This is a genomic window from Corallococcus sp. AB038B (assembly GCF_003668955.1).
GTDB classification, from domain to species: domain Bacteria; phylum Myxococcota; class Myxococcia; order Myxococcales; family Myxococcaceae; genus Corallococcus; species Corallococcus exiguus.
Genome location: NZ_RAWO01000001.1, coordinates 2,077,693 through 2,308,378, shown reverse-complemented (window position 1 = coordinate 2,308,378; position 230,686 = coordinate 2,077,693). Strand labels below are relative to the sequence as shown.

Sequence of the window (230,686 nt, the reverse complement as noted above, 5' to 3'; positions counted from 1 at the left end):
CGGCGGCCCAGGCCCAGAGGGGCACGGCCTGGAGCAGCGGCCCCCAATAGAAGTCCGGCGGTGAGGCGCCGAACGCGGCGGCGGCCTTCCCGGAGAGGAGGTTGTAGTCCACGTAGGCCCGGAACGAGTGGAAGGGCGTGCCCCAAGTGCCCCAGTCGAGCAGGCCCAGGCCCACGGCCACCGCCGCGCCGCCCACGCAGGTGAAGGCGAGCAGGCGCCACCTCCGGGCGACGGCCAGCCACAGGAGCGCGGCCACCACGAAGAGGGCGGACGGGTAGCGCGTCACCACGGCGAGCCCCAGGGCCATGCCACCCAGGAGTCCCGCCCGGCGCATGCGTGCGTCCGCGCCGGTGTCCGGCCGGTCCATTGCCTCCATGGCCACGAGGAGGAAGGACGCGGAGAAGGACTCGGACAGGGTGCGTCCGGCGAAGAGGAGCACCGGCGCGCTCAGCCCCACGAGCAGCACCGCGAGCGCCCCACCCCACGGGCCCGCCCGGCGCTCGGCGAAGCGGTAGACGGCCCACAGGCTCCAGGCATGCAGGGCGAACTGAGGCAGCGCCACCACTCCCCGGTAGACGCGCGGGTCGGTGATGCCGAACCCGTGTGCCACCTTGAGGAAGGCGGCCAGCACGCCGGGGACGGCCCAGTTGCGCAGGCCCTCGCGCCACTCCCAGGCCAGCACGCCGTAGCCGTGCACGCGCCAGTACGCGGGCTCCAGCGCCTGGAACACCTCGTCCGGGTGGATGCGCCCCAATTCGCTCACCGCGAGGGCGCACGGCACCAGCGCCACCGCGAGGAGCCCCAGCATGAGCAAGCCTCCGGGCAGACCCGTCTGGACGACGGGCGTCGGGGGTTCAACTGGAGCCTGGGGAAGGACGGGGGCCGGGGGCGCGTCGGAGGTGGGGGCGTTCACGTGGCTGGCGCGACTCTTTCCGGACCTGGCGTCCTGCGCAAGACGCACGGTGTTTGTCGGGGAGGCCGCGGCTCGGCTAGGAACGGCCTTTTCCCCAAGGAGGAAGACCATGCCAGACGTCATCGTGGTGGGTGCGGGCCACAACGGACTTGTCGCGGCGGCGATGCTCGCGCGCCGGGGCCTGTCGGTCACCGTGCTGGAAGAGAAGGACCAGGTGGGCGGCGCGTGCAAGACGGAGTACCCGTTCCGCACGGCGCCGAAGCTGGGCGTCTCCACCGGCGCGTACCTCCTGGGGCTGATGCCGCCGGAGCTGCTGAAGGAGCTCCAGTTGGAGCTGCCCCTCAAGCGCCGCGACCCGCACTACTTCCTGCCCACGATGGACAAGCGCTACCTGCTCTTCGGCTCGGATGAGCGGGAGCTGGAGCGGCAGTTCCGCGAGTTCTTCTCCGAAGCGGACTGGAACGCCCACGTCGCCATGAACACGGAGCTGGCGGCGCTGCGCGAGGACCTGGCGCCCGCGTGGCTCCTGCCGCCCGTGTCGCTGGAGCAGACGGCGGAGCGCTACGTGCGCCCGGCCCTGCGCCAGCACTTCATCCATCTGTGCCGAGGCACGGCACGCGAGTACCTGGAGCGCTTCGGCTACAAGTCCGACTTCGTGAAGGCGATGTACGCCGTCACCGACGCGTTCTCCGGACTGGACGGCGGCTATGACACGCCGGGCACGGGCATGAACCTGCTGGTGCACAACCTCTGCCGGCTGCCGGGCAGCGGCGGCACGTGGATGATCGTCGAAGGCGGCATGGGCACTGTCACCCAGCGCATCGCGGCGATTGCACGCAAGCACGGCGCCCAGCTGCGCACGAACGCGAAGGTGGCGTCAGTGCGCGTGGACAGCGGCGTGGTGAAGGGCGTGGTGCTGGAGAACGGCGAGGAACTGTCCGCGAAGGTCGTGGTCTCCAACGCGGATCCGTTCCGCACGATGAAGCTGGTGGACTCGGAGGCGCTGAACAAGGAGTACCGGAGCATGGTGGACGGGATGTCCTCGCCGGGCACCACGCTCAAGGTGAACCTGTGCCTCAAGTCCCTGCCCACCTTCACCTGCCTGCCAGAGGACCGGGGCCAGTTCGGGCCCACCATCCACCTGCTGCCGCAGGAGGACGACGTGCTGGGGGCGCTCGCGCACGGCTACAAGGAGGCGAAGGCCGGACGGCTGTCGGAGTTCCCCTCCATCGAGTGGTACGTGCACACCACGGTGGACCCGACCCTGAAGGACGAGGAAGGGCACCACAACTCCGCCCTCTTCGTGGAGTGGGTGCCGGAGAAGCTGGAGGGCACCACCTGGGAGAAGGAGGAGGCGCGCTACGTGAAGCACCTCCTGTCCATCTGCGACCGCTTCGCGCCCGGTACCAGCGACCTGGTGCAGGAGTACTTCGCGCTCACGCCGCCGAAGATTGAGTCCCACTTCGGCATCACCCGCGGCCACATCCACCATGTGGACAACAAGCGCGGATTCACCGACCGGCTGCCCTATGAGACGCCGGTGCAGGGGCTCTACTTCTGCAGCGCGGGCTGCCACCCGGCGGGAAGTGTCATCGGCGCGGCGGGCCACAACGCGGCCAACGTGGTGCTACAGGCGCTCGGACGCTGAGACGGAGTGCATCTCACGGCGGGCGGAATGGACGTTCCATGGATCCTTTTGCCCGCCGTGTTTAGATGGTTGTCCCCATGAGCTACCTCGTCCTCGCCCGCAAATGGCGCCCGCAGAAGTTCGATGACATGACCGGCCAGGAGCACGTGGTCCGGACCATCGGGAACGCCATCAAGATGGACCGGGTCGCGCACGCGTACCTGTTCTGCGGTCCTCGAGGGGTGGGCAAGACGACGGCCGCCCGCCTGCTCGCCAAGGCGCTCAACTGTGAGCAGGGCCCCACGGCGACCCCGTGCGGCACCTGCCGTGCGTGCACCGAAATCACCGCCGGCACCAGTGTGGACGTGGCGGAGATCGACGGTGCGTCCAACAACGGCGTGGAGAACGTGCGCGAGATTCGCGAGAACGCGAAGTACCTGCCGCAGCGCGACCGCCACAAGATCTACATCATCGACGAAGTCCACATGCTCTCCGGCGCGGCGTTCAACGCGCTCCTGAAGACGCTGGAGGAGCCGCCCGGTCACGTGAAGTTCATCTTCGCGACGACGGAGGCGCACAAGCTCCCGGACACCATCCTGTCGCGCTGCCAGCGCCACAACTTCCGGCGCATCTCCGCGGCGCGGATGCTCCAGCGCCTGAAGGAGATCTGCCAGGCGGAAGGCGCGGGCATCTCCGAGCAGTCGCTGTCGCTGGTGGTGCGCCAGTCCGAAGGCGGCATGCGCGACGCGCTGAGCCTGTTGGATCAGATTCTCGCGTCGTGCGGTCCCAACCCCACGGACGAGGCCGTCGCGGAGGCGATGGGCGCCATCGACCGCACGGTGGTGCAGGACTTCGCGGAGGCGCTGGTCCGCAAGGACGCGAAGCGCGTGCTGGGCCGGGTGGACGAGGTGTTCAACCGGGGCCTGGACCTGAAGCGGCTGGCGGAGGAGCTGGCGCTGCAGCTGCGGCATCTCTTCGTGACGAAGTCGCTGGGTGAGGCGCCCGCGGAGCTGGCGGAGTCCGAGCAGAAGGCGCTGTTGGCGCTGGCGAAGGAAGCGGACACGGCACAGCTGTCCCGGCTGTTCGACATCGTGCACGGCTCCATCTGGGACGTGTCGCGAGCGGCGCAGCCCCGGCTGGCGCTGGAGATGGCGTTGCTCAAGGCCATCCAGCTGTCCCCGGCCGGTTCGATTCCCGACCTGCTGGCCCGCGTGGAGCGGCTGTCGGCGGGACTTGGCGCGGAAGGCGCCGCGAAGAGCACGACCGGGGCGCCAGGAGGTCGCCCCGGTCCCGCGAACTTTCGCGTCTGAGGTCCAGGCCGAAGTCCGCGCGCCCGCGCCCGTAGCGGCGGCGCGTCCTGTCGAAGGTCCAGGTGCTTCCGCGCAGACGGGCGCCATGCCGCGTTCGTTCGATGCGCAGGGCCCGTCCGTGCACGCGGAGGCCGCGTCGCGTCCGGTGCCTCCGTCCGCATCCGTGTCGACAGAGGCTCCGCCGCGCATGGCGGACACTCAGGGCCCCTCCGCGTACGAAGGGGCAACGCCGCGTCCGTTCGATTCGCAGGGTCCGTCCACTCACGCAGGGGCCACCGTCCGGCCCTTCGACGACACGCGCGCTCCGGCGCACCCTGCATCGCCCGGTGAGCCAGCCCCGGCCGGTGCGTCCGCCGTGGCCACGCGGACGCCACCCGCCGCGCTGATGGAGGGCCTGTCCCCCTCGGCGGCCCGGCCCCTCTCCTTCCTTCGCAATGGCGGCGGCGCGAGCGGTCCCGTGCCCACGCCCATCGCCGTGCCTCCCGCGCCAGTGGTGATGGACGACCTGTCTCCGTCCGCCGCGCGCCCGCTGTCCTTCCTGCGCAATGGCGGCGGCGCGGCTCCCGCGATGGAGGCCCCTCCGGCCCCGGGCGTCGTCATGGACGGCCTGTCCCCGTCCGCGGCCCGCCCCCTCTCCTTCCTCCGTAACGGCGGCGCCCAGCCCCCGGCTCCCGCCCCCGAGCCCACGCCCGCGGCTCGCGCGCCCGAACCCGCCGCGCCCACCGTGCGCATCACCAACATGCGCAAGCCGGAGCCCCTGGCTCCGCTCGAACCTCCGCCGCACGGCGACGAGGACGTGGACGAGCGCATGTTCCCGGAAGAGGGCTCCGCCGAAGGCTGTGCCTCTGGCGAGTGCATCCCCGTCGCGGAGCCCGCCGCCCCCGAACCGGAGCCGCCGGAGCCCGAGCCGCCGCCCGCGATGGCGCCCGTCGCCACCAGCCGCGACAACCCCAACCGCTCCCTGCCCGAGCGCTGGCGCGCCGCCGTGGAGACCGTGAAGTCCACGTCCGTGCGCCACGGCACGGCGCTCGCCAACGGCCGCCTCCAGTCCATGAAGGCGGGCGAAATCATCCTGGGCTTCCCGCCCTCCGCCGCCTTCCACAAGGCCGCCGTGGCGTCTGCCGGGGGCAAGGCCACCGTGGACGCCGCGCTGGCCTCGCACTTCGGCCGGGCCGTGAAGCTCACCATCACGGACGTGCCCCAGACCCAGGACGCCCTCCCGGGTGGCATGGGGCAGAGCCTCTCCGAACAGGACACCCAGACCCGCAACACCCACGAGAAGAGCACCGAGGGCAAGGTGCGCTCCCACGCGTCCGTGCGGGCCATCCTCAAGATGCTGGGCGGCGAAATCGAGCACATCCAGGTCTATGAGCCCGAGCGGCCACCGGCCAACCTCCCGGACGTCCCCGCCGCTCCTGACGACTGACAACGCCGCGCGGCCCCGCTAGGGTGCGCGACAACGTCCCTGCTCCGAGCGGCGCCATGCCGGCCCGCGCTCCCAAGACCGGGGACCGAGGAAGCACATGCCCGGCATCGACCTGAACTACTTCATCCGGCAGGCGAACAAGCTCACCGAGAAGATCGAGGAGCGGAAGAAGCAGCTGGCGGAAGAGACCGTCGAGGCGAAGTCCGGCGAGGGCCTCGTGACGGTCGTCGCCAACTGCGTGCAGGAGATCCGCAGCATCAAGATCGACAAGAGCGCCATCGACCCCAACGACCCGGGGATGCTCGAGGACCTCATCACCGCCGCCGTGAATGCTGCCCTGGCGAACAGCCGTCAGCACATGAACGCCGAGCTGGCGAAGATCTCCGGCGGCGTGAAGATCCCCGGCATTAACTAAAGACGGATGACGCCCGATCCGCTGAACCGCCTGGTCGCCCAGCTCGCGAAGCTGCCGGGCATTGGTGAGAAGACCGCCCAGCGCCTCGCGTTCCACATCCTGCGGGCGCCGGGCGAGTTCGCCGTCGACCTCTCGCAGGCCATCCGCGAGGTGAAGGAGAAGGTGCACCTGTGCGTGCGCTGTTTCTCCCTCACCGACTCGGAGCTGTGCGGCTTCTGTCGTGACAACCGCCGCGACGAGCGCGCCCTGTGCGTGGTGGAGACGTACTCCGACTTGATGGCGCTGGAGCGCACCCGCGAGTTCAAGGGCCGCTACCACGTGCTGCACGGCGTGCTGTCCCCGCTGGAAGGCGTGGGCCCGGAGCAGCTGCGCATCAAGGAGCTGCTGCTGCGCCTCAACGACAGCCGGGTGGAGGAGATCATCCTCGCCACCAACCCGGACATCGAGGGTGAAGCCACCGCGCTCTACCTCACGCGGCTGCTCAAGCCGATGGGCCTGCGGGTGACGCGCATCGCCCAGGGCCTGCCCATGGGCGGCGACCTGGAGTTCGCGGACCAGGCCACGCTCGCCAAGGCGCTGTCCGCCCGCCGAGACCTGTGACGGCACTGGCCCGTCCCGCGCGCTGAACGCGGGACGGAGAAGCCGCCGCACCGGCTACTGCGTCACCTTCCACGAGAACGGCATCAGCACGGTGACTTCCTGGTCGCGGTGCACCGGGAATCGCAGGCTCTGGGCCTGCGTCTCCAGGCAGCGGCCCACGTCCGTGGACGCCAGCGGCCCGCGCGTACCCGCGCGCACCTTGCCAGACGACACGATAGTGAGCTCCACCTGCACCTCGCCCGAGGCCGCCGGCAGGTCGGACTTGAAGCGCTCGAAGCAGCCGGTGATTTTCGAGCGGCCGCCGGACACCACGCGCTGGATGTCGTCGATGCCCAGCGACACAGGCTCCTTCGCCACCGGCTTCTTCACGACCTTGCGGTGGGACGGGTCCTCCGCCCCGTCATCCACGTGGGGCGAATCCGTGACGGACGTCGCCACCGTGTCACCGACCGGCGTGCCGTCCTGCACGGTGCCCTGAACATCTACGGGCGTGGTCCCTTCAGGCACCTGGGCCGGTGCACCCTGCCCCTGCGTGCCCGCGGGATTCCCATTCGCCACGGGCGCGACGGCCTGCTGTGCCGGAGGCGGAGGCGTGACGTGGGTCGCGGTGCCACCAGGCCGCGCGACGACGAACGCCACGCCCGCGGCCACCAACCCCAGGCCGCCCACCAACCCCAGGACCCAACGCCGGGACGCGGGCTTCGCCACAGGCGCGCTCGGCACGATCTCCGGCTCGGGAGCCTGTGCCTGCACGGGGGCCGTCTTGTTCTGCGCGGTCAGCGCCCTCACGCCCGTGCTGCTCGGGCGGGACACCTGATGCCCGTACGTGTTCGTCCCAGCTCCGGCGACGGGCGGCGAGATGGCCGCGAACTCAGGATCCGTCGGACGCGCGGCGGTGAGCGTGGCCATCGTGGGGATGCGCGTCTTCTCCGTGACGCGCTCCTCGCCGAAGTGGTTGCGCAGGAACGTGCCCAGCGTGGGGGCGCTCGCGGCTCCGCCCTGGAACTCCGCCGCGAAGCTCTCCAGCGCATCCGCGAACTCGTCCGACGTCGCGTACCGGTCCTCCGGCTTGAACGCCATGGCCTTGAGGATGATGGCCTCCAGGCCCTCCGGCAGGTCCGCCCTCAGCGCTCGCGGCTTCTCGAACTCGCCCTGCAACAGCGCGTTGAGCACCGCCAGGTCGTTCTCACGGGAGAAGGGCCGCACGTGCGTGACGGCCTCGTAGAGGCTGACGCCCAGGGAGAAGACGTCCGCGCGGTGGTCGACCTCCTTCCCCTGCGCCTGCTCCGGCGCCATGTAGATGTACTTGCCCTTCACCACGCCCGTGCGCGTCTGGACCAGGCGCGACTCGGCCTTGGCGATGCCGAAGTCCAGCACCTTCACCTGGCCCTGGTACGTCACGTACAGGTTGGACGGCGACACGTCCCGGTGAACCACGTGCAGCGGCTGGCCCTGCTCGTTGGTGAAGGTGTGCGCGAAGTGCAGGCCCCGCGCCGCGTCGATGAGAACCCGCATCACCACCGGCAGCGGCACGTACTGGCGGCGCCGGCCCGCGAGCCGCAGCGTCGTGGAGAAGTCCTCGCCCGCGAGGTACTCCATGCAGATGTAGTAGCAGCCGTCCGTGAAGCCCAGCTCGTGGATCTGCACGATGTGCGGATGCGACAGCTTCGCCGCGAGCCGCGCCTCGTCGCGGAACATCTCCACGAAGTCGGGGATGGCTGACAGCGTCGGCAGCATCCGCTTGAGCACCACGTTGCGCTCGAAGCCGTCCGCGCCCAGCAGCTTGGCGAGGAAGATCTCCGCCATGCCGCCCTCGGCCAGCTTGCGCACGAGCACGTACTGCCCATACGGCTGGAGGAGCGTGGCGGTGGACGCGCCGGCGGGATCCGGAATGGGAACGGGGGTCTGTGCCATCCCTCAAGGTCCTCGCGTTTTCAGGGTGCGCACCGTGAGTACGTCCGGGGCACCGGGACGCGTCATCTTAAACACCAGGAGGGGGGGCAGTCCCATGGGGGCCACCCATGTATCGAAGCGGTGCTTGGCGTCCAAGGGCACGGCCCGTCCGTTGATGGACAGGCGGGCATCCACGGGCGCCACGCCTGAAGCCCGCACCTTCTCCGCCGCCGGCACACCCTGGCGCGGGCTGTCCACCACCAGTCCCACCACCGAGTTGTCATAGACGAGCTCCAGCTTGTTCATCCGCCCGCCCTTGAGGGCCGCGCCCGCCTGCGAGAGAGGAGTGACGGACCACAGATAGCTGCCCTCGCCCAGCTGTCCCGCCTCCAGCGCCGCGCGCGTCTCCGACACCGTGCGCTGCACCACCGGCGTCGCCAACGAGCCCGTCTTGTACACCGCCACGCGATAGCTACGGGCCTGCGGTTCCTCGCCGTAGGTGAACGTCACCGCTGGAGGCTTGTCCTGGTAGAAGATGGTCGTCTTCTCCGGCCCCTCCGGCACCACGTTGCGCGCGCGCGCCAGCGAGCTGGTGGGGGACTCTGGAGCGAAGTGGACGCTGCCCGCCGCTACCTGCGTGCCGTCCTCCTTGCGCGCCCGCCAGTACAGCGTGCCCTTCGCCAGCGCGGACACGTTGACGGAAGCACGGTGCACGCGGCCCCAGAGCACCGGGCGCTTGAAGGCCGCGTCCTGCGCCGCTTCGACCACCGCATCGCCTTCACCCGTCCAGGTGAGCGCCACCTCCGAAAGGCCCCGGTGGAAGACCTCCGTGCCTTCGCCCGGGCCCACCGCGACCGCCGCCTCCTCCAGCGGCTCCACCTTCGCGCTGCCGTCCTTGCTCACGGTGGCGCGCTCACCCGCGCGCAGCTCCTGCCGCGCCTCGCCCCGCCGCAGCGTCACGTCGCCCGTGTGCGCCGCCACCTGCATGCCGTCGTTGGTGCGGCGGATCTCCAGCCTCGCGCCACCGCCGGACTCCACCGTCATCTCCGGCAGCACCACGCGGCTCTCACGCCCCATGGACAGCTGCACGGCCAGGAGGCCCTGGAGCAGGTTGACGCGCGCCTCGTCGACAGTGCCCTGCTGTCCCGCGCTCTCCAGCACCGCCTCCGCGCCTGGAGCGAGCGTCAGCACGGTGCCGCTGTCCTTGAGTGACAGCACCGCCTCGCCGCCCTTTGTCCGCACGCCGTCGCCGAAGGCCAGCACCTCGCCCTCGCGGCGCACCTTGCGCCAGCGGCCCGTGTCCTTCGCCTTCACCTCCGCGACACCCGAGGTCGCGCGCACCGTCACCGGGATGGGCGCCAGCTCCACGACTCGTGGGGCCGCGGGCGTCACCTGCGCGCGCTCGCGGGTCAGGTCCACCGCGTCGCCCTGCGCCGCGCGCAGCGTCTTGCCGTCCTTGGAGACCAGCTCGATGGCGCCCAGCTTCACCTCCACCCGCGCGGAGTCCTCCGCCACCGCGACCTTCACCTCCGACGGATCCGGCCCCACGCGCGTGAGGCCGAAGGGGGTGAGGATGTTCAACGTCACCTTGGAGCCCGCGCTGTCCGCCTTCCCGCCCGCGGGCACGCGCGACAGCACGATGCCGCGCTCCACCTTCATCACGATGCCGGACGAATCCGAGCCCAGCGCGAACCGGCCCTCGCTGCCCACCTCCACCGTGCGGTCGCCCGGGAAGCGCACCGTCGCGGATCCGCTCTCACCGGTCTCGACCGCGTCGCCCGCGAGCAGCGGCCCCTCCACCGCCGGGCCCACCTTGCCGCCGCGCTCCAGGCGCACGTCGCCGGACAGCCCTTCCAGGCGTCCAATGGGAACGACGGCCCCCGCGTCCACCTCCACGACTGGCGGAGGTTTCGGCGCCTCCTCGCGTTCACACCCCGAGCAGCCGGAGAGGAGGACGAGCAGCGACAGCGCCAGGATGCGGACAGGACTCACTGAAACCTCGACGACGACGGACGGGCGCGTCGCGGCACTGCCGCGCGACTCACCGGCCCCTCGGGAACAAATCAACGTTGAGAATGGCCTGCTCGCCTTCGCGCACGGTGACCATCTTCGTCTGGGTCACGTGCCCGGCCGCGGACAGGGTGATGCGGTACGTGCCGCCACGGACGCGCGCGGTGAAGGTGCCGCTCTTGTCCGTGCGCGTGCGCACCTTCGCCTGGGGAATCGTCACCGTCGCCACCAGCGGCTGGCCGTTGCGCGCGCTGCGCACCTGGCCCACCAGCGTGGCCAGCTCACCCTTGCGGTCCTGCGACAGCACCACCACCAGCTCCGACGTCTGCCCCGCCACCACCACCGCGGCTTCTTCCGTGGCGCGGAAGCCCGGCGCGGACATCGACACGGCCACGGGCCCGGGCTCCAGTCCTTCCAGCAGCAGCTCGCCCGCCTTGTTCGTGCGCAGCTGCGCCTTGCCCGAAACCACCTGCACGTCCGCGACCGGCGCGCTGTCCTTGCCCTGCACCACCTTCACCTTGAGGGAGCCCGTCTTCGGCGCCTTCTTGCGCAGGCGGAGCTGGACCGGCGCACCCTCGGTGGCACCACCGCTGACGGTGGCGACCTCCGTGGCGTCCTCATAGCCGTCCACGCTGGCCTGGGTGGACTGCGCGCCTTCGGGGAGCAGCACCCGCAGCTGCCCCTGCGCGTCCGCGACCAGTTCCTCGCTCGTGCCCGGCGTCTTCAAGGAGGGCACGCGCACGTGCGCGCCCGGAAGCGGTGCGCCCGTCTCCGCGTCCACCACGCTCAGCGCGACGAAGGCCTGACGCGGGCCCACGGGCCGCGACGTCCCGCCCTCGCCGGCCAGTGACACCTCGAAGCCCAGGCCGATGCGGCGCATCCGCTGCTCGGAGCGCAGGCCGCTGGCCTCCAGCTCCATCGTGTCGTGCGCCTGCTGCACATCCAGGAGCACGCGCCCCGTCCAGCCGTCCCGGCGCACCACCGGATACGAGAGCGCCGCAGCCACCACATAGCCGGACGACGACGCCTTCAGCCCATCCGCCGCGTGCGCGGAAATCGTCAGCGGCACTTCGCCCCGTGCCTCCAACTGGAGCTCCGCCGGCAGCGCCACCAGCACCCGACCTGAAATCAGCGCCGCGTGCCGCACGCCCCGCTGCAGCACCGGCGCGTAGGTGAACCCACCGAACAGCGGCAGCTGCGCGAAGCCGTAGCCCGCGCCCAGCTCCAGCCGCACCGGCCCGAGCGTCAATCGCCCGCGAGGCCCCAGCGAACCGCGCACCAGGCTGCCGCCCGTCACGCGCGACGACGCGTCCCGCAGTTCGAAGGCCTCGCGCTGGAGATCCACCTGGCCGCCCAGGTACTCCCCCGCCCAGCCCATCAACGTCAGCGCCACGTCGTTCGGCGTCAGACCGCTGTAGGTGAGCCCGGGCCCTACATCCACCTGCTCACCCTGGCGGGACGACAGGCCGTAGCGGAAGCGCAACGAGGCGCGCTCGGACTCGGGGGCCTGCGCACGGGCGGCCCCGGTACAGGCGAGCGCCAGGACGAGGACGACGAGGCGCGGAAGGATGTCGGTGAGGGGGCTCGGGCGGCGCAAGGCCCGGGAGAGTATAGAGAAGAGGGGCAGGTGTCCCAACCCGCGATGCCGTCATTCCTTCAAGATCGGCGCGGATCACGGCTGGCTTCTTGCTGGAGTGGAACTGCTTTGCTAAGCATGACGGCGGTCGGTAGCGCCTCGTCTAACCTCCGGGATTCACTCCAGAAACATCGGAGCGCCGCCGTGCGCGGGGCGAGCGAACGCTGAGGAGCGCATACGCCCATGGGCACGCAACTGGTGATGTACGAAGAGGAGTTCACCAAGATCAACGCCGTTTGCGACCGGCTTACCAAGGACGCGAACGCGAAGGTGGTCTTCCTCGTCGACAAGAACGGCCAGCTCATCTCCTCGGCCGGCCAGACGCAGAACATCGACACCACGTCGCTTGCGTCGCTGACGGCCGGCAACGTGGCCGCCATGGGCGGTCTGGCGAAGTTGATCGGGGAGAACGAGTTCCCCAACCAGTTCCATGAAGGGGCGAAGGACAGCCTCTACATGACCATCGTGGGCAGCCGCGTGGTGCTGGTCGTCATCTTCGACAACCGCACGAGCCTGGGTCTGGTGCGCTTGCGCATCAAGAAGGCCAGCGACGAGCTGACGAAGATCTTCGAAAGCCTCGTGAAGAAGACCGACAGCCCCGGAGCCGGTTCGCCGTTCGCCGAGATCTCCGACGACGATATCGACAACCTCTTCAGCGAGTAACCCGGGAAGCCATGTCCTTCATCAATTACTCATCCCGCGAAATCAACTGCAAGATTGTCTATTACGGGCCGGGCCTTTGCGGGAAGACGACCAACCTTCAGTACATCTACAACAAGACCGCGGCGGACACGAAGGGCAAGCTGATCTCGCTCTCCACGGAGACGGACCGCACGCTCTTCTTCGACTTCCTGCCGCTGTCGCTCGGTGAGATCCGCGGCTTCAAGACGCGCTTCCACCTCTACACGGTGCCCGGTCAGGTGTTCTACGACGCCAGCCGCAAGCTCATCCTCAAGGGCGTGGACGGCGTGGTGTTCGTCGCCGACAGCCAGATTGAGCGCATGGAAGCCAACATGGAGTCGTTGGAGAACCTGCGCATCAACCTGGCCGAGCAGGGCTACGACCTGAACAAGATTCCGTACGTCGTGCAGTACAACAAGCGCGACCTGCCCAACGCGGTGACCGTGGAAGAGATGCGCAAGGCGCTCAACCCGCGGAACATCCCGGAGTACCAGGCCGTGGCGCCCACGGGCGTGGGCGTGTTCGACACGCTCAAGGCCGTGGCCAAGCTGGTTCTCACCGAGCTGCGCAAGGGCGGTTGACACTCCGCCTGCTGTCCTGCCCGGCGGGCTGGCCCCCACCGGGCAGCCCCCGGCAAACGATGGTATGACCTCGTGCCGTCGGGCAGAGCCGCCTTCCGAGGTCGTACCGTGCGCGTCGCAACCGCCACCCTCCGTCTCCTCGCGCTCCTGAGCGCTGGCCTGCCCGGGCCGGTGCTCGCGCAAGGTGCGTCCCCCTCCCCTGCTTCCCCGCCTCCCGCCGCCGCTGCTTCCCCGGCCGCTGGCACGCCACAGGCCCCCGCCGCGAAGGCACCCGCGGGCGACCAGACGGCGGATGAGGCCTTCACGTCGCGCGTGAAGACGCTGGAGGAGCAGGTCGTCGACCTGAAGGAGAAGATCTACCGCTCCAAGGCGCGCCTGCTGCTGCTCCAGGAGTCGGTGATGGGCGGCGAGCTGTCCACCGGCGCTCGCGCGGTGCTCGTGCACAAGAACGAGATGGGCAACGCGTTCCAGCTGGAGTCGGTGGTGTACGCGCTGGACGGCGCGCCCATCTTCACCCAGGTGGACACGCAGGGAGACCTGAACCGGCACCAGTCGCTGGAGGTCTTCAACGGCCGCATCGTGCCGGGCCAGCACCAGCTCGCGGTGCGCCTCGTCTACCGGGGCAGCGGCTACGGCGTGTTCAGCTACCTGGAAGGCTACAAGTTCAAGGTGCAATCCAGTTACACCTTCAACGCGGAGTCCGGAAAGGTCACCACGGTGAACGTGGTGGGCGTGGAGAAGGGCGGACTCACCACGGACCTCAAGGACCGGCCCGCGGTGCGCTACGACATTGAAGTGGCCAAGGACACGCGCGCGAACCGGCCCGCCGGCCCCGGCTCTGAGCCGGAAGGCGCATCGGGAACGCCCGCCGCGCCGGCCACAACCTCCAGCGAGCTGAAGTAGGGAGCGTCAGGCCGTGACCGCGACGCTGCACGCCCTGGCCCTCGCGCTGTCCCTCGGGGCCGCGCCCGCTCCGGCACCCCAGGCCTCCAAGCCGGGGGCCGCGCTGCCGCCCATGCCCGCGTCGTTGAGCTCGCGTGCGGCTTCGGTGGAAGCGGTGGAGGCGCAGCTGCGCACGGCGGAGCAGTCGCTGCGCTTCGTGGAGACGCAGTTCACGGAGCGCCCCGAGCCCAGCAGCGCCGACTCGCAGCTCAAGCGCTTCTCCGAGGGCGAGGTGTACTCGCTGCTGGGAGACTGGGCCGCCGCGTCCGTCCTCTTCTACGACCTGGTGAGCGACCCGGCCTTCAAGGCGAACCCGCGCTACCCGGAGGCGGTCTTCTATCTGGCGGACGCGCTGTACCAGCAGAAGAACGACATTGGCGCGCGGGTGTACCTGCGCGACGTACTGTCGTTGGACCTGACGCCACAGCGCTACAAGGAGGCGGTGAGCCGCTACCTCGCGGTGGCGGGAAGGCTCCAGCAGTTCGACGGCATCGACGCGTACGTGGAGAAGGCTCGGCAGCTGTCGGGTGGCGTGCTGGCGCCGGACATCGCCTACGTGCACGCGCGCGGCACGTTCAAGCGCCTGGACCTGACGCCTGAGGAGCACCAGCAGCGCTCGCGCGCGCTGTTCGCCCCGCTGGCGCAGAGCCCCGGCGGCTTCCGCGTGCAGGCCGTCTACCACCTGGGCGTCCTGAGCGTGCAGAGCGGGGACTACCCGGCCGCCATCGCGCAGTTCCAGCGCATCGTGGGCACCGGACCGGACACCGTGGTGTCCACCGGCATCGAGGAGGCGGAGGCCCAGCGCTTCCGCGAGCTCGCGTTCCTGTCGTTGGGCCGGCTGATGTACGAGACGGGCCGTTTCGACGAAGCGTTGGACCACTACGGCCAGATTCCGCGCGAGAGCGAGCGCTTCCCGGAGTCGCTGCTGGAGGTCGCGTGGACGTACGTGCGCAAGCAGGACTTCACGCAGGCGAAGAACGCCACGGACATCCTGTTGCTCGTCGCGCCGGACTCGCAGCTCGCTCCCGAGGCGCGCATCCTCCAGGGGCACCTGCTCCAGAAGCTGCGCCAGTACGACGAGGCGCTGGAGACGTATGACGGCGTGGCGCGCATGTTCACGCCCGCGCGCGACAAGGTGGACGCGCTGCTGCGCGTGAATCAGGACCCGGTCGCGTATTTCGACAACCTGCTCGCGCGCAACGAGCGCTCGCTGGACGTGAGCACCCTCCTGCCCCCGCTGGCGCTGAAGTACGCGTCCACGCAGAAGGAGGTCGCGGACGCGGTGCGGATGGTGGGCGACCTGGACAGCGGCCGTCAGGGCGCGGGCGAGGCGAAGGCCATCGCGGAGCGCATCCTGGAGGCGCTGGACGCGCGCGGGCTGGAGGCGTTCCCGGAGCTTCAAGAGGGCTACGTCCGCACGGAGGCCGTGGACACCGCGCTCACAGCAGTGGAGCAGTCCCTGGTGCAGGCGGAGGCCGAGCTGGTGGAGGAGAAGCTGACGCCCGCCGAGCGCGAGAAGCTCCTCGTCGCCCAGGGCGCGCGCGAGGCCCAGAGGCTGCGCTTCGCGGCGCTGCCCACCACCAACAAGGAGCTGGAGGAGCGCCGCCACCGCATGCAGGCGAAGGTGGACGCGGTCGACCGCGAGGCATTCCGAGTGGGCTACGAGTTGCAGAGCCTGCACGCCAACGCCGCCGCCATCCGCAAGTGGGTGGAGGACACGCGCGACGAGCGGCAGGCGGACCCCGCGGAGGAGCGCGAGTTCCTGGTGCAGCTCCAGGCGGAGATCGCCACCCTGAAGGACCTGCAGGCGGAGCTGGACCGCACCCGCGCCCGGCTCGCCAGTGAGCGCCAGTCCACGGACACGTCGCTGGAGGGCGAGGCCGCCATCCGCGCCCGCTACTCCGCCGCGCTCCAGCAGGAGCACGGCGTCCTGCGCGCTGGTGAAGGCCGGCTGTCCGGTGAGGACACGCGCGTGCTGTTGCGCATGCACGCGGTGCGCTCGCGCATCGACTCGTTGCGCGGCCGCGTGGCGGTGGCGCGGGTGGCGCTGCGCTCGCGGTTGGAGTTTCGCGTGAAGTCCATCCGCGACAAGGTGCGCGTGGAGCAGGCGCTGCTCCAGGGCTACGAGCAGGAGGTGGCCGCCGCGTCCGGTGACGCTCGCAACCTGGTGGGCCGCATCGCCTACGAGAGCTTCCGCCGCGTGCGGCAGCAGTTCTACGACCTGGTGCTCAAGGCCGACACCGGCACGGTGGACGTGGCCTTCAGCCGCACGCAGGACAACGCCACGAACATCCAGAAGGTCGCCAAGGAGAAGTCGGACGCACTGCGCGCGCTCGACCTGGAGTTCAAGGACGTCCTGTCGTCGGAAGGGGGGGACTGAAGGCCATGCGCCGCCCTGTCCTCGCCCTCCTCCTGGCCCTCGCGCCGCTGGCCGCTTACGCCGCGAAGGCCAAGGCGCCCAGCCAGGCCTCGAAGAAGGCCTCCAAGCCTTCCGAACCCTCAGGCCCCGCGAAGGCCCAGCCAGCGGCTCCGGCACCGCCCGCGCCCAACACCTCGCGCTACCTGGACGGCCTGGGTCACACGCCCGAACAGGAGAAGCTGCTGCGCGACGTGAGCCGCGCGCTGGAGGCGTACGAGGCGGAGTCGCGCGACTTCCACCGCGAGGTGAAGCAGCTCATCGAGCGGCGCTACCAGCAGAAGCGCTCGGCGCTCAACAACGCCTACGAGAAGACGCTCACCGCGCTGGAGTCACAGGAGCGCACGCAGCGGCTGGACGCCATCGGCCGCTTCGAGGACTTCCTGCGTCGCTACCCGGACGAGCCTCGCGCCACGCCGGACGTGATGTTCCGGCTGGCGGAGCTGTATTACGAGCGCTCCGCGGACGAGCACCAGCTGGCGCGCAAGGACTACGCGGAGCGCGTGCGCACGATGTCCGACGAGGCCATGGCGGACCTGCCGCCGGAGCCGGACGTGGACTTCACGCCGTCCATCGGCCTGTACCGCTCGCTGCTCGCGCGCTTCCCGGACTACAAGCTCAACGACGGCTCCCTGTACCTGCTGGCGTACTGCCTCAACGAGCAGCACAAGGACGAGGAGAGCCTCGCCACCTACCAGCAGCTCACCACGCGCTATCCGAAGAGCCGCTTCGCCACCGACGCGTGGACGCGCATCGGCGAGTACTGGTTCGAGGAGGAGACCGACCCGGAGGCGCTGCGCAAGGCCGCGGAGGCGTACACCGCCGCCACGCGCGACACGGGGCACCGGTTCTACGACAAGGCCCGCTACAAGCTGGCCTGGACGTACTACCGCATGGACTGGTTCGAGGAGTCCGTGGACAGCTTCCTGCTGCTCCTGGACCACTACCAGTCCCACCAGCAGTCCGGCAGCAAGGCGGACGAAGGCGACCTGCGCTCGGAGGCGATCCAGTACATCGCGCTGTCGCTGGCGGACGAGACATGGGGCGGCGTGGCCAAGGCCCGCGACCTCTTCGCGAAGCGCGGCGGCCGGCCCTACGAGCCGGAGGTGTACCGCCGGCTGGGCAACGTCTACTTCGACCAGCTCCGCAACGAGGACGCCATCGCCGCGTATCAGCAGGTGCTGGCCACCGACCCGCTCACCGCGGACGCGCCTCGCCTGCAGCAGCGCATCGTCCAGGCCTACGAGCGCGACCGGCGCATGGACCTGTACGCGCGAGAGTCGGAGAAGCTGGCCAACAGCTACCTGCCCGGCGGCGCCTGGTACGAGAAGAACAAGGACGACCCGAACGCGCTGTCGCACGCGCAGACGCTCGCCGAGCAGAGCCTCTACTCCGCCGCCGCGTACCAGCACCAGCAGGCGCAGGCCTTCCAGAAGGAGGGCAAGGCCGCGGAGGCCAAGAGCACCTACGCCTCCGCCGCGCGCGCGTACGGCACGTACCTGGAGCGCTTCCCGCGCAGCAAGACCGCGTACGCGATGCGCTTCTTCCACGCCGAGACCCTCTTCAACTCGGACGCGTACGGCGCCGCGGCGAAGGAGTACTCGGCCGTCCGCGACTCCAACCAGGACAACACCTACCGCGACGTGTCCGCGCACAACGCGGTGCTCGCCTGGAAGGCGCAGCTGGACGAGGACGTGAAGGCGGGCCGCGTGCCGGAGCGCAAGCCGCTGCGTGCCAGCGAGCGCCCCAAGGACAGCAAGCACGCGCCCGTGGCCCTGGCGGAGACGGAGGCCGCGCTCGTGAAGGCGTCCGACGCGTACGTGGCGCTGCTGCCGAAGGAAGAGGCCGCGCCGGGCATCGCCTACCAGGCCGCGGAGCTGTTCTACACGCACGACGACTTCGCCCAGGCCCGCCCCCGCTTCGAGCGCGTGGTGCAGGCGTACCCGCGCAACCCGGTGGCCGGCTACGCCACCAACCTCATCATCGAGTCCTTCCTCGTCGACCAGGACTGGAAGAGCGTGGAGGAGGTCAGCGCGCGGCTCGCCAGCAACGCGCAGGTGGTGGATCCGACCAGTGAGCAGTACCGCGAGCTGATGAAGTTCAAGCTCGCCGGCCGCTTCAACCTGGCGGATCAGCTGGCCTCGCAGAAGCGCTACGACGAGGCGGCGAAGAAGTACCTCCAACTGGTGGAGGAGGCCCCCCGCCACGAGTTCGCGGACAAGGCGCTCAACAACGCGGCGGTGGCCTATGAGGAACTGCGCCGCTTCGACTCCGCGATGAAGCTCTACGAGCGCATCTACCGCGACTATCCGAAGTCGCCGTGGGCGCACACCGCGCTGTTCCGCGTGGCCCTCAACGCGCAGAAGTCCTATGACTTCGACAAGGCCGTCACCAGCTACCAGAAGCTGGTGAAGGACTACCCGAAGGCCGAGGAGCGTGAGGCCGCGCTCTTCAACGCGGCGTCGCTGCTCGAAGGACAGCAGCGCTACGCGGAGGCCGCCGCTGCCTTCCAGCGCTGCGTGGAGCTGTATCCCCACGGGAAGAACGCGCCGGAGAACCAGTACCGCGCGGCCCGCATCCTGGAGAAGTCGGGCGACACCCGGGGCGAAATCAATGCGCTGGAGGCCTTCGTCCGCAAGTTCGCCAGCAAGGCGGATCAGGTGGAGCTGGTGGTGGACGCCAAGCGCCGCCTGGGTGACGCCTGGAAGAAGCGTGGCAACGCGAAGGAGGCCGAGCGCGCGTACGCCGCCGCAGCGGATGACTTCGACCGCCGCAAACTGAAGCCGGATGCGCAGCTGCGCGCCGCGGAAGCCGCCGCCTACAGCCGCTTCCAACTGGCCGAGCTGGAGTTCCAGCGCTTCGACGCGCTGAAGCTCAGCGGATCCGGCAAGGCGCTGGAGAAGAGCTTCACGAAGAAGACCGAAGCCGTGAAGGCGGTGGACGCCGCGTATGCCAAGGTGCTGCCGTACAAGCAGCTGGAGTGGTCGCTGGCGTCGTTCTACCGGCGCGGCTACGCCCTGGAGCGCTTCGCCGTCACGCTGCTGGACGCGCCGGTGCCTCCGGAAGTGAAGCGCCTGGGGGACGACGCGGTGCTGACGTACCAGGACATGCTCACGCAGCGGACCGTGGCGCTGGAGGACCGCGCAGTGGAGAGCTACGCCGCCACGCTCAAGGAGGCGCGCAACAACCGCGTCTCCAACGAGTGGACGCGCCGCACGCTGGAGTCCCTCAACCGCTTCCGCCCCAAGGAGTACCCCGTCCTCAAGGAGGCCCGGGGCGCGCTCGCGTCGGAGGCCGTGTATCCGGATGGCCTGCTGGGCAGCCTCGCCGCGCCGTCCGCGCCCGCGCGCGCCGACCTGGACAAGGCGACCCGGCTGACGGAAGGGGGCACGCCATGAACGCGGGCCGCAAGTTCGCGCTCACCGGGCTCGTGCTCTGGCTGTCCGCCTGCGCCTCCGGTCCGGAGACGCGCAAGGACTCGAAGCTCACCGGGCCGGAAGGCGGGCCCGTCACGGCCATCAGCACGTCCCCGAAGCCCGGCGAAGCGAAGTCTGGAGACGCGAAGTCTGGAGACGCGAAGCCCCAGGCGAAGGAGCCGGCGCCGGTCGCGAAGTCGCTCGCCGGCCCGGAGCGGGACTTCACCAGCGCGGTGGAGGTCGCCCGGCGCGGTGAGCTGACCATCGCGGAGGCCGCGCTCAAGGCCCTGTTGGAGAAGTCCCCGAAGCTGGGCCCCGCGTGGACGAACCTGGGCATCGTGCAGGAGCGCCAGGGCCGCTTCCCGGACGCGGAGCGCTCCTACCGTCAGGCGCTGGTGCTGGACGCGGACCAGGAGGCCGCGTGGGACTGCCTGGTGCGGCTGGCGGCGCGCACGGGCCGCGCGGCGTCGCTGGAGGCGGAGCTGCGCGAGGCGCTGACGAAGCAGGACTCAGTGGCGCGGCGCACTGCGCTGGCGCTGAACCTCCTGCTGCAGAAGAAGCACCCCGCCGCTGTCGCCGAGGCCCGCCGCGCGCTCCAGGTCAGCGAGCAGCACGTGCCCGCCATGCAGGTGCTCGCGCAGGTGTACGCCCGCGAAGGCAAGTACGAGCTGGCCTCCATGGTGCTGGGCAACGCGCTCGCCATCGACTCGCAGGACGCGGCCACCCTCAACGCCCTGGGCCTGGTGCACCTGGGTCTCAAGGAGCGCCCCCTGGCGCTGGAGCGCTTCCGCCAGGCCATCGCGCTCCGGCCGGACTTCGCCGAGGCGCGCAACAACCTGGGCACCCTGCTCAACCAGGGCGAGGACTACTCCGGCGCCCGCGTGGAGCTGGAAGCCGCCGTGAAGGCCGCGCCGGACTTCGCCGCCGCCCACCTCAACCTGGGCAACGCGTACCGCGGCGAAGGGGACTTCCCCCGCGCCCTGGCGGAGTACGAGCGCGTGCTCCAACTCCAGCCCGACACGAAGGACGTGTACTTCAACCTGGCCCTGCTCCACCTGGACCTGGAGCCCGCCGGAATGGACGCCCTGGAGCGACTCCAGAAGGCCACGTCCTTCCTGGAGCAGTACAAGTCCAAGGGCGGCACCGACGAGCGCACGGCGCAGTACCTCAAGGACGCGCAGAAGGGCATCGACCGGGAGACCCGCCGCCGCGAGCGCGAGCGCAAGGAAGGCCTGAAGAAGGCCGCCGAAGCCGCGAAGGCCCCCGAGGCAAACCCGACCCCCGCCTCGCCCCCCGGGCCCCCTGCCACGCGGCCGGGCGCCTCGGGTAAGGTGTCCAAGGACGTCCAGTAGCCCGACCTTCCGCCATGCGCCCCGCCCTCCTCCTGCTGCTCGTCGCCGTCTCCGGTCCGTCCTGGGCGGAGGACTCCGCGTCCACGAAGAAGGCGGCGAACGGCGCGACGCCAGCGCCCCAGGCTCCGGCGGCGAAGAAGCCGGCCAAGGCCATCCGCCTGGAGGCCATCAAGGTCGAGGGGCGCATCCAGAAGCCGGAAGCCTTCTATTTCCTCGACCGCTCCAAGCCGAGCTTCGACGACCTGAACCGCACGGAGAGCTTCGTGCCCAAGGTGGTCCAGAGCGTGCAGCAGGACCCGTTCTAGATCCATGGCCCTTCAAACCCGCCCCAAGTTGCTGCGCGTCGGCGTCATCCAGGACGGGCGCATCGTCGAAGAGCACCACCTGCTCCACGACTCCGTCACCATTGGCGATGACGCCCGCAACACCATCGTCATGCCCCCGTCCGAGGCGCGCCCGCCGCGCTTCAAGGTGCTGGAGAACCGCGGCCAGCAGTTCCACCTCATCATCGATGAGCACATGCAGGGCCGCATCAACCTGGGCTCGTCGGACGTGGACTTCGACGCGCTCCGGGACCAGGGGCTCGCCACCCGCCGAGCGGACGATACCTTCGACCTGCCGCTGCAGGAGAGCGCCCGCGGCAAGGTGGACCTGCCGGACGCCACGCTCTTCTTCCACTTCATCCCCGCGCCCGCACCGGGTTCCAAGCCCGCCCTCCCCCCGGAGCTGAAGGCCAGCACGTGGCGCACGGTGGACCGCGTCTTCTTCGGCATCCTGCTGACGATGCTGGTGCTCTACGTGCTGAGCGTCGCGCTCATCATCGCCCAGCCCGCGCCGGTGGAGGCGGAGGTGGAGCTGGACCAGTTGGAAGACCGCTTCGTGCGCGCCATCATTCCGCCCCAGCCCGCCAAGAAGGAGGAGCCCAAGGAGACGGTCGCGACCGGGGAGAAGAAGCCGGAAGAGGAGAAGACCGCTCCGAAGAAGACGCCCACCCCCGCTTCGCCGTCCGCTCCCGCCAACAGCGCGGAGCGCCGGCAGCAGGTCGAGGCAAGGGTCGCCGGCACCGGCCTCCTCAAGCTGCTGGGCGGCAAGGGCCCCGGCGGCGGAGACGCCATCGCGGACGTGCTCGGGAACTCCGGCAGCGGCGCCAACGTGGCGGATGCGCTCGCGGGCGCGACAGCGGGTGGCGCGCTCACGGCGGGCTCTGGCGGCGGCAACGGCATCGCCAATCCGCAGGGAGACACCGGCGGCAAGATGGCGGGCATCGGCGCCACGCAGACGTCCGGCGCGGGCACCGTGAACACCGGCCAGAAGCAGGTCGTCAAGGTGCCCCAGGTCGTGGACTCGGTGCCGGAAGTGGACAGCTCCGAGGTCAAGCCCAAGGACCTGGCCCGCTTCATCCAGAGCCGGAAGGCCTCCATCCAGCGCTGCTACGAGAACGGGCTCAAGCGCGACCCCACCCTCAAGGGCAGGGTGATGGTCCGCTTCGACCTGACGCCACAAGGCCGCGCCAGCAACGTGGAGGTGGAGGAATCCACCCTGCGCTCCGACGAGGTCATCAACTGCATCAAGACCACCATGCGCGCCTGGACGTTCCCTTTCAAACCGAGTGACGACGTCCCCGTCAGCTACCCGTTCATCTTCTCGCCAGGGGAATAGGCTCGACCGTCCGGACCTTCCGGGGTCACCGGACCCGCGGGGAGCACATGGAGAAGCTGGCAGTCATCGCCACATCCCCTCTCTTCGAGATGCTGGCCCCCGCCGAGCTCGCTCGGCTGGCGGAGCTGGCACGGCTGTACCGCTACGCGCACGGCGAGGTGGTGTTCGAAGAGGGCGACCTGGGTGACAGCCTCTTCGTCATCGTGCGCGGCCAGGTGGAGGTGGTGCGCCGGGGTGCGAGCAACGAGGTGAAGCCCCTCACCGTCCTGGGCCCGCCGGAGTTCTTCGGGGAGATGGGCCTCATCGACAAGGACCACCGCTCCGCCACCGTGCGCGCCCTGGGCGAAGTGGAGCTGCTCCAGCTCACCGCGCAGGATTTACGGACCTTCCGGCTGGCGCACGCGGACGGCTTCACCTTCATCGTCGTGAACATCGCGCGCAGCCTGTCCGCCCGCCTGCGCGAGGCCAACGCCCGCCTGGCCCCCCAGGACTGACTCCAGAGCCGAAAAGCCGGACTCCGGGGCGATGGGGCATTGCGTTGACACCCCTCCCCCTCACTCCTAGGCTCGACTCTCGCAGCTTGGGAAGGGCCGGAAGGACTCGTGAGGCGCATGCGCACCCTGGGAATGCTCGCCGTCGTGGGAGGACTCGTCACCTCCGGGATGGCGCTGGCGCAGTCGCCCGCGTCGCCGCCGCGCCCCGCTCCGCCCGCGCTGGACAAGGCCGGTGACGTGCCGGACAGCCAGAAGCTGGAGCGCAGCACGCAGGCCCTGGGCGGCATGCGGGAGTCGCTCCGCCAGGTGTTCGAGAAGGTCGAGGAGGCGCGGCGTACCAAGGACGTGGTGAAGCTCAACTGCGCCAACGAGAAGCTGACGCAAATCAAAGGCCTCCTGCGCATCTCCGAGCAGGCGGACGTGGCCCTCCAGGAGGCCGTCAGCAAGAGCGAAGCGGCGCCCGGCGAGCACGAGTTCACCAAGGTGATGATCGCCCAGCAGAAGGTGGGCCAGCTTCGCTCGGAGGCCGAGGAGTGCATCGGCCAGCTCGCCTTCCGCACCGACGAGAACCTCTTCGTGGAGGTGGAGGAGCCGGACAACCTTCCCGGTGGTGACCCCACGCGGCCCCCGCCGCCGCCAGACCTGGTGGTCCGTCCCCCGCCCGCGAGCCCTGTGGACTGAGTGGCTGGCTTCCGCCCACCTGCCACGGTCCCGGCCCTGGACCGTTTGTTCCGGCACGGGAACGTGCGTGCTATGCCCCCCGTCTCACCGCGTGGAGCCCGTCTGACACCATGAAGCAGCCTGGGACATTCCGTCTGGCCCTTGGGGCCCTGGCGCTCGCGGCGCTCCTGCCGCTGACGGCGTCGGCGCAGGCCTTCGTGGGCGGGCGGCCTCCGGGTGGCAATGGCCTCAAGGTGGGCAACGGGCGGCTGCACCCGACGCTGGAGCTGGAGACGCGGCTGGACAGCGGCGTGGGCTACTTCCGCGAAGCGGGCACCGGCCCCCTGTCCCCGGACCTGTCCGGAGAGCTGGCGCTGCACGTGCGCCCCGGGCTGATGCTGGACGTGCCGTCCCCCAAGCTGGCCGTCGCGCTGCGCGGCAACCTGGACTACGTGGCCTACACGGGCCTGCTCACGGCGGGCTCGGGCGCGGCGTCTCACCTGGAGGGCGCGGCGGACCTGGCGCTGCGGTTCAACCAGGAGAGCGAGCTGTCTTTTGAGGTCGGCGACGAGCTGACGCGCTCGGACCGCACGCGCACGGCGGCGCTGGGCGCGGGCATCCTCAGCCTCTTCAACGAGGCGCGCGTGAAGGCGCAGTGGAAGCCCGGCGGCGGCGCGCTGGAAGTCACCCCTGCGCTGGCGTACGCGATGGAGTTCTTCGAGCCCCTGGGCGGCATGACGCCCATCGGTTGCACCGACGCCGCGTGTGATCCGCTCGCCGCCAGCCAGTTCAACTACGGCAACCTGCGCCTGGGCGCGGAAGGCCGCTGGCGCTTCCTGCCCAAGACGGCGGTGGTGGTGGACACGGGCCTGCAGTACCGGGGCTACTTCAACGACACGACCACGCCCAGCGCGGCCATCCTGCACGCCATGGCGGGCGTGTCCGGCCTGATCTCCCCGCGCATTACCCTGACGGCGAAGGCCGGCTGGAGCCAGAACCTGGGCTCGGGCGGCGGCGGCACCGTGGTGGGCCAGGTGGAGGGCACGTACCTCGTGGGCCCGTCGCTCACGGTGAAGGGCGGCTACCTGCGCGCCTTCCAACCGGTGGCCGCCTACGGCACCTTCCGCGACGACCGCGTCTACGCGGAAGGACGCACCGTGATGGGCAGCAAGCTCGCGCTGCACGCCACGGGCGCGCTGGACTTCCTCTCCTTCGCGGGCGGCCGCGGCGACACGCTGGTGACGCTGGACCTGGGGCCCGAGTATCAAATCCGCCCGTGGCTGGTGGGCGCGGTGGGCTACATGCTGGGCACCCGCTCCTCGTCGCTGGGCGCCGCTGGCCTCAACTACACCCGCCACGAAGGCTACGCGCGGGTGTCCGTCTCCTACTGAGGCCTTCCGCGCCCATGCGTTCCTCGCGGCTCTGCTTCATCCTGCCGGTCCTCCTCGCGGTGCTGTCCGCGTGTCACGCGGACACGCGCCCGCCGCCCCCTCCGCCCACGCCCGCATCGTCCGCGGAGGCCGCGGCGACGTCTGGCGGCAACCTGGGCCCCGGTGACGTGGTGGAGGTGCGCGTCTTCCAGGAGCCCGAGCACTCCGGCACCTGGCGCGTGTCGCCGGAAGGCACCATCGACTATCCGCTGTGCGGCAAGGTGTCGCTGTCCGGCCTCACCGCCAGCGCCGCGGCGGACGCGCTGCGCGACTGCCTGGCGCGCTACCTGCGCCGCCCGCAGGTGTCCGTGCTGGTGCGGGAGTACAACTCGCAGAAGATCTTCGTCTTCGGGGAAGTGCAGAAGCCCGGCACCTTCCCCGTCACCGGCGAGGTGTCCATCATCCAGGCGATTACGCTGGCCGGTGGCTTCACCAAGCTGGCGGCGAAGAACAACACGCTCGTCACGCGCGTGGTGGACGGGCAGGAGCGCAAGATTCGCGTGCCCGTGGAGGACATTGGCGTGGGCCGCGAGCGCAACTTCCTGCTCCAGGCCGGCGACATCGTCTTCGTGCCGGAGAGCTTCTTCTAGTCGCGCGACGTCCAGCCGATTTCATCCAGGAAGCGCTTCGCCTGGGTCATGAGCTGGGGCGCCAGGTTCGCGCCGCTCGCCAGCACGTCGCCCTTGAGCACGTCGAAGGGCCGCCCGTCGATGTGCACGATGACGCCGCCGGCTTCCGCCACCAGCAGGCCGCCCGCGGCGATGTCCCAGGGCTTGAGGCCGAACTCGAAGTAGCCGTCGAAGCGGCCGGCCGCGACGTACGCCAGGTCCAGCGCGGCGCTGCCGGTGCGGCGCATGCCCTGCGCCAGGAGGATGAGCTGGCTGAAGAGGCCCACGGGCAGGTCCGGGCGCTCGCGCACGTCGTAGGGGAAGCCCGTGCACAGCAGCGCCCGCTCCAGCGTGGCCGTGGGGCTGGCCTTCAGGGGCACGCCGTTGAGCGTGGCGCCCTCCCCCTTCGCGGCGGAGAAGAGCTCGTCGCGCATGGGGTCGTAGACGGCGCCCGCGACAGTGCCCTCCGGGCCCTCCACCGCCACGCTGACGCAGAAGTGCGGCACCTGGTGCGAGTAGTTGGTGGTGCCGTCCAGCGGATCCACCACCCAGCGGAACGTGTCGCTGCCCTGCGTGGCGCCGCTCTCCTCCGCGAGGATGGCGTGGCGAGGGTAACGCTGCCGCAGGAAGTCCAGCAGCGCGGCCTCGGAGGCGCGGTCCGCGTCCGTCACGAGGTCGATGCCGCCCTTGAACTCGATGGTGCGGTGCTGCGGGAAGCGCTCGCGGAGGATGCGTCCGGCCATGCGGGCGCCCTCCTCCGCGGTGCGGCGCAGCGCGGCGGGCGTTTCCGGTTCGTGGGCCATGGATGCGTTTCCCTCGGGTGCGCTCTAGGAGGCGGGCTCGGCGAGCAGCTGCTCGATTTCCGTCTGGAACTTCTGGAGGAACTCCTCGGCGAAGCCCTCGTGCACGTGGCGGATGACGCCCTTGCGATCAATGAGGAAGGTGGTGGGCATCAGCCGCACCTTCAGCAGGCGCTCGGACACCAGCGCGTTGGCGTCCAGGAGGATGGGCAGCTCCACCTTCGCCTCCTCCAGGAAGGGAGGAATGGCGCGCACGTCCTCGTCCACGTTGAGGGCGTAGGCCTTGAAGCCGCGCGAGCCGTACTCCTTCTGCAGCTGCGCGTACATGGGCAGCGCGTCCTTGCAGGGCTCGCACCACGTGGCCCACACGTCCAAGAGGACGACCTGCCCGCGGTCGCTCTTCAAGTCGTACGGGCTGTTGTCCGGGTAGCGCTTCACCTGGAAGACCAGCGGTTGGCCCGCCTTATTCGACGACTCCAGTGCGGAGCTGCTGGAGCGCGGCCCGTCACCGGTGCGGTCCGTGAGCGCGGGCAACGGCGTGGGCGCCGCGGAGCAACCCAGGGCGAACGCCAGGGCACCCAGCGAGAGGAGGAATGGACGGCGCATGGCTCAGGTCCCCTTCCCCGCCCGGGACTTCAGGGCGGTGAGCAACTTGTCGATGAAGCCTCCGAAGGCGCCGTTGCTCATGACGAGCAGCACGTCACCGGACTTCGCCTCGGAAGCGACGCGGTCCACCAGCGTTTGCACGTCGGTGGCGCCGTCCGCGGCGATGCCCTGGCCCTTGAGCGCTTCGATGAGTTTGGGGACGTTGAGCTCCTCGCCCTCGGGAACCTTGTCGTGGCGCTCGGGCACCTTGAGGCTGGCGCGCGTGGCGCCGGGGAACGCGTGCGCGTAGTCCTCCTGGTGGATGTTGCGGCGGCTGGTGTTGGAGCGCGGCTCGAAGATGGCCCACAGGCGCCGGTCCGGGTAACGGTGGTGGATGGCTGCGATGGTCTCGCGTACGGCGGTGGGGTGGTGCGCGAAGTCGTCCACCACGAGCACGCCGTCCACCTCCGCGCGCACCTCCTGCCGGCGCTTCACGCCCTGGAAGGTGGACAGGCCCTGCTGGATTTCAGCGAAGGTGAGGCCCAGGCCACGCGCGGCGGCGATGACCGCGAGCGCGTTCTCCACGTTGTGCGCGCCGGACATCGGCAGCGTCACGGTGCCCAGGTCCTGGCCCTTCTCCACGATGTTGAAGCGAGCGCCCTCCGGACCGAAGGCGAGGTTCTTCGGCGTGTAGTCCGCGTCCGCGCCTTCCTTCGCCACGTAGGTGCTGACGGGCGCAATGCCTTCACGCGCGATGCGCACGGCGTTGGGGTACGCGGCGCAGACGACCAACTGGCCGTCCTTCGGCACCAGGCGCACGAACTTCTCGAACGTGGCCTCGTAGTGGGGCAGGTCGCGGAAGATGTCCGCGTGGTCGAACTCCACGCTGGTGACGATGGCGGTGCGCGGGCGGTAGTGGAGGAACTTGGAGCCCTTGTCCCAGTAGGCGGTGTCGTACTCGTCGCCTTCGACGACGAAGTGCGGGCCCTTCCCCACGCGGTAGTTGCCCGAGTAGTTCTGGGTGACGCCGCCCACGAGGAAGCTGGGGTCCTTGCCCGCGGCCACCAGCACGTGGGCCATCAGCGAAGATGTCGTCGTCTTGCCGTGCGTGCCGGCGACGACGACGGAGTGCGAGCGGTCCAGGAAGAGCGAGCCCAGCGCCGCGGGGAAGGACATCTGCTTGAGGCCCCGCTCTCGCACGGCGGTGGCCTCCGGATTCACCCGGCGGATGACGTTGCCGATGATGACCAGGTCCGGCTTCGCCGAGTCCAGGTTGGCGGGCGAGTACGGGCTGCTGGCGGGGATGCCCCACGTGCGGAGCATGTCGCTCATGGGCGGGTAGACATTCTCGTCGCTGCCGGTGACGTCGTAGCCGGCGGCCTTGAGCATGCCGGCGAAGGAGCCCATGCCCGTGCCGGCCACGCCCACCAGGTGGATGCGGCGCACGGACTGAGGGTCGAGTGAGTCGAGGACGTTGCCGTTGTCGTCAGCCATGCTGCGGTTTCCTCAGGGGAGGACGTGAAGGTCGAGCGCCTCCACGACGAGCTCGTGGAAGGCGGGGCGGAAGTCGCGGATGCGCAGGTCCTGACGGCCCTGGGCCACGCGGTTGGTGATGAGCGCGACGACGAGCGACCGCCTCAGGTCCACCCAGAGGCTGGTGCCGGTGAAGCCCAGGTGGCCCACCGCGCCCGGAGGCGTGTCGCCAATGAATCGGCCCGCGCTGGAATGGCCCTTCGACGGAGAGTCGAAGCCCATGGAGCGGGTGCTGCCCGCGACCAGCGGGTCGGTGGCGAGCGCGCGGTGCCACAAGGGCCCCGGAGCAATCGCGGCGTGCGTGCCCGCGGCGCCCTCCAGCACGGCCTGTCCGAAGCGGGCCACGTCCACTGCGGTGCCGAAGAGGCCCGCGTGTCCCGCGACGCCGTCCAGCACCCAGGCGTTGTCGTCATCCACCTCCGCGGGGCGGGACGGCTGCGATGGCACGTCCTTCCACAGCGACTCCTGGCCGGGAGCGGGTTCGCGCGGGCGCATGGCGCCGGTGGGCGCGGTGGCGCCGTCGGCGGGGAAGTCTGAGAGGCGGTGGAAGCGGGCCTTCAGTTCCAGCGGCTCCGCGACGTGGCGGTGGAAGAGCACGTCCAGCGGGGCACCACCGGCGCGGGCGAGGATGTCGCCCAGGAGGATGAAGCCCACGTCGCTGTACACGGACTTCGTGCCCACGGGCGCGTCGAGCGGCGTGGCGGCGGCGGCGTGGAGGACGTCCGCATGGACCTGCGCGCGGACGGAGGCAGGGCAGCCGGCGTCGAGCAGCTCCGGGTGGGCCTTGAGGGCGTCCGCGAAGAACGGGACGAAGGCGGGCAGACCGGAGCGGTGGTAGAGCAGATCCGCGACGGTGACGCCCGCATCGCCTGCGGGCGAGCCGGGGAAGTAGCGGGACACGAGCGTGTCCGGGCCCACCTTGCCCTCGGTCCACAGGCGCAGGAAGAGCGCGGTGGTGGAGAGGGCCTTGGTGAGGGACGCGAGGTCGAAGCGCGTATCGCCCGTCACCTTGCCGGCGACGCCGCCAAAGACCTGCACGCCCTTGTGGAGCACCACGGCCTGGGCGGAGGGGAAGATGCCCAGCTCCACGCCGTCATCGAGCACGGCCTGGAGGTTGGCGATGGGGTGCTGGCTCATCCGAGGCTCACCGCGCCTTCAAGGAACGTGAGGCGAGCGGCGTCCGCGTCCAGGCGCACGTGGGTGCCCAGGGCCACGGGGTAGTTGATGGCGCCATGGCCAATGGGGAAGCCCGCGGCGCAGGGCAGCTTCGCGTCGCGCGCCAGCTCACGGAGCACGTCCGCGCTGGAGTAGTTCGCGTCCTTCTCCTCGCAGGCGGTGAAGTCACCCAGGACGATGCCGCGCACACGGGAGAAGACACCGGCGAGCCGCAGATGGGTCCACATGCGGTCGATGCGGTAGGGGCGCTCGGTGACGTCCTCCAGGAGGAGCACGGCGCCGTCGAGCGGAGGCATGTACGGAGTGCCCAGGAGCCGGGAGAAGACAGACAGGTTGCCGCCCACGAGGGTGCCCTCGGCGGTGCCGGAAACGTAGGTGGCGTTGCCGTTGAGGGGCGGCGGGGCCTCCGCGGATTCGAGCAGGCGGAAGAAGTAGTCGTGGACCTGGGTGGACTGGCGGCCCAGCTGCGTGAGCACGGGCGCGTGGATGGAGACGCGGTGCAGGGCCTGGAGCGCGCAGTGAATGGACGTCAGGTCGGAGAAGCCGGTGAAGGCGACCGGGCCGGCCTTGTCGATGGGCAACTCCGGCAACAGGCGAGAGCTGCCATAGCCACCCCGAGCGCAGAAGATGGCGCGGGAGGCGCGGTCGAGGAACGCGTGTGACAGCTCCTCCTGGCGGCGGGCGTCATCCCCGGCGAGGTAGCGGTGCGAGGCGCCGATATCGGGCCGGACCACCGGGGAGTAGCGCTCGGAGAGGATGCGCAGGCCGGCCTCGAAGGGAGCCTGTTCGAAGGGGCCCGCGGGGGCGACGACTTGCACCGTGTCGCGGGGACGGAGCGGAAGGGGCTTGAGCCAACGCACGCAGCGCTTCATAGCACCCGGTGCGAGGGGGAAATGGTGTTTCAGGGAGCCTGGGGCCCGAAGCGTTGAGTACCGCAGGACGGAGGAACGAGGCCCCGTGGAGCGCTCGTCCGCCCGCTGGCCGCCCTACCCCACCGTGCTGCGTTCGAGCACCGCCGCGAAGAACCCATCCGTGCCGTGCCGGTGCGGGGTGACGAAGAGAAACCCGTCCTGGAGGCACGCGTCCGGAAGCCAGCCAGCGCCCGGAGTGACGGCCCGGAAGTCAGGGCGGGAGCGGAGGAAGTCCGCGACCACGTCCTGGTTCTCCGCGCGGTTGACGGTGCAGGTCGCGTAGACGACCCGGCCACCGGGACGCACCACGTCCGCGGCGCGGGCCAGGATGTCGCGCTGGACGGCGATGTACCGGGTGAGCGAGTCCGGGGTGAGCCGGAAGCGGAGATCCGGGCCCCGGCGCAGAGAGCCCAGCTCGGAACAGGGCGCGTCCGCGAGGACACGGTCGGCGTTGAGGCCCGGTGACGGAGGCGTCCGGAGCACCTGCACGCGGGTGAGCCCGGCCCGGGAGGCACGCTGCTGGAGCCGGTCCAACCGTTCCGCATCCGGGTCATAGGCAAGCAGCCGGCCGGAGTCCTTCATGGCCGCGCCCAGTTGGAGCGTCTTGCCCCCTGCCCCTGCGCAAAGGTCGAGCACGGTCTCCCCGGGCTGGGCCTCCACGAGGAGTCCCAGGAGCTGGCTGCCCTCGTCCTGGACCTCGAACAGGCCCTCACGGAGGGAAGGCAGGGCGTAGAGGTTCGGCCGGGGCCCGTCGACCTGAAGAGCCAGCGGGCTCCAGGAGCCAGGGAGGGTCGCAACGCCCTCGGAGGCCAGGCGCGCGGCCAGGTCCTCACGGGAGATGCGGGCCGGATTCACCCGGAGCGTGATGGGGCCCGGGACGTTGAGGTGGGCGCAGAAGTCCTCCGCCTCCGGCCCCAACTCACGGGCGAAGTGGTCCGCGAGCCAGTCCGGCAGCGAGGCCCTGAGCGCCAGCGACGGGGGCGTTCCGGAGCGCAGTGGCACGGGTGCCGGAAGCCCCGCCCACGACGCGGCGTCCGAAGCGGGAACGCCCACGAGCCCATGCAGGAGCGCGAAGAGGAGCTGGGAGGGCGACGGATCCGGCGAGTCCAGGAGGAACCCCAGGCGACGGCGCCAGAGGCCCACGTTGAAGACGGCCTCCTTCAGCGCCTGGCGCCCCTCACGTGACAGGTCGCGGTGGGCACGCAGGGTCCGGTCGAGGACGCGCTCGGCGGGGTCGCCCGACAGGACGCGAGCAAGCGCCTCGGACACCACGGCGCTCAGTCCCTGGAGAGCGGACCAGGGCTGCGGGGTAAGCCGGGAGATCGGATCGAACAGGACAGTTGACAGGGCAGGCTCGGTTCTTTAGAAGTCGCATCCGTCACGGCAACGCACCGCCGCGACGGGACATATTCCCCGATAGCTCAGCTGGTAGAGCGGGTGACTGTTAATCACCATGTCCGTGGTTCGAGTCCACGTCGGGGAGCTACTTGAAGGGCTCTACCAACTGGTAGGGCCCTTTTTGTTTAACACGGGCCTCGCGATGACATCGCGGGGCCTTCGTGCTTAAGCCGCTGAATCCCAAGGGATTCTGGCTCGCGGTGCTGAAGAGGGCCCTCTCGGCTCTCAACCCCGCAGAGCGAGATGCCCCCTCTCCTCCGACGCCGATTGGGCTCTCCGGACCGCTGTGCCTACCCAAAATTCAGTCGCTGCGTCATGAGTGCGTCAAAACGCGCGTCATGACGTGAGCGATTCGCATGACGAGCCGCTGGGTCCTCCCTTCCGTTTGACAGAGGTCGGAATTACGCCCGGTGCAGACGCCTCAACACCTCGCGCTGCCTGCGTGTGGGCACTCCCCGCCCCTCCTGCGAACGCAGGTAGCTTGGTGCAGCACGCGCGGGTCTACGAGGGTGTTCTTGGAAGGACCGAGACTCTACGCAGCGCGGCGCTCGTACCGGTGGTGGAGCCCAAAGACTTCCCGTAGCTCTATCACCTTGGCTCCGTGCTCCGGGCCCTGCACCTCACGCGTATCGGGCGCATCTTTCCCGAGCGACAGGTGCGTCCGGCTCGCATTGTAGTAGCGCTGGTACTCGCGCAGCAGGCGCCGAGCGTGGGCTTCGTTCAGGACGACGACATGGTCCAGCAGCTCCCTACGTATCGAGCCGATGACTCTCTCCGCATAGGGATTCTGCCACGGACACCGTGCTGCACTCGGCACCTCGCGAATCCCCAAATGGGTAAGCGTGGCGCGAACGCCCTCGGAGTAGAGCTTGTCCCTATCTCGGTGCAAGTACCTCGGAGCACTGGTCCAGGGAAAGGCTTCTCGCAACTGCTGCTTCGTCCATTCCTCCGTCGGGTGCGCTGTCACATTGAGGTGGAGAATTCGCCTGTCTCGGTGACCAACAACCACAAATCCCAACAGCACTCCAAACGTCGCAGTCGGAATGGCAAAGAAGTCCACCCCTGCGGACTCCGCCAGATGCAAGCGCAAGAAGCTCCGCCATGTTGGTGATGGTTTCGGCGCTCCCCTTCTCGGTCTGGGCATGTAACGAGCGACCGTTGTCTGGCCTACCTCCATCCCCAACTTCAGTAACTCCCCGTGAATGCGCGGGGCGCCCCATGTTGGGTTGGCTTCGGCCATGCGCCGAATCAACGTCCTCAGCTCCAGGGTTGCCCGAGGACGTCCCACCCGACTTCGGGACTTCCAGCGCCAAAAGAGCCGAAAGCCCATCCGATGCCACTTCACTACCGTCGCCGGCTGCACCAAGTACAGTGGACGCCGCCATCCCTGCCAGAAGCGCTGGAGAAATACCCAGAAGAGGCGATCGCCCCGTGCAAGCCTCGGTGATGGGCGCTTCTCGCGAAAGACCGCGAGTTGCTGGCGAAGAGCCAAATTCTCCAGAGCCAGTTCCGAACGGCTCCGCAAGACCGAGCGCAACGTCTGAGCCAGCGCCTTTACGAAGGCCCTCATCCGGCCATTCTTCCCGGCCGTAGCCAGCACGCCAGAATTCTGCCGCGCCCCGTAACGGACCGCATGGCATCACAGAAGCACCTACGCACACCTACCCACCTTCGCCCCATCAAGCCCAGCATTCTTCAGCCCCATTTGTAGAACTGTGCATGCAATGACGCGTTCGCCGACGCACGCTTCTCGCCGACCCCAATACCCGGTGTCACAGCTGAACATCGCGGCGGAACTTGGGCATGTCGTGCGGTCTCCTGTCGGTGGGTCAATCTCACGCGGCCTCGCCGCCGCTGGGAAGGGACAAGACCGCGGCGTCGAACGAGCCCTTCGGCAGCGCGATCGGGCTCGCAGCCTCGGCCTCCTCGTCGACCAGTTCCACGTTGAGCGCAGTGAGGGTGCTGCGCGCGTTGCACAGGAGCAGGTCGAGCTTCTTCTGCGCTTTGCGGATCTCGTCGCTGATGCCATCGACGTTCTTGCGGATGTTCTCGCTGTGCTTCTCCATCTTCTCGAGGCGCGACAGCTCGTCTTCGATGCACTTCTCGATGTCGCGCAGAGCGGTGATGTCGCCCTCGTCGCCCACGGTCTTCGTGCGCGTGACGAGGCCGACGCCGAGCAGCACCGCCGCGTGGAGGTAGGCGTCGGTCAGCGGGTCCTGGTCGTCCCAGACCACGAGCACGTTGTTCCCGTAGCGAGCGAAGCGGGGAAACACGTCGCTGGCGTGTGACCGCGCCATCACGAAGACGCCCGCCGCCGCGTCGCGGTTCTTCCGAGCGGCGTCGAGCTCGTCGAGCGCCTTCTGCACCGAGTAGCTCGCGTCGCGCTTGGCCTCGAAGACCACGCCCGCGCCGGCGAACGCGCTCTCCTGCGTGAAGCGCACCACGGCGTCGCCCTTCTTGCTGCGACCGACGCCCGCCGTTGCGCCGGTGGCGTCGAATACGCAGGGCGCGCCCTGTGTCGCGTGGCGAACGAAGGCCAGCACCGCATCTTCGAACACCAACCCGCCGCGCGTCGACTTCAGCTCCTGCGTGCGCTTGGTCTCGATGCGCACCAGCGCTTCGCGCACCTCCTTCTCGAACTGCACCTGCCGCTCCTCCTGGCGCTTCACCAGAGCGAACTGCGCGGTCGACTGCTCCTGCAGCAGCTTCGACAGGCTGGCCTTCAGCATCGCCATCGGCGACGCCGGATCTTCAGGATTCACTGCGGACAAGACCGCGCGCCGCGAGCGCTCCGTCTCACGCACCAGACGGCTCAACAGCGACTGCTCGTCGTTGGCGTCGAGCGCGGCGAGGGCCGCCGAGAGCTGCTTCTGGCGGTCCTCATCGGCGCCCTTCAGCTCCTCGCGCAGGCTCTTGAGGAAGCGCGCCACAGCACCGTCTTCGGCGAGCGGGTCGAGCGCGCGCACCAACTCGGCGTGGCCCTCGCCCATGACGGCGCGGAGCTGCGACTCGAGCACCTTCACGAGGCCGGTGCTGTCGGTGGGAGAGAGCTTCTTGAAGAGGGGGCTGGTCTCGCCTACCTGCTTCGCCAACGTCTCAGCGAGGACGCTGCCCTGGGGCCCGAGGAACTTCTGGAGCTGTCGCGCCAGCACGCCCTGGTCGTCGACGAAGGCCGAGAGGCGCTGCGTGACCTGGCCGTCCTTCGGGTCGAAGAAGCGCGTGAGCACCGCGCCGATGGTCTGCTGCTGTTGCTCCACGTAGACCTTGAGCTGCCGGTCGATGTCGCAGAGGAGCGCCGTGCCGACGTCCTTCAGCTTCGACTCCTGCGCGGCCGCGTGAGCATTCGCGAGCGCACGCAAGCCGATGGCCCACGCGTCGTGCGCGAGCTGGTCGCGCGCGGCGGCATCGAGGTCGCCGAACAGCGTGACACTGTCGGGTCGACGGTCGCGCATGTCGATGGCGACCTCCTCGGCGGTGGAGAGAACGGAGACATGCAGGGGCTGGAAGCGATTCGAGTTCGTCATGGTAGCGGGGCTCGTTGCGGCTCTCGTGCCAACCAGCTATGGCCGCTGCGCTCCACGTGGTCAGCGTCTTTTCGGGGTGTTACGGCCCGAAGAAGCAAGAAGACCTCTTGTTGTACCGTAAGTGTTCTTGTAGCGTTCCCAGGTGCGCAAGGTCCTCGTCGCCTGGATCGGCAAGACCGATCTCCGAGCGCCCGCCGAGAGTGAGTCGGTGGGCCAGGGCCCGATCGCGCAGGCGCTCACCAGCCGAGAGTTCGACGAGGCCTTTCTCCTTTCCGACTACGACGACAAGCTCGTCCAGCCGTACTTGAAGTGGCTCAAGGGCCGCACGAGTACGCGCGTCGGCATCCTCCCATCCAAGCTCTCGGGCCCCACCAACTTCGGCGAGATCTACGAGGCCGCCGTGCGCGGTGTGGAGCATGCCCTCGGCAAGGCCCGAGACGCCCAGCTCTCATTCCACCTTTCGCCCGGGACGCCCGCGATGGCGGCAGTGTGGATAATCCTCGGCAAGACCCGCTTCCCCGCTGAGCTGGTCGAGTCCTCGCGCGAACAGGGCGTGCGCACCGCGTCCGTACCCTTCGACCTCTCGGCCGAGTTCCTGCCCGACCTGCTCCGCGAGCAGGACGAGCGGCTGAAGCAGACCGCCACCGGCACGCCGCCCGAGGCCCCCGAGTTCGCCGACATCCTCCACAAGAGCCGTGTCATGAGCCGACTCATCGAGCGCGCCCGGCGCGTCGCCATCCGCAGCGTGCCGGTGCTCATCGAGGGCGAGTCGGGCACCGGCAAGGAACTGCTCGCGCGCGCCATCCACCGGGCCAGCCCTCGGCGCGACAAGACCTTCATCGCCGTCAACTGCGGCGCTATCCCCGCCGAGCTGGTGGAGTCCGAGCTGTTCGGCCACGAGAAGGGCTCGTTCACCGGCGCCCACTCTCAGCGTAAGGGCCACTTCGAGGAGGCCCACGGCGGCACCCTCTTCCTCGACGAACTGGGCGAGCTTCCCGGGCCCGTGCAAGTGAAGCTGCTGCGCGCCATTCAAGAGGGCGAGGTGGTCCGCCTTGGGGCCAGCAAGCCCACCAAGGTCGACGTGCGCATCGTAGCAGCCACCAACCGCACGCTGACCGAAGAAATCTCCTTAGGTCGATTTCGCGAAGACCTCTTCTACCGGCTGGCCGTGGCCGTCTTGAAGCTGCCTCCGCTGCGCGAGCGCCAGGGCGACGTGGGCATGCTTATCGACCACCTGTTCGCTCAGGTGAACCGGGAGGCCGAGAAGGAGCCGGGCTTCAAAGAGAAGAAACTTTCCGCAGGTGCAAGGAACCTTCTTCTTTCGCACCCCTGGCCAGGCAACGTACGCGAGCTGGGCAACACCCTGCGCCGCGCCGCCATCTGGAGCGACGGCGTTGCCATCTCGTCGGAAGACGTGCGCGAGGCGCTGCTCCCTGTGGCCTCCACCACGCGCCCCGAAGTGCTCGGGCGGCCCCTCGGCGGCGGCTTCAACCTGCGAGATTTGTTGAAAGAAGTCGCGCGCCACTACCTACAACGTGCGATGGATGAAGCGCAGGGAAACAAGACAAAGGCGACGGAGCTGGTGGGCCTGCCGAGCTACCAGACGTTGACGAACTGGCTGAAGACCTACGAGGTGCAGGGCTGATGGCACGAACGTTGAAATGCGGCCCAGCATGCTCAACCAACGCACTGCAAGAGAGGAGGTCCCGCACATGAAGTCCGTGAACTTTGAGTTCCTGCGGGCTCGCCGCGCGGTGCTGGCCGATCTCGCTGGCTTCGCCGAGCGCTACGCACATGACGACCCCGCGAGCTCACTCATCAAGCAGCGCAGCTTCGTGGAGTACGCCGTCGCGGCCATCTACGAGGGCTATCGACTGCGACCGCCCTACTCCGACAACCTGAACGACTTGATGAACGAGACCGCCTTCCGCCAGGCGGTGCCCGAGGTCGTCCAGAACAAGCTCCACGCCGTGCGAAAGGCGGGTAACCACGCTGCGCACCCGCGACGGCCCATCACCAGCCGGCTCTCGCTGGAATGTCTCGCGCAGCTCTTCGACATCGCGCGCTGGTTCTTCGTGCAGCTCGATGGCGGAAAGCTGGAGGCCACGCCGAAGTACGTGCCGCCGCCGCCCGAGCCGGTCAGCGCCACCAAGACCAAGGACTCACTCGAGAAGCTGCGACTCGCCGAGGCCAAGTACGAGTCGGTCCTGAAGCAGCTCGACGAAGAGACCAGGAAGCGCCTCGAAGCCGAGCGCGCAGCGACAGAGGCCACGCGCACCGCCGAGGCGAACGCCAGCGAGCTGACCAAGCTCCGCGAGGAGGGCCAGAGGGTCGCCTCTGCCCTGGAATTCAACGAGGCCACCACGCGCCGCCGCCTCATCGACCAGTCGCTGCTCGCGGCGGGCTGGAGCGTCGGCATCGACGGCAAGAACACCGAGCAGGTGCGACAAGAGGTCAGGCTCACGGGCCTGCCCACACCGAGCGGCAACGGCTTCGCCGACTACGTGCTCTATGGCGACGACGGCAAGCCGCTGGCCGTCATTGAGGCGAAGAAGACCGCAAAGGACGCGAGAGCAGGTGCCGAGCAGGCGCGTCAGTACGCCGACGCGCTCGAGAAAGACACGGGCGTTCGTCCCGTCATCTTCTTCACCAACGGCATCGACATCTTCCTCTGGGACGACGCGCAGAAGTACCCCTACCGCAAGATCTACGGCTTCTATTCGAAGGACAGCCTTGAGTACCTGGTGCATCAGCGCACCGGGAAGAAGGCGCTCGCCCACGTCGAGCCGGACCTCGCCATCGCTAACCGCCTGTACCAGCTCGAGGCGGTCAAGCGCGTGTGTGAGCGCTTCGGCGGCAACTTCCGCAAGTCGCTAGTGGTGCAGGCCACTGGCACCGGCAAAACGCGCGTCGCCATCTCGCTGTGTGACGTGCTGATGCGCGCGGGCTGGGTCAAACGCATCCTCTTCCTCTGCGACCGCAAAGAGCTGCGCCGTCAGGCCGACCGCGTCTTCAAGGAGTTCATGCCCGGCGAGCCGCGTGTCATTGTCGACGCAAGCACCGCCAACGACCGTGACAAGCGCATCTACCTCGCGACGTACCCCGCGATGATGAAGGCGTACGAAGACTTCGACGTCGGCTTCTTCGACCTCATCATCGCCGACGAGTCACATCGCAGCATCTACAAGAAGTTCCGCTCGCTCTTTCAGTACTTCGACGCGCTCGAAGTGGGGCTCACCGCGACGCCGGTGAAGTTCATCGAGCGCAACACCTACGAGCTGTTCGGCTGCGAGAACGGCGACCCCACGTCGGCCTTCGATTTCCAGCAGGCCATCGAGTCGAAGCCGCCATACCTCGTGCCCTTCCGCGTGATGCAGGTGAGCACGCAGTTCAGCCGCGATGGGTTCAAGTACACGCAGATGAGCGCCGAGCAGCAGGAGCAGCTCGAAGACCAGGACCCGCAGGCCCAGGCCGTCGACTACGACAGCGAAGACCTCGACAAGTACTTCTTCAACAAAGACACCACGCGCGCCATCTGGCGCTCGCTGATGGAAGGCGGCATCCGCGAGGCGACTGGCCAGCACGTCGGCAAGAGCATCGTCTTCGCGCGCAGCCACCTGCACGCGGTGCACCTCGCCGAAGTCTTCAGCGAGTTGTACCCGCACTACGGCTCGGCCTTCTGCCGCGTCATCGACAACCAGGAGGCGAAGGCCGACCAGCTCATCGACGACTTCAAGAGCCCCAACAACGAGCTGACCATCGCTATCTCGGTCGACATGCTCGACACCGGCATCGACGTGCCCGAGGTCGTCAATCTCGTCTTCGCCAAGCCCATCAAGTCGTACGTGAAGTTCTGGCAGATGATCGGCCGCGGCACGCGTCTGAGAAAAGACCTGTTCGGCCCGGGCAAAGACAAGACCGAGTTCCTCATCTTTGACCATTGGCAGAACTTCTGGTTCTTCGACGAGAAATACAAAGAGGCGCAGCCCACGCCGCAGAAGTCGCTGCTCCAGCACCTGTTCGAGGCGCGCGTGGATCTGCTGCAGGTCGCCATCGACAAGATGGACGATGCCGCGATTGGCATCGCAGAGCAGCAGGTGCTGGGCGACGTGCGCGCGGTGCAGGGCACGGACGCCATCGACGCGCGCGACAAGTGGAAGGAGCTCGATCAGCTCGCCAATGGTGACCGCATCCATCACTTCGCCGCCGCCACCAAGGCCGACCTGCTCTCCATCGTTGCGCCGCTCCAGCACCTACGCAGCATTCGCGGCGACGAAGACGCCTACCGCTTCGATCTGCTGATGACGCGCCTGCAGGTCGAGTTCCTCAAGGGTGGCCCCACCGCACCGAAGGTTCAGGACCTGAAGGGTCGCGTCGAAGAGGCCGTGGAGCTGCTCGCGAAGAATCAGAACCCGGTGAAGGCCAAGGCAGACTCCATCAAGCAGGTGCGCAACAAGGACTTCTGGACCAGCGTCGAAGTGCAGCACCTCGAAGGGCTGCGCAGCGAACTGCGCTCGGTGATGAAGTACCAGCAGCTCCCCACCACGACGCGCGTGGCGCCGCAGGTCTTCGATGTCACCGACGACGGCCACATCGCGCAGGTCTACATCCCGAAGCTCGAAGGCTTGAACCTCGTCGAGTACCGCACGCGCGTGGAGAGGGTGCTCAAAGAGCACTTCGCGAACAACCCCGTGCTCTTGCGCATTCGCGCGGGCCAGGCGGTGCAGGAGGCCGAGTTGGAGGACCTAGCGAGGCTCGTCTTGCAGGTCGACGACAAGGCCAACGTCACGCACCTCGCGGGGCACGATCCGGAGACGCGGTGCTCGCTGCTCTCTGTATTCCGTGGCCTCGTGGGGCTCGACGCGGTAGCGGTGGAGCAGGCGTTCACCACCTTCGTGCATGCGCATCCACGCCTGACCTCCCAGCAGCTTCGCTTCCTCTCGGTGCTGCAGAACTACATCTCCCAGAACGGTGGCATCGAGCTCGATCGCTTGTACGCGCCGCCGTTCACCACCCTCCACGCCGAGAGCGTGGACGGCATCTTCAGCGACCCCGGAGACGTTGACGAACTGCTGGCCATCTTGAGCGTCTTCGAGCCGAAACGAGTGAGTGCATGAGTACCCTGACCACGCAGCAGAAGAGCGACATCGACAAGCTCTGGACCGAGTTCTGGACCGGCGGCATCACCAACCCGCTCACCGTCATCGAGCAGATCTCGTTCCTCATGTTCTCGCGGCTGCTCGACGTGATGGAGATCACCGGCGAGCGAAAGGCCGAGCGCCTGAAGAAGGACTTTCACGGCCGCTTCAACGGCCCGAACGACCCGCGCCGCTGGAAGAACTTCAAGCAGAAGGACGCCGCCGCGATGCTGCGCGTGGTGCGCGACGAGGTCTTCCCGCACTTTAGGAAGCTCAACGGCGGAACCACCTTCGCAGAGTACATGGAGAGCGCGCAGCTCATGATTCAAGGTCCGAGGCTGCTGGTCTCGGCAGTGAACATGATCGACAAGCTGCCGATCATCGAGGGCGACGCGAAGGGCGACCTCTACGAATACCTGCTCAGCAAGCTGTCGACGGCGGGCATCAACGGCCAGTTCCGCACACCGCGCCACATCATCCGCTTCATGGTGGAGCTGCTGGAGCCGAATCCCACCGAGACCATCGGAGACCCGGCCTGCGGCACGGCCGGCTTCCTCGTTGGCGCGATGCAGTACCTGCTCGAGACGCACACTTCGGCGGCGGGCAAGCTCAAGGGCGAGAACGGCGAGACCATCTACACCGGCGACAAGCTGGAGCCGTACCGCGCGCACATCCAAAACGGCATGTTCCACGGCTTCGACTTCGACGCGACCATGCTGCGCATCGCGTCGATGAACTTGATGCTCCACGGTGTCGACAACCCCGACATCCACTACCAGGACACGCTGTCGAACAGCTTCCCCGAGAAGTTCGCCAAGCAGGCAAGCAACGGCTTCGACGTGATTCTCGCCAACCCGCCGTTCAAGGGCTCACTCGATGAGGGCGGCGTTCACCCCACACTGACGCAGGCGGTGAAGACCAAGAAGACCGAGTTGCTCTTCGTGGCGCTCATCCTGCGCATGCTCAAGAAGGGCGGGCGCAGCGCGACCATCGTGCCCGACGGCGTGCTCTTCGGGTCGAGCAAGGCGCACACGGCGCTGCGCACCATGCTGGTGAAGGACAACCAGCTCGAGGCGGTGATCTCGCTGCCGAGCGGCGTGTTCAAACCGTACGCGGGCGTGTCGACGGCAATTCTCGTGTTCAGCAAGGGCGGCAAGACCGACCACGTCTTCTTCTACGACGTCGGCGCCGACGGCTTCTCGCTCGACGACAGGCGCACGGAGTCGGGGCCCGACAAAGGGGCGCTCGGACCGACCGCCGAGAATGACCTCTACGACGCGCTGGAGTGCTGGCGAAAGAAGAACGCGAAGAAGGACACGGACAGAACCGCCAAGCACTTCATGGTGCCGGTGGCCGACATCGCGGCCAAGGACTTCGACCTCTCGATCAACCGCTACAAGGAGGCGAAGCACGAAGAGGTCAGCTACGAGCCGCCGAAAAAGATCATCGCTAAGCTGCGCAAGCTCGAAGCGGAGATCGCGAAGGATCTGAGCGAGCTGGAGGCGATGCTGTGAGTGTCGTCGAGCAGTCACTTGGTGAAGTGATCCACTATCTGCGCGGCATCACGTTCAAGCCCGAAGAGAAGGTGGAGCCTGACGCAGACGATGCAGTGGTCTGCATGCGGACGAAAAACGTTCAAGAGGGTCTTGACGAGTCGGACCTTATTGCTGTGCCTGCTTCGCTCGTGAGACGAGACGAGCTGTACCTGCGCGCCGGAGACATTCTCTTGTCCAGCGCAAACAGTTGGAACCTCGTGGGCAAGGTCTGCCGTGTTCCACAGCTTCGGTACAAAGCAACGGCTGGTGGATTCATCTCCGTCGTGCGTCCACGCGAGAATGTGGATAGCCGCTTTCTGTACCACTGGCTCGCTAGCCCTGATGTTCAAGAGCGAATTCGCGGGTGTGCGAGACAAACCACCAACATCTCGAATTTGAGTGTCCCGCAGTTCGAGCAGCTTCGAATTCCCGTCCCGCCGCTCGCGGAGCAGCGGCGCATCGCCGACATTCTCGACAAGGCCGACGCCATCCGCCGCAAGCGCACGGAGGCCATCGCCCTCACCAAGGAGCTGCTCCGCTCGGCGTTCCTGGAGATGTTCGGCGACCCCGTGACCAACCCCAAGGGCTGGCCGGTGAAACCGTTCGCTGAACTGGTTAGCGAAACCCAACTCGGGCTCGTTCGTGCCGCTGCTGAACAAGGAGACGATCGGGCGTACTCCTACGTGCGCATGAATGCCATCCGCAGCGATGGTCATATGGACCTGTCCAACTTGACGCGTGTGGATGCCAGCGAGGACGAAGTCGAGAGTTCCAGGTTGATGGACGGCGACTTCCTCTTCAACACGAGGAACTCTCGCGAACTTGTAGGTAAGGCCGCCGTCTATCACGGCGACGGGACGCACCTCTTCAACAACAACATTCTTCGAGTGCGTTTCCGTTCGGGCGTCGAGTCAGATTTCGTCAGCGCCTACTGGCAAACCAGTGCCGGTCAGCAGCACCTGGAAGCACGCAAGGCAGGGACGACGTCCGTGTTCGCGATCTACTACAAGAGCCTTGCAACGCTTCCCGTGCCGGTGCCTCCGGCCCACGCTCAAGCCAAGTACGCTGACGTGTGCGCAGCGACTCGTAAGCACCTTCGTACGGACGAAGCGTATGTCGAGGAGGCCGACACCCTCTTCAACTCCCTCGTCGCCCGGGCTTTCTCCGGCGCGCTGGAGGCCTCGCGGTGACCACCTCGCGCTCCACCGAGTACCTCGTCGGCCTCGTGCGCGAGCTGTGCAAGCTGCCGCATGAGACCGAGTGGGTGGAGCTCAAGGAGAACAGCGCCGAGCCGCACCTCATCGGCAAGTACCTCTCCGCGCTCGCGAACGCCGCCGCGCTCAAGGGCAAGGCCTTCGCCTACTTGCTGTGGGGCGTGCGCGACAGCGATCACGCCATCGTCTGACCAACTCGTCGCTGCGCGAGCGCTTCGGCATCGAGGCGAAGAACGCAGCCATCGCCTCGCGCCTCATCCGTGACGCGCTGGATGCCGGTTTGGTGGTTCTCGAAGACAAGGCCGCCGCCAAGAGCGAGCGCCGCTACCTTCCGTGGTGGGCACGCGGGGGGTATGGCGTCCAGGAGCGGAGGCCGCCGGTGAAGGGCCTTTTGGCGGAGAGGTCACCGAGTACGCGCCGCCGGCCCGATTCCGTCGTAAGAACGGGGATTTGGGCATTTGACGGGCATTTGATGGCGCGGCGCCAACGGTGCCGAGCGACACGGCTTTCTGCAATAGTCTGGAGCGCTTGGGCATTTGACGGGCATTTGCTACCCCCGCAGGAGACCTCATGCTGACCTCCCTCGAGCTCGAGAACTTCAAGGGCATCGCCGCCCGCCAGCGCATCGACTTCGCGCCGCTGACCCTGCTCTTTGGCGCGAACAGCGCGGGCAAGAGCAGCATCCTACAAGCGCTCGTCTACCTGCACGAGCTGATCGAGCACGGGGCGGCTGACGTTGACCGCACCGAGCTGGGCGGTCATGTGCTCGAGCTCGGCGGCTTCGCACGCCTCGTCCACCAACACGACACTTCGCGCGGCATCGTGCTGCGCGCGGAGTTCGCCACGCCTGGCGGGCTGGAACGCTTTGGGCGCGACCTAACCGACTTCCCGTTCCCCGACCTCGACGACGAGGTAGAAAGCGCGTGGCTCGAGCTGACGGTCCAGCACCGCGCCACGACCACCTTCCGAGGGCCGATCGTCAACAAGGTGCGCATCGGCGTGAACGGCGACGCCGAGCCCCTGGTGTGGCTGGAGGTCGGCGCTACGATGCGCGAAGGCGAGCCGCTCCACGCCCGCGTGAACCTCGGTCATCCGCTCCTCGCGACCGAGACGCGCGAGCGGCCTGGCGGGTACGCGATCGACGCCGATGGCACGGAGCGCCCGTTCACCGCCCAACACGCACCGGCGGAGGTCACCGAAGCCTGGGAGCAGATCGCCATCCCCGAAGAGGAGCTGCATCGGGAGCTGGAGGCCGAGGGCATTGGCTACGGTGGGGGAGCTGGCGCGGGCGCCGGGCTCGGAGACGGGAGCGGCTTCGGCGACGGCCGCTCGCTACCGGTGTTCGCGCTCGCTCGTGCGCGGACATCTGCGCTGCCTGCACCGGGGGATCCACTGCGGGTCGTGGCCGCGGGAGACATCGAGGGAGACAAGGAGGAACTCGTCTCGCTCAGTCTCAAGCCTCCGTCCGACGAGGTGAAGCGGCAGGTCGACGCGCTGGAGGCTTCAGTTGCTCTCCGAGAGCGCGCGGCGCGGGAGGTTCGCACGTTCTTGGAGATGGTCATGCTCGGCACGACGTCGCAACTCGCGGGCTTCCTCCGGGACGCCCAGTACATCGGGCCGCTGCGAACGATCCCCCCTCGCGGCTTCCTGTACGAGCGCGCTGGCCGCATCACGAGCTGGGCAGACGGCCTCGCCGCGTGGGACCTGCTCCTCGCCGACCGACTCACGCTCGTCGAGCGGGCCAACGAGTGGCTGCGAAAGCTCAACGTCGGCTGCAAGGTCGTCGTCCAGCAGCTCTTCGAGGGCAACGCCGACGCCGAGCACGTCGCCACAGGCCACGTCGACAAGACGGTGCGGCGCCTCTTGCTCGACACGGGCGCGGGGTCGTTCGTGCTGCCGTCGGAGGTAGGCGCCGGCATCTCGCAGCTCATTCCCGTGGTGGTCGCGGCCATCGAAGGACGAGGCGGACTCTCTCTTGTCGAACAGCCAGAGATTCACGTTCATCCGGCCGTGCAGGTCGGGCTTGGCGACTTGCTCATCGAAGCGGCGACCCGTGAAGGGCAGCGCAGGATCATCTTTGTCGAGACTCACAGCGAGCATCTGCTCCTGCGGGTGATGCGGCGCATGCGCGAGACTCACGAGGGAATCGTGCCCGAAGGCGTCCGCCCGGTACATCCCGGTGATGTCTCCGTGGTGCTCGTGGAGAAGGACGGATCGCGTAGCATCAGCCGCAAGATGCCGCTGAACAATCGCGGAGAGCTGGTCAAGGCTTGGCCCGGAGGGTTCTTCGAAGAAGGCCTTCGAGAGGTGCTGTGATGGCGTTACTCGCCGAGTACGCGCTCACGCCGGACGTGTTCGATGTGGCGGCCCACAGCAGCGAGGAAGTGTGCGGGCTCCACTTGCAAGCGCTCAAGGACGTGCTCCTCCACGAAGGACTCGTTCGCAATCTACGCGCCGGCGAGTGGGCAAAGGCCTTCGACGACTCGTCGCGGCCGTGGCATCAGCGAGGCAAGGAGCTGCTGAAGAAGCTGCAGACGCAGCAACGCATCGTCCTCGCCGACGCAGCCGCTGCCACGGCACCGCAGACCGACGCCCAGTGGTGCGCCGAGGCGCTCGCGAGCCACTCGGCGCGCCCGCTCGCTGGCGTGATCGCAACCGATGCCACTGCAGCCCCGCACGCTCGCAACGCCATCGTCAGCTCCGTGAGCAAATTGTCGAGCGCGCCTTGGTGGGCCTCGCGAAGCCCCTCGCTGCGCCTTGGTCGAACGCTCGTGGACTACGAGGCTTCCCTCGCGCCAGTACTGCGGCACGCCAACTCGCTCATCTTCGTCGACCCATTCATCGACCCCACGGATCGCCACCAGTACAGCGACCTCATGAAGATCCTGACGAGCCTGCGGGTTCGAACCGTGAAGCCGCTCGTCGAGATCCATCGAGCGGCCTGGTACGGCGGAGGCAACGACAAACGCCCTAAGGTGAACGACGTGGTCGCAGCGCTGACGCCGGAAATCAGCGCTGCGGCCAAGACCGCAGGTCTCTCGGTCGACGTCTTCCTCTGGGACGACATCCACGACCGCTACCTCATCACGGATCTCATCGGCATCAGTCTGCCGTACGGCTTTGGCACGACGAGGGCGCCCAACGTGCAGACGACCTGGACACGCCTCGGACGCGACGACCGCGATGCCGTTCAGCGCGACTTCGACCCTGCTCGTCGCTCACCTCGACACCGCTTCACCGTGAAGGGGACGTGATGGCGATCGAGCGACTCGACAATGCCACCCTCGAAGCCTGTAGCGGCGCAGGGGGAAGGTGGAGCACCGGGAAGCGGCAGCGGGGCATACCGAGCTGCTGCTGCGCGCGGCCTGGCTCGACAACGCCTGGAGGCCTGCCCTCGCAGGGCCGTGGAGGTCGGCCGAGCGGGCCGCGAGTGGCCACAGGAGCCCCAGGATAGGGCCTCGCTCGTCCCAGGTCCCGAGCACGCGTCGCGGCCATGCGCCCTTCACCTACCCCATGCTTCGCCCTCGAGCCCACGCCCACCGCCACCACGTACTTTTTGTGAAGTCGACGCCGAGAGGATCAGCACCATGGACGGCAGGTCACCCACCATGTGTTTTGCGGACATTCAATCGGGCCCCGATTGAAGGGGGCCCCAGCCTTCCTCCTTGAAACTACTTAATATTGCTCGGCTTTCTACCCCTCATAGAGTTTGAGTCTTCTCAGAGAAAAGCCGAGAACGAGTTCGAGCAGGGCTTCATTCGGGGAGCTGAACGAAGGGCCCTACCAACCGGTAGGGCCCTTTTGTTTTACACGGGCCTCGCGATGAAAATCGCGGGGCCTTGGTGCTTAAGCCGCTGAATCCCAAGGGATTCTGGCTCGCGGTGCTGAAGAGGGCGCTCTCGGCCCTCTACCCCGCAGAGCGAGACGCCTCCTCTCCTTCGCCACCGATTGGGCTCTCTGGACCGCTCTTTCACCCGTTTTGGGGAGAGAGAGGCCGAGAGCGGTTAACAGTTTTGTTAACCACCGCGGGCACCCGATTCTGACAATCCCTGGCTTTCGATGTCGTACCTTCCAGGGTTACGTCATTTCCCTCTTTCAGAAGGCCCAAAAAGGCCACCTGTTAACCGAGAGCGCGAGAACTCAGCCACGCCTTACTGAGTTCTCACGAATTCCCCACACACTGCTGCCCCGCGAGTCTCGTGGCCGACGCCCCTGCCGAGTTCCTAACTCTCGCTCCGCGACGCAACCGGCTGCGCGACTCGACCGCAACAACAGGCCTATCCCCACGGCTCCCACCCATCCCGGGTCGCGTAGGGCTCCTAAGCGAACCGAGAGTGCAACTCCCGCCCTCGCGCAGGAGGACGGGCTCCGCGGGAATCATCAGCGAAGACAGACACACTTCCCGCCCTCCAAACCACCACGGCCCCCACGCGGCCTTGCGTAACACTTCACCGAGTAGCAGTCGGTCATCAAGGATTGAGAGCTACCGGGTGATGACCTACTCAGTGCCGCCGAATGCGTTGGACGCCCCTGCAATACCAAGCTCGGTTGCGTCGCGGCTTGCGCTGGCAAGACTGTCATACTCATAGGGGGTCCTCATCGTTGTGCCATTCAGCGTCTCGACAGTCTCCCGCGGCCGACCGTACCGGAGCGTGTCGCTAGGGTCGTCGAAGAAGTGGATTTCTCTTCTCCGCAACTCATTTGCGCCGCCATCGGCCTGCAGCGCGAAGTCTGTCTCGGAGCCATTTACCAGGAAGGGCGTGACACTCCCGCCGGCAGGGGCGCGAGCTTGGCATCAGCACTTCCATCAGACAGGGGATAGCGGGCTCCCTAATCCACGCGGCTCAAACGCCCCGTCACGCGTGGCGTGTAATGCCTCACGACGAGCTTGCCGAGTGGTTCGGGATATTTCCAGAAGGCCTGATCCAACGCATACAGCCGGTCCCGTTCAGCATCGGTCAGCATGGCCGGCAGGTCGGACAGTGAAACCATCTCTTCGGTCTCACCGTAGTGAGCGACGACGCCCAGCATGTCTTTCAAGCATTGCTGCACGCCATGGGCACCAACCCTGCCCAGCGCCTCGATGGCCAGCTCGCAGATCTCTTCGCCCCAGTTGCAGAAGAACTGCATGAAGCCGCCGTTGTTGATGTCGGCTTCCATGCGCCACAGCGCGACCAGGTCGCGCTCATCAGCGGGCACGGCCGAAAAATCCCGGTGGGCCTGCTGCAACCGCGCCAGGGCATGCTCGTAGAGCGCGTCCTGTTCGATGGCCCAGACGCTGAGCATGCCATCGGTGGAGGGGGCCCATAGCTCCGGCCAGTTCACGCCACGACCGTCCTCGGTGAGGACCCAGCCGCGCCGTTGCTCGGGCGTGGCCTTGTCGACGCGGATGTAGCCGCTGATCGGCGTGGCCAGCACGCGGCCATCCGCCATGTGCAGAAGGATGTGCTTCTCGTCGAACCCCACGTCGACGATACGGTTGTCGTCTGGAGTCATGGGGTCATGGCCCAAGGTGGTGCTCCCTCCAGACAGGAGCCAACCAGATTTCCCCTCGGTGCGCATTTCCCATCGTCACCCAAAGCGCTCACAGCGACGTGCCCCTCGAGGACGTCGTCATCCAGGGTGCCGAGGTCGTCTGACGCGGAGACGAAACCTACCGGCTGGGAAGCCGCAGGTAGCGTCCCAACGTCAGCGACAGAATCCGGAAGCGTCCACTACTGGTCAATCGCTCCGCCGCCTCAGGGCCGGTACCGCTCCGCATCCTTGATGAACTGGGTGAGCGAGTACTCCAGCAGCTACTGACGGGACTGCATGTACCGGCGGGCACAGAGGAAGGGCAGCCAGACGCGCTTGCCCACCTGCACTTGGGACTGCTCTAGCAGGCTGTTGAAAAAGGACCGGGACCTCTCTCAGCCTACGACCTATGGGGCGAACGCCCAAAGTCATATCCATCCCGCAGTGGGTCAATGTGGCTGTCGAAGAGTTTTTCAACAGCCTGCTAGAGAAGCTCTGTGATTCCCAGCTCCGCGACTGCAAGAACTCCAACGAGGCCCATTTGGATAATTCCTGCACCGGTGCCTCCCCCAAATTCGCTCGTTGCTTCATGAGTGCGTCAAGGCTCCAGAGCCCCAGCCCGAGGACATGTCTCCGGATGACGAGACGACCCCGGAAGACATGTACCTGGACGACGAGGAGCCCAAGCCGCGCGGCCGTTGAGGTATAGCGGCCGCATGATGGCCTCTCCTCTCCTGCCCCCAGGCGCGCTCGCCTTCGTGGACCGCTGGCGCGAGCTGTTCGATGCCTGTGACTGGTCCGGCCTGAGGGCGCACGAGCATCCCGACTTTCCCGAGGCCGGTCCTCCCGGCCAGAACGACAGCTTCATCCGCGGGCTCGGCACGAGCGGCTTTCGAGTCACGAGCGCGACGCTGAAGCCCTTCGTGCAGCCCCAGTGGTCCATCTTCCGCACACAGCGTCTGCACCCGCAACCGACGTACTGGTGTGACCTGGTATTGAAGAACGCTCAGGGCCACGAGACCGAGGCCTTCATCGCCCTGGCTCCGTGGGAGAGCACCGAGAGTGCCTTCCGCGCCTCGTACTACGTCGAGCTTCCCCCGAAGAAGAAGGTCGCCCCGTTGGACTTGGGCAAGGAGCGCCAGCGCGTCGCGAAGTTCCTCGCCAAGGCAGTGAAGGACTTCGCCCGGGTCCAGGACGCACGGCCGCTCCAGCGACTGGAGCTCCAGTACTCCACCGACAACGGGACGCTGAACGTGAGCTTCGACCTCGACCCGGCGGCCGAGCCGGGGCGTGGCGACGCGATGACCCATTTCGGCTTCGCGGAGCTCCTCGTCCCGCGCTGGGCTGACGTGAAGGAGCACAGGCCGTCCCTGGTGGGCCTCGATGGCGCGAAACTCGCGGCCCGCGAGGATGGGGCCTGGGGCACGCCCGAGCACGCGCAACTCGAGGAGCATTTGGGGAAGATGCTCGTCGCGACGCTGCTCGAGATGCGGGACAGCGGCCAGTTCGAGGCCCTACGCGCCTCGGCCACCGCGGAGCTGGGTGTCGAGGAGTACGAAGGCCACTTCGGCTGGCCCAACTACGAGGAGCGCGGGCGCGAGAACCGGATTGCATCGTCCCCGTAGCGCCGCGCGTGGAGGCACGGCTCCGAGGCCCCCTGCGCGATGAAGGGGGACTCCACGCCGCCGGTCCGCGGCCCGAAAGGGCTGGGCCACGCAACATGCGGTCGCGCGTTGGGGCAGCGGCAATCTGGCGCGGCCGGCTCGACACCGACTGCGGAGGCTGCGGACGAGGGCTGGACCGGCCGAGATGGGCCGCAGGGCCACATGGGCAGTGCTTCGCCCCTGAGCCTGAGCGCGCATCGAAACCATGCGACTTTCACCCATCTTGGCGCTTCGCCTTCAAGCCCTCCAGCACCGCACCGCCACGCACTCTTTGTGAAGCGGGCGCCGAGAGGGTCAGAACCATGGACGGGAGGTCACCCACCGTGTAGTTTGCGGACATTCAATCGGCCCCCGATTGAAGGGCTCTCCCGCCCCTTCTTTGAAACCGCTGGATATCACTCGGTTTTTGGCCCTCAGAGAGTTTGAGTCCTCTCAGAGAATCGCCGAGAACGAGTTCGCCTAGGGCTTCATTCGGGGAGCTGAACGAAGGGCCCTACCAACCGGTAGGGCCCTTTTGTTTTACATGGGCCTCGCGATGAAAATCGCGGGGCCTTGGTGCTTAAGCCGCTGAATCCCAAGGGATTCTGGCTCGCGGTGCTGAAGAGGGTGCTCTCGGCCCTCTACCCCGCAGAGCAAGAGACCCCCTCTTCTCCGCCACCAACTGGGCTCTCTGGAGTGCTCTTTCGCCCGTTTTGGGGAGAGAGAGGCCGAGAGTGGTTAACAAGTGCTGTTAACTTTTGGGGCGGTGGTTAACAACATTCCCCGGTGACCCGCTCTTTCCGCTCTGAGGTTTCTGGGAAGGCGTCTCTCTCTGCTTTCTGGTTGCGTCTCTTACCTGCATTGCTGGTCCCCAAGGGGGCGGCGCAAGGTCGGGAGAAGCCCTCCCAGTCAGCACTCAAAGTGAAGGCCCGTCGGAAGCCTCTGATCAGCCGCCACCGTTTCACGGGGGGTGTTTGCCTGCCACGCGAGGTGGACGGCACTCCGGTCCGGAGCGCCCCAAGAGCCTCGAGAGCGCCAAGACTCCGCACAGTGCCCACCCTCCTGCGGGTTCGTGGTGCTTCGGCGGTCCCGCTGGTGCGTGGCGCATCCAACGCCTCTCAGTCCCAAGGCGCCCCGCGCAAGGCAACCCCGGAGGAAGGGCCTCCTCCGGGAAGCGTCGCGCTTACCAAAGTGGGCAGCGTAGAGCCAATCTCGAAATTGAGCGAGACAACCCGCTGAAGTCTGATGGGTTTCCGCAGCGACTCGATACCTGGCGGCAGGTGTGAGCGAACTCGACGAGGAGTCTGGGACGAGCGTGGCGTGAAACTGATTGCCCCACACCGCAGGGGCCGCAAGCGCAAGGCCCCCCAGGACGGGCGCGAGCCGCGGCGCTACGAGCGACACTGGAAGGTGGAACGCTACTTCGCCTGGCTCCGCTTCTTCCGGCGCCTCGTCACCCGCTACGAGGTGAAAGCCGAGAACTTCCTCGGGTTTCTCCACCTCGCCTGCGCTCTCATCCTCATGCGCCAATTCTGAGATCGGCTCTGCTGACGCAGGGCAACTCAAACATCACGCAGCGGCCACGAACACAGCACACCCCAATCGACTCCCTCTTGGTCGGACGCCCGAAGAGCAGGGCCTCCAAGGGCTTCGTGCCCCACGAGCTCGACGAAGCCCACAGTTCCAGGCACGCTCCAGCTCACAGGATGTCAGCACCGTTCTGCTGACGTCACGAGCCGGTCACAGCCACGGTCACGAGGCTTGCCTGGAGGCCCCCACCTCGGGGTGCCGACCGCCCTTCGGCCCTTGCACCGTGCGCAGATATCCTTGGGCTTCGCGTTCTCCAAGTACTCCGCGTGACCGCATGGACAGGACTGCCACCTTCTTTCGATGGCACCCGACGATCCCAACCATTTCACGGCAGCTTTCCCGTGTCATGACAGTCGATTGCGCTTCGCACTTCGGGGTCCTTCACATGGCCGATTCCCGGACCTCCAGTCCGGTGAGTCGACACCCGATCGAAACCCCATGCCCCCAATCCGAAGTCTGTGGCTCGCGGCCGCCCTACTGATGGCCGCCTGTGGAACGACTGAGCTCGCGCAGCCCGACGACGTACAGGATGCGACGACGGCCCAGGGCCTCTCCACGCTCTCCGTGCGAGGAACCACCAGCGCGAGCGGCCTGGCCACCACCACCCTCTCCATCCCCACCCCCGTCGGTACGGCCGCCGGAGATGTGCTGGTGATGCAGCTGAGCAATCGCGAGGCCGTCACCGCCGTCGCCACCCCACCCGCTGGCTGGACGCTGCTGCGCTCCGAGCAGAGCGCCTCGGCCATCAAGTCCTGGCTCTTCCTCCGCGTGGCCAGCGCGGCCGAGCCGAGCAGTCACACCTTCACCCTCGACCTCGCCAGCTCCATGGCGGCCACCCTGGTCGCGGTGTCGGGCGCGGATCCGCTCCAGCCGATCGACGTGCACGTGGGCCAGAAGAATGGCAACAGCGCGAGCCTCGCGCTGCCCGTCGCCACCACGTCGTCCGCGAACGGCCTCGCAGTGTGGTTCTCGGCCCAGGTCTGGGGAGGCGCCGCGTGCCCCGCGGTCCACACCCCTCCGACGGGCTTCACCGAGCAGCTCGACACCTGCCTCGTCTCGTCGTCGCTCGGCGTGCTGCACAGCGCCGCCACCTCGGAGCTCGGGGCCGCAGGTGCCCAGCCCGCCTTCACCGGCAGCTCCACGCTCCCCAACACCAACATCACGCACGCGGTGGTGCTGCGTCCCCTCCAGCCGCCGGCCACCGGGGAGATCACCCTCGTCGGCACCACGCACGCGAGCGGCAAGACGGTCACCAGCCTGACCCTCTCGACCCCTACGGGCGTCGCCGCCGGTAACGTGCTGCTGGCGCACCTTGCGAACCGGAACCAGATCGACGCCGAGCTCACCCCGCCTGCGGGTTGGACGCTGGTGCGCACCGACATGAGCACCTGGAGCATCCGCGGCTGGGTCTTCGTCCGCGTCGCCACCGCCAGCGAGCCCGCGAGCCACACGTTCCAGAGTTCCATCGCGAGCAACCTCGTCGGCAACCTCGTGGCGTATGCCGGCGTCAATCCGGCCAACCCGATCGACACGCACGCCGGCAAGAGCAACAGCGGCTCGACGGCCTTCACGACGCCGCAGCTGAGCACCTCGACCGCGGGCGGGGCTGCCGTCTGGTTCGGCGCGCAGGCGTGGACCGGCGCCGCGTGTCCGACCCCGGCGATCGAGCCCCCCGTGGGCTTCGCCGAGACCTACGACACCTGCTTGGTGTCCTCGTCCCAGGGCCTCGTCTTCAACGCCGCCTTCATGCCCCTCGCCGGTGCCGGCATCCAGGGACCATTCAACGGGAGCTCGACGTTCGCCGAGACCAACGTCGCGCAGGTCGTCGCCCTTCGCCGCGCCGAGGTCGCACCGTCCTCGGGGGTCGCGTTGCGTGGGAGCTCGCGCCACAGCGGCCTGTCGATCGCTTCGCTGTCGATCCCCAAGCCGTCGGGGACCGAGGCCAACGACGCGCTCATCGCGCGGGTGACCGTGCGCAACAACATCTCCGCGACCGTCACGCCGCCCGCCGGCTGGACGTTCCTGCGCTCGGAGCAGAGCGCCTGGGCCATCCGCACCTGGATCTTCTACCGCGTCGCGGGCGCCTCCGAGCCCGCGAGCTACGCGTTCGGACTGGACGCGACCACCCACATGGCGGGGAGCGTGGAGGCCTTCAGCGGCGTCGATCCGATCCAGCCAATCGACGTGCACGCAGGCCAGAAGAACGGCGACTCCGCGTCGTTCACCGTGCCCGACGTGGTGACCGGCAGCGCGGGTGGCCTCGCCGTCTGGTACGGCTCACAGGTCTGGCCGGACGCCACCTGCCCTGCCACCGGCATCGAGCCGCCGCTCGGCTTCACCGAGGCCTTCGACGCGTGCCTGGGTCACACCAATGGACTGCTCTTCAATGCGGCCTACCGGTCGCTCACCGCGCCGGGCCTCCAGACGGGCCTCTCCGGCAGCTCCGCGTTCGTGCAGACCAACACCGCGCACGTGATCGTCCTGCGCGCCGCCAACGCCCCCAGTTGCATGGTCGGCGACACGTACGCGAGCACCTTCACGCTCCAGGGCACCGTGACCGCGCCGGAAATCGTGGAGCCCTCGGGCCTGGCCGCGAGCCGCGTGGTCGGCAACACGCTCTACGTGCACAACGAGGACACCACCGCGATCGTCGCGATCAACACCCTCAACGCGAGCACGATCGGCACGTTCAACGTGACCAACGTGACGCCGGCCGACTGGGAGGACCTCGCAACCGGGCCCTGCCCGAGCGGCTCGTGCATCTTCATCGGTGACATCGGGAAGTGGAGCGCCAACTTCCCTCCGGGTGGCAGCCCCACGTCGTTCACGATCTACCGCGTACCCGAGCCGGATCTCGCCAACGGCCAGACCTCGGGGGGGCTCGTCGCCGAGGCCTTCCCGTTCGTCTATCCGGACGGCGCGAAGGACGCGGAGTCGCTGATGGTGCACCCCACCACCGGGGACATCTACGTCGTCACCAAGAACGGGGGCACGGGGCAGAGCGGCGTGTACAAGTTCCCCCAGCCGCTGACGCCGGGCGTGCAGGCCACGCTGATCCACGTCCACACGATCCAGCTGCCGCTGAACGGAGACGACAACTTCTCGGCCGCGACCGCGGCGGCGATCCACCCATGCGCGGATCGCTTCCTCCTTCGCACCTACCGCACTGTCTACGAGTTCCGTGCGACGCCGGGACTTGGCTTCGAGTCGGCCGTCTTCGCGACGCCCGTCACGCTGACCGACACCTCCGAGGGCCAGGGTGAGGCGATCGAGTACGAGGCCAACGGCGCGAGCTACTTCACGATGAGCGAGAGCCCCTCGCCCTTCAGGCTCAAGCGCGTGCCCCTACGGTAGGACCGCGTCGACACGCCGAGGAGCAAGGCCGGTCGTGGGGCACGTCCCCATGGCCGGCCTTGCTGTTCCGAGCTGGGAGCTCGCGCTCGGCGCCGCCGTTCACGCGGTGTGCCTACCCAAAATTCAGTCGCTGCGTCATGAGTGCGTCAAAACGCGCGTCATGACGTGAGCGATTCGCATGACGAGCCACTGGGTCCTCCCTTCCGCTTGACAGAGGTCGGAATTACGCCCGGCGCAGACGCCTCAACACCTCGCGCTACCTGCGTGTGGGCACTCCCCGCCCCTCCTGCGAACGCAGGTAGCCTGGTGCAGCACGCGCGGGTCTACGAGGGTGTTCTTGGAAGGACCGAGACTCTACGCAGCGCGGCGCTCGTACCGGTGGTGGAGCCCGAAGACTTCCCGTAGCTCTATCACCTTGGCTCCGTGCTCCGGGCCCTGCACCTCACGCGTATCGGGCGCATCTTTCCCGAACGACAGGTGCGTCCGGCTCGCATTGTAGTAGCGCTGGTACTCGCGCAGCAGGCGCCGAGAGTGGGCTTCGTTCAGGACGACGACATGGTCCAGCAACTCCCTACGTATCGAGCCGATGACTCTCTCCGCATAGGGATTCTGCCACGGACACCGTGCTGCACTCGGCACCTCGCGAATCCCCAAATGGGTAAGCGTGGCGCGAACACCCTCCGAGTAGAGCTTGTCCCTATCTCGGTGCAAGTACCTCGGAGCACTGGTCCAGGGAAAGGCCTCTCGCATCTGCTGCTTCGTCCATTCTTCCGTCGGGTGCGCTGTCACATTGAGGTGGAGGATTCGCCTGTCTCGGTGACTCACAACCACAAATCCCAACAGCACTCCAAACGTCGCAGCCGGAATGACAAAGAAATCCATCCCCGCGGACTCCGCCAGATGCAAGCGCAAGAAGTTCCGCCATGTTGGTGACGGTTTCGGCTGTGCCTACCCAAAATCCGGTCGCTGCGTCATGGGTGCGTCAAGGCCGCGTCAATTCGGTGAGCGATGAGCACGACGAGCCGCCGGGCCCTCCCACCAAGCACAGTGGTCGCCGCCAACCCTGCCAGAAACCAAGGTCTCGTCACGAAGGCACGAGTTCGCGCGCCTGGAGCTGTCTACGCGAGATGAAATATGCCACGCCAAGGTTGGGGAGCCAGCAGAGCCAGGCGACGATTCTGTAGGCCGAGATGAAGTCACCCAGGGCGTAGATCAGGACGGGCATCCAGAGCCTCAGCGTGACTGCCGCGAAGCAGGCGGCATAGCTGTAGGTCATCATGAGCCGGTGCTCTTCGAGTCGCCGGCTCTTGATGAGCCGATAGGCGGAGGCAGTGGTATAGAGCCAGCTGATGCCCAGGCTGACGAAGCCCGACGCGGCGATGACGCCCCCCGTGGCGAAGAAGCCGACGTAGACGCCGGCGAGCCCGCTCAGCAGGACCGCTCCGACGTAGACCTTGCCGAGGAGCCGGTGTGCGCCCGGGCGCTTGAGTCGCAGTCTCGCGACGAACTGGGTCCAGCCGATGGCCAGCGCAAGTCCTCCCAGGGCGATGTGCGTGTAGAAGGCCGCGTTTCAGACGGGGTCGGTCAGGAGCTCGCTGCTCTTCAAGGCACGGAGTCCGAAGTTCGAGGCCGCGAGGAAGTAGCTGCCGGGATAGAGGCCCACTGCCAGACAGAGGGCGGCGAAGAGGACCCAGCATGCCTTGCTTGCCATCATGGAGACTCGTGGTTCGGAGTGGGGAGGCACAGTGCGGGAGATGAAACACCAGAGACTGCGTGCCGTGTTCCTCGGAAATGGGCGCTGAAGGGCTGCGTGTGTCGGCCGATGTGCGCCAAGATGGAACTCTCGTGGGTTCGTCGAGACAGTCCGTCCCTGTGGATGGGGGTGGGGCTGTAGCGGTTGTGCCTCTCCAACCTCACGCCGCGTGTGCCTACCCGAAATTCGGTCGCTGCATCATGAGTGCGGCAAAACGCGCGTCATGACGTGACCGATGCGTATGACGAGCCGCTGGGTCCTCTCTTCCATTTTATAGAAGTCGGAAATATGCCCGGCGCAGACGCCTCAACGCCTCTCTGCCCGCGTGTGGACATTCCCCCTCGTCCTGCGAACTCAGGTAGGCGGCTGCAGCACTCGCGGATCTACGAGGGTGTTGCTGGAAGGACCGAGACGCCATGCAGCGCGGCGCTCGTACCGGTGGTGGAGCCCGAAGACTTCCCGAAGCTCTATCACCTTGGCTCCGTGCTCCAGGCCCTGCACCTCACGCATCTCGGGCGCATCTTTCCCGAGCGACAGGTGCGTCTGGCTCGCTGTAGTAGCGCTGGTACTCGCGCAGCAGGCGCCGAGCATGGGCCTCGTTCAGGACGACGACATGGTCCAGCAGTTCCTTACGTATCGAGCCGATGACTCTCTCCGCATAGGGATTCTGCCAATGATGCATTCGCTGACGCACGCGTGGCACTGGACCCGAATTTCCGGTAGCCACAAGTCGTTCAGCAGGAGGCAGGATCGCATCGAAACTCACGATCACGGTTCGTTAGCCGAACTTGACCAGGTCCTTGAAGATCAGGTGCCCCCAGCTATTTCCCCGCGCCTGCACAAGCAGTCCACCTTCCGAAAGCCCGCCAAGTTTTATCGGCGAGAAACCGAGATCTTCCGCAAGCACACCGACCTCCGCTGCGGCGCCGTCATCGTCGCTCGCCAGGAACACAACTCTCCTGCCACCCTGTACGGCCGGATCCTGGCCAAGGACGGCAGCGACCAAATGGTTGAAGCCCTTGACCAGTCTTCCACCCGTGAAGGCCTGTGCGACGACCTTGGAAGAAGGCTGTCCTCCCAGTTCCTCAGGGAACACGCCGTAGGCATTGGTCACATCAATGAGGGTCTTTCCCTTCCAAGTGGGCAGCGCCTTCGCGACATCCCTGTGCGACTCGAAACGGACAGCCAAAAAGACGATGTCCGCCTTGACGGCTTCCGCCAGTCTTCTGGGGATGATCGTAGGTCCGATCGCTGCCGCGGCGGATGCAAAGCTTTCCGGGTCGCGAGTGGTCGCAACGGATACTTCGATGCCGCTGCGGGCAAACGCCTTGGCAAGCGCCTGGCCAATCTTGCCGAAGCCGATAATCGCGTAGCTCATGGATTCTCCTTCGGCTGGAGCGTCAGATTTGCGCGAGGCCGCCGTCGACGGCGACCTCGCTGGCGGTCATGAAGCTGCTGTCGGGCGACGCGAGAAAGGCAGCCACCGCTCCGATTTCCGCCGGATCGGCCATGCGCTGGAACGGATTCATCGAGGCGAAGACCTTCATGCCCTCCTCGCCAAGCGCTTCCTTCGCGAGTTCAGTTGCCGTCGACCCGGGCGACAGCACGTTTACCCGAATGCCGGTGCCCTTCAGGTCCTCCGCCCAGGTCCGCGCGAGGTTGCGCACGGCCGCCTTGCTCGCACCGTAGGCGCTGAATGCCGGGGCGCCCGTAGTGCCGGCGCTCGATCCGGTCAGGATGATTGAACCGCCCTGGCCCATCAGCGGCAGCGCCTTCTGGACCGTGAAGATCGAACCCTTCACGTTGGTGTCGAAGATTTCGTCAATGTGCTCGGCGGTGATCTTGCCGAGCGGAAGCTGGCTTCCCGCCCCGGCATTGGCGAAGACGATGTCGAGGCGTCCGCGCTCGGCCTTCACCGCCGCGTAGAGTCGGTCGAGGTCGGCCAGGTCGGAGACCGAGCCCATCACCGCGCGGGCATTGGGCCCGAGTCTGGCCACAGCGGCGTCGAGCGCTTTCTGCCGGCGGCCGAAGATGAAGACGAAGGCGCCTTCGTCGATGAAGCGCTTCGCCGCGGCGAAGCCAATGCCGGTAGCACCACCGGTGATCACCGCGGTCTTTCCATTCAGTCGGGTCATATGCGATTCCGTCCTATCGTGGCGGCCTTCGACCGCCGTTGGTTTGGTGAGCGACGGAGACCAACATATGCCCACCAAATCGGACGAAACCTTCGATGTTGTCCAAGTTTCTTTCGACTTCGTCCAGCAGTCCGGAGGAAGCCTCGTGTGATACATTTTCTTCCGAAGCTGTCCACCGAGGTCCGCGAATATGGATGCACTCAGCGAGGTGTTGGGCCATGTCCGCCTGAAGGACGCGAGCTGGGCGTGCTACGTCGCGAGTTCGCCGTGGGGCGTCTCGTTGCGAGAAGCGAAGGGATGCGTGCGGTTCCTCTACGTCATGCGAGGAAACTGCTGGCTCTCGGTCGACAAAGCATCGGAGCCTCGCATCGCGCTCTCCGGCGGAGATCTCGTGGTGATGCCGCAAGGGCACGGCTACGCGATTCGAGATCAGCCGCGCAGCAGCGCCATCAACTTCGACGAACTCGTGAGGCGCAACGTGAGCCCCACGCAAACCACCAGCCATCACCTGAAGCTCGGCGGTTCAGGCGTCGTGACGAACATGATCCACGGGTCGTTCCTGATCGACGATCCGTTCGAGACGCCGATGCTCGCGACGCTCCCACCGCTGATTCGCATCACGCCGGACGCAGGCGAAGCGGTGCCGTCGTTTCTCCAGAACTTGCAGTTCATCGGACGAGAGCTCGATTCGGATCGGCCGGGCTCGCAGATGGTCCTGACTCGCATGGCCGACGTCATTTTCATCCAGGTGCTGCGCGCGTACATGGAGAGCCTGCCTGAGGGCTCGGAGGGATTCCTCGGTGCGCTCCGCGACAAGCAGCTGGCGGCAGCCCTCGGCCTCATGCACCAGCGACCGGAAGCCCCGTGGACGGTAGCGCTGCTCGCCGAGCAGGTCGGGCTCTCTCGCTCCGGGTTCGCGGCGCGCTTCGCCGAGTTCGTCGGCGAGCCGCCACTCGGATACCTCACGCGTCTTCGGATGCAGCGGGCATCGATGCTCCTGCGCGACGGTGCCACGCTGGCGAGGGCCTCGCAGAGGACCGGGTACGCGTCGGAGGCGTCGTTCAGCTACGCGTTCCGTCAGTGGGCGGGGGTTGCACCTGGAGCATACCGACGACAGTTTCGGTCGAGCGCCGAATGAGCTCCGGGCAGACACAGGGTGCGCCGCCCGAAATCTTCTCGAAGCTCGGTTCGAGATTCTCTGCCGCAGCGCAGAGAACGAGTTCGCGCAGGGCTTCATTCGGGGAGCAAAAAAGAAGGCCCTGCCCTAACCCGGCAGGGCCTTTTTGTTTTCCACGGGCCTCGCGATGAACACCGCGGGGCCTTCGTGCTCAAGCCGCTGAATCCCCAGGGATTTTCCTCGCGGTGCTGAAGAGCGCGCGCTGGCAGGGCGCAGCCCGTATGGCGGGGGGCCCGGCCGTCGATTCGGCTGGCCCGGCGCACGTCCCGCGTTTGGGCCACGTGCGGAGTCATCCGTCGCTCCCGTACAGCTTCCACGAAGCACTGCACGTCATACCCGGCATCCTCTGCGCGCCAGCCTCGACTCCGGGTCGGTCGTTGACGCGTGCGCGGCGTTGCTTCTCCTCTCGCCGTGGAAGTCGACGGTGGGGTTGCCCTTGTCATCCGGAGGCTCCTGGCTCACCAGGTCAGGAGGAGTCCCTGCTCCGGTGCGGGAGGTCGTCCCCGCACCGGAGTTTTTCAGCAGCCTGCTAGCTTACGGGCACCGTCCCGCCGTCGATCACGTACTCCGCCCCGGTGATCGCGCTCGCTCGGTCCGAGACGAGAAACCCGATCAGCTCGGCGACCTCGGCCGGACGCGCGGGGCGCCCGAGAGGAATTCCGCCGAGCGAGCGCATCACGAGCTCCTTCGCGCCCGCCTCGTCGGTGCCGTTCTTCGCCGCGATCTCGCTCATGAATCCGACGGAGGCCTCGGTCTCGACCCAGCCCGGTGACACGCGATTCACACGCACGCCCTGCGGCGCGACCTCCTTCGAGAGGGCCTTGCTGTAGTTCGAGAGTGCGGCCTTGGCCGAGGCGTACGCGGTCGTCGCATCATGAAGCGGCATCTGCCGCTGGATCGACGTCACGTGCACGACCGCGCCGGTCCGGCGCTCGCGCATTCCGGGGACCAGTGCCCGGTCGAGACGCACCGCCGCCATCAGGTTCAGGTCGATCGTCTTCTGCCACGCGTCGTCGTCGAGGACGGAGAAGCCGCCCGCCGGCGCCGACGTTCCACCTACGACGTGGACCAGGATGTCCATTGCTCCGGCGGCCTTCACGACGCGCGCGCAGCCCTCGGCCGTGGCGACATCGGCGGCGATGAAGCCCTCGCCCGTTCCCTCCCGCGCGGTCGTCAGCACCGTCGCGCCGGCCGCGCGCAGCCATGCGACCACCGCCTTGCCGATGCCCTTCGTTCCGCCCGTCACGAGCGCGCGCTTCCCCTCTAGCTCTCTCATCACGTCATTTCCTTCCGCAGGGTTGAAATGGGCATCGCGGCTCACGCGCCGATGCTCAAAGCCGCGATCCGATCGCCCTTCATCCGGAACGCAAAGGTGAGCGTGATGGGACTGCCGGGAAACTGGCCCGTCACTTTCGCGCGAACCTCGCAGGCATCGTCCTTCGCGTTCACCTCGATCGGCTGCGCGACGGCCTGATACTTCACCTGGGAGTCACGCCACCATTCGTCGATGGCCGCATGCCCGACATGCCGATGTCCCTCATCCTCGACAACGGCATCGGGCGCGAAGGCGTGGAGCGGCGTGGCACTGTCCGCGTCGAAATAGGCTCGAATTGATGGGTGCATTGTCATGACCCAAGACGTAAGCCCGCGCGATTGCCCGCTCAATAGGGACAAAGTAGGATGCGACATCCCGACCTACAGGACTATCGATGTATCAACCCGGACTGAATGATCTCGATGCCGTCCTCGCCGTCGCTCGCAGGAGCTCGTTTCGCGGCGCCGCCCTCGATCTCGGGATGTCGACGACGGCGATGAGCAGCGCGATCGCGAAGCTCGAAGCACATCTTGGCGTCCGCCTCTTCAACCGCACGACGCGCAGCGTCTCGCTGACCGACGCCGGCAGAGCGTTCGTCGAACAGGTGGCTCCGGGACTCGAGGACATCCGCGGCGCGATGGACGCGGCTCGCTCCCAGCAGGCAAAGCCGTCCGGCATGCTGCGCATCAACACCTTTGCGACAGCGGCGCGCGAGATCCTCGCGCCACTGGTGCTGGAGTACCTCCGCCGCCATCCGGACGTGCATGTCGACGTCGTGACCGAAGGCCGGCTGGTCGACGTCGTCGCCGAGGGGTTCGACTTCGGCGTGCGGATGGCGAACCTCGTGCCCACCGACATGATTGCCATTCCGCTTGGAGAGCCCCAACGCCATGCCATCGTCGCTTCGCCGGCGTACCTGAAGAAGCACGGTCGGCCGCGCGTCCCATCGGACCTCTTCCGTCATCGGTGTATCCGGGTGCGCTTACCGAACGGCAGCCTCTTCCGGTGGGAGTTCCGTAAGCGGGGGCAGACGGCCCTGATCGATGTGACGGGGCCCATCACGCTGGACGAGGCCAGCCTCTCGCAGATCGCAGTCCTGGAGGGCATCGGACTCGGCTTCTTCATGGAGCCGGACGTGCGAGGCGACATCGAAGCGGGACGCCTCGTTCGAGTGCTCGAGGACTGGACGCCGGAGCTCGCTCGGCTCTGCCTCTACTACCCTGGCCGGCGCAATTCCTCGGCCGCTCACACGGCGTTCGTCGCACTGGCCCGCGAAGTCGCGGTAGCTCGCAAATGAGGCTCGCAGAATGAAAAGTCATGAGCATCCTGCGGGAAAACCGAAGATGCATAAAAAGGAGTGCCGCGATGGCAGCCGCCGGAGAAGCGCTCGGGTCCGTCCACGCTCATCCCTGTGCCTACCCAAAATTCGGTCGCTGCGTCATGAGTGCGTCAAGGCTGCGTCAAAACGCGCGTCATGACGTGAGCGATGCGCGTGACGAGCCGCTAAACCAGAGGTCGCGATTCCTGGACGTCTGGTCTGCCGCAGAGGCCGATTTTCCGGGCCCGGACGCCGCCTGCCATTCGGGAATCGTGAGCGGTCGTTTAGGTACTCTCTTCCGTTTGATAGAGGTCGGAATTACGCCCGACACAGACGTCTCAACACCAATCTACCTGCGTGTGGACACTCCCCTCCCGTCTTGCGAACGCAGGTAGGCTGGTGCAGCACGCGCGGGTCTACGAGGGTGTTGTTGGAAGGAGCGAGACTCTACGCAGCGCGGCGCTCGTACCGGTGGTGGGGCCCGAAGACTTCCCGTAGCTCTATCACCTTGGCTCCGTGCTCCGGGCCCCGCACCTCACGCGTCTCGGGCGCGTCTTTCCCGAGCGCCAGGTGCGTCCGGCTCGCGTTGGAGTAGCGCGGGTACTCGCGCAGCAGGTGCCGAGCGTGGGCTTCGTTCAGGACGACGACAGGGTCCAGCAGCTCCCTACGTATCGAGCCGATGACTCTCTCCGCATAGGGATTCTGCCACGGACACCGTGTTGCACTCGGTACCTCGCGAATCCCCAAATGGGTAAGCGTGGCACGAACGCCCATTGAGGTGGAGGATTCGCCTGTCCCGGTGACTCACAACCACAAATCCCAACAGCACTCCAAACGCCGCAGTCGGAATGACAAAGAAGTCCATCCCCACGGACTCCGCCAGATGCAAACGCAAGAAATTCCGCCATGTTGGTGATGATTTCAGCGCTCCCCTTCCCGGTCTGGGCATGTAACGAGCGACCGTTGTCTGGCCTACCTCCATTCGACGGGCGTTTCTCACCGCACCTGTGCTCTCGGCCGGCGCTTCGCCCTCAAACCCACACGCACCGCGGCGCCGCGCACTCACCCCCGGACCGCTCCCGCGAAGGGGCCGCTGCTCCTCGCCTGCTCCCGGAAAGCACGCGCGTAGTGCCTGGCATAGCGGCCCGTGACCTCGTGGAGCCTCACCATCATCAGGACATCGACCGTGTTGAACTCACGGTCGATGGCCGCGCCGTCGCCAATGAATCCGCCAAGCCGGAGGCCTCCCTCGATGAGGGGCGGCAGATGGGGTGGACGGGAGGAACACTCCAGGCCCACCTCGAACTCCGGTGGGACGCGAAGATGCGGGAGCGCATGCGGACGCAAGGCCCGAGGCGCCAGGTGGTGGCGCCGCAGCCATGCGAGCGCGGACGCACACCGCCGGGGGTCCGCGCCGGGGAAGCTCGCGCACCCGAACAGCAGGGTCACGCCTCGCAGGAAGACCTGCTCCGCGATTCCTCGCCAGAGCAGGTGCATCACGGGCAGGCCGCGCGCCGCCGGAGCCACGCACGCGCGCCCCAACTCCAGCACCTCGCCCGGCTCCTGGAGGAGGGGCTCCAGGTGGAACTCGCCGGCCGAGTAGAAGCCGCCCGCACACGCAGCCTGCTCGCGCCCGAGCAATCGGAACGTCCCGACCACCGCCGGAGCATCGGGGACCGCATGGTCCAGCACGACGAGGTGGTCCGCCACCGCGTCGTACCGGTCCACGTCGCGGCGCCGTCCCCCGCCACCGTCCAACGGCCACGCTCCCAGTTCCTCTCCGAAGACCTGGAAGCGCAGTGCCTGCGCGGCGTCGATCTCCGTCGCGTCGTGCGCCAGACGCACCTCGAAACGTCCCGGCGCCGCGCGGGCCTCTGCCGGAGGAGTGGCCGCAAGCGCGGTCACGCGATGGCCAACAGCGGCATGGCGGCCTGCGTGGTGCCAAACTCCACCACCTGCACCGTGAACGAGGTGGTCACCGCCTGTGCGTTGCCAACGCCGTTGCTGACGGACAGCGTGTACCTCGTCGCGGGCGTGAGCGGCAGCGTCGACGGTGCGTTTGGCGGCTCACTGATGGCCCCCGACGAGGCGTCGAGCACCAGCCAGGAGGGCAGCACCGGCGTGATGGACCACGCCTTGGGCTGGCTCCCCGGCTGCGTCAGCACCGGGTTGAACACCTGCCCCTGCGAGAACGTGTACAGCGTGATGTCGCCCATCGTGAGGCCCGCGGGCACCATGGGGACCTGGGTCACAGTCCAGTTGCCTCCGGACGCCGAGACCACCGCCGTCTGGCCATTCCATGAGAGCCTTTGCCCGGAGGTGCCGTAGCGCTGGATGGAGAACGACCCGGACGAGAAGAACGAGCCGTCCTGGGTGGGGCTCGACTGGAGCACGACGCTCCAGAGCTGCGTGCCGTAGTTCGGGTCGGTCGACTGGAGCGGGGTCTGGAAGGACACGCTGTTGTCCTGGTTGGCGGTGAGCGCCATCTGCATGGGCGAGCCCGACGCGCCGCTGACCAGCGCGGTGATCACCGTCTGCCCCGTCCCGTTGGTGCTGGCGAAGAACACGGTGTCGTAGCTGTAGTCGGTCGGCGCCAGCGAGCCGAGCGCCCCGCTCGTGCCCACCTTCAACACCGCCCCACCGCCGCTGGGGATGGAGAGCGTCAACCCCAGCCGCTGCGGCTCGCCTTGCTGCACGTACCCGTTGAAGTAGTCGATCTCCGTTTTGTACTGCATGAAGAACCCGGCCGGCTTGGCGTAGTCCTGTCCGAACTGCTGGACCGGGTTCAGGCGCGGCTTGAAGGCCAGGTAGAGCAGGATGATCACCCCGGCCACCGCGGCCAGGATGCCGAGGACGCTCAGCACCGAGCAGATCGTCGACACCGCGAGCCCGCCGATCGCCTCGATGCCGGCCGCGCCGAGCGCCCAGCTGCCCGCGGTGGCGAGCAGGTCCAGCCCGCTGGCGGCCACGAGCAGCCAGTCTCCCGAGGCCTCCAGCGACGACTGGGCATGGAGCGCCATGATGATACCGGTGACGAGGTTGATGACCGCGAACGCCGCCCCCAGCCGGGTGGCGACGAACTCGTCCAGGTTCTTGCCGAAGATCTTGGTGACGAGCGAGCTGTCCTCCTCGGCCGCCTCCGAGAACAGGTTGCCGAACATCTCGGACGGGTACTCCTCGATGCTGCCCTCGTTCACCAGCCACTTCTGGAAGCCGTTCTGGAGCCGCGAGTCTGCCTCCGCCATCAGGTCGCTGGAGAAGAGGGGCTTGATGTTGTCCCAGAGCGTCGCATCGGTATCCCACACCGCCGAGAGCGCCACTCCTCGCTTGAGGATGCTGCTGGTGGCCTGGATGGTGAACGACGCCGCGTTGGCGACCAGCGCCGTCTTCTGGGTCGGGGAGAGCTCGTTCCAGGCGAGCGCCCCGTAGACAATCCCCATCACGCCCACGGCGCCCAACCCCATGCAGAGCAGGTTCGCGCCCAGCGTGCCGATCTTCCCAGACACGGAGCCCGCCATCAGCGGAGCGATCTGTGCCCAGCCGTAGATGCCCACCCTGCCAATCGCCGCCGCCTGCATGGTGGCGATGTACTCGGCCAGCTGCGTGTCCGCGGCGAGCTTCGCGGCCTCCTGCGCCGCCTGCTGGACCTGCGGGTCCGAGCTGCTCCCGTACTGCGCGGCGATCTGCGCCAGGACCTGCTGGACGTCATACACGTAGTCGTCCGGGTTGGCCGAGTAGTCGAACAGCTCGGGGATCATGTTCCCGATTTGGAACGTCTGGATGACGCTGATGTACTGCTGGGAGAAGAGGTTGCTGGGGTCCAGGAGCGACAGCAGGGCGACGTTGGTCTGGCACTGCCGCATGAAGGCCGAGCCGTCCAGGTCCGCCGCCTGCCCCAGGCTCATCATCTCGATGATGGTCAGCTCCTGGGGGCTGCTGATGTAGCGGAAGAACGTGTACGCCCAGTAGAGGCCGCTGTTCACCGCCACCGTGGCCAGGTTGTTGACGATGGCCGTCATCGTCGCCAGCGCGGAGGGGTCGATGATGGTGGCCTGCAACTCCGCCAGCCACTGCTTCTGGTCCGCGAGGATGTACTGCGCGTAGGTGGAGCGGTTCTGCTGCTGGTCGGCCAGGTACTGCGGCAGCAGCGCGTTCTGCGGCTGGTTGGACCACTCATGCGAGTACATCGCCGTGGACTGCACCTGGAACACGGCGCTGGCGGAGGTCTGCGTCTTCAGCCAGTTCTGCGCGCGCAGGGCGTTGAGCTGGTTGGCGCCGTCCTCGTCGAACGTGGAGAGGATGTTGGTGAGGTAGGCGGTGGCGAGCGACTGGTACCACTGGCTGGGGTTGGTCCCCATGCCCGCGACGTTCTGCAGCCAGGAAGGCAGCGTCGGCTGCCCGGTCCCGAAGTACGTCTGCCGGAGGTTCGACGGCAGGTAGTACATCATCACCTGGTTGAAGTCGTTCATCGTGGCCTGCTGCACCACGTCGGACCAGACGTTGTTGGTGAACGCGAACTGGGTCATGTTCGCGAGCGTCGTCAGGTTGAGCTGCGTGTTGACGGCGGAGGTGGAGGCCGCCGCCGTGACCGGGTGGGCGGCGAACGCGGCCCGGTGGGCGGGCGCGGTGAGCTCCGAGGCCTGCACGCGCCGGCCCCCGCGGGGCTGGTCGGGCAGCCAGGCGGAGTGGCCGTCCTGGGAGAAGTGGACGGTGCCGGCCGCGGGCAGGCCGGTGAGCTGCTGCTGCCGCGAGCTCAGCCCCTCGAAGTGCAGGGTCGAGCCCCGCAGCCGCGAGGCGGGGACCTCCTCGTCCTGCACGTAGAGGCGCCCGCCGTGCACCGCGATGGGCGAGCGCACGCCGTCCAACGTGTAGAGGCCGACGACGGACGGGTTCACCACCTGCCCCTGCAGGCCGAGCGTCGTGCCCGCCTGGCTGTCGTCGACCGTCAGCATGGCGCCGGTGAGGGTGGAGCCCGCGTCCGTCACCGCGAAGGCCACCTGGTACGGGAAGACGGTGGGGATGGCGCGCGCGTTCGGATCGCTCAGGGTGGAGCGGTTGTCGGCGCCGGGCGAGACGCCCGGGTTCAGCGCCATGTTGAAGACCAGGTTGCTGTTGAGCACGGCGCCCAGGGTGTTGGGGGCCGGTGTCCACGGGGTCTGCGTCTGCAGGTCGTTGAACGACGTGGCGATGTTGTAGGTCTCCTGTCCGACGATGACGGTGCCCGTCACCTGCCAGGTGAACTGGAGTGCGTCCTTCACCCAGGTGGCCGCCTGCCAGCGCGGGTCCTGGGGGTTCCAGTGGAGCTGGAGCGCGGGCGGCGTGCCCGTCACCGTGGTGCCGGTGTCCAGGGCCACGGCGCAGTCGTAGCTCACCGGGGCGAGCGTGGCTTCCACGCCGACCCGGTTGCCGGCCGTCTCGATGCTGCCGACGAAGCCGTGCCCGCCGTGGTGGAAGACGAGCCGGCCGCTGTGCCCGCCGTCCTCCCGGCGGAAGTTCCAGGTGAGCAGGCCGCGGTGCGGGTCCCACTGGAAGTGCGACGCGGCGACCGGGAGGCGATCCAGATAGAGCGCGGTCGGGCGGTCGCGGCGGCGTCCCCCCAGCACCAGGGAGAGGGTGGTCGGCGTCCCCTTCGGGGCGGGCTGGAGCGAGCGCCCGCGCTTGACGGTGACGTGGTAGGTGCGGGCGCTCCCATGCACCGCGTCGATGAGGGCGTGATGACGGAACCGGTGCAGCGTCGAGGCCACCTTGGGAGAGACGGCCTGGGGAATGGCGAACGTCGGATGCGAAGCGCGCATGGGGCTGACTCCTGTCACGGGGTTTGGGGAAGGTCCTGGCTGCGACGGGGGGGGCTTCAGGGGGTCGGGGCGTTCGGCTGCAGGTAGGGCTGCACCGCCGTCGGGAAGCGCTGGGCCATCAGCGCGCCCATCGTCGTCCCGAGCTGCTGGGCGAACGGGGTGGCCTGGTTCGCGCTCCAGCCCGAGCGGGCCTGCGCCTCCGCCACCATGAGCTGCGGCACCAGCGGGCGCACGTCGAACTGGAGTTGCCCGACGACGTCGCCCCCGGGCGTGAACACCGCGGCGGAGCAGAGGCGGTAGCCGGCCTCGAAGAGCGCGGAGAGCGGCGTCATGCCCTGCACGGGCAGGGCGGTGCCGTCCTGCCGCCGCAGCCTGAAGGTGAGGGCCCAGGTGGCCACGCCCGTGCCGGGCTCGGACGGGCGCCAGTTGTCGAAGTAGGCGACCTGGTCGAACTGCTGGGCGTAGCCGGCGCTCGACAGCGGGCCGAAGGTCGGGAGCGTGCGCGTCACCGCGGCCGTGCCGCTGCCCAGTTGGACCTCCAGCGTGAGCCTCTCGCTGGGGGGGATGGCGTCGTTCGCCAGCAGCTCGAGCGAGAGGACCGAGACCGCCAACATCGTCGCGTCCAGGTCACCGATGGGCGTGAAGCTGCGCCAGCCCATGTTGATGGCGTCGTTGAGCTCGTCGCCGAAGAGGGAGGTGAGGGCCGCGAAGTAGGACCCCTGGGGCCCGTCGTACGTGGGTGTCCCGATGGCCGTCTTCACCGTCATGGCGCTCGCCATCCCGCGCGCCATCTCCCGCAGCGCCACGGGCGGGACCGCGGCCGTGGGCGGGGGCGGCGCCGCGTTGCCCTGGATGGCGCGGATGGCGTCCGGCAGCAGGTAGGTCGAGACGGTGGTGAGCCCCTGGTACAGGACGCTCTCCCACTGGTTCGCGGGCACGCTCTGGAGCGTCTGCTGCACGGTGCTCCACGAACCGGACATCACGGACGAGAGCGCCGAGGAGGCGAGCGGCGCGACGCCGAAGAGGGGCACCTCGCTCGACACGACGCACATCGTGGTGCCGTCGCCCACGATGTACTCGGACAGGCCCTGGGGGTCGAAGTCCACCACCAGGTCGTAGATGGTCGTGTCGCCGCCGCGGAGCTGGGTCTGGAGCGAGGTCACCGGGATGGGCGTGGGCGCATTCCTGGCCCAGCCCATCAGCGGCGGGCAGCCCGGCCCCAGCGTGGCGATGCCGAGCGTCGACAGCGTGGGCACGGTGTTCATCAGGTCCACCGGCTGGACGCACGCGAGCTTCGCGCCCTGGCCGGCGGCGTTCAGGGTGAGGAACGGATGCGTGCCGGTGAAGAGGAACCCCAGGTTGTTGAAGCCGTAGACCTCCTCGTTCTGGAGCACCAGCGTGGGCGTGGCGAGCACGTGGGCGGAACCGGAGCGCGTGCGCACCTGGTCGCCCGCCTTGATCTGCTCGATGTGCTTCAGGCTTCCGTCCGCCATCAGCACCTTCGCGCCCGCGAGGAAGCAGCTGCCGCCCGGCGGCGACCGCCACGGGTTGCCGGGCTGGCTGTTGGCGGTGAACTCGAACGAGTTCTCCTCGTTCATGCACGACGGCCACGACGAGCCCGGCGTGACCATGCACACCTGGGCGAGGATGCCGGGCGTGGCCGGCCCCTTGAGGTCGTTCCAGTCGAGCGACAGCGGGCTCATCCACGGCAGGTACGTCTCCCACTGGCCCGCGGACACGGAGGCGGGCACCGGGAGCTGGGCCGCGACGAGCTGGTTGATCAGCGCGTCGATGCTGGCGTTCGACATGCCGAGCAGTTGGAGCTTGAGCCAGTGGTGGAACAACTCCCACGTCTGGTCGGTCCACTGGTGGCTCGCCGCCTGCGCCACCTTCGCGGAGATCCAGGCCGGGTTGGAGAGATAGCTGGAGTAGATGGAGGCCGCCTGCGACCACTGGCCCTGGGGGATGGCGGCGAGCGCGGTCGCGACGGCGTTGGGCGTCGTCTTCAGGAGCTGGCTGTACAGCGCGTTCAGCTTCGGCTGGAGCGCCGCGTTGCTGGCCGAGACCTGGTTGTTGATGCCCGGCTGCTTGAGCTGGGGGCGCAGGTCCGAGGTGATGTTGTACATCGCCTGGCAGAGCGTCACGACCGCGAAGCTGGACCACCACGAGTCGTTCAGGCCGGTGGTCGACGTCACCGCGCCTTGATTGGGATCGGCGCGGTAGTTGGGAAAGAAGATCTGCAGGAAGGTCTGGCCGGAGGGCATCCACCACGGCTCGGAGTGCCGGCCCGGCGTGGCCCCCTGGAGCCGCCCCACCAGCGCCGAGCGCGCCGCCTTGCCCACCGGGTTGTCGCCGGAGACGGGCTGGGCCGCGAAGAGCGCGGTGACCTGGTCGTTGAGGGTGGAGCCGGTGGCTGTGGACGACAGGGCCATCAGCCGGGTGGCGTTGCGCGGCGAGGGTTTGGAGCGGGTGTGCATGGCGGTCTCCGGGTCAGACGGCGAGCGCGACAAGTTCCGTCCCGGTGCCCGTGCTGGAGGGCGCCGGCAGGACCTCGAGGGCGAAGGCCGTCTGGATGGGGCGGGTGAGCAGCGAGTTCGTGACGGACAGGACGTAGGTCCCCGCCGGGGTCACGGGCAGCGGCTGCGGCGCGTTCAGCGGTTCGGTGATGACGCCGGTCGCGGTATCGAGCGACAGGAACGCCGGCAGGGCCGGGGAGATTGCCCACGTCTGGGGAGCGCTCCCCGCCTGCGCCAGGCGTGGAATGAAGCTCGCGCCCTGGGAGAACGTATAGAGCGTCACGTCGCGCATGGAGAGCCCCAGGGGGACCATCGGCTGCTGCTGGAGGGTGAACCGTGAACCCGACGCGCCGAGCGCGACACCGTGGCCGGTCCAGACCAGCGACTGGTCCGTCCCCACCAGCGTGAGCGTGAAGGGGCCCGACTCCGGCGCCTTCCCGTCCCAGGTGGGGTCCCCCTCCAAGGTGAGGGTCCAGAGCTGCGTCGCGGCCGCCGGGTCGCTCGACGCGAGGAGCGGCTGGAAGGACACCCCACCGCTGGCCCCCGTGAGCGCGAATGCGCGCGCCAAGTCCCCGCCGCCGACGAACGCCACGAGTTGGGAGCGTCCCTGCCCGTCCGTCGAGGGGAAGAACACCGTGGCGTAGCCGTGGTCGAGCGGCCCGCTGACCAGGGTCCCGTCGCCGGCGACGCGGAGCACCGCGCCCCGCCCGCCCGGGACCGCGAGCGAGACGCCGAGCCGCGCCAACCCTCCCGGGGGCGTGTAGCCGGTGAACGCGTCGATCGCGCTGCCGTAGGGCATGTAGAAGCCCGCGGGCTGGGCGTAGGTGGTGGCGAACGTCTGCACCGGCGACGGTCGTGCCTGCCACCATTGGACGAGCAGCAGCACCACGCCGGCGACGGCGGCGAGGATGGACAGGACACTGAACACGCCGAAGAGCGTGGAGACCGCCAGCCCACCGAACTCGGTGACGCCGAACGCGTCGGTGATCCACCCACCCGCCGTGGCGATCAGGCTGAGCGCGCTCGAGGTCACGCTGAGCGCGCTCACCAGCTTCTCGTCCAGCGTGTCACTGTGGGCCAGGGCGAAGGCGCCGGCGATCAGGCTGGCGAGCGCGAACACCGCGCCCAGCCGGAGCCCGACGAAGCTGTCGAGGTTCCGCCCGAAGATGCGGGTGACCACCGTCTCGCCCTGGGCCGCGGCCTCGTCGAACAACGAGCCGAACATCTCCGACTGGGGGATGATCCGGTTGCCGATGAGCCACTTGGTGAGGCCGGTGTCGACGGCGGCGTTGGCCGCATTGAGCATCTCGGTGGTGAAGAGCGCCCGCACCGCGCTCCAGGTCGTGGCGTAGCTGTCGAGGGCGTTGGCGAAGATCACCCCCCACTTCACGAACACGTAGGCGACCTGCACCGTGTACTTGACGGCCGAGACGATGGTGCCTGGCGACACGGCCGCCGTCGCGCTGGCCGCGGTGGGCGCGAAGTCAGCCACCCCATGGACGACGGCGCTGGTGTTGAGGCCCGCGAGCGACAGGCAGAGCAGCTGGGAGCCCAGCGTTCCGACCGAGCCCTCCACCGACGCTTGCATCGCCGGGGCCGCCGTTGACCACCCGGCACCCGCCGCGCAGCCAGCGGCGGCGGCCTGCACGCTGGCGACCAGGGCCGGCAGGTCGCTCCGTGCGGCCAGGCTCCGCGCCTCGTCGCCAATCCTCGCGAGCACCGGGTCGCTGCTCCCCGCGACATCCGAGGCGATGCCCTGCAGCACCTGCGCGACCGCACCGTCCATCCCGCCAGGACCACCGCCGTAGTCCGCCAGCGACGGCACCACGTTCCCGTAGAGCATCGTGTTGACGGCCGCCGCGTACTGTTGGGCGAAGAGGTTGCTCGAGTCCAGGCTGGCGAGCACCGCCATGTCCGTCTGGACCCTGCGCATGAAGGCCGAGCCGTCCGGGCCCAGGCTGAAGAACTCCAGTTCGCTGAAGGCCTGCGGCTGGGTGGCGTAGCGGAAGTACGTGTAGGCCCAGTAGAGCGCCGACTGCTCCGCGGTCGCCGCCAGGTTGTCCACCATGGACTGCATCGCCTGGAGCGAGGCCGGGTCGGCGATGTCCTGGGCCAGCTCCGTCTTCCAGGCGGCCGCGTCGTCCGCGATAAGCGCGGTGTAGCTCGCCGCATTCTGACGCTGGTCCGTGAGGAAGTCGTTGATCGCCGGGAAGCGGTTGGCCCATTCGAGCTGGTAGAGCGCCGGTGCCTGCACGCGGAACACCTCGCTCGCCGCGACCTGCTCCTTGAGCCAGGTCTGCGCCCGCGCGGCGTTGAGCGTGTTGGCGCCGGGCTGGTCCCAGGTGGAAAGCACGTCGGTCAGGAAGGAGACCGACAGCGAGCCGTACCACTGCGCCGGGGAACTCCCCGCCGGAGCCATGGCCGCGACTCGCTGGAGCGCCGGAGAGAGGACGGGCTGGTTCTGGCTCCAGTAGGTCTGCCGCAGCTGCGGATCCATGAAGTAGAGGAGGATCTGGTTGAAGTCCGCCATCGAGGCCTGCTGGACCGCGTCCACCCACGTCGTGCCATCCGGACCGGCCTGCTGCTCGAAGGGGTTCATCAGCGCGAGGGTCTGGAGGTTGAGCGGGGAGGTGCCGGCCCGGAGCGCCTGGCGTGCGACGTGCGAGTCCGCGCCCAAGCGCGCGCCGGACGCGCCGTCGGTCAGCCGCACCCGCGAACCGTCATCGCTGAACTCCAGCGTGCCCGCCGCTGGAAGCCCGCCCGCCGCCTGCTGCGCGGGAGAGAGTCCGCTGAAGGAGAGCGCGTTGCGCCGCAGCCGCGTGGCTTCCACCGGTGCTGCACCGATGTGGAGCCCACCCTCGTGCACCGCGAACGAGGCTCCGAGCCCGGCGCCATCAAGCGCGTAGTACCCAGCCACCGACGGGTTCGCCACCTGGCCCTGGACGCCGAGCACCACGCCGTTCTGCGCGTCCACCACGGTGAGCATGGTCCCGGTGAGCTCAAGCGCAGTGGGGCTGAGCTGGAAGCTGAACTGGAAGGGGAAGACGGTGGTGATGGCTCGTGAGGCCGGATCCGCCAGTCCCTGGCGGTTGTCGGACGGCGGCGCCACGCCCGGGGCGACCGAGAGCGTGAAGACCATGTTGGCGTCGACCAGCGCCCCGAAGGTGCCTTGGCTCGGCGTCCAGGTGACGCCGGTCTGGGCGTCATTGAATGAGACGTAGAAGTCCCAGAACTCCTGGCCGACGATGATCTGCTGCCGCATCTGGTAGGTGAACTGGAAGGCGGACGGCACCCACGTCGCGTGGCTCCACGCCGGGCTGGAGGCGTCGTAGTGGAGCTGCAGCGCGGGAGGCTGGCCGGTGACGTAGCCCCCCACCTGCTGCGCGACCGCGCACTCATAGGTGATGGGCGGGAGCGACGCCGTCACCAGGTGCGTTTCCCCCCCTTCGCTCACGCAGCCGGTGGCGGTGGCGCCGCCCTCCTCGAACCGGAGCAGCCCTGAGTGCGTGGCCTGTCCCAGCCAGAAGCGCCAGTGCAACGTACCTCCGCGGAGATCGAAGCCCCAGTGCGCGGTGGGGACCAGCACCTGGCCCACCAGGAGTTGGGAGGGCGCCCGCTTGTCCTTCCCATCGAAGAGGAGGGTGATGCAGAGCGGAAGGTCCGCGTCCTTCGCCCGCAGCCGGTAGGTGCGGGCGCCCTGATGGAGGCGGCCCTGCACCGCGGTCTGGGTCGCGGCGCCAGCATCAAAGACCTCTCGATAGGGGGGGAACTGAGAACCGGGCGCGGGCAGAGTGGAAGGAGCCATGGGCCTTGCCTCTGGAGCAGGAGGAATGCGCCGCCCCAATGCAAGCCACGCGCCCCACCCCCGTGCCCCGGGAGCCCATCCGCGCCGCCTCCCGGTTGCGTTCCGGAAGGACGCGGCACCGTTTCCCCCGGACGCGAGGCTCCGGGTCTTCGTCCATCAGCTCTTCGACATCACGAAGACACTTGTGCCTACCCAAAATTCGGTCGCTGCGTCATGAGTGCGTCAAGGCTGCGTCAAAACGCGCGTCATGACGTGAGCGATGCGGCGGTCGGAATTACACCCAGACCAGACGCCTCAACGCATCGCTACCTAAGTGTTGGCACACCCCTCCCGTCCTGCGAACATAGGCAGGAGGGTGCAGCGGTGCAGGTCTATGAGAATGTTGTTGGAAGGACCGAGGCTCTACGCAGCTCGGCGCTCGTACCGATGGTGGAGCCCGAAGACTTCCCGCAGCTCAATCACCTTGGCTCCGTGCGCCGGCCCCTGCACCTCACGCCTCTCAGGCGTATCCTTCCAGAGCGACAGGTGCGTCCGGCTCGCGTTGGAGTAGCGCTGGCACTCGCGCAGCAGGCGCCGTGCGTGGGCTTCGTTCAGGATGACGACAGGGTCCAGCAGCTCCCGACGAATTGAGCCAATGACTCTCTCGGCATAAGGGCTCTGCCACGGACAACGTGCTGCACTCGGCACATCTCTCAATCCCAAGTGGGTGAGTGCGCCTGTCCCTGTGGCTCACCACCACGAATCCCAACAACACACCAAACGTCGCAGTCGGAATGACAAAGAAATCCATCCCCGCGGACTCCGACATCAGCCATTTTCGTCGGTCCCGGCCTCGTCCCGCTCCAGGTGACCGAGTCCCATCCCCGCTCCCATGCCCAGTCCGGCGCCGCCTGCAGCGCCTCCGCCTCCGCCCCCGCCTCCCCTGCTCCCGGCATCCTTGTCTCCGCCTCCGCCTCCGCCCTTGCCACCGCCGGAGACGGTGCGCAGCGGGCCTTGCTCCGGGATTTCCAGTGACGGCGGGATCGGCTCCAGATCCAGTGCTTGACGAATGAACCCGCGCAGCGACACCACCAGCTCGAGCGTACGCACCGGCCGTCCGGCGACCATGTCGCGCGCGGCCCGCGCCGCCAGGGACACCTGCTGTTCGGTCCCCAGCAGGAGCACGTCCGACAGCGCCGCCTCCACCGCATCGCGGATGCGTCGGCGGCGCTCGGAGGCCGAGTCTGGCTCTGGCACCTCCCGCCCCGAGGCAGCCGCATCCTCCGCCCGGCGGCGCAGGTCGCGCAGATGGGTGGGGTCCACCGCCAGTTCCCCGGTGAACGAGCCGCCCAGCGTCTTGTAGGCGGCGATCAGCGTCTTGAGCCGCTCGTTGATCTGCCGGTTCTCGCGCTCGCGTCGGCGCTGGATGGTCTGCATCACCAGCAGGCGAATGCTTACGGCCACCAGCGACACCACCACCAGCCCCAGCAAGGTGGTGAGCACCGCACGCCAGGAACTGAAATCGAGATTGCGCATGCGCGCCCGTGGAAGGAGGAGGAGACCGGCTCAGGGTCGTTCAACCCGCCTGCCATGGCAACGGCTGCCATGGCGTCCGCCATGCGGAGGCGCAAGAGCCGACCGGCGCCTCCTGTCGGACAGGTTGGCCGAGCCCTCTGCTCGGGCCACTACCAATCCACGATCATCGGTACCCTGCTCTCCCGTGCAGCCATGAGAGCAGCGCGGAGACTTTCGGCTGCGGCCTCCGCGTTGAGCGGCCAGCGCATCCTCTCCAGTGCATCAAGAGCCCGGAACGTCGACCCGGTGAGACACCGGAGTGGGGTCACCATCTCGAAGGGCGCATCGAAGTCACAGGGGAGGAAGAGCGTAGCGGCGACATGAGAGCGGTGGCCATCACCTCTCTTGCGGATCCCAAGGAACGACTTGATGGGCTTGCGAGCCTCTTCCACGAGCGCCTCGTACGAAGCGGTGTCCACACGGTGGAATCGAGGAGCGGCATCAGAATTCTCGTCCCACAGTTGGGTTGCAATGCAGTCCGGCAGTTGTCGGAGATCCTCCACCAACATGGCGATGACGCTTGCGCGGCGTTCAGGCGCCGCCGGGCCGCCAAATGGCAGACCTTCAGGGAGATGCCTGGCACCTTCCGGTCCGATGATGGAGTACGGGACACCACGCTCCCACGCGGAGCGCATCGCCGGCGTGATGAAGTCGCCAACGATGTAGCGACTGATGGGCATGCTCATGAAGTCGATTGCCATGAAGGCCTTGGATTATGCGGGGCGCCGTCCCCCGGAGAAACAGCCGCAGGGCAGCTCGCAGCCAACCCATCCCCCTTCGCGGTGAAGGGACTCCGAACCAAACGCTTCAGTCAGTCACTCGAGTCGGTGCCGGTGGGCGCGGATGCGTATGTGCTCAAGCGCATCGGGCGGGGCTGAAGCTGTCGCGCGTCGTACACACTACGTGTCTGGCGCCTCCACCTCACCCCGGTGCAGCCGCCGGACGAACCCACGCAGGTTGGCCCGGACCACGCGCGGCCGGATGCTGGAGGGAACGGGTCCCGTCGGGCCCCGGTGATTGACGAGGACCGCGCGCAGCGCGGGCAGTGCTTCGAGTGAGGTCATGTCCACGAGCCCGGGACACTCGCGCAGGTCGATGGAGCGCAGCGCGTTCATTCCCTCCAGTCCCCGCAGGGATGTGAGCTCGGTGCAGTTGCGGAGGTCGAGGTGCTCAACGCCCCGCAGGTTGCCGAGCTGTCGGATGGAGGTGAGCGGAGCGCCCTTGAGCACCAGCCGGTTGGGGCCGTCCGGCACGCGTGGGTCGTCGAGGAAGGCGGCGCTCGGCACCCGGTCCAGGGAGCGAAGCTTCCGGGTGATGTCGAAGCGGAGCCCGCGAAGCTCCGGAAGGTCCGCGATGGCGTCGAGGTTGGTCGCCGCAAGTGCGCGGATTCGGAGGGTTCTCAGTCGAGGCGCGTGCGCCAGGTGCCGAAGTCCCTCTTCATCGAGGAACTGGAGCTTGAGCGACGTCATGGGAAGTCGTCCCGCCCGAGTAGACGTCGCGTCCAGTGACCAGGCCACAAGCTCGAGTTCCTCGGTGTCCGGGAGCGCGGAGATGGGCTCCAGGTCTGGAGTCGACCCGAGGAGGGGCAGGCGCAGGATGGGGATGCGGCATCTCGCGATGACCTTGGCCTCCGTGACGGAGATTTGTTCGCGCAAAGAGAGGGAGCGCAGCGAGCGGAGCGCCGGAAGCGCCGAGAGGTCGTTGTTCTTCCAAAGCCAGAGCTCCAGTTCCTCGATGGGAAGGTCTTCGAGACCCCGGATGGAGAGGGGCTCGCTCTCGTAGACGACGAGCTTTCGGAGCGTCTCCAGCCCGGACAGTGCGCGAAGGTCGCCGAGGCCGCCAAAGCTGAGCTGGAGCGACTCCAGGCTTCGGCTTCGCGAGATTCCGTCGAGGTCTCGGATGCTGTTCTTCATGAATGCGAAGAGGGATGCATGGCGCAGCGCGGGCAGCTCCGAGAGGGCCGATGCGCCGACGATGCCGGTGTGCGAGTACACTCCGACGCGCTCGAGCTCCGTCAGGCCCGTGAGCCAGCGGACATCGAAAGGACCGCCCAGTCGCGGCAAGGTGCCCACGCCCAGGGAGCGGATCTGCTTGCGGAGCTCGGCTGCACGGGGCCCGTTCGCGTCGCGCAAACGCCGAAGCACCTCGATGGTTTGCTGCTCGCGCACGTCCACGTCCTGCCAGGAGTCGTCCTCGTCGCCCTCGAAGCGGAGCTGTCCAGGTGCGGCATGAGCGCCTTCAATTACCCTGCTGTTGGGCGCGGGGTCGTAGCGCACCGTCGCGAACAGTGCCTCATCGCTTTCCCCCACCCACCGTCCTGCGTCCCACATCGTGTGTCCCCCTGGAGGCAGTGTGCCTGGAACAGCCGGGCGTGGTGTCGCGGTGAAGATGAATCGGAAGGTTCTGGGCCGAAGGCTGGCCCATCCTGATCGCGGAGATCTAAAACTTCGATCCTGTCGAAGAACGGCATGAACAGTTCAGGGCCGCCGCCCATGTCCTTGCGAGCTTCGGCAGCCCTTACATGGTTCCGTCGCAATACAGTGACGAGCTCGCCGCGCTGCTGCGCAAATCGATTGAGGTGCTCGGCCACATGATTGCTCCTCCCTCGGACGACTGGGCCTTTCTGGATCTCTGGGAAGGTGACGAGGCGGTGAAAGATGATGTGTCAAACCAGATCGCGGCCCTGAGTCGCGCCGTCCCATCTCAGCGGAGGGCCTTCTCCAGCTCCTCGCGGCTGAAGTCCCTCGAGAGGTTGTTCGGGTCCCAGAGGGCGGCCAGCTCGACGATGGCCGGCAGCAGGGCCTGGATGCGGTCCTTGAGCCTGGCGCGCACGTGCTCCTTGAACTGCTGGTTCTTCATGCGGGCCAGCTCGCGCACCTCTTCCGGGACGCGGTTGACCAGGTCGTCGAGGGGGCGCAGGCCCCGCTCGAGCGCGCTGTCGACCTCGCTCTGCAGGTTGCCCGGCAGGGCCTTGAGCTTGCCGGCGGCGTCCTTGCGAGTGATTTCCTCGATGTGCTGACGGAAGAGGTAGGACTCCGCGAGCTGCTCGAGGGTCTCGCTGCCCAGGGACTGGACGAAGATGCCCTTGAACTTGTCGCGGAACTTGTTGTCGAGCTCCTCGGTGAGCCTCCAGTCGGTGTCGATGGCCGAGCACACCTTGTCCTTGAAGCTGGAGGCCTCGCTTCGCTGGGCCGAGCTGGGCACGCGTGAGGCCCAGTCGGAGAGGTAGCCCTTGGCCTGGTCGAGCAGGACCTTGGCCTTCCCCAGGTCGTTCTTGTCACGGTACGTGTCGACCTCCGCCCGCGTCGCGTTGAAGAGCAGCAGGACGCTGCCCTTCTCCGCCTGCACCAGGCTTTGGTAGGCCGACACCAGGTTGCGGTAGTGGCCCTTCTGCACCTGGTAGATTTCGGAGTCACCCTGCGCGGCGTCCAGCAGGTTGCGGTTGATTTCGTCGGGGATGTCGACATTGAACAGCGAGGAGACGAGCTGCTTGGCCAGGTCCACGCCCATGCCGCCCAGGAGCTTGTCATCGAGCTTGAGGGCCACGCCGAGCGACTTCGCGGTGGCGCGCGCGACGCCCTCGCTGGTGCGCTTGAGCACGCCCGGGGCGAGCTCGTCGACGATGGACTGCGCCATCCGTGAGACTTGCTGCACCACCTGACGCTGGTCGTTCTCGAAGATGACGTCCTTGGACAGCAGGAAGGTCCACTTGTCCCACAGCTCGCCCAGCATCTTGTTGAGCAGGTCCTGGTGGACGAGCAGGTCGTCGTGGAGCTGGGGCGTCTGCACCTTGGCCAGGGAGTCGAAGAAGGCCATCTCGTGCTCCAGCGCCTGGTACCAGAAGAGCTGGAGGGCGGGCGAGAGCATGTTGTCCTTGGCGGCATCACCAAAGGCGCGGCTGATGTCGGCCGTGGCCGTGGCGCAGCGCTCCTGCCACTTGCGCTGCGTCCCCAGATTGCCGGCGCTGGTGCGCTCGCTGGCGTCGAGCATGGCCGAGAGGGTTTGATCGGCCGCGTTTCCAACCTTCACGATGGCGTCGCTCAAGGCGCGCTTCACCGTGTCGGGGGCGCCCTCCGAGGCGCGGTTCAACCGTTCGTTGAGTTCAGAGACGCGGCTTGAGTACCAGCCCATGGAGTGCTCCTTACAGGCTCTGCTCGCTGGTGATGCGCCAGGGGCCACCGTTGCGGCGTTGGACCGTCCAGCGCCGCCGCACGTCGACTGAGTTGAAGGTGCGGGTCTGGCCCTCGAAGAGGCCTACGTGGTCCAGCTCCAACTCGACCTCCTCGATGCGCTGCAGGCCCGGGGCCTCGTCGCCTTGGATGACGACCCGTACATCGCCCATCCAGCGCACCCGCGCATCGAGCACCTTGTTGAGCAGGAGTTGCCGCGAGCGCACCCACTCGCTGTCGCGGCCGTTCCAGGTCCAGACCGGGTAGTAGATGGGCCGGTCGGTGTCTGGCACGGCGCGCCAGTCCGCGAAGAGGCCGTTCCAGGTCTCCTGGTCGCCGCGCTTCACGGCCGAAATCATCGCGGTGAGGACCTCGCGCGGGCTCGCGTCGTCGGCCGGAGCGCCGAAGTGCTCCTGGCTGAGCGTCTCCTCTCCGGCGAAGCGCGGTCCGCCCTCGCTCGGGTCGCTGACATCGACGCAGACCACGCCTCCGACCAGGGCGGCGACGGGCTCCACCTCCAGGCCGGCGGCGGTGCGGCCCGAGCCCGCGAGCAGGCGGGGATCCGGAAGGATGCGGCCGAGCACGGCGATGTCGAGCCTCACCGACGGGGCAACGCGCTTCTGGTAGCGCTGCATGGCGGAGAAGACCTTGTTCATGGCCGGGGTGTTGGCGGGGCAGAAGACCCAGGCGCCGGACTGGTTCCAGGCCAGGTAGCCCTTGCCCATGTCGACCAGCCACTCGCGCTGCGTCACCGTCGGCAGTGAGACCAGCTTGCCCGTCACCGCCGAGCGGTCACCCCGGAAGGGGTCGACGACAGGGAAGGCGCTGAGCGTCTCCCCCGCACGCGCCTCCAGCAGGGCCTTCCACGCCGCCGCGGCCTGGAGGCCAATGGCCTTCACCTGCTCCTCGCCCCGGGTGCGGAACTCGAGGGCATCCGCCGGGAGCGTGACGAGGTCTCCATCGAGACAGGCACGCACCGTCTCCCAATCCTCGCGCATCGCCGTCGCGAAGGGGCCGGGATGATGCTCGACGAGGAAGTCGACGCGGGCCTTGTGTCCGAGGTGATTCGCGAGCTCCGCGCGCGTCCCTCGCGAGGTGCGCCAGGCGCCGAAGGCGCTGTCGAGCAGGCGCTCCCAGTCGAAGACGCGCTTCTCGAGCCATGACATCCAGGCCTCGTCGAAGCCGTCGCGCCCCATGCGCTCGGGTCCTCCCGGTCCGATGAGCTGCCGCGTCGTATCGGCGATGCTCCAGGTGCGCTCATGGAGCAGGGCGCCGCTGAACTCGTGCTCCTCCCAGCCCTCTCCGGGCTCGCGCCGGCGAACGATTCGCACCTGGACCTGGTCACCCTCCTTTCGCCCCTGTTTGTCCCAGGTCTGGTTCTCGGCGTACTGGCCGAGCATGAAGGGCAAGGTGCGCTGCGTGGTGGCCAGGTCGGGTGGCTTGACGACGGGCTGACCGTCGATGGCGATGACCCGGTCGCCCACGCGCAGTCCCGAACCGCGGAAGCCGCTGTCCCAGGAGATCCACGCCACGTGGAGGTGGGGCGTCAGGGCGTCGAAGCGCGCGTCGAGCTTGAGTCCGCTGCGCAGGCCATCTTGGAGGTATTCCTTCTCGGCGCCACGTGGGTTCATGAAGGCGTCCCTGCCCTGAATCCCCGCCCCCTGCGGAGATGAGGCGTCATTCTCTATCTCGCGGGCCTTGGCGCTTCAAGGAAGGGGGACGCCGGAGCACCTTCGCCCGCGGTGTGCCCACCCAAGATTCGATCGCTGCGTCATGGGTGCGTCGGGGAAATACACTGCGGGATGGTGCTGGAGCCCACCTGCGCCGCGCATTCGCGGCACCCGGTAGAACGCAACGCTATTTCTTGCAGGTCGTCACCGCATCGACCTTGGCCACGTCGGCGCCCCACAGGCAGACGACGCGGTCCAAAGCCAGCCCGCTGCGGGAGTTGCTGAAGAAGACGATGCCGTCGCCGGAGTGCGGACGCATCAAGAAATTGGCGCGGAAGCCGGCCTGGTTGCGTCCGTCGTGACCGACGGCGGTGCTGCCGTCGCCGAGGCGTTCGATGAAGTGGCCCAGGCCGTAGACCGCCTCATCGGGCGCGCGCGGCGTGCTCAGTTCCGCGGGTGTGTACATCTGGGCCAGTTGCGCCTGGGTCAGTGGATGCGCGCCGGCGGTGTTCTCCATGCCGGCAATCATCCAGCGGGCGAAGTCGCGGACAGTGGTGGTCAGGGTCGAAGGAGCCTGCTCGACGTAGTAACGCACCGGCACCGGCCTGCCATCGTCGCCGTGTCCCTGCGCCGCGCCGGACAGCACCTCCGGCGTCATGGCGACGCTGCTGTGTTTCATGCCCAGCGGCCGGAACACCAGTTCGCGCGCCAGGTCCGAATACTTGCGCTGCGTGGTCCGCTCGATGGCCAACTGCATCAGGGTGTAGCCGCCGCCGGAGTATTGGAATTTCACACCGGCCGGCGCGAACAGTTCCACCGCGCCGCGTCCATTGGTTTTTCCGGCCAGCGACTCCTCCAGGCTCGGCAGCTCCTTGAAGTCGAGCCAGCCCTGATACCCGCCCAAGGTCGTGCCCGCGGTGTGCGACAGCAGGCGTCGGATTGTTATCTGGCGATGGTCGAACGGGCTCTGCGCCAGCGGCCACGGCGACAGCACATCGGCCACCGGCGCATCCAACTGCACGCGACCCTGCTCGGACAGGCGCATCGTCACCCAACTGGCGATGGGCTTGGACAGCGAGGCAGCGACGAACACCGTGTCGGGCGTCACTGGCACATTGCCCGCGTGGTCCGCGAAGCCGAAGCCCTTGGCGTAAACCAGCTTGCCTCCGACAATCAAACCCACGGCCGCGCCTTGGATTCGGGCTTCTTTCATGAGGGCCGGCACTTCGCGATCGATGACCTGGGCGAACGGCGGTGGCGGCACCTGGAGACCCTGGGCCTGGGCGAGGGACAGCGGAAGGATGAGGAAGAGCAGGAGCACGGCACGCATGGGCGTTCCTCCGAAGGGGGTACGGAGAAGAGGATGCGGTGGCCCGCGCGGCGCGTGGGGGTGCGCTTCGCCCAACGTCTCGTGGCGTCGCCGGAGTGCGCGTGGGGCGGCGCCGCGCTACGTATGCTGAGGCCCATGACGTCGTCCGCCCTCTTCGCGGGATGCCTCGCGCTCTCGCTCGCCGCCTCGGCCGCCCTGCCCTCCGCACGCCAGGGACAGGTGCAGGTGCACACGGAGGATGTCCCCTCGGAAGTAGCGCTTGATGGGGACGCGCGGGGCTGGCGCACCGTGGAGAGCAGTCAGTTGAATGAGGGGACTGGCCCCTTCTGGCTGCGCACGCAGGTGGAGGTGCCCCCGCGTGAAGCCGGAGCCCCGACGCCTGCCCTCGCCCTGTCAGTGCTCGGGTCATGGGAGGCCTGGTGGGATGGCAGGCCCCTGGGGCGCAACGGACGGGTGGGGCGGACGCCCTCGGAGGAGGTACCAGGACGCGTCGATGCCCTGCTCCCGCTTCCGCCCGAGTACAGCGCGCCGGGCCCTCACGTGCTGACGATGCGCATCTCCGCGCACCGGCTCGGCTTCCAGCCCGTGGGCACCCTCCACCACCTGCAGGTGGGCGAGGCCGCGTCCCTCGCTCGGGCGCGGATGCTCGGCCTGGTGCCAGCCCTTTGCATGCTGGGCGCACTGGTGCTGATGGGGCTCTACCACCTCGCGCGCGTGCGGCTCGCTCACGGCGGGCTCGCCACGCTACTGCTCGGCGTGCTGTGCCTCGCCGCCGCGGCGCTCGTCCTGCTGGAGGCGTGGCGCGGGCTCGCCAACTATCCCTACCCACAGCACGCAGTGCGGCTGCGACTGCAGGCGGCGGCCGTGCTGGCGGTGGCGGCGCTGCTGCCAGCGACCGTGCACGCGGCCTTCGGCGAGCCACGCCGCTGGCTGCGGTGGATGGGACTCGGACTGGGACTGCTCTCGCTCGTCTTCGTTCCGGGCTTCGATGGCAAGAACAGCATCGCGCTCGGGGCCTCGCTCGTCGTCTCCACGGCGCTCGCCGTGCGCGCGTGGCGTAGAGGGGAGCCGTGGGGGGCCCTGGGCGCGCTGGCGGGGCTCGGTTTCGCCGGGACGCTCTACCTGCTGGAACCCTGGGGCTTCTCCGAGCGCGGCTTCTTCCTCGCCTTCGGAGGGCTATTGCTCTGCCTCACGGCGGTACATGCCCGGCAGCAGCGCCGTCAGCAGGAGCGGTTTGAGAGTGCGACGCGCGCCGCGGAGCGCCTGCAACTGGAGTTGCTCAAGCGCAGCCTGCAGCCGCACTTCTTGATGAACACGCTAGGCGCGCTGAGTGAGTGGGTGGAGACGGAGCCCACTCAGGCCGTGCGCTTCATCGAGGCCCTGGGCTCGGTGTACCGGCACCTGCTTGCCGTCTCGGGTGAGCGCACCATTCCGCTCGCCCGCGAGCTCGAGCTGTGCCGCGCCCACCTGGCCGTCATGGGCTGCCGGCAGGGCACGGCCTTCCACCTCGAGACCGATGGCGTAGACCTCGAGGCCCCCGTCCCCCCTGCCCTGCTGCACACGCTGCTGGAGAACGCCTTCAGCCACAACCGCTACATCTCGCCCCACACCTTCCGGCTCCAGAGCAGCCTCGTTGCCGAGGGCGCCCGGCCGCGGCGGCGCTACGTCTTCCTCGCCCCCCCGGGCACGGGCACGCGCCAAGGGGGCGGTGAGGGCACCGGCTCGCGCTACCTGCGCGCACGCCTGGAGGAGGCCTTCCCCGGTGCGTGGCGGCTCGAGGACGGGCCCACGGAGGATGGGTGGATGACGCGGGTGGAGGTGCCGGCGTGAGGCTGCTCATCGTGGAGGACGAGCCGCTGGCGGCGCGCCGCCTCGCCCGGCTGTGCGAGCAGCAGCTGGGGCCGGGCGCCCCTCCCCCGCGCGTGTGCGCGAGTCTGGACGAGGCGCGCGCGCTGATGGCCGGGCGCGACGTGGACGTGCTGCTGCTGGACCTGAACCTCTCGGGCGAGGACGGCTTCGCGCTGCTCGCGGAGGCGGCCACGGGCGCATTCCAGACGGTGGTGGTCTCCGCGAACACCGACCAGGCGCTGCGCGCCTTCGAGCTGGGGGTGCTGGACTTCGTGCCAAAGCCATACACGCCGGAGCGGCTCGCCCTCGCGCTCGCCCGCGTGGGAAGCCGCGCGGCCACTCCATTGCGCACCCTCGCGGTGAGAAAGGGTGGAGGCGTGGTCCTCGTGCCACTGGACTCCGTCGCGTACATCCAGGGCGCTGGAGACTACGCGGAGCTGGTCCTGCGCGAAGGCGGCACCGAGCTGAGCGAGAAGAGCCTGGAGCGGCTCGAGCAACTCCTCCCCGCCGACTTCCTCCGCATCCACCGCTCCTATCTCGTCCGCGTGACGGACATCCGTGAGCTCGTCGTCTCGGAGGGCTCGCGCACCGCGGTGGAACTGCGGGACGGCACCCGACTGCCGGTGGGCCGCAGCCGCCTGGGAGTGCTGCGCAAGCGGCTGGAGGCGTAGGCGCCGTCGCGACCGGTGCTCGACACAGACGCCGCGAATGGCATCAAGGCGCGGCCGGTGCAGGAGCGTTGCACCGACCCGGCCACGGACGGAAGCCGGGCTGCCTCCTCGACCACCGCGAGGCCGCAGCCCGTCCTCCGCACAAGCGCCGGGCGAGTGCTCGACGTCAAGGCTTCGCCTTGACCTCCAGCCGCTCATCGCGGAGCGCTTCGCCCTTCAGGAAGGCCTTCATGCGCTCGAGGATGCGCGGGTCCGACTGGAAGAGGCCGTCGTGCCCCGCGCCCACCAGCACCAGGTGAGCGGTCCGGGAGAGCCCGGGGCGCAGGGCCTCCGCGTTGTCCGGGCTCGTGCGCCCATCCAGGGTGCCGCTGATGAGGAGCACGGGCACCGCGGCCTTCAGCGGACCGCGGAAGGACTCGCCCAGGTCGCTCACGCCGGGCACATCCCCTGCCCGCAGTGCCCCCGGGTTGGCGCTGCCACCGAGCAGTGCCTTCGCCGCTTCCCTCTCGATGAGGGCGTGTCGCGCCGGGCTCACGCCGGAGGCCGCGTCCATGGCGACCGACATGGGCTCCAGCCCCCCTTCGCGCAGCTGGCGCGCGAAGGGCGCCATCGGCGCATAGTCCCCGGCCTCCAGCGCCGGAAGCAGGGTGAGGAAGCGCCGGAAGGTGGCGGGGTCTCGAAGGGATTCGAAGGTGGCGCGCTGAAGGTCGAAGTGGCTGACCCGACAGGTGTGGCGCTCACCCTTCGCCGGGTCTGTGAACGCAACGGTGCGGGGCTCGCGCTTCAGCGACTTCAACAGCTTCGCCAGCCGCGCTTTCAGGCCCGGCCCGCGCTCGCCCTCGGCGCGCAGGACGGCCTCCCAGCGCTCGAGCAGGGCCTCCGCGTGGGCAGGCCGCTTCCAGGTGTCGTCTGGCCCCTCGATGCCGGCGAGGATGACGTGGTCCACCCGCTGTCCGTGGCGCCGCAGGTAGGCGAGGCCCAGGTGGGTGCCGTAGCTGATGCCCCAGAGGTTGAGCTTCGGCGCGCCCAGCGCCTTGCGCAGCACCTCCAGGTCGTCGGCGTTCTCCTCCGTGGTGTAGGCGCCCAGATCCACGCCGGCCGTGGCCCAGGTCCGGCTCGCCTCGGCGGCGGCCTTCTTCACCGTGGTGGTGAGCAGCGCCTCGTCCATGCGCTGCTCGAGCGGGATGGCCCAGCGCTGCTCCAGATCTGGATGGGGGTTCGACTGGCCGGTGCCGCGTTGGTCCAGCGCGATGACGTCGGCCACCTCGCGCAGGGCGAGGAACAGCTCGAAGCGGACGCCGCGTGCGGCCTCGATACCGGAGCCGCCCGGGCCACCGGCCAGGTAGACGATGGGGGCCGCGGGCGAGGGGCTCGTGCTCTTGAAGCGCACGAAGCGCAGGGGCAGACCCGGGCCCTCGGGGCGGGCGTGGCGCAGGGGCACGGTGACAGTGCCCAGCTCGGCCTGAACGCCGCGACCGTCGCGGGCCTGGAAGGCATAGGGCTCCAGTTGGAGTCCCTGGGCCCGGGCGATGGACAGCGGAAGGATGAGGGAGAGCAGGAGCACGGCGCGCATGGGCGTTCCTCCGAGAGCGGGGCGACTGCGAGGAGAATGCAGTGGCCCGCGCGGCGCGTGGGGTGCCGGTCGCCCAACGTCTCGCGGCGTCGCCGGAGTGCGCGTGGGGGGTTGAGCTCCTGTGCCGACGAGGTTCGGGTTCCTGCTGTCTGGCGAAGACTAGCTGCTCCGGCAGCGACTTCTTCCCGATGAGGGGGCAAAGGCCCGATGGCTGCCTTCTCGGCGCATACCGCTGAGCACATCTGGAAGCCACGATTCGAGCTCGCGCCGCCCACCAGGCAGGGGCAGACAAGCGAATCCGCCCTTGGATACCGAGCTTCGGCAACAAGGGCTTCCTGACGGGCAAGATCGACCCGAGCACGACGTTCGATTCGACCGACTTCCGCAGCACCATCCCGAGGTTCCAGCTTGAGCACACGGACGCCGCCAGCGTCGCGCTCACGGCGAACGAGCCGCGCAGCCTTGATTCGGCGTCACGCGGCGCCCCGCCCCCAAACTGGCGCGCATCCGCCAACTGGCCGATGCGCGCCGGGGCAGCAACCGCTGTGCTCCGGGCACTTGCTCCGTGCCAAGCTCTTCCCGTGATGAACCTGCGCCAGGATCCGGTGGCTTCGCTCTCCGCGCTGTCCTCCGTGCTCGACCTCGCCAATGGACTGGAGGGGGAGAAGAGCCTGCTGACCGGTCTGTTCGCGCTGGAGTTGGCGCTGGACGGCGGACTGTCCGAGGACGACGCCCGGGCCGCCTTCTACGTGGGCCTGCTGCGCCACCTGGGCTGCACCGCCTACGCGGCCGAGGAGTCGCGGCTGGGAAATGACGTCCACCTGCGCCGCAACCTGCTGCGCGGGGACGCGGGCCGCCCCGAGCATGTCGTGCGCTCCGTCCTGGATGCCAACCCCAGTCTTCCCCGCCGCGCCGTCGGACTGGCGCGTCTGCTGACGTCGTCGCGGCGACTGCGCTCGGAATGGTTCGCGGAGGCATGCGGCGCGGCGCGGCTGCTCGCCTCCGGCCTGGGGCTGGACACGCGGGTGCTCCAAGGGCTGGATGAGGCCTACGAGCGCTGGGATGGCACGGGGGGGCCGCGCCTCCTGGGCGGCACGGACCTGCATGAAGTCGGGCGCGTCGCGCAGGCGGCGCATGTGGCCGTCGTCTTCTTCGTCGGCTCGGGCACAGCCGTCGCGCAGGAGGCCCTGGCGCTGCAATCCGGGACGACGTTGGACCCGGCGTGGGCGAAGCGGGCCATGGCCGAGACCGCCTCGCTCCAGACCTTGTCGGATGCGCGCATCGAGGCGGCGGAAGAGTGCCTGCTCGAATCACCTCCCACCATCGACGCCACCGCGCTGGCAACGACCTTCGGGGACTTCGCGGACCTGCAGAGCCCCTTCACCCGCGGTCACTCACGGCGCGTGGCGGAAGCGTGCGCATCCGCCGCGCCCCGCCTGGGCCTGGACGCGGCGGAGCAGGCCACGCTCCAACTCGCGGCGTATCTGCACGACCTGGGACACGTGACCCTGCCCACCGGCCTGTGGCTGCGACCCGAATGGACCCCCTCGGACCGGGAGGCGTCCCGGGCCCATGCCCACGCCACCGAGCAACTGCTCACCGCCACGCCCATGCTGCGGGACGCGGCGAAGCTCGCGGGCGCGCATCACGAGCGACTGGATGGCGGCGGCTATCCCCGGGGCCTCGCGCCCGCCGCCCTGTCCCGGGCCGCGCGACTGCTCGCGGTGGCCGACGTCTGGGTCGCGCTCCAGGAGGAGCGCCCCCACCGTCCCGCGCGGACCGCCCCCCTGGCAAGGCATGCCCTGGAGGCCGAGGTGAAGGCGGGCCGGCTGGACGCGGACTGCGTCGCGGTGGTGGCCGGGACGAAGCATGTCCGGCGCGCGCCGGGCCCTGGCCCCACGTCCGCGCTGACGCCCCGAGAGGTGGACGTGCTGCGCCTGCTGGCGGGCGGAGCGACGAACAAGGAGATCGCGGAGAAGCTCGGGGTGTCGGACCGCACGGTGCAGCACCACACCATCCACATCTACGAAAAGCTGGGCGTGAGCACCCGCGCGGGCGCCTCGCTGGTGGCCGCGCGCACGGGCATCGTGTGATCCGCCATCTGGCCGATGTGGGCCGGAACACCGCATGGTGCATTGGGCCCCATGAACAAGCCCTTCCCCGTCGTCCCCTTCTTCACCGCCCTGGCCGCGCTCGTCCTGTTGCAGGGCTGCGCGGCCTCCACCGCGTGCCGCACGCGTCTCGCCACGTCCCCCGGCTTTGAGCGGACCGCCTCTGACGGCATGTGCCTGAGCAGCGTCCGGTGGGAGCCCGCCCGTCCGCCCGTGCGCGGCGTGGTGGTCCTCATCCACGGCCTGCGGGACTACTCCGACCGCTACGGCCGGCTCGCGGAGGCGCTCCAGGCCCAGGGGTTCGCCGTCGTCGCGCAGGACCACCGGGGCCACGGGCATTCCGGCGGGGACCGCCAGAGCATGGAGTCGATGCAGCAGTTGGTGGATGACGTGGATGGCGTCGTCCAGGATGCCCGCGCGAGACACCCGGACGTGCCGGTGGTGGTGTTCGGCCACAGCATGGGCGGACTCATCGCCACGCACTACGTGCTCCAGCACGCCCCCGGTGTGTCGGGGCTCATCCTGAGCGGCGCGGGCATCGTGCTCCCTCCCGGAGTGTCCGGCTTCGACACGCGCCTGGCGAAGATCTTCGGCACCATCCTCCCCGGCCTGCCCGCGCAAGACCTGGACAGCCAGATGTTCCTGCACGACGGCCCGGAGAAGGAGCGGTTCCTCACGGATCCCCTCATCACCCACGAGAAGCTGCCCGCGCGCTCCGCCAAGGCGCTCATCGCGGCCATCGAAGCGCTCGAGGGGAAGTTCCAGGACCTGAAGCTCCCACTGCTGGTGGTGCACGGGGGCGAGGACGTCATCACCTCCATCGATGGCAGCCGCGCCCTGGTGGCACAGGCCACGAGCACCGACAAGCGCCTCATCATCTACGAGGGCCAGCGCCACGACCTCGCGCACGAGCCCGACGCGGCCAAGGTCGTCGGAGACATCGTGAGCTGGGTGGAGGCCCACGTCCCACCGAGCGCCGCCGCGACCGTAGCCCCCTGACAACAGCCGTCGGGTAAGCGGGTTGTGCCTACCCAAAATTCAGTCGCTGCGTCATGAGCGCGTCAAGGCTGTGTCAAAACGCGCGTCATGACGTGAGCGATGCGCATGACGAGCCGCTGGGTCCTCCCTTCCGTTTGATTGGCGTCGGAATTACGCCCGGCGCAAACGCCTCAACACCTCTCTACCTGCGTGTGGACACTCCCCACCCTTCCTGCGAACACAGGTAGGCTGGTGCAGCACGCGCGGGTCAACGAGGGTGTTGTTGGAAGGACCGAGACTCTACGCAGCGCGGCGCTCGTACCGGTGGTGGAGCCCGAAAACTCCCCGCAGCTCTATCACCTTGGCTCCGTGCTCCGGGCCCTGCACCTCACGCGTCTCGGGCGCATCTTTCCCGAGCGACAGGTGCGTCCGGCTCGCGTTGGAGTAGCGCTGGGACTCGCGCAACAGGCGCCGAGCGTGGGCTTCGTGGAGGATTCGCCTGTCCCGGTGACTCACAACCACAAATCCCAACAGCATTCCAAACGTCGCAGCAGGTACCCGGTGATCAACTGTCCTGGCTGTTGACCAACGGAGCGCAGGCTCGCAACGAGCGCCGAATGGGGCGCCTCCTTCTCCGAGCAACAGCATCACGAGCCCGCTGGCGGCGAGGAGCCCGAACCACGGTTGCCGAGCCGATCCGCGGCCTCGACCACCTCGTCCGCGCGAGCTTCTGGGGGCGCGAAGAGCTGCACGCAGCGACGGGGAGACGGTTTTCACGAGCAACTCCCGGTCAGGTCTCGCGAGCGCTGCGGACCAGCTGAGTGGCGGGAAGCTCCGCAAGCAGGTGGTCGATGCAGGTACGCACCGCCGCCGTCAGCGACCGATGGGCGCGGTAGAGCAGATAGACACCGGCAGCCTCCCCTTCCCAGCCTTCCAGGACTCGAGCCATGTGCCTCTTGTTCACATCCTGGGCGCACAGCGACTCGGGGAGCATCGCGATGCCGACACCCGCGAGCACCGCGCGATAGGCAGCGGAGAACTCGCTCACGTAGAGGCGCGGCGCGAAGGTGAAACGTCGCTTCGTGCGACCTTGGGCGAGCGTCCACGTTGCGTGGCCGTCCGTGGCGCGCGTCGCGATGCAGTCATGAACGGCGAGCTCCTCGACTCCGCGAGGCGTGCCGTGCTCCTTCAGGTAATGCGGGCTCGCGAACAGCAACTTTCTGGTCATTGGGCGGACCTCGCGCGCAACGAAGTCGTCGGTGTCGTTCAATTTTTCCGTCATGATCGCGATGTCGAAGCCGCTGTCGGGGTCGGGGCGACGTCCGTCGATCTCCAGGTCGATCGACACCCCCGGGTGCTTGGCGAGGTACAGGTAGACCACGTTGGCGACGGCGGCTCCGAAGGCGGTCGGCGCGGCGATGCGAACGCGGCCGCGAGGTTCATCCTGGAGTTCGCGAACCCGCCCGGTGCCTTGCGCGAGGTCGTCCATCGCGCGTTCGGCATGGTCGAAGTACTTACGCCCCGCGTCCGTCAGGCGAAGCGTCCTCGTCGTGCGCTCGAGGAGCCGCAGGCCGAGCGCCGACTCGAGCCGGGCGATGCGGCGGCTCACCGTCGAGACGGGAACCCCGCGCTCACGAGCAGCGGCAGAGAAGCTCCGCCGTTGCACCACTCGCACGAGCAGAGCGACGTCGTTGAGGTCCAGGTCTATTTTTGCACGCATGATAAGAGTCCGTTTCCGATTGGCATACTAGTGCGTGCTCGTCCCGTCCGGTATCTCGTTGCGCATGACATGGTCGACCGAACAGACGCGCTGGCTCATGAAGGTGCTTCAGCCAGAGCAAACCGTGGCATCGCTTCCCGGGGCTGCGGCACTCACCGAGCCGATGCGTGCGGCGCTGCTCGGCCTCGCTCCGGACGCCTACTCCGCCGAGCTCGGGCGCCTGCGGGCAGGCGCGAAGGAGGCCGCGCGCGAGCTGCTCGCGGATCCCTCGGTGGGCGCGATGGTGGACCGCCTTCCCTTGCGGCCCGGGGCAAGGGTTCTCGCATTCGGCGATAGCCACACCTCTGATCCGCAGTCGTGGGCAGTGATCCTGAACGAGATGTTGGCCGCGCGCCGTCCCGCGGATGGAATCTCGATCGACGTCAGCGCCGTCGCCGGTGAGACGACAACGCACGGCCTGATTCGAATCGGCGGGGTCATCGCGAGGAATCCAGACTGGATCTTGTTCTTCATCGGAATGAACGACGCTCGAACACAAGGCCCGACGCCGAGCAAGACGCTCGTCGCGCCCGAAGAGACGGCGCGCAACCTCGCGGAGCTCCGCAAGCGCGTCTCCCGGGAGACGAAGGCGCAGTGTCTGTGGGTAACTCCTCCCCCGGTGCTCGAAGATCGCGTGTCGAAGCATTGGGGGTTGTCCCGCTTCGGGGTTCGCTTCCGCAACGAGGACATCGCCCGCGTCGCCGAGGTCATTGCCGCCTTCGACGAGCCCGCGATCAACCTGTTCGCGAGGCTCGGCCTGCCACCCCCGCAGGAGCTGCTCATGGAGGACGGCCTTCACTTCACGCAGGAGGGGCAAAAGAGAATAGCGCTCGAAGTCGTGCGCGGCTGGGCCGGCGCGAGGGCGCGATGAAGTATCTGGTCACGGGCGCGACCGGTAACATCGGCTCGGGGGTAACCCGGTGCCTCCTTGCACGGGGCGATATCCCGTGCGTGTTCGTGCGCGACGCGAAAAAGGCGCGAGCGCTTTTCGGGAAGCGCGTCGAAGTCCGGGTCGGCGATCTGGCCGGTTCGCGCGCCTCTCTCTCCGCCGCCCTCGCCGGGATCGATGCAGTGTTTCTCCTGAGCAGCGGTCCCAAGCTCGGTGTCCGGGATCGCGCGTTCGCGCTCGCCGCCAGGGCTGCCGGGGTAAAGCACCTGGTCAAGCTCTCGACGCTGGACGTGAGCACGGGCGTGGGGACCGGCCCATGGCATGCGCGCGGCGAGACCGCCGTTCGAGAGAGCGGCCTCTCGTTCACGTTCATCCGGTCGGCGGCGTTCATGTCGAACGCGCTCGGCTGGGCCGATTCGATCGCCTCCGAGGGCGTGCTCCGTTCCTCCGCGGGCGAGGGGAAGATAGCCTTCATCCATCCGGACGACATCGCCGAGGTGGTCACCAGCGCCCTGACGACGCGCGAGTACGTCGGGGAGTCTTTGGTGATTACGGGGCCGGAGGCGCTGAGCTACGGCGAGATGGCCACCCGGATCGGCGCCACCCTCGGAAAGACGGTTCGCTTCGAGCCGCTCTCCGATGAGGAGGCCCAGGCGGGCGTTGGCAGAGGCCCGTACGCTGCGGCGCTCGTCGACATCTGGCGCGCGATCCGCGAAGGGCGGATGGCGCTCGTCAACGAAGGAGTGGAGCGCGTCCTCGGACGAAGGCCGCTCTCCTTCGACCGCTGGGTCGTGCAGCACGCCGACGCGTTTCGCTGATCGAACAGCTTCGGTAGGCGCCCTGTGCCCACCCAGAATTCGAGGGCGGCATCATGCGCGCGTCAAAGCCGCGCCACGACTGAAGCGGATCAAGCCCACCTCAGCGACAAGTTCCGCGACGGCGTGCCGTTCCATCGCCAGGAGTGTATGGCTTAGACTCGCCGCATGGGACTCTTGACCTTCAGCATCAACGTCACCCTGGACGGCTGCGTCGACCACCAGGAGGGAATCGCCGACGACGAGACACACGCCTTATTCACCCGCCTCATGGACGAGGGCGGGGCGATGCTATGGGGCCGCGTCACCTACGAGATGATGGAGAGCTACTGGCCGGCGGTCGCCCGCGGCGACGAGGAGGCACCGCCGGCGCTTCGCGAGTGGGCGGTCAAGCTGGAGGCCAAGCCGAAGTACGTGGTGTCGTCGACGCGAAAGGACTTCCCGTGGACCAACAGCCACCACATCGCAGGCGACCTGCGCACGGGCGTGCAGCAGCTCAAGGACGCGACCCCGGCCGGCGTGCTCCTCGGTAGCGGCAAGCTCGCAACCGAGCTGGACCGGCTGGATCTGATTGACGAGTACAAGTTCCTCGTCCACCCCAGGATCGCCGGCCACGGCCCGACCCTGTACCAGAGCGGGCTGCCCAGCACGCGACGGCTCGAGCTGGTCTCGGCGAAGCCGCTCCGCTGCGGCGCGGTCGCCATGCACTACCGGCGCGCGCGCTGAGACGCCCGTCGCTCTGAGTTCGGGGAGCAAAAAAGAAGGCCCTGCCCTCATCCGGCAGGGCCTTTTTGCTTTTCCACGGGCCTCGCGATGAACGTCGCGGGGCCTTCGTTCTGGGGTCGGCTGGGCCCAAAACCACGGACCGGGCCAGAGTGGAACTACGAACCGAAGCGCATTTCCTGCCGCTCCTCAATGCAGCCCTGTTTCAAGATGCCCACTTTTAGAGGAGAGTTGGCTAGACACCATGGTCGGACAAACGCCGGACCCGATGCGGCCACAGACCTTTTTGACGCACGGAGGGCTCCGACCGCCTTCCCTCCGTCACCTCAGAAACAATAGCTGTAGCAACCGGCCTCGCAGTTGGAGGTGCCCTGGGGCCTACAACTGTTGGAGCAGAAGTAGTAGGCGCAGTTCTGGGTGTCGTTGGCCTTGTTGGGGTCGGAAATCCCATGGGCGTCGCACCCGCTCACGTTGCCGTCCCATGTCCTGCAAGCGAAGGTCTCGCTGTCAGCGCTATTGCAGTACGCGGAACAGCCGGCCTCACAGTTGGAGGTGCCCTGGGGCCTGCAACTGTTGGAGCAGAAGTAGTAGGCGCAGTTCTGGGTGTCGTTGGCCTTGTTGGAGTCGGAAATCCCATGGGCGTCGCACCCGCTGACGTCGCCGTCCCAGACGCTGCAGGGCGCAGACTCGTCCGCGTTGGGAATCGCGCTACAGAACGAGCCCTGCGAGTAGTTGAGGCAGCTCAGCGACGGAACCGGCGTGGCACTGGATCTGCCCGTCACCCAGTTCCAGAAACCGCCAGATTGATACCCCACCCAGCCCATGCCGCGGGCGTAGTAGTAGGTCTCACCAGCGCCGGGACCCGCGGTGATCGACATCTTGATGACGTCCGTGAACTTCTTGTTCAAGGGTGCCGGGCTCGTGACCGAGTCGAGATGCTGCACGGTGATGGTGTTGCCCTGATTGTCTCCCTCGTGCCAGGAGTCGCAGTCAGTGCAGTTGTTCTCGTGTTTGGAACGAATGTGGCTGACGAAACTATAGGTGCGCACCTGGTTGTCGAGCGGAATAAACCGCGGGATGCGCGGTCCCCCCAGGCTGGTATTGGCTGCGTCGCGAGGGGCCTGGTAGGCGTAATCGCCCTGAGTGCCCTACCACTGGCGCTTGCAATCCGTTGGGACTCCCTGCCCGCCGCACTGCTCATCACAGTAGTCGGTGTTGTCCTGGGGGTTCAGGTACGCGAAGGACGAGTCCGTCCAAAGGCGAATGTAGCTCCCATCCGCGGTGAACTCCTCGAAGTCCTTCCCGTCTGGATTCTTGACGTAGACGAACCGCGCCGCTCCATTGAGCGTGCCCATCGGGATGTAGCGAAAGATCCCAACCCCACCGTTCGAGTCCTTGGTGGCGTAGCCGACAGCCGCACTGCAGCTCGGGATGACGTAGTGAGCGACATCAAACTGGGTGACGAGCTGGCTGGTGGTCTCCTGCACCGACTCATCGGAGAATTCGGGCTGAGCCTCCCCGGCATCCTCATTGCTCCAGCACCCGACGGCAAAGAAGGCGCTCCATCCGAGCAAGGCTGCCTTCATCGCGCGCGAGACGGAACGGCAACGTGTCGCACGTGCCGGAGTGGATTCCACCGTGAGCCTCGAATTCCCATGCGTCCTGTTCATACACCCTCCGCGTAGGTGTTGCGTTCCAAAGACAGATGAAGTCGGCACGCGATTGAAGAGCCCTCACGCTGATGCTCGACTGCGGACCCGGTGACGGCTCAATGCGCTTGCACCGGCCCTGCTGGCGCGCAAAGTGTCATCCCAATACAGCATCGGCAACAGAAAACCGGATAAGCCGCTTAAAATGCAAGCGGGTGATTTCAGACTCGCTCGTGTGCGTCGCTGGAAGCGCCTCTACGGGCGGACTGCAACTTAAGTCGATATAACAACACCTGACGAAAGCGCGGATCGGGCTGGTTTGCGACAAGTGTCGTCCCGAGCTTGAGCGCATGCTCCGCGAACTCGTCCCCGTCGTCTTCTGGCAGAGCTGCGGCGGCTCTGTCCTGACACTTGTCAGGCGCTGTTAACCCGGCAGGGCCTTCTTGCTTTTCGCAACCCTCCGCAGAGAGACTCGAACAGGATGTCTCGGCGGGAGCGCCACGGAACGGGGCGACTCCCACTGGACCCGAATTTCCGGTAGCCACAGGCCCATGTGAAGAGCGCCCGGAGTCGAGACGATGCTCGGCCTCCGGGCGCCCTGGGGGCTCAGCGATTCACTTCACATGGAAGGCGAGGTCGTCCACGTCCGTGGTGCTGCCGCCGGGGCATGCGCCCGACAGGGTGGAGGGACGGAGGACCGCCCGGACGGCCTGCGTGGTGCCTGACGGGAGCGTATAGGTCTTCGTCACCCACGCGTACCCGGCGCTGGACAGCGTCGTCGTGCCCAGGCTCACCCAGGTAGGGCTCGAGGCATTCGCCGCGCGGAAGATCTCCAGTTGCTCTCCCGCCGACGAGGCATACGCGCTGACCTCGACACGCACGCTCTCGCCCACCGCGAGCTCTCGGTCCACCCGCGGCGTGATGACAGGGTTGTCGACCGTGGTGACCCGAACCCGCTCGATGGAGGGATGGGAGAGGTAGTCGCCGGAGGCGCCATCCGCGCAGGTGCCTTGCAGGGTGTTCGGCTGGTTGGCTTCCGGGTGCACCCCTCCGCGCCCCTCGTAGAAGCTCCCGGAGTCACAAGCCGTACCCACTGTCGAGCAGTACCCCACCTTCAGCACCGGATCGAACTCCGCGAGCCGGGTGGTGGCGGGCATGCAGGTCAGCCCCGCCGCGGCACGCGCGCACACGTCCGCGTAGCTGTCTCCATTGACGTCGCCCAGCGCGAGCGTCGCGCCGTACTCCTCGCCCGACCAGTTGGCGGCATCTCCGAAGTTCGTGTTGAGGACGTAGCGGTAGTTCCTGAAGGAAGTGCCCGTGGAGAAGGCGCAGACGATTCCCGTCGAGTGCCGGCCGCACACGTCCGCGTAGCCGTCCCCATCCACATCGCCCAGCTTGATGGACTTGTAGCGCGACGGGCTCGTGGCCCACCCCGACGCGTCATCGAAGGCCATCTGCGTCCAGAGGGACGGCGTGCCGAAGCCGCTGCCCGTCGACAACGCGCACAAGATTCCGTCAGGACCCCGGACGCAGAGGTCGGCGAGGTTGTCGTTGTTCACCTTCGCGAGTTGGAAGGTGGTGGCGTACTCCGGCTGCGACCAGGACGACGCGGTGAATGCCGAACTCCACTCCGCCGCCGCCGCGAAGGTCGTCCCGTTGAAGAGGCTACAGACGATCTTGCCGTTCGCGTCCCTGCCACAGATGTCCCCGTATCCGTCCCCATCGACGTCCCCGACGCGAATCGAGCCGTAGCGCGCCTCCGCGGCGTTCCAGCCATTCGCATTCGAGAACGACGTCGAGGGCCAGGCCGAGGTCTGGAAGCCCCCTGTGAGCGCCTTGAAGCAGAGGTAGCCGTCGACTCCGCGAATGCAGGCATCCACCTTGCCATCGTTGTCGATGTCCGCGAGCTGGAAGGTCGTGCTGTACTCTCTCGGCTTGTAGCCCAGGGTGTCCGACACGATGGAGAGCCACAGCGCCTCCGTCCCCATGGAGCCGTCGGCGTTCGACAGGGCGCAGCGGAGGCCCGCGCTGCCTCGACCGCAGACATCGGCCCGGCCATCCCCGTTGATGTCTCCCAGTCGGACGGTGCCGTGGTAACCGATGTCGGTGTTCCACAGGTCCGCGTCGGACAGGTAGGTCGTCGTCCAGTTGGTCGGTGACGGGAAGCTGAGCGTTCCCCGGACGCCCGGAATCGCGTCGAGCGGGACGAAGACATACGGGGTTCCCGACCTGGCCTTCAGCTTGGTGACCAGGGACACCACGAGGTCGTAGGACCAGGTCGTTCCGGCGAGGCCCTCTACCGGGCTTGCGTCGTGCAACTGCAAGATGCCCCGCTCCCGGGGGCCCGCCACGGTGCCTGCATCAGGGTTGGTGACATACGGCTTCTCACCTTCATAGATGTAGCTGTCGGCACACGCCGCGGGCGTCCCGCCCAGCTCCGCGCAAGCCCAGTCGTGGGCATCCCAGTCAAAACAGAACGGGCCGGCCATCTTGGACAGCAGTGGATCATTCCGGAGGTAGTTCGCGACCGCCGCCGACCCGTCGCAAGCATTGACGCCGTTGTGAGGATCCTGCCCCCACTTGTCGCCGGGCGCTCGGAAGAAATACATGCCGTCGCTGATGTGGGGATCAAGAAGGACCTGGGTATTGTGAATCGTGGCCGCCTGGGCCCCCGGTGCACCGCCATCGCTCGGATCGTGGCTCGGCAGGTCCTCATGGAAATAGGTGTGATTGGCGACGCGGTGGCCCAGCGCGACGACTCGTCCGGGGAAGTCGGGACGGTCGAAGCACACGCCGTCGCTAATCCCGTCAATCCGACAGCCATTGACGAAGAACGTCGCGCGAATCCCCTGCTGCTGAAGGTACTCCGCGATCATCACGCTGGTGTTGCCGCCATCGGCGCGGTCGATATCCGGACCATCGTCGAACGTGAGGGACACTGTCCTGTACGGCAGCGGTGAGTTTTTCTGGTAGGGATGTCCGATCTGTTCATGCGTCAGGACGCGGTCGGTCCGACTTGCCGTCTCGGCCTCCTTGGCCGGGGCGGATTGAATGCAAGCAACGCTCAGCAGGAGCGGAGTCAGGAGGAGGATTTTCATTGAGTTTGTGTGGGCCGTGTTGGGGGCCGCCTCATCTCCTATCACTCACGTCCGGCGCCCCCAACGCCTCGTGTTGCGTCATTCATATCGTCGGACGGTCTACCCAGAATTCGGAGTCAACAAGGGCACGCCCCGGCCTCGAGGTTCGTGTCAGGTCCGGGCCCGCCAGGTCAGCCACTCCCCCGGACGTGCCAACTCCACGTTCACCTTCCGCGTGCGCGCGGCGGCCAGAAGCAGCGCCTCCGCGTCCGGGACCTCCTGGTAGTCCTCGGAGGCAGCGAGGCCGTAGTGGATGGGCACGAGGAGCTTTGCTCCCAACACCACGGCCGCGGCCACCGCCTGCTCCGGCGTCAGGACGGCATGCACGTCGCTCACGGGCTTGCGCCAGCCGAAGCGCGCCCCGTTGATAGGCAGGAATGCCGCATCGAAGGGGCCGAACTGTCGCCCGATGTGCCACCAGGAGCCATGCCACAGCGTGTCGCCGCAGTGGATGATGCGGCGGCCTCCACCGGAGACGATCCACGAAACCTGGGGATCCCCATAGCCATCCACCGCGGGAACGGCGGTGGCGGTGAAGTCATTGAGCAAGAGGGGCTCGTAGAGCGGGGCGGACCGCACGCGGAATCCCGACGCGGAAGCCGCCGCGGCCATGTCCGGGGCGCACACCAGCGTCCCGCTGTCCCCCAGCGCCTGACGGACGGCCACCCGGTCGAAGTGGTCGGGATGGCGATGCGTCACCAGGACGAAGCGGCCCCCGTCGCTCACGTCCAACGGGACGAGCGGGTCCTTCAGCGCGGCCCCCCACACGGAGGGGTCGCTCAACGGGTCCAGGAAGAGCGTGTCCTGTCCAAGCCGCAGCCGCACTCCGGCCCAGGCCAACCGCTGGGCGCGAAGCGCGGCGCTGTCGGCAGGCTTCGTCGCACGGCCCGTCCCAGGAGGAAGCAGGACCGCGCCCGCGGAGAGCGCCACCGCCGCACGCAGGAAGTCCCGACGGCCCGTCCCCGAAGGCCGGGCCCTCTTGCCCCGTTCCTCCGTGTTCGAGGGTTCCATCCGGAATGGGGAGAAGGAAGTCAGGGCGTCCTGGCTCACCGGGCCCCCGGGGAGGCCACGAGGTTGATGCCGAAGAGGCGCACGCCGGTCTCGGTCCGCGGCTGATGACGGCTTGCCGGCGGGAAGACCAGGTATGAGCCCGGCCCCAGGCGCTGCTCCCCCTCGATGAGCTCACCGCTCACCACGAGGACCTCCTCGCCGGTGTCGTGGACGTCCACCCAGGGCCACTGACTCCCGGGAGCCATGTCCACGACCCAGACCCTCACGTCGCGAGGACCTGGCAAGTCCCTCCGAAGGCAGCCGGGGCCGACGACGACCGGTTCAATGTCGTCGATCCGCACGGACGACCATGGGGGTACGGCAAGGCTCTGAATCCTCGGGAAGCTGTCTGACCGGGTCATCCGTCCGTGCTCCTGGCGCTGGGACACCCACGTTAAGGGGACCCATTCCATGAGCGCAGCGAAACGATTTCGCGATGATGCTGAACCGGGCTCATGTGAAGCTGACCGGCATGCTCGAGCTCCGTCACTTCAAGCTGATTGCCGCGGTCGCCGACACTGGAAGCCTGGCCGCGGCGAGCCGGCAGCTTCACCTCACGTCCTCGGCACTGAGCCATCAACTCCGTGATGCCGAGGAGCGCCTGGGCGTGCAACTCTTCCAGCGCCGCCAGCGCCGCCTGCTCCTGACCGGCTCAGGCGAGAAGCTGCTCCTCTCCGCACGGCGGGTCCTGAGCGAGGTGGCCCAGGCCGAGGCGGTCTGCCGTGCGCACCCGCAGGACGACCTGCTCCGGCTCAGCACGGGCTGCTACACGGTGTATGGCTGGCTGCCGCCCATCCTGGGGCGGTGGCAGGCCGAGCACCCACGCGTCGAGCTGCGCATCGTCCTGGAGGCCACGCGTCAGCCTCTTGGGGCGCTGCTGAATGGCGAGCTGGATCTCGCCTTGACCACCGACGTCCCGCCGCAGGCCCGTCTGGCACAGACCGCGCTCTTCGAGGACGAACTCATGCTGGTGGTCCCCGAGGACCACGCGCTGGCGCGGCGGGAACATGTCACGGCGGAGGACCTGGTGAGGGAGCACCTGCTCACCTATGCCGCGCCTCGGGAGCAGCTCGATGTCTTCACGCGCGTGCTCTGGCCCGCGGGCATCGAGCCGCACCGGGTATCCCCCGTCCCCCTCACCGAGGCGCTGATCGAGCTGGTGCGTGGCGGTATCGGCGTGACGGCACTGCCTCAATGGATGCTGCCGGACCAGCGCCATGGACTGCGGACCGTCCGGCTCACCCCTCGGGGAATCAGACGCCGCTGGAGCGCCGTCACCCGCGCATCCCGCCAGCGCCCCGCTCCACTGAGCCATTTCATCCAGTTGCTCCGCGAGCGCTTCTCCCTCCACGGCAAAGCAAGGCCACGAGCTGCCTCACGGCGAGGAGTGCCGCCGCGCATGAGTGTGTGACTCGGCTTTCGGCCCCTCAGAGCGTTTGAGTCCTCTGAGAGAAAAGCCGAGAGTTGGTGCCCACGGTTCGTTCACGTCTCGTGGGCACCGAGATCACTCCTACAGCGCGAGCCCGATGTTCTGCCTCACCATCACGACGTTATCGAGCTTCTCCCCAGACCCGCCGCCGCCGTCGCCCAGCTCGGGACTGTCCGTGATGCTGAGGGACGCGATCTTCGACCGGTCGAACAGGGTGCAGCAGGTCGATCCGCCGAACGCGAAGTGGCCAATCTCGTCACCCCGCTGCACCAGGTCACCCGCCTTGACCGTCGCCACGCACGAGGACACCTCCGTCAGCCCCACGAAGACCATGGCGACCTCTCCGATGGCCGGATTCTCGGACTCGATGAAGAGAACCGTCCGGGTGTTGACGTGGCTGAGGAAGGGGAACGACGACGCGTAGTCCTGCTGCGGTGCCGGCTGCGCGAAGAAGAAGCCGGGGACCGTCCGCACCTTCTTGATCCGGCCAGTCACCGGCGAGTGCCACCGGTGGTAGTTGAAGGGCATCAGGACGATCTGCACCGCCAACCCATCGATGAAGGGCCGCAGCAGGGGACTGTCCGCGGGCTCGTTGAGGAGGTCCGTGAGGTAGTACTGCTCGCCCTTGATGTCGAAGGTGGCCTCGCGCTGCACCTGCTTGGAGATCTTCCAGACCTGCCCGTCCACGGGGCTGATGATCGCCTTCCCCGAGGGGTCCGGCGCGAGGGGGCGGCTGGCGTCGAGGTCCTTGAACTTGCGGATGAAGAACTCGTTCCAGGACTTGAAGCCGCCATGCGGCGCGGAGGGGGAACAGACGTAATCGTCCAGGCTCAGGTACTCCCGGGCGTCCGCGCTGAGCCAGTTCCCGTACGAGTCATTCATGTAGGCGAGGGAGGCGGGCGTCTCCAGCTTGTCGTGATAGGCCTTCAGGATCGCGGAGAAGTGGGGCCGGATTCCCTCGTTGGTGAAGAAAGCCCAACCGGGGCCGTTCTCCATGAAGGGCTGCAGGACCGTGTAGAACGGCAGCGCGGCCATGAAGTTCGCATCGTATTTCGGAAGGCTGTAGAGCGCATTGTCGAGCTGCTGGAAGAAGTCCGCGGGAGTCTTGATGTTGAGCGGGGTTCTTCTGGTTGGCCGCGTCCAGCATGCTTCCGATGTAGATGCGGAGGAAGTCGTTCTCGGGACGCTTCACATACTCGACCAAGGCCTGCACGGACGGCGCGAGTTCCTTGGGATGCTTGCGAGGACTCTCCGCGAACAGGCGATTGGACTCCATGGCTCTCAACGCGGACTGAGCGGGAGCGGCCCTCATCTACGAGGACCTGGGCGTGGCCACGGTACTTCCCGCGACCACGCCCTCCCAGACGCGTGTCTGCTTTCGCCCGGAGTTCCTCGGCCCTATCCCGTCCCTCAGTAGAAGGTGATGGTGAACTGCTCCCATTGCCCCACGGCGGCGCCGGCGGCATACACCGAGCCGTCGCCACCGTTATCGGCATACAGGTAGCGGGGGGTGAGGAGATCGTTCGTCGACAGGGCCACGGTGTCTCCGGTGCCGATGGTGAGCAGGCCCGTGCCGGCTATCTTCAAGATGCGGAAGGTTTCATAGTTGCCAGGCGCCGTGGGGGTGGCTGTCACCCCCGAGCCGCCACCGTTCACGGCCATGACATAGTTACCTGAGGCCGTCTGCAGGTGGATGAGGTCGCCGGTCTGCAGTTCGAACCCGTTGCGGTCCACCAGTTGGAACTTCTCCCAGGGACCCACGGCGGCACGATTAGCGTTCACCGCGCCGCCGCCGCCGCCCTCGGCCACCACGTAGTGGCCGCGCAAGGCACGCAGGGAGATGGTTCTCGAGTAGAGACGCGCCACGGTTGCCGCGTCCGTGATGCTCAGCGAATCGCGCTGCCCGATGGCCTGCCCCCCCAGTGGCTCGATGGTGGGTAGCCCATTCCTCGAGAACGCCGTCCTCGGGTAGTGCATGATGGAGCCGTAGTCATAGGCGAGGATGTCGTCACCGTCGGCGATCTGCTGGCTGAAGTTCTGCTCATAGCCCGCAGTGATGTTCTCGGGCCGGATGAGCACGTAGGTATTGCGGTCCTCGCGCGACTGCTCGTGCCACAGACCCAGGGCGTGTCCGATTTCATGGATGATGTTGCCCGTGCTGCACGCGGCCTCCAGCGACACCATCTGCCTGCCACCAATCCGTCCCACGTGGGCACTGCACCCGGTGCCCGTCTGGAAATTGACGTAGTTCGGGTACAGCGCCGCGTTGAGCACAGTGCGTTGCACGAAGCGCAGGTGCGTACGCTGTTGCCAGTGATTGATGGCGTCCGTGATTCGCGCCTGGTTTGGCACAGCCGCGTCGATGGTGTAGGGCACCTCGGAGTTGGGCCAGCGGAAGTTTGCTCCGGTGATGGCAACGCCCTGGGCCTGGACCCCCTGGGCGTGGATACCTCCCCGGGCCTTCACCTCGCGCACGCGCGCCTCCATCTCCTCCACCGTGCCGAGAACCATGTCTCCCTCAAGGATGGCCAGACCATCCACCTCGGCGTACTTCACTGGCACCAGCTTCCCTCTCGCGGCGTTCCAGGCGTAGCCCTCGCGAACCGGGGCGCCAGCAGGCACTCGGGCCATCTCCGGGTCCAGGGCGGGACGCGACTCCAATCCCTCACCGCAGGCGGTGAGGAGCAGGCTGGGGATGAACAGTGCAACCAGCGCGGACTTCAATGTGCTTCGAAGCATGGTGCCTCCTTTCCGGAAGGCATTCCGGGGAGCAGGAGACAACCACACCACTCTGACATTTGTCGTTTGAAATTAAGGACCGTCATCAATTCGCGACATACCCCGGAGACTCCGCCGCATGGAGGATGCACTGCGTCTGGACTCATGAGCGCCAAGGCGAACGGACACATGTGGATTCCCCGTACATATTTCAACTCTAGACCTCGGGCTCCAGGCGTAACGGCAGTTCATGACAAGCCCAGGCGCAAGGGCTCCACCAGGAAGCGGGGGAGGCATTTCAGCGCCTTTGGGGCTCCGAGCATCCGGTTCGCCTCCGCGAACGGGCGGGGGGCGGGGGAAGTCCTCCTCGTTTGCCTATGCCGCGCCTGGATGACTGGCACTTCCGGTTGTGCTGGCGTCACCTCCACTCGAAGGTTTGACGCTTGGCCGCGCACCTGGGGCTCACCGGCACTGTTGGCGATGCGCTACCATTCCCATCTCTGCGCATCGATTCGCGGAGACGGACACAGGCATGACATGGACTTTCTGTCGATGGTCCTCCAGGGCTTGTTGGCTGGCAGCCCGAGAACGTTTGCCATCATAGTGTTGCGTGCCTGGCAGCGGGGAGCACGGAATGGTGTCGTTCATTCCATGAGGAGGGGGGGCCATTCTGGGCTTCATCCTGTTCCTCGGAGGGAGACACTCGATGCGAAGTCATCCTGGTGTGCTGTGGTCATGGGGACTGGGCGTGGCGCTGGCCTTGTCGCTGGGGGCGTGTGCCGTGGAGTCCCTCGATGAGAAGGCAGGTCCTCCGGAGGATGGGGTGTCGCAAGCGGGTGACGAGGCGTTGACGCGTGAGCGGCCGGAAGCCTCCTTGACGTGGGACCCGTATGCGGACGCGGTGGTGTCAAGCACCACGGCGGCGGTGCTCAACGCGAGCGCGGCGTTGGGCGCTCCGGACGGGCAGGCCGCGACCATGCTGAGCGTGCTCAACTCGGCGCTGGTCCTGGACCTGGGCCAGGGAGAGGAAGGCACCGGAGACCTGCGCGTCTACTACCGGGGACTCACGCTGGCACTCGTGGCCCAGGTGGACTTCCTGAAGGCGGATGGGACCTTCATCGGCTCCAGCACGTTGCACCTGAAGGAGCTGGGCCTGGGGACGCATATCGCGGTGGCGACGTACCCGGGGAACGTGCCCTATCGCTACGTGCGCCTGAGAGGCGCGGTGCTCGCGCTCTACCTGGTGGACGCGGTGGAAACGTCGCTACGAGTCTTCTGTGGAGATGGAGTGTTGGGCGGATTCGAAGTCTGTGACGACGGCAATCAACTCTCGGGAGACGGCTGCAACAGCGTCTGCCAGTTGGAGCCGGGCTACACCTGCACGGGAGAGCCGACAGTGTGTACCGACATCGACGAGTGCGCCGCCGGTACCGACAACTGCAACGACAACGCCTCCTGCACCAACATCGGGGGCTCCTTCACCTGCGCCTGCAATGCGGGGTACGAGGGCGACGGCGTGACCTGCACCAACATCGACGAGTGCGCCGCAAACCCCTGCCTGAACGGTGGCACCTGCATCGACGGCGTGGGTAGCTACACCTGCAAGTGCGCGCCCACCTACGAGGGGAACATCTGCCAGTCTTGCTCAGGCACCCTCGCGGACTGCAACGCGAACTCGTCCGACGGCTGCGAGGTGAACCTCCAGAGCGACGCCGACAGTTGCGGCGCCTGCGGCATCGTGTGCTCGACGGGGCAGATATGCTCGAACGCCACCTGCCAGACCGCCCCCACCGGCCAGGTCCCCGGCACGCCGGTCAGCTCCCCCGCGAACCACAGCCCGCTGGCCCCGGCGGTCGCCGATGTGAATGGCGACGGCAAGCTCGACATCCTGGTGGCCAATGCCGAATCCGCGTCGACCCAGACTCCCTCTGGCTCGCTCTCCGTTTTCCTCGGGAATGGCGACGCCAGCGTCCAGTCGGAGGTCAACTACGGGAGCGCCTCGCTCTCCAGCAACGCGGTCGTGGCCGTGGACGTGGACGGCGACGGGTGGCTCGACGCCGTCACCGTCAACGGCCAGACCAACCTGCCCCTCATCAACGGAAACATCAGCGTCTACAAGAACCTGGGCTCGAGCGCGCCCGGGACCTTCGGCACGCCGACGAGCTTCACCACTGGCACCCCGGGCTCCGTCCACCTCTGCACCGGGGACTTCGATCACGACGGGGTGGCTGACATCGCCACGACCAGCGTGACCCAGAACCAGGTGAGCGTGCTCATCGGCAGCGGCGCGGGCAACTTCGGCGCGCCCACGTTCATCGGCATCCAGAACACCGGTGGCGCGCAGTCGAGCATCGCCTGCCGTGACCTGAACAGCGATGGCTTCTCCGATATCGTGGTGACGAGCCCCTCCAGCGCACGCCTGTCGGTCCTCATCAACCAGGGAGACGGCACGTTCGCCGCACCCGTCGCCTACAGCAATTCCGCCGGCGGCCAGACGGCGGGCATCGCCTTCGGCGACGCCAACGGCGACGGCACGCTCGACATCCTCTCGAACGGCGCGGCCGGCCGGTACCTCTTCTTCTTCCAAGGCAACGGCAACGGCACCTTCGCGAGCGGCGCTCAGTCAACCGCCGCGGCCACGACGGCCACCAACTCGGCGCTGGGCGTCGTGGCCGGTGACTTCAACGGCGATGGCAAGCTCGACGCCTACATCCTCGTGACCACGGCCTCGGGCGGCGTCCGCCCGATGACCGGCAACGGCAGCGGAGGCTTCACCTCGGGCACCGTCGTCACGACCGGCGCCTCGCCTGGCCTCAACGCCATCGCCACCGCGGACATGGACGCGGATGGGTACGCCGATCTCATCCTGACCAACAGGGGCTCCGGCACCGTGACCGTGGTCCCCAACGGACTCTAAGTCGCTGTCCGCGATACCGCGATGGGGCGGTGTGCCCTGATTTCAGCGCGGTCTCGGTAGGAGAATCGGTGCGCCGCGTGCTTCGCGCGCGGCGCACCGAAAGTCGCGCAGGCGCCTTACCCGACCTCACCTCCACAGAGGCCGTAAAGCGCCCGCCCCCGGTTGTTTGTCACCCCGTGAGCTTCTTGAAAGGCCCTCCCCACCGGTAAGGCCTATCAGCGCAGCGGCAATCCCAGCCGCATTGCCAGGAATGACTGCATCACGTCGGCCGCGGCCTGGGTGTATTCGTTCGTCATGCGGCCATGAAGGTAGAAGGACGTACGTAGGCTCGCGGTGCCGAACTCCACCGCCAGCGCTGCGATGTCCGGCGCCCCCCGCGGGATGTTGATGCCACGCGTCGCGAGCAGGCTGCGCGCGAGCGTGCCGAGGCGCGCGATCGTGGATTCGAGCGCGCGAAAGCTCACATCCGAGACCGGCCCGGTCAGCAGAACGACCTGCGCCGCCGGATGCGTGCGGTAGAAATCCGCCGCCGCATGAACCATGCGCGTGATCAGTTCCTGCCAGTCCTTGGCCCCCGCGAGGTTTTGGGCATGGCGCGTCAGGTGCGCTTCCAGCGCCCCGAGTTGGCGCTCCGCGAGCTCGTTGAGCAGGGCTTGGGGGGTCGGAAAGAACTTGTAGATCGTCGATCGAGGGTACTCGAGACGTTCCGCCAGCGTCGGGATCGAGAAGGCCGAAAGCCCTGATTCGAGCAGCAGTTCCTCCGCCGCCTGGAGCACGGCATCGACCCGGACCTTGGCGCGCTGCTGCTGCGGCTTGCGCGCCACGAAATCTGGGTTGGGGGCGGATTGACGCGCATCGTCAGCCATGGCGCTTGACTCCATTGCGTTCGTCGCGACTCGAAGTCGGCGGAGCGGGTTCTTCCACGCCAGGGTTCGCTCGACAACCCAGGCGGAGCCTGGCGCTGGCCGAGGGCATCCTCACTAGAGGCCATTAAGCGACAAATGTCGCCTACGACACTTTCGCGACAAATGTCCCTTTCCGGAGCACATGTGAAGTGAACTCATACGCACTGTGCGACTCGGAAACTGGCGTCTTCGAGCACGCGCCCACCCGGTCGGACCGAGGCCCCATCCGACCGACCCACAGGATGTCAGGAGGAGGGACGTCATGGCGGCACGTCTGACTCGAAGCGTTCTCGTCGCGATGTGTTTTGTGAGCGCGGGCGTCACACCCGCGGCAGCTCAATCGGACCTGCTCGGCAGCAAACGTGGCGGGCACTACTGGTTCGATTTCTGTACAGGCAAATCCGATGCGACGCTCTTACCGCCCGACCCACGGACACTCGTGACGCCGACGTCGAACAAGAACGTCGTCTTCAACGTGGGGTGGAACGCGTGCATGAACCGGGCTCCGCTGACGTGTGGCGAGCTGCGGTCGAGCAGCGCGGCTGGAGGGCGGCTGCTCGGCGGAAACGGAAGTCCCGATGCAGGCTGGGAGTTCAGCGGCCATTCCGCCTGGAGTCTCTGGTCGATGTCGGCGTCCCAGTACAATGCGCTGTGGCTGAAGTGGGGCCTGCCGTTTCGCCCTTCCGACTTCGACACCCTCGTCGCCGAGCGCTACGGCATCCCTCTCAGCCCACAGCGCAATCCGTATCCTCTCCCGTTCGAGAATCCGAACCACACGAACGGTGGCTCCGGCCAGCTGCCGATGGCACTGACCCAGACACGCAACCCCGACGGCTCGTGGAGCGGACAGATCGGCGTCACGTGTTCGGTCTGTCACAGCGGCCAGATTGGCAAGGCGAGCGACGGCGCGGGCCTGGGGGCGTTACACGGCACCAACGGCCTCACCGACGTGACCCTGTTCCTGGGCGAGCTCGGAGGCCTCAACCCCGCCTTCACGATCGCCTCCCTGAACCGCATCCGCGGCACGGGGAACATCACCAACTTCCAGCTCTTCGCCCTGCTCACGATCTTCGACCCCGACGGGACGATCCCCGGCGTCTTCCTCAATCCGGAGGTCTGGGCGGCCGGCTCGACCGGCACGGAAGACCCGCCGAACTGGTGGAACCTCGGGCACCGGCCGGTGAAGTTCTTCGACGCCGGGATGAGCAGCGACGCCACGCGCATCGAGCTCTCGTGGTACATGCCGGGCGCCGCACTGCCGAACTACCAGGAAGGCTACGACTGGATCCTCGACAACGAGTACCAGGCGAACACCTGGATGCTCGGTCTGAAGTCGCCGGCCTACCCTCTGCCGGTCAACACGGCACTCGCGCAGCAGGGGTCGATCCTGTTCCACACGCTCGATCTGTGGGCAGCGAACCGCAACAACCCGGTCGTGAAGCCGCAGCAGGCCGGAAACGGCTCGTGCGCGAGTTGCCATGGAGCCTACGCGCCGCGCTACGTGAACGATCCGAACTTCCTCGCCAATCCCTTGTTCGAGGGCATGGCGGCCAACGTCACGCCCATCGGGGTCCTCGACACCGATGACGCCCGACTGCTTGCCAACGACGGAGCCATCGCGACGCAGGCCCGGTACAGCTTCTTCGGGTACAACGGTCAGGACGGGTGCGCCGACAAATACAACATGATCGGCTATCTCGCGCAGCCGCTCTACGGTATCTGGGCGTCCGCCCCCTACTTCCACAACGGCTCGGTGCCCGACCTCTGGAGCTTGCTCAAGTCGTCGGACCGCCCGCGGATCTGGCGTCGCAAGTCGAAGTCGCCGAGGCTCGGCGTCGTGATGGGATTCGAGACCGACCTCGCGAAGGCCTATGAGCAGACCAAGGTTGGGTGGAAGTACGACACGATTCCGTGCAGCTACCTGACCTTCTCGCCGTTCAACCACTGCAATCCGTGGGATCCGAACGAGACGCCGCTCATCGAGAGCGGGCTGTCGCTGCTGTACGGCAACGGCGCGCTGGCCTGGAATCTCCTCGGCAGCATCGTGGCCCCGAGTTTCTCGAACTCGGATATCGAGGATCGCAAGATCTACAACACCCGGATGTTCAGCCAGTCGAACTCGGGCCACACGTTCACCGACGTGCTGACCGATGCGGAGCGCACCGCGCTGATCGAGTACATGAAGACGTTGTGAGCCCCACGCCGGAGCGTGGTGGGGATTCTCTCGCCACGCTCCGGCACACTCCATCGGCGTCCGGCGGGCCGGTGACTTCGTGGGCGACCGCGGTGATGAGGCGCAGGGCGCTGGCGCGGCCGGGAAAGGCGCCCACGGAGCGGATGCGGCGCTTCACCTCGCCGTGGAGGCACTCAAGGCTGTTGATGCTCCGCAGGCGCTTCCAGTGGGCCTTGCAGTGTAGACTGCGCCAAGACGAGGACTCCATGATTCCCGCGGAAGCATTCAGAGGCAACGTTGCGGCGCAGTTGCACTACGCCGCAGGACTCTCTCCGGCAGAGGCTTCAGTCGTCCTCGAAAGCCGGCTGGAGGACCAGACGTGGACAGCCGCGCCTGCCCTATGGGTCGAGGTCGCGTGCGGGGTCGACAGACATTCCGGGCGCAGCGGTATGGCCACTGCGCTGGTGGCCAGGCTGGCCCGACAGTTGATGGGAGTGCCCATTCGCGCCGACCATCATGACTTCCTGCCGCCCGTTTTCGCGGAGCTCATCGCCGCTCCTTCTACCGCGGCCTCCATTGGACCGGTCCTCGATCCGCTGGTGGGATGGATTGCGCAGAGCGCCAAGGCTGGAGACGCGGGACTGGTGGCCAAGATCCTGAATGCCACCCGGAGCCATCTCTCGATTGTTGCCGGCATTCGAGACCGGTCTATCGAGACCCTCAGTCAGATCTTCGGCCTCCGCTCACAAGCGGAATCCAGCAAAGACAGAACAGCACAGGAGCAGAGCGCGCAAGAACAGCACCTCCTGGAGCTGCGCCGGCGCACCGATCTGCTCAGGTCTTTCGTTCCCCTGGCTCAGTGGATGATTGAAAAGGGCGCAGCGGAACTTCGCCAGCCAGGGCAGGGGCCATTGCTCGCCATGCTGTTGGAGTGCCTCGCCGAGGGAAAGCCTGCGGAGCTTCAGCTCGTTCTTCGGTTCCTCTCTCTTCAATCCAGATCCGAGGGGAGCGTCGGGACTCAGTACATGGAGCTCTTCTGGCAAGTGGCGGAGCGTGTACTTGAGGAAGGTGCTCCAGGTTCGCTCATTTGCGAGTTGGTGGCTGCGCTGTACCGTGGAAACTGGTGGGCCGAGCACTGTTCCCATCCGCTGGAGGTTCCGGAGAAGCTGCCTCGGGCGAGTCAGGCCATTCTCCAGGGGCTCGTCGATGGGCGCTTCGAGGCCATCGCCCATGGCTCCAACGACCGCTTTCATCCAGTCACCTGGCGGCTGGCATTCCAGCATCCTCCTGGGCAGTCAAAGCCCTTGCGGTTCCTCACTGTGTCTCCTCTCTTCTGCGCGCTGGAGATTCTGGGCACCGCGGCAGGTGAAACGAACGCGCCCACAGCGGTAGCGGACTGGGCACACCATCTGGTCAAAGAATGGATTCGTCTTCATGGGCTGCGTGCCAGGAAGGACCTGGAGCCGCTCTTGAAGCTCACGGCCGTACCGGGTCTGGACGCGGCGGTGGCCACCGGTCTCAAGGAAGCACTCGAGGCGGCCCCTCTGACGGACGACACGCCTCTAGCGTTGCGACTTCTCAACGAACTTGGAGGGACCCCGGACGCCCTTCGAGCCGTGCTCACCCTTGAGTTGGAGCGGCCTGACTTCACCCGTCGCAACACAGCCTCTCTGAGTTGGCTCCAGGATGAGTTCCGCCGTGTCCTTCACCTGCCGTGGACCGAGCCCGTCTTCGGTATCGATCTGCCTCGGATGTTCCAGGGGGCGCGAGACGTGCGCTTCGCGGCGCTGCCCCAGGAGGCTCAAGTCGAAGTGCGCGGCGACTGCGTCACCCTCCACGAGCCGAGCTATCAGCAGATGGTGGCCAGTATCTCTGACAAGGAAGAGCTCCTGGCTACCGCCATGCTGTACTTCCTGCACGAGTGGGTTCACGTGCAACAAAACATTGGCCAGAAGCGCATGGTGGACCTCCTGCGAGAGGCAGCGGGCGAGTCGACGCTGATGCAGTTGGACCTGTCGGCGGACCATGCCGCGGCCCAACTCACCCGGCGCGTTGAGCCTCGGTGGAGCCTGGCCTGGCTCAAGGACCTTCAGAGCCGCTCCCTGCTCGGCTACCCGGCCGGGCGCGGTCACACCGCTGCATCGCGGGGCCGCAAGACCACCCGGCTCATCTCACTGCGGCTCGACTACCTTGTACGCACCGCTTCCCGCACTCCGAAATGGTTCTCGACGCTTGGTGAAGGTTACGTCTTCGTGGATCTCAGCCCAGGAGGCGGTGCCATGTTCCTCCTCGTCAGCGGCCCACCTCTCTCCGTCGTAGACCACACGCGCCTGTCGTCCGAACAGACCGCCTTCCTCACCGCAATCATGGATGAGCGCGAGGAGCAGGGCGACAGGCTCGCTGAGCTCGATGCGCTACTTCGGATCAGCTTTCGGTTCAGTTGAGCCGGGCAGGACCTGTGCCTGCTCCCATTTCGACCGCAGCGTAATGCCTGAGATGGCAGGTGTCCGCGCAGCAACAAAGCAAGTCCGCCCTGGAGGGGGCCCTACGCGACAGGTGCCTCCCAGGTGGTAGCCTCGCGCGGCTGTCCATACGAAAGGCCATTCCCCATGTCCAAGTGGCTCGCTGTCATGCTAGGCGTCGTTATTGGATTCGGCACGATGATCCCCGCGTTCGCCATGGCCGTCGAACCAGACGCGAGGCCGGACGACTACCCGGGCCCCTGCTACCTGTCGCTGATCTGCGAGAACGGCATGACGGTGAGTTGCACGGGACAGTACGAGTGCGATTACCGGTCAGACTCGCCGGGGTCCCCTGGCTGGGTTCGCTGTGACGGCGCGGGCTACTCCTGCGGTGGAGACAGCTGGTAACCCTTGCAAGAGACTGCTTTCCCGAACTCCGCGACCGATGTCGCGGAGCCTGCATCAGGCGCCTGTTCGAGCGAGCAACCGTACACCTCACCTTCGACTCGGTGGGGCATCGCGGGCGAGTCACCCGTCCGCGGCGAATGTGGCGCGCACGTAGGCAGCGTCTCCTTCAGGCTCCACCGGGTGTACTGGCGCGACACCAATTCCAAGCGAGGCGGGATGTACTCGCTGCGGAACTGATACTCAAAGCGCGTCACGGTACGCATCATGGGCACGTGACCGCATTTCTGACGGTGCTCGAAGCGCGTCACCATTCGCGTGCGCGGCACGGAGCGGGTCGTCTTCGAGGACGGGTCATACTGACTCTCGTAGTAGGTTTCCGAGACAGTGCGTGGCTCCGTGACGGACTGACATTGAAACTGGCTTTCGAAAACAGTCTTCGTGACAGGAACCATGTGATGCCGCATCTCGGTACGCCCCGGCGTACTTTGAAGCATCCGGCCGGTCTCAACTGAAGACTCCGGCACAATCTCTGTCCGGCACTCCACCGGCTCCCCATCCTGGTCACTCGCCAGCACGATGTGCACGTCGCTGACGTAGTGCCCCCCTGCGGCTTCCGCGCGCTTCATGAAGTCGAGCAGCAGCTGGGTACCATCCTGCTTGGCACCGAAGGCAACCGACAGCTTCCACGGCTTGAAGCCAGAGGCCGCGGCCGCCTCCCTCGTTGTCAGGGTCACCCCGTTCGCCTGGTACCCCTGAGGCTTATGCATGCACCCAACTGCAACGAGGACCACCCACGCATAGCTTGCAACCCGTCTCAAGAGACCACCCCCTCCTATCGACCGCTCGGGCTTCATAGCAGAAGACCGTACTGACACGGAGTGGATGGCAGCCACACCCGCCTTCATGCCGTGAGGAGCGGGAAGGCCATGAGGAATCAGCGTCTGTTCTTTTCGCTTCGGCACGGGGCCTTGCCTGCGTAGAGCGCCGTCGAATCGCGTCCGCGGATCCACGGGACGGCTACATCTTCGGCTCCGTGCTCAATGTGCGGTGAATCCGCCATCGACCGGCAGGCAGACGCCCACCACGAAACTCGCGCCCGGACTGCACAGCCACAACACGGCGGCTGCAACCTCGTCAGCCCGACCGAGCCGTCCAATCGACTGCTCCTTCAAGATTCCCTCCATCGCGTCTGCCTGGCCCTTCAGCATGTCCCGCACCATCGGCGTGTCGATGGTACCGGGGCAGACCGCGTTGATGCGGATGCCGCGCGGCGCGTACTCAACGCCCGCACTCTTGGTCATGCCGAGCACCGCGTGCTTGGTGCCATGGTATGCCGCGCGCTGTGGGAGTCCGACCAGGCCGCCCAGCGACGAGTTGTTCACGACCGTGCCAGACCCCTGCTCACGCATGACGCGCAGTTCGTGCTTCATGCTCGCCCAAACACCGAACTGGTTGACCGCCATGACACGATGAAAATTCTCCGCCGGCTCCTCCGCGGCGTCACTCGGGGGGACCTGAATGCCAGCGTTGTTGAACGCCATGTCGAGCCGGCCATACTCCGTCACTGTCCGATCGACCGCGGCGGCGACCTGCGCCTCGTCGGTGACGTCGCAGGCCACACCGATGGCGATACCGCCTTCTTCGACGATCTTCGCGGCTTCCTTCGCAGCTAGCTCCCCATCACGATCCGCCAGCACCACAGAGGCTCCACTCTGTGCGAAGGCTCGCGCCGTGGCGAGGCCCATTCCCATCGCCGCGCCGGTCACCAGGGCCACCTGCCCCTTGAAGTCATACGTCGGATTCATGTCTCGCTCTCCAGATTGATGTTGGGATACAGACCGCGAGGCAGGCCCTCGAGAACCTGTGGCCGCACGGCTACCAGGCATAGGCTTCGGGCGCCTGGCCTCTCGGCCCCGGCCAGATTCCATCCAGCCTCGTCATCGTTTCGCTGCCTTCCGGACTCAACATGTGCCCAACGCCCTTGATGCAAAAGGGCCCAGTAATGGATGCCTTGGTAAACTGAACTTGACAATCAAGGCCGCACGGGCCGAAGCAAGGTCATGGACGACATCCCGTTTACGCAGCTCCAGGCATTCCTGGCGGTCGCCCGTGCCAACAGCTTCGTCGGCGCCGCTCGCGAGCTCAGCATCTCGCGCTCGGCCGTGAGTCAGTCCGTGCAGCAGCTCGAGGAGCGCCTGCGGGTGGTACTCGTTCAGCGCACGACGCGGAGCGTCTCTCTTACGGACGCTGGGCGCCGCCTCGTCGACCGTGTCGGCCCCGTTTTCGCCCAGACCGCCGCCGCGCTCGCGGAGGTCTCCGCGAAGCAGGGTGAGGTCGTCGGGCGACTCCGGCTCTCAGTGCCGCATGCGGCGGTGTCGCTCATCCTTGAACCCGTGCTGCCAACGTTCCGTGAGAGATGCCCTCGTGTCGAGATCGAGCTCGTTCTCGACGAGCGCTTCGTGGACATCGTCGCAGGCGGTTACGACGCCGGCGTTCGCCTCAGCGAGAGCATTGAGCGTGACATGGTGCAAGTGCGACTCACAGAGCCTTTCCGCTTCGTCGTGGTCGGCTCACCCGGCTACCTGGCCAAGCACGGCCGTCCGCGGCGCCCCGAGGACCTGCTCGAGCATGAGTGCATCACGTTCCGGTCGCCGACAACTGGCGCGCTGTACGCGTGGGAACTGGAGCGGGGTCGCAAGTCCTGGCGCGTTCCGGTGCGCGGCGGCATTGCAACCAACGACGGACTCCTGTGCTCGACGCTTGCGAAGCGAGGGCTCGGCCTCGCGTACTCGCCGGAAGCCTGGATCCGCGATGAATTGCGTCGGGGAGAACTCGAGGTCGTGCTCGAGGAATATGCCCCCATGGTGCCGGGGTACTTTCTCTACTACCCAAGCCGCAACCAGCAGTCGGTGCCCCTGCGCCGCTTCGTGGAAACCGCGAAGGGACTGCTGTTGGGGCGGTAACCGCCATACGCTCAATACAGAGGGCGCCGCCTTGACCACGCCGCCGCGCGTCTGTTCCGTGACTGCCCGTCAGTCGATCCGCGTCCAGGCCGCGCCGTCGTAGAGGAACAGGTCCTTCGGGCCGACGGCGCACAGGCCGCTCTCGCCAATGCTCAGGGATTGCAAGGTTCGTGGGCGACCGCCACGCAGACGGCGCGGTTGAGGCCGACGCAGGCGTCGACGAACGAGGCGTCTGGACTCCAGTGCTTTGGCATGGTGCGGGCGTCAGTACCACGCCTTCGCACGCGCCGAAGCGCTCAGGACTCGGCCCGGCTCAGCTCGTGCTCCACGGCCTCGTAGAGGGCGCGGATGTTGGCGCCGCCGAAGCCGCGCGCGTCCTTGCGCTCCACGGCCTCGAAGAAGAGCGTCTGCCGCGGGTGCACCGAGCGCGTGAAGGACTGCAACAGCAGGCCCCATGGGTCCCGGTCCACCAGGATGCCCATCTCGCGCAGCGGGCCCAGGTCCAGGGGAATGGGGCCGAGCCGCCCCTCGAGCCGATCGTAGTAGGCGGCCGGAATGTCCAGGAACTCGATGCCCTGCGTCCGGAGCTGCCGCGCGCTGGCGACGATGTCCGGGGAGAGCATGGCCAGGTGCTGCACGCCCGGTCCGCCGTGGCGCGCGAGGAACTCGCCAATCTGCCCCGGGTTCTCGTGGGAGATGGGCTCCTGCATGGGGAAGCAGATGCGCCCGGAGGGGCTCTGCACCACCTTGGAGTTCATCCCGCTGCCGTGGGTCTTGACGTTCTCCTCGTGCGACTGCCGGAAGCCGAAGGCCTCCGTGTAGAAGCGCACCATGGCGTCCAGCGTGCCCGGGGTCAGGCAGATGGCCACGTGGTCCAGGCCGGAGAACAGCTCCTTCGCCGGAGACCGAGGCGCGTCCACCGCGCGCAGGCCCGGGGGCAGGAAGCCCTCCCAGGGCCCCTCGCGCTCGATGAGCGAGTGCACCACGTCGCCCATGGCCTGCACGGTGGCCTTCAGCACGCGGCGACCGTGGCCGTCCTGGAGGATGGCGGGCTCGCGCACCGGATGGGCGCCGCGCTCGATGACGTGCGCGTAGGTGGCCACCAGGTCCGGGGTGCGCAGCGCGATGTCCCGCACGCCGTCACCGTGACGCTGGACGTACTCGGACGAGGGCGACTCGGGGGTGAGCCCCTGCGTCAGCAGCACCCGGCAGCGGCCCTGCTGCATCAGCACGCAGCGCTGCGCCTCGAGCCCCGTCTCCGGACCGCCTTCCGCGACGCGACGGAAACCCAGCGCGTCCGTGAAGAAGCGGGTCGACTGGAGGAGATCTCCAACGCACAACTCGATGTACTCAATCTCATCGACGGCCACGTTCTTCATGTCGATCCTGGAACCTGCTCGCCCCAACCCAGGCAGCGAGAAGCGCTGATGCCGCATGTGAACAAAAACACTGCGCGTGTATCCAATTGAGCTATTTTTCCAGTACTGTCAAGCATACCTGGATTCACAAGAAGTACAGGGATGTGTCGCGTCGGGTCAGGCTTTGAAACGCGCGGGATTTCCTCCGCGTTTCAGCGCCTCGGACAGCCACCGGCCATAGACGGTCTGGACGGTCCGCGCGTCGGGCCAGAACCCGCGGGCGGCGTATTTGAACAGGCGGCCCGCGGTGCGGCGGCCACTGCGCATGTGGACCACGCGGAGGCGATGCCGGACGAAGTCGGACCACGAGTGGGGACCCGCGCGCAGGTAGGCGCCGTCCAGGGTGAACTGGCAGATGCTGAGGTCCGTCTGCTCGATGAGCGTGTCCGGCCTGGCCCCGTCCGGGAAGAGCGACGGAATGTACATGAACTGGATGACATGCCTCTCCGGTGAGGTGAGGCGCATGCAGTACATGTCGCGGCCATCCGGCATCGTCCGCAACAGGAGCCCTGGCAGGTCCGGCACGGACGCGTTCCTCGGGGGCTTGCGCACGGGGGATGGCTTGCGGCGCAGCATGCGCGGCACCGGGATGCCCGGCCAGGGATTCATGTACTGCACCCGGGTGATGGAGTAGCCCGTCTCCAGCATGCGGTTCAGGGTGCGTTCCATGGCCGGGAACGAGCCGGAGAAGAGGTCGTAGTCCCCATCGTCCACCGACGTGCTCATCTCCCCGCCGAGCCACCGCGTGACACGTCCGCCCATCATCCAGGTCTGCTCATCCAGCAGGTGGCTGTGGGGCAGCACCGGGAGCTTCAGGACGCGGCGCACGTCCTCGATGAGCGGAGGGGTCTTCACCACCGCCGCGTCCGGGTCGCGCAGGTCGCTCACGCCGAGCAACTCGCAAAGGCTCTGTACCTCCGACTGCGTGAAGTCACGGACCATGGACTGCTCCTGTGGGACGCTGGGGCTGGGACGCGCGGGCTCGCGCCGGGAGCCGTGCGGCTCCTAGGATGCCGGCCGCGGCGCAGGCAAAGGATGGGGAATTCACGTGATGGATGAAGAGCTGTCGCTGGTGGGCTTCACGGAGGACATGAACCTCAACGCCGTCTTCTTCGGCTTCCTGGGGTTGTTCCAGATGGTGTTCCCGGGCCGCCTCCAGGCCTGCTACCTGCTGGGGAGCCACGCGACGAGCGAGGCCGTGGGCGAGAGCGATATCGACCTGACGCTCGTCTTCAAGGGCCGGTTCCAGCCGGGAGAGCGGCGGCGCTTCGAGCACTTCCGCCGGCACGTGAGCCCGCTGAGCCCGCTGTCGCTGGACGCGAACGCGGTGGAGGAGGAGCAGCTGCTGGAGGAGGGCGCCGTCAACCTCAAGAAGACGTCGCTGCTGCTCATGGGCGAGGACCTCCGGGAGCGCATCCCGCTGATGCCGCTGGACGCGTGGATCCGCTACTGCATGCACCGGCCCTACGTCTTCATGGAGCGCGCCCGGGCCCGCGCCGAGGGCGAGCCCCTGCGCTTCCCGCTCATCTACCCGGACCCGCGCGGCGAGCTCTACGGCTACGACCACCGCGAGGTGCTGGATGCCCAGGGTCAGTCGCACCGGGGCTTCAAGGAGCTGGTCACCCTGGCCTGCCGGCTGGCGACGGCCGAGGTGGCGGTGAAGGCGGGCGGGTACACGTATTCCAAGCGCGAGGCCATCGAGGCGCACCGCGAGCTCGTCAACGACGCGTGGACGCCCCTGTACGAGCAGATCTACGCGGCCCGCAAGCGCTGGGGCTACCGGGTGCCGGAGGCCGCCGAGGACGTGGCGCACCTGCGGTCGCTCTGCGCGGGCATGTTGGAGGCGGAGAATCATTTCCTGGGGCTCTACAAGGGCTTCCTGCTGGAGGAACTGCGGCGTGGAGCGGTGAAGGACCGGGTGCTGGCGGCCCAGCGGCTGGGGGAGATCGCCTACCCGGGTGATGAAGTGCCCGCGGCGCTGCGGGCCCTCGCGCAGGCCCCGGAAGAGGAGCTGCGCGAGGCGGCGGCGGAGTCGCTCCGTCGCCTGGGCCCGTCCGGCACCTGACCGGACCCACCGGCGGCCTGAACACCCGGGCCGCCGGCACTGGGCCGGGACTACCCGACCCGCTGGAACGAGTCCCCGGATCGGGCCCGCTCCAGCAAGGCCGTGAGGCGCTCGGCCAACGCCTCCACGTGCGGCATGGCGATGAGGGTGAAGTGGTCGCCCGGCACTTCGAGCACCTCCACCCCGCCCCGCGCCACCCTGCCCCAGCCCAGGTCCGCCTCCAGGTCCGGAGGCGCCTCGGCGGCCCGCAGCAGCACCAGTGAGCCGCTATAGGACCCGGGCACGAAGGCCCGAGCAGCCCGCCGGTTTCGCGCGAACACCCGCCACAGCCCGCGCAGCTCCTCGCACGCCTCCTCCTCGAGGCCCGGGATGACGGGGGCCGGCCCCTCCAGCAGGGAGCGCAGCTCCACCGCGTCCACCTGCTGGAGCACTTCGGCCGCGCGCGGGTGCACGCCCGACAGCTTCGACAGGTGGTCCGCGAACTCGAGCACGCCCTGCCACTCCTCCTCGGCCGGGCCCTCGTCCTGGCTGCTCGCGTCGATGACGACCAGCATCCCCACCTGCTCGCCCAGGGCCTCGAGCTGCCGCGCCATCTCGTACGCGACGCGTCCGCCCAGCGACCAGCCGCCCAGCAGGTACGGCCCTTCCGGCTGCACCTCGCGCACGGCCTCCAGGTAGCGGGTGGCCATCTCCTCCACCGTCTCGCCACCTCCGCTCGCCGGCACCTGCAACCCGTAGAAGGGCTGCTCCGGCGGCAGGCGCCGCGCCAGCTCCAGGTAGCCGAGCACGCTGCCACCCACCGGGTGCACGCAGAAGAAGGGACGCGACTCACCGCCCTTGCGCAGCGTCACCAGCGGCGAGTCCGACGACGTGCCCGCCTCGATGCGCGCCGCCAGTCCTTCCAGCGTCGGCGCCTCGAAGAGGTCGATGACCGCGAGCTGGACGTCGAACAGCGCCCGCACGCGCGCCACCACCTGCGTGGCCAGCAGCGAGTGGCCGCCCAGGTCGAAGAAGTCATCGTGCACGCTCACGCGCGGCACGTTGAGCAGCTCCCGCCAGAGCACCGCCAGCCGTTCCTCCGTCGGCGTGCGCGGAGCGGTGTAGGACGTCTCCGTCCGCACGCGCGACGGCGCCGGGAGCGCCTTGCGGTCCACCTTGCCATTGGACGTCAGCGGCAGCGCTTCCAGCACCACGAAGGCCGACGGGACCATGTAGTCCGGCAGCCGGGCCGCCAGGTGGTCGCGCAGCCCCGCTTCCTCCAGGGTGACGCCCGGCTTCGCCACCGCGTACGCCACCAGCTGCTTTCCGCTGGCCTCGTCGCGCGCCACCACCACGCACTCGCCCACGCCGGCATGCTGTGCCAGCACCGCCTCCACCTCGCCCAGCTCCACGCGGTAGCCGCGAATCTTGAGCTGGTGGTCCACGCGGCCGAGGAACTCGATGCGGCCGTCCTCCAGCCACCGCACCCGGTCTCCGGTGCGGTAGAGCCTGGCGCCGGCCACGTTGCTGAAGCCGTCTGGCAGGAAGCGCTCCGCCGTCAGGTCCGGCCGGCCCAGGTAGCCGCGGCCGACACTCTCGCCGCCGACGAACAGCTCGCCCGGCACGCCCGGGGGCACCGGCTGGCCATACCCGTCCAGCACGTACACCCGCACGTTGCCCAGGGGCTTGCCCAGCGGCACCGTCTGCGCCCCTGGCACGCGCACGCCGCGCTCCACCTTCTGCGCGAGCACGCCCACCGTCGTCTCCGTGGGGCCGTAGTGGTTGAACACCTCGCACTCCGGCGCGAGCGCGTGCACCCGCTCCACCAGCGTCCACTCCGACTTGTCGCCGCCCAGCACCAACCGCTTGCGAGGCAGCAGCGCCTGGGCGGCCTCGTCCGCCAGCAGCGCCTCCAGGTGCGTCGGGACGATCTTCAAGCCCTCCACCTGGTGCTCGCGCCCGTACGCCGTCATCAGCGCCGAGTCCGAGACGGTCTGCCGGTCCACCAGGTGCACCGCCCCGCCCGCGCACAGCGTGGGGAAGAGCGCGGTGTGCCCCAGGTCCGCCGCCAGCGTGGACACCGACGCGAAGCTCATCTCGCGCGGCAGGTCCAGCCTGCGGCTCACGCCCGCCACGTAGCAGGCGAGCTGGCCGTGTTCGATGCACACGCCCTTGGGCTGCCCCGTGCTTCCCGACGTGTAGATGACGTAGGCCACGTTGCCCGGCACCGCGCCGCTGACCGGCGCCTCCTCCGGCTGGGACTCCAAGAGCCCGTCCCCGGCGTCCAGGCTGACCAGGAACTCGCCCTGCGACGGCAGCTCGTTGGCCAGCGCCTCTTCGGTGACGATGACCTGCACCCGCGCGTCGTTGAGGACGTGCCGCACGCGCTCGCTCATGTGCGCGTGCGCCGGGTCCAGGGCCACGTAGGCGCCGCCGGCCTTGAGGATGCCCAGCATGCCCACCAGCGCGTGCGCCCGCCGCTCCACGAACAGGCCCACCCGCGTCTCCGGCCCCACGCCCAGCGCCTTCAGCCAGTGCGCCAGCTGGTTGGCCTTGAGCTCCAGCTCCGCGTAGGTGAGCCGCTCGTCACCAGCCACCACCGCCACCGCGTCCGGCACGCGCGCCGCCTGCGCGGAGATGAGCTCGTGGATGCACCGCCGCTCGTACGGCGCCGCGGTGTCGTTCCAATCCACCAGCACGCGCTTGCGCTCCTCCTCGGACAGCAGGGGGAGCTGGGACAGCCGCAGGGCGCCGCCCTTCTGGGCCACCACGCCCTCCAGCAGCCGCTGGAAGCGCCGCGCCAGGAGCGCGATGGTGGGCTCGTCGAAGAGGTCCATGCTGTACATCCAGGTGATGACCAGCCCGTCGGGCCGGGGGTTCACCAGCACCGTCAGGTCCAGCTTCGCGGTGGCCGGGTCGCCACCCTCCGCGCTCACCTTGAGCCCGGGCAGCTCCAGCGCCGACACGGGCATGTTCTGGAGCACGAACTTCACCTGGAACAGCGGCGCGTGCGCCGTGGTGCGGTCCGGGTTGATGGCGCGCACCACCTCCTCGAAGGGGAGGTCCTGGTGCGCGTACGCGTCCATCGACACCTGCTTCGCCTGCGCCAGCAGCTCGGTGAAGGTCGGGTCGCCCTCCATTCGCAGGCGCAGCACGAGCTGGTTGATGAAGAAGCCAATGAGCGACTCGGTCTCCGCGTGGTTGCGGTTGGCCACGTCCGTGCCCACCACCAGGTCGGTCTGCCCGCTGTAGCGGTGCAGCAGGGACTGGAAGCCCGCCATCAGGACCATGAAGAGGGTGGCGCCCTCGCGCTGGCCCAGCGCCTCCAGGTTGCCGGCGAGGCGCGCGTCCATCATCGACACGTGCGTTCCGCCCCGGTAGCTGCGCGCCGCGGGCCGCGGACGGTCCGCCGGCAGCTCCAGCGAGGAGGGCGCGCCCTCCAGCTGCTTCCGCCAGTAGCCGAGCTGCGTCTCCAGGGTTTCTTCCCGCAGCCACTGCCGCTGCCACGCCGCGTAGTCCGCGTACTGCAGCGTCAGCTCCGGCAGGGGCGAGGGCTGGCCGTCGCGGTAGGCCCCGTAGAGCGACACCACCTCGCGCACCAGCACGCCCATGGACCAGCCGTCCGAGACGATGTGGTGCATCGTCAGGAGCAGCAGGTGCGACTCCTCGCTCAGCCACAGCAGCGTGGCGCGCACCAGCGGGCCGCGCGCCAGGTCGAACGGCCGGCGCGCCTCCTCCTCCTGGAGCCGCTGCGCCTGCGCGTCGCGCTGCGCTTCCGGAAGCTCGCGCAGGTCCATCCGGGACAGCGGCGGCATCGCCTGGGGCCACACCACCTGGGCCGGACCGTCCTCGCCGTCGTGGAACGTGGTGCGCAGGGACTCATGGCGGCGCACCACCTCCTGGAAGGCGCGATCCAGCGCCTCGGCGTTCAGCGCGCCCTCGACCCGGACCGCGATGGGGATGTTGTAGAAGGGCATCCCCGGCTCCAGCTGATCCAGGAACCAGAGCCGCTGCTGCGCGAAGGACATGGGCATGCGCTCCCGCCGCGGCATGGGCCGCAGGGGGAAGGCGTCGGCCCCGCTCGCGTGTCCGGCGAGGGCGTCCACGCGCGCGGCCTGCTCGGCCAGGGTGCGGGCCTCGAAGACGACGCGCAGGGGCAGCTCCACCTGGAAGCCGTTGCGGATGCGCGACAGCAGCTGGGTGGCCACCAGCGAGTGGCCGCCCAGGTCGAAGAAGCTGTCGTGCACGCTGACGCGCTCCACGCCGAGCAGCTCGCTCCAGATGGCGGCGAGCCGCCGCTCCGTGTCGGTGGACGGCCCGACGAAGTCCTCCTCGGCGCGCAGCGTCTCCGGCACCGGCAGCGCCTGCTTGTCCACCTTGCCGCTGGAGCTCAGCGGCAGCGTGGGCAGCGCGACGAACGCGGAGGGGACCATGTACTCGGGCAGCCGCGCCTGGAGGAAGCCGCGCAGCTCGGCCGCGGTGAGCGAGTCCTCCCCGACGTGGTAGGCCACCATCCGCATCAGGCCCGGCGCGTCCTCGCGCACCAGCACCACTGCTTCGCGCACCCCGGGGTGCTTGAGCAGCACGGCCTCCACTTCGCCCAGCTCCACGCGGTAGCCGCGCAGCTTCACCTGGTTGTCGAGCCGTCCCAGGAACTCGATGGAGCCCTCGGGCAGCCAGCGCACCAGGTCACCGGTGCGGTACAGCCGGGCGCCGGGGGCACCGAGGAACGGATCCGGCACGAAGCGGTCCGCCGTCAGCTCGGGACGGCCGAGGTAGCCGCGGCCCACGCCCGCGCCGCCGATGTACAGCTCGCCGGGCAGCCCCGTGGGGACGGGCTCCAGGTGCGCATCCAGCACGTACACCTGGGCGTTGGTGATGGGCTGGCCGATGGTGGGCCGGGCCGCGTCCACGTCCGCGCTGAAGGTGGCGCAGATGGTGGTCTCCGTGGGGCCGTAGGCGTTGATGAACCGCCGGCCGGGCTTCCAGCGCGCCACCACTTCCGGCGTGCAGGCCTCGCCCGCCGCGGCCACCACCTTCAGGGCCGGCAGCTCGTCGGGCGACAGCTGGGCCAGCACCGACGGCGTGAGCGTCACGGTGGTGATGGCGTGCTCGGCGAGCAGCGTCTTCAGGGACGTGCCGGGCATCAGGTCCTCCCGGCGTGCCAGGGACAGCCGGGCGCCGGACACCAGCGTCGGGAAGATTTCCCAGACGGACGCGTCGAAGCCGGAGGAGAAGAACTGCAGCACCCGCTTCCCGGGGCCCAGCTCCAGGGCCTCGATGCAGGCCAGGGTGGTGTTGGTCAGCCCGCGGTGCTCCAGCAGCACGCCCTTGGGGGTGCCCGTGGAGCCGGAGGTGAAGATGACATAGGCGAGGTGGCTGTCCTTGGCGCCTCCCTCCAGGTCATGGTCCGGGTAGCGCTCCACGCGATCCCAGTCCAGGTCCAGGCACAGGGTGTGGGCGGCACGGTGGCTGAGCTGATCCGCCAGCGACTCCTGCGTCAGCAGCAGCGGCGTGCGGGCCTCGTCGGCGATGAGCTCGAGCCGGTCCTCGGGCAGGGCGGGATCCAGCGGGACGTAGGCGGCGCCGGACTTGAGGATGCCGAGCACACCCACCAGCAGCTCCAGCGAGCGGTCGACGTAGAGGCCCACGAGGACGTCGGGCAGCACGCCGCGCGCGCGCAGGTAGTGCGCGAGCTGGTTCGCGCGGCCGTTGAGCTCCGCGTAGGTGAGTTCCTGGCCATCGAAGGTGACGGCGATGGCGTCCGGGGTGCGGCGCACCTGGGCCTCGAAGAGGCGGTGGACGGGCTCGGACGCGACGGGACGGGCGGTGTCGTTCCACGCGCGCAGCAGCTGATGCCGCTCGGCCGGAGCGAGCATCGGCAGCGTGGCCAGGGGCCGCGTGGGCGACTCCACCAGCGCCTCGACGAGCGCCCGCAGGTGGCTGCTCATGCGGGCGATGGTGGCCGGTTCGAACAGGTCGGTGGCGTACGAGATGGCGCCGGAGAAGCCGTCGGGCGAGTCGACGAGCGACAGCGTCAGGTCGAACTGGGTGGTGGAGTCCTCCAGCGCCAGCGGCCGCAGGGTGAGGCCCGGCAGGACGTGGGCCAGGGACTCCTCGGGGTTGAGGACGAACCACGCCTGGAACAGCGGATTGCGGCTGAGGTCGCGCTCGGGACGCAGCTCGTCCACGAGCCGCTCGAAGGGCACGTCCTGGTGGGCGTGGGCGCCGAGCGTCACCTCGCGCACGCGGGCGAGCAGCTCCTGGAACGTGAGCGGGCCCGGCATGCGGGTGCGCAGCACCAGGGTGTTGATGAAGAAGCCGATGACGCCCTCCAGCTCGAGCTGGCCACGGCCGGCGCCGGGCGAGCCCACGCTGATGTCGTCCTGGCCCGAGTAGCGGTACAGCAGGGCCTGGAAGGCGGCGAGCATCACCATGAAGGGCGTGGCGCCCTCGCGCTGGCCGAGTGCCTTGAGCCGTTCCACCAGCTCGCGCGGCAGCGACACCGGGTGGCTCGCGCCACGGGAGGACTGCGCGGCCGGACGGGGCTTGTCCGTGGGCAGCTCCAGGGCGGGCGGAGCGCCGTCGAGCTGGGCCCTCCACCAGGAGAGCTGCGACTCCAGGGCCTCGCCCTGGAGCCACGCGCGCTGCCACACCGCGTAGTCGGCGTACTGCATGGACAGCGGAGGCAGCGGGGCCTCGTGGCCCCGGCGATGGGCGTCGTACAGCGCGGTGAGGTCGCGGACGAGGACCTGGGTGGACCAGCCGTCGAAGACGATGTGGTGCACGGTGAGCACCAACACGTGGGTGTGCTCACCCAGCCGCAGCAGGAGGGTGCGCAGCAGCGGGCTCCGGCCCAGGTCGAAGGGCCGCTGGGCCTCTCGCGTGGCCTGGCGCAGTGCCTCGGCCTCGCGCTCGGCGTCGGGGATGGGGCGCAGGTCGACGAGCTCCAGGACCGGCTCCGCCTCCGAGGCGATGACCTGCCAGACCTCCCCGGCCTCTCCCCGGAAGGAGGTGCGCAGGGACTCGTGGCGCTGCTGCAGCCCGTGGAGCGCGTGCCGCAGGGCGGCCACGTCGAGCGCCCCTTCCAGCCGGAAGACGGCCGGGATGTTGTAGCGCGAGCCGCCCGGAGCGAGCTGCTCCAGGAACCACAGCCGCTGCTGGGCGAAGGACAGGGGCAGCGGGCCCGAGCGATCCGCGCGGACCAGCGGTGGCGCCTGCGTCGTCGGCGCCATCGCGCTGCGCTGGAGGAGCGAGGCCAACTCCGCCACCGTGGGCGCGTCGAAGAGGGCCTTGAGGGGCAACTCCACCTTCAGCGCCTCTCGGATGCGGGAGATGGCACGGGTGGCGAGGAGTGAGTGCCCGCCCAGCTCGAAGAAGCTGTCGTGCACGCCCACGCGCTCCGCGCCCAGCACCTGCGTCCACACGTCCGCCAGCGACTTCTCCGCGTCCGTGCGCGGCGCCACGTACTCTCGCGCCCGTTCCAGCAGCGCGCCCTCCGGCTCCGGCAGGGCCTTGCGGTCCACCTTGCCGTTCGACGTCAGCGGCAGCGCCTCCAGCGTCACGAACGCCGAGGGCACCATGTACTCGGGCAGTCGGCTCTTGAGTGCGCGACGCAGCTCACCCACGTCGAGCGAATCGGGGCCATGGCCGACGACGTAGGCGACGAGACGCTTGTCGCCCGCGCCCTGGCCCTTGGCCACCACCACCGCTTCCTTCACCGCAGGGTGCGCTCGCAGCGCTCCCTCCACTTCGCCCAGCTCGATTCGGAAGCCCCGCACCTTCACCTGCGTGTCCGCACGGCCCAGGAACTCCAGCGTCCCGTCCGCACGCCACCGCGCCAGGTCTCCCGTCCGGTACATCCGCTCTCCGGCCAGGCCTCCGTGCACGTCCGGCACGAAGCGCTCCGCCGTCAGCTCCGCGCTTCCCAGGTAGCCTCGCGCCACGCCCTCGCCGGCTGCGTACAGCTCGCCTGCAACGCCCACCGGTACCGGATTCAGCGCCGCGTCCAGCACGTACACGCGCGTGTTGCCAATCGGCTGGCCAATGGCCACCACTTCGCCCACCTGACTGCCTTCCGTCATCCGGTGGCAGCTGGTGAATAGGGTGTTCTCCGTCGGGCCGTAGCACGCCGTCACCGGCACCTTCAGCTCTTCCACCACCCGACGCACGTGCGGCGCCGACACCACGTCTCCGCCCGTCAGCAACTGCTTGAGGCCGCGCAGCACCTCCACGTCCGCGTCCACCACCTGCGCGAAGAGGCCCGCCGTCAGGTGCAGCGTCGTCACGCCCTGCCCCTTCACCACCCGCTTCAACTCTTCCACGTCTCCCACCGGGCCCGGCGGGTACACCACCAGCCTTGCCCCATTCAGCAGGCTGCCCCATACCTCCAGCGTCGAGGCGTCAAACGACACCGGCGCAATCAGCAGCAGCGTCTCTTCAGGGCCCAGGTGCGCGTACTTCGTCCCCTTCACCGTGCGCAGCACGCCCCGCTGCTCCGTGCACACGCCCTTCGGCTTGCCCGTGCTTCCAGAGGTGAAGTCGATGTACGCCAGGTTGCGTCCACTCACTCCACTCCTCGGCGCGTGCTTCGGCTGCTGGGCCAGCGTCTCCGCCATTTCCTCCAGCAGCACGCACTCCACGCCCTGCACCGGCAGCTTCTCCGCCAGCGCCCGCCGCGTCACCACCACTCGCGGCCTCACCTCCGACACCATCTGCTCAAGCCGCGACTGGGGGTAGTCCGCCTCCAGCGGCACGTACGCGCCTCCGGACTTCGCGATGCCCACCAGCGCCACCACCAGCTCCACCGAGCGCTCCAGGCACAACCCCACCCGCTCCTCGGCTCCTACGCCCTTGCTTCTCAGCAAGTGCGCCAGCTGGTTGGCTCGCTCATCGAGCTGCCGGTACGTCAGCTTCTCTTCTCCGCACTCCACCGCCACCGCGTCCGGCCTCTGCGCCACCTGACGCTCGAACTCCTCCGCGATGCTGCTTTCGCGCGCGTACTCCTGCTCCGTCGCGTTCCATCCCTTCAGCACCTGCTGGCGCTCCGCCTCCGTCAGCAGCGGCACCTCGGAGAGCCGCTTGCTGGCGCTCGCCACCAACTCCAGCAGCGCCACCTTCCACTGATTCAGCAGCACATCCATCCCGCGCTGCTCGAAGCGCGGGGTCTCGTAGACCAGCTTCAGCCGTAGCTGGGAGCCGGGCATCGCGGACAACGTGAGCGCGTAGTTCGTCCGCTCCTTCGAGCGGACATCCCGCACGTCCCAACGGCTCGCACGGCCCTTCAGCGACTCATCGACAGGGTAGTTCTCGAAGATCAACAAGCTGTCGAAGAGCGGCTGGCCGCGAGGCACGTTGCTCCAGCCCTGCACCTGCACCAGCGGGCTCTGCTCGAACTGCTGCTGCTCGGCCTGCTGCTTCTGGAGCCCCTTCAGCCACTCCGCCACTCCTCCGTCATCGGGCAGCTGCACCCGGACCGGGAGCGTGTTGATGAAGAGGCCGACCATGCCTTCGACACCGTCGAGCTCGGCCGGGCGGCCCGCCACCGTGGCGCCGAAGACGACTTCGCCTTCGCCCGCGTGCCGTCCCAGCACCAATGCCCAGGCGCCCTGCACCAGGGTGTTCACCGTCACCTGCTGCCGCTGCGCGAAGCCCTGCACCGCCGACGTCTCCTCCTCCGTCAGCTGCAGCGTCACCTCGTCCTGGTTGTTCGTGCCGCCCTTCGCCCCACGCGCTTCCAGCGGCAGCCGCGTCGGCGCGCTCACGCCCTTCAGCGCCTCACGCCAGTACGCCTCCGCCTTCTTCGTGTCCTGCTTCGCAAGCCACCCGATGTACTCGCGGTACGCAGGGCGCGTCCTGCCTCGCACGTCGCCGCCCGTGACGAGCGCCTCGTACGTCGTGAAGACCTCCTCCAGCACCAGACCGAGGCTCCACCCGTCCAGCAGCAGGTGGTGGTGGCTCCACACGCACCGCCACCCCTCCTCGCCCAGCTTCATCACCGCCATGCGCATCAGCGGCGCCTGGCCCAATTCGAAGCCCTGGCGGGCGTCTTCCTTCAGGTACTCGTCCAGCGCGTGCTGCTGCGCCTCGCGGCCCAGGCTGCTCCAGTCACGCTCTTCCCACGGCAGCTGCACCGTGCGCTGCACCACTTGCAGCGGCTCCTCCAGCCCTTCCCAGAGGAAGCGCGTGCGCAGGATGGACAGCCGCTCCACCACCGTCTGCCACGCCTGCTTCAGTGCCTCCACCTTCAGCCCGCCGCGCACTTCCCACGCGAGCTGCTCCACGTACACGCCGCTGCCGCCTTCCAGCAGCGAGTGGAAGAGCAGACCCTGCTGCAACGGAGAGAGCGGATAGACGTCCTCTACGCCCTCGCCCCGGCCCAGCACCTTCTCCAACTGCTGCGCGCTGGCCTTCACCAGCGGGAAATCCACCGGCGTCCACAGCCCTGCTTCGGACTCCGTCCGCTGCCGCAGCAACTGACGCAACTCCTGGGCGTAGTGCCGCGCCAGCTCTTCCACGCTCTCGCGCCGGTGCAGCTCTCGGCCGTAGTCGATGGCCACTTCCAAGCGGCCGCCCACCACCAGTCCGTTGACGCCCAACACGTGCGCGCGCTTCTCGCCCTTCGCCTGCGCCTCGCCCGCCTTCTCCTTCGCCGGCGCGAAGTACTTCGACTGCGCCGCCGTCGCGTCCACCTGGCCCAGGTAGTTGAAGACGACTTCCGCCTTCGGCAGCGCGCGCAGCTTCTTCTGACTCTCGTCACTGCCCAGGTACTTCAGCAGCCCGAAGCCCAGGCCCTTTCCAGGCACCCGCCGCACCGTCTCCTTCACCGCCCTCACCCACGCGCCCGCGCCTTCCGCCTTCGGCGCCTCCACCACCACCGGGTACACGCTGGTGAACCAACCCACCGTGCGCGACACCTCCAGCCCCACTTCCTCCTCGCGCCCGTGGCCCTCCAGCTCCACCCGCACCTGCTCCAGCCCTCTCCACTTCTTCAGCGCCGCCGCCAGTCCCGCCAGCAGCACTTCATCCACTCGCGCCCGGTACGCACCGGGCACCTCGCGCAGCAGCGCCGCCGTCTCCTCGCGGCTCAACTCCAGACGGACCTCTCCCTCCAGGCCTGTCTCGTTGCGGCCGCCCGCCTCGTCCACTGGCAGCGACGGCACCTGCGCGGCGCCCTGGGCCTCCCAGTACGCAACCTCCCCTTCCACCTGCCCCGCGTACTCCTTCAGCCTCTTGGCCCACTGCTGGTACGAGGCGCTCTTCGGCCCCAACTCCACCTGCTCGCACGCCCGCTCCACGTCCTCCACCAACACCCGCCACGACACCCCATCCACCACCAGGTGGTGCACCACCACCAGCAGCCGCCGGCCCTTCTCTCCCAGCTCGAAGAGCACCGCCTTCACCAGCGGGCCCTTCTCCAAGTCCAGGCTGCCCTGCACCCGCGTCGCCACCTGCTCCAGCTCCGTGGCCACGTCCTGCGCCCCGCGCAGGTCCACCTGCTCCAGCTTCAGCGCACCCGCTTCTTCCACGCTCGCGTTGCGCTGCTTCCACTCGCCGTCCACTCGCTCGAAGCGCATCCGCAGCGCGTCGTGGTGCTTCACCACCTCATTCAGCGCCCTCTCCAGCACCGCCGCGTCCAGCGCGCGCGAGACTTCCAGCAGCAGCGACTGGTTGAAGTGGTGCGGCTGACTCCGCTCCTGCTCGAAGAACGCCTGCTGCACAGGCGTCAGCTCCACCGGGCCTTCCACCGGGCCCTGCGCGGCCACCACCTGCGCGGCCTTCACCACCTGCGCCAGCGCCTCCACCGTCTGCTTCTGGAAGAGCTGCTTCGGCGTCACCTCCAGGCCCGCCCTCTTCGCGCGGGACACCACCTGCAGGCTCAGGATGGAGTCACCACCCAGCTCGAAGAAGTTGTCCTGCACGCCCACGCGGTCCAGCCCCAGCACCTGGGCCCAGACCTCCGCAAGCGTCTTCTCCACCTCCGTGCGCGGCGCCACGTACTGACGCGCCAGCTCCGGACGAACGCCTTCCGGCTCGGGCAGGGCCTTGCGATCCACCTTGCCGTTCGACGTCAGCGGCAGCGCCTCCAGCGGCACGAAGATCGCGGGGACCATGTACTCCGGCACCCGGCTCTGGAGCGCGCGGCGCAGCTCCCCTACATCCAGAAGCTCGGGGCCATGACCGACGACGTAGGCGACGAGGCGCTTGTCTCCGGCGCCCTGGCCCTTGGCCACCACCACTGCTTCTTTCACCGCCGGGTGCGCTCGCAGCGCTCCTTCCACTTCGCCCAGCTCGATTCGGAAGCCACGCACCTTCACCTGCGTGTCCGCACGGCCCAGGAACTCCAGCGTCCCGTCCGCGCGCCACCGCGCCAGGTCTCCCGTCCGGTACATCCGCTCCCCGGCCACGCCGCCGTGCACGTCCGGGATGAAGCGCTCCGCCGTCAGCTCCGCGCTTCCCAGGTAGCCGCGCGCCACGCCCTCTCCGGCTGCGTACAGCTCTCCGGCCACTCCCACCGGCACCGGACTCAGCGCCGCGTCCAGCACGTACACGCGCGTGTTACCAATCGGCTGGCCGATGGCCACCACCTCACCCACCTGACTGCCTTCCGTCATCCGGTGGCAGCTGGTGAAGAGCGTGTTCTCCGTCGGGCCGTAGCACGCCGTCACCGGCACCTTCAGCTCTTCCACCACCCGACGCACGTGCGGCGCCGACACCACGTCTCCGCCCGTCAGCAGCTGCTTGAGGCCGCGCAGCACCTCCACGTCCGCGTCCACCACCTGCGCGAAGAGGCCCGCCGTCAGGTGCAGCGTCGTCACGCCCTTCCCCTTCACCACCCGCTTCAACTCCTCCACGTCTCCCACCGGGCCCGGCGGGTACACCACCAGCCGCGCCCCATTCAGCAGGCTGCCCCACACCTCCAGCGTCGAAGCGTCGAACGACACCGGGGCTATCAGCAGCAGCGTCTCTTCGGGGCCCAGCTGCGCGTACTTCGTCCCCTTCACCGTGCGCAGCACTCCGCGCTGCTCCGTGCACACGCCCTTGGGCTTGCCCGTGCTTCCCGACGTGAAGTCGATGTACGCCAGGTTGCGTCCACCCACTCCACTCTTCGGCGCGTGCTTCGGCTGCTGCGCAAGCGTCTCCGCAACTTCCTCCAGCAGCACGCACTCCACGCCCTGCACCGGCAGCTTCTCCGCCAGCGCCCGCCGCGTCACCACCACTCGCGGCCTCACCTCCGACACCATCTGCTCAAGCCGCGACTGGGGGTAGTCCGCTTCCAGCGGCACGTACGCGCCTCCGGACTTCGCGATGCCCACCAGCGCCACCACCAGCTCCACCGAGCGCTCCAGGCACAGCCCCACCCGCTCCTCGGCTCCAACGCCCTTGCTCCTCAGCAAGTGCGCCAGCTGGTTGGCTCGCTCATCGAGCTGCCGGTAACTCAGCTTCTCTTCCCCGCACTCCACCGCCACGGCGTCCGGCCGCTGCGCCACCTGCCGCGAGAACTCCTCCGCGATGCTGCTCTCTCGCGCGTACTCCTGCGCCGTCGCGTTCCAGCCCTTCAGCACCTGCTGACGCTCCGCCTCCGTCAGCAGCGTCACCTCGGACAACTTGCGCTCCGGCGCCGCGACCGCAGCCTCCAGCAGCACGCGCAGGTGCCCCAGCATCCGCTGCACCGTCGCCGCCTCGAACAGGTCCGTGCTGTATTCCAGCGTCCCCTGGAACCCCTCCGCCGTGTCCGCGAGGGAGAGCGTGAAGTCGAAGCGGGAGGTGCCGACATCCACGTCGCGCAGGCGCGCGCTCAGCCCTGGCAGGTTCAGCTCGGCCTGCAGGTCCTGCTGGAGGATGAGCATCACCTGGAACAGCGGCGAGTACCCCAGCCGCCGCTCGGGCTGGAGCGCCTGCACCAGCCGCTCGAAGGGCACCTGCTGGTGCGCGAACGCGCCCAGGGTCGTCTCGCGCACCTGTCCCAGCAGTGTCCGGAAGGACGCCTCGGACTCCAGCTTCGTGCGCAGCACCAGCGTGTTGATGAACACGCCGATCAGCTCCTCCACCTCCGCGCCGTGGCGCCCCGCCACCGGCGTGCCCACGCTCACGTCCTGCTGTCCCGAGTACCGCGACAGCAGCACCTGGAGCCCCGCCAGCAGCACCATGAAGGGCGTGACGCCCTCCGCACGGGCCAGCGACTTCAGCGCGCCGGAGAGCTCCCGGGTCAACTGGACCGGCAGCAGCGCGCCGCGGAAGCCCTGCACCGCCGTGCGGGGCCTGTCGGTGGGAAGGTCCAGCACGGGAGGCGCCCCCACCAGTTGCTCGCGCCACCAGGCCACCTGCGCGTCCAGCACCTCGCCCCGGAGCCACTCCCGCTGCCACAGTGCATGATCCGCGTACTGCACCGGGAGCAGTGGCAGCACGGGGGCACGTCCCTCGACGAGGGCCCCATAGGCCTGCACCACCTCGCGCACCAGCACCCGCAGCGACCAGCCATCCGAGATGATGTGGTGGAGCGTCAGCAGCAGCACGTGCTCATGCGCCCCGAGCCGCAGCAGCGTGGCGCGCATCAGCGGCCCGCGCGTGAGCTCGAACGGACGGCGGGCCTCCTCACGGGAGCGCCGGAGGGCCTCGTCCTCGCGCGCGGCCGCATCCCCGCCCTGGACCTCCACCACCTCCAACAGCGGGCCGTCCGGCACGGGCGAGATGACCTGGACGGGTCCTCCCTCCTGCTCACTGAAGCGCGTCCGAAGGGCCTCGTGACGCCGGAGCACCTCGCGGAGCGCCTCCTCGATGGCGGCCACGTCGAGGGCGCCGTCGAGCCACACGGCGCCGGGAACGTTGTACGCCGGGTTGCCCGGCTCCATCTGGTCCAGGAACCACAGCCGCTGCTGCGCGAACGACAGCGGCGCCGTCTCGCCGCGAGCCACGGGCCGCACCGGGGGCAGCACCGAGGCCAGCCCGCCTCCCGCCGCGGCCTGGAGTCGCTCCGCCAGGCCGGCCACCGTCGGGGCCGAGAACACGTCCCGCAGCGGCACCTCCACGCCGAACGACGCGCGCACCGCGGCCACCAGCCGGGCCGCCAGCAGCGAGTGCCCGCCCAGCTCGAAGAAGTCATCGTGGAGGCCCACCCGCTCCACCTGCAGCAGGCGCACCCAGAGTCCCGCCACCCGCTCCTCGGTGGGCGTGCGCGGCGCGACGAAGGTCTCGCGGCGCGGCTCCAGCCCCCGGCCCTCCGGCGCGGGCAGCGCCTTGCGGTCCACCTTGCCGTTGGGCGTCAGCGGCAGCGCAGCAAGCACCACGAAGGCCGAGGGCACCATGTACTCCGGCAGCCCGCGCCGCAGGTGCTCGCGCAGCGAGCTGACGTCCAGCGTGTGTCCCGGGCGGGGCACGGCATACGCCACCAGCCTCCGGTCCCCGGGCGAATCCTCGCGGGCGGACACCACCGCGGCCAGGACGCCAGGGTGCCGCGCGAGGACGGCCTCCACTTCGCCCAATTCGATGCGGAAGCCGCGCACCTTCACCTGGAAGTCCACGCGGCCCAGGAACTCCAGCGTCCCGTCCGCCCTCCACCGCGCCAGGTCTCCCGTCCGGTACAGCCGCGCCCCCGGCCTGCCGCTGAACGGATCCGGAATGAAGCGCTCCGCCGACAGCTCCGGGCGTCCGCGGTAGCCGCGCACCACGCCCTCGCCGCCGATGTACAGCTCTCCTGCCACGCCTCCCGGTACCGGGCGCAGGTGCGCGTCCAGCACGTACAGCTCCGTGTTGGCCAGGGGCCTGCCAATCGGCACCGGCGACTCCGCCGCCCCCACCGTGTGCGTGGAGGACCAGACGGTGGTCTCCGTCGGGCCATACATGTTGAGCAGCCGCCGGGGCAGCCGCCTCGCCAGCGATGCCGCCAGCGCCGGAGGAAGGGCCTCACCGCCCACCATCAGGCAGCGCAGCGTGCCCAGCACGTCCTCGGCTCCGGGCTCCAGCAGCAGCGCCCGCGCCAGCGACGGCGTGCCCTGCAGGTGCGTCACCGAGTGCTGGCGCACCTCCGCCAGCACCGAGGCCGCGCCCACCTCGTCCCCGTGCACCACCACCTGGAACCCGCGCGCCAGCGTCCACAGCAGCTCCAGCACGGAGATGTCGAAGGAGACGCTGGTGACGGCCAGCCACACCGGCCGAGGCCCCACCGGCACGCGCTCGTCCATGCCGGCGAAGAAGTTGGCCACGTTGCGCTGCACCACCTGCACGCCCTTGGGGCGCCCCGTGCTGCCCGACGTGTACAGCACATACGCCAGGTGCTCCGGGCCCGCGCCGTCGCCGGGCCCGTGCTCGGACGCCTCGCCGAGCGACTCCGGCGCGTCCACCAGGACCGGGCGCACGCCGTCCGCGCCCAGCGTCCCGGCCAGCGACGCCTGCGTCAGCAGCAGGCGCGCCCCCGAGTCCTCCAACATGTACGCCAGCCGCTCCGCCGGGTAGTTGGGGTCCAGCGGCAGGTACGCGCCTCCCGCCTTGAGGATGCCCAGCATCCCCACCACCAGCTCCACCGAGCGGCGCACGCACAGGCCCACCACGACCTCGGGCCCCACGCCCTCCGCGCGCAGCCGCGACGCCAGCGCGTTCGCCCGGCGGTGCAGCGCGCGGTACGTGAGGCGCTCCGTGCCAGACACCAGCGCCACCGCGTCCGGCGTGCGCGCAGCCTGCGCCTCCAGCAGCGCCGCGAGCCCCGCATCCTCGTAGGGCCGGCGCGTGGCGTTCCACTCCCCCAGCACCCGCCGCCGCTCGTCCTCCGACAGCAGCGGCAGCTGGGAAACCGCCCGCGAGGGCTCCGCCACGGCGCCCGTCAGCAGCGTCTCCAGGTTCGACACCAGCCGCGCGGCGGTGGAGGCCTGGAAGAGGTCGGTGCTGTACTCCAGCGTCCCTTCCAGCGCGCCCTGGACCTGGTGCAGCGACAGCGTCAGGTCGTACTGCGCCGTGCCGGTGTCCACGTCCTCCAGGCGCGCCTCCACGCCGGGCAGCGCGGGCGACACCGCCGAGGCCGGCTGCAGGATGAGCATGGCCTGGAAGAGCGGCGAGTGGCTGCGCGAGCGCGCTGGCTGAAGGGCCTGCACCAGCAGCTCGAAGGGCACGTCCTGGTGCGCATAGGCGCCCAGGGTCACCTCGCGCACGCGCGCCAGCAGATCCCGGAAGGACTTCTGTCCCTCCACCCGCGTGCGCAGCACGAGCGCGTTGATGCACACGCCCACCATCCCCTCCAGCTCCGCGTGCGTCCGGCCCGCCACCGGCGTACCCACGCACACGTCCTCCTGGCCGGAGTAACGGTGCAACACCGCCTGGAAGGCGGCCAGCAACACCATGAAGGGCGTCACACCCTCCCGCACGGCCAACTCGCGCACGGCCCGGGTGAGCTCCGCGGACAGACGCACGGGCCGCTTCGCGCCCCGGTAGGACTGCACAGGCGGCCGGGGCGCGTCCCCCAGCAGCTCCAGCACCGGCGGCGCGCCCGCGAGCTGCTTGCGCCACCACGCGAGCTGGGACTCCAGCACGTCGCCCTTCAGCCACTCCCTATGCCAGACCGTGTAGTCCACGTACCGCACGGGGAGCGTCGGCAGCGCGGCGTCCCGGCCCTCGCGAAGCGCGGCGTAGAGCGCGCCCACCTCGCGCACGAGCACGCCCAGGGACCAGCCGTCGGCCACCAGGTGGTGCACCACCAGCAGCAGCACGTGCTCCCGCTCTCCGGTGCGCAACAGGAGCGCACGCAGCAGCGGGCCGTGCGTCAGGTCAAAAGGGCGGCACGCCTCCTCCCGCAGGCGCCGGTGCATCTCCGCCTCGCGCCGGGCCGCGGGCACGTCCGTCAGGTCCTCCACTCGCGGCGTCACGTCCAGGTGGGCGAGGACGCGCTGCACGGGCACGCCGTCCCGCTCGTCCACCGTGGTGCGCAGGGCCTCGTGGCGCCGCACCAGCGCACCCAGGGCTCCCGACAGGGCCGCCACGTCCAGCTCGCCGGTGAGGCGCACGGCCGCGGGGATGTGGTGCAGCGGGCTGCCCGGCTCCAACTGGTGGAGGAACCACAGGCGCTGCTGCGCGAAGGACAGCGGCACCGCGTCCTCGAGCGACGTCCGGGTGGGCGCGCCCCGGTGGGCCCCCTCCTGCTTCGCGCAGATGCGGCGGGCCAGCTCGGACAGGCTGGGGCCCTGCAGGAGCACCTCCATGGGCAACGCCACGCCCAGGCCGGTCTCCACCTCGTTCGCGAGCTCGACGGCGGCCAGCGAGTCCAACCCGTGGCGGGTGATGGGCTCGTCGAGCCGGAGCGACTCGGGGCGCAGGTGCAGCCGCGCCGCCAGCCGCGAGACCAGCCACGCCTCCACCGCCTCCAGCCGACTCGGAGCGCCGGCCCCGCCCTCGGCGCGCGCCGTCCCACCGCCCGACCCGGAGGACGGTGGCGAGGACGTCCCGGACGACGACCCACTCGACGGACCACCGGAAACACCACCACCGGAAGGACCACCCTCCGGGGGACCCTCCTCCTCCCAGGACAGCACGACGCGCAGCGAACCCTCCAGATAGGCCGCGCGGGTGGCGCGGCGCTGCACCTTGCCGCTGGACGTCTTCGACAGACTGCCCGGCTCGATGAGCACCACCGCGTGGGGCCGCACCTCGTGCCCCTCGGCCAGCCGCTGGCGGATGGCGCCCAGGGCGACCTCGCCCGCCTCGAACTGCTGGCGCAGGTTCGCGTAGCGGCGCAGGTCCACCTCCTGGACCAGGACGAGCCGCTCCTGACCGCCCACCTCCACGGCGAAGGCCGCGCCACAGCCGGGCCGCAGCGCCGGGTGGCTCGACTCCGCGGTCAGCTCCAGGTCCTGCGGGTAGTGATTGCGCCCGCGCAGGATGATGAGGTCCTTCATGCGGCCGGTGACGAAGAGCTCACCGTCCGCGTCGAGGAAGCCCAGGTCACCGGTGCGCAGGAAGGGGCCACGCCCGTCCGCCAGCCGACCCTGGAAGGACGCCTCGGACTCCTCGGGCCGCCGCCAGTACCCGCGCGCGACGCTCTGTCCCGACACCCAGACCTCTCCCACCACGCCCGGGGGACACGGCTCGCGCAGCTCCGGGTGCACCACCCGCAGCTCCTGATCCTCCAGGGACTTGCCGCAGCCCACCAGCGTGCGCGCCTCCGTGCTCGCGGACGGGGACTCGGCCCGGCCCAGCTCCAGCGCCTTGCGATCCAGCGTGCGCAGCACCGGCACGTGGCCCTTCGTCGCGCCGGAGGCGATGAGCGTCCCTTCCGCCAGCCCGTAGCACGTGTAGAACGCCTCCCGGCGGAAGCCGCTCGGCCCGAACGCCTCCGCGAAGCGATCCAGCGCCTCCGCGCGGATGGGCTCCGCGCCGCAGAACGCCACCTCCCAACGGCTCAGGTCCAGCTGGCGCCGCTGCTCCTCCGACACCTTGCGCACGCACAGGTCGAAGGCGAAGTTGGGCCCTCCACTGATGGTGCCCCGGGTGCGCGACAGCGCCTCCAGCCACCGGAAGGGGTTCTTGAGGAACGTCATCGGCGACATCAGCGTGCACGCGAAGCCGGCGTACAGCGGCTGGAGGATGCCGCCGATGAGCCCCATGTCGTGGTACGGCGGCAGCCAGATGACGCCCGCGCTGTCGGCGCGCACCTGGAAGGCCCCGGAGATGAGCCTCAGGTTGTGCAACAGATTGCCGTGGCTCAGCATCACCCCGCGCGGCGTGCCCGTGGAGCCAGAGGTGTACTGGAGGAACGCCAGCGACTCCGGATCCGCCTCCGTGCCCCGCCAACCTGCCTCCCCGCCTTCCGGCAGTTCGTCCGTGGCCACCCAGCGCAGCGCCGCCAGGTCCGGCGCGAACTCGAAGAGGGCCTCCTTCATCGACAGCACGAAGGACGTGGTGAGCACCACCGTCGCCTGCGCGTCCTGGATGATGGCCCTCAGCCGCGGCAGCGTCCGCTCCAGCCGCATCGGATCCGGCGGGTAGGCCGGCACCGCCACCACCCCCGCGTACAGACACCCGAAGAAGCCCGCCACGTACTCCAGCCCCGGCGGATACAGCAGCACCGCGCGCTCACCGGCGGGCGTGGACTCCTGGAGCGCCACCGCGATACGTCGCGCCCGCGCATCCAGCCCGCGATACGTCAGCTCCGCGTCCGGGCCGTCTTCTTCCAGGAAGGAGTAGAGGCGCTCGTCGGGCTTCGTCTCCGCCCGCCCCAACAACAACTCCACCAACGTGCCGCCACGCGGGGTAAGCCCAGCACCCATACCCATCCTCAGAGATGTATGTTTCCCGGTTGCACCGCAGTTTTTACAGAGAGCCCACAATGCACGGAATGCAATTATGGCCGGGCTGACACCTATACAATTTCACTGATTGTGGCAAACTACCCCACGCGCACGCAGTGACCCGCAGCCGACCCAGGTCGTGACCCGAGGGAGCTGCAGGACCGTGCGCGCTCACCAGGGCGTGCGCCACCAAGGATTGAAGGATGTCTCAGCCCGCATTGTTCCTGAAACAAAACGTCGTCACCGAGCCGCTCTACAACCAGTGGTACGCGTGGTGGTTCCTGGCCTCGCCCATGACGGCGCCGCTGTTCGTGGCGAACCTCCATGTGAAGATCATGGAGTCCTTCGTGGCCAACCCGGCCATCCACGTGGCGGCGCTGAAGAGCCCGGCGCTGCGCGGCGGCCCGTACCTCAACCTCGGCGTGGACCGGGTGGGCGACGTGAAGGCGTTGCTGGAGCGCACGCTGAAGGACGAGGCGCTGTCGCTCCAGTACGCGAAGGCCATGCTGGAGCTGGACAAGCTGCTGGCCACCGCGGAGGGATATTCGCTGGAGGACCTGTACCCGCGCGTGCCGGACCTGCTGCGCGGCTACGTGGAGCTGACGTACGACCTGAACAACCGGGCCTCGCCGCGCTTCTTCGAGGCGCTGCTCTACCGCAGCCCCTTCCACCGCGAGTCCTCGCAGAGCCTGTCCATGCGGCTCATCCACGGGGACGAGCGCCCGTACGTCTTCAGCACGCCGCGCCTGGACACCGCGGACGGCAGCCTCCAGGTGAAGGTGCCCTACCGGCACGAGGCCCTTGACCGGCTCTTCGCCATGAGCCGCACCCCGGCGCCGGTGGCGCCCGTGCGCGAGGCGCTGGGCATCTCGGAGAAGGACGCGGACACCTTCGCCGCCTTCTTCACGGAAGAGCCCCCGCGTCCGGCGCCCCGGTACGACGGGGACGGGGTGCGCGTGCGCTACTTCGGCCACGCGTGCGCGCTCATCGAGTCACGCCACGTCAGCATCCTCACGGACCCGGTCGTCAGCTACGACTTCCCCACGGACCTGCCGCGCTACACCTTCGCGGACCTGCCGGAGAAGATCGACTACGTCCTCATCACCCACGGCCACGCGGACCACCTGATGTTCGAGCCGCTGCTGCAGCTGCGGCACCGCATCGGCACCCTCGTCGTGCCGGCCGCCGGCGGTGGCAGCCTGGCGGACCCGTCGCTCAAGCTGATGCTCAAGCAGGCGGGCTTCCAGAACGTGGTGGCGCTGGCGGAGCTGGAGTCCCTGCCGCTCCCCAACGGCGAGCTCATCGGCCTGCCCTTCATCGGCGAGCACGGCGACCTGGACATCCAGGCCAAGCTGGCCCACCTCGTCAAGCTGGAGGGCAAGTCCCTGCTGATGGCGGCGGACTCCAACGCGCTGGAGCCCCACCTGTACGAGCACATCCACCGCGAGGTGGGCCACATCGACATGATGTGGCTGGGCATGGAGTCCGAGGGCGGGCCCCTGAGCTGGATGTACGGCCCGCTGCTGCCCGCGCCGATGCAGCGCAAGATGGACCAGTCGCGCAGGCTCAACGGCTCCAACGCCGTGCGCGCCATCGAAATCGTCCAGCGGCTCAAGCCCGGACAGGTCCACATCTACGCCATGGGCCGCGAGCCGTGGCTGGGCCACGTCATGGTGATGGGCTACCACGAGAACTCCCCGCAGCTCGTCGAGTCCCGGAAGCTGCTCGCGTACTGCGCGGAGAAGGGCATTCCGGCGGGCATGCCCTACGGACAGGCCGAGTACTTCCTCCGCTAACCCGGCCCCGCCCGGGGTGACCCGGGCCGTGGCGCCTCCCCCGAGGTCCCCCATGCAGCCCCCCACGACTCCCTCGCGGCCGGGTGACCGGGCCACCTTCCTCATGGTCACGCCGGGCGGCGATGGCCAGATGAAGGGCCACCTGACGCGCGTGCTCGACCTGGCCCAGAGCCTGGTCGCGCGCGGGCACCGGGTGCTCGTGTTCACCGAGGCGGCCATCCCCGCCGAGGTGGAGGCCTCGGGGGCGGAGCTGGTGCCGGTCGGCGACTACCGGGGCATCATGGACCGGATGGCCGCCGCCCGCGAGACGCTTCCCGCCTGGATGCGCGTCTCGCTGCTGCTGCGCAGGGCCTACTGGTTCGCGTGCTACCGCCGCGCGGTGCTGGGCAGCGCGGAGGACTACTGCCACCAGTTGGAGCCCCTGCTGCGCCGTGAGCAGGTGGACTGCGTGGTGTACGACTACTTCGCCTTCGGCGCGGGGTACGCGGCGGAGCGGCTGGGCATTCCCGCCATCAGCACCGGCAACCTGGGGAGCGTCATCGACGCGGATGGACTGCCGGTGCTGCTGCGCACCGCGCCCCCGGGCCGGCTCGCGCGGCGCGTGCCCCGGCTGACGCACGCCCTGGTGGAGGCGTTCCTGCCCCTGCGGCGCACGCGGGCGAAGCTCGGCCTGCCGCCGCGCGCCGAGAAGCACGCCGAGCTGTTCCAGACCATGGGCTCCAGCGAGCTCCACCTCGCCATGGTGCCCGAGAACATCCTGGCGGGAGTCCCCCGGAGGGGCGAGCAGCTCTACGCGGGCACCATCGCCTTCGACGGGGCGACCGCGGAGAACGCCGCGACGTTCGGCCCCATCGCGCCCGGCACCGTGCTGGTCAGCACCACCAGCGTGGGCCAGGACGGAGGGCTGATGCGCCGGGTGCTGAAGGCCCTGGACCCCACGGGGATGCCGGTCCTGGCCACCACGGCCGGCGCCCGCGACGTGCCCGACAACCTGGGCCCCCACATCCGCACCGAGGCCTTCTTGCCCCACGAGCAGGTCTTCCCCCACGTCGCGGCGCTGGTGACGCACGGGGGCTGGGGCGCGGTGGGCCGGGCCCTGCGGCACGGCGTGCCCATGCTCATCATCCCCCTGTTCGCCGACCAGCCGCTCAACGCGGAGCTGCTGGAGAAGCAGGGACTCGCCTACCAATTGTCGCTGCGCGAGGCCACGCCGGAGGCCATCCGCGAGCGCGTCCAGGCCCTGCTGAAGGACCAGGTGCTCCACGCGCGCGTCCAGAAGCTCTCCGAGGAGCTGAAGGCCATGCGCAAGAACAGCGTGGCCATCGACACCCTCGAGCGGCTCGCGCTCGAAACCCGCGGCCGCAGGCAGGCCCAGGCGGCCTGACGCCGTTCGCGTCCCCCGCCCCCACCGTTTCCGGTGACTCCGGCACCCGGCCGGAAACGCCCACCGCGCCTCCTCGTCCGACCGACCCATGCCCCCTGCCGCGTCCTCCGTCACTCCGCGCCGCATCCTGAGCCTTGCCCGTCCCGAGGCGCGCAGGCTCTCCGCGGGCGTCTTCTTCCTGTTCATCGGCAGCGGGCTGTCCCTGCTCTTCCCGCAGGCCATCCGCCTCATCATCGACGAGGCGCTCGGCGCCCGGGACCAGGCCCTCATCGACCGGGCCACGCTCTGGATGACGGTCATCTTCGCGGTCACGGCCGTGGCGAACGCGCTGCGCTACTACTTCTTCACCAGCGCGGGCGAAAACGTCGTGCAGGCGCTGCGCGAGCGGCTCTTCTCCCACCTCGTGTCCCAGGAGGTGGCCTTCTTCGACAACAGCAAGACGGGCGAGCTGGTCACCCGGCTGGGCGCCGACACGGCAGTGCTCCAGCAGTCGGTGAGCGGCAACATCGCCATGGCGCTGCGCAGCGGGGCGCAGGTGCTGGGCGGCGTCGCGCTGCTCTTCTACACCTCGCCCACGCTCACGCTCCTGATGCTCACCGTGGTGCCTCCGGTGGTGGTGGTGGCCATGGTGTATGGCCGGCGCATGCGGTTGACCTCCCGGCGCGTGAACGACGAGCACGCCGCGTCCAACGCGGTGGCCGAGGAGATCTTCGTCGGCATCCGCACCGTGCGCTCCTTCGCGGCCGAGCGCCACGAGGGGGGACGATACAGCGTCGCCCTGGCGAAGGCGCTCGCGCTGGCCCGCCGGCGCACCCAGCTGTCCGCCATCTTCATCGGCGGCAGCACCTTCGGTGGCTTCATCGCCGGGTCCCTCGTGCTGTGGTACGGCAGCCGGCTGATGCTGAGGGGCGACCTGTCCATTGGAAGCCTCACCTCCTTCCTCGTCTACACCACGCTGGTCTCCATGTCGGTGAGCGGGCTGACGGACCTGTGGGCGGACTTCATGCGGGCCTCCGGCTCCGCCGAGCGCGTCTTCGACTTGCTGGATCGCAAGCCCGGCATGCCCATCTCCGGCGGTGAGCGCATCGACCCCCTCCAGGGCCACGTCGAGTTCCAGTCCGTGCGCTTCGCCTACCCGACGCGGCTGGACGCGCCCGTGCTGAGGGACCTCAACCTGGCCATCCAGCCCGGCGAGGTGGTGGCCATCGTCGGCCCCTCGGGCGCGGGCAAGTCCACCATCGCCGGGCTGCTGGCGCGCATGTATGACCCGCAGGGAGGGAGTCTCCTCCTGGACGGGCGGGACCTGCGCACGGTGGACCCGGAGTGGCTGCGTCAGCAGATTGGCGTGGTGGCGCAGGAGCCCATGCTCTTCTCCGGCTCCATCTTCGACAACATCCGCTACGGGCGGCTCGACGCCACGGAGGCCGAGGTGGAGGCCGCCGCCCGCGCCGCCAACGCGCACGACTTCGTCTGCCGCTTCCCGGACGGCTACCGCACCTCCGTGGGCGAGCGCGGCGTGCAGCTCTCCGGCGGCCAGAAGCAGCGCGTGGCCATTGCCCGCGCCATCCTCAAGGACCCGCGCCTGCTCGTCCTGGACGAGGCCACCAGCGCCCTCGACGCGGAGAGCGAGCACCTGGTGAAGGACGCCCTGGAGCGGCTGATGCGCGGGCGCACCACGCTCATCATCGCCCACCGCCTGTCCACGGTGCTCGGCGCGGACCGCGTGCTGGTGCTGGAAGGCGGGCAGGTGGTCCAGAGCGGCAGCCATGCCTCCCTCATGGAGCAGGAAGGCCTGTACCGCCGCCTGGTGGAGCGGCAGTTCGCGGCCGCCTGAGCCCGCTACAACCTCACCCCACGGAGAGTGCCCGGGCGGGCTGCTGCTCCAGCGCCGAACGGATCAGCCTGGCCAGGCGAGAGATTCCCTCTTCAATCTGGGCGGGAGTGAGATAGCTGCAGGAGAGCCGCAGCTCGGTCTCTCCTCCCGAGCCCAGGTAGAAATACCGCATGGGCGTCCAGATGACCTGGTGGTGCTTCGCGGACTGCTCGAGCAGGGCTTCATCGGCCTCGATGGGAAGCTTCATCACCAGGAAGAAGCCGCCCTCGGGAACGTTCCACGTCACGCCGCGCGCCCAGGCCTCGCTCCTCGGGAAGTGACGCTCCAGCGCACCGAGGGTGGCGTCCATGTTCTCCTTGTAGAAGCGAATCGCCTCGCGGTTCGCGTCAAGGAGTCCCCCCTCATTCATCACCAGCATCCCGCCGATGATGGCCTGGCTGAGGGCGGGCGTATTCACGGTCATCATGCTCTTGATCTTCGAGAACTCGTCCGCCAACAGGTGCTGCTTCCCCGTGGCGCCCAGGACACGCTGGTCCGCCACTGCGTAGCCCACCCGCACGCCAGGGAAGGCGGACTTCGAGAACGAGCCCAGGTAGATGACCTGCTGGTGCTCATCCATGGACTTCAGGGTGGGCTTTCGGGGGCCCTCCCGGAAGAAGAAGCCGTAGGGGTTGTCCTCGATGATGAGAAACTCCGCGCCCCTGGCGATTTCCAGCAGACGCTTGCGGGCCGGCACCGGGAGGCTCTTCCCGGAGGGATTGGCGAAGTCCGCGACGAGGTAGAGCGCTCGGGGCTGTTTGCCTTCCGCCTTGAGCCTGCTCAGCGTGTCTTCAAGCTCCTGCAGATCCAACCCGTCCTCGCGCTCGGTCACGGGGACGATCTCGATTCCCAGGAGCTTGGCCGCGCCGGTAATGCCGATGTAACAAGGCATTGCCACCAGCAACACATCGGTGGGCGCTGAAAACAGCGCGCGCAAGGAGATGAACATCCCCTCCTGGCACCCGACCGTGACGACGATGGACTCCTTCGCGGCCCGGATTCCCTCGTCCTTCTCCAGCATCCGCGCGATCAGGTCGTGGATGTGGCCATTGGTCCGGCCGTATTGAAACAGCTGCGTCTTGACCTGCGCCTCGGTCAGCCCGCGTTCCTCGCGCAGATAGCGGCAGTACGCGTCGAGATACACGGTGAGCTTTTCGGCTTCATAGAACTGCTCGTTCGGCCTCCCCGGAGCGAACGAGATCGCCTCTGGAAAGCGGATCGCGATCTCGTTCAGGAAGTTCATGACCTCCAGACTCGGATCCGTCAACGAAGCGTGAAGCGCGTTTTGCAGGAGCATGGCGAGAGCGACCCGGACAGGAGCAAGGCACGCAAACCACCCGTGCCACCGCGAGACGATAAACGACCCCGACCCACGAAAGGTAGGCCCTTGCGGGGAATGCGATTTTGGGGGATTACGAATGGTTGACTTGAACTCCAGCCCTCCTAACGAGGCTGAAGACGGACATGCCCAAGACAGCCAATATCGAGGATCTGCGTCAGCGGGCGCGGCGCCGGATTCCACGCTTCCTCTTCGATTTCGTGGAGGGAGGCGCGGACGACGAGTTCACCGTGCGCGCCAACCGGGAATCCTTTGGCCGCCATGCGTTCCGGGCTCGCTCGCTGGTGGACGTCAGCACGCGGGACCTGTCAACGACGCTGCTGGGGCAGCGGCTGGAGCTCCCGTTGATCCTCGGGCCGGTGGGTCTCGCGGGTCTGCTCGCGCCGGGCGGGGAGCGCCTCGCGGCTCGGGCTGCCGTGAAGAAGGGGGCCCTCTTCGCGCTGAGCACCATGTCGGTGTGCACCATTGAAGAGGTCGCCGCGGCGGTTCCGGCACCGGGGTGGTTTCAGCTCTACATCTGGAAGGATCGTGGAGTCACGCGTTCGCTCGTGGAACGGGCGAAGGCCGCGGGCTACACGGCGCTTTGCGTGACGGTGGATGTCCCGGACATGGGCAATCGCGAGCGTGACGTGCGCAATGGCTTCACGGTGCCGCCGCGCCTCACGGTGGCCAATGCCTTTGACCTCCTGCTGCATCTGGGTTGGGTGCTGCGGATGACCCGCTCGCCACGGGCCACCTTCGGCAACTTCGAGGACAGCAAGGCACTGACGCGCCGGGATGCGGTCTCCGTGGCTGCCTATACCTCGCGCCAGTTCGATGCCTCCATCACCTGGGCGGATCTGGCGTGGCTTCGGGAGCTGTGGCCCGGTCCGCTGGTGCTCAAGGGGATCAGTTGCGCCGAGGATGCCCGGCGCGCCGTGGAGCACGGAGTCCAGGCCCTCGTCGTCTCCAACCACGGAGGGAGGCAGCTGGATGGCCTGCCTGCCGCGCTCGACGTGTTGCCCGAGATCGTCGACGCAGTGGGTGGGCGCGCGGAGGTCATCTTGGACGGCGGCGTTCGTCGTGGCTCGGATGTGGTGAAGGCAATCGCCTTGGGCGCGCGAGCCTGCATGATTGGCCGGCCCTACCTGTATGGGTTGGCCGCCGGTGGCCAGGCCGGCGTGGAACTCGCGCTGGAGCTCTTCCGCAAGGAAATCGATCGCACGCTGACGCTGTTGGGCTGCCCTCGTCTGGATCAGCTGGATGCCTCGTATCTGCGAGGACCTGGCGAGGCTCCACGGCTGTCATTGCCAGCGGGGCGTACGTCCAACGGGTGAGAAGGAGGGCCTGCGCGACCTCTGGCGAAGGCTCCCCTTGTCTCTCAGAGGTCCTTGAGAAGCGCGAGTCCCCAGGCTGCGTTGTTGGCAGCCTCCGGAGCCTCTTCCTCGCGCAGGCCCATCATCCGGCCCAGACCGGCAAAGGCCTTTTCGCCGAGTGCCTTGCGCAGTGCCTCGGGCTCACCTTCATGCAACTCATGGTTGTTTGAGAAGCGTGCGAGGGTCTCGTAGGTCTCGTCCTCGCATTCCCAGTCATGATTTCCGAACAGGCCGATGCGCGCTTTCGTCGTGCCCACGACGCGAGAGATCCCGGCCTCGTAGAAGCCATGCGGAAAGGGCCGACACGTCAAAGCGAATGGCTGACACGTCAATCCCCAGGCAAATCCTGCCTGCGGGCGGAGGCACTGGGAGTCATTCCCGCTATTTGAAGTGCTGGCACATCCCCTGCACTTCCCACCGAGTCGTCTCTACGACGCACCGGAGGAACCCATGTCCACCCTCACCCCTGCCCTCAATCTCTGTCAGAAAGCCTTTCTCCTCACCCGGGAATCCAACCAGGTGGGTGACATGCAAGGCGATACCCAGACGCTGGCCAAGGCCCTGCACACCAAGCTGAACTCCTACCTGGTCCGGCCGGACGTCCAGAAGGCCATGGGGGGACAATGGTCGCTGGTGTGGGGACCGGCGGTCTTCGAGGCCCAGGAGAGCGCGACGAGCTACGCGGACAATGTGATGTATGTCGCGGCGAGCCCTGACCAGTCCACCTATGTCGTCGCCATCGCGGGGACGAACATGCATTCCGACTATGACAAGGACAAGGAGGACAACGGCGTCAACACCACGAAGCTCTGGACGGATGCGTTCCCGGGCCTGCCGCCCTACGGCGTGCCCGGGGGTGTCAAACCCTGGCCCGTTGTCTCCACGGGGACCGCGTTGGGGGTCAACAACCTGCTGGGGATGATCGACACGCTGACGACCCAGAAGAGCCTGCTGGACTTCCTGCGCTCGCTGAGCGGGACCGGGAACAAGACGCTCATCTTCGGTGGCCACAGCCTGGGCGGCGCGCTGGCGCCGACGCTCGCCCTGGCCCTGTTCAATCCCGCGGGCGGGCCCCTCCACACCAGCGCCTGGAACCATGTCCACGTGCTCCCCGTGGCCGGCCCCACGCCTGGCAACAAGGGCCTCACCGAGTTCTTCCAGAAGGTGTTCCCGCCGATCGGCGTGGACGTGTCCCAGCCGCCGAACGCCTGGAACCAGAACATCTGGAACAGACTCGACGCCGTGCCACACGCATGGGTCGTCCACATGCTCAAGCAGATTCCCACCCTCTATCCCGCGAACTGGGAAGGGGGCCTGGTGCCCCCGGACATCACGAAGGCGGTCAACGGCGCGGTCCTGGCCTCGGACCTTGGCGGCGCCCTTCCCGGCCCCTACACGCAGCTGCCCAACATCCAGGTACCGGGCAAACTCCATGGCGACATGCCCATCACGACCGAAGCGCAGTTCTTCGCCCAGGTCGCGTACCAGCACCTGAATGCCTACGAGATCCACTTCGGGGTCGACACCCTGCTCTCCGAAGACAGCCGGTCCGCGCTCCAGAAGAGCCTCAAGCGGTGGTGGAACTCCCTGCCGAAGATGGCGCCCCGGGACGCGAGCCGCGCCGCGACCGGGAGCTGACGGGTCCCACCGCGGAAGTGAGGCGGGGAGGAGTCACCCAGTCGGTGGCTTCCTCCGAACCCATGACGCTGCACTGCTTGCTTCTCGGCAGGGTGTGTCCTGAAGTTCAGCCGCAAGAACGGCGGCACTCGCCCACACACTTCGACTTGTTCCTGACGCCCTTGCAGTTGCTGTTGCACGCGCGCTTGCACTTGGTGACCGCCGCGGAAACACCGCTCCCGGTGTCACCACCTTCGTCACCTTCGGATTCCGCAAGCGGCTTCAGGTCGGCGCAGACCGCCCAGTCCACGTCTCTGTCGTCGAACTGGATGTGCGCGAGCTTGCCGTACACCTCGTCGACGGTGCCGTTGGTGAGCGTGATGGCGGTGCTCCAGCGGGCCTGAACGCGGTCACCCACGGCGGCGCCGCAGGTGTCCTCCTTGGGGGGATGCGACACGGCTCCCTGGGCTCGATTTCCTTGAGCAGCGCCCAGCCGATGTTGGTGTCGGCGAAGCGCAGCTTGGCCACCTTGCCGTAGACCTCGAGCACCTTGGCGTTCTGCTTCTTGCGCTTACCGAGCGGCGCCTTCACCTTCGCGCCTTCGGAGAACTTCTCGCCTGCGAGCTCCTCAGCCGTGAGCTCGGGTGGGTCCTTCGAGTCGGGTCCGCCCTTCGAGCACGAGCCGTGCTGAGTCAGGGAGGTTCCAGACGGACCGAGATGCGAAGATTCGGGGTGTCGTTGCTGTCTGTGTTCAGCTGACGGTCAGCGCGCCGTCATTCCGCCGTCAACGCGGTAGTTCACACCGGTCAGCCACCTGCCGCGTTCCGAGACGAGCAGCGCGACGACCTCCGCGATGTCGTCGGGGGTCCCCCAGCGGCCGAGCGGCACCGACTGGAGCCACGCCTCGGCGGGAACGCCCATCGCGTCGCCAAACGTCTTCCGCATCGAATCCGAGCCTACGGTCGTCACCGGACCGGGGGTCACGACGTTCACGCGGATATTGCTCGGCGCCAGGTCGACGGCAAGGATTCGCGAGTAGGCGTCGAGCCCCGCCTTCGCCGCGCTGTAGTGGGCGAACGGGCCTGCTCCGGCCCCCATCGTCGCGGCCGTCGAGGAGATATTCACGACCGCGGCCGCCTTGGATTCGCGGAGCGCCGGCAACACCGCGTTGGTGAGACGGACCGAGGAGAAGAGGTTCAACGCGAAGACGTCCTGCCACTCCTCGTCCGGAATCGAGGCGGCGCCTTCCGGGAACCCGTTCGACCCTCCCGCGTTGTTCACGAGGATGTCGAGCCCACCGAGGGATGATAGCGCTCCCGACGCAATCGCTTTCACCCCTTCGCGGGTCCGGATGTCACCGGCAACGAACGTCGCCGCGGTGGGCGTCTCCTCGTTGCGCGACCGCGCGGAGACAACGACCTTCGCGCCGGCGTCGAGCAGACGTTGCGCGATCGCCGCGCCGATGCCGCGTGAGCCTCCGGTGACGAGCGCACGGCGACCGATGAGCTCCTTCGAGAGCTCGAGCTTGCTGGACATGATGTTCCTTTCGCCAAGGACGCCCCCCGGATGGGTTATGTTTCCGGAGCGGTGCTCCTATTTTCCGGAGCAGTGCTCCATATATTCGGAGCACCGCTCCTTTTGTCAAGGGAACCTCATGCGCGCTGACGCCAAGAAGAACTACGAACACCTGCTTGCTGTCGCGCGCGCCGTCGTCGAGGAGCAGGGGGCCGACGCATCGCTGCGTGACATCGCCCGCCGGGCCGACGTCGGCCTTGCCACGCTTTACCGTCACTTCCCGACACGGGAGGCGTTGCTGGAGGCGCTGCTTCGCACGAGCCTCGACGAGATGACGGCGCAGGCGGCCGAACTCGAAACCTCGGGCACACCCGACGAGGCGCTCGTGATGTGGCTACGCGACGCGGTCGCGTTCACGCAGACCTACCACGGCGTCACTGAGTTGATGATGGCCGCGCTAGACGATCCGAAGTCCGCGCTCCACGCTTCGTGCGTCACGGTGCGAGCGGCGGGCACGCGACTCCTCTCCCGAGCTCAAGCCGCGGGGAAGGCGCGAAGCGACATCGACGGCACGGAGTTGTTCGCGCTGATTGCGGCGCTGGCATGGCTCGGCAACCAGCCCTCGCTCGGCCGGCACGCTGATCATCTCTTCGAGATCATCGCGAGCGCGATCCTGACAAATCAAACGGGCGCCGGTGGCCGGGCCCAACGCCGGCCTCGGGCCCGGAGCTGAAACATTTTCGACCGAGCACGGCACGTGCGCCGGCTCCAGAACAGGGGCCAGCCCTTCAGAGGTACTTCGCGCACTCAGACCAGTTGGCCATGTAGCACGCCCCCTTGTAGAGGCGCCCCAGGCCGTCACGGCACTTCCCCGACTCCGATGACTTCAGCTTCACCCAGCACTTCGGGCGCTGCTTCAGGTCGGCGGCAAAGTCATCGTCTGACTCTGGTGCGATGGCTTGATCCTCCACCGCCACTGTGCGGCCTCGAAGCACGACAACGGCCACTGCCGCTCCGGCAAGGAGGACAGCAACTGCGATCGCGATCACCCTCATCCGATTCATGACGTCTCCCGGGACGAGGGCAAGCCTACCGCTCCATGGCGCGCCCATCCACGAGAGGCCTCAAGCCTCCGTCGCCGGGGCCGGCGTCTCGCCGCGTGGCAGGACGCCCTGCATCACCAGGCTCAGCACCACCACCAGCGCACAGCCGATGACGTTGAACCAGAGGTAGCCCACGTCGGAGAGGAAGAAGAGGGCAATCACCGTCGCCTGGGAGATGACGGCCGCCGCGAACACGGCATGGCCGCGCACGTGCTTCACGAAGAAGGCCACCAGGAAGAGGCCCAGCACCGTGCCGTAGAAGATGGAGCCCAGGATGTTGATGGCCTGGATGAGGTTGTCCAGCAGCGAAGCGAAGGTCGCGAAGGCCACCGCTACCAGCCCCCAGAACACGGTGAACAGCTTGGACGCCACCAGGACATGCCGGTCCGAGGCGTCGGGCCGGAACACCCGCCGGTAGAAGTCCACCGTCGTGGTGGTCCCCAACGCCACCAGCTCGCTGGAGATGGAGCTCATGGCCGCGGACAGGATGACGGCGATGAGCAACCCGAACAGCCCGCTGGGCAACCAGCGCTTCACGAAGGCGATGAAGATGTAGTCCGAGTCCTTCGTCTCCGCGCCCGGAAGCGCACGCACCACCATGGCCTTGGCCTCCTTGCGGACCTCGCTCGCCTGCCGCTGTGCGCCCTGGAGCAGCGCCCGTGACGCCTCGCCGGCCGCCACGTCGCCCGACTCGATGGCCGACAGGTAGCGCTCCACCTCCTCGCGCTTGCCGGACTGGACCTGCTCCCACTTCGCTTCCAGGTCGGCGTACTCGGCCGCCTGCGCCGTGCCCTGCACGCGGGTGCGCAGCGCGTCGTTGAAGAGCAGCGGCGGCGTGCTGAACTGGTAGAAGACGAAGACGAGAATCCCGACGAAGAGGATGAAGAACTGCATCGGGATCTTCAGCACGCCGTTGAAGAGCAGCCCCAGCCGGCTCTCGGAGATGGAGCGGCCCGTCAGGTAGCGACCCACCTGGGACTGGTCCGTGCCGAAGTACGACAGTGACAGGAACAGACCTCCCGTGATGCCGGACCAGAAGTTGTAGCGGTCCTGCATGTCGAAGTCGAAGCTCACCACGTTCATCCGGCCGAACGCGCCGGCGACGTCCACCGCCTTGCCGAACGACACGTGCTCCGGCAGGCGCCAGAGGATGACCGCGGCGGCCATCACCATGCCGCCCATCATCACCACCATCTGCTGCTTCTGCGTCTGGCTCACCGCCCTGGAGCCTCCCGTCACCGTGTAGAGGATGACGAGCGCGCCCATGACGATGACCGTGGGCTCCAACGGCCAACCGAGGATGGTGGAGAGGATGATGGACGGCGCGTAGATGGTGATGCCCGCGGCCAGCCCTCGCTGGATGAGGAAGAGGAAGGCGCCCAAGAGCCGCGTCTTCAGGTCGAAGCGCGACTCCAGGTACTCGTACGCGGTGATGACGTTCAGCCGGTAGTAGATGGGCACGAAGACCGCGCTGATGATGATCATCGCGAACGGCAGCCCGAAGTAGAACTGCACGAAGCGCATCCCGTCCTCGTAGGCCTGCCCGGGGACGGAGAGGAAGGTGACGGCGCTTGCCTGCGTGGCCATGACGGCCAGGCCAATGGTGGGCCACCGCAGCTCACGGCCTCCACGCATGTACTCGTCGCTGGTGGCCTGCCCCCGGGACTTCCAGAGGCCCCACACCACGATGAACGCAATCGTCCCGCCCAGGACCAGCCAGTCGAGCCCCGTCACGCGTACGCCTCGGTGAGGCCCCAGAACACGGCGACGAACAGCACGAAGGCGCCCAGCACCAGGATGTAGATGTTGCGCCAGGAGCCCAGCAGCGGAGGCGCGTCATCGAGCTCGGGCCGGCGCACGGGGGCGACGGCGGCGGGCTCGGGAGGGGTCAGGTTGGGAGCGGTGCTCATGGAGAAAGGATGTTGGCCAACAGGCGGTAGGCGCCGGGAACCCCGGCGGGGAGCTGACGGAAGAAGGCGAGGCCCGTGTAGATGAAGGTGCCCTTGCCATGACGCGCGACCAGCAGCGCGCCCTGGAGCGGCGCCTCGCCGGCATCGTGCATGGCGAACACGGGCTGATAGCGGGCGTCCCACGACGACGCGAAGTAGAGGCCACGCTCCTGCACCCAGCCCTCGAAGTCCGCGGCCGTCAGCGCATTGGGCGCGCGCAGCAGCGGTTCATTGGCGCGCACGGGAGTCATCGCCGCCGTCTCATCCGTCACCCGGTCGCGGCCAATCTCCAGCGGATAGGGCCCGACGAAGGACGTGAGCGGCCCCACGCGGCTGTTGGTGTTGTACTGCACCACCAGCCGCCCGCCGCCTTCCACGTACTGGAGCAGCCGCTCCCGGTGGACGGCCAGGTGCGTGTTGGCGTTGAAGGCGCGCACGCCCACGAGGATGGCGTCGAAGCGCTCCAGCGGCTCCCGGGCCAGCCGCTCCTCGGGAAGCAGCGTCACCTCGTAGCCCACCGCGCTCAGGCTCTCCGCGACGCGGTCGCCCGGACCGGGGATGTAGCCAATGCGCTTGCCCTTCATGGCCAGGGAGAACGGCACCCCCGTGGCCGTGGAGGGCTGGCGCACCGTCAACGGCGGGATGTGGGGATGGGACACGGAACGGGCACTCCACGACCAGGCGCGGTCCCCCACGTCGACCTCCACGGAGAGGACTCCCTCCTGCTTCGAGCCCGGGGGCGGAGTGATCTGGAAGGTGACGGTGCGCTCGTCTCCGCGGGCCGCGAGCTTGAACTCGACCGACGCGGGCTCCACGCGCCAGCCGGGCGGCGCCACCATCCGCACCGTGCCCGGCACCTGGTCCATCCCCGCGGCCAGCACCACCGGCACGGCCCGGGACTCGCCGTTGGGGAACATGAGCACGTCCTCCGCCAGCGTGGCGGTGACGGGCGGGACGACCTCGAAGTCACGATAGAGTTCGCCGCGCACCGGGTCCGTCCAGGCGTGGACCACCGGACGCACCGCGCGGAAGCGCCGGCCCGCGACCTGGTACTCGAACGCCACCGACAGCGCGGGAACGCCCTCCGGCTGGCCGGTGAGCGCGCGGTCCTCGCCCTTGAGCGTGTAGAGCCCTCCGGTGACAGGCTCCCGGAGCCAGTAGGGCGTGGAGATGGGCGCCGTCGTCGGCAGCGTCACCGTGCGCGACAGCTTCAGGGGCACGTTCGCGGCCAGCGCCTTCCCCACGGCCTCGGTCTTCTCGCCTGGCAGCGTCAGCCCCACCCACTCGACGGCGGCAGGCGAGCGGTTCAGCGCCACCACATCCAACGCCACGGGCAGCCCCGGGATGCCCGTGGGCGCGGCGGCGCGCACCTCCAGGAACAGCCCCGCGCAGTGGGCGATGAGCGCCTCCACCTCACGCAGCTTGGGCGCCTTCCACGGGTGGGTGTCCGGCAGCGCGGTCAGCACCTCGTGGACGCGGACGAGCGCGGGCAGGGAGCGGTGAGGGGCGCGCGCATCGAACGCCTTCGTCGCGGCGGCCACCGCGCGGGACACCGCCTCCGAGCCCGTCCAACGCTTCCAGGAGAAGTCGAGCCCCTCGAACACGTCGCGCTTCGGAAGCGTCCCCGCCAGCGGCGTGAAGTACTCGGCGGCGGGGCCCCGGTCCGCGGCCTGACCGAAGCCCTGGCTCTTGTGCTGGCTGCGGCTCTCCGCGGCCACCTCGCCCCATGAACGCCCGAGCAACGCGTCGTAGCCGCCCACCTCCAGCTTCACGTAGCGGGACAGGTCCTCATCCGGCTTGAACGACCACGAGGAGGCGTTCTGCAGCAGGCGGTCCGCCTTCCACGGCTTCACCTCGGACAACTGCTCGGGGAAGCGCTTCGGGTCTGCGGCGGCGATGAAGGCCTCCGCCGCCAGCAGCGCGGAGGCCGTGTGGTGGCCGTGGTTCGGAGGCTCCGTGGTGAAGCGGGTGATGATGACGTCCGGCTGGAAGCGCCGGATGGCGAGCACCACATCCGCCAGCACCGCGTCATGTCCCCAGATGCGCAGCGTCTCTTCCGCGCTCTTCGAATAACCGAAGTCCCGCGCCCGCGTGAAGAACTGCTCCGCGCCGTCCACGCTCCGGGCGGCGAGCAACTCATGCGTGCGGATCAGCCCGAGCAGGGCGCCCTGCTCGGTGCCGATGAGGTTCTGCCCACCATCCCCGCGCGTCACGGACAGGTAACCCGTGCGCAGGCCGCGTTCTCCCACCAGCCATGCGAGCAGGCGCGTGTTCTCGTCGTCCGGGTGGGCCGCGACATAGAGCACACTGCCCGTCACACCGAGCCGCTTCAGGCCCGCCGCGATTTCACCCGCGTGGAGCTGCCGGGCTGGCCGCGCCACCGCCGTCGACCCGAATCCAAGGCTCATGGCCAGCATCATTCCGAGGAGCAGGTTCCGCATCCGGACGGACCCTATACCAACCCGCGCGGTCCGCATTCATTCCGGGATGACGCCCGCCGTCACGTCCGAACGCGGCGTGCGAGCGCGCACTTCCGGTGGCGGGCCCGCCGCGACCTGTTATCACCGCAAGCCGTGACGTCCTCCTTCTCGACCGCGTGGCTTCGCGGAGATGCGTCCGCGCTCTCCTTTCTTTCGGATGACTATCGGCACCGTGAAGCGCGCGCCCGGGCCGTGGCCGCCGCCGCGTCGCGCACGGTGTCGCCCGCGCTGCTGGACGTCCTCGCCGCGCAGAACGCGCGCCTCGCGCCGAGTCCCGCCCGGGAGCGAAACCTCGCGCTGCTCGCGCGGCCCGGCACCGTGGCGGTGGTGACGGGACAGCAGATGGGCCTCTTCCTGGGCCCGCTGTACACGCTCTACAAAGCCGCGTCCGCCATCGTCACGGCGCGCGCGCTCCAGGAAGAAACCGGCCGGCCCTGTGTTCCCGTCTTCTGGCTTCAGACGGAGGACCACGACCTTCCGGAGATCGACCACTGTGTCATCCCACGTCCGGGCGGAGGGCCCTGTCGCCTGGCGCTCGAGCTTCCAGATGCGGCCACGTCTCGAGCGCCCATCGCCCACCGCCACCTGGGCCCGAGCGTCCTCCCCGCCCTGGCCACCCTCCGCGCCGAGCTGGGAGCAGAACCCCACGCGGAGGAGTTCCTCTCCCTGCTGGAGCGGGCCTACCGTCCCGAAGCCACGCTCGCGGGTGCCTTCACTGACGTGCTGTCGTCCCTCTTCGCCAGCGAGGGCCTGGTCTTCCTCGACCCGAGAGACGCACGGCTCGCGCCCCTGGCCGCGCCCGTGCATCGCTTCGCCCTCCAGGAAGCGGGAACACTCTCCGCGGTGCTCGCGGCCCGTGCGGAGGCGCTCACCCGCGCGGGCTACGCGGTGCAGGTCCATGTCCGCCCCGGCTCGCCGCTCAGCTTCTTCTCACCAGATGCGCTCGAGGGCCCGCGCTACCGGCTGGATCCGGCGGAAGCAGGCGCCTGGAGTCTGGTGGGCCACCCGGAAGGCAGCACCATCCCCCACGACGCGCTGCACGCCGCCCTGGAGCGTGAACCGCTGCGCTTCACCACGTCCGCGCTGCTGCGCCCCTTCCTCCAGGACACCTGGCTCCCCACGGCGGCGTATGTCGGCGGCCCGGGCGAGCTGGCCTACTTCGCGCAACTGGCGCCGCTCTACGCCCACGCGGGCCAGCCGATGCCGCTCGCCATTCCCCGGGCCCGTTTCCGCGTGCTCGATGACCGCGCGCGCCGGTGGCTGGGCAAGGTGGGGCTCCAGCCGGATGAGGTGAACGTGCCGCGCGACACGCTGCTCACGCGGCTGGCCACGCGGAATGCCCTGGAGCCGGTGGAGACGCCCGAGGCCCTGGAGGCCCGCCTCTTCAACGCATTCTCCTCCGAGCTGGAGCGCGTCGCCGGACAGGTGTCGGCGGTGGACGCGAGCCTCCAGGATGCGCTGCGCCGCACCCAGGGCACGGTGCGGGTCGCGGTGTCCCGGCTGACGGGCCGCTACCGCCGCGCGCTCGCCCGGCGCGATGCCACGGCGGCCGGACAGGTGGACCGCCTGCGCACGTTCCTCTTCCCGGAGGACGCGCCCCAGGAGCGTGTCCTGGGGCTGCCCTACTTCGCCTGCCGCATCGGGACGCGTGCCTTCACGAAGCAGGTGCTGGACGCGTGTGTCCCCTTCTCCGGTGACTCGAAGGACCTGACGCCATGACCGCGAGCAGCACCGCCTACGACATCGACGTCCTCGCCTTTGGTCCACACCCGGATGACGTGGAGCTGTTCTGCGGCGGGCTGATGGCGAGCATGGCCGCCCGCGGCTACCGCACCGGCATCGTCGACCTGACGCGCGGCGAGAAGAGCTCGCGCGGCACGCCGCAATCCCGCGCGGAGGAGACAGAAGCCGCCACCCGCGCGCTGGGGCTGTCCCACCGGGAGAACCTGGAGCTGCCAGACGGCTGGCTCAATCCATGGGCGGGCTTCGACACGCCCGAGCCCGAGCGCGCCCGCACCGCCGCCGTGGTCCGCGTGGTGGAGGCGCTGCGCCGCCTGCGTCCGGAGCTGGTCGTCGTGCCCTGGGAGCAGGAGCGACACCCTGACCACGAGGCAGCCAGTGCGCTGGTGACGCGCGCCCTCTTCTTCGCGGGCGTGCGCAAGTTCGACGCGCAGTCCGCCGCGGAGCCCTTCACGCCGCGGCAGGTCCTCTACTATCCGCTGCGGCACCTGGCCGAGCCTGGCGTCATCATCGACGTCTCCGCCGTCTACGAGCGAAAGCTGGCGGCGGTGCACTGCTACGCCAGCCAGGTGATGCCCCGCCCGGACGCTCCGCCCACGCTGGTGGGCTCACCGCTGTCGCTGTCCTCGCTGGAGGCCCGGGACCGCTTCCATGGCGCGCAGATTGGCGTCACCCACGGCGAGCCCTACATCCTCCGCGAGGCGCTGGGACTGGCCGATCCGCTCGACCACTTCCGAAGGAATAGCTTCGCCAGGCCGCTGTTCTTCCCAGCACGCTCATGAACGCCCCGCTCAACGTGGCCATCACCTGCTTTCCGACGTTCGGTGGCAGCGGCATGGTCGCCACGGAGATTGGCCTCGCGATGGCGGACCGGGGCCACCGCGTCCACTTCATCGCCCGGGACCTGCCAGTCCGCCTCCATGGCGCGAACCGGAAGGTCGTCTTCCACGAGGTGACGGAGAGCGACTACCCGGCGCTCCAGCAGTCCAGCACCTATCCCATCGCGCTGGCCTCCAAGATGATTGAGGTCGCCAGCTACGAGCGCCTGGACATCCTGCACGTCCACTACGCGGTGCCGCACGCCACCGCCGCGTGGATGGCGCGCGAGGTGCTGGGCCCCAGGGCGCCGCGCATCGTCACCACGCTGCACGGGACGGACACCACGCTGGTGGGAATCGACCCCAGCTACCTGCCGATTACGCGCTTCTCCATCATGCGCAGCGACGCGGTGACGGTGCCGTCGGCCTACCTGCGCCGCGCGACGTGGCGGGGCTTCGACATCCCCGAGAACGTCCCCATCGACGTCATCGCCAACTTCGCGGACACCGCGCGCTTCGCCCCGGTGCGCGACCGCGCCTGCCTGCGCGCGCTCTTCCCGGCCCTGCACGACCACGAGCCGGTGCTCATCCACGTCTCCAACTTCCGGCCGGTGAAGCGCATCGTCGACGTGGTCTCCATCTTCACGGAGGTCCACCGCCGCCGTCCCTGCCGGTTGGTGATGGTGGGAGACGGTCCAGAGCGCTCGCCCGCGGAGCGGATGCTGCGGGAGATGGGCCTGGAGGACCGCGTCGCGTTCCTCGGCAAGCAGGACCGCTTCGAGGAGCTGCTCGCCGCCTCCGACGTCTTCCTGCTCCCCAGCGAGCAGGAGAGCTTCGGGCTCGCCGCGCTGGAGGCGCTGAGCTGCGGCATTCCCGTGGTGGCCAGCGACCTGGGCGGAATCCCAGAGCTTGTCACGCACGGAGAGACGGGCTTCCTGGCGCCGCTGGGGGATGTCCCCGCCATGGCCCGGCACGTGCTCACGCTGGTCGAGGACGCGGAGCGCTGGCGGGGCTTCTCACACCGCGCGCGGGCGCGGGTCCTGGAGCACTTCCAGATGGCCCCCGCCATCGACCGCTACGAGGCGCTCTACCGCCGGCTCCTGACGGAGCCCCTCGGTCGCTGAGGGGCCCCGGGAGCTGAAGCGGGCTACTTCTTGTTCTTCCACTCCGCCAGCGACTGGGTGACCTGGTCACGGGCGTAGAAGTTCTTGTCCTTCTGCCCCAGGTCCCACGCGGTCTGCGCGGCCTTGCGGGCCTCGGCGTACTTGCCCATCTGCGACAGGACGTTCGCGCGAGTCCAGTGGGCGTACCACGTGGGGTTGGCGGCCACGGCCGCGTCGGCGTGCTTCAGCGCGGCGGGAAGGTCCTGGGGAGTGCCCGACAGGTAGGAGGCCGCGTTCGCGTGCATGCTGGCCGCGCTCTTCTCCGCCTGCTCGATATTGGCCTTCGCGAAGGCGGCGGTGTCCACCGTGATGGGCACGGAGACGCGCAGCTTCTCCCACTCCAGATCCAGCCGCGTGCTGGTGTCCGTGGTGTCGGTGAAGAGGTACGTCAGGCGCTCGCGCGCCGGAATCGCCGTGGTGGTGGCGCTCACCGAGGCCACGTCCTTGGAGGCGTCATAGGGCGCGGCGCCCCGCCACAGGCCCAGGTCCGTGTTCAGCATCACCTTCCAGCCCTTCTGCGAGGGCAGGCTGACGATGGCATAGGAACCGGCAGGGACGGCCTTGTCGCCGAAGGTGACAGGGTGGCTGAAGGTGATCTTCGTCGCCGAGTTGGCGCCGCTGCGCCACGCCTTGTCATTGGGGACCAGCTCGCCCCAGACCTTCCGGCCCTTCACGCCGGGGCTGGAATATTCGACGGAGATTTCGGAGACACCCACCGCCTGCGACACCTTCGCCGCGGGGCTGGGGGCCGGCAGTTGAAGCTGCGCCAGCGCGGGCGTCGCCGCCAGGGTCATGAGCGCGGAGGCCATACAGCCGAAAAGCGGGTTCCTCATCGTCTTCACTTCGTCCTTTCCGACCCGCGAAGGGTCGCAGAGCCCGCGAAGTGTAGGGACGCGCAGTCGGATGTCCACCACCACCACCTGCCGTAACGCGCCCTTCCCAGTCGACCCGAAGAACGAGATGTTCGACCCTTCCTCCTTTTCCCCCTCTGGAGTGAGTCGAATGCGCATCCTGACAACGTCCCTCATCGTCGCCACCCTCCTGGTCGGTTGCCAGGAGGATCCAGAACCCACACCTCAGGACTCGGGCGTCACGCAGCAGGACTCGGGCGTCCCCCCACAGGACTCGGGCGTCACGGCAGACGCAGGCGTCACAGCGGACGCGGGCATCACTGAAGACGCGGGCGTCACCGAAGACGCGGGCGTTCCGGAGGATCCGCTCCCCAGCGGCCCCCCGGTTCCGCAGGGCCCGCCCAACGTGCCTGAAAACACGCAGGCCTTCCCCGGGCAGACGCGCGTCCCCGCCATCCAGACGAAGACGCCCTTCCAGGTCACGGAGATTGCCTCGGGCTTCAGGAACCCCTGGGCCATCGCCTTCCTGCCGGACCAGCGCATGCTGGTGACGGAGAAGGCCACCGGCTCGCTCTACATCGTCACGCAGCAGGGCGCGAAGTCCCCCGCCATCAGCGGCCTGCCCGCCGTGGACGCGCGCGGTCAGGGCGGCCTGCTCGACGTGGAGGTGGGGCCGGACTACGCAGAGAGCGGGCTCATCTACTGGACCTATACCGAGCCCCGCACGGGCGGCAACGGGCTGGCGGTGGCGCGCGCGCGGCTCGTGGACGGAGCGCAGCCTCGCGTGGAGAACGTCAAGGTCATCTTCCGCATGATGCCCACGCTCGAGTCGACGCTGCACTCTGGGGGACGGATGGTGTTCACCCCGGACGGCAAGCTGTTCGTCACGCTCGGGGAGCGCTCCATCCTCGCGGGCCGTGTCCAGGCACAGGACGTGAAGAGCCACTTCGGCAAGATCGTCCGCATCAATCCCGACGGCAGCGTGCCCCAGGACAACCCGTACCTGAACAACCCGGAGGCGAAGCCGGAGATCTGGTCCATCGGTCACCGCAACGTCCTGTCCGCGGCGCTCGACAGCCAGAACCGGCTGTGGACGGTGGAGATGGGGCCGCAGGGAGGTGACGAGGTGAACCGCCCCGAGGCGGGCAAGGACTACGGCTGGCCCACCATTGGCTATGGCGAGGAGTACTCCGGCGCGCCCATCCACCAGAGCACCCAGGCTCCGGGCATGGAGCAGCCCGTGTACTACTGGGACCCGGTGATTGCGCCCTCCGGGATGACCATCTACTCCGGGACCCTGTTCCCCGAGTGGCGCAACAACATGTTCATCGGCGGCCTGGCCGCCCAGACGCTGGTGCGGCTCATGGTGCGCAATGACCGCGTGGTGGGCGAGGAGCATCTCCTCAAGAACCTGAACGCGCGCATCCGCGAGGTGGTGCAGGGCCCCGAAGGCGCCCTCTACCTGCTCACCGACGCCACCAACGGCAAGCTGCTCAAGGTCACGCCGGAGTGAAGCATCCGTAGGCCACGCGCTCCCCACTCCCCGAGAGAATCAAACCTCGGGGAGCGGAAGGGGCGCCGTGGCTACTCCGCCGGCATCCAGGCCAGCCCCAGGTTCCTGGCGCTGCCCGAGTTCACGGTCTGGATGTCTCCACCGTCGGCCAGATTCGCGCTCCGGACCGCGGTCCCCAGCCAATCCGCCCAATACAGCCGCCCGGCCGTGACATCGATGGCAATCCCATGCACCGTGTACTGCGGGTTGGTCACCAGGGCGGTGGCGCTGGAGCCGTCCAGGTTGGAGGCATAGAGGCTGCTGCCTCGGGTCGAGTAGTACATCTTCCCGCTGCTCGAATCGATCGCCAGGCCCACGCCCAGTCCGTTCAGGCTTGAAGCGACCGTCTCCGGGTTGGTGCCATCCAGATTGAACCGCACGATCCGGGTGTTGTTGTAGGTAATGACATACGCCTTGCCGTTCGGGACATCGAACGCGAGGGCGGACGGACTATCGATGTTGCCGACGACCTGCGTGGGATTGCTGCCGTCCAGCTCGGCGCGCATGACCCGATTGCCGTTGAAGTCGGACCAGTACAGCTTGCGGTTCGTCGAATCGACCGCAAGCCCGCTGGGGAAGCCTCCGTTCGCCACGACATCGACCGGGTTCGCCCCATCACTGTCCACTCGAACGATGGCGCTGTCGCGATTGTAGAAGACGGTACGGGTAACCGGGTCGGTTGCGAGAGAAGACGCCCCGCTGATGCCCGTCTTGAGCTCAATGGCATTCGTGCCGTTCACGTCGACCCGCCACAGCGAGTTGGAGGCCGTCATCCAGTAGAGGCGCGCAAGAACGGTGACGTCGACCGTGAAGGTGGTGGAGGTGGTGTCGGAGCCGTCACTCACCGAGAGGGTGATGGTGGTGGAGCCGCTGCCGCTGGCGACGGGAACCACCTTGAGGGTGCGACTGGTGCCGGAGCCCCCGAAGACGAGGTTCGCGGGGGCGTTGGGCACCAGGTCGGGATTGGAGGACGTGGCGATGACCGTGAGGCCGTCGGCGGCGGTCTCCACGTCGCCCACGGTGAAAGCCAGATCGCCGGTCGAGCTGCCAGCAGGGATGCGCTGGTCAGCCACCGGGGAAAGGGTGGGAACGTCGTTCACCGCGGTGACGTCGACCGTGAAGGTCGTGGAGGTGGTGGCGGAACCATCGCTCACCGAGAGGGTGATGGTGGTGGAACCGCTGGCGTTGGCGGCGGGAACCACCTTGAGGGTACGGCTGCCGCTGGAGCCTCCGAAAATGAGGTTCGCGGGAGCGTTGGGCACCAGGGCGGGGTTGGAGGACGTGGCGGAGACCGTGAGGCCGTCAGCGGGGGTCTCCACGTCGCTCAGGGCGAAGGCCAGGTCACCGGACGAGCTGTCCTCGGCGAGGGTCTGGTTGGCCACCGAGGAGAGCTCGGGCGCGTCATTCACCGGGGTGATGGTGAGGGTCACCGTGCCCTGAGCGCTTTGGCCCTGGCTGTTGGTGGTGCGAAAGACGAGCGCATCTTTGCCATTGTAGTCGGCGCTGGGGGTGTAGGTGATGGAGCCATTGGCGCGGATCTCACTCACCGCGCCGTGGTCCGGTGCATCGACGATGGTGAAGGTGAGTGCCCCATTGCCGCTGGCCGGCAGGTCCACCTCGAGGGGCGTGTCTTCCACCCCCTCGAGGATGACATCGCGGGCGACCGGCGGCGTCGGGGCGTTGGGCGCCGGATCCTTGTCGCGACAAGCGCCAAGGGTGCTGACGGCCATTCCAAGCACCCATGCGGTGCGCAATGCTGCGGCCCATCTTGAAGACACATATGACATGGACTTTCCTCTACTCCGTCCAGGCCTGGCCGGTCCACCCCATGCCTGGCGGGAGGGATGCTCACCTCCGTCACGCCCCGAGCGCTGAGTGAGCGAAGGACTCGCGCCGGAACGCTGCCGGGCCCGTGCCCTGCCAACGCTTGAACGCGCGGCTGAACGCAGGAACGCTCTCGTACCCCACGCGGCCTGCGATGGTCTCCACCTTCTCGGTGGTGTCGCGAAGCAGTTCCGCGGCCCGCGCGATGCGCCAGCGCGCGAGGTATTGGAGCGGGGATTCTCCCACGAGATCCGTGAAGCGCGCCGCGAACCCCGAGCGCGACATGCCCACGCGTCGCGCGAGCAGGTCGACGGTCCATGGGTCGGCGACGCGGGCATGCATGAGGCTCAGCGATTCGTAGATCCGTGGGTCGGCCACGGCGGCGATGGCGCCGCGCTGACATTGCCCCTCCCCTACCGTCGAGCGGAGGGCGAGCACGAACAGCACGTCAGCAAGACGCTGAAGCACGATGTTGCTCGCCGGTCGGGGCGACGCGCTCTCGGCGAGCATGAACTGAACCGCGGCGGAGACCCAAGGCACCGAAGCAGGGTCGCTCGCCGACAAGACGACGAGCGGCGGCACGCCTTGAAGGAGCACCGGGCCCAGTCCGTCGCTCAGTTCGAAGAAGCCAGCGACCAGGGTGGTCGCCGCGCCGCGTCCTCCGATGCGCAGGGGCCGCCGGTTGAGCGAGTACGAACCGTCGCAGACCGGGAACAGCTCGCTGTCAGCCGAATCGCGCAGCACGTGAGCCGTGCCGTGAGGGACGAAGCCGACATCTCCAGGCGAGAGGACATGCGTTCGCGCCCCCTCGACCTCGATTCGCGCGCTGCCGTGCGCGACCAGGTAGAAGCTCGCGCGATTCCGGCGGGGCATGCGAAGCCCCCACGGCACGCGCGCCTCGATGGGAGTGTAGAGAGCGTGCCGGATCAACGAGGCGCCGAGCACGTCGGCGACCGCGTCGCCACGTGGGTCTCGAAGCTCCAACGGCGTTGGCTTTTCAGCTAACAGGTTTGGAGTCTTGCGCATGGACCGTCCATAGCGCAGGCCTTATCCCAAGACCCATGAGCAAATCGAACCCTCGAAATGAAGCGCCCGCGCCGGTGGTGTCGGTGCGTCCAGTCGTCCTCCCCGCACCGGGGCGTGGCGCGGATCTGGAAGTGAGGGTCTCCGCGCCCGTCACGGGAAGCGGTTTGCCCATCATCGTCTTCGCGCATGGCCATGGCTCGTCGTCGGACGGCTATCTTCCCCTTGCGCATGATTGGGCGGCGCGTGGCTTCGTCGTGATCCAACCCACGTTTCTTGATTCGAGGACGTTCGGCCTCGGACCGGAGGATCCACGGAGCCCGTGGGTCTGGAAATTCCGCATCGAGGATGTCACGCGCGTCCTCGATCATCTGGACGTCATCGAAGCGTCCGTTCCGGGGCTCACGGGCCGCGTCGATCGCAGCCGGCTCGCCATGGCTGGACACTCATTCGGGGCACAGACGACGGCGATGCTGCTCGGCGCCAGAATCCGGGGACCCGATGGCCAGTTGAGTGAGGACCTTTCCGATCCCCGGATCCAGGTTGGCGTGTTGCTATGCGCAGGTGGCCGCGGGGGCGATGCGCTGAGCCCACTCGCGCGTGAGCATTTTCCGTATTTGAATCAGGTCTATGCCGAGATGACCACGCCGACCCTCGTCGTGGCGGGCGACCAGGACCATTCTCCTTTGACCGTCCTCGGTCCGGAGTGGTTCACGGACGCGTACACCTTGAGCCCGGGCCCCAAGTCGCTCCTGACGCTGTTTGGAGCCGAGCACATGCTGGGTGGAATCTCCGGCGATCTCGTGACGGAGACGACCGACGAGAACCCCGCGAGGGTCGCAGCCGTTCAGCGCCTCACCTGGGCGTACCTCCACGAGGCGTTCTACCCCGACAAGCGTGCGTGGGCCGTGGCGTGCGAGGAGTTGATGGCAAGCCCAACTCCGCAGGGACGGGTTGAAAGCAAACCACGGCCCCCCTGATTCGGGCAGGCGCTCGAGTTCGCCTCGCCAGCCCTCTCCGCTCTTTCCACAGCCAGCAAATGCCAGACCCCGGGTGTTGCCGCAAGCCCCCCCGGCCATGCTCCACCATCGTCCGTTTCGGTCCACGAGCGGGAGGTCGGAGAGATGCACACGGACAGGGTGACGCAGCACGCAGTGGTGATTGCTGGAGGAGGCCCGACCGGGCTGATGCTGGCGGCGGAGCTGGCGTTGGCGCAGGTGGACGTGGCCATCGTCGAGCGGCGAGCCAGTCAGGAGGTCGCCGGCTCTCGCGCGCGCGGCCTGCACGCGCGCAGCCTGGAGGTGCTCGACCAGCGCGGGGTCGTCGAGCGCTTCACCTCGCAAGGGCAAGCGGTCCAGAACGTCGCGTTCGGGCAGGCGCCCCTGGACCTCAGCGACTTCCCGACGCGTCACAACCATGGGCTCGCGCTTTTGCAGGAGCGCTTCGAGCGCATCCTGGCGGAGTGGGTGGCCGAACTGGCGGTGCCCATCTACCGTGGGTGCGAGGTGACGGGCTTCGCGCAGGACGACACCGGCGTCGACGTCGCGCTGTCCGACGGCCGTGCGCTGCGGGCGAAGTACCTCGTCGGATGCGACGGGGGCCGCAGCCTCGTCCGCAAGCAGGCGGGCATCGGGTTCCCGGGGTGGGACGCGTCCATCAGCTACCTCATCGCCGAGGTCGAGATGACCGGAGCGCCGTCGTTCGGCATCCGCCGGGACGAGAAGGGCACCTACGCCATGGGCAAGCTGGAGGACGGACGCGTGGGCGTCGTGCTGAGAGAGGAGCAGGTCTGCACGGGCGACGCGCCAACCCTCGAAACTCTGCGCGAAGGACTCGTCGCGCTCTACGGGACGGACTACGGCCTGCGCGGCGCCACGTACCTCTCCAGGTTCACCGACATGACGCGGCAGGCGGCGGCCTACCGGGACCGTCGGGTGCTCCTGGCCGGCGACGCGGCCCACGTGCACTCGCCCATGGGCGGACAGGGGCTCAACCTCGGCGTGCAGGACGCCGTGAACCTGGGGTGGAAGCTGGCCCAGGTCGTGCGCGGCGTCTCACCGGAGGACCTGCTCGACACGTACCAGGCCGAGCGGCACCCGGTCGCGGCCCGTGCGCTGCGCAAGACCATGGCGCAGACCGCGCTGAGCCGCGGTGACGCGCGGATGGACGCCGTGCGCGAGACGCTGTCCGAGTTGCTGCGGATGGACGGGCCGCGCAAGGAGTACGCGGCGATGATGTCGGGGCTGGACGTCCGCTACGACCTGGGCAACGGACACCCGCTGCTCGGGCGCCGCATGCCGGACCTCGACCTGATCACCGCCGACGGCCCCCGGCGCGTGTTCCACCTGCTGCACGACGCGCGGCCCGTGCTGCTCGACCTGGGCGAGCCCGGCACGCTCGACGTCACGCCCTGGGCGGACCGGGTTCGAAGCGTCGCCGCTCGCTACACGGGGGCGTGGGAGCTCCCGGTGCTCGGCTCGGTCACGGCGCCCGTCGCGGTGCTGATTCGACCGGACGGACACGTCGCGTGGGTCGGAGAGGGCACGGACCAGGGTCTGCGTGAAGCCCTGGCCCGATGGTTCGGCCCGGCGCTTGCGGCGTAACGCGTTTCGCTTGCCGCTAGCCCGGCGTCAGAAGTGGCAGGTCCAGTCCGAGCCGCAGTAGCCCGCGACGCCGTTGCAGCTGCACTCCCAGTTCTCGGTGCAGATCTGCTCGGTGCAGAACGGACCACCAGGGCCACCGCCACCGCCCGTGTAGGTGAACTCGCAGGTGTTCTGGACGCAGGTCGCGGTGCGAGCGCTGGGGCAGGAGTTCCGGCAGTCCTGGTCCGTGTCGCAAATGCTCTCATGACAGATGGGGCCGAGCATGGCCTGGCTGGAGGAGGCTTCCTCGTAGCTCGCGTTCGGGGCTTCCGCGGAGGCCACGGAGGCGGCGAGGAGGGTCGCGGCGAACAACTGACGGAAGAAGGACATGGGGCTCCTTGAGGGAAAGGCTCGACATCCGGAGATGTCGCGCCTCGATAAACATACAGGCTCCACGTTGTGGATGAACGGGTTCAGCCCGCCTCCCTCAACGGGGCCCCATGCGTTCTATCCTCCGGACAACTCTCGAAGTGTGCTCGCTGCGCATCGCATCAACTCGACAGTCCACCCGTTCCGGATGACGTCAATCGCAGACGGCAGCGCTACAGGAACTCGTCCCCTCCCCCAGTCTCCGGCTCCTGTGCGGAGAGGAGGACATCCCCGGGCCGCTGCTCCACGCGGAGGCCCAGTCCCATGGCCGTCAACTCCTCGAGCGCGGCGAGTGCATCCATGACGGGCGGGACATCGGCAACCCTGGCCGGCACGGCGATGCGCTCGAGACGCGAGCCCACCTGTTCCAGCAGCGTGTGAGGAGGGAGTGCCTCGAGGTATCGGCCATACAGATAGGCGGGCGCGGTCAGATGGGCCACATCGGAGGGCGGGACGGTCGCGACATACGCATCGAAGCGCGCCCTCACCTCCTCCACCGAAGTGTCCTGACGCCACAGGCCGAGCAGCGAGCGCAGGAAGTCCATCAACGGCTGCGACCGGGCCGAGCCCATCTGGGCCGAGGCGACCTCCAGCGCCCGCTCGGCGCGTGCGAGGTCGGGCTCGACGAAGAACAGCGGCAGCACTTCCTCAATGCCAGGGGTGTAGAGGGGCTCCGCGAGTTGCTCCGGCGCGCCCGCGAACGAGCGCAGCGTCTCGGGTTCGAGCGGCTCACCCGCCAGCCAGCGGCACCACAGCGCCTCGAGCGAGCCCGCGGAGAGCGACGCGCGGCGCAGCAGATGGGCTCGCGCCTGCTCCACGCCTCCGAACAACAAGACGGTCACCAGATCCTGGGCGGATGGCCCCTCGGGGAACTCGAGCGCATCCGCCCCCGTCCAGCGCGCGTACCGTTTGCGCTTCAGGTCGCGCTGGACCTCGCTCGCCACCTCGCTCCACGCGGACCAGGGCACACCGAGCGCCGCGTAGTCCTTCCGGAGGCGCTCGTCCGCGGGGGCCGAGACCTCGTTGGGGCGCTTCTTGAAGTCGGCCCGCACGCGCTTGAGTTCCTTCGCGAGCGCGGGCAGTTCCTCCGCCGGACAGCCGCCGGTCAGGAGCCGGAGATGGGAGATGGGAACGCCGTTCAACTTGAGCAGCCAGGCCTTGAACGCCGACCAGGCGGGTGCGGAGAGGTGTCGGATTTCCACGGTCTGTCCTCGCTCAGGCTGCGCCTGAGGCATTGGCGAATGGCACGAATGGCCGGCGCGGGAGGAGCTCCTCCGGGAGATGGAAGGACACCTCGCGCTGACAGAGGACCTCGCGTTTGTGCACATCCACGAGCTTCACCACCGCGGCATGGGGTCCTCCGGTGATGAGCTGGTTCGCCGCGCACGGCGCCAGGGACTCGACGCGTGCCGCGCGCGCCCGCGACACCCGCTGCCTGCCCCAGACGAACGCCCCGCCCAGCAACAAGGCCACGCCACCCACGAGCCATTTCAGGATGCGCACCGAGAACCCCTCGTCTTCGACCGCCCATGGGAAGGCGCTGTGCCCGGCCAGCATTTGTTCGCGGCATCAGGAGTGCGTCAAGGAGAGGCCGCTTCGTTCATTCCGGAGCCGCCCTGTAGACTGAGGCCATGTCTTCTCGCGCGACATCCTCCGCCTTGTGGCTCCTGCTCCTGTTGCCGCTGACAGCCGGCATGTTGACCGTGGATTTCTTCGTCGTATCCACCGCGGTCCTCCAGGCGCAGTCCGCGAGCTGGCCGACCGTGCAGGGCACCATCACCCGGAGCGAGGTGGAGACGGCGCGCTCGAACAAGAGCACCACCTATCGCCTGAAGCTGGCCTACACCTACTCCGTCGACGGACAGTCCCATGAGGGCGGCAAGCGCCGCTTGTACGCCTGGAGTACGGGGGACCTTGAGCCGGTGGAGGCGCTGGTGACGCGCTACCCCGTGGGGGCCAGCGTCCCCGTGTACTACCGCCCCGCGCAGCCCTCGGAGGCGGTGTTGCAGCCGGGCCCGGGGAGCGCGGAGCTGTTCATGCTCATGTTCCTGCTGCCCTTCAATCTGCTGACGATCTGGACGTGGATCGTCGCGTCGCGAAACTGGAGGCCAGAGCCGCCGCTCGTGCCCACCTTCTTCCGGGAGGACGGCAGCGAGTGCGTGACGCTCACTGAGCTGGGGACCACCTTCTGGGTGTTCCTGGCCTTGGGTGGCTCCGCCTTCCTTTGCGGCGTGTTCCTCGGAGGAGTCGCAGGGGGACACAACGCACCGGTGCTGGCGGGCATTGGGGCCTGGGGGCTCGTCATCGCCTGCGGTGTGCTCACCGGACGGGTGTCGAGCGCATGGCGGAAGGCCGGGCGCTTCGATCTGCGCCTCCACGTCCAGGCGCGCACGCTTTCCCTGCCGGCCGGCTCCGGACGGAAGCACCGGCTCGACCTACGGTGGCGCGACGTGCGGGCGATCCGCGTCGACCCGCCGGTTCGCGGGAATCAGCGGGGAAGCGTCAACCGCTACCCTCTCACGCTCGAACACGTCACCGCCGAAGGCGAATCGCGCCCGGAAATCATCGCCTACTTCCTCCGCGAGGAGCAGGCGGAAGCCATGGCACACTGGCTGCGAACGCACCTGGATGTTTGCGAGGCGGCTCCGGAAGAACGGCGCGCCGCGCAGCCTCGCGCCAGGCCTCCAGGCCTCCAACGACTGTCTTGAAGGTCAGCTCCACGGTGTCGACTTGATGAAGTCGACGAACGTGCGCAGCGGCACCGGCAGGTGCTTCCGGCCCGAGTAGTAGAGGAAGGGCCCCGAGAAGCTCGGCCACCACCGTTCGAGCACGGGCTCCAGTTCTCCCCGGTCGATATACGGGCGCAGCCAGTCCTCCAACAGATAGACGATTCCACCGCCCGCGACCGCGGACTCCACGGCGAGGTCGGTGCTCGTGTTGAGGCTGAAGAGCAGCGGCCCTTTGGGTTCGACGTGGATTGTCTCTCCACGACGCTCAAACTCCCACGCGGGCACCGGTCCACTCAGCAAGCGCCCGCGCAGGCAGTCGTGTTCGAGCAGCTCGCGAGGATGCTTCGGCCGGCCCCGACGATCGAGGTAGGCGGGCGAGGCGGCCGCCGCGTAACGCTGCGTGCGTGGCCCGATGGGCACCGCCACCATGTCCTGCTCGAGGCGCTCCTCGTAACGGATCCCGGCGTCATAGCCTTCCGCGACCACGTCGATGAGCCGCTCTTCGGCGGTCACCTCCATGGAGATGTCGGGGTACTTCGCGAGGAACGGCTGCACGATGCGAGGGAGGATGAGGCGCGCGGCGGCGATGGGCACATTGAGCCGCAAGCGCCCCGCGGGCCGGTCACGGAAGGTGTTGACCACGTCCAGTGCCGACCGCACCTCACCCAACGCTGGCGTGAGCCGTTCGAGCAAACGCGCCCCCGCGTCCGTCGGCGTCACGCTGCGCGTGTTCCGGTGGAGCAAGCGAACGCCCAGACGGGACTCGAGGCGGCGGATCGCATCACCCAAGCGGGAGGCGCTCGTGCCCGACGCACGAGCCGCGCTGCGGAAGCCGCCCTCGCGAGCGACCGCCAGGAACGCCGTAAGGTCAGAGAGGTCATCCATCACCGTGCGGATTTTCGCACGACCTGTGCGGATTGCCACCGATAGTCGCGCAGTGATTCCTTGCGTAAACGAGTGGGCGACCTCAAACAACGAAGGAGCCTCGCCGTGGCCCACAATCACATCTCCAGCAGCTACCGCATTGGCACACACACCGTTCGCCGCGTGGGTTACGGCGCGATGCAGCTCTCCGGCCCCGGCGTCTTTGGCCCGCCCAGTGACCGCAAGGCGGCGGTCGCGGTGCTGCAAGAGGCCATCGCCCAGGGCGTCGACCATCTGGACACCAGTGACATCTACGGCCCCCACGTGACCAACCAGCTCATCCGTGAGGCGCTGCACCCGTATCGCGACGGTCTGGTGATCGCCACGAAGGTCGGCGCGGTCCGCGGGCCCAACGGTTCCTGGGAGCCTGCGTTCTCCCCCACTGACCTTGAACGCGCGGTCCACGACAACCTGCGCAATCTCGGGCTCGAGGTGCTCGATGTCGTGAACTTCCGTGCGATGTTCAGCGCCGTGGGCCCGGTGGAAGGCTCCATCGAGGCGCCGCTCACCGCTCTCGCGGAGCTTCAGCAGCGAGGCCTCATCCGCCACATCGGCTTGAGCAACGTCACGCCGACGCAGGTCGCCGAGGGCCGCAAGGTCGCCGAGATCGTCTGCGTGCAGAACCACTACAACCTGGCGCACCGGCGGGACGACGCCCTGCTCGACCAACTCGCCGCCACGGGTACGGCCTACGTGCCGTTCTACCCGCTGGGCGGTTTCACGCCGCTGCAGTCGAGCGCGCTGAACGACGTGGCCACGCGGTTGGGCGTGACACCCATGCAGGTGGCGCTGGCCTGGCTGCTGCACCGGTCCCCCAACGTGCTTCTCATCCCGGGTACGTCGTCAATCACACACCTCCGGGAGAACCTCGCCAGTGCGGAGCTCACCTTGAGCGCGGAGGACATGGACACCTTGAACCATCTTGCAGAGCGGACCTGACCGCATGCGAGCGGGCCCCCATTCCGCCTATCCTGGGCCAGCGGACTCGAAGCGTGCCTGGGGGGCAGCATGGACAAGCACCGGCTGGAAGCGTTCAGCGACGGCGTCATCGCCATCATCATCACCATCATGGTGCTGGAGCTCAAGGTACCGCACGGCAGCCAACTGGCCGACCTGCGGCCGCTGATCCCCGTCTTTCTCAGCTATGTGCTCAGCTTCATCTACATTGGCATCTACTGGAACAACCACCATCACCTCCTGCACACCATCGCCCATGTCACCGGCGGCGTGCTGTGGGCGAACCTGTACTTGTTGTTCTGGCTGTCGCTGATCCCCTTCGCCACCGGCTGGATGGGCGAAAACCATTTCTCGGCCGTGCCGCTGGCGCTCTATGGCTTCGTGCTCCTGATGAGCGCCTTCGCCTGGAGGCTGCTGCAAACCCGCCTGGTGGTGATGCAAGGCCAGCAGTCGGCACTGGCCCTGGCGGTCGGGCGCGATTTCAAGGGCAGGATTTCACCGCTCTTCTATCTGGCCGGCATCATCAGCGCCTTCTTCAACGGGCATTTTTCCGAGGCAATCTATGTGCTGGCCGCGATGATGTGGCTGGTGCCGGATCGCCGCTTCGAGAAGGCGACGCATGCAAGCTAGGCCTCGGGTCGCTACCGGCTCAGCGTCACCTGCTCGCCGAGCCGGCCCATCTTTTGAGGGTTGCGCATGGCATAGATCCGGGTGATCCGGCCGCTCTCGACGACGACGCTGATTGCGGTGTCGAGGTTTCCATCGATGTCGACCCGGAGCGAGGGCGCTCCGTTGAGCCACATGGTCGCGATCCGGGCGCCAGGCGCGAGCGTGGGGAAGCGGGACAGGAGCTGGGCCACGCGATCGCCGCCGACAATCGGGGTCCGGACCGCCGTCACCACGCCGCCGCCGTCCGCGACCAGCACCACGTCGGGCGCGAGCACGTCGAGCAGGCTCTTCAAATCGCCGGAGTTGACCGCGGCCATGAACCGCTCCAGGACCGCCTCCTGCTCCGCCCGGCCGACCTGCATCCGGGGTCGACGCGCGGCCACGTGTTCCCGCGCCCGGTGGGCAATCTGCCGGACGGCGGCGGGCGTCTTGTCGAGCGCCGGAGCAATCTCGTCGTACGGCATGTCGAAGACCTCCCGGAGCACGAACACCACCCGCTCGGCCGGAGTGAGGGTCTCCAGCACGGTGAGCATCGCGATGGAGACGCTCTCCGCGAGCGCCATGTCCTCGGCGACGTCGGGGCTGGTGAGCAGCGGCTCGGGCAGCCATTCGCCGACGTACTCCTCCTTGCGACGGGTGAGCGTGCGCAGCCGGTTGAGCGCCTGACGGGTGACGATCCGGACCAGGTAGCTGCGCGGGTCGCGCACCTCCGCCCGGCTTGCGTCACCCAAGTCCGCCCACCGCAGCCAGGTCTCCTGCACGACGTCCTCGGCGTCGGCCGCGGAGCCGAGCATCTCGTACGCGATCGTGAAGAGCAGGCTGCGCTGGGTGACGAAGGGGTCCTCCGAGCCTGGCGGAGTGCCGGCCGCATCGGGCGCGGACGTCATGACGCGGACGCCTCCCCCAGCCTTGCGCTCGGCTGGGCCATCGGCTTCAGCCCGCACGAGGCGGCGAAGCCCTCCGACTCGATACCCAGGGCCGTGTTGGAGCGGGTCGTCAGGTTGGCGAACCCGATGACCGTGGTGAGCTCGATGAGCGCCGCGGCACCCAGCTGCGCCCTCAGGCTCGCGACCATCTCGTCCGTCACCGTGGGGGGTGTCTGGCTCACCGCCTCGGCATACTCCAGCACCTCCCGTTCCAGGGAGGTGAACACGGTCGACTCCCGCCACCGAGGAATCTCCCGCGCCTTGGCCACATCCAACCCCTGGTTGTGGGCCATGAAGTAGTTGAAGTCCAGACAGAACGAGCAGCCCACCAGCGAAGCCACCACCATGTGCGCATACGACTTCAGGCTCTCATCGCACTGGTCCCACTTCTGGACCTTCTGCCCGAAGCCCATGCTGGCCTTGAGCACCGGCAGGTGGTGCCACATCACGCCAAGTGACTTGGGGACCCGGCCGAACGTCCGGCTGGCGAACAACTTCGCCATGGCGCCATAGAGTCCGGTGAGTTCCTTCGGGGGAATCCTGGTCGAGGTCATGTCTTCTCCGGTGTCAGCATCGGGTGCCGTCGGCCTGAAGACACCGGTCCTCCGCGGGATGTGACATCCCCCGAAGAGGGCTCCACCTTTTCATCGCTCCCGGCCGCCCAATGCCCTCAGATGCTCAACCGTAGCCGTGACGCCACCGCAGACGATCACCGCGATGCGTGACGCGGCGGCAAGCGCCGGCGACGCCGTGTCGAGCGCGGCCAGTGCGGCCCCGCAAGCGGGCTCCACCAGAATCCGGTGTTCGTCGAGAAACCGCAGGGAGGCCGCCACTGCTGCCGCATCGGACACAACGATGTTGTCGACCGCGTGGCGCGTCGACCACTCAACCGCGGCGTCGCAAGGCCTCTTCGCGCCGAGCGACGTGGCGATGCTCGAAATCCCCGGCAATTCGACAGGTCGCCCCTGCGCGACCGAACGCGCATAGCAGTCCGCGCCCTGGGTCTCGGCCGCGACGACCGGCACATCGCCCCAACCGTTGCGCGCCATCCCTTCGAGCACGCCGCACAGCAACCCGCCGCCGCCAACCGCCAGCACGACTGCATCCGGCTTCGGTCCAGCTGCCGCCATCTCGTCGATCATCGTTGCATGGCCCTGCCACAGCACTGGATCGTCGAATGGATGCACGAACGCGTCGTGCGAGCCAATCACGGATTGCGCATACGTGTTCGCCTCTGCCCACGAAGCGCCATGGACGACCAACTCCGCGCCTTCAAGACGGATCAGGTCGCGTGCGCGCGCGGACGTGCTCTCCGGAACAACGACGAGCACGGGCACGCCGAGCTCACGACCGGCATAGGCGACCGCAATGCCCGCGTTGCCGCCTGAAGACGACACGAAACGACGGACGCCTGCCGCGCGCCGCGCGTCGCATACCGCACCGACGCCACGCAGCTTGAACGACCCGGACGGCTGCATCGCCTCGAGCTTGAGCAGGACGTCTTTGCCGAGCCGGCGGGACGCGGCTTGCGAACGGAGGTAGGGAGTCTGGATATGGAGTGGCATGTGAAGAAGGGCGACAAACGTCCGCGACGCGCGGACAGGTGTCACGACGCAGGTCAACCTAGGCTGGGCCACCCATACTTCCCAATACCATTCAATGCAGCATGCTATACCTTCCAGGCATACCCACGGAACGGGCAGGCACTGCATGCGACAGGTCGAATTGCGCCACCTCCGCTACTTCGTGGCGGTCGCTGAAGCCGGCAGTGTGATGGCCGGCGCCCGCGCAATCGGGATTGTGCAACCCGCGCTTTCCCGCCAGCTCCGCGAGCTTGAGGAGGCGATCGGCACCCCGCTGTTGATCCGCCGCTCGACGGGCGTCGCGCTCACGGCGGCCGGCGTGAGCTTCCTGCAGGACGCCACGCGCATGCTCGCCGAGCTGCAGGGCAGCCGCGAACGTGCGCTGCGCAGCGCAGCCGGCCAACTCGGCGAGCTGCGTCTCGGCGTGCTGCCGAACTATTTCCCATTGCCTGTGGTGTCGAACGTTCTCAAGGCCTTCCGGAACGCCTGCCCGGACGTGATGCTGTCCATCTCGCCAATGCTGTCGGCCGAGCAGGCGACGGCCATCGCACGCGGCGATCTCGATGGCGGCATCATGGCGTGGCGGCAGGACGAAGCGCCGCATCTGTCAGGCACGCGGCTGCTACGCGACCGGTTCGTGCTCGCGATGCTGTCCACGCCGGGCCAGCGCTCCCGCGCACCCCGTCAACTGGCCGAACTCGCGGGCGCGCCGTTTGTCTGGTTCGACCCGCTCCGGTCCGCCGCGAATCACCGGTTCCTGCTCGAGCAGTGCCGGCGGGCCGGATTCACGCCTCGCATCGCGCAGGTCGGCAGCGACATCCCAACGCTCATCGGGCTCGTCGCAGCCGGAATGGGCTATGCGTTCGTGCCGGAGAGCACTTCAACGACGTGCCCGAGCACGGTGAGACTGGTCGCGCTTGACGAGCTCGACGGCCGCTTCGACGTCGAATTCGTGCATGACGGCCGGGCGGGCTCGCCGGTCGTGCAGCAATTCCTCGCGGCGCTGCGCACGACCGCCAACGCATGAGCGGGACCGCGCCGGAGGTCGCAGCGTCGACAGCGCGTGCGGGGCGGCCTTGCCGCACGCTGCATGCGCCAGTCCGCGGCTCACTCCCCAGGACGGCGCAATCCAAACGCCTCGGGCCGGTGTGTCGCGGATGGCGTTCAGCCACCCCATCCCGTCTTGCGCGACAGGAAGTAGACGTTCCCGCCTGGGTCCGTGTGCGTCTCTTCCAGCGTGAGCCCGTGCGCGCGCAGCAGGTCGCGATACCCGTCGACGCTGTACGAGTAATAGCGGAACGGCACGCCATCCATCGGCTCGCCGTCGATGGAGCCGTGGGCGTCGCCCGAGGTGAAGAGGAACGCGGCGCCAGGTTTCAATGCCCGCGCGATATGGGCGATTGCCTGGTCCTGCTCTTCGTGGCGCAGGTGGAACAAGACGCCCCACGCGATCGCGGCATCGAACGCCCGCTCCTGAAGCTCACAGGACTGGATGGGCGCACACGTCACCGGCACGTGGGGGAAGTTCGCTTGAAACCGCGCCAGCAACTCGCGGGAGCTATCCACGCCCATCACGTGGCAGCCATGCTCCAGCAGCACCCGCGTCAGCGGCAGTCCCGTGCCACAGCCGACGTCCAGCACCGAGGCACCGGCCGGCAGTGAGGCCGCGAGCGCCGTCACTTCCGGGACACCCATGGGGCCCGCGCGGTGGGATGCATACCAGTCCGCGATCAAATCGTACTCGTGCACGCGTCAGTCTCCGCTATCGGAGCCGAAGTCACGGGCCACGTGCGCCCTCAGGATTCGCGCGAAGCTCTCACGCTGCCTTGCACCGGAACGACGCAGGGAGTCCTGTTCGGAAATCCAAGACGATTCAAGCCGCCTCGATTCCTCGCTCACCACCTCGACGAGCGCTTCGAGGAAGTGCCGGACACGATCCGGCTCCAGTCGTGCGGAGGGTGGCACGGCATTCCACTCCTGCTCCTCCACCTGGGTGAGCACCTCCTCTTCAAAGGTGACCACCCGGAACGTGATGGAGAGAGCGCCGTCCGGACGCTGCTGGGTGTCCACCCAGTGGAGGGCGCTCTCAAGCGGTGAACGCACCACTTGGGTGCTTGCCATGGCACCCTGCTCGACGGGAGGCACTGGGTGCGAGCCCGAGGTGTACACAGCGATCGCTCCTGGAATCGACATGGCACGCTCCCACCCGATGCAGGGCCCGGCGTCATCCACCGGGAGCCGTTCGGGCAGGCCGCACTCTTCCCACATTGCAGCCCCGGCATCCATCCAGGACGCCCGGAGCCGAGAAGCTCCGGGCGCTGACTGTGCGGAGGGCTAGCGGCTGACCCAGAAGGACCTGCTGCCGCAGGAGACCGCCCGTTTGAAGAACGCAACGTCGAGTGCCGCCCCCTTGTCGTCGACCGCGGCCACCATTTGCACAGTGTCGCTGAGTCTGTTCGCGGGAATCCTGACGGTTGTCCCAGCCGCCACACCGCCACGGACCTCGAAGACGACCACACGCTTCGTGGGGTCAAAGACGATGATCCCTCCCACCCTTCTCGTGATGTTCACCAAGACGTAGTCCGCCGAGCTATTGATGTCGCCCATCGTTTCGCCCTGGCCCCCCGAGCTGCCGCCCCTGGGCGTGTAGGTCGACTCGTGCCACTTCCCTTCCTCATCGAAGTAGCCAGCCCAGACAGCCTCGTGATTTTGATCGTAGAGGATGACTTTGTTGCCCGCCTCCCCCATGTGCCAGCCGCCGGGAAGGGCTTCGGCCTTGCCTCCAACCAGACAGACACTGACAGCCAGAATGCATGCAAACAGTTGATTGTGCATTGACTCTCTCCTTGGCGTACAGCGGGGTTACCACCGTGAGCACCTGCCCACGGGCAAGCTCGGTTCAGTCACTGTCATTCGCATGAGTTCCACTCGACGACGGAGCTCGCGGAAAGTACGGGAACCCATTGAAAGCGGGCATCACCCATAGGGGTGACGCTGTCCCGCATGGTAAAACCATCCCAACCGTCGTGCTTACGCTTGAATCCAGACGTGGAGGAAAGTCATGCGCGTGAAGGGCCAGCCGGATTCCATGCAGCGGGAGCAGGTGCTGTTGGAGGTCATGACAGCGCTGACCAGCTCACTCGACATGAAAGAGGTCTTCTCCGAGTCCCACAGGATTCTGTCGCGCGTGCTGGCGGCGGACTTTGGCGGGCTCTGCGTGTCCAGGCCCGGTGAGCCCGGTCAATACGACTGGCCCATGATCCAGGACATGCCGCAGGTCTTCTTTGACCGCTACCCGGAGATTTCACACGAGTGCTTCGTGAGCGCCGCGGTGGTCCAGCAGCCCAACACGGTGCTGCGGGAGTCCGAGATGCTGTCGCGCCAGGCGATGCGGAACAGCGCCATGTATGCGCACTGCCGGGAGATGCACATGCCGGTGGAGCGCATCATCTCCGTGTCGCTGGACATGGGGCTGGGCTGGCACAGCGGCTTCACCCTGTATCGGGAGAACCGGAAGGCCTTCTCGGAGCACGAGCAGGCCTTTCTTCAACGCCTGACGCCCATCCTCGCCAGGACGGTTCGCAACTGCCTCATGCTGGGAGACCTGGTCCGTCAGGGAGACCTCCTGGACCAGCTCTTCCGCCATACCGGGCTTGAGAGCATCGTGCTGAGCCCGCCGGCCATCGAGCTGATGCGCACGCCCCGCTCCACGGCGCTGCTCCATCGCTGGTTCCCGGATGAGCCCTGTGGCCGTTTCGGACTGCCCCAGGTCCTCCTGGACGCCTTGGAGCGGCTCAGTCGCTCCGGACAGCGGATGCTCGCCGGGCAGGACGTCCTGACGTTCCGGCGGCTGGGGCGGAGCTTGAAGGTGACGTTCCTCCCGTTGCCAGCCCATCCCGGGAGAACGCCCTGGGCGCTGTTGTTCCAGGAGGTGTCACACAGCGTTCAGGTTCCCACCGAGTGGCGCAAGCGGCTCACCCCTCGCGAGCTGGATGTGGTTCAGCGCGTCTTGAATGGTTGGGACAACCGAACCATCGCGGAGGACATGGGGAGCTCGCTGAACACGTTGAAGACTCACCTGAAGCGGATCTTCGTCAAGCTGGCCGTGCCCAGCCGCGCCAAGCTGATCCTCCTCGCGCAGGAGCGGAGCACCGAGGCAGCAGGGTAGGCTCCCTGTCCATGCTCAGCCCGTCCCACCGGGTTCGTCGCCAGCAAGGAAGGCCGCTTCGCTGACGGCGAACCGGTAGGGCTCCGGCTCGCCCCGGGCGCGGTCGAGGAAGGCGAGCGCCAGCGGGCGTGCTTCCGGGAGCGTCCGCCCTGACAGCCGGGCGCAATCGGCGAGGTGGACGATCAAGGTTGTGGCCTCGGACGTACTGGCCCCGGTCCGCACGGCCTCCTCCCCTGCCCTGATGAGCGCGCGGATGATTTCGGGCTGCGCCTCTGGCGTTTCCTGGAAGAGCTCAATCAACGCCTCGCAGAGCCCGTAGGCCGCTTTGCTTGTCGGACGCGCCACCAGCCTCGCCTCTATCGGCGCGAGGATCTCCCTCCCGCGCTGGACCAGCTCGTGGACGATGTGGAGCAGCGCCCATTCGCCGAGCGGCTCGAGGTCGAGCGCGTCGAGGAGTTCTTCGAGCGAAGCCTTCTCCGCGTTCCTTCGCGCGAACGCCCCCTGGTCATCCGCGCTGAGACCTGTCAGTCGCTCTGGAAGTCTCATCTCGATGGGGCCCTCAGGGGAATACCATGCCGATCCTGCCGAAAGAGCGAGACCCCGGTTGATCACGCTTCGTCGTGGCGGGAGCCTGCCCGACAAGGACGACCACCTGCTCGCGGAATGTCCCAGGGAACCCCCGCGCGGGCCCAGACGTCCACAGGCGCATGGTCCCCATCCTGCTGCTCCTCGCCCTGACCCCTGTCGACGCGGAGCCCGAGCCTCCACGCCCAGAGCGTCCCTATGCCGAGGTGGTCGCCGGGTTGGAGGCCCGACGACAGGACTTCGGCACACGGTGGCACCAGCCCGGCGTCAAGCGCACATCCCTGCGGGACGAGGCCCGTTCAACCGTACTTGAGGCCATCACCCGACAGCTGATGCCGGCCTGGTACGGCACGCCCTGGGAGTTCTACGGCCACAGCCAGACTCCCGGAACAGGGAGCATTGCCTGTGGCTACTTCGTCTCCACCGTGCTTCGGGACGCGGGCTTCCGAATCGAGCGCGTACGGATGGCCCAACAGCCCGCCGAGCACATCGTGAAGACGCTGGCACCTGCGCTGAAGACCTGGCGGTTTCGCGACCGTCCTGTGTCCGAAGTCGTCGACCGGTTGATGAGCACCGGTGCCGGGCTCTACGTCGTCGGACTCGACTACCACGTCGGGCTCCTCTGGAACGACAGCGCGAAGGTATGGATGTGTCACTCGTCCTACCTGGGCGAAGCCAAGGTCGTCTGCGAGGACGCGCTCACCTCCCCGGCGATGGTGTCGCGCTACCACGTCGTCGGGAAGCTGCTCGAGGACGGGATGATGGACGCCTGGATGAAGGGGCGGGCCATCCCCACCTTCATCCCGTAGCCCAGGTGGAACCCGAGACTTCCGGAATGACACGGCACCTCAAGCATCCGGTGCGGTGCCGCCGGTCAACAGGTTGATCAGCCCGTGCGGCGCGTTGTCGTCGTTGAAGCAGAGCGCGTGAATCCTCGCGGCCTCGGCGGATGCGTCCACGCCGCGGAGGAACATCGCGTCCTCGTACTCGGCGACCGCGGCATCGAAGTCGCCCCGGTGCGCGGCCAGGGCCTTGCCCAGCTCGGCGCCGTCGTACATCGCGAGGTTGGCGCCCTCTCCGTCGGGCGGGTTCAGATGCGCGGCGTCGCCGAGCAATGTCACACCGGGCACGCGAGTCCACCGATGTCCGGGCGGGAGCGCATGGATCTTCCGGAGGACGGGGGCTGTCTCACCGTCGGTGATCAGCGCGGTGAGCTCCGGCGCCCAGCCGTCGAACTCCGCCGCGACCCGACCCTTCACCACCTTCGGGTCGGAGAAGTCGATGTCCGTGAACCACTCCTGCGGCCGGCTGAGCGCGACGTAGGTGTGCAGGACGCCGTGGGGCTCGCGGTGGGCGAGGATGGCCTTGCCGGGTGCGAGGACGTAGAGCGCTCCGCCTCCGACGAGCTTCGCGCTGGCCGGGTGGCGTGCGTCGGCGTCGAGCAGGTAGGTCTCGACGAACGAGGTGCCGACATACGCGGGCTTCGCGTCGGACAGCAGCGGCCGGACCTTTGACCATGCGCCGTCCGCCCCGACCACGAGGCTCGTCGTCACGCTCGCCCCATCCGCGAACGTCAGCGTGTGCTGCCCGCCGCCGAGCGGGTGGATGGTTGTGACCTTGCGTCCCCACTGCACGGTGCCGTCGGGCAACGAGTCGAGGAGGATGCGCCGCAGTTCGCCGCGCGGCACCTCGGGGCGAACGCCGCTGCCGTCGTCGGGCTGGTCGAGCAGGACCGTGCCGTGCGGGTCGAGGATCCGCGAAGCCTCGCCGCCTTCATGGATGATCCGGCGGAACGCGTCGAACAGCCCGGCCGCCTTCAGCGCGAGCTGCCCGTTGTAGTCATGGATGTCGAGCATGCCGCCCTGCGTGCGCGCATCGGCGGACGCGTCGGCCTCGTAGACCGTGGCGGAGATGCCGTGGACGTGCAGGACGCGAGCGAGCGTCAGCCCGCCCAGGCCAGCGCCAATGATGGCAATGGGAGTCATCGTGCTTCCTCTCGGAATGGCCACTGGAACACCGTTCCATTAACCACATTGGAACGCCGTTCCAGTTCTGTCAAGATGGGGCCATGGGAAAGGAAAGGCGCGGGTCGGAACGGCGTGAGGACGCGCTCTCACGCGAGCGGATCGTCGAAGCGGCGATCGCGCTGCTCGACGACCAGGGGGAGGACGGGTTGACCTTCCGCGCGCTCGCCACGCGGCTGGAGACCGGCGCCGGCGCGATCTACTGGCACATCGCGAACAAGGACGAGCTGCTCGTCGCCGCTGCCGACGTCGTCGTCGCCCGCGCGATGCCCGAAGTCCCCGCCTCCGCCACGCCCCAGGAATCGCTTCGCGGGCTCGCCGTCGCGGTGTTCGAGACGGTCGATGCGCATCCGTGGGTGGGCGCGCAGCTCTCTCTCGCCCCGTGGGAGTCTCCGATGCTGCGGATCTTCGAGCGCATCGGGCACCAGCTCCAGGCGATGGGGCTTTCAGACAGAGCCCAATTCACGGCGGGGTCGACCCTGATGAGCTACATCGTCGGCGTGAGCATCCAGAATGCCGCGAACGGCCGCATGCTCGATCCGTCCGTGGACCGCGTTGAGTTTCTCAACACGGTGTCGGCCCGGTGGAAGGAGCTCGACGCGAATGAGTATCCGTTCACCCGCAAGCTCGCGGCCCAACTGCCCGGGCACGATGACCTCGCCGAGTTCCTGGCCGGCATCGATCTCATCCTGAAGGGGATCGCGGCCTCCCGCTAAAGGCGGTTCCCATGGCGTCCGCGGGAACCTACTTTGGCGGGATCGTGTCGAACCGCGGCACCCCGTCCGCCACGTCGTAATAGTCGCCCTTGTTGGCCATGTAGACATGGACGGCGATGCGGGTGTGGGTAGGCGTGTCGAAGGCTCCCAACGCGATTCCCATCCAATCGCGTTGAAGCGGATCCCAGAACAGCGACGAGCCGCAGACAGAGCAGAACCCGCGACGCGCCTTCTCGGACGACTGGAACCAGCCGACCTTGTCCGCGCCCTCGATCGTGACGGCGGAGCGCGGCACGTCGGTCGAGACGAAGTAGTGGCCCGAGTGCTTGCGACACCGGGTGCAGTGGCAGGCGTCAGGGGCGGGCAGCTCGCCCTCCACGGTGAAGCGGACCGCGCCGCACAAGCAGGAACCGCGATGCATGGACGACCTCCTCTCGACACTCGCTTCGGTCAGCGCATGTCCTCCGGCCACTTGCGCTCCACGCCGGTGGGGTTCTGATTGTACAGCTCCGCGAGCCGGGCCTTCACCTCCTCCACGGTGCCGACGATGACGTAGCTCCGCGTCTTGATGTCCTCCGGCACGCCGCCCGACATCCCGAAGGTGACGCTGAGCTTGGAGCAGTCGTCCGTGGGGTTGTTGAGGTCGAACTGGTGCAGGCGGTACTGGAGGTCCGGCAGCGTCTCGTCCGGCGACCAGATGGCCATGGCATGCTTGCCATCCTCCGTGGCGACGATGAGCGGCACGTTGCCCGCCTCATCCTTGAAGCCGCCCGGCGTCGGGTCCTCCGAGTGCACCCGGGGGTACTCGCGCGACTCGCCCGTCGCCGGGTCGAAGCGGTAGTGCTTCTCGAACTCGCGGTTGACGTAGGTGGTGGGGGCCTCGACGTAGGCCGTGTCGTGAGGCGCGGCGAGGTGGATGTGACTGTCGTACTGGATGACGTTGTCGTGACCGCCCACACCGACGGTGATGTCCTTGGTGATGAGATCCTCGGAGACCAGGGTCGTGTTCTTGGCGTGGGAAACGCCGTTGTACGGGCCCGCCTCCTCTCCCGGCTCCAGCCAGTATGCGGGATGCACGGTGCTGGTCATGTGGCCCGGCTGCGCGCCGTAGCCCACCACCTGCGTCGTGGAAATGGGGTCCGTGCCGTTCCGGTGGCTCCCCGCCTCGGTGGGCATCAGGGCCTCGTTGTAACCATCCAGGGAGAAGGCCACCTGCATCTGCCGGCCATGGTCCTTGTTGTTGATGTACTCCTTGCCGTCGTAGACGAGGCTGGTCACAGCGCCGCCGTGGCTCGCGGAGGTGCCCATTTGCACCGTCGCGTTGCCGAAGGAGGTGTCCCCGTTCAACGGGCCGGTGGTGCCGTAGGGGCCCGTTGGCTGCTGGACGCCCCCAGGGTCCTGCGTCGGCGCCGCGGTCATGTCCCCGCCGGGCCACGCGGTGCCCAGGCGCTGTCCATCCTTGGAGAAGGCCTGCACCTTGCCGCCAAGGTCGGCGAGGTAGCCGTTCTGGAACTCCTGGAAGGGCACCGCGTCGGGCTTGCCGGAGGCGACCCGGGCGTCACGGAACGCCTTCACCATCGGATCATCGAGAAAGGGCGGACGGGTCTTCACGGCGTCCTCGAGGCCGGAGTTGGGGTAGCCCAGGCGGGAGTTGGTGCCCTGCCGGCCATGGGTGAAGGTGTTGTCCGAGTAGGCCTTGCAGATGTCGCCGTGCACCTCGAAGGACACCCACTGGTTGCGGTCCTCGGGCTTCAGGGCCTGGCCTGGAGGCGGACGGCAGAAGGTGTAGAGCTGCATCTGCCGCTCGCCGGTGGCGGGGAAGTCCTGGAAGAAGGCGGGGACGTTCTCGTTGCCGGTCACGGTGGAGCGACCCGCGGCATACATGGGCGAGCGGGAACCATGCATGGCCTGGTCGGCGGCGAGGTCCGGCAGGGTGGTGCCGCGCTTGCGGGTGAGCTCGGCCTCTGCATTGCCTTTGAATTGTTCGCACCAGGCCTGCCAATCATCCACGGACGGGTTGGACACGTCCGGAGGAGGCGTGCTCTCGGCCAGGGCCTTGTAGGACGAGGATGTCGAGGGCCGGGACTGCGCTTCGAAGCTGCTGTGGAAGAACAGCTCCCGGAGCGTGCGCTCGGCGGTGGAGTCCTGGGACGTCGTTGCCTGCGACGCCGGCTCCGAAACCGAAGACACGCGGATACCATTCAGACCCGATTGGAAACGAGAAACACTGTCCATGTGAGCCTCCCCCCGAGGCATGCGGCGACATCCGCTGCACTCATTACGAGGGTCGGGGGAATCCATTGCCGAATTGCTGAATCGGCCCTGGTCGAACAGGCTTTCAGTGTAAAAGCGGGAATCACCACTCGCAGTTCGACCGGGATGAGCAGCGATGACAGGAACGAATGTACGAGCCGCCGTGTGCGCGGTCTTCTCCCTCCTCGTGGGCTGCTCGACGCAGTCACCCCCGGAGCTGGCGGAAGCGCGAGCGGCCGCGGTCATGCAAGACGCCAACTTCGCCGACTCGGTCTTTGTCAGTGGCCTCCAGGGCCCCACCACCATGACCTTCGCGCCTGACGGGCGCCTGTTCATCTCTGAGAAGAATGGCTCGCTGCGCGTCGTCGTGAACGGCCAGCTTCTGGCGACTCCGTTCATGACGCTCGCCGTGGACAACGACAACGAGCGTGGGTTGATGGGCATCGCGTTCGATCCCAACTTCAACAGCAACCACTATCTCTACGTCTATTACACGTCGGTCGCCGGCAGCATCCACAACCGGGTCAGCCGCTTCACCGCCAACGGCAATGTGGTGGTTCCCGGAAGCGAGCTGGTGCTCGCCGACTTTCCGACGCTCGACGCCGCCAACCACAACGGCGGCGCGGTCCGCTTCGGACTCGACGGCAAGCTCTATGTCTCCGTCGGCGAGAACGCGGTCTCCTCCAATTCACAGAGCCTGAACACGCCGCTCGGCAAGCTGCTGCGCTTCAACCCGGACGGCAGCATCCCCACGGACAATCCGTTCTATGCGACCGCCACCGGGCTCGCGAAGGCGACCTGGGCGATGGGGCTGCGCAACCCCTTCACCTTCGACGTTCAACCCGGCACGGGCATCCTGTTCATCAACGACGTGGGCGAAGGCGGCTGGGAGGAGATCAACCGCGGCCAGGCCGGTGCCAACTACGGCTGGCCGATGACGGAGGGCTACTTCACGAACCGCCCGGAACTCACGCAGCCGTTCTACGCGTACCCGCATGGCTCCGGCACGGCTGCCGGCAACTGCATCGCTGGCGGTGCCTTCTACAATCCGCCCATCTCGGCCTTTCCCAGCGCGTATGTCGGTCAGTACTTCTTCGCGGACTACACCAACAATTGGATTGCGCGCATCGACCCGAACACCGGCGCGAATTCGCTGTTCGCGACGGCCGCCGCCGGGCCCGTGGACCTCGATGTCGGGCCCGATGGCGCGCTCTACTACCTGGCGCGCGGCTCGGGCCAGGTGGGCCGCATCGCCTATACGGCCTCGCTGCCGCCGAGCATCGCGCAGCAGCCGGCGAGCACGTTGGTATCCGTCGGCTATCCGGCCTCCTTCACGGTGTCGGCGAGCGGCGAGCCGCCCCTCACCTACCGGTGGCAGCGCAACGGCGTGGACATCGCCGGCGCGACCTCGCCGAGCTACGAGCTGGCCGCCGCTCAGCTCACCGACAGCGGCGCGCGTTTCCGCGCGGTCGTGACCAACGGGCTTGGCTCGGCCACCAGCACCGAGGCCGTGCTGACGGTGACGTCCAACAAGCCGCCAGTGGCCACGATCGTGACGCCGGCCACGGGCGCGACCTACATCGCCTCCACCAACATGACGTTCTCCGGCTCGGCCAGCGACCAGGAGGATGGCGCGCTGCCTCCGAGCGCGATGACCTGGAACATCACCTTCCATCACGACACCCACACGCACCCGGCCATGGCGGATACCACCGGCGTCGCGAGCGGGAGCTGGCCCATCCCGAGCATCGGCGAGAGCTCGGCCAACGTCTGGTATCGCCTGCGGCTCACGGTGCGTGACTCGATTGGCCTGACCCACACGACGTATCGCGACATCCACCCCGTCACGGTCCCGCTCACGGTGACCAGCGTGCCGAACGGACTGCAGGTCCTGATGGACGGGCGGCCGGTCGCGGCGCCGCACAACACGACGGGCGTGGTCGGTGTCGTCCGCTCCGTGGGCGCCGAGTCGCCGCAGTATGCGGGTGGCAAGTTCTGGGCGTTCTCGTCGTGGTCTGACGGAGGCGCGCAATCACACACCTTCATCACGCCTGGCAGCGCGGCCACCTACACCGCCTGGTTCGTCGAGACCTCGGGCGGGAGCTGCTATCAGATTCAAAGCGAGCGCACCGACAAGTGGCTCACCGTCAACATCGCGGGCAAGGTCATCGCCGGCAGCGCGACGCAAGCCGGCGGGCAGGTCTTCCAGCTCGTTCCGAACGGCACCCAGTACAAGCTCAAGGGCTCGGGCGACGCGTTCCTGACGGTGGTGGCGAACCAGCTCACGATGGGCGCCAACTTCACCAGCGGAGAGTCGTTCACCCAGCTGGCCTGCGGCTACGGCGGGCGCACCCGCGTCGGCTTCCGGGCCTCCGTGGGGAGCGCGCCCCATTGGAAGGAAACCGCGCCGGGCGAGCCCATCCAGAGTGGTGACGGCGGCAATGGCGGCGCCTGCAATCCGGCCGATGGCGGGGCCTGGGAGGCCTTCTACCTCGAACCGGTTTCCTGCCCGGGCAGCGGCGGCGGCCCCGTGTGCGGCAACGGCACGGTCGAGAGCGGCGAGCAGTGCGATGATGGCAACACCCAGTCAGGCGATGGCTGCGATGCGACCTGCCATACCGAGGCCAGCGGCAGCGCGGGCTGCTTCCGCATCCAGAGTGAGCGCACCGACCAGTGGCTCACCGTCGACGGCACGGGCAAGGTGGCCGCCCTCGGCACGACGCAGACCGGTGGCGAGGTCTTCGAGCTCGTCACCAGCGGCGCGAAATACAAGCTCAAGGGAACGAGCGGCGCGTACCTGGCGGTGGTCGCGGATCAGCTCACCCTGAATGCCTCGCTCGGCACGGCGGAGTCGTTCACCCGCCACGCATGCGGCGTCTTCGGCGGCCGCAATCGATATGGCTTCGAATCGACGACAGGCACCGCGCGCAACTGGAAGGAGAACACTCCCGGCGCTCCCATCCAGAGCGGCAATGGCGGCAACGGAGGCATCTGCAATCCCACCGACACGGGCTCGTGGGAAGCCTTCTACCTCGAGCCCGCGACCTGCCCTTGATCGGTCAGTAGTCGAAGCGCTCCATGACGACCTTCTGGAGCGCTCGGAACGACAGACCCACGAAGGCCTCCAGCACCGCCTGAGGGCCTTCGCGTTGGGGGCCTGGGGTTGCCTGCTCCCCCGGAACCCGCTCCCCCTCGACCGCGCTCAGCGCCGGATGCCGGTCAGCGCGAGGCGCAGCACCCGGCGCGCGGTGTTCGGATCATTCTCGTTCGCGACGGCGATCGCGTTCGCCAGCATCATCAGGTCCTCCGCCGTGGCGCCCGCTTGAAGCGCACCGACGGATGACGCCCGCGCCACCAGGACCTTCAGCACTTTGAGCAGCATGTCGGTGCAGCAGATGTCTTCGGCGGACAGGCCATCCGGGCCGGCCAGCAGCGCGGCGGCGAGCCCGCGGTGGGTCGCGGTGTAGACCGTCACCTCCTCGAGCCAGTCCGCCAGCTCGGCGGCGGGCGCCTTGCCCGGTTGCGCGGCGGCCCGCGCACAGAGCTGCGCGACGCCGTCGCGGAAGACCACCTCCAGCAGCGCCTGCCGCGACGGGAAATGCCGGTGCAGGGTCGCCGAACCGACCCCCGCCTTCCGAGCGATCTCCTCGAGCGACACCTGCGCGCCCTCCTTGGCGACGAGCTCCGCGGCGACCGCGACAATCCGCTCCCTGTTGCGTTGCCCGTCCGCGCGCAACCGCTTCACCTGCTCCACGGCGAACTCCTCCTCACGAGACCCTTCTCTTTGACAAACGGGGGGCCCCTCCGTATTTAACACGAACAATAAACGGTGGGGTCCCCCACTTACAAAGGAGCCGCCGATGCGCAGCAACGCGTCCGTTCTCGTCACCGCCGCCACAGGACGCCAGGGGGGCGCCACCGCCCGGGCATTGCTGGCCGAGGGCCGCACGAAAGTGCGCGTCCTGGTGCGCAATCCGGAGGCGGCGAACGCCAGGGCCCTCGCGGCGGCTGGCGCGGAGGTGGTCGTCGGGGACCTGGATGATCCAGCGTCGTTGCGCGCCGCCTGTGCCGGGACGCGGGCGGTCTTCTCGATGCAGTCCCCCATCGTCTCCGCGACCGGCATCGACTTCAGCAAGGAGCGCCAGCAAGGGAAGAACCTCGTCGAGGCCGCGCTTGCCGAGGGCGTCGAGACCTTCGTGCACACCGCGACGACCGGCGTCGGCGCCCACCGCAACGTCGAAGGCTGGGCGGAGGGGCGCTGGAAGTTCCACGAGGAGTACTGGGAGAACAAGCTCGCCACGTGCGACCTCGTCCGCACCGCGGGCTTCAAGCACTGGACCATCCTCCTGCCCGCCACCTTCATGGACCACGCGATGTTGGATCCCTCCGGCTTCGTCGACGGGCGCCGATTGCTCACGGTGGTCAAGGCCGACAAGCCCATCGGTCTCATCGCCCCCGAGGACATCGGCAAGGCAGCCGCGGCGGCGATCAACGAGCCCGCGAAGTTCCAGGGAGTGACGCTGGAGCTCGCGGGGGACCTGCTCACGCTTCCTCAAATCGCCGAGGTCCTCTCACGCGTCGACGGCAAGGAGTACGTGGTCCAGTCCTCCACGATCGAAGAGGCCGTCGCGGCCGGCCTGCATCCCGGCGTGGCTCAAGGCATGACGTACATGAACGTCGCCCCGGTGCTGGCTCGGCCTGAAATCGCGCGCTCCTACGGCCTTTCACCCATGAGCTTCGAGGCCTGGGCGCGGCTGCGTCGTGAAATGACATGACGCGTCCATGTGTCACGGTCGTGTTCAAGCCAGACACTGTCGCATGTGTGTCTTTAATTACCCATCTTCCGCGCGCCCGTTTCTCGTGGTCTTGCAAGAGTGCCGTGACGTCAGATCTCCCTCCCTGACGCCGCGGTGCTGTTCCCCCCACTGAGAAATGGAGTTCGTGATGAAACACCTTCTCTTGAGCATGTTTGGGTTCGCGGGCGTTATCGGCGCCGCGGGCATCCCCTCCGTCGCAGCGGCCCAGGTTCCGTCCCCCTCCTGGGTGGCCCAGCTCGGCGCCAACCTGGATGAGCAGGCCAACGCCGTGGCCGTGGCAGGCGCGAGCGTCTACGTGGTGGGTCAGACGACCAGCCAGCTCGGCTCCGACCCGAAGGCCGGCGGTCAGGACGCGTTCATTGCCCGGTACGACACCGCCGGCAACCTCCAGTGGGTCCACCAGCTCGGCACCACCGGGGCGGACCGAGCCACCGCCGTGGCCACTGACGCGGATGGCAACGCGTATGTGGCTGGAACCACCTTCGGTGGCTTCGACTTCTACAGCAACGCGGGCGGCATCGACTTCTTCATCGCCAAGTATGACGCAGCCGGCAACCGCCTGTGGTTGCGCCAGAACGGCACGCAGATGGATGACTTCGCCACCGGCATCGCCATTGGCGCGGACGACACCCTCTACTTCACCGGTTACACCGGCGGCAGCTTCGCCAACGGCGGCAACCCCAACAACTACGACATCATCGCCGGGCTCTATGACACGGCGGGCAACCCGTACTGGCTCCAGCAGTTCGGCAGCTCCGACAGCGACATGGCGCGCGGCATCGCCGTCACGCCCACCCACGAGGTCTACATCGTCGGGAACACCTACGGCAGCCTCGACGGCACCACCCCGGCGCTGAGCAGCGACATCTTCCTGCTCAAGCTCAACATCCTGGGCGCCCAGCAGTGGGTCCGGCAGATTGACGCGGGCGACCTGGATGACGGCAAGAGCGTCGCCGTGGGCCCCGATGGCGGCGTCTACATTGTTGGTGAAACGTTCGGCAGCCTGGACGGCAACACCAACAACGGCACCATCGACGTGCTGCTCGCCCGCTACGACAGCGCCGGCAACCGCGACTGGAGCCGCATGCTCGGAGGTGGGCAGCCCGACTACGCGTTCGGCGTCGCCGTCTCCTCGACCAACGTCGTGCAGGTGGTCGGCTACACGGGCGGGCTCGCCGGCATCCCGTATGCGGGCGCCTCCGATGCCTTCCTCACCCGTTACGACGCGCTCGGCACGAAGCTGGGCAGCCAGACCCTGGGCACCTCGCGCCAGGACGTCGCCCGCGGCGTGGCCGTGGACGCTTCCGGCAACGCCTACGTCGCGGGACAGACGGGCGGAAGCCTTGGCGGCAATACCAGCGCCGGCAACAACGACGCCTTCCTCGCCCGCTTCTGAGCAAGGCCTCTGACGAAAGCCCGGCAGGGCCCGAACACGTTCCGGGCCCTGCCGCGGTTCGCGCGTGACTAGCCCCGGTGCTTCGCGATGAGCGCGTTCGCCGCTTCCGGATGGCCCTGGCACTCCAGCAGCGCGCGGAGCATCAGCGGGACGACGATGGTGGCGTCCGACTCGATGACGAACATCGGCGTCGTCTCCGTCAGCTTGTCCCAGGTGATCTTCTCGTTGGGCGTCGCGCCCGAGTACGAGCCGTAGGACGTCGTCGAGTCGCTGATCTGGCAGAAGTAGGCCCACGGCTTCACGGGCTTCTGCATGTCGTACTTCGTCGACGGCACGACGCAGATGGGGAAGTCACCGGCGATGCCGCCGCCAATCTGGAAGAAGCCCACGCCCTTGCCCGCGGACAGCTCCTCGTAGCGGTCGTAGAAGTCGGCCATGTACTCGATGCCAGACTTGGCGATGCTCGCGTTGCAGTCGCCCGTCTTCACGTAGGACGCGAAGATGTTCCCGAACGTCGAGTCCTCGTAGCCCGGGACGACGATGGGCAGCTTGCGCTTCGCCGCCTCCATCAGCCAGCAGGCCTCCGGGTCACCCTCGTATGCCGCAGGCTCCAGCACCTGGATGAGTTCGTAGAAGTACTCATGCCAGAAGCGGCGCTCGCCCTTCGCGGAGGCATTCTTCCACATGGGGACGACAATCTTCTCCACCGCCCGGAACGCCTCGTCCTCGGGGATGCTCGTGTCGGTGACCCGGCGCATCCGCTGCTCGAGGATTTTCGTGTCGTCCTGCTTGGTGAAGTAGCGGTACTCGGGGAAGTCCTTGTACGCCGTGTGCGCGACGAGCCGGAAGAGCGACTCCTCCAGGTTGGCGCCCGTCACCGACAGGCCGTGAATCAGTCCCGAGCGGATGGAGGGCGCGAGCGTGATGCCAAGCTGCGCGGACGACATCGCGCCCGCGACGCTCCAGAACATCCGGCCACCGCTCGACACATGCTCCCAGTAGGACAGGAGCGCGTCGCGCGTCGCGCGGGCGTTGAAGTTCTTGTAGTTCGTGAGGATGAACTCGAGGACGGGCAGTTCGGACGTGGACATGGGGGCCTCCAGAAACAACGGGGTCATGACCCGGGAGGCGCCAGCCGACGGAATGCCACCCGAGGACACCCTACGGTCGCGACGAAACGTCGCACCGCCATCGGAGCGTCAAGTGGCTGCCGGGCAGGTACCACGGAAGGGGGCTTGCGGCTATCGCTTCCCCACCGGCGTGGCCAGGCGGTTCGCCATGTACCGCGCGGGCGACGTTCCGAGCGCCTTGCGGAACATGGTCACGAAGCTGCTCGCGTTCTCGTAGCCCAGGTCCAGCGCCACGTTCTGCACGGTCGCGTCCCGGGAGAGCTTCTGGATGGCCAGGATGATGTGGAGCTGCTGGCGCCAGCGGCCGAAGCTCAAGCCCGTCTCCTCGACGAGAACGCGGTTCAAGGTGCGCTCGCTGACGCCGATCCGCTTCGCCCACGTCTTCGTCGTCACGCCAATCGCCGGCTCGGCGGCCATCGCGTCCACCAGACGCCGGAGCCGGGGGTCGCTCGGCATCGGCAGGCGGTGCTTCTCAATGGAGACCGTCGCCAGCTCGTCGAGGAGCACGGTCACCAGACGCGCGTCCGGCCCCTTGAGGTCGTAGAGCGCGGGGCGCGTCGCCAGGCGCAGCAGGAGTTCGCGGAAGAGCGGCGTCACCGACACCGCGCAGCAATCCTTCGGAAGGTTCGGCGCCGAGCGCGGATTGAGGAAGACACTGTAGCCTTCGAGCGGCGCGCGACCCCGGATCCGGTGCGTCACGCCTCCGGGGATCCACAGCGCGGATTGCGGCGGGACAATCCAGAGGGCGTTCGACGCCTCGCAGATCATCTCTCCGCGCACCAGGTACATGAGCTGCGATTCGCGGTGCTCGTGGGGTTCGCTCTCGATCCCACCGCTCGCCATGCGGATCCCGATCGCGTTCGCCGGCCGCTCGACCGCGGTCTTCAAGCGTCCACGCGCATCAAGCGTGAACCGGCTCCCGAGCGACTCGAGCGACGCCACCGCACCAGGAGGCCCGTTCGCCACCTGGACGTCTCCGCTGAACGTCCAGCTCGTCGGATCCACGGGCCGTGTCGCCTTCGATTTCCGCCGCTTCGCCGCCATGACCGTTTTGATAAACAAATTGTCCTGATTGCGCAATGTGGCCAGGGACGCGACTCCCTATGGTCTCCCGCATGCCGTCGCAATCCACCGCGCCTTCGGGCGTCGTCGAGTCCATGTTCCATCGCCTCGTCTCGCGCCGCGCCAGGGTTCGCGAAGTCGAGTCCGTGGGCGAGGCGTTCCGCCTCGTGACGATCGAGGGAGAAGACCTTGAAGACCGCCGCTGGACACCCGGCGACATGATCCAGATCGGCTTCGCCGGCCTGGCCGGGCGGGCCTACACGCCGCTCTCCTTCGAGCCGCGAACCGGCACCGCCACGTTTCTCGGTTTCGTTCATGGCCAGGGCATCGCGTCGAACTGGCTCGCGTCGGCGACCACTGGAGAGCCGCTCTTCCTCGTGGGCCCGCGTTCGGCGCTGGACCTCGCCTCCGTCGGCCGGCCGTTGTTCTTCTTCGGCGACGAAACCTCGTTCAGCACCGCGGCCGCGCTTCGAGCGACTCCAGAGGGAATCCAGGAGGTGGCGTTCTCGTTCGAGGTGGAATCCACCGAAGCCTCGCGCATCGCACTCGACCGGATTGGCGTCACCACCGGCGTGACGCTGACCGTGCGCGAGCCGGAGGGTCGTCACCTCGATCGCATCGAGAACGAACTCATGCGCGCGCTGCTCGCCGAACCGCGGACCCGGTGTGTCTTCACCGGGAAGGCTCCGTCAATCCAGCGCCTCTACAAGGCGGTGCGACGAGCAGGCATCTCCGCGAAGCAGGTCACCAACGTCGCCTATTGGGCGCCAGGCCGAAAGGGATTCTCCGGTGTTCAGCGCTAATGACCATGACAGGGGTCCCCTGTCCGTCCTGCCCGACGAACGGGTGCGCGCCGTGCTGCGGCGACTCCACGGCGAGGCCGAACGGCAGATGCCGGGCGTCCTCCTCCACCTCCTGCCACAGCTGCCGCAGATGCTCCTCGGCCGCCCCATCGACAAGCCGGGCACCGAGCACGCCTTCGCGGACAAGTACCTCGCGATCGAGCGCGCCCAGGGCGCCTTCTGCTACCTGACGGCGCGGGCGCTCCGCGCCAGGACCGTCGTCGAGTTCGGCACGTCCTTTGGTGTCTCCACGCTGTGGCTGGCGGCGGCGGTGCGCGACAACGGCGGCGGCCGAGTCATCGGCACCGAACTCCTGCCGGAGAAGGCGCGATGTGCGCAGGCGAACCTGGAGGAGGCGGGGCTCGCGTCCTTCGCGGAGATTCGCGTGGGTGACGCGACGGAGACGCTGCGGGCGGACCTCGGCGAGGTGGACTTCATGCTCAACGATGGGTTCCCCGTGCGGGCGCTCGACGTGCTCAAGCTCGTCGCCCCGGCCCTGCGTCCGGGCGCCGTGGTGGTGACCGACAACGTCGGCGTCTTCAAGGCCGACTATCGAGACTACGTCACCTGGGTGCGCGACCCGCGCCACGGTTTCGCGTCGATGACCATCCCCTTCCGCTCGGGCACCGAGTACTCGGTCCGGAAGTAGGCGCGGCCAGGCCTGTGCGTATCCAGCCACACCTGAGGCTGCTCACCCGCGGGAAAGCGCCTGGAATCGGGACCTTTCCTCGAACATGCCGTCCGTAATGCTGGCATGCACCCTGCTTCGTTCCCGGGCATGTCTCAGCACACGACGCGGCGAGAGCTCCTGCTCCAAGCACTGACGGGCTATGCCCTGATCCCCATGCTCCTGCGGCAGGATGCACTCGCGGGGCCCGTGCGCAAGGAGGCCCAGGCCTGGCTCTCCCGCACCCATCAACTCTGTTCGGAGGTCCATGACCGGAAGCTCGAGCCACGGGAATGGCAGCAGCAGGTCGAGTCGCTCTTTGCCCGGGTCCCCCTCTCCGAGCTGGTTCGGGCCATCGACGCCGACCGCCTGAAGCCGGGCCTCGAGTTGCCGGATGACCGGGCCGGTGCGACGTCCGCGCCCTTGCCCAGGGTCGAAGGGTTGCCGCGCGTCTTCGGCACGAAGCTCTTCGGGCTGGCACAAGGCCGGGCCATCGTGCCTCACGGACATCAGAACATGGTGTCCATGCACGTGGTGCTCGCCGGAGAGTTCCACCTGCGCCACTTCGAACGCGTCGAAAGTCAGCCCAAGCACCTGGTGCTGCGTCCGAGCATCGACCGCGTGTCCGGACCCGGAGATCTTTCAAGCATCTCGGACCAACACGACAACGTGCATGGGTTGGTGGCCACGAAGGGCCCCGCCTACACCTTCGACCTCATCGTCGACCGGCTCGACCCGGCACTCGGCTTCGCCTGGAAGCTCGACTATGTGGACGTCGACGGAGCAGAGCCCCTCGCGGGTGGACTGCTGCGGGCACGCCGAATTGAATTTGACGAGGCCGTGCGCCGCTACGGCAAGACCTGACTTCGCAGCGTGTCATTTGCACGCACCCATCAAAATACATCCACACTCAACATCCTGAACACCAAACAAAGCCAGACTCCGGAGTCTTGGATTGCGGGACACACTGGGAGTACCATCCCAGCCGCCTCTCAACCCAAGGAGCATCAGATGCTGCGGACGCTTGTTTCCGGAGTTGCCCTGAGTTTTGCCTTCGTGGTGGGAATGGCTGTTTCCTCCTCTCAGCTCGCCCCGAGCGAAGTGGTGCCGAACGAGGCCGTGCTCGTTTCGACCAGCCCCAGCAGCGCGGTTCCGGACGAGACCACGGACGAGTCCTCGCGTTTGCTCGGGTGCTGCACGGGTGATGGCTTGTTCTGCATCAACACGGCGGCATGTCAGGCCCGTGGGGCGGGCACCTGCGGCGCGCCCTGTAACTAGCCTTCGCCTCGGTTGATGTCGCTGGACCGGCCTGGAAGCAGGCGCTGGACGCGAGCTACGTCCAGCGCCTGTTCGGCGTCGCGTGGCGGAGTGGCGTGCGCGTCACCGCATGAAGCCTCACAGACATTGGTGTCTGGGATTGAGACCGCGCCACCCATGCCTGGGCATGGGAGGACTGTCACTCCTTGCCGAAGGCCTTGGCGAAGAGCTTCTCGATGCCCGACTTCTCGGGCTCGATGGCGATCGCGGGGGCGGGCACGCCCATCGCGGTGCCGAGGGCGGGGCGCAGGCCCGACGCGATACCCGGCTTGATGTGGTGACGCAGGTCGACCGCCACGTCCGACTTCACGTGGGTGCCCACGCCCAGGGCGGTGTTCACGTCCGCGGACTGCTTGAGGAAGCCATTCTCCAGGCCGAACTTGCCGCCCGCCTGGGCCGACGCGCCCGCCACCGCGCCGGCGGTGACCGAGCCGTGCACCCGGCCCACGTGCCCGCCCGCCGTGGCGTACGCGCCCGCCGTGGCGCCCGCGCCCACCTGCCCGGAGACCATCGCCGTGGCCGTCTTCGGGTCCAGCATGGCCACGCCTTCCGCGAAGGCGGAGGCGCCGGCCTTCGCCTCACCCTTCACGTAGCCGCCCACGTGCCGGTTGAAGTCGTGGTTCGCGCTCGCCGTGACGCCCACACCCGTCTCCGCCTTGGCCGTCAGCGCGGCGGTGTAGGCGTGCGAGCCCGTGTCGGCCGACACGCCGGCCTGGGCCTGCGCCTTGAAGCTGTTGGCCTCGCCAGTGAGCTGCGCGCTCGACACGCCCAGCCGGCCCGCGTGCGTCTTCTGCATCCCGAAGGAGGCGTTGGGACCCTGGACCTCGGCCTGGGCCGAGTAGTGGTGCACGCCACCGCCGCTGTGGCTGGTGGTGGAGGCCTGCATCGAACCCATGTTGGCGCTCAGCTTGCCGCCGCCGAAGGTGTCCTTCTGGTAGGGCGTGGCCGGCTTGTCGATGAACATCGTCTGCTTCGCGGCCGCGGGCGCCGTGAGCTTGTTGTCACCGCCGCTCACCGCCACGTCCGAGGCGCCCGAGGTCAGCTCCCAGGGGCTGTAGGAGGGCTGCCCCTCGGGAGCCGCCGCGTGCTTCGGCGGCGTCGCCGTGTTCGCGGCGTTCGTCGTCGCCGTGGGCTTGGTGGCCGTCGCCGTGGGCGGGGTCGCCGTGGCCGTCGTCGCCGTGGGCTTGGTGGCCGTCGCCGCGGGCGGGGTCGCCGTGGGCTTCGCGGCCGTCGTCGAGGCGGGGAGCGTCGACGCGCGCGCCGGGGGCTTCGGCTGGGACACCGTGGAGGTCGGGAGGCTGGAGGTGCGGGGCAGGGACGAACCGATGCGACGGGCCATGGCGGGAACCTCGGGAAGGCGTCGAAGGGGGAGCAGTACAGCGATGCCCTGCCCTACTGCACCCGGCATGCCGGGCCCATGTCGACCGGTGTGGCCCCATGCGCGCCTGTGGTTTCAACGAGTTGGCGGAAGGGGCTTCAACGGGAGGAGCCCGCGGGCTGGTGACTGCGGTCACCAGGAGGATGGCGCCAGTCACCATGGGCCCGCGCTTGCCGCCCGGTGTGATTGCCCGGAAGCTGCCTGGGCATGATCGACCCACGCTTTCCCGCCAGGCTCCTGGAAGACCTCTCCGAGCCGCGCACCATCGCCGGGCCGAGGACGCGCCTCAACCTCGACAGGTGGGGCGATGAGAGCGACGAACTGCCCCCCGGACTGGTTCCCTTCGCCAGGGATGGGGGCGGAGGCGTCTGGTACCTCGACGTCGAGGATCGGCTGAAGAAGGGCGTGGGGGCCATCTTCTACCTCCACATGAGCGAGACGTACGGCGACACCCGCTACATGGCGTCGTCCTATGACGAGCTCCTGCAACGCGTCTCCGAGGGTCTGCACCCGGATGACCTGCCGTCCTTCGATGCGCTCGCGTCGCGGCAGGCTCCGAAGGGTGTGCGCGTGCCGGGCATCGAAGGCCTGGTGGACGTCGAGCGCATCCATGCGAGCACCGGCAGACCCGCGCTCGTGACCGTGCATGACAACGCGCGCTGCGAGGGAGGCTTCGTGGCTCGGGCGGGCACGTCCGTCTACATGACCGACGCGGGCCGCATCCACTTCGTCACCCTGGCTGAACGCGCGGTCGTGGACGGCATCCCGTGCGCTGGGGACACGGTGCTCGCCCCTCATCCGATGACGGGACGCCCGCTGCGCTTCACACCGACCGAGCCCATCGTCGTCGACGGCATCCCGCTGGCCCCCTTCCACGAGGTCGTGGTCGAGGATCCCATCTACTCCTCCGGATTGTCTGGCGTGCTGGCCCGCGACCACGACGTGGAGGGGCTCCCCCTGGCCGCCGGCACCCCGGTGCATTTCCTCCACGGGAGTCTCTTCAACGGCACGTTGCGCGCCGACGCGACCGTCGCGGGGACCCTGCTTCCCGCCGGCACCTCGTTCGAGTTCGCGAACGGAGTTCTCTACCGCACCCGCCCGCCGGCGACGTGACGCCAGCGGGCGGAGCTCCTGCTCAAGCGGCCTGCGAGTCCGAGCGGTGCGCCTTCATGAACCGGTGTCGTCCCAGGTAGCGCTCGAAGGCCTCCAGCACCGCGTCCTGCGCCTTCAGCTTGCTCAAGCAGATGGCGCGCCCGCCCTTGAAGCGGCCCTCGCCGGTGACCTTCAGGTCCAGGTACTTCTTGAACATGCGGTCGGCGGTGGAGGCGGAGGCGATCCGCTCGAACTCGACGGGCTCGTCCCACTCCGAGCAGCTCACCTGCGCGTAGTCCATCCGCACCTCGTAGCCGGCCTCCTTGCCCTCGAAGACGAGCGCCGGGAAGAACTTCTCCACGTGCTGCCGCTCCTCGTCCGTGGACGGCTCGTAACGACACGCGAGCGCCAGGTCATGGGCCTGGGAGAAGCGCGCCTCGTAGGCGCCCCACAGCCGCGCCTCGATGGCCTCCGCGTCCTCGAAGGCCTCCGCCCACGAGGACTCCACGGGCTCCAGGAGCACCTGCGCCATGTCCGCGGGCTTGAGGTGGACGCCCACGTTCTCCATGCGCGCGCCGAGCGGCGGGTGTGAGTCGAACGGATGGGGCGTCACGGCGCCCTGCAGGTCGTCGTGCACCGCCTCGGACTGGGCGTATTCGGAGAAGCCGTGCGCGACCCGCTGGGAGATGCCCACCGACTGGTGCTGCTCGTCCTGGGCGAAGAGCTTCGCCTCCACGCGGTCCCGGAAGCTCGAGTACGCGCCCACCTTCACCAGCGAGCGGGCGATGTCCTGCCCCGACGTGACACCCGCCGCCAGCCTGTCCGCCGCGAGTTCGCTGGCGCGACGGCTGCGGCCCAGGGACAGCTCGAACAGACCGCGATAGGCCGCCATGAAATAGAAGACAGGGAGCGTCACGCCGCCCTCGTACAGCGTCTCCAGGTAGTGGCCGAAGTGCGAGAGCATGGGCGCCAGCCGCTTGCCGTGCCCGGTATCACCGCCCAGCAGGTGCCCCATCTCGTGCGCCAGCACGGCCTCCGCTTCGGAGCGCTCCAGCAGGCGCAGCAGGGACAGGCTCACGAAGAGCGTGCGGCCGGAGAGGATGCGCCCGTCCACGCGCACGTCGTTCTCCGTGACGAAGAAGTTGGTGTCGATGCCCGCGAGGATGTGGTCGGGCGGCGTCGTCTGGAGCCGCTCGCACAGCCGGCGCACGCAGGCCCACAGCTCCGGGGCGCGCGCTTCGGGCACCTCTTCCGCCTCCACGTCGAAGTCCATGGATGGGCGGCGGAAGATGGCCACCACCACCAGGAAGACGGCGGCCGCCGCCAGGAGGGCCATGATGCCGATGAGCTTCGGGTAGTAGCGATCGGCCCAGAGCGCGGTCACCCAGTAGGAGAGCCACACCAGCAGCACACCCTGCCCCAGCACCTGGAGCGCGCTGGTGATGCGGAGCACGAGCCAGCCCACCACGAAGCTGCCGTACTGGAAGGGACGCGAGATGAACGCAGCCAGGCCGCACAGGAGCGCGACCCCCGTGGAGGCAAGCCCGAGCGCCAGCAGGACCCAGGAGGCCAGGTACGCCCACCCGAACTGCTTCGCGTCCGAGCACGCTTCGCCCAGGCTGTTGCGGTAGCGCGCCAGGTCCTCGCTGTCGCTCGTGCAGGCCGCCGACGCGGGGACCTCGCGGTAGAAGGCGAGCGCCTCCTGGCGGTCCTCCGCGCTCAACTCCGTGTCGCGTCCAATCTGCTTCTCGATGACTTCGAACACCTGCGCGTCGAAGCGGTCGGAGGCATGACCGGAGAACCAGAGCCCGAACAGCGGCAGGGCGAAGAGCAGCAGCGCGGGCAATACGAGGCTGCGGACGAAACCAGGGGATTTGCGAGAAGAGGCCATGGGGATAGGTGACGCAGCATAGCGCGCTGCGCGCTCCGCCCCATCCCCTGCTCCGTCTCCATCGCGACATGGCCGACCTCGAAGCCATGGGGCACCTCGAGTCTCCATGAGCGCACCCCTACGAAATAGCTCCCACTGAGAGTTCGTTCTCCCGATAGGAGAGCACCCGACCCTCAAGCGGGAGCAGAACCCATGAGCCGCCTGGCCTTCCCTTCTCGTCGTACGTGGCGCATGCGAGCACTCTCGCTCGCGGTGATGGGGGCCGCAGCCAGCCTTGGCGCGTGCGCCGCGCCGTCCGCGCTCGCGGTGTCTCCGTCCGGGGTGCCGGCGGTCAGCGAAGACATGCTGTCGCCTGAGTTCTGGATCCGCCGCGCGCCGTCTCCCGATGCGGTGCTGCTCGATGCCGACCAGGTGAAGGCGAAGCGTGCACACGCGTTCGGTCCTGAGGGCGGCCTGTTCGACCTGAAGGGCATCCCAGACACGCTGACTCGGGCCCAGGTCTCCGGTTGGGTCAGGGATGCGCAGCAGACGCCCATCAAGGCGGTCATCGACGAACAGGGCCGTCCGGTGACGGAGGCGATGCTCGACGAGCTTCGCCAGAACGCCGCGGCCGAGCACATCCCCGAAACCTCCACCGCGCGCTACGGCCTCAGCGTGCGGCGCACGCACTTGCGGTCACTGCCGTCCGGTCGACTGTTCTTCGCTTCGCAGGACCTGCGCGACTACGAGAGCCTGCAGGCCGGCATCCTGTTCCCGGGTGAGCCGGTCGTCATCGCGCACCAGAGCGCGGACCAGCAATGGCTGTTCGTCCAGACGACGCAGGGGCCCGCGTGGGTCAAGCGCGGCGACATCGCGGAAGGCACGGCGGACGCGGTGTTCTCCTACGTGGCGAAGGCGCCCGGGCGCGTCGTCACGGGTGACCAGGTGCGCACGGTCTTCACTCCGGAAGCGCCGGGAGTGTCCGAGCTCGAGCTCGACATGGGGGTCGCGCTGCCACGAGCTGACGTGTCGCCCGGCGAGCCCGTCAATGGCGCCAGCAGCTATGCCTCATGGCCGGTGCAGTTGCCGGTGCGCGAGCAGGACGGCTCACTGGCCTTCCGGAGCGCCCTGCTGCGCCGGACCGCGGACACCGCGCCCGGCTATCTGCCGCTGACCCGCGCCAACATCCTCCGCCAGTCCTTCAAGTTCCTCGGCGAGCGCTACGGCTGGGGGCACCAGTTCAATGCGCGCGACTGCAGCGGCCTGACCAGCGAGGTGTACCGCAGCATGGGGCTGCTCCTCCCGCCCAACTCCGGGATGCAAGGGAAGAGCGCGGCGCTGAACCACCGCCTCTTCACGGCGCAGGACTCACACGCCGAGCGGGTGCGCGCGCTGGAACAGGCGGAGGTGGGCGACCTCGTCGTCGTCCCCGGCCATGTGCTGATGATCATCGGCCACGTGAACGGCGAGCCCTACGTCATCCAGGATGTCCCGTATGCCGTGTTCAAGGACCCGGCCACGCAGCAGGTCCGCAAGACGAAGCTCAACCAGGTGTCGGTCACCCCGCTGCTGCCGCTGTACGCCGACGACACGACCCTGTACGTGGACGCGATGACGAGCCTCGTGCACGTCACGCGGCCCTAGAGCGCCGAACAGGTCAGGTCACGCTGCGAGTTGGTAACGCGCGGCGACCTCAAGGTTTTGGACGACCGAGAGTCGCCTGAGGTCAAAGAGGTTGCGGCGCGTGCCTCTGTAACGGGCCTTCGGGCCCTGGCGGTTGGCGAGATGAGCCAGGCGATGCTCGACGCCGACACGCTCGCGGAGTTGTGCGCGGCCCGCGCGCGACGGCAGACGTGAGCGAAGGCGCTGCTGGAGCCGCTCATCGTCACCCATCGTGACGCTGCGCCCCTTGCCGGATGCGCCGTGCCGCCATGAAGTCGCGCCATCGTCCACGAACCAGAGTAGGTTCCCCCTCCCTGTTCGTTGGAGTTCCGTCGATGCCACAAGCCACACCGCGCTCGTCACTTCAGGGAGCGCGTCCCAGCGTCTTCCTGCTCGCCGGAGCGTTCGTCACCGGCATGTTCCTCTTCGCCCATGGCGGCTGCGGAGGTGACGAGTGCCAGGACGCCGCCGACTGCCGTGAAGACAAGGGGCCGCCGGCTTCGAACACGGAGTGGGTCTGCGAGGACAAGCGCTGTGAGCAGCATTCCGTCCAGGTGCCGCCCCCGGATTCCGGCACGGACGCGGGGACGCCCGACTCGGGGACGCCCGACTCGGGGATGCCCGACTCGGGGACGCCCGACGCGGGTCCCACCACGGTGAGCGTGCAGGTGCTGGCGTTCAATGACTTCCACGGACAGCTCGAGGCCCCCGCGGGCCAGATTCTGACGGGCGTGGCCCCCGATGGTGGACCGGTGCGGGTGAACGCGGGCGGCGTGACGTACTTCGCCCGGCACATCGCGGCCCTGCGGGCCACCAATCCGAACACGGTGGTGGTAGCGGCGGGAGACCTCATCGGCGCCTCCCCGCTGCTGTCGGGGCTCTTCCACGACGAGCCCACCGTCGAGGCGATGAACCTGATTGGCCTGGACCTGGTCGCGGTGGGCAACCACGAGTTCGACGAGGGCAGCACGGAGCTGTTGCGCATGCAGTCGGGCGGCTGCCACCCGGTGGATGGCTGCCTGGACGGGGATGGCTTCCCGGGCGCGAAGTTCAAGTTCCTGGCGGCCAACGTGGCCACGAGCGTGGACCGCACGCTGTTCCCCCGCTACGACGTGCGCGAGTTCGAGGGCGTGAAGGTGGCCTTCATCGGCATGACGTTGGAGAACACGCCGGAAAGCGTCATACCCACGGGCGTGGCGGGGCTCACCTTCAAGGACGAAGTGCAGACGGTGAACGCGCTGGTGCCGGAGCTGCGGCGGCAGGGCGTCGAAGCCATCATCGTGGTGGTGCACCAGGGCGGAATTCCGACCTCGGGCTCGCTGGTGAACGAATGCAAGGGCGCGGGTGCGGACGGCCTCATCTCAGGTGCCATCGTGGGCATGGCCAAGGGCCTCAACGACGCGGTGGATGTCATCGTCAGCGGCCACACGCATCAGGCCTACAACTGCGTCATCGATGGCAAGGTCGTCACGAGCGCCTCGTCGATGGGGCAGCTCGTCACGGACATCGACCTGACGTTGAGCAAGGCGACGGGCGACGTCGTGGAGGCGCGAGCGAACAACGTCATCGTCACTCGCGACGTGCAGGAGGTCGGCGCGGTGAAGGAGCTGGTGACGAAGTACCAGGAGCTCGTCACGCCGAGGGCCAACCGGGTCATCGGATGGGTGTCGCAGACGCTCAGGACACAGACGGACTCCGCGGGCCAGTCCACCCTGGGCTTCGTCATCGCGGACTCGCAGCTGGAGGCGACGAAGCCCGCGAACCTGGGTGGGGCGCAGGTGGCCTTCATGAACCCGGGCGGCGTGCGCGCGGACATCGCCCAGGGCGAGGTCACCTACGGCGAGGCCTTCACCACGCAGCCGTTCGGCAACAGCCTGGTCACCCTGACGCTGACGGGCGCGCAAATCGAGCAACTGCTGGAGCGGCAGTGGCGGCCGTCGGGAGCCACCCTCATGCTGCTTCCGTCGGCGGGCTTCACCTATGCGTTCAGCGCGTCGGCGCCCATCGGAAGCCGCGTCGACCCGGCGTCCATCCGGATCAACGGCGTGCCAGTGAGCCTGACGGCGGAGTACCGCGTCACCGCGAACAACTACCTCGCGAGTGGGGGTGATGGCTTCCCGGTGTTCGCCGAGGGGACGAACCGGCTGGGTGGCACCGTGGACAGCGACGCGCTGGAGGCATACCTGAAGGCGCACAGCAGTATGGCGAGCCCCTTGCCCGCCCCCGCGCTCAATCGCGTCACCCTGCTGCCCTAGAGCGCCGAACAGGTCAGGTCACGACGCGCGAAGGTAACGCGCGGCGACCTCGAGGTTTTGGACGACCGCGAGTCGCCTGAGGTCAAAGAGGTTGCGGCGCGTGCCTCGGTAACGGGCCTTCGGGCCCTGGCGGTTGGCGAGATGAGCCAGGCGATGTTCGACGCCGACATGCTCGCGGAGTTGTGCGCGGCCCGCGCGCGACTGCGGACGTGAGCGAAGGCGCTGCTGGAGCCGCTCATCGTGACGCTGCGCCCCCTGCCGGACGCGGCCTGGGTACAACGCGAGCGCAGCTTGCACGGCCCGCAGGCTTCCGGGTCGAAGTGCACGACGGCGCCGGGCTCGAAGGGCTCCACCTCGCCAGCAGGTCACGTGAGGGTGCCGTCGCGGATGTTCACTTTGAAGTCGCGCTTGCCGAACAGTCCGGGCTTCGCGCTGGCTCCTCGCCACGGCCGGCAGACGACGTCGCCGCCGCTCGCCAGCACGTCTTCGGTCATTGCGCTGTTGAGGTACGCCCTGTCGATGAGGAGGACGTCGGGGAAGAGGTCCTAGGTCCTGGTGGGCCATGTCTTCCCGCAGTGCACAGGGCGTCATCCCGTGGTGACACGGGCTCCCCGCCCCGATACCGCTACAGGGGACGCAGGGAGGCCCGGTCGATCTCGACGGAGTCTTCCTCGTCCTCGTCATGGCCGGACGAGGCTTCGTTGGCGCGAAAGCGCTTCCCGTCGGGCATGACGAGGAACCAGGAGGTGGCGACCGCCGGGTCGTCCGCGGGAGGCGAGACGAGGAGTTCCTCGCCGAGCAGGGCCGCGACCCGGGTGGCTACATCCACCGACGTGAGCCCCGAGGCCTCTCGGGTGCGGGAGACATCGACGTAGAGGGTCACATCCATGCGGAAGCCTTTGGACCGGAGCGCGGTCTCGACGAGCACCGCCGCATCCGAGGGGCCGTCCACGTCGAAGCGCGCCACACCTTCGGGAGGGAGACCGAGCGCGCGGCCGATGCTGTCGAAGAGGCGTCCTTCCTCCACGGCTCCCCGCGCGATGAATCCGACAACCTGTCTTTCCGGCTGCATGGCTCTCCCTCTCAACCCGCTTTGTGCGCCTTGAGCGCGGCGTTCCTGTCGCCCTGGGACGTGCCCATCTTGTCCAGGATCTCCTTGGCGCGCGGGGTGTCGTCAAACTTGTTGTAGACCCCCAATGCCTTGAAGGCCGAGCGGTTCAGCTCATGGAACCCGGTGCCACGGATGGGATACAGCGTACCATTGTCGTGGGCCCCATAGGTCCGCCCGCCAAGCGTCCAGGTCACGGTCCCCGAATCGCTGCCCTTCTTGGCCTTGCCGTCGTTGATGTCCTTCACATCCCGGCTGACATCGACCCGCGACTCGATGACGGTGTTCTTGTCCTTGGCGACGGAGGACTGGTCGACCTTGCGGATGTAGTGCCGGTCCGCGGGCCGGGACGTGGGCTTCGCGGGCTTCTCCGCCCACGCGGGCGGCGCGATGAGCAGGACACCGAGCGCCATCAGCACGGTGGCCAGGGTCAACGGGATGAAAGGCTTCGGGACAGCGGGACGAAGCATCGGAGGCGCTCCTGAGGAGGGTGATGCGACCGTCCGGTAAGCCTCTCACAGTTACTTTAGACTTGGCTTGCGCTTCGCTCGCGAGGCCTTCGGCTTGCTCTTGCCTTCGAGGTTGAGCACCACCGCGGCGCGGATGAGCGCCTTGAAGGCTGCTTCGTTGATCTTGTCGCCTTCGTGGATGTCGATGGCGCGCCGGACGTTCCCGTCGAGGCTGGAGTTGAAGAGCCCTGAAGGGTCATTCAACGCGGCGCCCTTGATGAACGTCAGCTTGACGGCGGCCTTGTACGACTCGCCTGTGCAGATGATGCCCTCGTGGGACCAGACAGGGGTCCCCATCCACTTCCACTCCTCGACGACCTCGGGAACCGCCGCGTGGATGAGCGCGCGCACCTTCGCGAGCGTCTTCCCACGCCAGTCCCCCAGGTCCTGGATCCGCTGGTCGATCAACTTGGACGCGGACTCCGTCGCGACGGCCTTCTTCATGCCCGCCCCGCCTGCAGGCTGCGCCAGGAGCCGTACGAGAGCACCCAGAGCACGCCGGTGACCGCAGCGAAGGCCCACGCCTCCGGGCCATCTCCCATCGCGAAGTGGGCGATGAGCGCCGAGACCAGATTGATGGCGAAGCCGGCGTAGGCCCACTCCTTGAGGCGTGCCGGCACCGGTGCGAGCAGCACCAGGATTCCGAGAAACTTGGCCCACGCCAGCTCCACCCGGAAGTAGCTGGGGAAGCCGAGACGGGTGAACCCCTCCGCCGCATCCCGCAGGTTCAACTGCGCGTAGGCGGTGAAGCCCATCTCCAGGCAGAAGAGCACGGTGGCGATCCAGAAGGTGATGGTCGCGGCTTTGGGGGACGTCCTGGCGGCGACGAGCGCCGGCTTCGGCAGGGTCGATTCCATGGTGTGTTCCTTCACTCCTTCGAGTTGCTGGCCTTCCAGGTGGGACTCTGGACCCCGAACTGCGCCGCGTACTCGGAGTTCAAGCGCTGCCAGTCGTACTGCATCGCATCGGGCCCCACGATGCGCCCCATGGGGTCGCCCGAGAGGAGCTGATCGAGCACGTCGAAGCAGATGTGCCAGCCCGCGGCGCCCCACGAGATGAAGCCCCGGTCGATGTTGTGCCAGAGCGTGAGCCGGGTGCCGCCGACGCCCGTCGCCTCCAGCTCCCAGCGCAGGTCCTGCTGCCCCCAGCTGTACTCGAGCAGCTTCGGCTCTTCCGCTCGCCTCACGGTGGTCTCGGCGACCATGGGCGTCGGCGCACCGACCGTGGAGAGCTTCACCGGCCCCACGCTGGCCATGTTCCGGTCCGCGTCGAACGGCGCCCATTCAGACAGGTGCGCGGGGTCGGTCAGCGCCTTCCACACCTTCGCCGGGGGATGACGCAGGTCCCGCACAAGGACGAGCGTCCACTTGTCGCCTGCCTTCTGGACACTGGCTCCGGCCGCGGGGCCGGGCGTGTACTTCGCACGGTGGCTCATCGTTTCTTTCCCTTCTTGGGTTCGGGTTCCTGGTCCATCCGGTCGAGATGGCGTTCGAGCGCGTCCACGTGGAGCGTCCAGAAGCGCCGGAATGGCGTGAGCCACTCATCGACCTCCATGAGCGGCTCCGGCCGGATGCGATAGACGCGCCGTTGAGCGTCGACGCGCGACTCCACGAAGCCGGCATCACGAAGCACGCGGAGGTGCTTGGAGACCGACGTCTGGGGCATCCGCAGCTGGTGCTCGATTTCGCCGACGGAGTGCTCCGACGACGCCAGCAGGCTGAGGATGGCCCGGCGGTTCGGCTCCGCGATGATCGCGAACGATGATTCCATGACCCGTATATGCCCACGACTTCATATGCTCGTCAAGGCATATACGACCCCTGACGGTGCCCAGGCGGGCTGCCCGGGGGACTGGCACTCAAGGAATGTGCTGCATCCAGAGCCGGCGGAAGATGAGCGCGTGGCCAAACAGCGCCGAGCCCACCAGGACCGCAGGCAGCCACACGATAGAATGGCGCCAACATGATCTCTTCGCTGCTCGTTCGGACCCTTGCCATCAGTGTGTTGCTCCTGGGCGCGGCCGGCTGCACCGGTACTGTCGGCGGTCCGGATGGCGGCGGAATCGTCGCGGACACTGACGCTGGAGTCGATGCGGGCTCCGATGCCGGCACTGACGCAGGCGTTGATGCCGGGGTCGTCTCTTGCGGTGAGCAGCCCGCGCGCCCTGCCCCGCCGACGAACCTCGCCGCGGCCAGCGTCTCCTCCTTCGAAGTCGCGCTGACGTGGGAGCCGTCGCCGGATGCGTTGGTCAAACGCTACCGAGTGCTGCGGGGCCCGGCGCTGGTCGGTCAGGTGCTTCGGCCGTCCTTCGCCCACCGTCCGGTCGTCCCGGGCGAGACGTACACGTACACCGTCACCGCGCTCACGGACGAAGGCGGCGAGAGCCTCCCGTCGAATCCGGTGACGGTGACGATCCCCGCGGCCCCGCCGGATGTGTTCTCCGCGCTGGCACCGGGACACTGGTACGAGTTTCCTGCCTCGAACCTGCGGGCCTTCTCGCTGTCCCCATCCCTGTACCCGTGGCTCGGTCTGGGCGAGGGCATCAGCGGCATCATGGACGACTGGTCGAGCGGCGGCTTCGACACCCAGCGCGACCGGCTCTACATCTCCGGCGGCGGCCACAACGGCTACTACGGCAATGAAATCTACGGCTTCGACCTCCGGACGGGCGCGTGGGTGCGCCTGACCGATCCGGATCCCGTCGGCTCCGGGCAGGAGTGCCCCGACCGTGCGCTGGGGGTCAACTGCGCCATCCACACGTACGACGGGCTCGAGTACCTGCCGCCGCCCTTCGACAGGTTCCTCGCGATTGGTTGGGATGGCTGGCCGCAGACGGCGCTCAACCTGGACACGAACCGCTGGGAGAACCACCCCGACCTTCCGCAGTTGGGGACTCGCACCGGCGCCAACAGCGCCTACGACCCCAACACGCGCGTCGTCTGGTACCACGCCGGCTCGCAGGCGCTGTCGTTCTGGGATCCTGTCACCGGCAAGTGGACGATTCGCGGCGAGGCGGATCAGCAGGGCTATTACAAGAACGCGGTCGTCGACCCTCGGCGCAAGCTCTACGTCGAGATTGGACAGGGCGTCACCGACACCACGGCCATCGACGCGCTGGGGAAGTTCGTTCCGAAGCGCGTGCGGCTCGCCACCACGGGCGCACGGGAGATCGAGGACGGGGGCAACCCTGGCGTCGACTACGATGCGGTGACCGACCGCATCGTCGCGTGGAAGGGCGGCGGGGACGTCTACTCGCTGGACCTGGACACCCGCGTCTGGACGAAGCACGCGGCGCTCAGCACGGTGGTGCCCGGTCCGGCCAACATGAACGGGACCTATGGCCGGTTCCGCTACGTGCCGAGCCTGAATGTCTTCGTGGTCGTGAACACCGTCGACACCAACGTCTTCGTGTACCGGCTCGATCCAAGGCCCGCTCGACTGTTGCGGCGCATCGATGTGACCGCGTCCACCGCGCCGGTCGAGGTGGGGATGGGTGGCAAGCTCCAGGTGACGGCGGTGTTCCAGGACGGGACCTCGGTCGCCGCCACCTCCGAAGTCACGTTCAGCTCGCTCGATCCACTGGTGGCGACCGTGGACGCGGTCGGTAGCTTCCGGGCCCTCAACCCGGGCCGGGCACGGCTGCAGGCCAGCTACACCGACCCGCTCACCCGGCGTGCGCTGGTGGGAGCGCTGGAACTCGAAGTGGTGCCGATGGCGGGCGTCGTCGTGCTCGAAGCGTTGCAGGTCCAGCCTCCACCGACGCTCAAGGTGGTTCGTGGCAGGTCCGCAGGCATCAAGGCCGTGGGCTCCTTCCATCGAGGAACCGACATCTTCACGCGCGACGTCACCTGCGAGGCCACCTGGAGCTCCGCCGCCCCGGCCGTCGCCACGGTGGCCCACGGCACGGTCCAGGGACTCTCGGAGGGCACCACGACACTCCACGCGAAGGTCGGGACGGTCGAAGCCCAGGCGGCCCTGGACGTCATTCCGAATGCGACGCTTGAGCTGATCGCCTTGAACTTCCAGCCGCCCGGAGCGCCGCTGGTGTCGGGCTGGGCGGTGGCGGACGACTCCGCCTTCGATGCGGCGCGCGGTTGGGGCTGGCAGGGCGCGGGCGGACTCCAGACCCGAGGCGATCGCAACGGCACCCAGGATCCGCGCCTCGCCAGCTTCGTGCTGACGACGGGCGCGAAGTTCCGGGTCCAGGTCCCCGATGGCCGGTACCACGTGGCGGCCTCGGTCGGAGACAACAACTTCGGCGCGGGCCTCGCGAGCGTGGAGTTCGCGGACACGGGCATCGCCTACGGCGTCGGCACGGGCAACACGGCGGGAGCCGGCATCGTCGAAGCCACGGCGGGACAAGGCCTCGTCTTCGACGTCGTGGGCGCCATCAACTGGCTCGCGGTGATGCGGGTCAACGGCCTGGACTTCAACGAGGCGCTCGCCTCGGCGAAGACCTGGTAACGGATCACCCAGAGACCGCCCTGCGCACCGCGGGGCGTTGAGAGTGGCGCCTGACGTACGCCACCAGTTCCGGATACCCGTCGAGCAGCATCAGCGTGTTCGCGAGGTGGAGGATGGAAGCCATCACCACGTCGGCGGCGGTGAAGGCCTCACCCACGAGGAATTCACGGCCGCCGAGTCCCCTCTGGATGAGGTCGAGAGCGGACGTGAGCCGGGTCCTGAGCTTCGCGGCCTCCCCTTCCGGGACTTCGCGCGCCACCGGCGACTGCGCGTCCCGGTAGAACTCCATCACCAGGGGGTCGAGGCTCAACTCGGCGAAGACCATCCAGCCGTAATAGGGACCGCGCTCCGCGCTCCCCACCGGCGGCGCCAGGTGCTTCTCCGGGAACCGGTCGGCCAGGTGCAGACAGATGGACAGGGACTCGAGCAGCGTGACGTCCCCATCCACCAGGGCGGGGAGGTCTCCCAGCGGATGCACCGCCAGGTACTCAGGGGCGGTGTTCTCCTGCCGGGCCAGGTCGAGCCTGACCAGCTCATAGGGCACGCCGAGTTCCTCCAGCAGCCAGCGGGGGCGGACCGCTCGGGTCCTGAGGGCGAAGTAGAGCTTCATGGGTGGCACTCCTGTGGTTGCGTGAGGCAACACCATGCGTCCGCTGGAGTGCCCGGACAATGCGGCCCCGGACGAACTCATTGTCAGGTTAATCTTGACGCCCATGATTCCACCGGCCGACATGCTCCTCTTCGCGACGGTTGTCCGAGAGGAGAGCTTCACCCGCGCGGCACTCAAGCTCGGCATCACCAAGCAGACCGTCAGCGAGCGCATCCGCCACCTGGAGGAGCGGCTGGGCGTGCGGCTCCTGGAGCGGACCACGCGGCGACTGCGCGTGACGGGGGCAGGCGTGACGTACTCCGAGCGCTGCGCCGCCATCGCCGCGCTCATCGAAGAAGCGAACAGCGAGGTGCAGCAGGGCAAGGCGGATCCCACCGGCCTGATTCGGGTCTCCTCGCCGGTTCTCTACGGCCGGCGCTACCTCACGCCTGTCATCTCGAAGTTCCTCGGTCGCTATCCCCAGGCGCGGGTGGAGCTGGTGCTGGCGGACCGCCGTGTCCACCTCATCGAAGAGGGGTTCGACGTCGCCATCCACATCGGCCCGCTCAATGATTCGTCGCTCGTGGCGCGAAAGCTGGGAGAGGGCGCGGTCCGCTTCGTGGCGAGCCCCCGCTTCCTGTCGAAGCACGGCATCCCGGCCGCCAGGGAGCTGGGCTCCGCGCGCTGCATTGGATTCAGCGCGTTCGAGACGTGGGAGGCCGAGGGCGTGAAGTCCCGGATCGATCCGGTCCTGATGGTGAACGACAGCGAGCTCGCGTGCGATGCGGCCATCGCCGGGGTCGGCATCGCGCGGGTGCCCGACATCCTCTGCCAGGAAGCCATCCGGGACGGACGGCTGAAGGTCCTCTTCGGCCCCCGGCCCGCGTCGATGCGGCCCATCCACGTCGTCTATCCCAGCCGGCTGAACCTTCCCCCCAAGGTCCGGCTCTTCGTGGATGCCCTTGCCACCCTGGCCGAGCCGGCGCCGACAAAAGCCCGTGGCCGGAAGCGGAAGTGAGGTTCACCGGGGCGCGGTCATGAAGAGCTCCCCCAGCTGCGCGGCCTGCTCCTCCGCGAAGTCCGCGTAGGTGTTCCCCAGCAGGGCCACGACGAGCTGGGAGTCCGGGAAGAGCATCAGCATCGCGCGGCCGCCTTCGATGGCGCCCCGGTGGTGGAGGATGCGCCGTCCCTGCGCGGAGACACCGATGCGCCAGCCGAGGCCCACGCCCGTCTCCTTGCCGGACTTGAGTTTCTGCGAGGTGAAGAGGAGGGCCAGCGTCTCCTTGCGCAGGAAGCCGGGCTGGAGGTGCGCGGAGCCGAAGACGACGAGGTCCTCGGCGGTGGAGAGGAAGCCTCCGCCGGGCCACTTGTAGCTGTTGTCCACGTGGGCGGCGTGCTGGTGACTGCCCTCCGGGCCGTTCGCATAGAAGCGCGTGCGGTGGGGAATCAGCTGGTGGGGATGATCCGCACTGGTGTGGCGCATGCCCAGCGGCTCGAAGACGGCGCGCTGCATGTAGCGGAGGAACTCCTCGTGCGCGGCTCCTTCCACCACGGCGCCCACCAGGTTGAAGCCATAACTGGAGTAGGCGTACGCCGTTCCGGGCTCGGACAGCAGCGCGTCGTCCTGGAAGAGGCCCAGGGCCTGGGTGAGGCTGCTGAAGTGCCTCGACTCCTGGAAGATGGCTTCATCCCGGTCCAGGTAGTGACGGATGCCCGCCAGGTGCCCGGTGAGCTGGCGCGTGGTGATGGGCCATGGCTTCACGGGGAAGGCCGGCACGTACTTCTGGATGGGGGCATCCAGGTTCAATCTCCCCTCCTCCACCAGACGCGCCACGGCGGCGGCGGTGAGGACCTTGGACACGCTGCCCACGCGGAAGCGGGTCAGTGGGGTGACGGGGATGCCCTGCTCCAGGTCCGCGTAGCCAAAGCCTTCGGACCAGATGACCTGACCGCGATGCGCGACGGCCACGGAGAGGCCCGGCAGCTTGAAGTCCTTGAGCACCTTCTGGGCGAAGGCCCGCGCCTGCTGGACCTGTGCTTCATGGCGCGAGGAGGCAGGCGGGAGCGGATACGACGCGTTCGGCGCGGCGCTCGCGGGTGCCACCGCGAGCAGCGTGCCCAGGACGAGGGCGGACAACCTCAGGACGCTCGGGCGCGGGGACAGGGCAGATGACGCGGGCATGGAGTGCCTCCGTGGGGAGTGAGCGGACGGCACCGTGCCCGCGCGAATGGCCCGCGGGGAAAGTGTTCAGCCGGTGGGGACTGCCTCGCGGCGAACCGGTCCGCCCGTGCGGCGAACGGGCAGCCCCGAAAACGCAACACAGTTGCATTTAAATCCATGGCGCAGTACTTGGAGCCACCCTGGCGTTCACCTGAGGGGACAATTCCATGCCTGAATCGGACAACAACGCGGTCACGACGGAGGGGGGTCTTCCCGGTTCGTCCTGTGACTGCTCCCACCATCGAGCGGAGGCTTCACGCCCCGGGGGCCGCTGGGCTTCATGGGTACCGCTCCTGGCGTGTGCCGTGTGCCCGGGGCACCTTTCGGCCTATGCGCAGGTGCTGTCCTTCGTGGGGGTCGGCGTCTCGCTCTCCGAGTCGTCCCATCAGCTTGTCCTGGGGGTGGCCATCGCCCTGTCGCTCGCCGTGAATGCATGGAGGGCGTGGCGCCTTCGCAGCATGGCTCCGCTTGCGATTTCAGGCGCGGGTGGCGGACTGCTCGTCCTCAGTCATGCGCTGGATGAGAACGCGCTGCTGCTCTGGAGCGGCGCCGCGGTGCTGCTGGGAGGGGTTCTCTGGGAACGACAGGTGTGGCGGCGATTCCCGGTGCGCCGCGCCTCCACGCCCCTGGCTTCGTGACGTTCAGCGCAGGTGCTGGAACTTCTCGCGGTGGCTGCGGGCGACGCGCAGCTCCGCGCCGGAGGTGAGCACCACGACCAGGTCCCTGCGGCCCTCGCTGCGCAGCTCGCGGATGCGGCGCGCGTTCACGATGGCCGACCGGTGGATGCGCATGAAGCGCTCCGGCTCCAGGCGCTCCTCCAGGCTCTGCATCGTCTCGCGGTGGAGGTAGGCCTTCCCGCCCGCGTGGATCTGCACGTAGTAGTCAGCGGCCTCGATGTATTCGATTTCGTCCACGTCGAGGAACACCACCCGGCCCGCGTCGCGGATGGCCAGCCGGCGCATCCATGGCTCGGGCGGTGTGGGCGCCGGGGTGGGCGTGCTGTCTCGCTCGCCGTAGGTGGAGAGCACGGACATCAACCGCTGGCTGAGGTCGGACATCCGCGCCATGCGGATCTGCGCCTTGGCGCGGCCAATGGCGTCGTGGAAGCGGTCGTCGCGGAAGGGCTTGAGGAGGTAGTCGAGCGCGTGGATGTCGAAGGCGCGCAGCGCGTACTGATCATACGCGGTGACGAAGATGACGGCGGGCACTTCGCCAGGGTCCAGCCGCGCGAGCACCTCGAAGCCGTTGAGCTCCGGCATCTGCACGTCCAGCAGGACCAGGTCCGGCCGGTACTCGCGGATGAGGCGCACCGCCTCCGGTCCGTTGCCGGCCTCGCCCACCACGCGGACATCCGGATCCGCGGCCAGCAGCAGACGCAGGCCCTCGCGCGCCAGGGGCTCGTCATCCACGACGAGCGTGCGGATGGCGACGGCCGCGTTCATGCCCCGAGCGCCTCCGGCACGGCGGACTGGAAGGGCAGCTCCAGGCGGGCGCGCACGCCGCCCCCGGCGCGGTTCTCCAGCGTGAAGACATGGCGGTCGCCGTAGAGCTGTCGCAGTCGGTCACGCACGTTGGCCACGCCAATGCGGCCATCCTGGCGGTCCCATCCGGGTGCGAGCCCGGGACCGTCGTCGAGCACCTCCAGCACCAGCCGGGCTCCTTCGCGCGAGGCGCGCAGCTCCACGCGTCCCGGACCTGAGCGGGTGGCGATGCCGTGCTTGATGGCGTTCTCCACCAGGGGCTGGAGGATGAGGCTGGGCACGAGCGCGCCCAGCGTGGCCGGGGCGATGGCGCGCACCACCTGGAGCCGGTCCTGGAAGCGGGTCTGCTCGATGTCGAGGTAGCGCTCCAGGAAGTCCACGTCCTCGTGGAAGGGAACCTGCTGGCGGCCCGTGGTGTGGAGGGCCATGCGCAGGAGCTCACTGACGCCGGTGAGCATGCGGATGGAGCCGGCGGTGTCCTGCTTGCGCACGAGCACGGAGATGGCGTTGAGCGTGTTGAAGAGGAAGTGCGGGTGGAGCTGCGCGCGCAGGGCATCCAACTGCGCGTGCGCGAGGCGCGTCTCCAGGTGGGCCTGGGCCAGCTCTCCCTCGCGGAAGCGGCGGTGGTAGTCCACGGCGTAGCCGATGGCGAGGATGCCGCCGTAGATGAGCAGGGACAGGACGCTGTACTTGGCCATCATCAAGGGCAGCATCCGCGCCCAGGTGCTCTCCAAAAGCCACGTCTCTCCCGTGGCCCGGGCGGCGAAGTAGATGATGCTCACGTAGGGGACCATGACCGCGACGAGCGCGGCCAGGAGGACCGCGAGGCTCCGGGGCCAGACGCCGCGCTCCAGTCGGAAGCGCTGGCCGAGCGCGAGGATGAAAGGCGTGGCTAATGCCCAGTACTGCCACTGCGGCACCTGCACCATCAGCGCCCGGCTGAGCGGGTAGCCCGGCTCCCGGGCCTGCGCATAGACCCAGGTATGGAGCGCGGTGACGACGCCCGGCACCGCGCAGACGAGCATCAGCAGCGGCACGCGGCGCAGCAGGGGCAGCAGCACGGACGGCGCGGCGGGAGAGGTGGATTCCACGGCCGGTGGAGTCTACGCCCGAAGCGGGTCCACTTCCGGACGGGTGCAGCCAAAGGGACCCGAGCTGCAGCGAACGGGACGACGGCGCCTCGCCAGGGGCCATGTATTCTCGCGGGACCTCGCTCCGCCATGGCCTCTCCCCGTCCCTCCTCCTTCGCCCGGCTCGCGGCCCTGGCCGTCCTGGTCTCCAGCAGTGCAGCGCTCGCGGACAATCCGCCGCTCACCAGCTCCAACTACGCCATCGACGTGTACCAGGGCCCGGTGCTGGCGCCGGTGCGGGTGTCCGGCCTGGCCGGCGCGTATGCCCCCATCGCCGAGGGCGTCGAGGGAATCAGCGTCAACACGGCCGCTCCGGCGGTGCGCTCGCTCTATTCGTCCAAGCACGTCGACTACGACCTGTCGCTCGCCTTCACGTTTCCCAGCTCGCTGCGCGACAGCGACTTCGACAACAACGGCGCGGTGGGCTTCGCCAACGACGACTTCGTCTTCACCCAGATTGGTGGACTGATTCAGTGGGGCCCCTGGGGAGTGGGCGGCGCCGCGTCACTGCAGACCTATGCCCTGGGACAGGACGCGAATGGACGGCTCCTCAACCTGAGCATGACCCGCTTCCAGTTCCAGCTCGCGCGCGGCTTCCTGGATGGCGAACTGACGGTGGGCGTGGGGCTGCGCGCGGTCACCCTGGAGATCAACACCGCCGAGGATGCGAACAACAAGCTCGCCAGCATGTTCGGCGGCAACGTGGAGGCCGGTGCCCTCTGGACGCCCATGGGGCTGCCGATGCGTGCCGCGCTGACCCTCCGGGCTCCCGTCCAGGGAGGGCTCACCCCTGGCGGCCCGACCACCGCGGACGAGGCCGGCAACGTGAAGGTCGCCGGGCTCTACCTGCCCGCCTCCGTCCGGCTCCCCTGGGAGATTGAAGCGGGAGTCGCCTGGCAGTTCGGCGACCGCCCGCTCCAGATGCCGTGGGGCCCGGACCGCGCGGAACGCTACAGGGCCCTGCCACGCTCGAAGCTGCTGCTGACCGGGTCCGTGCTCATCAGCGGCTCCGTGCCGAATGCCATCGGCTTCGACTCCTTCCTGTCGCAGCAGCTGGAGCGCTCCGGGCGGCACCTCTCGATTTCACCCCGCGTCGGCGCGGAGCTGGAGCCCCTCGAGAACCGGCTGCAGCTGCGCGCGGGCAGCTACCTGGAGCCCAGCCGCTTCGACACTGTCGGGCCTCGCCTGCATGGCACCGCCAGCGCGGAGTTGCGGCTGTTCCAATGGTCCGTCTTCGGCTTGTTTTCGCCCGACACCTCGTGGCGCGTCAGCGGCTTCGCCGACGTGTCCCGCCGCTACTTCGGCTGGGGTTTCGGCGTGGGCACCTGGCACTAGCCCTCCGGCGTGTCGAGCGGCACCGCCGGTCCAATCCAGAGGATGTCCCGGAAGGACAGGAGCCGCTCGCGGTACGAGCCGATGGGAGCGCGCGGGTGGAGGAGGATTCCCTCGTCGGAGACCTCGAGCAGGGCCCCGAGCGCGTACCACGTCCCGTACTGCGTCTGGCGCAGCATCACCCCCTTGCCGAGATACGGCGTGAGGTTGGCGCGGCTGATGGCGGGACCGTGCGTGAACACCGGGTCGGCCCTGTAATGATCCAGGGGCCGCGTGGGGGCCTCGTATTGCTTCAGGAATCCCCACGTCCCGTGCCGGGCGTCTCTCGCCGCCAGCGTCTCGCCTTCGGGCACGGGGACGCGCCGCTCCTCGAACGCGGCCTCCGCCTGGGGCTCGACGAGCGAAAGTGCCCCGGACTCCCAGCGCGCATGCGGGGTCCCCTCGGCCCAGCGCCAGGGCCAGGCATGGCGGCCCCCCACCGAGAACATCAGCCGGGGCTCGAGCTTCTCCCGCGACCCCGGAGGACACTCCACGGTGCCGTCCGGCTGTGTTCGCGTAAAGTCCCAGCCGCGCTCGGTCGGAATGAACCGTGCGACTTCGTCCGGCCAGGGGTTCCAGTCGCTCGGGGGCGGCACGCGGCCCGGCTCCAACTCCAACGAGGAGCGGGAGCGCTGCTCTCCGGTGTTCACGTCCCAGAAGGCGATGGCATGGGGCCCCGTTCCCACGAGCATGCCGTCCGCGCCCCAGGCCAGTCCGTCGATGCCGTTGGCGCCCTCGAGCCGCCGGAGCATCTTGGGCGAGGACCCCACCTTCCATAGCTCGACCTTGAGCCCTTCACGCTTCCACAGCTCGGCCATGCCTCCCTCGCGCAGCAGGCATGCGCCCATGGAGCCATCCGGCGACCAGGCCCAGCGGCCCAGGTCGCCGCTCTTGAGGGCCAGCCCGAACGAACGGCGCTTCAGGTCCATCTGGCACAGGAACTTGCCGTTCTCGAAGATGAGGACCTGCGGGAACTCGTAGCCGTTGAGGAGCACGGCCAGACGCCGGCCGTCGCGGGACCAGACGTATTCCGCGACCGAGAGAATGCGCGCGCCGAAGTCCTTGCTCAGGTCGGACACCGCGTGGCCGGTGTGTCCGTTGGCGAGCCGGGACGGCTCCTCGCCGTAGGCCAGGCGGGCACCGTCCGGCGAGAACGCCACCGGCAGCTTCAGCTCATCGAGGCGGTACTGGAGGTCGCCACTCTGTACGTCGATGACGGAGGCGGACGGATGGGCGTCCTGGCCCGAGTCGGGGTGCGGCTCGGACACGTACTCGTACTTGCAATAGCCATGGATGCGGGAGCCATCCGGGCTCCACCGCACCCAGGCATGCGGCTGCGACTTCGAAGGCCGTCCGTCCAACCGGGCCGGGCACCAGCGAAGCCCTTCACCGTCCTCGTTGACCCGGGCCCCCTCCCGGAACGGGACGATGCATCCCAGCGCGCCGTCCGGCCCGGGGGTGGAGATGAACAGCTGGGTTTCATCCGGAGACCAGCACCAGGCGGGCAGGTGCCCCTTGTTCTCCACGGTCTTGGGATTGATGACAGCCGCCCCCGGCGGCGAGCCCCAGCGCCGGGTGACGTCGGCGGTGAAGGAAGGCGGGGTTCCGGCGAAGGCCCGCAGCACGCCCACGACGACATCGTCCAGGTTGACGCCGAGCCACTCCCCTGACGGCGACCACTGGAGGCAGGAGGGATCCCCCGTGGAGCCGACCTGCGTCGTCTCGAACCCGACGGCGTCGACCACGCGCCCCGTCGCCAGCTCCCAGATGCGTACGTCTCCGCCGGGCAATTTGTCGAGGCGGCCGCTCGCGATGGCAAGGTGGCGTCCATCCGGACTGAGCGCGAAGCTGTGTTGCACGCCGATGTAGCGCGGGCTCTCCACGAGCCGTGCCCCCGCGGCCAGGACCTTCTCGGAGAAGAGCCGGTGGACCTCCGTGAGGCCGCGCTCGCGCTCCAGCCGGAGCAGCCGTTCGCGCAGCGGCGGAAGGTCCCGGCCAGGCTCGAAGTTTCCGAAGTCAGCCTGTTCCACCAACGCTTCGAGCTCCGCGTCGGAGCATTGGACCAGCTGGGTAGGGTTCGCGAAGGGTCCTGACATTGGACCGACGATACCGCCGACACCCTACCCGTGGCAGCCCCTCCGAGCGCGGGCCTCACGGCCCGGTCTCAGGGCCTTCAAGCGCCACCGCCGGCCCGACCCACGAAATCTCGCCGTAGGGCAGCACCGGCTCACGGTTCGACCAGAGCGAAGGGCAAGGAGGGTCGAGCAGGAGTCCCTTCTCCGTGGCCTCAAGCAGGACCCCGAGTGCATAGCTCCACCCGTGCCAGTTCAGGCGCAGCAGCAGTGTCTGGCCCACATACGGCGCGAGGTTGTCGCGGATGGCGGGGCCAGGAGTGAAGACCGGCTCGGCCCGGTAATGGATTGGCGATTCGACAGGGACCTTGGACACGACGGGAGTGGGGGCTTTCTCCTCCCAGCGCGCATGCGGGGTCCCCTCGGCCCAGCGCCAGGGCCAGGCATGGCGTCCCCCCACCGAGAACATCAGCCACGGCTCGAGCTTCTCCCGCGAGCCCGGGGACGCGCGAGCCGCGGTTCCACGAGCGGCATGAGTTCCCGCAGCGCCCGGGGCGTGACGCGCAGCTGCTGGACCATCCGCTCCGCCATTCCCTGGCGCATGTCGATGAAGGTCCGCATCTTCTCCGCGGGCGTCATCGCCGCGTTGACGGCCGCCTCCAGTTTCGCGAAGGCCGCATCGCAGACGTCGTCCACCACCGCGTCGAAGAGCTCCTTCTTACCCTTGAAGAGCTCAGCCATCCGGACCGGAGACAACCGCGCGCGGTACGCGATGTCTCCCAGGGAGACGTCCAGGAAGCCTCTGCGTGCGAAGATTTCGCGCGCGGCATCGAGGACGGCCGCGCGCTGCCTGGGGATGAGAGACAAGACAGTCATCTTGAGAGCCCGTGCCCCGAAGGGCGGCTAGAAACCGAACCCCACCGTGACGACGGGCAGGATGTCCCCTGACTCCGGATCGCGCACCGCCTCCAGGCCCACGGCCGGAACGGCCACGTCGCGCAGATAGACGCGGACGCCCACGCCCGGAGTGGCATACCGCGTCAGCGTGTCCCTCCACTTCACCCGGCCCACATCCACGAAGACATGCGCGGTGACCGTGGCCAGGCGGGGACTCCACAGCGGCACCTGATACTCCAGCGTCGCGGTGCTGGCCGTCTCCGCCCAGAGGGTCGCGGCGGTGAAGCCGCGGCTCCCCGTGAGGGCGCCCAACAGTTGCGCGTCCAGGAATGGGTCCCCCCGCGTCCGCGAATACGCGGCGGTCAACGTCAGCGCATGGGTGCCCAGCACCGGCAGCGTGTAGCTGGCGGAGAGGGAGAACTGTTGCAGGTCCCGCGCGGACCCCAGGGCCCTCACGCCCTCGCGGTAGGTGGCCCGTGCCACCAGCCCTTCGTTGAAATAGAAGTGGAAGTCCTGGCCCAGGTACTCCGCCATGAGCGTGACGCCGTGGACCGACCCGCGCTCGGGCACGGCTCCGCCTGGCGCCGAGGCCAGCGGCTTGTTGGTGAGGGAGAACAAGCCCGCGCCGACATTCAGCTCCGGCGTGAGTTGGTAGCCGAGCGTCCCCGAGAGGTCGAAGCGACGGTCGGTGAACGCATCCGTGATGACGTCGTTCACGCGCCGCTCGCGGTCCGTCCTGGAGGCGTTGAGCGTGACGAGCCCCGTCCAGCGGCTCCCCGCGATGCCCGGGTCCTTGAACATCGTGAACAGCGTGCCGCCGCGGTTGCCGCCCAGCCCGCCGAACACCAGCATCTTGTTGAGGCCCAGCAGGTTGCTTTCGACGGCGAAGAGGCCCGCCTGCCATTGCCCATCGCTGGAGGAGAAGATGGGAATGGGCAGCAGCGTCCAGCGCTCCTCCACCTGGACATGAAGCGCGACACCCGGCCCTTCCGCGTGCGTCGTCACGTCCACGCTCGTGAAGAGCTTGAGGTTCATCAACCGGCGCTTCAGCTCGTCCACGTCCCCGGCGGTGAGGTGGTCGCCCGGGGCCATGCGCAGCGCCCGGACGATGATGGATTCCTTCGTGCGGGTGTTGCCCTGGATCTCGATGCGCTCGATGCGCCCCGTCAGCACCTTGGGCTCCGGCGGGGCGGCTTCGGCCTTCAGCTCCACCGGGGAGGATTGAGCCAGGGCCAGGCCAGGAAGCCCCACGACGTGGAGCATGGCCAGCAGGAGGAATCTGTCCGCCATGGCTACGGCTGAACCAGGGAGTGGCCCGTGGGGTCGAAGAGGCCCATGGCCCGCATCAGCGCCAGGCGGGACAGCCGCACGTTGAGCGACTCGGCCACGGCCGACAGCTGGGCGTTCGCGAGCGCCGCGTTGACGTCCGTCACCTGGAGGTACGTCGTGGCCCCGGCGTCGAAGTTCTGCTTCGCCAGCCGTGCGCTCTCCCAGGCCAGCTTCACCCGCTCCTCGGCCGTGCTGAGGTTGACCTCCGCGCTCTCCAGCTCGCTGCGGGACTTTCGCACCTCATCGCGAATCTTCTCTTCCAGGCCGCGCAGGTTGGCGTTCGCCTCGGCGATCTTCCCGGAGGACTCGCGTAGGTTGGCCTCGCGCAGGCCGCCGTCGAACAGCGTCCACGACAGGGACAGCCCCGCCGTCCAGGTGGTGCTCTGGCCGGTGAGCCCGGCGGTGTTCGCCGCCGAGTAGTTCCCGTTGGCGTACAGGTTGGGCAGGTACTCGAAGAGGATCTGCTTCCGGCCGCCGCGCGCGACGTCCACGTTGAGGCGCGCCGCCGCCGCGTCCGGCCGCCGGTCCAGCGCGGTCTTCTCCGCGCCCTCCGCGTCACCGGCCTCGGTGGGGACGGTGACCGCATTGCCCTGCGGTGGCGCCACGTCGAAGTCCACCGGCCGCGCGAGCAGTGCGGCCAGGGCGCTCCTCGCAATGGCGTAGGCGTTGCGGCTGCGCACCACCGCCTGCTCCGCCTCCTTGCGGTCCAGCGTCGCGCGCAGGACGGCCAGCTTCTCCGCGTCGCCGGCCTGGAAGCGCGCCTCGGCATCGCGCTCGAAGCCGCGGCGGACGTCGAGGAGCTGCTCATTCACCGCCAGGGCCTCCCGCAGGCTGGCGGCGCCGAGATAGGACTGGGCCACCGCGAAGAGGATCTCCCGCCGGGTGTTCTCCGCCGTCAGCGCCGCCGCCTTCTCGCCCAGGTAGGCGTTCTGGATGGCGGGCCACAGCGTGGGGACGATCAACGCCTGCCGCGCGGTGAGCTGTCCGCCCAGCTGGTCCTTCTTCTGCAAGGTGATGGGGTCCGGCGCTCCGGGGAGCGCGAACGACACGTCCCTCGGGTACCGGGTGTACGAACCGCTCGCGGTGACGTTGGGCAGGTAGCCCGACCAGGCCTTGTTGCCCAGCTCCCGGGACTGCTGGAGCCGCGCGCGGGCGGCGTCGAGGCTGGGGCTCTGCTTCTCCGCGAGGGCGATGGCCTCCTCGAGGGAGAGCAGCGGGAACGCGGAGGCCGGAGCCACCTTCGGCTCTGGGATGGGGGTCTGAACGGGCCGGTCGGACACACCGGGGGCCTGCGTCAGCAGAACGCTGGAGAGAAGAGCACGGATGATCATGATGTAGGTCTTGCTGAAAGGGTTTGGGGATGGCCGCGCTCAGTGCGCGCCTTCTTCCGTGAGTTGGACCGACACCGGAGCGTCCGCCTCGCGGCGCTTGAAGCGCGCGGAGACTCCGTCCAGCAGCGAGTAGACGACGGGCACCACCACCAGCGTCAGCACCGTGGAGCTGATGAGGCCGCCGATGATGACCAGCGCCATGGGCACGCGCATCTCCGCGCCATCCCCCTTGGCGAGCGCCACCGGCACCATGCCGGCCACCATCGCGATGGTCGTCATGAGGATGGGGCGCAGGCGCATGGGCGCGGCCTCCAGCAGTGCATCACGCGCGCTCCGGCCCGCCTCACGCAGCTGCTGGGTGAAGTCCACGAGCAGGATGCCGTTCTTCACCACCAGGCCCATCAGCATGATGACGCCGATGAGCGCGAAGATGGACAGCGCGTGGCCCGACAGCAGCAGCGCACCAATGGCACCGATGAGCGCGAAGGGCAGCGACAACATGATGGTGAACGGGTGGATGTAGCTGCCGAACTGCGCCGCCAGGATCATGTAGAGCAGCAGGATGCCCAGCCCCAGCGCGGTGGCGAAGGCGGCGGTCGTCTTGCCCAGCTCCTTCGCGTTGCCGGCGAAGCCGCCCACCACGCCCTGGGGCAGGTCCTGCTGGGCCTGCGCCGTGAGGTACGCCATGCCCTCGCCCAGCGTGTAGCCCGGGGCCAGGTTGGCGAGCAGGGTGATCTGCCGCTTCTGGTTCTGCCGGTCGATCTGCACCGGGCCCTCCGAAGGCGTGATGTTGGCCACGTTGCGCAGCTCCACCAACTGTCCGCTCGTGGAGCGCACGGTGAGCTGTCCCAGCGCCTCCTCGGAGGCGAGCGTCGCGTCCGGCAGGCGCAGCTTCACGTCGTACGTCTCACCGCCCTCGCGGTAGGTCATGAACTCGTCGCGACCCAGGTAGGCACGGAGGGAGAGGCCCACCTGCGCGGCCGGCACGCCCAGCTTCGCGGCCCGCTCACGGTCGATGCGCACGTCGTACTGCGGCTTGCCGCTGCGGAACGTGGTGTCCACGTCGGTGAGGCCCAGGTTGGACTTCATCGCGGCGAGCAGCTTCTCGCTGCCTGCGACGACCTGGGGCCAGTCCGTGCCGCGCAGCACGTACTGCACCTGCTGGTTGCGGCCACCGCCAATGCCCGCCGCGTCCTGCACGGTGAGCAGCACGCCCGGCTGCTGCGTCAGCGCGGCGCGCAGCTGGACCTTGAAGGTCTCCTGGTCGAAGGAGCGCGCCTTGCGCGGCACCAGGTTCACCAGCACCTCGCCCTTGTGCACCTCCTCCAGCGTGCCGCCGCCCGCGGTGCTGAACGTCTCCTTCACGCCCTCCAGGGCGCGCGCCTGCTGGGCCACGGTGGCCAGCTCACGCTCGGTGTCGTCCAACGTCGAGCCCACGGGCAGCTCCAGCGTCACGCGCACCGCGCCGTTGTCCGAGGGCGGGATGAACGTGAACTTGAGGAAGCGGGCCATGCCCAGCGTCAGCACCAGCACGCCCACCGCCGCGGCCACCGCCAGGCCCCGCCGGTTGAGCACGGCGCCCAGCACGCGGCGATAGCCGTTCTCCACCCAGACGAGCGCGCTCTCGATGGCCGCGCTCACGCGGTTGGTGGGAGCGCCATGCTTGTGCCCCTTGAGCAGGCGGCTGGAGAGCATGGGCGTGAGCGTCATCGACACCGCGTAGGAGATGAGCACCGCCACGGCCACCGTGACGCCGAACTGGAAGAAGAACTGGCCAATCATTCCTTCCATGAAGGCCACGGGGACGAACACCGCCACGATGGCCAGCGTCACCGCGAGCACCGCGATGACAATCTGCTTCGTGCCCTCCAGCGCCGCCTGCATGGGCGTCTTCCCCTCCTCCAGGTGCCGGACGATGTTCTCGATGACCACGATGGCGTCGTCGATGAGCAGGCCGATGGAGAGCGTCAGCGCCAGCATGGTGATGATGTTGAAGGTGAAGCCCAGCAGCGCCATCACCGCGAACGTACCGATGACGCTCACCGGCAGCGCGATGGCGGAGACGAGCGTCGAGCGCAGGTTGCGCAGGAACAGCAGCACGATGAGCACGGACAGCACGCCGCCCAGCAGCATGTCCTCCTGCACCGCGTGGATGGACGCGCGGATGTTGGTGGAGTTGTCGCTGATGGTGCTGACCGTCACGCCCTCGGGCAGCGCCGAGTTGAGCTCCGCCAGGGAGTCCTTGACGGCCTCGGCCACCTGCACCGTGTTGGCGCCGGACTGCTTGCGCACCACGAGCGCGATGGCGGCGCCCGTGTCCGAGCGGGCCAGGCCGCGCGCCTCCTGCGCACCGTCCACCACCGCCGCCACGTCCCGCACGCGCACCGGGGTGCCGTTGGGGCTGGCGACGATGATGTCGCCAATCTCTCCCACGCTGCGCGCTTCCGCCGTCAGCCGGACGATGCGCTCACGTCCGCCCTGCGTGGTGCGCCCGCCGGGCAGGTCCACGCTCTGCGACTGGAGCGCCTGACTCACGTCGCCAACGGCCAGCCCGTAGCCGCGCAGCCGCTGCGGGTCCACCACCAGTTGCACCTCGCGCTTCCGGCCACCCACCACGCCGATGCTGCCCACGCCCGGCTGGCTCTGGAGGGCGGGCTTCACCACGTCCTCCGCCACGCGCGTCAGCTCGTCCACGGGCAGGGAGCCGGAGAGCGACAGCGTGAGGATGGGCGCCGCGCCGATGTCGAACTTCTCCACGACGGGCGTCTCGATGTCGTCCGGCAGTGAGCGCAGCGTGGCCTGCACGCGGTCGCGCACGTCCTGGGCCGCGGTGTTCACGTCGGTTCCCAGCTTGAAGGCGATGGTCACCTGGCTCACGTTCTCCAGGTTGATGGAGTTGAGCTCATCCACGCCGTTGACCGTGTTGAGCGCCTCCTCCAGCGGGTCGGTGACGTTCTTCTCGATGGACTCGGGGTCCGCGCCCGGCAGGAGCGTGGTGACGGAGACGTAGGGGATGTCGACGTTGGGGTACTGGTCCACGCCGATGCGCGGATAGGCGTACAGGCCGAAGACGACGACCGCCGCCATCAGCATGACTGTGAAGACAGAGTGTTTGATGAAGGTCTGGAGCATGGGGATGGCGTGACGGTGAAAGGGGTTGGGAAGAAGGGCGCCCGGCTACTGGACGACCTGGAGCGCGGTGCCGTCCTGGAGCGGCAGGCTGGCGTCGGCCACGACGCGGTCGGCGGTGCCCAGGCCCTGCACCACCCGCACGAAGCCGGGCAGCACGCGCTCCACCTTGACGTCCCGGCGCTGCGCCTTGCCGTCCTGCACCACCCAGACGAAGCCCTGCTGGCCCCGGGCGTTGACGGCCTGCGTGGGCAGGAAGAGGCCCGCCTGCTCCGGTGCGTTGTTGGAGGCCGCCACGCTGGAGAAGTCCAGCTCCACCAGGGCGCCCGCGCGCAGCCGCGCACCGGCGTCCTTCGCAGGCAGCACCTCCGCGAGCACCTCCACGGTCCGCGTCTGCTCGTCGATGGTGGCGCCCAGGCTCTTCACCTTCGCCTCGAAGGGCGCGCCGGAGGGATTGAGCGTGCCCTTCACGACGGTGCCCACCGACACGCGGTCCACGAGTGACTCGGGCACCGGGGCGCGCACTTCCAGCGCCTGCGTGTTGACGAGCCCGAAGATGGCCGTGCCCGGCGACACGTAGTCGCCCGCGTTGCGGCTCTTGCTGGTGATGACGCCGTCGAAGGGGGCCGTGAGCGTGGCGTCGCGCACGGACTCCTGCGCGCTGTCCAGGGCGGCGGCGGCCTGCTGCGCCTGGGCCTGCGCCTGACGGAAGCCCACCTCCGCCTTGTCGAGCGAGGCGCGCGGGAGGCTGCCCGACTGAGCCAGCACACGCGTCCGCTCCACCTCCGACGTCGCGCCATCCAGCGCCGCGTCCGCCGCCGCCTTGGAGGCACGCGCCTGATTGACGGCGATGCGCGCGTTGGAGGTGTCCAGCTGCGCCAGCACCTGGCCCCGCTTCACCGTGTCGCCCACGTCCACGCTGACGCGCGTGAGCGTGCCGGACGCCTGCGCGCTCAGCGTCGCTGACTGCTTGGAGCGCACGCTGCCGGTGGCCTTGAGGACGCTCGACTCCAGCTGCGTGGCGGGTGTGACGGCACGCACGCCCACCGGCTTCTGCGCGACCTGCGCGGCGGAGGCCTGCGGGACGACAGCCTTGTCACCCCCACCGCACCCCGTCGCCACCACCGCCACCGCCACCGCTGCCGCCTTCATGAACGTCTTCATTGCTTCGCTCCTCGTGCTGTGGCCGGAGACCCCGGCACTGGATGACTGAATCGGTTTTCTGGTCAGTCCCGGCCAAACGAAAGCCCCACCGCGCCCGGGCGCGAAGTGGGGCCAGGAAAAGGAGTGGGTCAGCTGGGAGGCCGCTTCAGGAGGCCGCGAACGAAGACCTCGAAGAAGCTGTCCACCGACTGCTTCAGTTCGGCATCCGGCTCATCCGGCATCATCTTCACGGTGAGCTGCATGAGCATCATCACGAGCCCCCGGGCCACGTGAGGGGGCTCCGCCACGATGAACGCGCCTTGCGCCACGCCCTCTTCGAGGATGCGCGCCAGGACCGCCGCATCGTCCTCGAGCATCCGGGGGATGAACTGGGCCGCCTGCAGGCCCAGCTCGAAGAGCGTGCTCAACTCGATGCGCTCCCCCAACGGCTTCCGGCTCTGCTGCTCCAGCTTGCACTGGATGTAGGCGCGAACCTGGCCCTCGGGCGTCGAGGCGCGACGGACCCGCGCGTTGAGCTCGGAGAGGGCCGCCGAGTGCGCCATCCGGACGCAGGCCTCGAAGAGCGCCTCCTTGCTCTCGAAGTGCAGGTAGATGCTGCCCTTGCCCACGCCCGCCCGCTTGGCGATGTCCTCGACCGAGGCCTTCTTGAAGCCAAAGCGGGCGAAGACCTCGCCGGCGGCGCCCATGATGGCGGTGCGTGGGTCGGAACTCATGACCAGATTTATAATCTGGTCATCTGGTCAGCGCAAGTCCCCTTTCGTTTGAGCCCCTAGGGCAGCGTCACCGGGATGGGCCGGGGGCTGTTCGCCGCCTCGCCATTGCCGAGCTGGCCCGCGACATTGGCGCCCCAGGCCCAGACCGTCCCGGCGCGCGTGACAGCCAGGGTGTAGGCGCTGCCCGCCGCGATGGCGCGGGCATCGCGAAGCGAGGCGATCTCTCCGCGCGACTGGTTCCCGGTTCCCTCGCCCAGCCCCAGCTGCCCGGAGGCATTGCTCCCAAAAGTGACGAGGGGGCCTCCGTTCGTCACGGCCAGCGAGTGGCCGTC

The 230,686-nt window shown here is 68.3% G+C and carries 172 protein-coding genes, 1 tRNA gene and 5 pseudogenes (2 of these 178 running past the window's edge); 76 read left to right on the top strand and 102 right to left on the bottom strand.

Annotated elements, in window-relative coordinates:
- On the bottom strand, positions 1 to 913 hold the 5' portion of the coding sequence (locus D7Y04_RS09585; RefSeq protein WP_121759027.1) for a glycosyltransferase family 39 protein. The gene continues 557 nt to the left of window position 1, outside the view; 913 of the gene's 1,470 nt are visible here — the first part of the coding sequence; it begins with the start codon at positions 911 to 913; the stop codon falls past the left edge of the window.
- 109 nt (positions 914 to 1,022) lie between these two features.
- Here D7Y04_RS09585 and D7Y04_RS09580 point away from each other — a divergent pair, with 109 nt between their 5' ends.
- From D7Y04_RS09580 to recR, 5 genes are all read left to right on the top strand, one after another.
- Positions 1,023 to 2,561, top strand: coding sequence for an NAD(P)/FAD-dependent oxidoreductase (locus tag D7Y04_RS09580; RefSeq protein ID WP_120600243.1), 1,539 nt, complete (start codon positions 1,023 to 1,025; stop codon positions 2,559 to 2,561).
- 77 nt (positions 2,562 to 2,638) lie between these two features.
- A complete protein-coding gene (gene dnaX, locus D7Y04_RS09575; RefSeq protein ID WP_120600242.1) occupies positions 2,639 to 3,850 on the top strand; it encodes a DNA polymerase III subunit gamma/tau in 1,212 nt (403 codons plus the stop codon).
- 85 nt (positions 3,851 to 3,935) lie between these two features.
- Positions 3,936 to 5,276, top strand: coding sequence for a DNA polymerase III subunit gamma/tau (locus D7Y04_RS45535; protein WP_233601336.1), 1,341 nt, complete (start codon positions 3,936 to 3,938; stop codon positions 5,274 to 5,276).
- A gap of 97 nt (positions 5,277 to 5,373) precedes the next feature.
- Positions 5,374 to 5,691: a YbaB/EbfC family nucleoid-associated protein gene (locus D7Y04_RS09565; RefSeq protein ID WP_120599678.1), complete on the top strand. Its 318-nt coding sequence runs from the start codon at positions 5,374 to 5,376 to the stop codon at positions 5,689 to 5,691.
- 6 nt (positions 5,692 to 5,697) lie between these two features.
- The gene (gene recR, locus D7Y04_RS09560) at positions 5,698 to 6,291 is read left to right on the top strand and encodes a recombination mediator RecR (RefSeq protein ID WP_120564938.1); all 594 of its coding nucleotides are present in this window, start codon (positions 5,698 to 5,700) and stop codon (positions 6,289 to 6,291) included.
- Between the two features lie 54 nt (positions 6,292 to 6,345).
- Here recR and D7Y04_RS09555 read toward each other — a convergent pair whose 3' ends face one another.
- From D7Y04_RS09555 to D7Y04_RS09545, 3 genes are read right to left on the bottom strand one after another with little or no spacing between them, the layout of a single operon-like run.
- Entirely contained in the window at positions 6,346 to 8,205 is a 1,860-nt protein-coding gene (locus D7Y04_RS09555; protein ID WP_121759026.1) for a protein kinase, read from the bottom strand.
- 3 nt (positions 8,206 to 8,208) lie between these two features.
- Positions 8,209 to 10,176, bottom strand: coding sequence for a hypothetical protein (locus tag D7Y04_RS09550; RefSeq protein ID WP_121759025.1), 1,968 nt, complete (start codon positions 10,174 to 10,176; stop codon positions 8,209 to 8,211).
- Between the two features lie 49 nt (positions 10,177 to 10,225).
- Entirely contained in the window at positions 10,226 to 11,791 is a 1,566-nt protein-coding gene (locus tag D7Y04_RS09545; protein WP_121759024.1) for a carboxypeptidase regulatory-like domain-containing protein, read from the bottom strand.
- Between the two features lie 222 nt (positions 11,792 to 12,013).
- On the opposite strand from D7Y04_RS09545, the gene mglB reads away from it, so the two are divergent.
- The 12 genes from mglB to D7Y04_RS09485 all read left to right on the top strand — a co-directional run bounded on the left by mglB (position 12,014) and on the right by D7Y04_RS09485 (position 26,051).
- A complete protein-coding gene (mglB, locus tag D7Y04_RS09540; RefSeq protein WP_002637270.1) occupies positions 12,014 to 12,493 on the top strand; it encodes a gliding-motility regulator GTPase-activating protein MglB in 480 nt (159 codons plus the stop codon).
- An 11-nt stretch (positions 12,494 to 12,504) separates the two neighbouring features.
- Positions 12,505 to 13,092: a gliding-motility regulator Ras-like GTPase MglA gene (mglA, locus tag D7Y04_RS09535; protein ID WP_014394794.1), complete on the top strand. Its 588-nt coding sequence runs from the start codon at positions 12,505 to 12,507 to the stop codon at positions 13,090 to 13,092.
- 108 nt (positions 13,093 to 13,200) lie between these two features.
- Positions 13,201 to 13,995, top strand: a complete 795-nt coding sequence (locus D7Y04_RS09530; protein ID WP_121759023.1) for a dihydrolipoamide acetyltransferase — start codon at positions 13,201 to 13,203, stop codon at positions 13,993 to 13,995.
- A gap of 13 nt (positions 13,996 to 14,008) precedes the next feature.
- A complete protein-coding gene (locus D7Y04_RS09525) occupies positions 14,009 to 16,414 on the top strand; it encodes a tetratricopeptide repeat protein (RefSeq protein ID WP_121759022.1) in 2,406 nt (801 codons plus the stop codon).
- 5 nt (positions 16,415 to 16,419) lie between these two features.
- The gene (locus tag D7Y04_RS09520) at positions 16,420 to 19,848 is read left to right on the top strand and encodes a tetratricopeptide repeat protein (protein WP_121759021.1); all 3,429 of its coding nucleotides are present in this window, start codon (positions 16,420 to 16,422) and stop codon (positions 19,846 to 19,848) included.
- Positions 19,845 to 21,218, top strand: coding sequence for a tetratricopeptide repeat protein (locus D7Y04_RS09515; RefSeq protein WP_121759020.1), 1,374 nt, complete (start codon positions 19,845 to 19,847; stop codon positions 21,216 to 21,218). Before D7Y04_RS09520 ends, D7Y04_RS09515 begins: the two co-directional genes overlap by 4 nt.
- A gap of 14 nt (positions 21,219 to 21,232) precedes the next feature.
- Positions 21,233 to 21,523 carry a hypothetical protein gene (locus D7Y04_RS09510; protein WP_120581646.1) on the top strand — a complete coding sequence of 97 codons (291 nt, stop codon included), beginning with the start codon at positions 21,233 to 21,235 and terminating at the stop codon, positions 21,521 to 21,523.
- A gap of 4 nt (positions 21,524 to 21,527) precedes the next feature.
- The gene (locus D7Y04_RS09505; RefSeq protein WP_121759019.1) at positions 21,528 to 22,877 is read left to right on the top strand and encodes an AgmX/PglI C-terminal domain-containing protein; all 1,350 of its coding nucleotides are present in this window, start codon (positions 21,528 to 21,530) and stop codon (positions 22,875 to 22,877) included.
- Between the two features lie 47 nt (positions 22,878 to 22,924).
- Complete coding sequence (locus tag D7Y04_RS09500; RefSeq protein ID WP_121759018.1) at positions 22,925 to 23,371, top strand: cyclic nucleotide-binding domain-containing protein; 447 nt, start codon at positions 22,925 to 22,927, stop codon at positions 23,369 to 23,371.
- Between the two features lie 117 nt (positions 23,372 to 23,488).
- Positions 23,489 to 24,052 (top strand): hypothetical protein, encoded by a 564-nt coding sequence (locus tag D7Y04_RS09495; RefSeq protein ID WP_014394786.1) that lies wholly within the window; start codon positions 23,489 to 23,491, stop codon positions 24,050 to 24,052.
- Between the two features lie 110 nt (positions 24,053 to 24,162).
- A complete protein-coding gene (locus D7Y04_RS09490; protein ID WP_121759017.1) occupies positions 24,163 to 25,422 on the top strand; it encodes a hypothetical protein in 1,260 nt (419 codons plus the stop codon).
- A gap of 14 nt (positions 25,423 to 25,436) precedes the next feature.
- The gene (locus D7Y04_RS09485) at positions 25,437 to 26,051 is read left to right on the top strand and encodes a polysaccharide biosynthesis/export family protein (RefSeq protein ID WP_120579484.1); all 615 of its coding nucleotides are present in this window, start codon (positions 25,437 to 25,439) and stop codon (positions 26,049 to 26,051) included.
- Here D7Y04_RS09485 and D7Y04_RS09480 read toward each other — a convergent pair.
- From D7Y04_RS09480 to D7Y04_RS09455, 6 genes are all read right to left on the bottom strand, one after another.
- The gene (locus tag D7Y04_RS09480) at positions 26,048 to 26,872 is read right to left on the bottom strand and encodes an inositol monophosphatase family protein (RefSeq protein ID WP_121759016.1); all 825 of its coding nucleotides are present in this window, start codon (positions 26,870 to 26,872) and stop codon (positions 26,048 to 26,050) included. The genes D7Y04_RS09485 and D7Y04_RS09480 overlap by 4 nt on opposite strands.
- A 24-nt stretch (positions 26,873 to 26,896) precedes the next feature.
- On the bottom strand, positions 26,897 to 27,475 hold the full coding sequence (locus D7Y04_RS09475; RefSeq protein WP_121759015.1) for a TlpA disulfide reductase family protein: 579 nt from the start codon (positions 27,473 to 27,475) through the stop codon (positions 26,897 to 26,899).
- Between the two features lie 3 nt (positions 27,476 to 27,478).
- Positions 27,479 to 28,948: a UDP-N-acetylmuramate:L-alanyl-gamma-D-glutamyl-meso-diaminopimelate ligase gene (gene mpl / locus D7Y04_RS09470; protein ID WP_121759014.1), complete on the bottom strand. Its 1,470-nt coding sequence runs from the start codon at positions 28,946 to 28,948 to the stop codon at positions 27,479 to 27,481.
- A gap of 12 nt (positions 28,949 to 28,960) precedes the next feature.
- Complete coding sequence (locus D7Y04_RS09465) at positions 28,961 to 30,124, bottom strand: serine hydrolase (RefSeq protein ID WP_121759013.1); 1,164 nt, start codon at positions 30,122 to 30,124, stop codon at positions 28,961 to 28,963.
- Positions 30,121 to 31,035, bottom strand: coding sequence for an LD-carboxypeptidase (locus D7Y04_RS09460; protein ID WP_121759012.1), 915 nt, complete (start codon positions 31,033 to 31,035; stop codon positions 30,121 to 30,123). Before D7Y04_RS09460 ends, D7Y04_RS09465 begins: the two co-directional genes overlap by 4 nt.
- A 114-nt stretch (positions 31,036 to 31,149) precedes the next feature.
- Positions 31,150 to 32,343 carry an RsmB/NOP family class I SAM-dependent RNA methyltransferase gene (locus D7Y04_RS09455; RefSeq protein WP_370457090.1) on the bottom strand — a complete coding sequence of 398 codons (1,194 nt, stop codon included), beginning with the start codon at positions 32,341 to 32,343 and terminating at the stop codon, positions 31,150 to 31,152.
- Between the two features lie 141 nt (positions 32,344 to 32,484).
- On the opposite strand from D7Y04_RS09455, the gene D7Y04_RS09450 reads away from it, so the two are divergent.
- Positions 32,485 to 32,557, top strand: a tRNA-Asn gene (locus D7Y04_RS09450).
- A 447-nt stretch (positions 32,558 to 33,004) separates the two neighbouring features.
- Here the strand turns inward: D7Y04_RS09450 and D7Y04_RS09445 are convergent.
- From D7Y04_RS09445 to D7Y04_RS09440, 3 genes and pseudogenes are all read right to left on the bottom strand, one after another.
- Positions 33,005 to 33,562, bottom strand: a complete 558-nt coding sequence (locus D7Y04_RS09445; protein WP_233601335.1) for an integrase core domain-containing protein — start codon at positions 33,560 to 33,562, stop codon at positions 33,005 to 33,007.
- A 63-nt stretch (positions 33,563 to 33,625) separates the two neighbouring features.
- Positions 33,626 to 33,802: pseudogene (locus D7Y04_RS46720) on the bottom strand (hypothetical protein); the annotation flags it as partial.
- 505 nt (positions 33,803 to 34,307) lie between these two features.
- Positions 34,308 to 35,996 (bottom strand): hypothetical protein, encoded by a 1,689-nt coding sequence (locus D7Y04_RS09440; RefSeq protein WP_121759009.1) that lies wholly within the window; start codon positions 35,994 to 35,996, stop codon positions 34,308 to 34,310.
- 142 nt (positions 35,997 to 36,138) lie between these two features.
- Here D7Y04_RS09440 and D7Y04_RS09435 point away from each other — a divergent pair, with 142 nt between their 5' ends.
- The 7 genes from D7Y04_RS09435 (at position 36,139) to D7Y04_RS09405 (ending at position 47,137) form a co-directional block, all read left to right on the top strand.
- The gene (locus D7Y04_RS09435; protein ID WP_121759008.1) at positions 36,139 to 37,641 is read left to right on the top strand and encodes a sigma-54-dependent Fis family transcriptional regulator; all 1,503 of its coding nucleotides are present in this window, start codon (positions 36,139 to 36,141) and stop codon (positions 37,639 to 37,641) included.
- Between the two features lie 67 nt (positions 37,642 to 37,708).
- Complete coding sequence (locus D7Y04_RS09430) at positions 37,709 to 41,113, top strand: DEAD/DEAH box helicase family protein (protein ID WP_121759007.1); 3,405 nt, start codon at positions 37,709 to 37,711, stop codon at positions 41,111 to 41,113.
- Complete coding sequence (locus D7Y04_RS09425; RefSeq protein WP_121759006.1) at positions 41,110 to 42,648, top strand: class I SAM-dependent DNA methyltransferase; 1,539 nt, start codon at positions 41,110 to 41,112, stop codon at positions 42,646 to 42,648. The genes D7Y04_RS09430 and D7Y04_RS09425 overlap by 4 nt, the downstream gene beginning before the upstream one ends.
- The gene (locus tag D7Y04_RS09420; RefSeq protein ID WP_121759005.1) at positions 42,645 to 43,859 is read left to right on the top strand and encodes a restriction endonuclease subunit S; all 1,215 of its coding nucleotides are present in this window, start codon (positions 42,645 to 42,647) and stop codon (positions 43,857 to 43,859) included. Before D7Y04_RS09425 ends, D7Y04_RS09420 begins: the two co-directional genes overlap by 4 nt.
- Complete coding sequence (locus D7Y04_RS09415; RefSeq protein WP_121759004.1) at positions 43,856 to 44,074, top strand: RNA-binding domain-containing protein; 219 nt, start codon at positions 43,856 to 43,858, stop codon at positions 44,072 to 44,074. Before D7Y04_RS09420 ends, D7Y04_RS09415 begins: the two co-directional genes overlap by 4 nt.
- 379 nt (positions 44,075 to 44,453) lie before the next feature.
- Complete coding sequence (locus tag D7Y04_RS09410) at positions 44,454 to 46,199, top strand: AAA family ATPase (protein ID WP_121759003.1); 1,746 nt, start codon at positions 44,454 to 44,456, stop codon at positions 46,197 to 46,199.
- The gene (locus tag D7Y04_RS09405; protein WP_121759002.1) at positions 46,199 to 47,137 is read left to right on the top strand and encodes a hypothetical protein; all 939 of its coding nucleotides are present in this window, start codon (positions 46,199 to 46,201) and stop codon (positions 47,135 to 47,137) included. The genes D7Y04_RS09410 and D7Y04_RS09405 overlap by 1 nt, the downstream gene beginning before the upstream one ends.
- 1,576 nt (positions 47,138 to 48,713) lie before the next feature.
- On the opposite strand, the gene D7Y04_RS09400 is transcribed toward D7Y04_RS09405, so the two are convergent.
- Complete coding sequence (locus D7Y04_RS09400) at positions 48,714 to 49,394, bottom strand: DUF4375 domain-containing protein (protein ID WP_233601334.1); 681 nt, start codon at positions 49,392 to 49,394, stop codon at positions 48,714 to 48,716.
- A 719-nt stretch (positions 49,395 to 50,113) separates the two neighbouring features.
- Here D7Y04_RS09400 and D7Y04_RS09395 point away from each other — a divergent pair.
- The 3 genes from D7Y04_RS09395 (at position 50,114) to D7Y04_RS09385 (ending at position 55,984) form a co-directional block, all read left to right on the top strand.
- Positions 50,114 to 51,022 (top strand): hypothetical protein, encoded by a 909-nt coding sequence (locus D7Y04_RS09395; protein WP_121759000.1) that lies wholly within the window; start codon positions 50,114 to 50,116, stop codon positions 51,020 to 51,022.
- A 1,263-nt stretch (positions 51,023 to 52,285) separates the two neighbouring features.
- Complete coding sequence (locus tag D7Y04_RS09390; RefSeq protein ID WP_121758999.1) at positions 52,286 to 52,576, top strand: transposase; 291 nt, start codon at positions 52,286 to 52,288, stop codon at positions 52,574 to 52,576.
- A 492-nt stretch (positions 52,577 to 53,068) separates the two neighbouring features.
- Positions 53,069 to 55,984 carry a cell wall anchor protein gene (locus tag D7Y04_RS09385; RefSeq protein WP_121758998.1) on the top strand — a complete coding sequence of 972 codons (2,916 nt, stop codon included), beginning with the start codon at positions 53,069 to 53,071 and terminating at the stop codon, positions 55,982 to 55,984.
- A gap of 354 nt (positions 55,985 to 56,338) precedes the next feature.
- On the opposite strand, the gene D7Y04_RS09380 is transcribed toward D7Y04_RS09385, so the two are convergent.
- The 6 genes from D7Y04_RS09380 to D7Y04_RS09360 form a co-directional block, all read right to left on the bottom strand.
- Positions 56,339 to 56,734, bottom strand: a complete 396-nt coding sequence (locus D7Y04_RS09380; RefSeq protein WP_233601376.1) for an integrase core domain-containing protein — start codon at positions 56,732 to 56,734, stop codon at positions 56,339 to 56,341.
- Between the two features lie 334 nt (positions 56,735 to 57,068).
- Positions 57,069 to 57,533: a DUF2306 domain-containing protein gene (locus D7Y04_RS09375; protein ID WP_255428410.1), complete on the bottom strand. Its 465-nt coding sequence runs from the start codon at positions 57,531 to 57,533 to the stop codon at positions 57,069 to 57,071.
- 21 nt (positions 57,534 to 57,554) lie between these two features.
- Positions 57,555 to 57,698: a hypothetical protein gene (locus D7Y04_RS45530; RefSeq protein ID WP_233601333.1), complete on the bottom strand. Its 144-nt coding sequence runs from the start codon at positions 57,696 to 57,698 to the stop codon at positions 57,555 to 57,557.
- A gap of 541 nt (positions 57,699 to 58,239) precedes the next feature.
- Positions 58,240 to 58,419: a transposase gene (locus D7Y04_RS09370; protein WP_233601374.1), complete on the bottom strand. Its 180-nt coding sequence runs from the start codon at positions 58,417 to 58,419 to the stop codon at positions 58,240 to 58,242.
- A gap of 96 nt (positions 58,420 to 58,515) precedes the next feature.
- The gene (locus tag D7Y04_RS09365; protein ID WP_120595062.1) at positions 58,516 to 59,115 is read right to left on the bottom strand and encodes an NADPH-dependent F420 reductase; all 600 of its coding nucleotides are present in this window, start codon (positions 59,113 to 59,115) and stop codon (positions 58,516 to 58,518) included.
- Positions 59,116 to 59,137: 22 nt separating this feature from the next.
- The gene (locus D7Y04_RS09360; RefSeq protein WP_121758997.1) at positions 59,138 to 59,872 is read right to left on the bottom strand and encodes an SDR family NAD(P)-dependent oxidoreductase; all 735 of its coding nucleotides are present in this window, start codon (positions 59,870 to 59,872) and stop codon (positions 59,138 to 59,140) included.
- Positions 59,873 to 60,062: 190 nt separating this feature from the next.
- On the opposite strand from D7Y04_RS09360, the gene D7Y04_RS09355 reads away from it, so the two are divergent.
- Positions 60,063 to 61,010, top strand: a complete 948-nt coding sequence (locus D7Y04_RS09355) for an AraC family transcriptional regulator (protein WP_121758996.1) — start codon at positions 60,063 to 60,065, stop codon at positions 61,008 to 61,010.
- Positions 61,011 to 61,391: 381 nt separating this feature from the next.
- Here the strand turns inward: D7Y04_RS09355 and D7Y04_RS09350 are convergent.
- From D7Y04_RS09350 to D7Y04_RS09340, 3 genes and pseudogenes are all read right to left on the bottom strand, one after another.
- Positions 61,392 to 61,502, bottom strand: a pseudogene (locus D7Y04_RS09350) (IS5/IS1182 family transposase); the annotation flags it as partial.
- A gap of 76 nt (positions 61,503 to 61,578) precedes the next feature.
- The gene (locus D7Y04_RS09345) at positions 61,579 to 62,370 is read right to left on the bottom strand and encodes an SDR family oxidoreductase (RefSeq protein ID WP_233601332.1); all 792 of its coding nucleotides are present in this window, start codon (positions 62,368 to 62,370) and stop codon (positions 61,579 to 61,581) included.
- Positions 62,367 to 62,672: a nuclear transport factor 2 family protein gene (locus tag D7Y04_RS09340; protein ID WP_233597136.1), complete on the bottom strand. Its 306-nt coding sequence runs from the start codon at positions 62,670 to 62,672 to the stop codon at positions 62,367 to 62,369. Before D7Y04_RS09340 ends, D7Y04_RS09345 begins: the two co-directional genes overlap by 4 nt.
- Positions 62,673 to 62,758: 86 nt before the next feature.
- Between D7Y04_RS09340 and D7Y04_RS09335 the strand changes: the two genes are divergently transcribed.
- Entirely contained in the window at positions 62,759 to 63,661 is a 903-nt protein-coding gene (locus D7Y04_RS09335) for a LysR family transcriptional regulator (protein WP_121758995.1), read from the top strand.
- Between the two features lie 468 nt (positions 63,662 to 64,129).
- Here D7Y04_RS09335 and D7Y04_RS09330 read toward each other — a convergent pair whose 3' ends face one another.
- From D7Y04_RS09330 to D7Y04_RS09280, 12 genes are all read right to left on the bottom strand, one after another.
- A complete protein-coding gene (locus D7Y04_RS09330; RefSeq protein WP_233601331.1) occupies positions 64,130 to 64,456 on the bottom strand; it encodes a transposase in 327 nt (108 codons plus the stop codon).
- Positions 64,457 to 64,744: 288 nt separating this feature from the next.
- Positions 64,745 to 65,587, bottom strand: coding sequence for a GNAT family N-acetyltransferase (locus D7Y04_RS09325; RefSeq protein ID WP_121758994.1), 843 nt, complete (start codon positions 65,585 to 65,587; stop codon positions 64,745 to 64,747).
- Positions 65,584 to 69,477, bottom strand: coding sequence for a hypothetical protein (locus tag D7Y04_RS09320; RefSeq protein ID WP_121758993.1), 3,894 nt, complete (start codon positions 69,475 to 69,477; stop codon positions 65,584 to 65,586). Before D7Y04_RS09320 ends, D7Y04_RS09325 begins: the two co-directional genes overlap by 4 nt.
- A gap of 56 nt (positions 69,478 to 69,533) precedes the next feature.
- Positions 69,534 to 71,954, bottom strand: a complete 2,421-nt coding sequence (locus tag D7Y04_RS09315; RefSeq protein WP_121758992.1) for a hypothetical protein — start codon at positions 71,952 to 71,954, stop codon at positions 69,534 to 69,536.
- A 13-nt stretch (positions 71,955 to 71,967) separates the two neighbouring features.
- Positions 71,968 to 75,798: a hypothetical protein gene (locus tag D7Y04_RS09310; RefSeq protein ID WP_147477071.1), complete on the bottom strand. Its 3,831-nt coding sequence runs from the start codon at positions 75,796 to 75,798 to the stop codon at positions 71,968 to 71,970.
- A 402-nt stretch (positions 75,799 to 76,200) separates the two neighbouring features.
- On the bottom strand, positions 76,201 to 76,485 hold the full coding sequence (locus D7Y04_RS09305) for a transposase (protein ID WP_233601330.1): 285 nt from the start codon (positions 76,483 to 76,485) through the stop codon (positions 76,201 to 76,203).
- A gap of 120 nt (positions 76,486 to 76,605) precedes the next feature.
- Entirely contained in the window at positions 76,606 to 77,313 is a 708-nt protein-coding gene (locus tag D7Y04_RS44390; protein WP_158627474.1) for a hypothetical protein, read from the bottom strand.
- Between the two features lie 149 nt (positions 77,314 to 77,462).
- A complete protein-coding gene (locus D7Y04_RS09300) occupies positions 77,463 to 78,053 on the bottom strand; it encodes a hypothetical protein (protein ID WP_121758990.1) in 591 nt (196 codons plus the stop codon).
- A 198-nt stretch (positions 78,054 to 78,251) separates the two neighbouring features.
- The gene (locus tag D7Y04_RS09295; protein WP_121758989.1) at positions 78,252 to 79,661 is read right to left on the bottom strand and encodes a hypothetical protein; all 1,410 of its coding nucleotides are present in this window, start codon (positions 79,659 to 79,661) and stop codon (positions 78,252 to 78,254) included.
- A gap of 394 nt (positions 79,662 to 80,055) precedes the next feature.
- Positions 80,056 to 81,483, bottom strand: coding sequence for a hypothetical protein (locus D7Y04_RS09290; RefSeq protein ID WP_121758988.1), 1,428 nt, complete (start codon positions 81,481 to 81,483; stop codon positions 80,056 to 80,058).
- 10 nt (positions 81,484 to 81,493) lie between these two features.
- On the bottom strand, positions 81,494 to 83,152 hold the full coding sequence (locus tag D7Y04_RS09285) for a hypothetical protein (RefSeq protein WP_121758987.1): 1,659 nt from the start codon (positions 83,150 to 83,152) through the stop codon (positions 81,494 to 81,496).
- 226 nt (positions 83,153 to 83,378) lie between these two features.
- Positions 83,379 to 84,521 (bottom strand): serine hydrolase, encoded by a 1,143-nt coding sequence (locus D7Y04_RS09280; RefSeq protein ID WP_121758986.1) that lies wholly within the window; start codon positions 84,519 to 84,521, stop codon positions 83,379 to 83,381.
- Between the two features lie 135 nt (positions 84,522 to 84,656).
- Between D7Y04_RS09280 and D7Y04_RS09275 the strand changes: the two genes are divergently transcribed.
- Both D7Y04_RS09275 and D7Y04_RS09270 read left to right on the top strand, forming a co-directional pair.
- Positions 84,657 to 86,351, top strand: a complete 1,695-nt coding sequence (locus D7Y04_RS09275) for a histidine kinase (protein WP_158627473.1) — start codon at positions 84,657 to 84,659, stop codon at positions 86,349 to 86,351.
- Positions 86,348 to 87,040, top strand: a complete 693-nt coding sequence (locus D7Y04_RS09270; protein WP_121759329.1) for a LytTR family DNA-binding domain-containing protein — start codon at positions 86,348 to 86,350, stop codon at positions 87,038 to 87,040. Before D7Y04_RS09275 ends, D7Y04_RS09270 begins: the two co-directional genes overlap by 4 nt.
- Positions 87,041 to 87,206: 166 nt before the next feature.
- Here D7Y04_RS09270 and D7Y04_RS09265 read toward each other — a convergent pair whose 3' ends face one another.
- Entirely contained in the window at positions 87,207 to 88,613 is a 1,407-nt protein-coding gene (locus D7Y04_RS09265) for an alpha/beta hydrolase (protein ID WP_121758984.1), read from the bottom strand.
- Positions 88,614 to 89,197: 584 nt separating this feature from the next.
- On the opposite strand from D7Y04_RS09265, the gene D7Y04_RS09260 reads away from it, so the two are divergent.
- Both D7Y04_RS09260 and D7Y04_RS09255 read left to right on the top strand, forming a co-directional pair.
- Entirely contained in the window at positions 89,198 to 90,706 is a 1,509-nt protein-coding gene (locus tag D7Y04_RS09260) for an HD domain-containing phosphohydrolase (RefSeq protein WP_121758983.1), read from the top strand.
- A 51-nt stretch (positions 90,707 to 90,757) separates the two neighbouring features.
- Entirely contained in the window at positions 90,758 to 91,723 is a 966-nt protein-coding gene (locus D7Y04_RS09255; RefSeq protein WP_158627472.1) for an alpha/beta hydrolase, read from the top strand.
- Positions 91,724 to 92,492: 769 nt separating this feature from the next.
- Here the strand turns inward: D7Y04_RS09255 and D7Y04_RS09245 are convergent.
- On the bottom strand, positions 92,493 to 93,422 hold the full coding sequence (locus D7Y04_RS09245) for a LysR family transcriptional regulator (RefSeq protein ID WP_121758981.1): 930 nt from the start codon (positions 93,420 to 93,422) through the stop codon (positions 92,493 to 92,495).
- Positions 93,423 to 93,456: 34 nt separating this feature from the next.
- On the opposite strand from D7Y04_RS09245, the gene D7Y04_RS09240 reads away from it, so the two are divergent.
- The 3 genes from D7Y04_RS09240 (at position 93,457) to D7Y04_RS09230 (ending at position 95,891) form a co-directional block, all read left to right on the top strand.
- A complete protein-coding gene (locus D7Y04_RS09240; RefSeq protein WP_233601329.1) occupies positions 93,457 to 94,332 on the top strand; it encodes an SGNH/GDSL hydrolase family protein in 876 nt (291 codons plus the stop codon).
- Complete coding sequence (locus D7Y04_RS09235) at positions 94,329 to 95,168, top strand: NAD(P)H-binding protein (protein WP_121758980.1); 840 nt, start codon at positions 94,329 to 94,331, stop codon at positions 95,166 to 95,168. The genes D7Y04_RS09240 and D7Y04_RS09235 overlap by 4 nt, the downstream gene beginning before the upstream one ends.
- 165 nt (positions 95,169 to 95,333) lie before the next feature.
- Complete coding sequence (locus D7Y04_RS09230; protein WP_120599088.1) at positions 95,334 to 95,891, top strand: dihydrofolate reductase family protein; 558 nt, start codon at positions 95,334 to 95,336, stop codon at positions 95,889 to 95,891.
- Positions 95,892 to 96,214: 323 nt separating this feature from the next.
- On the opposite strand, the gene D7Y04_RS09225 is transcribed toward D7Y04_RS09230, so the two are convergent.
- From D7Y04_RS09225 to D7Y04_RS46365, 5 genes are all read right to left on the bottom strand, one after another.
- Complete coding sequence (locus D7Y04_RS09225; RefSeq protein ID WP_147477070.1) at positions 96,215 to 96,796, bottom strand: hypothetical protein; 582 nt, start codon at positions 96,794 to 96,796, stop codon at positions 96,215 to 96,217.
- Positions 96,797 to 97,036: 240 nt separating this feature from the next.
- Positions 97,037 to 97,462: a hypothetical protein gene (locus D7Y04_RS09220; RefSeq protein ID WP_121758978.1), complete on the bottom strand. Its 426-nt coding sequence runs from the start codon at positions 97,460 to 97,462 to the stop codon at positions 97,037 to 97,039.
- 689 nt (positions 97,463 to 98,151) lie between these two features.
- Complete coding sequence (locus D7Y04_RS09215; RefSeq protein ID WP_121758977.1) at positions 98,152 to 100,635, bottom strand: FG-GAP-like repeat-containing protein; 2,484 nt, start codon at positions 100,633 to 100,635, stop codon at positions 98,152 to 98,154.
- Positions 100,636 to 100,785: 150 nt separating this feature from the next.
- Positions 100,786 to 101,685 carry an MBL fold metallo-hydrolase gene (locus D7Y04_RS09210; protein ID WP_121758976.1) on the bottom strand — a complete coding sequence of 300 codons (900 nt, stop codon included), beginning with the start codon at positions 101,683 to 101,685 and terminating at the stop codon, positions 100,786 to 100,788.
- Positions 101,686 to 101,720: 35 nt separating this feature from the next.
- Positions 101,721 to 102,086, bottom strand: a complete 366-nt coding sequence (locus D7Y04_RS46365; protein ID WP_255428377.1) for a cupin domain-containing protein — start codon at positions 102,084 to 102,086, stop codon at positions 101,721 to 101,723.
- Positions 102,087 to 102,196: 110 nt separating this feature from the next.
- Between D7Y04_RS46365 and D7Y04_RS09200 the strand changes: the two genes are divergently transcribed.
- Positions 102,197 to 103,135 (top strand): LysR substrate-binding domain-containing protein, encoded by a 939-nt coding sequence (locus D7Y04_RS09200; protein WP_233601327.1) that lies wholly within the window; start codon positions 102,197 to 102,199, stop codon positions 103,133 to 103,135.
- A gap of 99 nt (positions 103,136 to 103,234) precedes the next feature.
- Here D7Y04_RS09200 and D7Y04_RS09195 read toward each other — a convergent pair whose 3' ends face one another.
- Positions 103,235 to 104,263, bottom strand: coding sequence for a phosphatidylserine decarboxylase family protein (locus D7Y04_RS09195; protein ID WP_233601373.1), 1,029 nt, complete (start codon positions 104,261 to 104,263; stop codon positions 103,235 to 103,237).
- Positions 104,264 to 104,563: 300 nt separating this feature from the next.
- The gene (locus tag D7Y04_RS09190) at positions 104,564 to 105,892 is read right to left on the bottom strand and encodes a M12 family metallopeptidase (RefSeq protein WP_171806869.1); all 1,329 of its coding nucleotides are present in this window, start codon (positions 105,890 to 105,892) and stop codon (positions 104,564 to 104,566) included.
- Between the two features lie 685 nt (positions 105,893 to 106,577).
- Here D7Y04_RS09190 and D7Y04_RS45090 point away from each other — a divergent pair.
- Complete coding sequence (locus tag D7Y04_RS45090; RefSeq protein WP_199749634.1) at positions 106,578 to 108,788, top strand: FG-GAP-like repeat-containing protein; 2,211 nt, start codon at positions 106,578 to 106,580, stop codon at positions 108,786 to 108,788.
- A 215-nt stretch (positions 108,789 to 109,003) separates the two neighbouring features.
- On the opposite strand, the gene D7Y04_RS09175 is transcribed toward D7Y04_RS45090, so the two are convergent.
- On the bottom strand, positions 109,004 to 109,654 hold the full coding sequence (locus D7Y04_RS09175) for a TetR/AcrR family transcriptional regulator (RefSeq protein WP_158620786.1): 651 nt from the start codon (positions 109,652 to 109,654) through the stop codon (positions 109,004 to 109,006).
- Between the two features lie 301 nt (positions 109,655 to 109,955).
- On the opposite strand from D7Y04_RS09175, the gene D7Y04_RS09170 reads away from it, so the two are divergent.
- The gene (locus D7Y04_RS09170; protein ID WP_147477069.1) at positions 109,956 to 111,887 is read left to right on the top strand and encodes a hypothetical protein; all 1,932 of its coding nucleotides are present in this window, start codon (positions 109,956 to 109,958) and stop codon (positions 111,885 to 111,887) included.
- A 70-nt stretch (positions 111,888 to 111,957) separates the two neighbouring features.
- On the opposite strand, the pseudogene D7Y04_RS09165 reads toward D7Y04_RS09170, so the two are convergent.
- Positions 111,958 to 112,101: pseudogene (locus D7Y04_RS09165) on the bottom strand (transposase); the annotation flags it as partial.
- A 31-nt stretch (positions 112,102 to 112,132) separates the two neighbouring features.
- On the opposite strand from D7Y04_RS09165, the gene D7Y04_RS09160 reads away from it, so the two are divergent.
- Both D7Y04_RS09160 and D7Y04_RS09155 read left to right on the top strand, forming a co-directional pair.
- Positions 112,133 to 114,310 carry a hypothetical protein gene (locus tag D7Y04_RS09160; RefSeq protein ID WP_121758972.1) on the top strand — a complete coding sequence of 726 codons (2,178 nt, stop codon included), beginning with the start codon at positions 112,133 to 112,135 and terminating at the stop codon, positions 114,308 to 114,310.
- Between the two features lie 216 nt (positions 114,311 to 114,526).
- Positions 114,527 to 114,736: a hypothetical protein gene (locus D7Y04_RS09155; RefSeq protein ID WP_147454759.1), complete on the top strand. Its 210-nt coding sequence runs from the start codon at positions 114,527 to 114,529 to the stop codon at positions 114,734 to 114,736.
- On the opposite strand, the gene D7Y04_RS09150 is transcribed toward D7Y04_RS09155, so the two are convergent.
- Both D7Y04_RS09150 and D7Y04_RS09145 read right to left on the bottom strand, forming a co-directional pair.
- A complete protein-coding gene (locus D7Y04_RS09150) occupies positions 114,709 to 115,470 on the bottom strand; it encodes a hypothetical protein (protein ID WP_147477068.1) in 762 nt (253 codons plus the stop codon). The two genes, D7Y04_RS09155 and D7Y04_RS09150, sit on opposite strands and share 28 nt — an antisense overlap.
- A 303-nt stretch (positions 115,471 to 115,773) precedes the next feature.
- Positions 115,774 to 116,541: a glucose 1-dehydrogenase gene (locus D7Y04_RS09145; RefSeq protein ID WP_121758970.1), complete on the bottom strand. Its 768-nt coding sequence runs from the start codon at positions 116,539 to 116,541 to the stop codon at positions 115,774 to 115,776.
- A 255-nt stretch (positions 116,542 to 116,796) separates the two neighbouring features.
- Between D7Y04_RS09145 and D7Y04_RS09140 the strand changes: the two genes are divergently transcribed.
- Positions 116,797 to 117,699 carry a LysR family transcriptional regulator gene (locus tag D7Y04_RS09140; RefSeq protein WP_121758969.1) on the top strand — a complete coding sequence of 301 codons (903 nt, stop codon included), beginning with the start codon at positions 116,797 to 116,799 and terminating at the stop codon, positions 117,697 to 117,699.
- Between the two features lie 296 nt (positions 117,700 to 117,995).
- Here D7Y04_RS09140 and hppD read toward each other — a convergent pair whose 3' ends face one another.
- Entirely contained in the window at positions 117,996 to 119,078 is a 1,083-nt protein-coding gene (gene hppD, locus D7Y04_RS09135; RefSeq protein WP_158620785.1) for a 4-hydroxyphenylpyruvate dioxygenase, read from the bottom strand.
- A gap of 156 nt (positions 119,079 to 119,234) precedes the next feature.
- Positions 119,235 to 120,059: a hypothetical protein gene (locus D7Y04_RS09130; RefSeq protein WP_121758968.1), complete on the bottom strand. Its 825-nt coding sequence runs from the start codon at positions 120,057 to 120,059 to the stop codon at positions 119,235 to 119,237.
- A 106-nt stretch (positions 120,060 to 120,165) separates the two neighbouring features.
- Between D7Y04_RS09130 and D7Y04_RS09125 the strand changes: the two genes are divergently transcribed.
- On the top strand, positions 120,166 to 121,182 hold the full coding sequence (locus D7Y04_RS09125) for a hypothetical protein (RefSeq protein WP_147477067.1): 1,017 nt from the start codon (positions 120,166 to 120,168) through the stop codon (positions 121,180 to 121,182).
- Positions 121,183 to 121,232: 50 nt separating this feature from the next.
- On the opposite strand, the gene D7Y04_RS09120 is transcribed toward D7Y04_RS09125, so the two are convergent.
- On the bottom strand, positions 121,233 to 141,410 hold the full coding sequence (locus D7Y04_RS09120) for a non-ribosomal peptide synthase/polyketide synthase (RefSeq protein WP_158627470.1): 20,178 nt from the start codon (positions 141,408 to 141,410) through the stop codon (positions 121,233 to 121,235).
- A 224-nt stretch (positions 141,411 to 141,634) separates the two neighbouring features.
- Here D7Y04_RS09120 and D7Y04_RS09115 point away from each other — a divergent pair, with 224 nt between their 5' ends.
- The 3 genes from D7Y04_RS09115 (at position 141,635) to D7Y04_RS09105 (ending at position 146,445) form a co-directional block, all read left to right on the top strand.
- On the top strand, positions 141,635 to 143,227 hold the full coding sequence (locus D7Y04_RS09115; protein ID WP_121758966.1) for an MBL fold metallo-hydrolase: 1,593 nt from the start codon (positions 141,635 to 141,637) through the stop codon (positions 143,225 to 143,227).
- Between the two features lie 52 nt (positions 143,228 to 143,279).
- Positions 143,280 to 144,611 (top strand): glycosyltransferase, encoded by a 1,332-nt coding sequence (locus D7Y04_RS09110; RefSeq protein WP_121758965.1) that lies wholly within the window; start codon positions 143,280 to 143,282, stop codon positions 144,609 to 144,611.
- 88 nt (positions 144,612 to 144,699) lie between these two features.
- The gene (locus D7Y04_RS09105) at positions 144,700 to 146,445 is read left to right on the top strand and encodes an ABC transporter ATP-binding protein (protein WP_121758964.1); all 1,746 of its coding nucleotides are present in this window, start codon (positions 144,700 to 144,702) and stop codon (positions 146,443 to 146,445) included.
- 13 nt (positions 146,446 to 146,458) lie between these two features.
- Here D7Y04_RS09105 and D7Y04_RS09100 read toward each other — a convergent pair whose 3' ends face one another.
- Positions 146,459 to 147,727, bottom strand: a complete 1,269-nt coding sequence (locus tag D7Y04_RS09100; protein WP_199749633.1) for a PLP-dependent aminotransferase family protein — start codon at positions 147,725 to 147,727, stop codon at positions 146,459 to 146,461.
- 221 nt (positions 147,728 to 147,948) lie between these two features.
- Here D7Y04_RS09100 and D7Y04_RS09095 point away from each other — a divergent pair, with 221 nt between their 5' ends.
- Positions 147,949 to 149,139: an alpha-hydroxy acid oxidase gene (locus tag D7Y04_RS09095; RefSeq protein ID WP_121758962.1), complete on the top strand. Its 1,191-nt coding sequence runs from the start codon at positions 147,949 to 147,951 to the stop codon at positions 149,137 to 149,139.
- Between the two features lie 44 nt (positions 149,140 to 149,183).
- Here the strand turns inward: D7Y04_RS09095 and D7Y04_RS09090 are convergent, their stop codons facing one another.
- Positions 149,184 to 149,435 carry a hypothetical protein gene (locus D7Y04_RS09090; protein ID WP_147454402.1) on the bottom strand — a complete coding sequence of 84 codons (252 nt, stop codon included), beginning with the start codon at positions 149,433 to 149,435 and terminating at the stop codon, positions 149,184 to 149,186.
- 271 nt (positions 149,436 to 149,706) lie between these two features.
- On the opposite strand from D7Y04_RS09090, the gene D7Y04_RS09085 reads away from it, so the two are divergent.
- Complete coding sequence (locus D7Y04_RS09085) at positions 149,707 to 150,816, top strand: hypothetical protein (RefSeq protein WP_233601326.1); 1,110 nt, start codon at positions 149,707 to 149,709, stop codon at positions 150,814 to 150,816.
- Positions 150,817 to 150,922: 106 nt separating this feature from the next.
- On the opposite strand, the gene D7Y04_RS09080 is transcribed toward D7Y04_RS09085, so the two are convergent.
- Together D7Y04_RS09080 and D7Y04_RS09075 are read right to left on the bottom strand one after the other, a co-directional pair.
- The gene (locus D7Y04_RS09080; protein WP_121758960.1) at positions 150,923 to 151,252 is read right to left on the bottom strand and encodes a hypothetical protein; all 330 of its coding nucleotides are present in this window, start codon (positions 151,250 to 151,252) and stop codon (positions 150,923 to 150,925) included.
- A gap of 305 nt (positions 151,253 to 151,557) precedes the next feature.
- On the bottom strand, positions 151,558 to 152,331 hold the full coding sequence (locus tag D7Y04_RS09075) for an oxidoreductase (protein ID WP_121758959.1): 774 nt from the start codon (positions 152,329 to 152,331) through the stop codon (positions 151,558 to 151,560).
- Positions 152,332 to 152,449: 118 nt separating this feature from the next.
- Between D7Y04_RS09075 and D7Y04_RS09070 the strand changes: the two genes are divergently transcribed.
- Positions 152,450 to 153,043, top strand: a complete 594-nt coding sequence (locus tag D7Y04_RS09070) for a TetR/AcrR family transcriptional regulator (protein ID WP_121759326.1) — start codon at positions 152,450 to 152,452, stop codon at positions 153,041 to 153,043.
- 391 nt (positions 153,044 to 153,434) lie between these two features.
- Here D7Y04_RS09070 and D7Y04_RS09060 read toward each other — a convergent pair whose 3' ends face one another.
- The 3 genes from D7Y04_RS09060 to D7Y04_RS09050 are packed head-to-tail and all read right to left on the bottom strand — an operon-like array spanning position 153,435 to position 157,803.
- Positions 153,435 to 155,147: a sodium:solute symporter gene (locus tag D7Y04_RS09060; protein WP_121758957.1), complete on the bottom strand. Its 1,713-nt coding sequence runs from the start codon at positions 155,145 to 155,147 to the stop codon at positions 153,435 to 153,437.
- Positions 155,144 to 155,323 carry a hypothetical protein gene (locus tag D7Y04_RS09055; protein ID WP_120575079.1) on the bottom strand — a complete coding sequence of 60 codons (180 nt, stop codon included), beginning with the start codon at positions 155,321 to 155,323 and terminating at the stop codon, positions 155,144 to 155,146. Before D7Y04_RS09055 ends, D7Y04_RS09060 begins: the two co-directional genes overlap by 4 nt.
- A complete protein-coding gene (locus D7Y04_RS09050; RefSeq protein WP_121758956.1) occupies positions 155,320 to 157,803 on the bottom strand; it encodes a PIG-L family deacetylase in 2,484 nt (827 codons plus the stop codon). Before D7Y04_RS09050 ends, D7Y04_RS09055 begins: the two co-directional genes overlap by 4 nt.
- Positions 157,804 to 157,935: 132 nt before the next feature.
- Here D7Y04_RS09050 and bshC point away from each other — a divergent pair, with 132 nt between their 5' ends.
- The 3 genes from bshC to bshA are packed head-to-tail and all read left to right on the top strand — an operon-like array spanning position 157,936 to position 161,524.
- Positions 157,936 to 159,561, top strand: a complete 1,626-nt coding sequence (gene bshC / locus D7Y04_RS09045) for a bacillithiol biosynthesis cysteine-adding enzyme BshC (protein WP_121758955.1) — start codon at positions 157,936 to 157,938, stop codon at positions 159,559 to 159,561.
- The gene (gene bshB1 / locus D7Y04_RS09040; protein WP_121758954.1) at positions 159,558 to 160,364 is read left to right on the top strand and encodes a bacillithiol biosynthesis deacetylase BshB1; all 807 of its coding nucleotides are present in this window, start codon (positions 159,558 to 159,560) and stop codon (positions 160,362 to 160,364) included. The genes bshC and bshB1 overlap by 4 nt, the downstream gene beginning before the upstream one ends.
- Positions 160,361 to 161,524 (top strand): N-acetyl-alpha-D-glucosaminyl L-malate synthase BshA, encoded by a 1,164-nt coding sequence (bshA, locus tag D7Y04_RS09035; protein ID WP_121758953.1) that lies wholly within the window; start codon positions 160,361 to 160,363, stop codon positions 161,522 to 161,524. Before bshB1 ends, bshA begins: the two co-directional genes overlap by 4 nt.
- Positions 161,525 to 161,547: 23 nt before the next feature.
- Here the strand turns inward: bshA and D7Y04_RS09030 are convergent, their stop codons facing one another.
- Complete coding sequence (locus tag D7Y04_RS09030; RefSeq protein WP_121758952.1) at positions 161,548 to 162,405, bottom strand: DUF2911 domain-containing protein; 858 nt, start codon at positions 162,403 to 162,405, stop codon at positions 161,548 to 161,550.
- A gap of 160 nt (positions 162,406 to 162,565) precedes the next feature.
- Here D7Y04_RS09030 and D7Y04_RS09025 point away from each other — a divergent pair, with 160 nt between their 5' ends.
- Positions 162,566 to 163,927 carry a PQQ-dependent sugar dehydrogenase gene (locus D7Y04_RS09025; protein ID WP_121758951.1) on the top strand — a complete coding sequence of 454 codons (1,362 nt, stop codon included), beginning with the start codon at positions 162,566 to 162,568 and terminating at the stop codon, positions 163,925 to 163,927.
- Between the two features lie 71 nt (positions 163,928 to 163,998).
- On the opposite strand, the gene D7Y04_RS09020 is transcribed toward D7Y04_RS09025, so the two are convergent.
- On the bottom strand, positions 163,999 to 165,753 hold the full coding sequence (locus D7Y04_RS09020; protein ID WP_121758950.1) for an Ig-like domain-containing protein: 1,755 nt from the start codon (positions 165,751 to 165,753) through the stop codon (positions 163,999 to 164,001).
- A gap of 70 nt (positions 165,754 to 165,823) precedes the next feature.
- Positions 165,824 to 166,816: an AraC family transcriptional regulator gene (locus tag D7Y04_RS09015; protein ID WP_121758949.1), complete on the bottom strand. Its 993-nt coding sequence runs from the start codon at positions 166,814 to 166,816 to the stop codon at positions 165,824 to 165,826.
- A gap of 35 nt (positions 166,817 to 166,851) precedes the next feature.
- On the opposite strand from D7Y04_RS09015, the gene D7Y04_RS09010 reads away from it, so the two are divergent.
- Entirely contained in the window at positions 166,852 to 167,793 is a 942-nt protein-coding gene (locus D7Y04_RS09010) for an alpha/beta hydrolase (RefSeq protein ID WP_121758948.1), read from the top strand.
- Positions 167,794 to 167,937: 144 nt separating this feature from the next.
- Positions 167,938 to 169,416, top strand: a complete 1,479-nt coding sequence (locus tag D7Y04_RS09005; RefSeq protein ID WP_121758947.1) for an FAD-dependent monooxygenase — start codon at positions 167,938 to 167,940, stop codon at positions 169,414 to 169,416.
- 27 nt (positions 169,417 to 169,443) lie between these two features.
- On the opposite strand, the gene D7Y04_RS09000 is transcribed toward D7Y04_RS09005, so the two are convergent.
- The 3 genes from D7Y04_RS09000 to D7Y04_RS44385 all read right to left on the bottom strand — a co-directional run bounded on the left by D7Y04_RS09000 (position 169,444) and on the right by D7Y04_RS44385 (position 171,327).
- Complete coding sequence (locus tag D7Y04_RS09000; protein WP_120593438.1) at positions 169,444 to 169,785, bottom strand: hypothetical protein; 342 nt, start codon at positions 169,783 to 169,785, stop codon at positions 169,444 to 169,446.
- A gap of 212 nt (positions 169,786 to 169,997) precedes the next feature.
- The gene (locus tag D7Y04_RS08995) at positions 169,998 to 171,026 is read right to left on the bottom strand and encodes a hypothetical protein (protein ID WP_121759325.1); all 1,029 of its coding nucleotides are present in this window, start codon (positions 171,024 to 171,026) and stop codon (positions 169,998 to 170,000) included.
- A 13-nt stretch (positions 171,027 to 171,039) separates the two neighbouring features.
- On the bottom strand, positions 171,040 to 171,327 hold the full coding sequence (locus tag D7Y04_RS44385; RefSeq protein WP_158627469.1) for a hypothetical protein: 288 nt from the start codon (positions 171,325 to 171,327) through the stop codon (positions 171,040 to 171,042).
- Between the two features lie 128 nt (positions 171,328 to 171,455).
- On the opposite strand from D7Y04_RS44385, the gene D7Y04_RS08985 reads away from it, so the two are divergent.
- Positions 171,456 to 172,532: a DUF3592 domain-containing protein gene (locus D7Y04_RS08985; protein ID WP_121758945.1), complete on the top strand. Its 1,077-nt coding sequence runs from the start codon at positions 171,456 to 171,458 to the stop codon at positions 172,530 to 172,532.
- A 3-nt stretch (positions 172,533 to 172,535) separates the two neighbouring features.
- On the opposite strand, the gene D7Y04_RS08980 is transcribed toward D7Y04_RS08985, so the two are convergent.
- A complete protein-coding gene (locus D7Y04_RS08980) occupies positions 172,536 to 173,438 on the bottom strand; it encodes a LysR family transcriptional regulator (RefSeq protein WP_121758944.1) in 903 nt (300 codons plus the stop codon).
- A gap of 105 nt (positions 173,439 to 173,543) precedes the next feature.
- On the opposite strand from D7Y04_RS08980, the gene D7Y04_RS08975 reads away from it, so the two are divergent.
- Both D7Y04_RS08975 and D7Y04_RS08970 read left to right on the top strand, forming a co-directional pair.
- The gene (locus tag D7Y04_RS08975) at positions 173,544 to 174,416 is read left to right on the top strand and encodes an aldo/keto reductase family oxidoreductase (RefSeq protein ID WP_121758943.1); all 873 of its coding nucleotides are present in this window, start codon (positions 173,544 to 173,546) and stop codon (positions 174,414 to 174,416) included.
- 69 nt (positions 174,417 to 174,485) lie between these two features.
- Entirely contained in the window at positions 174,486 to 175,064 is a 579-nt protein-coding gene (locus D7Y04_RS08970; protein WP_121758942.1) for a TMEM175 family protein, read from the top strand.
- Between the two features lie 11 nt (positions 175,065 to 175,075).
- Here the strand turns inward: D7Y04_RS08970 and D7Y04_RS08965 are convergent, their stop codons facing one another.
- From D7Y04_RS08965 to D7Y04_RS08955, 3 genes are all read right to left on the bottom strand, one after another.
- A complete protein-coding gene (locus D7Y04_RS08965) occupies positions 175,076 to 175,990 on the bottom strand; it encodes an RNA polymerase sigma-70 factor (RefSeq protein WP_121758941.1) in 915 nt (304 codons plus the stop codon).
- Positions 175,987 to 176,583 carry a carboxymuconolactone decarboxylase family protein gene (locus D7Y04_RS08960; protein WP_121758940.1) on the bottom strand — a complete coding sequence of 199 codons (597 nt, stop codon included), beginning with the start codon at positions 176,581 to 176,583 and terminating at the stop codon, positions 175,987 to 175,989. The genes D7Y04_RS08965 and D7Y04_RS08960 overlap by 4 nt, the downstream gene beginning before the upstream one ends.
- Before the next feature lie 90 nt (positions 176,584 to 176,673).
- Positions 176,674 to 177,639: a pyridoxal-phosphate dependent enzyme gene (locus D7Y04_RS08955; protein WP_233601322.1), complete on the bottom strand. Its 966-nt coding sequence runs from the start codon at positions 177,637 to 177,639 to the stop codon at positions 176,674 to 176,676.
- Positions 177,640 to 177,739: 100 nt separating this feature from the next.
- On the opposite strand from D7Y04_RS08955, the gene D7Y04_RS08950 reads away from it, so the two are divergent.
- Positions 177,740 to 178,639 (top strand): LysR family transcriptional regulator, encoded by a 900-nt coding sequence (locus tag D7Y04_RS08950; RefSeq protein ID WP_121758939.1) that lies wholly within the window; start codon positions 177,740 to 177,742, stop codon positions 178,637 to 178,639.
- A 137-nt stretch (positions 178,640 to 178,776) separates the two neighbouring features.
- Here the strand turns inward: D7Y04_RS08950 and D7Y04_RS08945 are convergent, their stop codons facing one another.
- The 3 genes from D7Y04_RS08945 to D7Y04_RS08935 form a co-directional block, all read right to left on the bottom strand.
- Positions 178,777 to 179,361, bottom strand: a complete 585-nt coding sequence (locus D7Y04_RS08945; protein ID WP_121758938.1) for a class I SAM-dependent methyltransferase — start codon at positions 179,359 to 179,361, stop codon at positions 178,777 to 178,779.
- Positions 179,362 to 179,364: 3 nt separating this feature from the next.
- A complete protein-coding gene (locus tag D7Y04_RS08940) occupies positions 179,365 to 179,733 on the bottom strand; it encodes a hypothetical protein (protein ID WP_233601321.1) in 369 nt (122 codons plus the stop codon).
- Positions 179,734 to 179,946: 213 nt separating this feature from the next.
- Positions 179,947 to 180,447, bottom strand: coding sequence for a hypothetical protein (locus D7Y04_RS08935; RefSeq protein ID WP_147477066.1), 501 nt, complete (start codon positions 180,445 to 180,447; stop codon positions 179,947 to 179,949).
- Positions 180,448 to 180,673: 226 nt separating this feature from the next.
- On the opposite strand from D7Y04_RS08935, the gene D7Y04_RS08930 reads away from it, so the two are divergent.
- Complete coding sequence (locus D7Y04_RS08930; protein WP_121758937.1) at positions 180,674 to 181,780, top strand: helix-turn-helix transcriptional regulator; 1,107 nt, start codon at positions 180,674 to 180,676, stop codon at positions 181,778 to 181,780.
- 15 nt (positions 181,781 to 181,795) lie between these two features.
- Here D7Y04_RS08930 and D7Y04_RS08925 read toward each other — a convergent pair whose 3' ends face one another.
- Positions 181,796 to 182,422 (bottom strand): hypothetical protein, encoded by a 627-nt coding sequence (locus D7Y04_RS08925; RefSeq protein WP_147477065.1) that lies wholly within the window; start codon positions 182,420 to 182,422, stop codon positions 181,796 to 181,798.
- Positions 182,423 to 182,487: 65 nt separating this feature from the next.
- On the opposite strand from D7Y04_RS08925, the gene D7Y04_RS45520 reads away from it, so the two are divergent.
- On the top strand, positions 182,488 to 183,174 hold the full coding sequence (locus D7Y04_RS45520) for a hypothetical protein (RefSeq protein WP_233601320.1): 687 nt from the start codon (positions 182,488 to 182,490) through the stop codon (positions 183,172 to 183,174).
- A 39-nt stretch (positions 183,175 to 183,213) separates the two neighbouring features.
- On the opposite strand, the gene D7Y04_RS08915 is transcribed toward D7Y04_RS45520, so the two are convergent.
- Entirely contained in the window at positions 183,214 to 184,350 is a 1,137-nt protein-coding gene (locus D7Y04_RS08915; protein WP_120593451.1) for an NAD(P)/FAD-dependent oxidoreductase, read from the bottom strand.
- An 83-nt stretch (positions 184,351 to 184,433) separates the two neighbouring features.
- Here D7Y04_RS08915 and D7Y04_RS08910 point away from each other — a divergent pair, with 83 nt between their 5' ends.
- A complete protein-coding gene (locus D7Y04_RS08910) occupies positions 184,434 to 185,105 on the top strand; it encodes a TetR/AcrR family transcriptional regulator (RefSeq protein ID WP_121758935.1) in 672 nt (223 codons plus the stop codon).
- 28 nt (positions 185,106 to 185,133) lie between these two features.
- On the opposite strand, the gene D7Y04_RS08905 is transcribed toward D7Y04_RS08910, so the two are convergent.
- Both D7Y04_RS08905 and D7Y04_RS08900 read right to left on the bottom strand, forming a co-directional pair.
- The gene (locus D7Y04_RS08905; RefSeq protein ID WP_120575055.1) at positions 185,134 to 185,526 is read right to left on the bottom strand and encodes a GFA family protein; all 393 of its coding nucleotides are present in this window, start codon (positions 185,524 to 185,526) and stop codon (positions 185,134 to 185,136) included.
- A gap of 29 nt (positions 185,527 to 185,555) precedes the next feature.
- Entirely contained in the window at positions 185,556 to 187,295 is a 1,740-nt protein-coding gene (locus D7Y04_RS08900; protein ID WP_121758934.1) for a hypothetical protein, read from the bottom strand.
- A 199-nt stretch (positions 187,296 to 187,494) separates the two neighbouring features.
- On the opposite strand from D7Y04_RS08900, the gene D7Y04_RS08895 reads away from it, so the two are divergent.
- Positions 187,495 to 190,413, top strand: a complete 2,919-nt coding sequence (locus D7Y04_RS08895) for a PQQ-dependent sugar dehydrogenase (RefSeq protein WP_121758933.1) — start codon at positions 187,495 to 187,497, stop codon at positions 190,411 to 190,413.
- A gap of 147 nt (positions 190,414 to 190,560) precedes the next feature.
- Here D7Y04_RS08895 and D7Y04_RS08890 read toward each other — a convergent pair whose 3' ends face one another.
- On the bottom strand, positions 190,561 to 191,112 hold the full coding sequence (locus tag D7Y04_RS08890) for a TetR/AcrR family transcriptional regulator (protein ID WP_121758932.1): 552 nt from the start codon (positions 191,110 to 191,112) through the stop codon (positions 190,561 to 190,563).
- 106 nt (positions 191,113 to 191,218) lie between these two features.
- Between D7Y04_RS08890 and D7Y04_RS08885 the strand changes: the two genes are divergently transcribed.
- Both D7Y04_RS08885 and D7Y04_RS08880 read left to right on the top strand, forming a co-directional pair.
- Complete coding sequence (locus D7Y04_RS08885) at positions 191,219 to 192,133, top strand: NmrA family NAD(P)-binding protein (RefSeq protein ID WP_120593457.1); 915 nt, start codon at positions 191,219 to 191,221, stop codon at positions 192,131 to 192,133.
- Positions 192,134 to 192,302: 169 nt separating this feature from the next.
- Positions 192,303 to 193,571 (top strand): SBBP repeat-containing protein, encoded by a 1,269-nt coding sequence (locus tag D7Y04_RS08880; RefSeq protein ID WP_233601319.1) that lies wholly within the window; start codon positions 192,303 to 192,305, stop codon positions 193,569 to 193,571.
- A gap of 68 nt (positions 193,572 to 193,639) precedes the next feature.
- Here the strand turns inward: D7Y04_RS08880 and D7Y04_RS08875 are convergent, their stop codons facing one another.
- Both D7Y04_RS08875 and D7Y04_RS08870 read right to left on the bottom strand, forming a co-directional pair.
- Entirely contained in the window at positions 193,640 to 194,662 is a 1,023-nt protein-coding gene (locus tag D7Y04_RS08875; protein ID WP_121758930.1) for a deoxyhypusine synthase family protein, read from the bottom strand.
- Positions 194,663 to 194,812: 150 nt separating this feature from the next.
- A complete protein-coding gene (locus D7Y04_RS08870; protein WP_233601318.1) occupies positions 194,813 to 195,706 on the bottom strand; it encodes a helix-turn-helix transcriptional regulator in 894 nt (297 codons plus the stop codon).
- Positions 195,707 to 195,816: 110 nt separating this feature from the next.
- On the opposite strand from D7Y04_RS08870, the gene D7Y04_RS08865 reads away from it, so the two are divergent.
- The 3 genes from D7Y04_RS08865 to D7Y04_RS08855 all read left to right on the top strand — a co-directional run bounded on the left by D7Y04_RS08865 (position 195,817) and on the right by D7Y04_RS08855 (position 198,136).
- Positions 195,817 to 196,566, top strand: coding sequence for a siderophore-interacting protein (locus D7Y04_RS08865; RefSeq protein WP_158627468.1), 750 nt, complete (start codon positions 195,817 to 195,819; stop codon positions 196,564 to 196,566).
- Positions 196,567 to 196,618: 52 nt separating this feature from the next.
- Positions 196,619 to 197,254 (top strand): O-methyltransferase, encoded by a 636-nt coding sequence (locus tag D7Y04_RS08860; RefSeq protein WP_233601317.1) that lies wholly within the window; start codon positions 196,619 to 196,621, stop codon positions 197,252 to 197,254.
- A 129-nt stretch (positions 197,255 to 197,383) separates the two neighbouring features.
- Positions 197,384 to 198,136 (top strand): hypothetical protein, encoded by a 753-nt coding sequence (locus D7Y04_RS08855; protein ID WP_147454405.1) that lies wholly within the window; start codon positions 197,384 to 197,386, stop codon positions 198,134 to 198,136.
- 218 nt (positions 198,137 to 198,354) lie between these two features.
- Here the strand turns inward: D7Y04_RS08855 and D7Y04_RS45515 are convergent, their stop codons facing one another.
- Together D7Y04_RS45515 and D7Y04_RS08845 are read right to left on the bottom strand one after the other, a co-directional pair.
- On the bottom strand, positions 198,355 to 198,498 hold the full coding sequence (locus D7Y04_RS45515) for a hypothetical protein (protein WP_158624318.1): 144 nt from the start codon (positions 198,496 to 198,498) through the stop codon (positions 198,355 to 198,357).
- Positions 198,499 to 198,728: 230 nt separating this feature from the next.
- Entirely contained in the window at positions 198,729 to 199,928 is a 1,200-nt protein-coding gene (locus D7Y04_RS08845; protein ID WP_199749631.1) for a hypothetical protein, read from the bottom strand.
- Positions 199,929 to 200,174: 246 nt separating this feature from the next.
- On the opposite strand from D7Y04_RS08845, the gene D7Y04_RS08835 reads away from it, so the two are divergent.
- The gene (locus D7Y04_RS08835; protein WP_121758927.1) at positions 200,175 to 201,080 is read left to right on the top strand and encodes an SMI1/KNR4 family protein; all 906 of its coding nucleotides are present in this window, start codon (positions 200,175 to 200,177) and stop codon (positions 201,078 to 201,080) included.
- 22 nt (positions 201,081 to 201,102) lie between these two features.
- On the opposite strand, the gene D7Y04_RS08830 is transcribed toward D7Y04_RS08835, so the two are convergent.
- A complete protein-coding gene (locus D7Y04_RS08830) occupies positions 201,103 to 202,950 on the bottom strand; it encodes a M48 family metallopeptidase (protein ID WP_121758926.1) in 1,848 nt (615 codons plus the stop codon).
- A gap of 192 nt (positions 202,951 to 203,142) precedes the next feature.
- Between D7Y04_RS08830 and D7Y04_RS08825 the strand changes: the two genes are divergently transcribed.
- Complete coding sequence (locus D7Y04_RS08825; protein WP_233601316.1) at positions 203,143 to 204,573, top strand: SH3 domain-containing protein; 1,431 nt, start codon at positions 203,143 to 203,145, stop codon at positions 204,571 to 204,573.
- Between the two features lie 18 nt (positions 204,574 to 204,591).
- On the opposite strand, the pseudogene D7Y04_RS08820 reads toward D7Y04_RS08825, so the two are convergent.
- A pseudogene (locus D7Y04_RS08820) lies at positions 204,592 to 204,855 on the bottom strand (transposase); the annotation flags it as partial.
- A 71-nt stretch (positions 204,856 to 204,926) separates the two neighbouring features.
- Here D7Y04_RS08820 and D7Y04_RS08815 point away from each other — a divergent pair.
- Complete coding sequence (locus tag D7Y04_RS08815) at positions 204,927 to 206,846, top strand: bifunctional UDP-sugar hydrolase/5'-nucleotidase (RefSeq protein ID WP_121758924.1); 1,920 nt, start codon at positions 204,927 to 204,929, stop codon at positions 206,844 to 206,846.
- An 18-nt stretch (positions 206,847 to 206,864) separates the two neighbouring features.
- On the opposite strand, the pseudogene D7Y04_RS45510 reads toward D7Y04_RS08815, so the two are convergent.
- The 7 genes and pseudogenes from D7Y04_RS45510 to D7Y04_RS08785 all read right to left on the bottom strand — a co-directional run.
- Positions 206,865 to 207,382, bottom strand: a pseudogene (locus tag D7Y04_RS45510) (transposase); the annotation flags it as partial.
- An 89-nt stretch (positions 207,383 to 207,471) separates the two neighbouring features.
- Positions 207,472 to 207,918, bottom strand: a complete 447-nt coding sequence (locus tag D7Y04_RS08810; protein ID WP_121758923.1) for a hypothetical protein — start codon at positions 207,916 to 207,918, stop codon at positions 207,472 to 207,474.
- An 11-nt stretch (positions 207,919 to 207,929) separates the two neighbouring features.
- Positions 207,930 to 208,424 (bottom strand): hypothetical protein, encoded by a 495-nt coding sequence (locus D7Y04_RS08805; RefSeq protein ID WP_120593470.1) that lies wholly within the window; start codon positions 208,422 to 208,424, stop codon positions 207,930 to 207,932.
- Between the two features lie 51 nt (positions 208,425 to 208,475).
- Positions 208,476 to 208,907, bottom strand: coding sequence for a DUF1801 domain-containing protein (locus D7Y04_RS08800; protein WP_120593471.1), 432 nt, complete (start codon positions 208,905 to 208,907; stop codon positions 208,476 to 208,478).
- A complete protein-coding gene (locus tag D7Y04_RS08795; protein WP_121759322.1) occupies positions 208,904 to 209,320 on the bottom strand; it encodes a DoxX family protein in 417 nt (138 codons plus the stop codon). The genes D7Y04_RS08800 and D7Y04_RS08795 overlap by 4 nt, the downstream gene beginning before the upstream one ends.
- Before the next feature lie 11 nt (positions 209,321 to 209,331).
- On the bottom strand, positions 209,332 to 209,898 hold the full coding sequence (locus tag D7Y04_RS08790) for an SRPBCC family protein (RefSeq protein ID WP_121758922.1): 567 nt from the start codon (positions 209,896 to 209,898) through the stop codon (positions 209,332 to 209,334).
- Entirely contained in the window at positions 209,895 to 210,233 is a 339-nt protein-coding gene (locus D7Y04_RS08785) for a helix-turn-helix transcriptional regulator (protein WP_121758921.1), read from the bottom strand. The genes D7Y04_RS08790 and D7Y04_RS08785 overlap by 4 nt, the downstream gene beginning before the upstream one ends.
- Before the next feature lie 192 nt (positions 210,234 to 210,425).
- On the opposite strand from D7Y04_RS08785, the gene D7Y04_RS08780 reads away from it, so the two are divergent.
- A complete protein-coding gene (locus D7Y04_RS08780; RefSeq protein ID WP_147477064.1) occupies positions 210,426 to 212,927 on the top strand; it encodes a hypothetical protein in 2,502 nt (833 codons plus the stop codon).
- 4 nt (positions 212,928 to 212,931) lie between these two features.
- Here D7Y04_RS08780 and D7Y04_RS08775 read toward each other — a convergent pair whose 3' ends face one another.
- The gene (locus D7Y04_RS08775) at positions 212,932 to 213,537 is read right to left on the bottom strand and encodes a glutathione S-transferase family protein (RefSeq protein ID WP_120593475.1); all 606 of its coding nucleotides are present in this window, start codon (positions 213,535 to 213,537) and stop codon (positions 212,932 to 212,934) included.
- Between the two features lie 103 nt (positions 213,538 to 213,640).
- Between D7Y04_RS08775 and D7Y04_RS08770 the strand changes: the two genes are divergently transcribed.
- On the top strand, positions 213,641 to 214,534 hold the full coding sequence (locus D7Y04_RS08770; protein WP_171806391.1) for a LysR family transcriptional regulator: 894 nt from the start codon (positions 213,641 to 213,643) through the stop codon (positions 214,532 to 214,534).
- A 3-nt stretch (positions 214,535 to 214,537) separates the two neighbouring features.
- Here the strand turns inward: D7Y04_RS08770 and D7Y04_RS08765 are convergent, their stop codons facing one another.
- Positions 214,538 to 215,698, bottom strand: coding sequence for a serine hydrolase (locus D7Y04_RS08765; protein ID WP_121758919.1), 1,161 nt, complete (start codon positions 215,696 to 215,698; stop codon positions 214,538 to 214,540).
- A 206-nt stretch (positions 215,699 to 215,904) separates the two neighbouring features.
- Here D7Y04_RS08765 and D7Y04_RS08760 point away from each other — a divergent pair, with 206 nt between their 5' ends.
- The gene (locus D7Y04_RS08760; RefSeq protein ID WP_366928020.1) at positions 215,905 to 216,375 is read left to right on the top strand and encodes a MerC family mercury resistance protein; all 471 of its coding nucleotides are present in this window, start codon (positions 215,905 to 215,907) and stop codon (positions 216,373 to 216,375) included.
- A 3-nt stretch (positions 216,376 to 216,378) separates the two neighbouring features.
- Here D7Y04_RS08760 and D7Y04_RS08755 read toward each other — a convergent pair whose 3' ends face one another.
- On the bottom strand, positions 216,379 to 217,179 hold the full coding sequence (locus D7Y04_RS08755) for a LytTR family DNA-binding domain-containing protein (protein WP_121758917.1): 801 nt from the start codon (positions 217,177 to 217,179) through the stop codon (positions 216,379 to 216,381).
- On the bottom strand, positions 217,176 to 218,309 hold the full coding sequence (locus tag D7Y04_RS08750; protein WP_121758916.1) for a sensor histidine kinase: 1,134 nt from the start codon (positions 218,307 to 218,309) through the stop codon (positions 217,176 to 217,178). Before D7Y04_RS08750 ends, D7Y04_RS08755 begins: the two co-directional genes overlap by 4 nt.
- 129 nt (positions 218,310 to 218,438) lie before the next feature.
- On the opposite strand from D7Y04_RS08750, the gene D7Y04_RS08745 reads away from it, so the two are divergent.
- A complete protein-coding gene (locus D7Y04_RS08745) occupies positions 218,439 to 219,683 on the top strand; it encodes a hypothetical protein (RefSeq protein ID WP_120593481.1) in 1,245 nt (414 codons plus the stop codon).
- On the opposite strand, the gene D7Y04_RS08740 is transcribed toward D7Y04_RS08745, so the two are convergent.
- The 9 genes from D7Y04_RS08740 to D7Y04_RS08700 form a co-directional block, all read right to left on the bottom strand.
- Positions 219,680 to 221,749 (bottom strand): WD40 repeat domain-containing protein, encoded by a 2,070-nt coding sequence (locus D7Y04_RS08740; RefSeq protein WP_233601315.1) that lies wholly within the window; start codon positions 221,747 to 221,749, stop codon positions 219,680 to 219,682. The genes D7Y04_RS08745 and D7Y04_RS08740 overlap by 4 nt on opposite strands.
- Positions 221,750 to 221,870: 121 nt before the next feature.
- Positions 221,871 to 222,167: a hypothetical protein gene (locus D7Y04_RS08735; protein ID WP_147477063.1), complete on the bottom strand. Its 297-nt coding sequence runs from the start codon at positions 222,165 to 222,167 to the stop codon at positions 221,871 to 221,873.
- A 92-nt stretch (positions 222,168 to 222,259) separates the two neighbouring features.
- Complete coding sequence (locus tag D7Y04_RS08730) at positions 222,260 to 222,667, bottom strand: TetR/AcrR family transcriptional regulator (RefSeq protein WP_121758913.1); 408 nt, start codon at positions 222,665 to 222,667, stop codon at positions 222,260 to 222,262.
- Between the two features lie 27 nt (positions 222,668 to 222,694).
- Positions 222,695 to 223,978 carry an FtsQ-type POTRA domain-containing protein gene (locus D7Y04_RS08725; RefSeq protein WP_121758912.1) on the bottom strand — a complete coding sequence of 428 codons (1,284 nt, stop codon included), beginning with the start codon at positions 223,976 to 223,978 and terminating at the stop codon, positions 222,695 to 222,697.
- Positions 223,979 to 223,980: 2 nt separating this feature from the next.
- Positions 223,981 to 225,348 (bottom strand): TolC family protein, encoded by a 1,368-nt coding sequence (locus D7Y04_RS08720; RefSeq protein ID WP_121758911.1) that lies wholly within the window; start codon positions 225,346 to 225,348, stop codon positions 223,981 to 223,983.
- A gap of 39 nt (positions 225,349 to 225,387) precedes the next feature.
- Entirely contained in the window at positions 225,388 to 228,480 is a 3,093-nt protein-coding gene (locus tag D7Y04_RS08715) for an efflux RND transporter permease subunit (protein WP_121758910.1), read from the bottom strand.
- A 45-nt stretch (positions 228,481 to 228,525) separates the two neighbouring features.
- Positions 228,526 to 229,641: an efflux RND transporter periplasmic adaptor subunit gene (locus D7Y04_RS08710; protein ID WP_121758909.1), complete on the bottom strand. Its 1,116-nt coding sequence runs from the start codon at positions 229,639 to 229,641 to the stop codon at positions 228,526 to 228,528.
- 128 nt (positions 229,642 to 229,769) lie between these two features.
- Positions 229,770 to 230,354, bottom strand: coding sequence for a TetR/AcrR family transcriptional regulator (locus D7Y04_RS08705; RefSeq protein WP_121758908.1), 585 nt, complete (start codon positions 230,352 to 230,354; stop codon positions 229,770 to 229,772).
- Positions 230,355 to 230,410: 56 nt separating this feature from the next.
- On the bottom strand, positions 230,411 to 230,686 hold the 3' portion of the coding sequence (locus D7Y04_RS08700; protein WP_233601314.1) for an RCC1 domain-containing protein. 2,208 nt of this gene lie beyond the right edge of the window; only the last 276 of its 2,484 coding nucleotides appear in the window; its start codon lies off the right edge, out of view; its stop codon occupies positions 230,411 to 230,413.

What these genes read in the sequence shown, in the direction of transcription:
- D7Y04_RS09580 (WP_120600243.1), top strand. Translation starts at nt 1,023, where the DNA reads ATGCCAGACGTCATCGTGGTGGGTGCGGGCCACAACGGACTTGTCGCG.
- dnaX (WP_120600242.1), top strand. Translation starts at nt 2,639, where the DNA reads ATGAGCTACCTCGTCCTCGCCCGCAAATGGCGCCCGCAGAAGTTCGAT.
- D7Y04_RS45535 (WP_233601336.1), top strand. Translation starts at nt 3,936, where the DNA reads ATGCCGCGTTCGTTCGATGCGCAGGGCCCGTCCGTGCACGCGGAGGCC.
- D7Y04_RS09565 (WP_120599678.1), top strand. Translation starts at nt 5,374, where the DNA reads ATGCCCGGCATCGACCTGAACTACTTCATCCGGCAGGCGAACAAGCTC.
- recR (WP_120564938.1), top strand. Translation starts at nt 5,698, where the DNA reads ATGACGCCCGATCCGCTGAACCGCCTGGTCGCCCAGCTCGCGAAGCTG.
- D7Y04_RS09555 (WP_121759026.1), bottom strand. Translation starts at nt 8,205, where the DNA reads ATGGCACAGACCCCCGTTCCCATTCCGGATCCCGCCGGCGCGTCCACC.
- mglB (WP_002637270.1), top strand. Translation starts at nt 12,014, where the DNA reads ATGGGCACGCAACTGGTGATGTACGAAGAGGAGTTCACCAAGATCAAC.
- mglA (WP_014394794.1), top strand. Translation starts at nt 12,505, where the DNA reads ATGTCCTTCATCAATTACTCATCCCGCGAAATCAACTGCAAGATTGTC.
- D7Y04_RS09520 (WP_121759021.1), top strand. Translation starts at nt 16,420, where the DNA reads ATGCGCCGCCCTGTCCTCGCCCTCCTCCTGGCCCTCGCGCCGCTGGCC.
- D7Y04_RS09515 (WP_121759020.1), top strand. Translation starts at nt 19,845, where the DNA reads ATGAACGCGGGCCGCAAGTTCGCGCTCACCGGGCTCGTGCTCTGGCTG.
- D7Y04_RS09510 (WP_120581646.1), top strand. Translation starts at nt 21,233, where the DNA reads ATGCGCCCCGCCCTCCTCCTGCTGCTCGTCGCCGTCTCCGGTCCGTCC.
- D7Y04_RS09505 (WP_121759019.1), top strand. Translation starts at nt 21,528, where the DNA reads ATGGCCCTTCAAACCCGCCCCAAGTTGCTGCGCGTCGGCGTCATCCAG.
- D7Y04_RS09500 (WP_121759018.1), top strand. Translation starts at nt 22,925, where the DNA reads ATGGAGAAGCTGGCAGTCATCGCCACATCCCCTCTCTTCGAGATGCTG.
- D7Y04_RS09495 (WP_014394786.1), top strand. Translation starts at nt 23,489, where the DNA reads ATGCGCACCCTGGGAATGCTCGCCGTCGTGGGAGGACTCGTCACCTCC.
- D7Y04_RS09490 (WP_121759017.1), top strand. Translation starts at nt 24,163, where the DNA reads ATGAAGCAGCCTGGGACATTCCGTCTGGCCCTTGGGGCCCTGGCGCTC.
- D7Y04_RS09485 (WP_120579484.1), top strand. Translation starts at nt 25,437, where the DNA reads ATGCGTTCCTCGCGGCTCTGCTTCATCCTGCCGGTCCTCCTCGCGGTG.
- D7Y04_RS09480 (WP_121759016.1), bottom strand. Translation starts at nt 26,872, where the DNA reads ATGGCCCACGAACCGGAAACGCCCGCCGCGCTGCGCCGCACCGCGGAG.
- D7Y04_RS09475 (WP_121759015.1), bottom strand. Translation starts at nt 27,475, where the DNA reads ATGCGCCGTCCATTCCTCCTCTCGCTGGGTGCCCTGGCGTTCGCCCTG.
- mpl (WP_121759014.1), bottom strand. Translation starts at nt 28,948, where the DNA reads ATGGCTGACGACAACGGCAACGTCCTCGACTCACTCGACCCTCAGTCC.
- D7Y04_RS09465 (WP_121759013.1), bottom strand. Translation starts at nt 30,124, where the DNA reads ATGAGCCAGCACCCCATCGCCAACCTCCAGGCCGTGCTCGATGACGGC.
- D7Y04_RS09460 (WP_121759012.1), bottom strand. Translation starts at nt 31,035, where the DNA reads ATGAAGCGCTGCGTGCGTTGGCTCAAGCCCCTTCCGCTCCGTCCCCGC.
- D7Y04_RS09440 (WP_121759009.1), bottom strand. Translation starts at nt 35,996, where the DNA reads ATGACGAACTCGAATCGCTTCCAGCCCCTGCATGTCTCCGTTCTCTCC.
- D7Y04_RS09430 (WP_121759007.1), top strand. Translation starts at nt 37,709, where the DNA reads ATGAAGTCCGTGAACTTTGAGTTCCTGCGGGCTCGCCGCGCGGTGCTG.
- D7Y04_RS09425 (WP_121759006.1), top strand. Translation starts at nt 41,110, where the DNA reads ATGAGTACCCTGACCACGCAGCAGAAGAGCGACATCGACAAGCTCTGG.
- D7Y04_RS09410 (WP_121759003.1), top strand. Translation starts at nt 44,454, where the DNA reads ATGCTGACCTCCCTCGAGCTCGAGAACTTCAAGGGCATCGCCGCCCGC.
- D7Y04_RS09405 (WP_121759002.1), top strand. Translation starts at nt 46,199, where the DNA reads ATGGCGTTACTCGCCGAGTACGCGCTCACGCCGGACGTGTTCGATGTG.
- D7Y04_RS09395 (WP_121759000.1), top strand. Translation starts at nt 50,114, where the DNA reads ATGATGGCCTCTCCTCTCCTGCCCCCAGGCGCGCTCGCCTTCGTGGAC.
- D7Y04_RS09390 (WP_121758999.1), top strand. Translation starts at nt 52,286, where the DNA reads ATGGGTTTCCGCAGCGACTCGATACCTGGCGGCAGGTGTGAGCGAACT.
- D7Y04_RS09385 (WP_121758998.1), top strand. Translation starts at nt 53,069, where the DNA reads ATGCCCCCAATCCGAAGTCTGTGGCTCGCGGCCGCCCTACTGATGGCC.
- D7Y04_RS09380 (WP_233601376.1), bottom strand. Translation starts at nt 56,734, where the DNA reads ATGCGAGAGGCCTTTCCCTGGACCAGTGCTCCGAGGTACTTGCACCGA.
- D7Y04_RS45530 (WP_233601333.1), bottom strand. Translation starts at nt 57,698, where the DNA reads ATGATGGCAAGCAAGGCATGCTGGGTCCTCTTCGCCGCCCTCTGTCTG.
- D7Y04_RS09370 (WP_233601374.1), bottom strand. Translation starts at nt 58,419, where the DNA reads ATGCATCATTGGCAGAATCCCTATGCGGAGAGAGTCATCGGCTCGATA.
- D7Y04_RS09365 (WP_120595062.1), bottom strand. Translation starts at nt 59,115, where the DNA reads ATGAGCTACGCGATTATCGGCTTCGGCAAGATTGGCCAGGCGCTTGCC.
- D7Y04_RS09360 (WP_121758997.1), bottom strand. Translation starts at nt 59,872, where the DNA reads ATGACCCGACTGAATGGAAAGACCGCGGTGATCACCGGTGGTGCTACC.
- D7Y04_RS09355 (WP_121758996.1), top strand. Translation starts at nt 60,063, where the DNA reads ATGGATGCACTCAGCGAGGTGTTGGGCCATGTCCGCCTGAAGGACGCG.
- D7Y04_RS09340 (WP_233597136.1), bottom strand. Translation starts at nt 62,672, where the DNA reads ATGCACCCATCAATTCGAGCCTATTTCGACGCGGACAGTGCCACGCCG.
- D7Y04_RS09335 (WP_121758995.1), top strand. Translation starts at nt 62,759, where the DNA reads ATGTATCAACCCGGACTGAATGATCTCGATGCCGTCCTCGCCGTCGCT.
- D7Y04_RS09330 (WP_233601331.1), bottom strand. Translation starts at nt 64,456, where the DNA reads ATGGGCGTTCGTGCCACGCTTACCCATTTGGGGATTCGCGAGGTACCG.
- D7Y04_RS09320 (WP_121758993.1), bottom strand. Translation starts at nt 69,477, where the DNA reads ATGCGCGCTTCGCATCCGACGTTCGCCATTCCCCAGGCCGTCTCTCCC.
- D7Y04_RS09315 (WP_121758992.1), bottom strand. Translation starts at nt 71,954, where the DNA reads ATGCACACCCGCTCCAAACCCTCGCCGCGCAACGCCACCCGGCTGATG.
- D7Y04_RS09310 (WP_147477071.1), bottom strand. Translation starts at nt 75,798, where the DNA reads ATGGCTCCTTCCACTCTGCCCGCGCCCGGTTCTCAGTTCCCCCCCTAT.
- D7Y04_RS44390 (WP_158627474.1), bottom strand. Translation starts at nt 77,313, where the DNA reads ATGCGCAATCTCGATTTCAGTTCCTGGCGTGCGGTGCTCACCACCTTG.
- D7Y04_RS09300 (WP_121758990.1), bottom strand. Translation starts at nt 78,053, where the DNA reads ATGGCAATCGACTTCATGAGCATGCCCATCAGTCGCTACATCGTTGGC.
- D7Y04_RS09290 (WP_121758988.1), bottom strand. Translation starts at nt 81,483, where the DNA reads ATGGGCTGGTACTCAAGCCGCGTCTCTGAACTCAACGAACGGTTGAAC.
- D7Y04_RS09285 (WP_121758987.1), bottom strand. Translation starts at nt 83,152, where the DNA reads ATGAACCCACGTGGCGCCGAGAAGGAATACCTCCAAGATGGCCTGCGC.
- D7Y04_RS09280 (WP_121758986.1), bottom strand. Translation starts at nt 84,521, where the DNA reads ATGCGTGCCGTGCTCCTGCTCTTCCTCATCCTTCCGCTGTCCCTCGCC.
- D7Y04_RS09275 (WP_158627473.1), top strand. Translation starts at nt 84,657, where the DNA reads ATGACGTCGTCCGCCCTCTTCGCGGGATGCCTCGCGCTCTCGCTCGCC.
- D7Y04_RS09265 (WP_121758984.1), bottom strand. Translation starts at nt 88,613, where the DNA reads ATGCGCGCCGTGCTCCTGCTCTCCCTCATCCTTCCGCTGTCCATCGCC.
- D7Y04_RS09260 (WP_121758983.1), top strand. Translation starts at nt 89,198, where the DNA reads ATGAACCTGCGCCAGGATCCGGTGGCTTCGCTCTCCGCGCTGTCCTCC.
- D7Y04_RS09255 (WP_158627472.1), top strand. Translation starts at nt 90,758, where the DNA reads ATGAACAAGCCCTTCCCCGTCGTCCCCTTCTTCACCGCCCTGGCCGCG.
- D7Y04_RS09245 (WP_121758981.1), bottom strand. Translation starts at nt 93,422, where the DNA reads ATGCGTGCAAAAATAGACCTGGACCTCAACGACGTCGCTCTGCTCGTG.
- D7Y04_RS09235 (WP_121758980.1), top strand. Translation starts at nt 94,329, where the DNA reads ATGAAGTATCTGGTCACGGGCGCGACCGGTAACATCGGCTCGGGGGTA.
- D7Y04_RS09230 (WP_120599088.1), top strand. Translation starts at nt 95,334, where the DNA reads ATGGGACTCTTGACCTTCAGCATCAACGTCACCCTGGACGGCTGCGTC.
- D7Y04_RS09215 (WP_121758977.1), bottom strand. Translation starts at nt 100,635, where the DNA reads ATGAAAATCCTCCTCCTGACTCCGCTCCTGCTGAGCGTTGCTTGCATT.
- D7Y04_RS09210 (WP_121758976.1), bottom strand. Translation starts at nt 101,685, where the DNA reads ATGGAACCCTCGAACACGGAGGAACGGGGCAAGAGGGCCCGGCCTTCG.
- D7Y04_RS46365 (WP_255428377.1), bottom strand. Translation starts at nt 102,086, where the DNA reads ATGACCCGGTCAGACAGCTTCCCGAGGATTCAGAGCCTTGCCGTACCC.
- D7Y04_RS09200 (WP_233601327.1), top strand. Translation starts at nt 102,197, where the DNA reads ATGCTCGAGCTCCGTCACTTCAAGCTGATTGCCGCGGTCGCCGACACT.
- D7Y04_RS09190 (WP_171806869.1), bottom strand. Translation starts at nt 105,892, where the DNA reads ATGCTTCGAAGCACATTGAAGTCCGCGCTGGTTGCACTGTTCATCCCC.
- D7Y04_RS45090 (WP_199749634.1), top strand. Translation starts at nt 106,578, where the DNA reads ATGCGAAGTCATCCTGGTGTGCTGTGGTCATGGGGACTGGGCGTGGCG.
- D7Y04_RS09175 (WP_158620786.1), bottom strand. Translation starts at nt 109,654, where the DNA reads ATGGCTGACGATGCGCGTCAATCCGCCCCCAACCCAGATTTCGTGGCG.
- D7Y04_RS09170 (WP_147477069.1), top strand. Translation starts at nt 109,956, where the DNA reads ATGGCGGCACGTCTGACTCGAAGCGTTCTCGTCGCGATGTGTTTTGTG.
- D7Y04_RS09160 (WP_121758972.1), top strand. Translation starts at nt 112,133, where the DNA reads ATGATTCCCGCGGAAGCATTCAGAGGCAACGTTGCGGCGCAGTTGCAC.
- D7Y04_RS09155 (WP_147454759.1), top strand. Translation starts at nt 114,527, where the DNA reads ATGATCCCCGCGTTCGCCATGGCCGTCGAACCAGACGCGAGGCCGGAC.
- D7Y04_RS09145 (WP_121758970.1), bottom strand. Translation starts at nt 116,541, where the DNA reads ATGAATCCGACGTATGACTTCAAGGGGCAGGTGGCCCTGGTGACCGGC.
- D7Y04_RS09140 (WP_121758969.1), top strand. Translation starts at nt 116,797, where the DNA reads ATGGACGACATCCCGTTTACGCAGCTCCAGGCATTCCTGGCGGTCGCC.
- hppD (WP_158620785.1), bottom strand. Translation starts at nt 119,078, where the DNA reads ATGAAGAACGTGGCCGTCGATGAGATTGAGTACATCGAGTTGTGCGTT.
- D7Y04_RS09130 (WP_121758968.1), bottom strand. Translation starts at nt 120,059, where the DNA reads ATGGTCCGTGACTTCACGCAGTCGGAGGTACAGAGCCTTTGCGAGTTG.
- D7Y04_RS09120 (WP_158627470.1), bottom strand. Translation starts at nt 141,410, where the DNA reads ATGGGTGCTGGGCTTACCCCGCGTGGCGGCACGTTGGTGGAGTTGTTG.
- D7Y04_RS09115 (WP_121758966.1), top strand. Translation starts at nt 141,635, where the DNA reads ATGTCTCAGCCCGCATTGTTCCTGAAACAAAACGTCGTCACCGAGCCG.
- D7Y04_RS09110 (WP_121758965.1), top strand. Translation starts at nt 143,280, where the DNA reads ATGCAGCCCCCCACGACTCCCTCGCGGCCGGGTGACCGGGCCACCTTC.
- D7Y04_RS09105 (WP_121758964.1), top strand. Translation starts at nt 144,700, where the DNA reads ATGCCCCCTGCCGCGTCCTCCGTCACTCCGCGCCGCATCCTGAGCCTT.
- D7Y04_RS09100 (WP_199749633.1), bottom strand. Translation starts at nt 147,727, where the DNA reads ATGAACTTCCTGAACGAGATCGCGATCCGCTTTCCAGAGGCGATCTCG.
- D7Y04_RS09095 (WP_121758962.1), top strand. Translation starts at nt 147,949, where the DNA reads ATGCCCAAGACAGCCAATATCGAGGATCTGCGTCAGCGGGCGCGGCGC.
- D7Y04_RS09085 (WP_233601326.1), top strand. Translation starts at nt 149,707, where the DNA reads ATGCAAGGCGATACCCAGACGCTGGCCAAGGCCCTGCACACCAAGCTG.
- D7Y04_RS09075 (WP_121758959.1), bottom strand. Translation starts at nt 152,331, where the DNA reads ATGTCCAGCAAGCTCGAGCTCTCGAAGGAGCTCATCGGTCGCCGTGCG.
- D7Y04_RS09070 (WP_121759326.1), top strand. Translation starts at nt 152,450, where the DNA reads ATGCGCGCTGACGCCAAGAAGAACTACGAACACCTGCTTGCTGTCGCG.
- D7Y04_RS09055 (WP_120575079.1), bottom strand. Translation starts at nt 155,323, where the DNA reads ATGAGCACCGCTCCCAACCTGACCCCTCCCGAGCCCGCCGCCGTCGCC.
- D7Y04_RS09050 (WP_121758956.1), bottom strand. Translation starts at nt 157,803, where the DNA reads ATGCGGAACCTGCTCCTCGGAATGATGCTGGCCATGAGCCTTGGATTC.
- bshB1 (WP_121758954.1), top strand. Translation starts at nt 159,558, where the DNA reads ATGACCGCGAGCAGCACCGCCTACGACATCGACGTCCTCGCCTTTGGT.
- bshA (WP_121758953.1), top strand. Translation starts at nt 160,361, where the DNA reads ATGAACGCCCCGCTCAACGTGGCCATCACCTGCTTTCCGACGTTCGGT.
- D7Y04_RS09025 (WP_121758951.1), top strand. Translation starts at nt 162,566, where the DNA reads ATGCGCATCCTGACAACGTCCCTCATCGTCGCCACCCTCCTGGTCGGT.
- D7Y04_RS09020 (WP_121758950.1), bottom strand. Translation starts at nt 165,753, where the DNA reads ATGTCATATGTGTCTTCAAGATGGGCCGCAGCATTGCGCACCGCATGG.
- D7Y04_RS09015 (WP_121758949.1), bottom strand. Translation starts at nt 166,816, where the DNA reads ATGCGCAAGACTCCAAACCTGTTAGCTGAAAAGCCAACGCCGTTGGAG.
- D7Y04_RS09010 (WP_121758948.1), top strand. Translation starts at nt 166,852, where the DNA reads ATGAGCAAATCGAACCCTCGAAATGAAGCGCCCGCGCCGGTGGTGTCG.
- D7Y04_RS09005 (WP_121758947.1), top strand. Translation starts at nt 167,938, where the DNA reads ATGCACACGGACAGGGTGACGCAGCACGCAGTGGTGATTGCTGGAGGA.
- D7Y04_RS09000 (WP_120593438.1), bottom strand. Translation starts at nt 169,785, where the DNA reads ATGTCCTTCTTCCGTCAGTTGTTCGCCGCGACCCTCCTCGCCGCCTCC.
- D7Y04_RS08985 (WP_121758945.1), top strand. Translation starts at nt 171,456, where the DNA reads ATGTCTTCTCGCGCGACATCCTCCGCCTTGTGGCTCCTGCTCCTGTTG.
- D7Y04_RS08980 (WP_121758944.1), bottom strand. Translation starts at nt 173,438, where the DNA reads ATGGATGACCTCTCTGACCTTACGGCGTTCCTGGCGGTCGCTCGCGAG.
- D7Y04_RS08970 (WP_121758942.1), top strand. Translation starts at nt 174,486, where the DNA reads ATGGACAAGCACCGGCTGGAAGCGTTCAGCGACGGCGTCATCGCCATC.
- D7Y04_RS08965 (WP_121758941.1), bottom strand. Translation starts at nt 175,990, where the DNA reads ATGACGTCCGCGCCCGATGCGGCCGGCACTCCGCCAGGCTCGGAGGAC.
- D7Y04_RS08960 (WP_121758940.1), bottom strand. Translation starts at nt 176,583, where the DNA reads ATGACCTCGACCAGGATTCCCCCGAAGGAACTCACCGGACTCTATGGC.
- D7Y04_RS08950 (WP_121758939.1), top strand. Translation starts at nt 177,740, where the DNA reads ATGCGACAGGTCGAATTGCGCCACCTCCGCTACTTCGTGGCGGTCGCT.
- D7Y04_RS08940 (WP_233601321.1), bottom strand. Translation starts at nt 179,733, where the DNA reads ATGGCAAGCACCCAAGTGGTGCGTTCACCGCTTGAGAGCGCCCTCCAC.
- D7Y04_RS08935 (WP_147477066.1), bottom strand. Translation starts at nt 180,447, where the DNA reads ATGCACAATCAACTGTTTGCATGCATTCTGGCTGTCAGTGTCTGTCTG.
- D7Y04_RS08930 (WP_121758937.1), top strand. Translation starts at nt 180,674, where the DNA reads ATGCGCGTGAAGGGCCAGCCGGATTCCATGCAGCGGGAGCAGGTGCTG.
- D7Y04_RS45520 (WP_233601320.1), top strand. Translation starts at nt 182,488, where the DNA reads ATGGTCCCCATCCTGCTGCTCCTCGCCCTGACCCCTGTCGACGCGGAG.
- D7Y04_RS08915 (WP_120593451.1), bottom strand. Translation starts at nt 184,350, where the DNA reads ATGACTCCCATTGCCATCATTGGCGCTGGCCTGGGCGGGCTGACGCTC.
- D7Y04_RS08910 (WP_121758935.1), top strand. Translation starts at nt 184,434, where the DNA reads ATGGGAAAGGAAAGGCGCGGGTCGGAACGGCGTGAGGACGCGCTCTCA.
- D7Y04_RS08905 (WP_120575055.1), bottom strand. Translation starts at nt 185,526, where the DNA reads ATGCATCGCGGTTCCTGCTTGTGCGGCGCGGTCCGCTTCACCGTGGAG.
- D7Y04_RS08895 (WP_121758933.1), top strand. Translation starts at nt 187,495, where the DNA reads ATGACAGGAACGAATGTACGAGCCGCCGTGTGCGCGGTCTTCTCCCTC.
- D7Y04_RS08885 (WP_120593457.1), top strand. Translation starts at nt 191,219, where the DNA reads ATGCGCAGCAACGCGTCCGTTCTCGTCACCGCCGCCACAGGACGCCAG.
- D7Y04_RS08880 (WP_233601319.1), top strand. Translation starts at nt 192,303, where the DNA reads ATGAAACACCTTCTCTTGAGCATGTTTGGGTTCGCGGGCGTTATCGGC.
- D7Y04_RS08875 (WP_121758930.1), bottom strand. Translation starts at nt 194,662, where the DNA reads ATGTCCACGTCCGAACTGCCCGTCCTCGAGTTCATCCTCACGAACTAC.
- D7Y04_RS08865 (WP_158627468.1), top strand. Translation starts at nt 195,817, where the DNA reads ATGCCGTCGCAATCCACCGCGCCTTCGGGCGTCGTCGAGTCCATGTTC.
- D7Y04_RS08855 (WP_147454405.1), top strand. Translation starts at nt 197,384, where the DNA reads ATGTCTCAGCACACGACGCGGCGAGAGCTCCTGCTCCAAGCACTGACG.
- D7Y04_RS08845 (WP_199749631.1), bottom strand. Translation starts at nt 199,928, where the DNA reads ATGGCCCGTCGCATCGGTTCGTCCCTGCCCCGCACCTCCAGCCTCCCG.
- D7Y04_RS08835 (WP_121758927.1), top strand. Translation starts at nt 200,175, where the DNA reads ATGATCGACCCACGCTTTCCCGCCAGGCTCCTGGAAGACCTCTCCGAG.
- D7Y04_RS08830 (WP_121758926.1), bottom strand. Translation starts at nt 202,950, where the DNA reads ATGGCCTCTTCTCGCAAATCCCCTGGTTTCGTCCGCAGCCTCGTATTG.
- D7Y04_RS08825 (WP_233601316.1), top strand. Translation starts at nt 203,143, where the DNA reads ATGAGCCGCCTGGCCTTCCCTTCTCGTCGTACGTGGCGCATGCGAGCA.
- D7Y04_RS08815 (WP_121758924.1), top strand. Translation starts at nt 204,927, where the DNA reads ATGCCACAAGCCACACCGCGCTCGTCACTTCAGGGAGCGCGTCCCAGC.
- D7Y04_RS08810 (WP_121758923.1), bottom strand. Translation starts at nt 207,918, where the DNA reads ATGCAGCCGGAAAGACAGGTTGTCGGATTCATCGCGCGGGGAGCCGTG.
- D7Y04_RS08805 (WP_120593470.1), bottom strand. Translation starts at nt 208,424, where the DNA reads ATGCTTCGTCCCGCTGTCCCGAAGCCTTTCATCCCGTTGACCCTGGCC.
- D7Y04_RS08800 (WP_120593471.1), bottom strand. Translation starts at nt 208,907, where the DNA reads ATGAAGAAGGCCGTCGCGACGGAGTCCGCGTCCAAGTTGATCGACCAG.
- D7Y04_RS08795 (WP_121759322.1), bottom strand. Translation starts at nt 209,320, where the DNA reads ATGGAATCGACCCTGCCGAAGCCGGCGCTCGTCGCCGCCAGGACGTCC.
- D7Y04_RS08790 (WP_121758922.1), bottom strand. Translation starts at nt 209,898, where the DNA reads ATGAGCCACCGTGCGAAGTACACGCCCGGCCCCGCGGCCGGAGCCAGT.
- D7Y04_RS08785 (WP_121758921.1), bottom strand. Translation starts at nt 210,233, where the DNA reads ATGGAATCATCGTTCGCGATCATCGCGGAGCCGAACCGCCGGGCCATC.
- D7Y04_RS08780 (WP_147477064.1), top strand. Translation starts at nt 210,426, where the DNA reads ATGATCTCTTCGCTGCTCGTTCGGACCCTTGCCATCAGTGTGTTGCTC.
- D7Y04_RS08775 (WP_120593475.1), bottom strand. Translation starts at nt 213,537, where the DNA reads ATGAAGCTCTACTTCGCCCTCAGGACCCGAGCGGTCCGCCCCCGCTGG.
- D7Y04_RS08770 (WP_171806391.1), top strand. Translation starts at nt 213,641, where the DNA reads ATGATTCCACCGGCCGACATGCTCCTCTTCGCGACGGTTGTCCGAGAG.
- D7Y04_RS08765 (WP_121758919.1), bottom strand. Translation starts at nt 215,698, where the DNA reads ATGCCCGCGTCATCTGCCCTGTCCCCGCGCCCGAGCGTCCTGAGGTTG.
- D7Y04_RS08760 (WP_366928020.1), top strand. Translation starts at nt 215,905, where the DNA reads ATGCCTGAATCGGACAACAACGCGGTCACGACGGAGGGGGGTCTTCCC.
- D7Y04_RS08755 (WP_121758917.1), bottom strand. Translation starts at nt 217,179, where the DNA reads ATGAACGCGGCCGTCGCCATCCGCACGCTCGTCGTGGATGACGAGCCC.
- D7Y04_RS08745 (WP_120593481.1), top strand. Translation starts at nt 218,439, where the DNA reads ATGGCCTCTCCCCGTCCCTCCTCCTTCGCCCGGCTCGCGGCCCTGGCC.
- D7Y04_RS08730 (WP_121758913.1), bottom strand. Translation starts at nt 222,667, where the DNA reads ATGACTGTCTTGTCTCTCATCCCCAGGCAGCGCGCGGCCGTCCTCGAT.
- D7Y04_RS08725 (WP_121758912.1), bottom strand. Translation starts at nt 223,978, where the DNA reads ATGGCGGACAGATTCCTCCTGCTGGCCATGCTCCACGTCGTGGGGCTT.
- D7Y04_RS08720 (WP_121758911.1), bottom strand. Translation starts at nt 225,348, where the DNA reads ATGATCATCCGTGCTCTTCTCTCCAGCGTTCTGCTGACGCAGGCCCCC.
- D7Y04_RS08715 (WP_121758910.1), bottom strand. Translation starts at nt 228,480, where the DNA reads ATGCTCCAGACCTTCATCAAACACTCTGTCTTCACAGTCATGCTGATG.
- D7Y04_RS08710 (WP_121758909.1), bottom strand. Translation starts at nt 229,641, where the DNA reads ATGAAGACGTTCATGAAGGCGGCAGCGGTGGCGGTGGCGGTGGTGGCG.
- D7Y04_RS08705 (WP_121758908.1), bottom strand. Translation starts at nt 230,354, where the DNA reads ATGAGTTCCGACCCACGCACCGCCATCATGGGCGCCGCCGGCGAGGTC.